The organism is Microbacterium sp. T2.11-28 (genome assembly GCF_950097975.1).
Classification (GTDB): domain Bacteria; phylum Actinomycetota; class Actinomycetes; order Actinomycetales; family Microbacteriaceae; genus Microbacterium.
Map to the genome: position 1 here is coordinate 563,393 of NZ_CATNHF010000001.1, position 227,421 is coordinate 790,813.

A 227,421-nucleotide genomic window follows, 5' to 3' on the forward strand; every position below is an offset into this window, starting at 1 on the left:
CCCAGCTCGGCTCCGGGAGATGCACGAAGCCCCGCTGTCGATCGCGCAGCCGCGACTCGTGGCCCTCGGAATCGGTCATCGTCAGCACCACCCAGCACAACGGCGCACCCGCTGAGGCCGCAGCTCTGCGCCACGTGTCACGGGCGGGCTCGCTGTCGTTGACGGCATCGACGACGACGCTGCGGCCCGCCCGCAGGTTGAGTTCCGCCAGGGCGCCGACGGCTTCATACGCGGCGACACCCGTCTCCCATCCGCGCGGGAGGCCTGCCGCGAGCAGGGCGTCCTCCACCGTGTCGATCGACAGCCGAACTGCTCCGAGTCGCGCGCCCACGAGATCGGCCACGGTCGTCTTGCCCACTCCGGGCAACCCGGAGATCACGGTGAGCATCGGTCGCGTCGTTGGTGAGCGGAACTCCACCGGGTTGCGTCACGGATAGGCATCTTCCTCGCCGCCGTCGACCATCGGGACAGCGACGAACCGGGGAGGCGGATCCGACGCCAAGCGGCCGTAGGTATCGACATCGACCGCTGTCCGTCGAGGAGGAACTTCGCGCGCTCCGTCCCTTCCTTGACGAAACCCGCATGTCGGGCGATCGCACCGGACGCGGGGTTGTTGACACGATGACCCAGTTCGAGGCGTTGCAGTCCGCGCACCGCCAGCGCCCACTCCGCAACGGTAGCGGCGGCCCGAGACATCCAGCCACGACCTCGCGCGGCATCCGATATCCAGTACCAGAACCATCCGTTGCGGTTCGCTTCGTCGACGGTCACGCAGACGAGGCCGACAAGCGTGTCGTCTGCCGCCACAGCCCACGCCTCATGCGGGGAGTCGGCTGCAATCAGCCGGGCGACATAGTGCTCAGCTTCCGCCACAGTCGACACCTCACCTTGGCGCACCATGTCCGCGTTCGACTCGAACGCGTCGAAGACAGCGCAAGCATCAGTCGGCCGAAGCCGCCGGAGTACGACGGACGGCTCGCTCACGCCACCCTAAGCGGGGTGATGGGTGCGCCCGGGTGAATCGGGGGAATCCTGTCAGTGAGAGTCAACGATCTCCACCTCCTTGGCCCCGCTTCGGTCGACGCGAAGCAGATCCGCCACTGGTCATTGATCCTGATGCTATTGCCGACCCGGTCACCCTCAGCGCTCAACGCTAGTTGTTGAAGCGGAACTCCACGACGTCGCCGTCCTGCATGACGTAGTCCTTGCCCTCCAGGCGCGCCTTGCCCTTGGCGCGGGCCTCGACCACCGACCCGGTCGCGACGAGGTCGTCGAACGAGATGACCTCGGCCTTGATGAAGCCCTTCTCGAAGTCGGTGTGGATGACGCCCGCGGCCTGCGGCGCCTTCCAGCCCTTGCCGATGGTCCAGGCGCGCGCCTCCTTCGGCCCGGCGGTGAGGTAGGTCTGCAGTCCGAGGGTGTCGAACCCGATCCGCGCGAGCTGATCGAGCCCCGACTCCTCCTGGCCGGTCGACGCCAGCAGTTCGGCGGCGTCCTCCGGGTCGAGGTCGATGAGCTCGGACTCGATCTTCGCGTCGAGGAACACCGCCTTCGCGGGCGCGACGAGCGCAGCCAGCTCGGCGGTGCGGGCGGCGTCGGTGAGGACGGCCTCGTCGACGTTGAAGACGAAGATGAAGGGCTTGGCGGTCAGGAGGCCGAGCTCCTTGATGGGTGCCAGGTCGATCTTCGACGCCGACAGCAGCTCACCGCGCTGGAGCGCCTCCTGCGCCTGCTGCGCGGTCTCCAGGACGACGGGGTCGAGCTTCTTGCCGCGCACCTCCTTCTCGTAGCGGGAGATGGCCCGCTCGAGCGTCTCGAGGTCGGCGAGCTGCAGTTCGGCGTTGATCGTCTCCATGTCGGAGGCGGGATCGACCTTGCCGTCGACGTGGACGACGTCGCCGTCGGCGAATCCGCGGACGACCTGGGCGATGGCGTCGGCCTCGCGGATGTTGGCGAGGAACTTGTTGCCGAGACCCTCGCCCTCGCTCGCGCCGCGGACGATGCCCGCGATGTCGACGAACGAGACGGCCGCGGGGAGGATCCGCTCGGAGTGGAAGATCTCGGCCAGCGTGTTCAGGCGCGGATCCGGGAGGTTCACGACGCCGACGTTGGGCTCGATCGTCGCGAACGGGTAGTTCGCCGCGAGCACCTGGTTCTTGGTCAGCGCATTGAAGAGCGTCGACTTGCCGACGTTGGGGAGACCGACGATTCCGATGGTAAGAGCCACGGGAGGTCAGTCTACGTGGCCGGAGAGGCTCCCTCCGGCGACCCCTCGCGGGCGGGCCCGCTGTGGAGTGATGCGACCCGCGCCGATCACGACGGCGGGCCCGAGGGGTCGACGCGCCAGTGCTGCAGCACGTGCCCCGACTCCTCCCACACGCGCGTCCCGAGGAGCTTCAGCGCCACCGGCGGTCGCTCGTCGAACAGATGCACGCCTCGCCCGCCGATGAGCGGGAACGTCACGAGCATGAGCTCGTCGACGAGCTGGGCGTGCATGAGGTCGTTCCACAGCAGTCGTCCCGCGATGACGACGATGCCGCGTCCCTCCTCCGCCTTGAGCGCCCGCACGACGTCACGGCTCTCGGCGAGTCGCACGATGCGGGTGTTCGGCGCGTCCTCGACATCCGACGGCTGCAGCGTGTCGGAGACGACGACCTTGTCGATGTCGAAGAACCGCTCGGCGAAGCGGCGCCGGATCTCGGTGGCGTCCGCGTTCCCGCGCACGCTCGACCAGTAGTCCACCTGACCGCGGAAGGAGCGTCTGCCCGCGAGGAGCAGGATGTCGGCGTCGTCCATCAGATCGGTGTTGTGGAAATCGAAGGTGTCGGACCCGTGATAGTCGGGATGCCAGTGCTCGAACAGGGATCCGATGTCGTGGGCGTCGTCCTCGTAGACGCCGTCGATCGTCGCGAAGTTGCAGACGGTCAGAGTGCGCACGTCACGGCCTCTCTGCGCGGTAGGCGCGGGTCACGTACGGCAGCGGGACGCAGACGTCACCGACCGCGCCGATCTCGTCGAACAGCTCGCCGATCTCGCGCTCGATGCGCGCGCGCTCCGAGGCGCCGGCGGTGATGACGTAGCTGCGCGAGCGCACCATCGCCGTCAGCGTCTCCCGCGTGACCGCACGCTCCCAGGACCATCGGCGCTCCTCGAGCCGCTCGAACGGCGGGCCGACGGGTGGGTCGCCCGCCGCGAGGAGCGTCTCGGCGTGGCTTCCGCGCATGGCCGCCGTGAGACGTGCGACCCACGGCACCGTCTCGTCACGGATGTTCCAGACGAGACCGAGCACGCCCCCGGGCCGCAGCACGCGCGCGACCTCTCTGCTGCCGGCTGCGGGGTCGACCCAGTGCCAGGCCTGCCCCAGCACGACGGCGTCGACCGAGGCGTCGGGCAGCGGCAGCGCCTCCGCGAACCCGACGAAGGTGGGCACGTCGGGAATCGCGGCGTGGAGGGTCGCGAGCATGTCGGCGTCGGGATCGATCGCGACCGTCTCCGCGCCGAGGTCGCGCAGCGTGCGCGTGAGCTTGCCGGTGCCCGCCCCGACATCGGCCACGCGCGGCGGCGCGGCACCGGATGCCGGCGCGAGGAGCCAGGACACGGCCTCGGCGGGGTATCCCGGCCTTCCCGCCTCGTAGATCCCGGCGACCTGACCGAAGGACGTGGAGAGCTTCTGCGCGTTCACCATGACCCGACCATACGCCCGCGCCCGGCGCGCCTCCACGGCGACGAGGCCTCGCCGGGCGAATGTGGGTGCGTGCCCCTGGACTTCACCGCGATCGACTTCGAGACGGCGAACTCCTCGAGCGCGTCCGCGTGCGCCGTGGGCCTTGCCCGTGTGCGCGGCGGGCGCGTCGTCGCCACGGCCGGCTGGCTGATCCGGCCCCCGGCCGGCCACGACCGCTTCTTCGAGATCAACATGGGGATCCACGGCATCCGCCCCGAGGACGTCGTCGGCGCCGCCGACTGGTCGACGCAGCTGGCCGACCTCGTCGCCTTCGCCGGCGACGACATCCTCGTCGCCCACAACGCGGGTTTCGACATGACGGTGCTCCGGCGGGCATGCGAGGTCACCGGCGACGCCTACCCGGCCTACCGCTACCTCTGCAGCCTCCAGGTGGCGCGCAAGACCTACGAGCTCGACTCCTACCGGCTCCCCGTCGTGGCCGCCGCCGCGGGTCACCTCGACTTCGCCCACCACGATGCGGCCGCCGACGCCCTGGCCTGCGCGCACATCGTCATCGACGCCGCGGCCCGCAACGGCGTCCAGGACGCCGTGGAGCTCGCGATGCTGCTGGGACTGCGGATCCCGCAGATCCCGCTCCCCGCTGAGACTCCCGTCCCGCAGCGCCCGGTCCCGCAGCACCCCGTGCAGGCCGGCGCCGCCGTCGCCTGACGGGGCGCCTCCGGGCCGATGTCGGGGGTGTGCGGCATCCTTCCCCCATGGATGTCGTCTTCGTCACCGCGACCGCGGTCGTCTGCCTGCTGGCCGGACTCCTCGCGGGATGGTTCGCCGGCGCGGCCCGTGCCGCCGAGCGCGCCGCCTCCGCACGCGCCGCGCTGGGGGCGCGCCTTGCCGCAGCCGAGGCGGAGCGGGGCGCGCTGACCGCCCAGCTCGATCAGCAGCGCTCCCTCACCCGCGAGATGGCCGCGCAGGCTCGCGCCGACCAGGCGGCCCGAGACGAACGGGAGCGGCGCGAGCAGCAGGTGCTGCGCGCGCTGACGCCCGTCCAGGAGTCGCTGCAGAGCATGCAGCTCAAGGTCGACGAGCTCGAGCGCGACCGTCGCCTGCAGTACGGCGCGATCGCCGAGCAGCTGCGCCGCGCGCACGAGGAGAGCGAGACCCTGCGCAGCACGACGGAATCGCTGGCGGGGGCGTTGCGGTCCAACTCGGCCCGCGGCGTGTGGGGCGAGACGCAGCTGCGGCGCATCGTCGAGTCCGCGGGGCTGACGCGCTACGTGGACTTCGACACGCAGTCCTCGATCCTGACCGAGGCCGGGGCCGGTCGACCCGACCTCGTCGTGCGCCTCCCCGGCGACAAGGCTCTCGCCGTCGATGCGAAGGTGCCCCTCGACGCCTACCTCGAAGCCAGCGCGATCCCCGTGACCGCCACCGGGGAGGAGGGGGCTCGTCGCAAGACGCTGCTGGAGCGCCACGTCAAGGCGGTGAGGGCGCACGTCGACGCGCTGGCGAAGAAGTCGTACTGGGCGGGACTGCCCTCGAGCCCCGAGTTCGTCGTCTGCTTCATCCCGAGCGAGTCGCTGCTCGCGGCGGCGCTCGAGGAGGACCCGTCGCTGCTGGACTACGCGTTCGGGCGACGCGTCGCGCTCGCCTCGCCGGTCAACCTGTGGGCGGTGCTGAAGACCGTGGCGTACACGTGGACGCAGCAGGACGTCTCCGACGAGGCCCGCACGCTGTTCGACCTCGGCAACGAGCTCTACCACCGCCTGGGCGGACTGGCCCGCCACACCGACGACCTGCGGCGAGCGATCGAGCGCACCGTCGCCAGCTACAACCGCTTCGCGGGCGCCCTCGAATCACGCGTGCTCGTCAGCGCACGGCGGTTCCCGGGCATCGACGAGACCAAGCTCGACGCCGTCGCCGCACCGCAGCCGATCGAGGCCGCTCCGCGCCCGCTGACCGCGGCCGAACTGATCGCTCCCGAACTCGGCGCCGACGTGGGCGATCTGCGGGACCGCCTCTGACGCGCAGGGATCAGCCGCCGGGGAGCAGGCTCATGGCGCTGACGACCGCGACCGAGACGGCCACGAACGCGCCGATCATCCACCAGGCGCTCACCTGATGCCCCTCGGGGGCGCGGCGGCGCAGCAGCACGTCGGGACGGCGAGCGGGGTCGAGGGGAACCGCGATCTGACCGGTCTTCGGACTGTTGGTTGCTGCGGACATCGATGACTCCAAGCTGTGTGGACGGCGACGTGTCGCCGGTGACACCGCGGTCCATTCTGCCAGACGCGGTCACACCCGAGAGGTGTCGCCACGCGCGGGACCGTCTCGATCAGGTCACGGGCGTGCGCAGCGGACGATCACAGCCACTTCGACGTCAGGTGCTCCGAGGAGATCCGGCGGAGCGTTCCCGAGGCGCCCCGCAGCACCACCGACTCCGTGTAGATGAAGTCGCCGTCGCGACGGACCCCCGCCACCAGCTCGCCGTTGGTGACCCCGGTCGCCACGAAGATGGTGTTCTTGCCCCGGACCATCTCGTCGGCCTCGTAGACGTGGTCGTCGAGCTTCAGTCCCGCATCGATCCCGCGCTGCTTCTCGTCGTCGTCGCGCGGCCAGAGCCTTCCCTGGATGTGTCCGCCGAGCGCCTTGATCGCGCAGGCGGTCACGATGCCCTCGGGGCTGCCCCCGATGCCGATGCACATGTCGGTACGGGCATTGTGGCGGGCCGCGTTGATGCCGCCGGCGACGTCGCCGTCGCTCATGAGCCGCGTTCCGGCGCCGGCCTCGCGGATCTCCTCGATGAGCCGTGCGTGGCGCGGGCGGTTCAGCACGGACACCACCATCTCGTCGACCGGCTTGCCGAGCGCCTTCGCCAGGCGGTGCACGTTCTCGGCGACGGGCAGGCGGATGTCGACGACGCCGACGCCGGCCGGTCCGGTGACGATCTTGTCCATGTAGAAGACCGAGGAGGCGTCCAGCATCGCGCCGCGGTCGGCGACAGCGAGCACGGACAGCGCGTTGTTGCGTCCTTCGGCGGTGAGCGTCGTGCCGTCGATCGGGTCGACCGCGATGTCGCACTGCGGACCACGACCTGTTCCCACGTGCTCCCCGTTGAAGAGCATCGGCGCGTTGTCCTTCTCGCCCTCCCCGATCACGATGACGCCGTCGAAGTTGACGGTGGAGAGGAAGGCGCGCATGGCGTCGACCGCGGCACCGTCGGCGAGCTCCTTCTGCCCCCGCCCGATGAACGGCACGGAGCGGATCGCGGCCGCCTCGGTGGCCCGGACGAGCTCGAGGGCCAGGTTGCGGTCGGGATGCAGCGGGCTCATATCCGCGGTCAGACTCACCATGGCGTCAGACTACGCGCCGCACGTACCCGCCGTGAGGACTTTCGCCCTGATTCGCACGAAGGAATCGCGTTTCTTTCCGCCCGGGCACAGACCGCCGGAGCGGGCCGTTTTCCCGGTCGGCCACCACGCGGCGTGCGCCCCGCTTCGCTAGGCTGACCGTTGGAATCACCGCCGCACAGACACATCGCTAGGAGCTGTCATGCCCGTCGCCACCCCTGAGCAATACGCAGAGATGCTGGACCGCGCGAAGGCCGGTGGATTCGCCTACCCGGCGATCAACGCCGCCAGCTCCCAGTCGGTCAACGCCGTCCTCCAGGGCCTCACCGAGGCCGGTTCGGACGGCATCCTCCAGGTCACCACGGGTGGCGCCGACTACTTCGCCGGCCACACCGTGAAGGCCCGCGCCACCGGCGCCCTCGCCTTCGCCGCCTACGTCCACGAGGTGGCCAAGAGCTACCCGATCACCGTCGCGCTGCACACCGACCACTGCCCCAAGCCGGCGCTGGAGGACTTCCTCCTCCCCCTCATCGCCGAGTCGGAGAAGGTCGTCGCCGCGGGCGGTCGGCCGATCTTCCAGTCGCACATGTGGGACGGTTCCGCCGTTCCCCTCGACGAGAACATCGAGATCGCCAAGGAGCTCCTGCCCCGCCTGAAGGCCATCAACGCGATCCTCGAGGTCGAGATCGGCGTCGTCGGCGGCGAGGAGGACGGCGTCAAGCACGAGGGGTCCAATGAGGCCCTCTACACGACCACGGCCGACGTCGCCAAGGCCGTCGAGGCGCTCGGCCTCGGCGAGCAGGGCCGCTGGATCGCCGCCCTCACCTTCGGCAACGTGCACGGCGTGTACAAGCCGGGCAACGTGAAGCTGCGGCCCGAGCTGCTCGGCGAGATCCAGGAGGGCATCGCCGCCCGGTTCGGCACCGGACCGAAGCCGCTCGACCTCGTGTTCCACGGCGGCTCCGGCTCGACCGACGAGGAGATCGCCCTTGCCGTCGCCAACGGCGTCGTCAAGATGAACATCGACACCGACACCCAGTACGCGTTCACGCGCTCGGTCGCCGGCTTCATGTTCAAGAACTACGACGGCGTCCTGAAGGTCGACGGCGAGGTCGGCAACAAGAAGGCCTACGACCCGCGCGCCTGGGGCAAGGTCGCCGAGACGGCCATGGCGGCCCGTGTCGTCGAGGCCACCCAGCAGCTCGGCTCGTACGGCAAGTCGACCTCCTGATCGCACCTCGCGCCCACGCGGATGCCGCGACCCGCTCCCCGGGTCGCGGCATTCGCCGTTCCGGCGCCGGACGATCAGCGAGCGCCCGGGAGGAGGCCCGGCCGCTCACTGAGCGCTCGGGAGGGCGATCAGTAGGAGGCGCCGAGCAGCAGGTCGCGCGGGTAGAGGAGCTTGGCGACGCCGTCGACCTTGACGCCGAGGTGAAGGTGCGGACCGGTGGAGCATCCGGTCGAGCCGACCTCGCCGATCTTCTGGCCGGCCTTGACGGTCTGCCCGTTCTTCACCGAGAAGGCGCTGAGGTGCGCGTAGGTGAGGACGAACTCCGTGCCGTCGATGGTGGTCTTCACCAGCACCTGCTTCTGACGCGTGTTGTTCGGCGCCCAGGACGGGCAGCCCGAGGTGATCCAGATCTCCTGGACGGTCACGGTGCCGCCGCGCATCGCGTACACGGGCGTCCCTGTCCTGGCGGCGAAGTCGTCGCCGGAGTGGCCCGAGTACGTCGTCATCGTCGCCGAGGGCCGGATGGGGAAGGCCCAGCCGTACTTCCCCGGAACGCCCGAGCCTGCCGCGCTCGCGTCCGAGTAGGCGGGAAGCTTCTTGCCGGTCCAGGTCGACAGTCCGTCCACCTCGACCAGCCGCAGCTGGCCGCTGTCGTCGAGGGTGAGCCCCGCGACCGCGTAGCCGTTCGTCCCGGAGCCCCATGCGGCCCGCCCGTCCCTGGTCGAGTAGACCGCGAGCGCACCGTCCTCGCGCAGGAGCAGGACGGGTGCTGCGGTGCCCGTGGTCCTGGTCGTCCGCAGCGGCGTGCCGCTCCGGCTGAGGACCACGTTCCCATCGCCCTGCACGGTGAAGCGGTAGGTGCCGTTGGGTGAGGCGATGTAGGTCCCCGCGCGCATCGGGATACCGGGGCGCAGGACGTTGCCGAGCGACCACGAGGCGGTCCGCTTGACCGACGTGCGGGTGACGGTGAGGTAGCCGCTCTTGGTGGCGGTGACCGTCACGGTCACCGCCCTGCCTGCGGCCCACTCCGGAACCCGCCAGGTGGAGGAGGTCGCGCCCGCGACCACGGCCCCGTCGACCCGCCACTGGTAGCCGAGATTCGGAGTCGGGCTCCACGTCCCGATGACCGCGGTGAGCGTGCGCCCGGCTGCCACACTGCCGCTCACGGTGGGCGTGGGGGCACTCGTGAAGGCCCATTTCACATCGACGGTCGCGCTGGTGCGCGACACCGAGGTGTACCCCGATTTCGATCCGCCGATCCGCACCGACACCTCGTGGCCGGCGTCGGCGGCGACGAGCTTGTAGGTCTTGGCGGTCGCGCCGGGGATCGAGGCTCCATCCCGGAGCCACTGGTATCGCAGCGTGACCGGCGACGGACCCCAGGTGCCCGGCGACGCGGTGAGCGTGGAGCCGACAGCGGGGGTCCCGCTCAGCGCCACGCGCGACGGAACGGTCAGCACGCGCGGAACCGTGACCGCGGCGCTCGAGCGGGTGACGCTCGTGTATCCCGTCTTCACGCCCTTGAGCCGGACCGAGACGGCCTTTCCGGCGTCGGCGCTCGTGAGCTTGTACGACGCCGCGGTGGCGCCTGCGATGGCGCTTCCGGCCCGGTACCACTGGTACGTGAGAGCCACCGGCGACGGACCCCACGCCTCGTGGGTCGCCGTCACCGTGCGGCCGACGGCCACCGTGCCGGTGATGACGGGAGCGGGAGATGCCGTGAACGCACGGAGGATCGTCCGACCCGAACTGGTGGCGCTGGTCGTCACGTAGCCGGTGCGCGACGCGGTGACCCGCACCGACAGCACCTGGTCCGCGTCGGCGGCGGTGGCGACGTAGGTCGCCGACGTGGCCCCGGCGATCGCGCTCCCGCCGCGCAGCCACTGGTAGCGGAACGTCGACGGCGTGGGCGACCAGGTCCCGCGCACGGCGGTGAGAGTGCGGCCCACCGTCGTGGTGCCCGAGACGGTCGGTGTGCCGACCGTGGTGAAGCGCTTGCTCGGGGCCGGTGTCGGAGTCGGGGTCGGCGTCGGCGTCGCGACCGCGGTGGCGGTGGGCGTGGGCGTCTGCGCACCGGCCGGGAGCATGTGCGAGGCAGCGCTCGCGGGCAGCACCGTCAGGGCGCCGGCGGCGATCAGCGCGAGGCCGGCGAAGGTCGCGAGGGCGCGACGAGGGAGGGCACGTGAAATCACAGGCTCCCTCCCGGGGGGTGTCGGGGCGTACGCCGAGGCGCAGCGTCACCGTATCAGACGACCGGGTGGATGCAGCAGGGGCGTGCGGAGTGGCGCGCAGGACTCCGGTCCGCGGCCGTGCCCCGTCATCCGCTGCGCAGCACGCCCTCGATCACTGCGGGGTCGCTCATGAGCGGCACGCTCAGACAGATGCTGACGACGATGAAGGAGACGACCGCACCGACCAGGGCGATCCACCACGACAGCCGGCCGCGCACAATCGCGCGCCACGACAGCAGGGCGGTGACGATCCACCCGACGGCGAAGAGGACGGCAGCCGTGGTGCCCCAGGCGCGGCCCTCTGCGACAGCGGTGAAATCGGCGTCGATCCCTGCCATCCGCATCCACAGCTCGGCGAAGGCGGCGTAGTCGATGAGCTGCGGGATCGTCGTGACGACGGTGAAGAGACCGTAGGCCAGGAGCGCGATCGTCACGAAGCGGTCGCGCCGTCGCGGGTTCGCCGCCGCGGCCGCGGCCTCGGGAGCAGGGGTCGACGCGACCGACGGGGGCGGCACGGCCACCGGCAGAACCTGGGCGTCGCCCGCCGGGACCGCACCCTGCGGCCCTCCGGACCGGCGGATGATCTCCTGCTGCTCCTCGGGCGTCGCGTACTCGCCGTACTGCGGCGCCGGGCGCGGGGTGTCGGTCACGTGCGGTCCTGTCCGGCCGCCGCGGGCCCTCCCGCCGCCCTCCCGCCGAGCGCCCGCTCGTCGCGGCGTCCACTGGAGTCCTGGCGCAGCTCCTTCGGGAGGGAGAACAGCAGATCCTCCTCCGCGGTGCGCACCTCCTCGACGTCGCGGTAGCCGGCGCCGGCGAGCTCGGAGAGGACCTCTCGCACCAGGACCTCGGGCACCGAGGCACCGGAGGTCACACCGACGGTCTCGACGTCGTCGAGCCACTCCTGCTGGATCTCGTGGGCGTAGTCCACGCGGTACGCGGCCTTCGCCCCGTACTCGAGCGCGACCTCGACGAGGCGCACGCTGTTGGAGGAGTTCGCCGATCCGACGACGATCACCAGATCGGCGTCCTTGGCGACCTTCTTGATCGCGACCTGACGGTTCTGGGTGGCGTAGCAGATGTCGTCCGAGGGCGGGTCCTGCAGGTTCGGGAACCGCTCGCGGAGGCGGCGCACCGTCTCCATGGTCTCGTCGACCGAGAGCGTCGTCTGCGAGAGCCACACGACCTTGTCGGGATCCTTGACGACGACCGTGGCCGCCTCGTCGGGCGAGTTGACGACGGTGACGTGGTCGGGCGCCTCGCCGGCGGTGCCCTCGACCTCCTCGTGGCCCTCGTGGCCGATCAGGAGGATCTCGTAGTCGCTGCGGGCGAAGCGCACCGCCTCGCGGTGCACCTTCGTGACCAGCGGGCAGGTCGCGTCGATGGCGTGCAGTCCCCGGTCGGCCGCGGCCGACACGACGGCGGGCGAGACCCCGTGCGCACTGAAGACGACGTTCGCGCCGGGCGGCACCTCGTCGACCTCCTCGACGAAGACGGCCCCCTGGGCCTCGAGCTCGGTCACGACATGGATGTTGTGCACGATCTGCTTGCGCACGTACACCGGCGCCCCGTAGCGCTCCAGCGCCTTCTCGACGGCGATGACGGCCCGGTCGACACCGGCGCAGTAGCCGCGCGGCGCGGCCAGCAGCACCCGCTTCTGTCCGGAGACCGGGTTATCCTGGAGCCGCCCTCGCGGCCCCGGTACGCGGGGCAGGGGCAGCTGGACGACGGATGTGCTCACACCCCGAGTCTACGAGGCGCAGCATGACAGTGGCCTGAGCGGCGGGATCGTGCCGGGCCGACCGATCCGCGACGCCGCACGGCGGCCGGGGCGCATCACCCGGGGCGCAGCGCAGGAGGAGGACACGTGACGTCGTTCGAGACGGTGGAGGGCCAGACGCCGCCGCCCGACTCCGTGCATCCCCGGGAGTCCTCCCCACAGGCCCCGACCTCCGTCTCGCGGCTGAACGAGACCATCCGCGATTTCGTGCAGCGGTGGAACTCGGTGTGGGTCGAGGGCGAGGTCACCTCGTGGAACGTGCGCGGCGGGCACGTCTTCGGACGCCTGAAGGACGCCGCGAGCGATGCGGCCATCTCGTTCCGGCTGTGGTCGTCCACCCTCCAGCGGCTGCCGGAGAAGATCGCCGTCGGCGACCGGGTCGTGGCCTGCGTCAAGCCCGACTACTTCGTCAAGAGCGGCGACTTCACGTTCACCGTGTCGTCGATGCGACACACCGGACTGGGCGACCAGCTCGAGCGGCTGGAGCGCCTCCGCTCCCAGCTGCGCGCCGAGGGGCTCTTCGACCCGGCGCGCAAGCGTCCGATCCCGTTCCTCCCACACGTCGTCGGCCTCATCACGGGCGAGCGCAGCGACGCCGAGAAGGACGTGCACCGCAACGCGGAGCTGCGCTGGCCGCAGGTGCGCTTCCGGACGATCCATGCCGCCGTGCAGGGCGACCGGTGCGTCCCCGAGACGATCGCCGCCCTCTCGGCGCTCGACGCCGATCCCGAGGTCGACGTGATCGTGATCGCACGCGGCGGGGGCGACCCGCAGACCCTCCTCGGGTTCAGCGACGAGCGCCTCCTGCGCGCCGTGGCGGCCGCGGCCACGCCCGTCGTCTCGGCGATCGGCCACGAGAACGACCACCCGCTCCTCGACGACGTCGCCGATCTGCGCGCCTCGACCCCCACCGACGCGGCGAAGAAGGTCGTGCCCGATGTCGCCGAGCAGCGCGCCCTGGTGCAGCAGCTGCGCAGCCGCGCCCGCAGCCGGCTCACCCAGCGCCTCGGCCACGACATCGCCCAGCTGGAGCAGCTGCGCTCGCGTCCCGTGCTCCGCGATCCCGAGTCGCTGCTGACCGGGCGGGCGCAGGAGGTGTGGACCCTGCAGTCGCGGGGACGCGACATCGTCCGCCGGCGGATGGACGCCGCCGCGACGGCCACCGCCGAGCTCCGCGCCGCGCTCCGGGCCCTCTCCCCCGGCGCGACGCTCGCCCGCGGGTACGCGATCGCGCACGTCGGCGAGGGCGTCATCGTGCGCGACGCCTCGCAGGCGCCCGCGGGGACAGACGTGGTCGTCACCGTCGCCCGGGGCTCGTTCCTCGCGCGCTCGGACGGCGAGCTGGCTGCGGACCCGGGCACGGCGGCCGCCGAGGCCGGGGGCACGTCCGCCGAGGACCGTAGGATGGAACCATGACGAGTGACGGCACCGCCGACATCGCCGGCCTGTCCTTCGAGCAGGCCCGCGACGAGCTCGTCCGCGTCGTCGCCGAGCTCGAGCAGGGTGCGCCCACCCTTGAGGACTCCCTCACGCTGTGGACCCGCGGCGAGGCCCTCGCCGCCCGCTGCGAGGAGTGGCTGCTCGGAGCCAAGCGCCGGCTCGACGCCGCCCGCTCGGTCGACGCGGAGTCGTGATGGCCTCCGGTCCTCGGATCGTCGCCGAGCTGGGTCGCCCCGAGACTCCCGACGAGACGGCAGCCCGTAAGGCGGAATCCTCCCGCGTCTACCGCTCGAGTCAGACGTTCCGCAACCTCATCGCCGCCCTCATCGCCACCGTCGCGGTGGTCGCGGTCGTCTACTTCGGCGTGCCGCGCGGCACGCCCCCGCAGCAGCCGCCGGTGGACGTCTCGGCGGCCGCCGCCGAGGTGTCCGCATCGCTGGGCCGCACCGTGATCGTGCCGGAGACCCCCGGATCGTGGCGGGCCAACGCCGCCCGGGTCGAGGACGGCGCGTGGACGGTCGTGTACGCGCCCCGGACCGGGTTCGTGCGGATCGCGCAGGGATTCGACGTGCCGGACACCTGGACGTCGACGCTCCTCGGCGGATTCGCTCCGACCGGGGCGACCAGCGTCGACGGGATCGAGTGGGACGTCTACGACCTGCCCGGCGACGACGGCATCCGCTACGCGCTGACCACCGACGCCGGTCCCGACACGATCGTCGTCTACGGCTCGATTTCCGCCGAGACCGCCGAGACGGCGGCTTCCGGGCTCACCGCACAGATCCGCGCCCTGCGAGAGGAGACACCGTGACCGACGCACGCCCCACCCCGACGACCGTCTGGAACGAGATGCGACGCGGCAACGCGCGCTTCGTCGCGGGTGAGCCCCGCCACCCGCGACAGGACGTCGAGCGACGCCATGAGCTGGAGAGCGCCCAGAAGCCGCGCGCCGTCCTCTTCGGCTGCTCCGACTCCCGCCTGGCCGCCGAGATCATCTTCGACAAGGGCCTCGGCGATCTGTTCGTCGTCCGCAACGCCGGCCAGGTGGTCTCGGACTCGGCGATCGCCAGCATCGAGTACGCCGTGGCGGTGCTCGACGTGTCGCTGATCATCGTGCTCGCGCACGACCAGTGCGGCGCGGTGCGCGCGGCGATCGACTCCACCGCCCTGGACGCGCCCGAGCTGCCTCCGCACATCTGGCGCCTCATCGCGAAGATCGTGCCCGCCGTCAAGCGCGTGCTGCGCACCGACCCGGACGCGACGCCCGAGTCGGTGGACGCCGAGGCCGTCGGCGCCGAGCACCTCCGGGGCACGGTGGACGAGCTGCTGGCGTCGTCCCGCCTCATCGCCGACGCGGTGGCCGAGGGCCGTCTCGCCATCGTCGGCGCGAACTACCGGCTCGGCGAGGGCACCGCCGTGCCGCAGGTCAGCGTCGGCATCGACGCCTGAGCGCACATCAGACACCCACCAGGAAACGAGGACGTGACCGACATGACAGAGACCGACTACCGCATCGAGCACGACACGATGGGTGAAGTTCGCGTGCCCAAGGACGCGCTGTACGCGGCGCAGACCCAGCGCGCGGTCGAGAACTTCCCGATCTCGGGCACCGGCCTGGAGTCGACGCAGATCGCGGCCCTCGCCCGGATCAAGAAGGCCGCCGCGCTCGCCAACAAGGAGCTCGGCACCCTCGACGCCGCGATCGCCGAGGCCATCGCCTGGGCCGCCGACGAGGTCGTCACCGGCCGGTACGACGCGCAGTTCCCGGTGGACACCTACCAGACCGGGTCGGGCACGTCCTCGAACATGAACATGAACGAGGTGCTGGCCACCCTGGCGACCCGGCACCTCGGCTCCCCCGTCCACCCCAACGACCACGTCAACGCATCGCAGTCGTCCAACGACGTGTTCCCGACGTCCGTGCACATCGCGGTCACCCAGGCGCTCATCGACGACCTGATCCCGGCGCTGGACCACCTCGCGGTGGCGCTGGAGGCCAAGGCCGAGCTGTGGAAGGACGCCGTCAAGTCGGGGCGCACCCACCTGATGGACGCGACGCCGGTGACCCTCGGCCAGGAGTTCGGCGGGTACGCGCGGCAGATCCGCCTGGGCATCGAGCGCGTGCAGGCGGTGCTCCCGCGTGTGGGCGAGGTGCCCCTGGGCGGCACCGCCGTCGGCACGGGCATCAACACGCCCCTGGGCTTCCCGCAGAAGGTGATCGCCCTGCTGCAGGCGGAGACGGAGCTGCCGATCACCGAGGCGAAGGACCACTTCGAGGCGCAGGCCAACCGCGACGGCCTCGTCGAGGCCTCCGGCGCGCTGCGGACCATCGCGGTGTCGCTGACCAAGATCAACAACGACATCCGCTGGATGGGCTCCGGGCCCAACACCGGCCTGGGAGAGCTCCACATCCCCGACCTGCAGCCGGGCTCGTCGATCATGCCCGGCAAGGTCAACCCGGTCGTGCCGGAGGCCACGCTCATGGTGTGCGCGCGGGTGATCGGCAACGACGCCACCGTGGCGTGGGCGGGCGCGTCGGGCTCGTTCGAGCTCAACGTCGCGATCCCCGTCATGGGGACCGCGCTGCTCGAGTCGATCCGCCTGCTCTCCAACGCGATGCGGGTGCTCGCCGACAAGACCATCGACGGCCTCGAGGCCAACCTCGACCGGGCTGCCGCATACGCGGGGATGTCGCCCTCGATCGTGACGCCCCTCAACAAGCTGATCGGCTACGAGGCGGCGGCGAAGATCGCCAAGCACTCCGTCGCCAAGGGCATCACGGTGCGCGAGGCCGTCATCGATCTCGGGTACGTCGAGCGCGGCGAGCTGACCGAGGCGCAGCTCGACGAGAAACTCGACCTCCTGTCGATGACCCACGCGGGTTGATAATCGGAGAGTGAACCGCGCGACATCCGTGCACTCCCGGCGCACACGAACTCTGGGGCTCCTCGTCGCCGTCGTGGCGGCCGGCTTCGCGCTGGCCGCGCTCGGCGTCGTCCTCGTGCACGTCGTCACCGAGCAGCCGCTGCCCTGGGCGACCATCCCCGTCTACACGACGCTGACCCTGGCCACCCTCGTGGTCGTGGGCGTCGTGGGATGGACCATCCTCCCGTCGGCTCCCGCGGAGCGGGTGGCCAACGACCAGGAGGAAACGGCGTACGAGGCCCAGCGGAGACTGCTCGACGACGTGCGCCATGAGCTCAAGACGCCGATCACGATCGTGCGCGGCCACCTCGAGGTGATGGATCCCAACGATCCGTCCGACGCTGCGGCGATCCGCGACCTCGGCATGGCGGAGCTGGACCGGATGACGCGCCTCATCGGCGACATCGATCTGCTGGCGGCCGTGGAGACCGACAAGTTCACGATGTCCGAGGTCGATCTGGGTCTGCTGACCCAGCGCGTCGGCGAGCTGGTGACGGTGATCCCCGACCATGCGTGGAGCGTCGAGCAGGCTGCGGACACCGTGATCCGCGGTGACGGCGACCGCCTGCTCCAGGCCTGGCTGCAGCTGGCCGACAACGCGGCGAAGTACACGCCCGCCGGCAGCGCGATCGAGGTGGGCAGCGCCGTGCACGCCGGCGGCGTGCAGCTGTGGGTGCGCGATCACGGTCCGGGGATCGCCCCGGCGATGCGGCACCGCATCTTCCGGCGCTTCGACCGGGGCACCGGCAAGCGGTCGGTCGGCGGCTCCGGGCTCGGGCTGGCCATCGTCGACGCGATCGCCAAGGCGCATCGCGGCCACTGCACGATCGCCGACACCGCCGGCGGCGGCGCGACGTTCACCCTCGAGATCCCCTTCGGCACGAAGGCCACCGTCCCCTCGCCGGTCCGCGCCGGCGACGTCCTGATGCAACGAGAGGCCACCGGATGACACGTATCCTCGTCGTCGACGACGAACCCCACATCGTCTCGCTGGTGACGCGCAGTCTCCACGCCGACGGCTACGAGACCGTCGTCGCCGAGGACGGCGCGGAGGCGCTGGAGCGCGCTCTCGAACCGGACATCGCGCTGGTCGTGCTGGACGTGGGACTGCCGTCGATGGACGGGTTCGAGGTGCTCCGTCACCTGCGGGCGCGCGGCAGCGCGATCCCCGTCATCATGCTCACCGCCCGCAGCGGCACCAGCGACACGATCGAGGGACTCGACGCCGGCGCGAGCGACTACGTCGCGAAGCCCTTCGCGGTCGCGGAGCTGCTCGCGAGGGTCCGCTCCCGCCTGCGCGAGTCCGCGACCGCGCCGGTGCTGCTCACCCGCGGGGATGTGACCCTCGACGTGCTCGCGCGCCGCGTCACCGTCGCCGATCGCGAGGTGGACCTCTCCGCACGGGAGTTCGCCCTCGCCGAGCAGTTCCTCCGCCACCCCGGCGAGGTCCTCACGCGCGAGGTGCTGCTGAGCCGGGTGTGGGGCATGGACTTCGATCCGGGCTCGAACGTCGTCGACGTGTACGTCCGCTACCTGCGGGCGAAGCTCGGCCCCGACAACATCGCCACCGTCCGTGGCGAGGGCTATCGCTGGGACTGAGGCGTGCCGCTCCCCGACCGCGACACGCTGGTCGCCTACCCGGCCGGCGACGTGTCCTCCACCGGCACGGTGCTCCACGTCGAGCGCCTCGCCGACGGCCGCTCCGCGGTGGTGCTCGATCGCACCGCCCTCCACCCCGTGGACACCGCGTGGCCCGATCAGCCCGCCGACCGCGCCGCCCTGCGCTGGGGTGACGACGAGCGCGTCGTGCAGGACGGCGTGACCGGCGGCATCCACCAGGGCGTCCTGCACCTCGGCGCCGACCTCCCGGTGCGAAACGGCACCGAGGGGTGGACGTTCGTGGTCGCCCACGTGATCGAGGGCGCACCGCCCGCCGTCGGGACGACCGTCGAGGTCGAGGTCGACGCCGCGTACCGGCGCTCCCTCTCGGCGGGGCACACCGGCTGCCACCTGGCATCCCTCGCCCTCGACGCCGCCCTCGCTGCGGCCTGGTCCAAGCCGGTCGCGCTCGACGCGCTCGGCCACCCCGCCTTCGATCAGCTCGCCATCCAGCGCTCGCAGATCGTTCCGGACGGGTCACTCGACACCTACCGCGTGGGCAGATCGCTGCGCCGCAAGGGTTTCGATCCCGCCGCCCTCGACGATCCCGGCGCCGTCGCCGAGCGGGCGAACGCCGTGCTGACGACGTGGGTCACGGCGGGCGGCGACGTGCGGATCGAGCGCACCGACGACGCGCTGTCCGCCCGGCGCCGCTGGGTGTGCGCGCTGCCCGACGGCCCGGTCTCGATCCCGTGCGGCGGGACCCACGTGGAGTCGCTCTCCGCGCTCGGGAGCGTCACCGTCGCCCTGACGACACGTCCGGTGGACGGCGGCCTCGAACTCGAGATGCGCACGCAGGTCACGCCGGCCCGCTGACACGAGCGCTCACCGCCCCGCGCCGCCGACCCGCCGGTTCGCCGTCGAGAGCACGGATGGTGCCCGCGCTCTCGACGGCGAGGACGGTCGTCTCGCGCCGCGGGGATCAGGGAGCGGTCAGCTCAGCTCGCCCTGCTCCAGCAGGTCGGTGACCAGCGCGGCGATCGCCGAGCGCTCCGAGCGGACCAGGGTGACGTGGCCGAACAGGTCGTGCCCCTTGAGCGTCTCGATCACGCTCGCGACGCCGTCGTGCCGGCCGACGCGCAGGTTGTCGCGCTGCCCCACGTCGTGGGTGAGCACGACGCGCGAATTCTGCCCCATGCGGCTCAGCACCGTCAGCAGCACGTTGCGCTCGAGGGACTGGGCCTCGTCGACGATCACGAACGCGTCGTGGAGCGAGCGGCCGCGGATGTGGGTGAGCGGCATCACCTCGAGCATGCCGCGCTCGACGACCTCCTCCAGCACGTTGCCCGAGACCACGGAGCCGAGCGTGTCGAAGACCGCCTGGCCCCACGGGTTCATCTTCTCGGCCTGATCGCCGGGCAGATATCCGAGCTCCTGCCCGCCGACGGCGAACAGCGGACGGAAGACGATGATCTTCTTCTGCTGCTGGCGCTCGAGCACCGACTCGAGGCCGGCGCACAGTGCGAGCGCGGACTTGCCCGTCCCGGCCCGGCCGCCGAGCGACACGATGCCCACCTCGGGGTCGAGGAGGAGGTCGATGGCGATGCGCTGCTCGGCGGAGCGGCCGTGGAGCCCGAAGACGTCGCGGTCGCCGCGCACCAGGCGGTACTCGCCGTCGCCGGTCACCCGGCCGAGCGCCGAGCCGCGCTCCGAGTGGATCACGAGGCCGGTGTTCACGGGAAGGCCGCGGACGTCCTCGCTGAGTGCGACCTCGGTCTCGTAGAGGTCGCTGACCTCGTCGCCGGAGATGTCGATCGAGGCGATGCCGGTCCATCCCGAGTCCACCGCCTGCTCGGCGAGGTACTCCTCGGCGTGCAGGCCGAGCGAGGCCGCCTTGACGCGCATGGGAAGGTCCTTGGAGACCACCGTGACCTCGTGGCCCTCCTGCGCCAGATGCATGGCCACGGAGAGGATGCGGGTGTCGTTGTCGCCGAGTCGCATGCCGGCGGGAAGGACCGAGGGGTCCGTGTTGGTGAGCTCGACGCGCAGCGTGCCGCCGTCTCCGACGGCGACCGGGAAGTCCAGCCGCCCGTGCTCGACGCGCAGTTCGTCGAGGTGACGCAGCGCCTGGCGGGCGAAGTAGCCGATCTCGGGATCGTTGCGCTTGCCCTCGAGCTCGGTGATCACGACCACCGGGACGACCACCGAATGCTCGGCGAATCGGAAGAACGCCCTCGGATCGCTCAGCAGCACCGACGTGTCCAGGATGTATGTGCGCAGATCCTGACCTGCGGCGGTGTCCTCGCCGGTGCTGATGCGGCGCTGCTGCTCTGGTGCTCGTGTGGTCACAACCCACTCCCGCCCCGGGTGATGATCACCCGGCAGTTACGAGTCGACCAGGGGCCACGAGTCAGTGGATGGCCGACTCGAACGGGCGCCTTGCCCGATGTGATGACGGTACGTCGCGCGGCCCCGGCGCGACGCATGCGACACGCCCTCGCCAGATGTCCGGCACGTTAACTCTCGACGGCGGGCGCCGGGACGACGAGGCGATGGCTGGACACCTCCGCGAGCGCGTCGCCGAACAGCTGCAGGCTGTCGGCGGCGGTGCCGGCGTGGGCGCTCACGCGGATCGTGCCGCCCCGGGCAGTGGCGGTCACCCCGTGGTTGGCCAGGGCCGCGGCCAGCGCGCCCGCGTCCTGGGGATCGGGCGACAGCGCGACGATGCCCGCGTGGGAGTCGCGGGGAGTGAGCACGGGCATGTCGTAGCGGTCCGCGAGCGCCATCATGTGCCGGGCCCGGTCCCGCACCGCCTCGGCGATGCGGCCCACCCCGACGTCGCGGATCTCGCGGACGGCGGTCGCCAGTCGCGCCGCGGCGAGCGCGTCGATCCCCGACACGGCGAACGCCGCGGCGCCGGGCGCCGGGGCGGGCACGCCGGGTGCGCCGATCTCGCCGTCCATGCCGGCGAAGCCCGACAGCACGGGCTCGATCCGCTCCCGCGCACGGGGGGTGAAGCGCGCGAAGCCCGTGCCGCGACCGGCGCGGAGCCACTTGTAGCCGTTCCCGCAGACGACGTCGGCGGCCGCGTAGTCGGCGTCGACCACCCCGAAGCCCTGGATCGCGTCGACGATCAGCAGACGATCGCCGATCACGTCCCGGAGTGCCGCGAGGTCGGCGACGAAGCCGGTGCGGTAGTCCACGAGGCTCACCGCCACCGCGGTCACGTCGTCGTCGAGCGCGTCGCGGACGGCCTCGGGCGTCACGAACGTGCCGGGAGCAGGCAGGTCGCGCACGCGGAGGCGGCCGAGCGCGTCCTGCGCGCGCCGTGCGGTCACCGGAAGGGCGGGGAACTCCGCGGCGGAGACCAGCACCTCGCCGCTCAGGCCGAACATCGCGTGCATGAGGCCGTAGGAGGTCGACGGCTGAAGGGTGACCTCGTCGGGTGCCGACCCGAGCAGCTCGGCGAGCAGGGCGCGCGCCTCGTCCGCGCGCTCGGCGACGAGGCCGATGCCCGAGCGGCGCCCCGCGCCGAGGAGCTCCGCGTCGGCGGCCGACTCGGCCTGGACGGCCGGCGACAGCGGCCCGAACGCCGCCCAGTCGAGGTATCCGGGTTCCTCGTCGAAGCTCTCGAGATACGACTCCAGCTCGATCACCCCTCCAGTCTGGCACGGCCCGTCCGGTGCCGCCGCGCCCGGCACGGCACGGCCGCGGCCGGGACGGCGACCCGATCAGCCGCCGAAGCGCCGGTCGCGCGTCGCGTAGTCGCGGATCGCCCGCAGGAAGTCCACCTCGCGCAGGTCGGGTCCGAGCGCCTCCACGAAGTAGAACTCCGAATGCGCCGACTGCCAGAGCAGGAAGTCGCTCAGACGCTGTTCGCCGGAGGTGCGGATGACGAGGTCGGGGTCGGCCTGCCCGCCCGTGTACAGGTGCTCGCCGATCTGCTCCGGCGTGAGGCTGGCCGCCAGCTCCTCCAGCGAGCCGCCGCGCTCCTGGTGCTTGGCGATGATGCGGCGCACCGCGTCGACGATCTCGCCGCGTCCGCCGTAGGCGACGGCGAGGTTCACGTGCAGCCCGGTGTTGCCGGCCGTCCGCTCCTCCGCCGTCCGCAGGGCGCGCGCCAGGTCGGCCGGGAGCAGGTCTGCCCGGCCGACGTGCTGCACGCGCCACTGGGGCTCGTGGGAGATCGCATCGGCGAGTTCGGCGATGATCTCGATGAGGTCGGCGAGCTCGCGCGAGTCGCGCTTGGTCAGGTTGTCGGTGGACAGCAGGTACAGCGACACGACGCGGATGCCGAGGTCGTCGCACCAGCGCAGGAACTCGCGCATCTTGGCGGCGCCGGCGCGGTGGCCGTGCGCCACGGTCGGGAATCCGGCCTGCCGCGCCCACCGCCGGTTGCCGTCGATCATCATCGCGATGTGATGCGGCACGACCTGTGCGTCGAGCTGACGCTTCAGCCGGGAGCTGTACAGCCGATAGAGCAGCCCCCTGCCCTCCGCCGTGCCTTTCGCCGTCACGCGTCTACGCTACCGCCCGACGGCGTGAGCCGTATGTGCGGCGCGGCATACCGCGCGGCGTAGGCTCGGAGCGTGACCGCCTCCCACGAGGGCGCAGAGATGCCCCAGCTTCCCCTGATCGACGCGGCCGCGGCGAGCGGTCACGTCGAGTTGAAGCCCTCCTGGCGCGGCTGGATCCACGCGGCGACCTTCCCCGTGGCGATCGCCGCGGGCGTCGTGCTCATCGTGCTTGCCGACGGCGCCGCCGCGAAGTGGGCGAGCGCCGTCTTCATGGCCACCTCGCTCCTGCTGTTCGGCAACTCGGCGCTGTACCACCGCTTCAACTGGGGCCCGCGCACGCGGGCGGTCCTCAAGCGCATCGACCACGCGAACATCCTGCTGCTGATCGCCGGCACCTACACGCCCATCGCGGTGCTCGCGCTCACGCCCGACAAGGGGATGCTGCTGCTGATCCTGGTGTGGTCGGGCGCGCTGCTCGGCATCCTCTTCCGCGTCTTCTGGATCAACGCGCCCCGCTGGCTCTACGTGGCGCTCTACCTGCTCCTCGGGTGGGCGGCGGTCATGTACATGATCGACCTCTTCCAGGCGAACGTGGCCATGATGTTCCTCGTGATCGTCGGCGGACTCCTCTACACCGGCGGCGCGATCGTGTACGGGCTGAAGCGGCCCAATCCGTGGCCCGGGCACTTCGGCTTCCACGAGATCTTCCACGTGTGCACGGTCCTGGCCTTCCTGTGCCACTGGACCGCGTGCCTGCTGATCGCGCTGCGACCCTTCAGCCCTTCGCTGGGCCTTCCGGGCTGACGTCGTCGCCCTCGTCGGCGGCGCGTGCGGCGGCCTCCTCGGCGTCGAGCTGCTCGGCGATCTCCGCACGGTAGCGGCCCCGGCGGATGCGGCGGATCATGTCGATGAGCAGCAGGACGACGGCGATGGCGATCACGGCGATCGCGATGAAGCCCGCCACGCCGGGAGTGACGTCGGAGGGGTTCACGGTCGGCGACGGAGACGGGACGAAGGGGGTGTTCGTCGCGATCCACGTGAACGGCTGCATGTGTCCTCGATCCGCGCGCAGAGCGCATAGCCTGGAAGTCCAGCCTAGAACGCCACGGAAGCCCAGATGACCTCCCCTGCCACGCCCGCCCTCCTCGAGGACCGCTACGGTCGCACCCCCACGCGCACCCGGCGCGTGTGGTGGATCGTGGCGGGCGTCCTGGCGGCCGCGCTCATCGGCTATCTCGCCTGGTCGACCGTGGCGCGGACCATGGATGCCGTGGACGTCGACACGACGGGGTTCCACTCCGTCGACGCGCACGGCATCACGATCGACTTCCAGGTCACCCTGCGTCCCGGCGAGCCGGTCGCCTGCGCGCTCGAGGCGCAGGACACCGAGCACGGCGTGGTCGGCTGGCGCGTGGTCGAGTACGCCGCCGACGACGCGCACACGCGCCGCTTCAGCGAGACGATCCCCACGGTGGCGCCGGCGACGACGGGTTTGGTGACCTCCTGCTGGATCCCGTAGTCTGATCCGACACACTCTGCGCCCCGGCACGTACGCCGGGGCGTTCGGTTTACGACCCGCTGACCCCAAGGAGACGACGTGTCCAGCGACAGCACCGTGACCTTTCTCACGCAGGACGCCTACGACCGGCTCGCCGCCGAGCTCGAGCACCTCTCGACGACGGGTCGCGAAGAGATCGCCAAGCGCATCGAAGCCGCCCGCGAAGAGGGCGACCTCAAGGAGAACGGCGGCTACCACGCGGCCAAGGACGAGCAGGGCAAGCAGGAGGCCCGCATCCGGACGCTCCAGCAGCTGCTGAAGGACGCCAAGGTCGGCGAGGCGCCCGAGTCGGACGGCACCGTGCAGCCGGGCACCGTCGTGACGGCGCTCGTGGCCGGTGGCGAAGAGGTGTTCCTCCTGGGCAACCGCGAGATCGCGGCGAACTCCGAGCTCGACGTCTACAGCGAGGCCTCTCCGCTGGGTGCGGCCATCCTGGGGCTGCGCGAGGGTGCGAAGACCTCCTACACCGCGCCGAACGGGCGTGAGATCTCGGTCGAGATCGTCAAGGTCGAGACCTACGCCGGCCAGTAGGAGCGTTCGCCGGCGCCTCAGTCGGGCATGACGAGGGGCTCGAAGCCCGCGCCCTGCAGGATCTCGATCACGTGGGCCCGATGGTCCTCGCCGCGCGTCTCGACGCTCAGCTGAAGGATGACCTCGCTGATCTGGAGCCCCTGGCCGTGCCGGGTGTGGAGCACCTCGATCACGTTGGCCCCCGCGATCGAGAGCAGCTCCGAGACGCGGGCGAGCTGGCCCGGGCGGTCGGGAAGCGGGATCTGGAGGGTCATGTAGCGCCCGGACGCGGCCAGTCCGTGGGCCACGACGCGCTGCAGGAGCAGCGGGTCGATGTTGCCCCCCGACAGGACGGCCACGGTCGGGCCGTGCGCGGCCACCTTGCCCGCGAGGATCGCCGCGACGCCCACCGCTCCGGCGGGCTCGACGACCTGCTTCGCCCGCTCGAGGAGCACCAGCAGCGCCCGCGCGATGTCGTCGTCGGTGACCGTGACCACTTCGTCGACGAGGTCGCGGATGATCTCGAAGGGCACCGCGCCCGGCCGTGCGACGGCGATCCCGTCGGCGATCGTCGGTGTCGTGGCCACCGTCAGCGGCTCCCCCGCGGCCAGCGACGACGGATAGGCCGCGGAGTTGGCCGCCTGCACGCCGATCACGCGCACGGTGCGCCCGTCGGCCGCCGCGCGGGCCTTGACGGCCGCGGCGACGCCGGCGATCAGCCCGCCGCCGCCGATCCCCAGCACGATCGTCTCGACGTCGGGCACGTCGTCGTAGATCTCGAGGCCGACCGTCCCCTGGCCGATGATCACGTCGCGGTGGTCGAAGGGGTGGATGAGGACGGCTCCGGTGCGCTCGGCGAACTCCGCCGCGAGCCGCAGCGGCGTCTCCACCGTGTCGCCCTCCAGGACGACATCGGCGCCGTAGCCGCGGGTGGCGAGGAGCTTGGGCACGGGGACTCCGAGCGGCATGAAGATCGTGGCGGGGATGCCGAGCTTCTGGGCCGCCCGGGCCACGCCTTGCGCGTGGTTGCCCGCCGAGGCGGCGACGACGCCACGGGAGCGCTCCTCGTCGGTCAGTCGTGACATCCGGTAGGCGGCGCCGCGGATCTTGAACGAGCCGGTGCGCTGCAGGTTCTCCATCTTCAGGTGGACCGGGGTGCCGAGCACCTCGCTGAGATGCTCCGACACGTCCATCGGGGTGCGCACGGCGACGCCGGTGAGGAACGCGGCGGCGTCCTCGAACTCGGCGAGGGTCGGATGGGTGGTGTGGGCGACGTCGGTCACGCGGGCCTCTTCCTCGTGCGCGGCACGGTGCTCCAGATGAGATCGCCGGGGTCGGGTCTGCCGCCGGTCTCCCATTGCCTTCTCGACAGGTACAGCGCCGCCACGTTCACAAAGGCCGCGAGCGGCACCGCGAACAGCGCGCCCGGGATGCCGGCGATCATCGCACCGCCGGCCACCACGAGCACGACGGCCAAGGGGTGGACCTTCACGGCGGCGCCCATCATCAGCGGCTGGAGGACGTGGCCCTCCAGCTGCTGGACGCCGAGGACGACGAGCAGCATCCACAGCGCGATCCACGGGCCGTTGTAGACCAGCGCGAGGAACACCGCGAGCGCGCCGGTCACGACGGCGCCGACGAACGGGATGAACGAGCCGAGGAAGACGAGCACCGCGACCGGGATCGCCAGCGGGACGCCGAGGAGGAAGGCGCCGAGACCGATCCCGATCGCATCGATCGTCGCGACGAACATCTGGGTCCGGGCGTAGGTCACGACGGTCACCCAGCCGGTGCGGCCGGCTCCGTCGACCGCCTCGCGAGCGCGCGACGGGAAGAGGCGCACCACCCACCGCCAGATGCCGCCGCCGTCGGCGAGCGTGCACAGCAGGATGAACAGCGTCAGCAGCGCCCCCGTGGCGACGTGGCCGACCGTCGAGCCGATGACGAGGGCACCCGACCACAGCAGCTCGGCCTGCTGCTGCAGGAACGTCCACGCCTGCGCCAGGAGGTCGTCGATCTGGGTGGCGGTGAGATGCAGCGGTCCGTCGATGAGGTACTGGCGCAGCTGGGCGACCGACTCGACCGTCCGCGCCCGCACCGACGGCCACTCGCGCGTGATCTGCCAGATGGCCAGGTACAGCAGCCCCGTGATGATCGCGAGCGTGCCCAGCACGCTGACGACGAGCGCGAGCCAGCGCGGCACGCGGTGACGGAGCATGAAGGTGAAGGCGGGCCACACGAGAGCGGTGAGCAGCAGCGCGATCAGCAGCGGGATGACCAGGAGCTTCAGCTGGATGACGATCCAGATGAAGACCGCGATGGCGCCGGCGATGACCAGGAACCGCCACGAGTACGCCGTCGCGAGACGCAGTCCGCGCGGGATCGACTCCCCGATCTCGGTCGAGACCGTCCGGGATCGGATCGTGTCGAGGAAGGATCCGCGAGGCTTCGGATCGGTCATCCCGTCAGTCTACGACCCGCCATATGTCGCTGAGGGCACGCGGAGGCACCCGAGGCGGAACGGATCGGACGGTCAGAACTGGATGCGCGGCGGCTCGGCGATCGCGGCGCCGTCGACCACCTCGAAGAACTCGCGCTCCGAGAAGCCGAGGTTCCGGGCGAAGAGGTTGTTGGGGAACACCTTGATCTTCGTGTTCAGCTCGCGGACCCCGCCGTTGTAGAAGCGCCGCGAGGCCTGGATCTTGTCCTCGGTGTCGACGACCGCCTGCTGCAGCTGGAGGAAGTTCTGGCTCGCCTGCAGCTGCGGGTAGGCCTCGGCGACGGCGAACAGCGACTTCAGCGCCTGCTGCATGTGCCCCTCCGCCACGCCGGCATCGACGGGGGTGCTCGCCGTCAGGGTCTCCGCTCGCGCCCGCGTGACGTTCTCGAAGACCGCCTTCTCGTGCGCGGCGTAGCCCTTGACCGCCTCGATGAGGTTCGGCAGGAGGTCGGCGCGCCGCTTCAGCTGCACCGTGATGTCGCTCCACGCCTCGTCGACCCGCACGTTGAGGGCGACCAGGGAGTTGTACGTCGCCCACAGGTAGATCCCGACGATGACGGCGAGACCGACGACGATCAGAACGGGGATCAGGATTTCCATATGGCTCCCATCAGGTGTGTGCTCATCCTATCCGGGCCCGCTCCTCCCGCGGACGCGGCCCCCGGGCTCTCCCAGCCGTTACCCACCGAGCACGCGGTCGAGGTACGCGTTGGCGAAGCGGCGCTGCGGGTCGAGGCGATCGCGGAGCGCGACGAAGTCGTCGAACCGCGGATACGACGCGCGGAGGCTCTGCGCGTCCTGCGTGTGCATCTTCCCCCAGTGCGGACGACCGCCGTGGGTGCGCATGACCCCTTCGACGGCCGCGAAGTACGCGGTCGGGTCGGCGCGCCAGTACCGGTGCACGGCGAGGTACCCGCTCGCGCGGCCGTGCGCCGTCGAGAGCCAGAGGTCGTCGGCCGCGGCGACGCGCACCTCGACGGGGAACTCGATCCGCCAGTCGTTCTCGTCGATCACCCGCTGCAGGTCGCGGAAAGCGTCTGCCAGGCGCTCCACCGGCACCGCGTACTCCATCTCGCGGAACCGCACACCGCGGGCGGTCGCGAAGACGCGGTGCGAGGCGTCCGAGAACGACCTGTCCCCCCAGACCCTGGCCGACAGCCGGTTGATCGACGGGATGGATGCGGGCACTCCCCTGCCGACCGAGCAGACCGCCTGGTGCAGGGCGTTGCCGACGAGCAGGTCGTCGACCCACCTCGTCAACGGCCGCAGCGGCGCGGTCGGGACGTCGACGGGCAGGCGCGTGTTGGTCTTGGTGAGCGCGACGTCGGTGTGCGGGAACCAGTAGAACTCGAAGTGGTCAGCCTCGGCCGTGCGCGCATCGAGGCCGGCGAGCACCTCTTCCAGCGGCTCGGGGCGCTCCACCGCCTGCAGCACGAAGGCGGGCACGCACTGCAGCGTCACGTCGACGAGGATGCCGAGGGCGCCGAGCCCGAGCGCCACCGCGGGAAGCAGGTCGGCGTTCTCGTCCTCGTCGACGGTGAGGAGGTCGCCGTCTGCCGTGACAAGCGTGGCGGCGACCACCTGCGTCGCGATGCCGCCGAATCGCGCACCCGTCCCGTGCGTCCCGGTGGAGATGGCCCCCGCGATCGACTGCCGGTCGATGTCGCCGAGGTTCTCCATCGCGAGGCCGTACGGCGCCAGGAGGGCGGGGATCTGATGCAGGCGGGTGCCGGCCAGCAGGCGCACCCGCGCCCGCTCCCGATCGACGGAGACGAGACCGCGTAGATCGGAGAGCTCCAGCAGCACGCCGGGGGCCACAGCGATCCCGGTGAAGCTGTGACCCGCCCCGACCGCCTTGACCCCGAGGCCCCGGGCCGCGGCGGCGGCCACCGAACGGCGCACCGCGGCCACCGTCGGCGGATACTCCACCCGCTGGGGGCGCACGCGCTCGGTGCGCGACCAGTTCTGCCAGACGCCGCCGGGTCGTGTCACAGGAAGCTCTTCCCCTCGCCTCGGTAGGTGACCGCCTCGCCGACCAGGTCGGCGCCGCGGGTCAGGTGGTAGCGGTCCACGCGCTCGGCGAGCTCGCCGCTCTTGGCGTGGCGGAACCACACCCGGTCGCCCACCCGCAGCGAGCGGGCCGCCTCGCCCTGGAGCGGGGTCTGCACCTCGCCGGCGCCCTCCCGTCCGAGCGTGTGCAGCCCTGCGGGCCACACCGGCAGAGGCTGTCGGGATGCGACGGGTGGGCCGGACGCGATCCAGCCTCCGCCCAGGACCGTGGCGATGTCGGCCGTGGGCTTGCGGACGACCTCGAGGGCGAAGGCCGCGGCGGGGGCCGGGGTGAAGGCGCGGTAGCCGTCGAAGAGGTGACCGGCCAGCAGCCCGCTGCCGGCGGTGGTCTCGGTGACGGCCTGATCGGCGGCGGTGATCTCGAGCGATCCGGTGCCGCCGCCGTTGACGAACTCGAGCGGCGCGATCTGCCGGAGGGCGGCGACGATCGCGCCCCGGCGGTCGACGAGCTCCTGGCGGCTGCGCCCCTGCATCCAGCGGATCACGGCATCGCCGGAGCCCGTCGCATCGGGCTGGCCGGCGATCTGCGCCTCGTACATCATGAGGCCGACCAGCCGGAAGCCCGGACGCGCGGCGATCCCGCGTGCCAGGCGCGCGACCTCGGCGGCGTCGTGGACGGGAGAGCGCCGTACGCCGATGTGACCGAGCACGGGCGCTCGCCACGAGGCGTCGGCGTCGATGGCCACCCGCAGCACCGGTCGCGTCGCGGGCGGCGCCGCCGCGTCCACGGCGTCGAGCTGGGCGAGATCGTCGACCATCAGCGTGATCCGCGCGGCCGCCGCCTCATCGGCGGCGAGCTGGGCCAGCGCCGCTCGGTCGACGGAGGGATAGCCGAGGACGACGTCGTCGTGGGTCTCGGCGAGCCACAGCGCCTCGGGCAGCGTGAAGGCGAGGATGCCGCGGTACCCCGCGAGCGCCAGGGTGGCATCGAGCACCTCCCGGACGCGGATGGACTTGCTCGCCACCCGGATCGGCACACCACTGGAGCGCACCACGAGGTCCAGCGCGTTGTAGCGGAGGGCGTCGAGGTCGATGCTGGCCACCGGTCCCGACAGCGACGACACCGCCTCGGTGCGCGCCCGCCAGTAGGCGGCGGCGTCTGTCCAGGGCTCGGCCGCCACGGGGGTCGGGCTCAGCAGATCGAGGCTCATGAGGCTCCTTCGCAGCGCAGATCCCCAGCCTAGGGCGAGAGCGAAGGCGAGACCGAGTGTTCCGCCCGATGAGACTCCGGTCCGGCGGAGGGCGATCCTGTGCGCGCTGACGGTGGGCGCCGGCGTCCTCGTACCCCCGCTGGGACTCGAACCCAGACTGAAGCGATTTTAAGTCGCCTGCCTCTGCCATTGGGCTACGGGGGCGTGGGCCATCGGCCCCGCCCCACGATAGCCGGGACTCAGCCGGCGGCGGGCTCCTTGGCGGGCGCCTTCTTCGCTGCGGGCTTCTTGGCGGCCGGCTTCTTGGCGGCCGGCTCCTTCTCGGCGACGACGCTCTTCGGGTCGATCGGCGCAGACGCGGGAGCCTCGGTCACGGCCGGACGCGGACGCGCGGCGAACTCCTCGAAGACGTAGCGGGGGTTCTGCACCGTCTGCAGCGACACGTTGTCGCGGTTCAGCCAGAAGTTGTGCCACCAGTCGCCGACGACGCGCCACTTGCGCTCCCACGAGGGCATCGCCAGGCCGTGGTACCCGCGGTGGGCCACCCAGGCGACGAAGCCCTTGAGGGCGATGCGGCCGGACTGGAAGACGCCGTTGTAGAGGCCGAGGCCGGCGACGGCGCCGAGGTTGTGGTGGATGTACTCGCGGGGCACCTCGCCGCGCAGCACGGCGACGAGGTTCTTCGCGAGGAGCTTGGCCTGACGCACCGCGTGCTGCGCGTTGGGCACGCAGTAGCCGCCCACGCCCTTGCCGGTGAGGTCGGGCACCGCGGCGACGTCGCCGGCGGCCCACGCGCCGTCGATGATCTCGTCGGCCGTTCCGACGCGCAGGTCGGGACGGGTCTGGATGCGGCCGCGCTCCTCGACGAGCAGGTCGCTGCCGCGCACCACGGTCGGGTTGGCCATGACGCCGGCGGTCCAGATGATGAGGTCGGTCGGGATGACCTCGCCGGTGGACAGCTCGACGTTGCCGTCGACCGCGCCGGTCAGCTGGGTCTCGAGGTGCACGTTGGCACCGCGCTTGGCGAGGTCCTTCAGCACCCACTCGCTCGTCTTCAGCGAGACCTCGGGCATGATGCGGCCCATGGCCTCGATGAGGTGGAAGTGGGTGTCCTCGAAGCGCAGCTGCGGGTAGTCCTTCAGCAGCGACGACGCGAGCGCGCGCGTCTCGGCGAACACCTCGATGCCGGCGAAGCCGCCGCCGACGACCACCACGGTGAGGAGGCGATCGCGCTCGGGTCCGGGCGGCAGGTTCGCGGCCCGGTCGAAGTTCGTGAGGATGCGGTCACGGATCGCGACGGCCTCCTCGATCGTCTTCAGGCCGATCGCGTTGTCGGCGATCCCCGGGATCGGGAAGGTGCGCGAGACCGCGCCGGCGGTGACGACGATCTGGTCGTAGGACTCGGTCCACGGCTCCCCCACGCTGGGCGTGATGGTCGCGGTGCGGGTGGCGTGGTCGATGCCGGTGACCTTGGCGGTGACGACGCGCGTCTTCTTGAGGTGACGACGGAGCCCCACGATGACGTGACGCGCCTCGATCTCGCCCGCGGCGACCTCGGGGAGGAACGGCTGGTACGTCATGTACGGCAGCGGGTCGACGATCGTGACCTCGGCCTCGCCCTTGCGGAGGTGCTTCTCGAGCTTCCACGCGGTGTAGAAGCCGGCGTAGCCGCCGCCGACGATGAGGATCTTGGGCACAGCCTTCGCCTCGGGACGGAGGGCAGGGCTGGTCTCAGTGCTGGTCACAGGAAGGAGAGCTCCTTGAATCAACGGCTCGGCACGCGCGAGGTGCGCGCCGATCTAACTCGCCGGGCAGCAGCAGTGACGCCGAGCCCCACCAGTATAGCGGCCAGCGTCGCACCCGAGAGCGGGACCGTGCCGTAGAGGAGGGTCTCGGCGCTGGGAAGAAGCGGCGAGCCGGGGCGCGTGGCGGCGTCCGGTGCGGGCAGCGGCTCGATGTCCACGGGCTCGACGGTTGGCTGCGGCAGCGGCGTCGCCTCGGCGCGGCGGTGCAGCCGGATCCACTCCGAGAGGCTCCCCATCGGGTTCTCGTCGACACGGGGGACGCGCGCCGAGACGGCCGCCGCCGCATCGATCAGCCCGCGCCCGTAGAGCTCGGGCTTGGCACGCGAGTCGGGCGTGGACCGCGCCGTCGAGATGATGCGGTTGATCACGTTGTCGGCGTCGAGGTCCGGGTGCGCCGCGCGCACGAGTGCGGCGACGCCCGCCACGATGGGCGCGGCGCCGCTCGTGCCGTTCCACACCATGATCTGCCCGTCGGCCGACACGCCCAGCAGCTCCTCGCTGGGCGCCATGACGCCGATGGAGATGCCCTGGGTCGAGGCCTCCACGCTGGCCTTGCCCTCGCGGTCCACGCCGCCGACGGTCAGGACTCCGGGGATGGTGGCCGGCGCACCGACCTCGTCGGTGCCGCTGCCGCGGTTGCCGGCCGCGACGACGACCACGACGTCGTGCTGGAAGGCGTAGAGGAACGCGGCATCCCACGACACGTCCCACTCGAGGGTGTTCGTCGTGAACGAGAGGTTGATGACGTCGGCGCCGTTGTCGACCGCCCAGCGGATGGCGTCGGCGACCTGATCGACGAACGGCACGGCGGAGGATGCGCCGAAGCCCACCGACAGCGACAGCAGCCTGGCCGCCGGGGCGACGCCGAGCATGCCGGCGCCGTCGCCGGTCCCCCGCGACGCGGCCAGGGAGCCGACCCAGCTGCCGTGGTTGAAGTCGACCGCCCCGACCGGCGTGCGGCCGTCGGAGGAGCCTCTGCCGGAGAAGTCGGCGCCCCCGACGACTGCGCCGTCGAACTCGGCCGGCCCCTCCCCGATGCCCGTGTCGATCACGGCGATCGTCACGCCCGCGCCGCGCGTGGTCTCCCAGGCGTCGCGGATGCCGTAGTCGTCGAGCCAGTACTGCGCCGACTGGATCGGGTCGGCTTCCTCCTCGGCGACGGGCGTCTCGTCCGGCGCCGCGGCTGCGCCGGTCGCTCCGACGAGGACCAGCGCGAAGGCGGCGGCCGCCGCGGCGAACCGCGCCCTCATCCGGCCACCCGCGGCGAGACGCACGTGCACACCGACGGCGACCAGTCGCCGCGCGCGAGCGCGAGGTCGCCGATGGGATTGACCCCGGCGCCCGCCGCCAGCGAGTGGGCGGCGAGCGCGTGCAGGCACTTCACGCGGGTGGGCATCCCGCCGGCGGAGATGCCCTCGATCTCCGGCACGTCGCCGTAGTGGGCGCGATCGGCGAGGTAGGCGCGGTGGGCGGCGGCGTACGCCGTGGCGACGTCCTCGTCCTCGGACAGCAGTTCGGACAGCTCGCGCATCACCTGCGTGGCCTCGAGCGCGCTCATGGCCGCGGTCGCCCCGGGGTGGGTGAGGTAGTAGAACGTGGGGAACGGGGTGCCGTCGGGCAGGCGCGGCTCGGTGGCGACGACGGTCGGGTTGCCGCACGCGCAGCGCGCCGCGATGCCCACGACGCCGCGCATGGGACGGCCGAGCTGCTCGCGCATCGTGTCGAGGTCGGCGTCGGTTGCGGGTGTCAGCGGCACCCCTCCAGGGTACCGGCAGTCATCTGGACGCCCGCCGACGGGCCCGCGCGCTAGTCGGCGCTCGTGGCGGTGCGGGAGACGCCGGCGCCGGCGACCGAGCGCAGCAGCTGCGACATCCAGTCGTTGCGCGTCTCCTGGACCTCGTCGCTGACGGCGGACTGCTCCGGCGGGATCGCGCTGTCGGGAAGGTCGTCGTCGACGAGGTACACCACCTCGCCCGGCTTGACGTAGTACAGCCGCTCCCGGGCCTGCGAGGTGATGTAGGCGGGGTCGGCCCAGCGCTCGCGCTCCGCCTCCAGGGCGGCGACCTCGTCCTTGCCGAGGGCGACGGACCGCTCCAGCGCGGCGATCTGCTGCCGCTGCTCGAGGTAGATCCCGACGCTCGGCACGAGCACGAACGCAGCCAGCACCACCAGTCCGAGCATGATGCCCGTGAAGGCCGACAGCCGCACGCCGCCGACCCAGTCGCGCACGTCCACCCGGCGGGGCGGGCGGGCACGAGAAGAGGGAGCCGGCGCAGTGCGTCCGGCTCCCTCTCTCGTCATGTCCTCAGCCTACGCGCGGGGCGCGCGAGGGCCGGGCAGGCACTCCGCGTGTGCTCAGCCCTTGAAGCGCGGGAACGCGCCGCGACCGGCGAAGACCGCGGCGTCGCCGAGCTCCTCCTCGATGCGCAGGAGCTGGTTGTACTTCGCAACGCGCTCGCTGCGGGCCGGCGCGCCGGTCTTGATCTGGCCGGCGTTGACGGCGACCGCGAGGTCGGCGATCGTCGTGTCCTCGGTCTCACCGGAACGGTGCGACAGCATCGAGCGGTAGCCGTTCTGGGTCGCGAGGGAGATCGCGTCGAGCGTCTCGGACAGCGTGCCGATCTGGTTCACCTTGACCAGGAGGGCGTTGCCCACGCTGAGGTCGATGCCCTTCTGCAGGCGGACCGGGTTGGTCACGAAGAGGTCGTCGCCGACGAGCTGGACCTTCGAGCCGAGCGCGTCGGTGAGGTTCTTCCAGGCGTCCCAGTCGTCCTCGGCCAGCGCGTCCTCGATCGTGACGATCGGGTAGTTGGCGACGAGGTCGGCGAAGTACTCGGTCAGCTGGTCGGCCGACCAGGCCTTGCCCTCGACGGTGTAGACGCCGTTGTCGAAGAACTCGGTGGCGGCGACGTCGAGGCCCACGGCGATGTCCTTGCCGGGCGCGAAGCCGGCCTTCTCGATCGCCTTCATGAGGAAGTCCAGACCTTCGCGGTTGCTGGGGAGGTCGGGCGCGAAGCCGCCCTCGTCGCCGAGGCCCGTCGCGAAGCCGGCGGCCTTCAGCTCGCCCTTGAGGACGTGGTAGACCTCGGTGCCCCACCGCAGCGACTCGGCGTAGGTGTCGGCGCCGATCGGGGCCAGGAAGTACTCCTGGAAGTCGATGCCGTTGTCGGCGTGCTCGCCGCCGTTGATGACGTTGAACAGCGGGACGGGGAGGACGTGCGCGTTCGGTCCGCCGATGTAGCGGAACAGCGGCAGGTCCGCGCTGTCGGCGGCGGCCTTCGCGACGGCCAGCGATACGCCGAGGATGGCGTTGGCACCGGTGCGCGACTTGTTCTCGGTGCCGTCGGTCTCGATGAGGATCTCGTCGACGATGCGCTGCTCGCTGGCCTCGACGCCCTCGATGGCGGGGCCGAGCTCGTCGATGACGGCGGCGACGGCCTTCAGCACGCCCTTGCCGCTGTACCGGCTCTTGTCGCCGTCGCGCAGCTCGTACGCCTCGAACGCGCCGGTGGATGCGCCGGAGGGGACGGCCGCGCGCTGGACGATGCCGTCGTCGAGCAGCACCTCCACCTCGACGGTCGGGTTGCCACGCGAATCCAGGATCTCGCGTGCGCCTACAGCCTCGATCAGTGCCACAGGGGACTCCTTGCTTGTGGAGGATGGATCTCGGAGCGTCGTCGGTCCGTCCCCGAGTCTAGTGATGCCCGGAGGGGTGCCACAGTGGGGCGCACCGGATCAAAGCGCGCTCACGCTTCGCCGGGTCGCACCACGAGGGCGATCGCGACCCCGTCCCACCCCTTCGCATCGAGGGTCTGCAGGGCCGTGGCCTCGAAGCGCGGGTCCTCGCCCAGCAGCGCGAGTCCCTTCCGGGTGCCGATCACCTGCGAGGAGGTCGTGCCGGCGTCGGCCACGGCGCCGCCGCGTCCGACGTTGTCGACGACGACGACGGTGCCGACGCGCCCGAGCCGCGCCGCCCAGTCGAGGTAGAGGGCGTTGGACTCCTTGTCGGCGTCGATGAAGACGAGGTCGAACGGCTCCTCGCCGGCGAGGGTGGGGAGGACGTGCTCGCCCCGCCCGATCCGGATGTCGACCCTGCCGCCGACACCCGCGCGGTCGATGCTGGCGCGCGCCACGGCGGCGTTGTCGGGCTCGGCTTCGATGGTCACCACGCGGCCGTCCTCGGGGACGGCGCGCGCGAGCCAGATCGTGGAGTATCCCCCGAGCGTGCCGATCTCCAGCACCCGCCGGGCGCCGCTCATCCGCGCGAGCAGGTGGAGGAGCTTGCCGTTGACCGGCGCCACCTCGATGTCGGGCATCCCCGCGGCGCGCTGGGCCTCGACGGCGGCCTCGAGGTCGGGGTCGGGGCCCACGAGGGTGTCGGCGAAGTAGCGGTCGACGGCGCGCCAGGTCTCGGGCGTCGGATCGTGTGCGGTCATGCCCCCAGCGTCGCCACCCGCGTGGGATCCGTCAAGGCGCCGTGTCCGCTCGCCGCCGGCACGGGCTTGCGCGCCGGTGGCGGCTCAGCCGAGCGGCTTCACCTCGAGCGCGTCGCGCGGCTGACCGGCCGCGACCGCGGCGAACGAGGTGTACCCGTCGGCCGTGGCGCGCTCCAGCAGCGCCTTGAGGTTCTTGGTGCGCTGCTCGAGCCGGACCCGGGCGCCCTCGGCCACCAGCGCCGCCTTCAGGGCCGCCAGCTCGGCGACCGGGACGTCGCGGTCGTGGACGAGCACCACGGCGCCCGCCCGCTCGCCCTCGCCCGGGGCGACGAGGTCGACCAGACGTTCGAAGCCGATCGAGAATCCGACAGCCGGCACGTCCTGGCCGAGGAAGCGGCCGATCATCCCGTCGTAGCGCCCGCCGCCGCCGAGCGAGTACGTGACGGACGGGTGGGCGAGCTCGAAGATGGTCCCGGTGTAGTAGCCCATCCCGCGCACGAGGAACGGGTCGAAGCGCAGGGGCACCCCGCCCGCCGCGGGGCGGGCTGCAGCGACCGCGTCGCCGATGCCGACGAGGTGGGCGACCAGGTCGTCGGCGATCCCTTCGGGGAGCGCCCCGCGGATCTGCGCCGCGCCGAAGGGCTCGTCCTCGGCGGCGTCCGGGCGACCGAGGAACTCCTCGAACGCGTCGACCGCGGCCGCCGTCGCGCCGCGCGCGCGGAGTTCGTCGGCGACGCCGGCGGGGCCGATCTTGTCGAGCTTGTCGATCGTGATGAGGACCCCGGGGCGCTCCTCCGGGGAGAAGCCGAAGGCGTCGAGCATCCCGTCGAGCACGCGGCGGTCGTTGATGCGGACCGTTCCGCCCTCGAGCCCGAGGGCGTCGAGGGTGTCGAGGCTCGCGACGAGGAGCTCGGCCTCCGCGCGGGCCGACGGGTCGCCGATGATGTCGATGTCGCACTGGACGAACTGGCGGTAACGACCCTTCTGCGGCCGCTCCGCGCGCCACACCGGAGCGATCTGGATCGCCCGGAACACCGAGGGGAGCTCCGACCGGTGACTGGCGTAGAACCGCGCGAGCGGCACCGTGAGGTCATAGCGCAGGCCGAGGTCCGACAGCGCCGCGGGGTCGTCGGCGGCGGCCCGGATGGCCTCGGCATCCATCCCGCGCTTGAGGACGCTGAAGGAGAGCTTCTCGTTGTCGCCGCCGATGCCCGCGTGCAGGCGCGCGTACTCCTCGACGACCGGCGTCTCGATCTCGTCGAACCCGTGCGCGCGGTAGCGGTCGCGGATGACGGCGAGCACGCGCTCGCGGCGGGCCTTGTCGGCGGGGAGGAAGTCGCGCATGCCGCGCGGCGGGTTCACGGATGCCACAGGTCTAGTTTCCCAGATCCGTCTCGGCCGCCCGCCCCGCGGCGGACGACGGCGCCGCTTCGGCACCACGGATGTCGTCCTCGAGCCGGCGCAGCCGCTCGCGCAGCGCCCGCTCCGCGTCCCATCCCCGTGCGCGCGCCGTGGCGACGAGGGACAGCAGCGCGTCGCCGAGATCCTCCTCGCTCGGCGGCCCGCCGACGCTCTCGCTCGGCGCGGGCAGCGCCGGCACGGCGGCGGCGCGGGAGAGCAGCTTCTGGGCCAGCGCCAGCGACGGCATGTGCGGGGAGACGCCGTCGAGGACGCTCGTGCGGGTGCGCTTCTCGGCAGCCTTGGCGGCGTTCCAGTGGACGAGGACCTCCTCGGGGGTCGTCGCGACCGCGTCGGCGAAGACGTGCGGATGCCGGCGGACCATCTTGTCGGTGAGGCCGCGGGCGACGTCGTCGATGTCGAACGGCTCCTCCCCCGCCTCGGCCGCGACGGCCGCGTGGAACAGCACCTGCCAGAGGAGGTCGCCGAGCTCCTCGCGGAGGTCGGCGCGCGACCCCGCCTCGACGGCGTCGATGAGCTCGGCCGACTCCTCGACGAGGTAGGGCACCAGATCGCGGTGGGTGATGCGGGCGCTCCACACGCAGTGCTCGCGCACCGCCCGCATCGCCTCGGCGGCGGCACGGAGCGGGTCGTCGGAGCGCGGGAGGCGGTCGCGCCCGGCGGTGCCGGCCGGGGTCAGACCGCCGGGATCAGGAGACGTCGGTGATGCCATGCCCGCCACGATACGAGCATCGCGGCCAGAACGAGCGAGAGGAGCGAACCGGCCAGCACGCCGAGGGTCGCCTGGTCGCGGACCGCGGCGTCGCCGGCGAACGACAGCTCGGCCAGCAGCAGCGACACGGTGAAGCCGATGCCGCCCAGCGCACCGGCCGCGAGGAGGTCGCCGATCTCGAGCCGCGGCGCCCCCGGCAGGTGCGCCACGCGCTGGGCGATCCATCCCGCCACGGTGATCCCGACGATCTTGCCGAGCGGCAGCGCGGCGGTCACGGCCCAGAACGCCGGGGACAGGGCTCCCGGTGACACCTGCGGGATCGCCACGAGGGCCGCCGACAGGGCGAACACCGGCAGCACGACGGCGTTGACCCAGGGCTCGAGGGCGTGGCGCGCGCGCAGCGCGGGCTGCTGCGCCATCACCAGTCCGAGGGCGACGCCGGCGATGGTGGCGTGCACACCGGAGGTCAGGACGCACCACCACACGAGGACGGCGACGATCACGAGCGCGACGATGAGGATCGGGCGCGTGGAAGTGTCGAGCGCGCGGCTGAGCAGCCGGAACGCGACGAGCCCCACCGCGGCGAACGCGAGCAGCAGGAGGTTGACGTCGCTGGTGAAGAGGACCGCGATGAAGACGATGCCGACGATGTCGTCGAGGATCGCGAGTGCGAGCAGGAAGACGCGCAGCGCCGAGGGCAGGCCCTTGCCGAAGACCGCGAGCACGCCGAGCGCGAAGGCGATGTCGGTGGCGGTGGGGATCGGCCAGCCGCGGGCGCCCTCGGTCCCGCCGGCGATCAGCAGATAGACGGCGATCGGCACGAGCACGCCGCCGGCGGCGGCGATGGCCGGCTGGAGGGCCGTGCGCGCCGAGTTCAGACGGCCGCTGGTGAGCTCGAACTGCAGTTCGACCGCGGCGATGAAGAAGAAGACGGCGAGCAGACCGTCGGAGATCCAGTGGCCGACGGACAGATGGACGATCCCGGGGATGCCGAGGTAGGTGGCCTTCGCCGCCTGGGCGCCGTCTGCCCAGGGAGAGTTCGCGAGGGCGAGGCCGAGGACGGCGGCCAGCAGCAGGAGGACGGCAGGGAAGCGGGCGGAGCGCAGCAAGGCCACAGGGCCTCCTTCAGGGTCGGTGAGCACGACGCCGACCAGACTTCCCGGCACACCTTCCTCCAGCGTAACGCGTGACGAGCACGAAACGTGGGGCCATTACCGTGGAGTCATGCGTGAACTCACCCGGACCGAAGCGATCGATCTCGTCGGACGCGGCGAGGCCGAGCAGGAGCTGCCCGAGCGGATGCGCGCCGACGTCCGCCTGCTCGGCGGCATCCTCGGCCAGGTGCTGCGCGAGAGCGGCTCGCCGGGCCTCTTCGACGACGTCGAGCGACTGCGCACCGCGACGATCGCCGCCTACACGGACGAGTCGCCGGAGGCCTTCGAGCGGGCAGCCGCGATCGCCGAGTCCTTCTCGGTCGACCGCGCCGACGAGGTCGCGCGCGCGTTCACCGTGTACTTCCACCTCGTGAACCTCGCCGAGGAGCACCAGCGGGTCCGCGTGCTCAAGGAGCGCGACGGCCGTCCCGAGAAGGAGGACGTCACCGACTCCGTCGCCGCCGCCTTCGTGCGGCTGGCCGGCGAGGTGGGCGACGACACGGCGCTCGACCGGCTGCAGAACCTGCGCTTCCACCCCGTGTTCACCGCGCACCCCACCGAGGCGCGCCGTCGCGCGGTGTCGTCCAGCATCCGCCGCCTGGCCGCTCTCCTCGTCGAGCACGATGCCGCCCTGCGCGGCGGCGCCGACGAGCGCCGCGCCGAGCGACGCATGATCGAGGAGGTCGACACGCTGTGGCGGACCGCGCCGCTGCGGGCCGAGAAGCCGACCCCCGTCGACGAGGTCCGCGCGATCATGGCGGTCTTCGACGAGACGCTCTACACGGCCGTCCCCCACGTCTACCGGCGCGTCGACGACGCCCTGCAGGGACCGGGCGCCGGCAACCGCGCCCCGGTCGTCCGCCCGTTCGTGCGGCTGGGCACCTGGGTCGGCGGCGACCGCGACGGCAACCCGTTCGTCACGGCGTCGGTCACGAAGAAGGCGGCGGCCATCGCGGCCGAGCACATCCTCCTGGGCCTGGAGCGCACCGCCGACCGCGTCGCCCGCACCCTCACGCTGGCCGCCGACACCACTCCTCCGAGCGCCGCGCTCCAGGCGCTGCTGCAGCGCCTGACAGCCGCCGACGAGGAGGGCGGCGCGGACGCGGTCAAGCGCGCAACCGGCGAGCCGCACAAGCGCGCGATGCTCCTCATCACCCGGCGGATCTCCGCCACGCGGCGCCGCGACGCCGACCTGGCGTACCGCGATCCCGAGCATCTGCTCGCCGACCTGCGGACGGTCCAGGACTCGCTCGTGGCCGCCCGGGCGGCCCGGCAGGCGTACGGCCACCTGCAGCAGCTGCTGTGGCAGGTCGAGACCTTCGGCTTCCACCTCGCCGAACTCGAGGTGCGCCAGCACTCCGCGGTCCACGCCAAGGTGCTCGCGGAGTGCGAGGCGGGCGGCGCCCTCAGCACGCAGGCCGAGGAGGTGCTCGAGGTCTTCCGCACCATCGCCCAGGTGCAGCAGCGCTACGGCCCGCGGGCAGCGGGCCGCTACATCGTCTCCTTCACCCAGTCCGCCCAGGACCTGGCGAACGTGCACCGGCTGGCGCGGTACGCCGTGGGCTCCAGCGGCATCCCCCCGGTGCTCGACGTCATCCCGCTGTTCGAGACGTTCGCCGACCTCCAGGCGGCGCGTCGCATCATGGCGGAGGTCGTCGAGCAGCCCGAGTTCGCGGCGCGGCTGGAGGCCACCGGGCGCCGCCTCGAGGTGATGCTCGGCTACTCCGACTCCTCGAAGGACGTCGGTCCGGTCGCGGCGAACCTCGCCCTCTACGAAGCGCAGGCGGAGATCGCCGCCTGGGCCCAGGAGTCCGGCATCCGTCTCACGCTCTTCCACGGGCGCGGCGGAGCGCTCGGACGCGGCGGCGGCCCGGCGAACTCCGCGATCCTGGCGCAGCCGCCGCACTCGGTCGACGGTCGGTTCAAGCTCACCGAGCAGGGCGAGGTCATCTTCGCCCGCTACGGCGACCCGGCCATCGCGATGCGCCACATCGATCAGGTCGCCGCCGCGGTGCTGCTGGCCTCGGCGCCCTCGATCGAGCGGCGCAACGAAGAGGCGGCGGCCCGCTTCGCCGAGGTCGCCGCGACGATGGACAGGGCCTCGCGCGAGCGCTTCTTCTCGCTCGTCAAGGCGCCCGGCTTCGCGCCGTGGTTCGCGACGGTCACCCCGATGGAGGAGATCGGGCTGCTCGCCCTCGGGTCCCGTCCGGCGCGCCGCGGCCTGTGGGTGGAGTCGCTCGAGGACCTGCGCGCCATCCCCTGGGTGTTCGCGTGGTCGCAGGCGCGCATCAACCTGGCCGGCTGGTTCGGCCTCGGCACCGCCCTGGAGGCCGTCGGCGACGTCGAGCTGCTGCGCCGCGCCTACGAGGAATGGCCGCTGCTGCGCACCGTGATCGACAACGTCGGCATGAGCCTGGCCAAGGCCGACACGCGCATCGCCCGCCGCTACCTCGCTCTCGGCGATCGGGACGACCTCGCCGAGCTCGTGATGCACGAGATGGAGCTGACCCGCGACTGGGTCGTCCGCATCACCGGAGGCGACGAGCTGCTCGCCAACCGTCCCGTGCTCCAGCGCGCGGTCAAGATGCGCGACCCGTACGTCGATGCGCTCTCGCTGCTGCAGCTGCGCGCGCTGCGCGTGCTGCGGTCGCAGGAGACGGCCGCGCCGGAGTGGCAGCGGCTGCTGCTGCTGTCGGTCTCGGGGGTCGCTGCCGGGCTTCAGAACACCGGCTGAGCGTCAGCCGTCGACGCGGCGGTCGCCGGCGTGGCGGGCCAGCGACGAGCCGTATCGCTCGGTCAGCTGCACCATCAGGTCGGGGGTGGCCCGGTCCAGGCCGAACACGTAGCCCGGGAAGTCCAGATCGTGCTGGAGCGCCCAGATCTCGTCGTGCCGGTCGGGCGGCAGCATCTGGGCGGGATCGCCCACGGCGACCCAGCCGATCGGGACGACCGACTCGGGCGGCAGCACCGTGCGCAGGTGGACGACCGCGTTGATGCGCACCTCGCTGTGCGTTCCGATGCGGGCGCCGTTGAAGACGCGCGTGCCGGTGGCGAGGAACACCTCGTCCTCGACCGTCGCCCCCGAGATGCTGGCCATGGGGCCCACCAGCACGTGCGAGCCGATGTGGACCGGGTGGGAGGCGCTCGCGCGGATCAGCGCGTTCTCCATGACGATCACGTGCTCGCCGAGGGTCACCGGACCTCCCTCGGCGGTGAGGACGGCACCGTGGAGCACCTGGCAGCCCGCCCCGATGGTCACATCCCCCGAGACCACGGCGGTGGCCGCCACGACGGCGTCGGGATGGATGCGGGGCTGCGCCCCGAGGTGCTCGAATCGCATGTCGCCAGCGTATGCCGCCGGCGCCATGTCCGTCGAGGCGTCCCCGCCGCGCCGGTAGGGTGAGGGTTCGCCCTCTCCCCCAGCCGGAAAGCTCTCCCGTGACCTCGACGCCGCAGCGCACGACGACGACGGTGTCGGCCCTCACCCTCGCCGGGTTCGTCGTCGGCTCCATGGTCGGCGCTGGCGTGTTCTCGCTGCCGGGGCGCTTCGCCGCCGAGACCGGCGTCACCGGAGCGCTCATCGCCTGGGGCATCGCGGGCGGCGGGATGCTGATGCTGGCCCTCGTCTTCCAGCACCTCGCCCTGCGACGACCCGACCTCGACGCGGGCGTGTACTCCTACGCGCGCGCCGGCTTCGGCCGCTATGCCGGCTTCTTCTCCGCGTTCGGGTACTGGGCGAGCGCGTGCGCGGGGAACGTCTTCTACTGGGTCTTCATCATGTCGACCCTCGGCGCCGTCTTCCCCGCCCTGGGCGCGGGCGACACGGTGCTCGCCGTGGGCGTCTCGTCCGCCGGCCTCTGGCTGTTCTACGCGCTCGTGCGCAGCGGCGCGCGGGAGGCCGCCGCGATCAACCGGATCGTGAGCGTCGCCAAGGTGCTCCCGATCGTCGTCTTCGTTTTCCTGTGCCTGTTCGCCTTCGATCCGCAGGTCTTCGCCGGAAACCTCACCGGCGGCGCCGGCGCCCCGGTCCTCTACGAGCAGGTGCGCGCCACTCTCCTCGTCACCGTCTTCGCCTTCATCGGAGTGGAAGGCGCCAGCGCCTACTCCCGTCACGCGCGGCGGCGGTCCGACGTCGGCCGGGCCACGGTCTTCGGCTTCCTGTCGGTGCTCGCGATCTTCCTCTCGGTGACGATCGTCTCGTACGGCATCCTCCCCCGCGAGGAGATCGCCGCCCTGCGCCAGCCCTCGATGGCGGGGGTCCTGGAGGCCGTCGTCGGCGGATGGGGCGCGGTGTTCATCGGCGCCGCGCTGGTCGTCGCCGTCCTCGGGGCGTACCTGTCGTGGACGCTGATGGCCGCGGAGGTGCTGCTCGTGGCCGCGCGCTCCGGCGACCTGCCGCAGGTGTTCGCCCGCACGAACGCGAAGGACGTGCCGGTCGGCGCGCTCACGCTGTCGACCGTGCTGGTGCAGGTGCTGCTGATCGTGGTGCTGTTCGCCGCCGACGCCTTCGACGTCGCACTGAACCTCACGAGCGCGCTCGCCCTCATCCCCTACTTCCTCACCGCGGGGTTCGCGCTGAAGCTCGCGCTGGCCGACCCCGAGCGGCGGTCGCGCGCGCGCCGTGCCGGCACCCTCGTCGTCGCGGTGCTGGCGACCGCCTACACCGGCTTCCTCCTGTACGCCGCCGGCGCGGAGTACACGCTGCTGTCGCTGCTGATCATCGTGCCGGCCACGGTGCTGTATGCGGCCGCGCGGCGTTCGCGAGGGGAACGGGTCTTCTCCCCCGCCGAGTGGGTGCTGTTCGCCGTCGCGGCGGCCGGGGCGATCGCTGCCGCGACGCTCATCGCGACCGGCGTGCTCGTGATCTGACCGGCGTGCTCGTGAGCTGAGCGGCGATCGAGAGCGATGCCGACGGCGTGCTCACGGTGCGGGCGCCCGATCAGTACGCCGCGCAGCTCTCGTCCGCGGGCACGACGGTCACCTCGACGCCGGTCGCGCCGGTGAGGCCGTCTCGACCGAGCGCGCGGTAGGCGAGGCGGACGGCGTCGGCCCGCCCGGGGCGGGCGGGGTCGATCAGGGCGTAGCCGACCTCGACGTGGCGCTCGGTGCCGGCCGGTATCGCGTGCTCCGGGGCCGCCGTGTCGAACCCGCTGGCCGTGCCGGTGAGGGTGCCGACCAGGGGACGCGTCCGCCAGCCGACGACCTCCAGGTTGTCGCCCTCGACGAGCTCCACACCGACGAGCTCCGCGTCGACCGTCGCGGTGACGAACGTCGTGCCGATCGTGACGCGCGGATCGCCCGCGGTGACGGGCGTGCAGATGCCGTCGCCCGCCTGCTGCGCCGACACGGGCCGCAGCGCCGCGCACCCCGACGCCGCACACCCGAGGACGGCGAGCGCGGTGAGGACGGCGGGAACCCGGAGTCGACGGCGCATGTGCCGACCCTAGCGAATCCGACGGCGGCGAACCGACGACGGCGAACCCGCTCAGCCCTGGAGGGCCGCGTCCGCCTCGCTGCTGTCCGGCACCGGCAGCGGGAACAGCTGGTCGAGCAGCTGCCGGGTCCATGCGATGAGGTCGGCATCGGCGAGCGACTCACCGCCGGCGCTCGGCAGCGGCACGATCATCGCCTCGCCGCCGGAGAGGATCTTCGCCTTCGGGTGGAGGCGCTGCAGCCGCACGCGCAGCGAGTCCGGCAGGCGCGCGGGGGCGACGCGGAGGTTCGGCCCCATGGCGACGACGTCGGTCAGGCCCGACTGGGCGGCGCGGCGGCGCAGACGGGCGACCTCGAACAGCCCGTCCACCTCGGGCGGCGTCGCCCCGTAGCGGTCGCGGAGCTCGTCGGCGACCAGGTCGATCGCGTCGGCGGCCGCGGTGACCGATGCCGCCGCCGACAGCTTCTGATACGCCTCGAGCCGCAGCCGCTCGCTGTCGATGTAGGACTCGGGGATGCGCGCGTCGACCGGCAGCTCCAGCCGCAGCTCGGCCGGTCCCTCGGTCTCCTCACCCCGGAAGGTCGCCACCGCCTCGCCGATCATCCGCAGGTAGAGGTCGAAGCCGACGCCCGCGATGTGACCGGCCTGCTCGGCCCCGAGGAGGTTGCCCGCTCCCCGCAGCTCCAGGTCCTTCAGTGCCACCTGCATGCCCGAGCCCAGGTCGTTGTTGACGGCGATCGTCTCGAGGCGGTCGGCGGCCGTCTCGCTGAGCGGCTTCATCTCGTCGTAGAGGAAGTAGGCGTACGCGCGCTCGCGTCCGCGCCCCACCCGGCCGCGGAGCTGGTGGAGCTGACTGAGCCCGTACTTGTCGGCGCGGTCGATGATGATCGTGTTGGCGTTGGAGATGTCGAGACCGGTCTCGATGATCGTCGTCGAGACGAGGACGTCCGCGCGGCGCTCCCAGAAGTCGTCGACGACCTGCTCGAGCGCGTGCTCCCCCATCTGCCCGTGCGCGACCGCGATGCGGGCCTCGGGGACGAGCTCGGCCAGATGCGCCGCCACGCGCTGGATGGACTGCACGCGGTTGTGGACGTAGAAGACCTGGCCCTCGCGCAGCAGCTCGCGGCGGATCGCCGCGGCCACCTGCTTGTCGCCGCGCGGTCCCACGTAGGTGAGGATCGGATGGCGATCCTCGGGCGGGGTCTGCAGCGTGGACATCTCGCGGATCCCCGTGACCGCCATCTCGAGCGTGCGCGGGATCGGGGTCGCGCTCATCGCGAGGATGTCCACGTTCGTCTTGAGCTTCTTCAGCTGGTCCTTGTGCTCGACCCCGAAGCGCTGCTCCTCGTCGATGATCATGAGGCCGAGGTCCTTGAAGATCACCTTCTCGGTGAGGATGCGGTGGGTGCCGATGACCATGTCCACCGTGCCGTCGGCGAGCCCCGCGATCGTCTCGCGCGCCTGCTTGTCGGTCTGGAAGCGCGAGAGCGGACGCACCTTGACGGGGAAGCCGGCGAAGCGCTCGGTGAAGGTCTCGAGGTGCTGCTTGACGAGCAGGGTGGTGGGGACCAGCATCGCGACCTGCTTGCCGTCCTGGATCGCCTTGAACGCGGCCCGCACCGCGACCTCGGTCTTGCCGAATCCGACGTCGCCGCTGAGCAGGCGATCCATCGGGATCGGCCGCTCCATGTCGGCTTTGATCTCATCGATGGTCTGCAGCTGGTCGAGGGTCTCGGCGAAGGGGAACGCCTCCTCCAGCTCGCGCTGCCACGGCGTGTCGGGTCCGAACGCGTAGCCCTTCGCCGCCATGCGCGCCGAGTAGAGCTTGACGAGCTCCACCGCGATGTCGCGCACCGCCTTGCGCGCCTTGCCCTTGGCGGCCGCCCAGTCGCTGCCGCCCATCTTGGAGAGCGTGGGGGCTTCGCCGCCGACGTACCGCGACAGCTGGTCGAGCTGATCGGTCGGCACGAAGAGCTTGTCGCCGGGGAAGCCGCGCTTGGACGGCGCGTACTCGAGCACGAGGTACTCCCGCTGGGTCTTCACGGCGTTGCGCCCGCCGGTGGAGACCTCGCGCTGCACCAGCTCGACGAAGCGCCCGATGCCGTGCGTGGTGTGAACGACGACGTCGCCGGGCTTGAGCTGGAGGGGGTCCACGACATTGCGCCGGCGGGACGCGAGCTTCTTCACCACGCGCGAGTCGGCGCCGATCGTGCGGCCGTAGAACTCGCTCTCGGTCAGCACGGCCAGTCGCGCGCCGGCGTCCTGGAACCCGGCCTCGAGCGTCGCCACGACCGCGGTCGCCATGCCCGCCGCGGGCGCGTCGGCGAGGTCCTGGGCCGTGCGCGCCGGCACGCCGCGCTCGGCCAGCACGTCACGGGCCCGGTCGACGAGTCCCGTGCCGCCCGAGGCGATCACCACGCGCCAGCCGTCGGCCACGAGCTGGGCGACATGACCGGTCGCCCCCTCGACGTTGCCGTGGAACGAGGGCACCGGCGCGGCGGCCACCCGCACGGCGCCGGAGGACTCGACGAGGCCCTCCGCCTCGGCATCCGCATCGCCCGAGTCGAACCCGCTCAGAGTCCACCACACGCCCCCGCGCTCGCGGGCGGCCTCGCGCAGGGCGGGGAGGGTGAGGAAGTCGCCCGCACCGAGGTCGACGGGCGTGTCGGCGCCCGCCGTGGCCGCGCTCCACGCGGCTTCGAGGAACTCCTGGTTCGTCTCGCCGAGCGTGATGGCGCGCGTGACGGAGCGCTCCGGATCGAGGAGGGCCGCGGCCGTTCCCCGCGGAAGGTAGTCCATGAGCGGGACCACGGCGTCGGCGACGACCGGGAGCAGGGACTCCATGCCCTCGGTGGGGATCCCCTCGCTCATCTTCTCGAGCATCCCGCGAAGCCCCGGGAAGCGGTCGCGCAGCGCCGCGGCGCGCTCGCGCACGCCCGCGGTCAGCAGCAGCTCACGGCTGGGGATGAGGGTGACCGATGCGACATCGCCCGGGAGCGAGCGCTGGTCGGCCACCGAGAACGCGCGGATCTGCTCCACCTCGTCGCCGAAGAACTCGACCCGCAGCGGGTGATCGGCCACCGGGGGGAAGACGTCGAGGATGCCGCCGCGGACCGCGAACTCGCCTCGGCGCGACACCATGTCGACGCGCTGATACGCGAGCTCGACGAGGCGCCGCACGACGTCGTCCCGCTCGTGCCCGCGCTCGCCCGCGACCAGCTCGATCGCGCCGGCATCGGTGAGTCCCGAGGCTATCGGCTGCAGGGCCGCACGGACGGAGGCCACGACGATCAGGGGCGCCGACCCGTCCCACGCGTGGGCCCGGCGGAGCACCTCCAGCCGCCGTCCCACCGTCTCGGGACTCGGGCTCAGCCTTTCGTGCGGCAGGGTCTCCCACGCCGGGAAGTGCAGCACCGTCGCGTCGGGGAGCAGGCACTCCAGCGCGGCGCCCACGCTCTCGGCGCGGCGCCCGGTCGGGGCCATCACGAGCATCGCGGGAGGCGAGCCCGCCTCCGCCGCGGTCGCACGGGCCGAGACCAGGGCGGCGAGCAGCGGCGCGTCCAGACCGGTGACGAGGGAGAAGTCGGTGTCGGTGCGGCTCCCGCGGAGCACCTCGGCGAACGGCTCCGACTGCACGAGGGCGCGCACGATCCCGGCGACTGTCATCCCTCCAGTCTAGGGCGGACCCCCGACACGCCGACCGGTCGGGCGCACGACACCCGGCATCCGCTCCGCGTTCACTCGCGCGTCACGCGGCCTGCCTAACGTGGCGTCCTCCCGCACCCGCGGGGCAGGATCGAGAGGCGCGGACCATGGGCGGTGTGACGACGCACCGGCGGACGACGATGGAGACCGCCACCGGCGTCCGCGTGGTCCTCGAGCCGGCCGCCGAGGCCATCGCCTTCCTGGGGGCCGATCTGCCGCTGCAGCGGATCGCGGTGACCGAGGTCACCCTCCGTCCCGGGGAGCTGCTCGTCGAGGTCGAGCTCGCCACGGTGTGCGAGCGGGATCTGCGCACGGCCCTGGGCGAGCGGCCCGCCTCCGCCGCGCAGGTGCTCGGGCACGAGCAGGTGGGCCGCATCGTCGCGTGCGGGCCCGGATCGCCCGCGACCACCGTCGACGGCGTGCCGCTCAGCCTCGGCGACCGCATCGTCTGGGCGGCGACCGTCGACTGCGGCGCGTGCGAGATGTGCCGGGACGGCATCCCCGAGGCATGCCTCGACCAGCGCCGCTACGGCCATGAGCGCGTGCGCCGCGGCTGGGAGCTGTCGGGCGGGCTCGCGACCCACGTGCACCTGGTCGCGGGCACGGCGGTCGTGCGGGCGCGCGACTGGATCCCGGCCGAGGTGTTCGCCCCCGCCGCGTGTGCGACCGCCATCGCCGCAGCGGCTCTCGACGCCGCCGAGCAGGTGCGACCCCTCTCCGGCGAGACGGTGCTCGTGTCGGGTTGCGACGCGGTCGGGCTGACCGCGGTCGCGATGGCCGCGGCGCGCGGCGCGCGCGTCCTGGCGGTCGACCCCGATCCGCATCGCCGCACCCCGGCGCCCGCGTTCGGGGCGGAGTCGACCCATCGGCCGGGACGCGCCCCGGCGGGCTACCGGGTCGCGCTGGAGTTCGGGGGCTCGCCCGAGGCGGTGACCGACGCTGTCGCGGGCGCCGGTCCCGGGGCGGTGCTCGTCCTCGCCGAGAGCGCGGAGGGGGCATCCGGCGCGGTGCCGGCCGCGACGCTGGTGGAGCGCGGGCTCACGGTCCGGGGCGTGCGCGGATACCGTCCGGAGCACCTGCTCGATGCCGTCCGGTTCCTCGAGCGCGCCGACCACGGCCTGTTCTCGGGGCTGATCGGACGCACGGTGCCGTTCTCCGACGCGGTCGCGGCGCTGACCTCGCCGGTCGCGCGCGGCGCCCTCATCGCCGTGCGCCCCTGAGCCGCCGGGGAGGCTGAGCGCCCGGCCCCGGACGGCACCCCCGACCCGGCCGCGGCGCGATCAGGCGCGCGGGGCGTGCCAGCGCTGCTGTGCGGCGAGCAGACCCTCGTCCACCAGCAGCTCGACGGCGTCGGCGGCGTCGCCGATGAGGCTCGGCAGGGCGGCGCGCTCGGTCGACGAGAACGGATCGAGCACCCAGTCCGCCGGATCCTGACGCCCGGGCGGACGGCCGATCCCCACGCGCACGCGGGGGAAGTCCGCCGTCCCCAGCGCCTTCGCGACGTCGCGCACCCCGTTGTGGCCGCCGTGGCCGCCGCCGACCTTGAGCTTGACCGTGTCGAAGGGGATGTCGAGCTCGTCGTGGACGATGACCACCCGCTCGGGGGGCACGTCGTAGAAGCGGGCCAGCGACGAGACCGGGCCGCCCGACACGTTCATGAAGGAGTTCGGCGTCGCCAGGACGAGCCTCGGTCCCCCGGGACGCAGCCACGACTCGGCAGCGCGCGCGTTGGCCTTGTGCGCCCGCAGCGTCTCCGAGCGACGCGCCGCGAGCTCGGCGACGACCATCTGCCCGACGTTGTGCCGGGTCGCCTCGTATCGGGGGCCGGGGTTGCCCAGTCCGACGACCAGCCAGCTCTCTGCCATGGGGGTCCCTTCCGACGACGACGCCCGCCGCCACCAGTATCGGCGGCGACGGGCGTCGTGGGGTACGGTCACTCGGCCTCTTCGGCCGCCTCCGCCTGCTCCTCGGCGACGGCCTCGTCGGCCGCCTCGATCTCGTCGGCCTCGGCGATCGTCGCCGCCGGCACCGCGATGGCGACCACGAGGGTCTCGGGGTCGGTGACGAGGGTCGCGCCCTTGGGCAGCGTCAGGTCGGCCGCGGTGATGTGCGTGCCGTCCTCGAGACCCTCGACGTCGACGACGACGTGCTCGGGGATGTGGGTGGCCTCGACCTCGAGCGACACGGTCGCGTTGTCGAGGTTGACGATGGTGCCCGGGAAGGGCTCGCCCTCGACGAGCACGGGAATGTCGACCTGGACCTTCTCGCCCTTCTTCACGACGAGGAGGTCGATGTGCTCGATGATCTGGTGCACCGGGTCCTTCTGGACGTCCTTGACCAGCGTGAGCTGCTCCTTGCCGTCGAGCTGGAGCTCGAGGACGACGTTGGCGCGGCGCACGAGCAGCGCGACCTGGTGGCCGGGCAGCGCGACGTGCACCGGGGTGCTGCCGTGGCCGTAGATGACGGCGGGGATCTTGCCGGCGGCGCGGAGGCGGCGGGCGAAGCCCTTGCCGAAGTTCTCGCGGGTCTCGGCGATGACCTTGGTGTCGGTCTCAGTCGACATGGTGATTCTCCTTGCGGGCCGCGACTCTGTGCGCGGGCCCTGGTCTGGGGTCTGGTGGATTCGACTCGAACGCCCGCGCGTGAGGAAAGCCACAGGACAGCCGCCAGGCAGAATCTCTGAGCCGATTCACCGCGTCGATCACGGATGCCGGAGCATCCCTCGCCGAAGTACGTCCCGAGTCTACCAGCGCCCCCGCTACGATGGTGACGCGCCCGCACCGACCTGCGCCGACCGAGGAGGACCCATGGACTACGGCTGGATGTCGCACGCTCTCCTGTGGCTGATCGGCCTGATGTCGGTCGGCGCCACCCTCGGCGCCCTCGGCGCCCTGTGGTCGCTCGGGCGCGCCGGCTACCGCAAGGACTGAGCGTCCCGCACCGCCGCGATCCGGCGGACCACCGACTCGAGGTCGGCGTCGTTGGCCACCCGCGCCCCCGCTTCGTCGGTCGCGAGCGGCTCGAGGGTCGCGAGCTGGGAGTCCAGCAGCGTCGCCGGCATGAAGTGGTCCCGCCGCGACACGCGTTCGCGCAGCTGGGTCTGCGGCACGACGAGCTCGACGAACCAGGCGTCCGCCGTCGTAGCGCGGATGCGGTCGCGGTACGCGCGCCGCAGCGCCGAGCAGGCGACGACCACCGGCGCCTCTCGCGACAGCACGAGGGCGACCGCGTCGAGCCACGGCGCCCGGTCCTCGTCGTCCAGCGGCTTTCCCGAGGCCATCTTCGCGACGTTGCTGCGCGGATGGAGATCGTCGCCGTCGACGAACCGCGCGCCCAGCCTCGCCGCCAGAGCGGCCCCGACCAGCGACTTGCCCGAGCCGCTCGGCCCCATGACCACGATCCTGCTCACACCCGCTCCTCCATGGCCGCGGTCCGCACCCGCGGCCCCGCCCGGACTCGCGCCGGGGAACCGTCGGTTCAGACACTACGCGCGACGACGTGCCGGACGCGTCACGCGGCGACGCCACACGCCGGGGCGGACTACGCTGGGAGGTGATTCCCTCCCCCGTTTCTCCGAGGAGTTCTCTGTGTCAGAAGCCGTCGCGGTCCCGCCTGCAGCCAACATCGGAGTCGTGGGGCTCGCCGTCATGGGGTCCAACCTCGCCCGCAACCTCGCATCCCGCGAGGGCAACACCGTGGCCGTCTTCAACCGCAGCAGGTCCAAGACCGACGAGCTGATCGCGGAGCACCCCGAGGCCGAGTTCGTCCCGGCCTTCTCGTACGAGGAGTTCGCCGCGTCGCTGCAGAAGCCGCGGACGGCGATCATCATGGTCAAGGCCGGCGGCCCGACCGATGCGGTCATCGCGTCGCTCATGGACGTCTTCGAGCCGGGCGACATCATCATCGACGGCGGGAACTCCCTGTTCACCGACACGATCCGTCGCGAGCGGACGGTGCGCGAGCGCGGTTTCAACTTCGTCGGCATGGGCGTCTCCGGCGGTGAGGAGGGCGCGCTGAACGGCCCCTCGCTCATGCCGGGCGGACCGGACGAGGCGTGGGTCACGCTCGGCCCGATCCTCACGTCGATCGCCGCGGTGGCCGAGGGCGAGCCCTGCGTCACCCACGTCGGCCACGACGGCGCGGGGCACTTCGTCAAGATGGTGCACAACGGCATCGAGTACGCCGACATGCAGCTGATCGCCGAGGCGTACGACCTGATCCGCCGCGGCACCGGCAAGTCGCCCGCCGAGATCGCCGACATCTTCGCCGAATGGAACCGCGGCGAGCTCGAGTCCTACCTGATCGAGATCACCGCCGAAGTGCTGCGCCAGACCGACGCCGCCACCGGCCGCCCGCTGGTGGACGTGATCGTCGACGAGGCCGGGGCCAAGGGCACCGGCGCCTGGACCGTGCAGACCGCCCTCGACCTGGGCGTGCCGGTCTCGGGCATCGCCGAGGCGACGTTCGCCCGCTCGCTGTCGAGCCACCGCGAGCAGCGCGATGTGGCCGGAGGGCTTCCCGGTCCTTCCTCCGAGGACTTCACCGTGGCCGATGCGGGCGCGTTCGTCGAGCAGGTCCGCCTCGCCCTGTACGCGTCGAAGATCGTCGCCTACTCGCAGGGCTTCGACGAGATCCGCGCCGGCGCCGCCCAGTACGGCTGGAACATCGACCTCGGTGCGATCAGCAAGATCTGGCGCGGCGGCTGCATCATCCGCGCGCAGTTCCTGAACCGCATCGCCGACGCCTACGACGCGGCGCCGGAGCTCCCGGTCCTGCTGACGGCCCCGTACTTCGTGGAGGCTCTGGGGCGCGCGCAGGACGCGTGGCGCGAGATCGTCCAGGTCGCCGCCGGCGCGGGGATCCCGGCCCCCGCCTTCTCGTCGTCCCTCGCCTACTACGACGGGCTGCGGGCTGAGCGCCTCCCCGCCGCACTGATCCAGGGTCAGCGCGACTTCTTCGGAGCCCACACCTACCGCCGCACCGACAAGGCCGGAACCTTCCACACCCTGTGGTCGGGCGACCGGACCGAGGTCGAGGCCGAGGACACCCACTGACCGCGGTCGTGGCGGCGCCGGCCGAGGAGTCCACTGCGCTGCGCGTGCATCGCGCGGCGGCGCGCGTCGTGCTCGCCATCCTGTCCGGGCTGTACCTGTGGGCGGTGGCGTGGATGACGCTGCGGGCCCGTCCCTACGGCTCCGACATCGCGGCCGCCCTGGACCGGCTGCTCGCCTGGTTCGCCCAGCGCGAGTCGACGGCCTGGATCACGTTCGACCGCGTCGAGTTCGGCGCCAACGTGGCGATGTTCGTGCCCCTCGGCATCTTCGCGGTGCTGTGGTTCGGGGTGCGCGGCTGGTGGACCGCTCCCGTGCTGGGGCTGCTGGCCAGCGGCGCGATCGAGTTCGCTCAGGCGCTGTTTCTCGATGCGCGCGTCGCCGATGTCCGCGACCTGGTCGCGAACACCCTCGGCGCCGTGATCGGGATGCTGCTCATGCTCCTCCTCGCGTTCCTGCTCTCGCCCTCCCGGCCCCGGAGGTGAGGACGTCGCCGCGCGTCAGCGGGTGATGTCGCGGATCGTCCCCTTGTCCAGTCGCAGGCGGCGCCCCGCGCGGCGCGCCACCGCGGAGTCGTGGGTGACGACGACGAGCGTCAGCCCCTCCGCGTTGAGCTGCTCGAGCACGGCGAGGATGTCGTCGCGCATCGACTCGTCGAGGTTGCCCGTCGGCTCGTCGGCGAGCAGCACCCGTGGTCGCTTGGCGATGGCGCGGGCGATGGCCACGCGCTGCTGCTGACCGCCGGAGAGCTCCCCCGGTCGATGGTCGGCGCGCTCGGCGAGCCCGACGCGCTCCAGAGCGTCGGCCACCAGTGCCGCCCGCTCGGAGCGGTCGAGCCCGAGCGGCTCGAGGCCCATGTCGACGTTCTCCGCTGCCGTGAGGGTGGGGATGAGGTTGAACGCCTGGAAGACGAAGCCGATCTCCCGGGCCCGCACGTGCTCGAGGTCGGTCGCCGAGGCCGTGGCGAGGTCGGTCTCGCCGATCATCACGTGTCCGGCGCTCGGGGTGTCGAGTGCCCCGAGCAGCTGCAGCAGCGTCGACTTCCCGCCGCCGGTCGGCCCCTGGATCGTCACGAACTCGCCGGATGCGATCTCGAGATCCACTCCCGTGAGGGCCTGCACCACGCGACCCTTCTGCGCGTAGGTCTTCACCACGCCGGCCAGCCGGTAGGCGGCCGCCTCCGGCGTGGCGGCGGGGTCGGCGGGGCTCTGGTCGATGAGGGTCATGTCGTCGTCTCCTGGATCGGATGGGTGGGATGGGCGTAGGAGGGCGCAGCCGTCGTCAGGCGACCGCGCGGAGTGCTTCGGCGGGGCTCAGGCGCGCGGCGCGCCATCCGCCGAAGGCGCCGGCGACGAGGCCGCCGGCGACTGCCAGCAGGAGCGCGAGCAGGATGATGCCCACCGACAGCGGCGCACTCAGGACGATGTCGGCGGAGGTCTGGCCGAGCTGGGCGCCGAACGCGCCCATGCCGCCCATGCCGCCGGGCCCGCCCTGTCCGAGGGCGTCCTCGGCCGCGGGTGCCGAGGAGATCGTGGGAGAGATCAGATTGACGGCGACCACGCCGGCGAGCCCCAGCACGATGCCGACGGCCCCGCCGATGAGCGCCTGGACCACCGACTCGCCGGCGACCTGCCCGACCACGCGCCGGTTGGACCATCCGATGGCCTTCAGGGTGCCGATCTCGCGCGTGCGCCGTGAGATGCCGGACATGGTCAGCAGGATCGCGAGGGCCACGGCGACGGCGAGCACGATGACCGACAGCCATGTGCCGAGGCTCGTGATGAGCGAGGAGGCGCTCGACAGCGACCCGGACACGTCGGCGGCGAGGTCGGACTGCGAGCTGACCGTCGCCTCCGGCAGCGCCTCCTCGAGCGCGGCTTGGACGGTCGCGATCTGGTCGCTGGAGGCCGCCTGCACGTAGACCGTCGAGACGACGTCCCCCGCGCCCGAGAGGTCCTGGGCGACGTCGAGCGGGATGTACACGTTCGCCGCGGTGTCGGCCTCGGAGGAGGTGGACGCGACGATGCCGACGATCTCGAAGGCGGTGCCTCCGACGTCGATGGTGTCGCCGACGGCGAGATCGGCGCTCGTCGCGTACGAGGCGTCGAGGACGGCGACGTCCGCACCGGCGTCGGCGTCGGTCAGCGCGCGACCCTCGGTGACCTCGACGGCCGACAGCGGCCCCACGGCGGTGTCGGCGGCCTCGACTCCCAGGACGGTGAACGAGTCGACGGTGAAGGATCCGCCCCCGAATCCGCCCATGCCGCCCTCGCCGTCCTCGGGCATGGGCTGTGCCTGGCCGGCGTCCGCTCCGCCCTCCGTCGCGGCGTCCGGCCGCTGGGGCAGCTCGCCGTCGAAGGTCGTGTTGGTGAGGCTGAGTGCGCCGGAGGCCGCGGCCACACCGTCGATGCCGGTCACCGTGTCGAGGGTCGCGGCGTCGATGGTGCCGCGGAGGAAATCGGTCATGAGACGCGACTGGTTGAGGCTCGTCGTCCCGTCGTCGGAGGTCGTGCCCTCGTCGTCGCCGAAGTCGAACTGCGGACCGCCGCGGCCGCCCTCGCCCGGCTCGGCCTGCGCGCCCGACACCGTGAGGTCGGTGCCGACGCCGTAGACGGATTCGAGCGCCTGGGCCTGGGCGTCGCGCACGCCCGCCGACAGCGCGTTGACGACGATGACGAGCGCGATGGCGATGGCGAGGCCGGTCGCGACGATGGTGGTCTGCTTCTTGCGCCCGGACAGCTCACGGCGCAGGTACGTCCAGTACATGGGTCTCCTTCTCGACGGCCGGTCGGGCCGCACCGGCATCGACATCCGGCATCCCGACGCTAGGGAGCGTGATTCTGCGCGCGGTCTGCGGGAGGTATGGGGACGCTATGAGCGAGGGGGCGACGACGCCCCCGCTTTCACAGAGGACGCATAGGTCTTCCCATAGGAACCGCATAGCCGGAGGGACACAATGGGAGCCATGACCGCACCCGCCGCCGCACCCGCCCTCCGCCGCCCCGACGGCTCACCCCTGCGCGTGCTCGTCGTCGACGACGAGCAGATGCTCACCGATCTGCTCTCCATGGCGCTGCGGATGGAGGGCTGGGAGGTGCGGACCGCGGGCTCGGGGTACGACGCCCTGACGGCCACGCGCGAGTTCGACCCCGATGCGCTCGTGCTGGACATCATGATGCCCGACCTCGACGGCATGTCCGTGCTCCAGCGCCTCCGCCACGGGGGCAACGATGTGCCGGTGCTGTTCCTCACCGCGAAGGACGCGGTCGCCGACCGCGTCGCGGGGCTGACCGCCGGCGGCGACGACTACGTCACGAAGCCCTTCAGCCTCGAGGAGGTGGTCGCACGCCTGCGCGGACTCATGCGCCGCGCCGGCAGCGCGACCGCCGGCGGCGCCGACCCGATCCTGCGCGTGGGCGACCTGACCCTGAACGAGGACTCGCACGAGGTCGAGCGCGGCGAGGCGCAGATCGAGCTGACGGCCACCGAGTTCGAGCTGCTCCGCTTCCTGATGCGCAACCAGCGCCGCGTGGTCTCCAAGGCGCAGATCCTCGACCGCGTGTGGAACTACGACTTCGGGGGCCGCTCGAGCGTCGTGGAGCTCTACATCTCGTACCTGCGGAAGAAGATCGACGCGGGCCGTGAGCCCCTGATCCACACCGTGCGCGGCGTGGGCTACATGATCAAAGCCCCGCAGTGATGACCGACGCCCCCACCACGCTCCCCCGGCACCGCTGGAGCCTGCAGACGCGGCTCATCGTGGCCGTCGTGTCGCTCGTGGCACTGATCCTCCTCGCGATCGGCTTCGCCACGGGCACGATCCTGCGCTCGATCATGGTGGAGAACCTCGACGCGCAGGTGACCTCGGCGGCGGAGCGCATGCACCTGGCGCCCACCGGCAGTGCGGCGGAGATCCTCAACGAGGGCCGCCAGGAGGTCGGCACGCTGCTCATCGTCAGCAACCTGTCCGGGACGACGGGTGCGTACGTCAGCGACGACGAGGTGGCCGTCGCGCTCTCGGACGATGACGTGCGCGGCGTCCTCACGAGCTTCCAGTCGGTGGACCGCCTGGGCTGGGGCGACGCCACGGTCGCCGGCGCCGGCGACTACCGCATCCGGGTGCAGGGCACGGTGTCGGGCGGGTACATCGCCGTCGGGATGCCGACCTCGGAGCTGGCCTCGACGGTCGCGCAGATCCTGACGACGGTGACCCTGCTCACCCTCGGAGGCCTGCTCGTGCTCGCCGCCGTCATCGCGGTCGTGATCCAGCAGGCGCTGAAGCCCCTGCGGGTCGTCGCGGACACCGCGGCGCGCGTCGCCTCGCAGCCCCTGGACTCCGGAGACGTCAGCATCACCGAGCGGGTGCCGGCCGCCGAGGCCGACGCCTCCGACGAGATCGGCCGCGTGGGGGCGGCGCTGAACACCCTGCTCGACCATGTCGACACGTCGCTGTCGGCGCGGCAGCGCAACGAGGAGCGGATGCGCGCCTTCGTCGCCGACGCGAGTCACGAGCTCCGCACCCCGCTCGCCGCCATCCGCGGGTACTCCGAGCTGTCCCTCCGATCGCTGCAGCGCCCCCACGACACCGATGACCAGCGCCAGGCGGCCGCGCAGCAGTCCGAGCAGGGGCTGGAGCGCATCCAGGCCGCCTCGCTGCGGATGACCACGCTCGTCGAGGACCTGCTGCTGCTGGCGCGGCTGGACGAGGGCAAGGAGCTCGTCTACGGCGCGGTGGACCTCACGCGCATCGCGATCGACGCCGCCGCCGACGCCCAGGTCGCGGGGCCCGACCACACCTGGCGGGTCGACGTGTCCGAGGAGCCCGTGGTCGTCGCCGGCGACGGAGCGCGGCTGCATCAGGTCGCGGCGAACCTGCTCGCCAACGCGCGCGTGCACACCCCGACGGGTACGCAGGTGACGGCGTCGGTGTCGCTCGACGGCGGCGACGCGGTGCTGCGCGTGCACGACGACGGCCCCGGCGTCGACCCGGCGGTCGCCGACGAGCTGTTCGAGCGCTTCGCCCGTGCCGACTCGTCCCGCGCGCGTCAGACCGGCGGCACCGGACTCGGCCTGTCGATCGTGAAGGCGATCGTCTCGGCCCACCACGGCACGATCACCGTCGACAGCCGGCCGGGATCGACCACGTTCGAGGTCCGTCTCCCGGCCCGCCCGGCCGATCCCGCCTGAGGAGCGGCCGACGGTCGCGCTCAGTAGCCGGAGAAGGCGTCGGTGGTGATCGACCGGGCCTTGTCCAGCGCCGGCGCGAGCTCGGCGATCAGTCCCGGAGGGCCCGAGATGTAGGCGTGGCGCGTGGCGATGTCGGGGACGACCTGCAGGAGCCCCTCGGCGTCCAGCCGCACGCCGCGCGCCCAGCGCCAGTGCGCGGGCATCGCGTCGGGCTGGTCGCGCGTGAAGACGATGACGGGGATGCCGGAGTCCTCCAGCTCGGAGCGGAAGGCGAGCTCCTCGCTCCCCGATGCCACGTAGACGAACACCACGTCACGGTCCTCGCGGGCCAGACGCAGATGCCGCAGCTGCGAGACGAACGGCGTAACTCCGATGCCGGCCGCGACCATGAGGACGGGGCTGGAGGGCTTCGCGGGGAGCACGAAGTCGCCCCAGACTCCGGTGACCGGCAGCGACTGTCCGGGCTCGACGAGGGCGAGCGCCTTCTTGTAGGTCGACTGCGACCCTTCGCGGAGCGCGATGCGGACCGTCGGCAGCTCTTCGGGCGCCGAGACGATGCTGAACTCGCGCCGCGTCCCGCGGGCGTCGGGCTTGGGGTGGGCGACCTCCAGCTCCAGGTACTGTCCGGCCGCGAACCGGAAGCCCCGCCGGGCGCGGAAGACGAGTTCGCGCACGGTCGGCGTGAGGGCGACACGCTCGACGAGGGTGAGGCGCACGGCGGAGCGGAACGCGAAGGCGAAGGCGAGGAGGTTGCCGACGAGGAGTGCGCGCTCCTGTCCCAGGCTCACCTCTCCGAGGTCGATCGGCCATCCGGCCAGCACCCCCACCACGGCGGCGACCGCGAACTGCTGCCACCGTCGCGGCGGCAGCGTGAGCGGCTCGGACAGCATGAAGGCGCCGAGGAAGAGGAACGGCGAGGACCACAGCAGCTGCCAGAACACGGTTCCCGCATCGAAGTCGAGTCCCGCGCTCTGGTACTGGCTGACCGTGCGGGCGAAGCCGACGACGACGGCGATCACGAGGAAGACGAGGATCACGCGCACCTTCTCGGTGCGCAGCAGCACGACGAGCCCCGCGAGGATCACCGGTGCGGCGAGGTAGGGCGAACCGACCCACCACGCGGAGGATCCGAGGTCGGGGAGCCAGACGCTCAGCACGGTCAGGAAGGTCGCGCCGACCGCGGCGGGGTTGAAGACGTGCCGGCCCTGCCAGGCGAGCAGGTACTTCGAGGCGGAGGCGACGATCCCGGCGATCGCCAGGCCGACGAGACCGAGCGGCTCCAGGGTGGGGCGGAGCACGAACAGCAGGATGAGCGCGGTGATGAGCGTCGACTCCCAGCGCCACGCCTTGCCGAGCACCCGGTGGGCCACCGCGTCGGTGCCCGCGCAGGCGGCGCCGAGCACGGCCCAGGCGGCCAGCAGCTCCACCGCGGTGGGCGCCAGCACGCCGAAGAAGGAGAGCACGACGGCGATGGCGGCCAGCGCGACGAGCGAGAGGACGACGAGCCGGTACATCGACACGCGGCCGACGACGCCGTAGAGACGCGTCCACAGGGCGGTGAGGGAGGAGATCACGTGAACAACTCTGCCTTACAGTCGGGCGACCACTCCACGCGGCCGTCGGTGGTCATCCGGACCCAGTGGACGCCCCAGCGGTGGGCGAGTTCGGGCCCGCCCTCGAAGAAGAGGGCCGTGGCGACGGCGTCGGCAGTCATCGCGTCGGCGGCCAGCGCCCAGGTCGCCGCGACGGTGCGCACCGGCTGCCCGGTGCGGGCGTCGAGGACGTGGTGCAGTCCGTCGCCCCACGCGCGCCGATTGGTCGCCGAGGCGCAGAGGGCGGCGTCGGTGACCTCCCAGACCCCGATCGCCCGACGCGGATCGTAGGGGTGCTCGAGGCCGACCCGCTCGGGCCCGCCGCGCACGGCGAGGTCGCCGCTGGCGTCGACGACGACTCGGCCGTCGACCCAAGGGGCGATCTCGGCGAGCACGCGATCGACGAGGCGTCCCTTCCCGAGCGCGCCCACGTCGATCATCGCCGGCGACGACAGGCCGAGTCGTCCGCCGGACCACTCGAGGCGGCTGGTCCAGTCCCCCGGCGCCGGGCGCGCGCCGTGGTCGATGAAGCCGTAGCCGGGGTCGTATCCGCGCCCGGCCAGCGCGTCGCCCACGAGCGGGTTGACCGCACCGGCGGTGGCGGCCGACAGCTCCGCATAGGCATCGAGCATCGCGGCCGCGTCGGGCGGCGTGGGGACGGCACCGCCGCCCCGTGCCAGCGTCGTCACGAGCGAATCCTCGCGGAAGCGGGACCAGTCGCGGTCGAAGGCGTCGATGAGATCCCTCACCGACTCACGGATCGCCGCGGGAAGCGGCGTCGCCGTCTGGATCTCCCATGCAGTGCCGATCGCGGAGAAGGTCCACCGCGTGTCGGCGCCCGCGGTCATCAGGCGGCCGCTTCGGCCTTGATCGCGTCGATCGCCTCGTTGAAGCCGCCGCTGGTGAGGGAGGAGCCCGCCACGCGGGAGACCGAGATCTCGTCGATGTCCTTGCCGACCACGGCGTCCTGGATGCCGCCGATGAACTGCGACTGGTACTGCTCGGACTCGCTCTTGGTGGGGTTGCCCGTCACCTCGACGGCCGTGATGATGTCGTCGGCGAGCGTGACGGTGACGCTGATGGTCTCCACCGACTCGGGGGTCGCATACGAGCCGTCGGCCGTGTAGGTGCCGTCGGTGTAGGCGACGGACCCGCTCGACGAGCCGGTGTCGGTTGTGTCGGCAGCCTGGTCGGTGCTCGAGGCGCCGCTGCCGGCGTCGGTGTTCGCGGACGTGGTCCCGGCGCAGCCGGCGAGCACGGCGATGCCCAGAACGGACGCCGCGGCGGCGCCGACGCGCAGCTGGCGGGGAACGGCGGTGGTGCGGATCATGACTGGTCCTCCTTCTGTCGTGCCCCACCGCATCCGGTGTATCCGGCCGATCCGGCGGATCCGGGGGCATGGACAACGCTAGCGGCGCCGACACAGCAGGGAGCTTCGTGGAGGCTATGCGTTTGCAGTGAGCCGGGATGCGTCAGAACGGCGGTTCAGGACGGTGCCCCGGCGGCGATGCCGGCGGCCCAGGCCGGCGGGCTGCGTCGGGGCCGGTGCCAGGGTCGGGGCCGGTGCCGGGGTAGGTGTCGAGGCCGCTGCCAGAGTCGGTGGTGAGGCCGGGGTCCGGGTCGGGAACGAAGACGAGGGTCCGTGCAGGTCGGTCGGGGTAGTGCCTGCCGGTGGGGCTGGTCCAGTGCAGCACCCCGTCGGGGGTCTGTCTCACCCGCCAGGCGGAGTGGTGTTTCAGCGTGTGGTGCCGGCGGCACAGGTGCGCGAGGTTGGTGAGCTCGGTGGGGCCGTCGTGTTCGCGGGCGGTGGTGTGGTCGATGTCGCACCTTCGCACCGGGATCCGGCAGCCCGGGAATCGGCAGTGCTCGTCCCGCACCCGCAGCGCCCGCTTCAACTGGTCGGACGGCCGGTACCGGTCCACCGCGACCACGGTTCCGGTGACGGGGTGGGTGAGGACCCGGTCCCACCCGGTAGCGGTGCCCGCCAGCCGCAATGCCGTAGCTGTGTCGATCGGGGCGTGGCCGGTCAGCTCCGCCGGGGTGGTGTCGGCACCGAGCACGGTGAGTACCGGGACGCTGATCTGCACGTGCGCGACGATCGCGTGCGTCTCGGGGATCGACGCGTTCGAGACCTCGGGCGTCGCGTGCCCGGTCAACAGGAGATCCGCGAACACGTCGGCACGGACCTCATCGATCCCGCGGATGTCGTGCACCGTGGGCTCATCCAGCAACATCGCCTCGACGGCCGCATCATCACTTGCACCACGGCGCCCGTCGATGACCCGCCGGGCGTACCGGTCGAGGCGGTCGCGGATCCCGTGCGCCAGATGCGCCGGCAGCGTCGCGATCAGTTCCGCCATCCCGTCGTCGAGGTCCCGCACCCACACCGACCGCCCCTTCGCCGCCACGGCGTGCCGCTCCGCGAACGGCAGCGGATGCAGTCGCGCTGCGAGCAGCCGCACCGCCGGCCGCAACCGTCCGGGCGTCTCCCGCCGGGCCACCTCCAAGACGGCCTCCTCGAACACGGCGCGGGCCTCGTCGTCGTCGATCGGCTGCCCCGCCTCGACGATCACCCGCACGTGCGCCCGCGAGACGTCCCCGGCAGCGAGAGCGGCCCACGCCGCGGGGAACCGCTCCGTCAGCACCACCGCGTCGGACAGCTGCCGCTGCACCGTCCGATCCGACACTCGCAGCGCGGCGCCGAGCTGCGCCGCCATCGACCCCGCAGCGGGACATCCCGCACCCCCGACGGTCCCGGCACGTCCTCCTGCGCCCGCACCACCGCCACCGCCCGCGCCAGCACCGCCGCCTCACGGGCCTGCAGCGCCGCCATCCCGCGTCGGATCTCGACGAGCTCATCCACCACCGCATCCACGGCGTGAAGGTCCGCCGCGAGTGATCCGGTGTTCGTCATGCCCCCATCCTTCTCGGAGGCACCGACACCGACACCCACAAAGCCCCGGTCAGGGCCGCTTCCTGTGGACAACCCCGCCGGCACCCCACCTGGGGAGGAAACGCCACCTCCCGGACGCCAGGGAGACGACCGTCACGCGGTGCGTCGACGCAGCGCCTTCAGCCCCTCGACGGCCACGAAGATCACGACGGACAGGACGACGGGAGCGATCCAGCCGGTCACGCTCAACGGGCTCGATCCGAACAGGCCGTTCATGAACGGCACATAGGTGTAGACGAGCTGCAGGGCGATCAGCGCCGCAGCCGACCACCATACGACGGGGTTGCCGCGCAGCACGTCGACCGTGAAGCTCGAGCGCCCGAGGAAGCGGCAGTTGAGCAGGTAGGCGAGCTGCCCGAGCGCGAGCATCGCCACCGCCTGGGTGCGTGCGACCTCGACGGGGGCGCCTCCGGCCGTGGCGAGCCAGAACACCGCGAGGGTCGCACCACCGATGAGGAGCGACACGATGAGCACGAATCCGAGCTCGCGCGCGTTGATGAGCGTGCCGCCGGCTGCTCGCGGCGGGCGATCCATGATGCCCTTCTCCGCCGGCTCGTAGGCGAGCGCGAGCGACAGGGTCACCGCGGTCACCATGTTGACCCACAGCACCTGGACCGGGGTGAGCGGCAGCGTGAGCCCGAACACGATCGCGACGAGGATCACGAGCGACTGCGCGCCGTTGGTCGGCAGCAGGAAGACCACCGACTTGCGCAGATTGTCGTAGATGCGCCGCCCCTCGCGGATGGCGCTGCGGATCGTGGCGAAGTTGTCGTCGGCCAGGACGATCTCCGCCGCCTCCTTCGTCGCCTCCGTGCCCTTGATGCCCATCGCCACGCCGACGTCGGCGCGCGTCAGCGCGGGGGCGTCGTTCACCCCGTCGCCGGTCATCGCGACGACTTCGCCGTGCGCCTGCAGCGCCCGGACGATGCGGATCTTGTGCTCGGGGCTCGTGCGCGCGTAGACGTCGACGTCGCGGGCGACGGCCTTCAGCTGCTCCTGGCTCATGGCCTCCAGCTCGGCGCCGGTGAGCACGTGCACGTCGTCGCCGGAGGCGAGCCCCATCTCCCGGCTGATCGCGAGGGCCGTCCCCGCGTGGTCGCCCGTGATCATCTTCACCCGGATGCCGGCGCGGTGGCAGTCGGCGATCGCGGTGATGGCCTCGGGGCGCGGCGGGTCGAGGATCCCCCAGAGCCCGAGGAACTCGAGGTCCACCAGGTCGTCGATGTCCAGCCGGTCCGAGCGGGTGGGCGTGCGGGCGGCCGCGAGCACCCGCAGCCCCTCGCCGCTGAGCTCGTCGATCGCGCTCTCCCAGAAGACGCGGTCGAGAGGTTCGCTGCCGGCCGTGCCCCGCTGGGTGAGCGAGCGATCGAGGAGCCGGTCCGGGGCCCCCTTGACGAGGATCGCCCGGGCGCCGTCGGCGGACTCGTTGAGGGTCGCCATGAACTTGTTCGCCGAGTCGAACGGGACGACGCCGATGCGGCGCGGCCGGGACTCCGGTCGCACGCCGCCCTTCATCGCGACGACCTTCAGCGCGCCCTCGGTCGGCTCCCCCACCAGCGTCCAGCCCGATCCGTCCTCCGCGCGGACGATGTGGGCGTCGTTGCACAGGTCGGCGACGGCCAGGAGCGCGCGCACGTCGCCCCCGAGCGCGCCCGCCTGGGCCGTGCCCGCGTCCCCTCCGCCGGCTGGCCCGTCGCCGCCCTCGGGGGTGATCGCACCGTCGGGGTCGTAGCCGAGTCCCGCTGCGGAGTACCGCCCGACGGGGGTGATCAGCCGCCGCACGGTCATCTCGTTCCGGGTGAGCGTGCCCGTCTTGTCGGAGCACACCGTGGTCACCGACCCGAGCGCCTCGACGGCGGGGAGCTTGCGGGTGATCGCGTTGCGGCGCGCCATCTGCTGCACGCCGATCGCGAGGGTGATGGTGACGAGAGCGGGCAGGCCCTCGGGGATCGCCGCGACCGCGAAGCCGATCGTCGCCGAGACGAGCTCGCCCACGGGCATGCGGTGGACGAAGCGCCCGATGAGCATCATGAGCACCGCCATCCCGAGGATGACGAGGGTGAGCACCTTGCCGAACTGGGCGAGCTGCTTCGTCAGCGGCGTCTGGAGCGACCCCGCCTCGCCGACCAGCGTCTGGATGCGGCCGATCTCGGTCGACGCGCCGGTGGCCGTGACGATCCCGCGGCCCTGCCCGGCGGACACGATCGTGCCCGAGAACGCCATCGACGCACGGTCCCCGACGCCGGCGTCCTCGGCGACCGGCGAGGTCGCCTTCGACGACGGCACGGATTCGCCGGTGAGCGCCGCCTCCTCGATGCGCAGCTGATGGGTCTCGATGAGGCGGACGTCGGCGGGCACCTTGTCTCCGGGCGCGAGTCGCACGACGTCGCCGGGGACGAGGTCGGCGGCCGCGATCGTCGCCCAGCGACCGTCCCTGCGCGCCTGGGCATCGGAGGAGAGCATGCCGCGGATGCCGGCCAGCGCCTTCTCTGCGCGTCCCTCTTGAAGGAAGCCGATGACGGCGTTGATGATCGCGACCGCCATGATGACCCAGAAGTCGAGCCAGTCGGCCATGATCGCCTTGATCGCCGCCGCTCCCAGCAGGATGTAGATCAGCGTGTCGTTGAAGTGACCGAGGAACCGCAGCCACGCCGGCGTGCGCGCGGGCTCCGGGAGCAAGTTGCGGCCGGCGACCGCGAGCCGGGCGGCCGCGTCGTCGGCGGTGAGGCCGCCGGCGTCGGTGCGCAGCTGTGCCGCCACGTCGTCCACGCTGCGCGCGAAGGGGCGCGCGACGTCCAGATCGGCCTCGGTGAGCGGTGAGACCATCTCGGAACTCCTACGCGGCGCCGTCGAACATGCTCGTGACCGAGCCGTCCTCGAAGACCTCCTTGATCGCGCGGGCCAGCAGCGGCGCGATCGGGAGGATGGTGAGGCCGGGGAAGATCTTCTCGGGCGGCAGCGGCACCGTGTCGGTCACCACGACCTCGTCGATGGCCGGATCCTGCAGGCGCGTGCTCGCGGGGTCGCTGAAGATGGCGTGGGTGGCGGCGACGATGACGCGCTCGGCGCCGTCGTTCTTCAGCGCCTGCGCGGCCTTGACGATCGTGCCGCCGGTGTCGATCATGTCGTCGACGAGCAGGCACACCCGCCCCGCCACGTTGCCGACGATGTCGTTGACCGTCACCTGATTGGCCACGTTCGGATCGCGGCGCTTGTGGATGATCGCCAGCGGTGCGTCGAGGCTGTCGGACCACGTGTCGGCCACGCGCACGCGTCCGGTGTCGGGAGACACGACCGTGAGCTTCGCGCGGTCTTCCGGCGACAGGCTCTTCTCGAAGTAGTCGAGCAGCACCGGCTTGGCGAACAGGTGGTCGACGGGTCCGTCGAAGAAGCCCTGGATCTGGGCGGCGTGCAGATCCACGCTCATCACGCGGTCGGCGCCGGCGGTCTTGAGGAGGTCCGCGACGAGCCGGGCGCTGATCGGCTCGCGCCCGCGCCCCTTCTTGTCCTGTCGCGAGTAGGGGTAGTACGGCGCGACCACCGAGATGCGCTTGGCCGACGCGCGCTTGGCGGCGTCGAGCATGATGAGCAGCTCCATGAGCCACTCGTTGACCGGCGGGCCGAAGGACTGGATGAGGAAGATGTCGCAGCCGCGGATCGACACCTCGAACCGCGTGAGGATCTCGCCCGAGGCGAAGGTGCGGTGCTCGGTAGGGACCAGCGACGAGCCGAGCTCGTCGGCGACCTGCTGCGCGAGCTCGGGGTGAGAGCTGCCCGCCGCGACGACGAGCCGCTTCTTCGTCTTGACGACGAGTCCGGGGGCGATGTCGTCCCGCTCGATCTCAGTCGCCTTCTTCTTGCGCGCCATCGTCCGCTTCCTGTGCGGACCGTGCACGTGCGGCGGCTGCTGCCGCCGCGGTGCCCGGTCGGTGGTTCTCGACCCACCCCTCGACGTTGCGCTGAGGGGTCACGCTCAAAGCCAGCGCTCCGGCGGGGACGTCCTTGCGGATGACCGCGCCGGCGCCGGTCTTGGCGCCATCTCCGATCCTAACGGGCGCGACGAACACGTTGTGCGAGCCCGAGTGGACCTCGTCGCCGATCTCGGTGCGGTGCTTGGTCAGGTCGTCGTAGTTGGCGGTGATCGCGCCGGCGCCGAGGTTGACGCCGCGACCGATCGTGGTGTCCCCGATGTAGGACAGGTGCGGGACCTTGCTGCCCTCGCCGATCGTGGAGTTCTTCGTCTCCACGAACGTGCCGATCTTGCCGTGCGCGGCCAGCTGCGTGCCGGGACGGAGATAGGCGAAGGGACCGACGGTGGCGCCCGCGCCGATGACGGCCAGCGTCGCATCTGTCCGTCGGACGACCGCACCCTCCCCCACTTCGCAGTCCTCGAGCGTCGTGTCGGGTCCGACGACCGCCCCCGAGGCGATCGCCGTCGCGCGCAGGATGTGCGTGTTCGGCAGCACCGTGACGTCGGGGGCGAGGGTGGCGGTGACGTCGATCCAGGTGGTGGCCGGGTCCTGCACCGTCACTCCGGCGAGCTGCCAGCGCCGGACCGTGCGGGCGTTCAGCAGGCGCCCCGCCTCGGCCAGCTGCGCCCGATCGTTCACGCCCAGCGTCAGCGACACGTCGGCGACGACGGAGGCCGCGACGCCCCGGCCGTCGGCGCGCAGCAGTCCGATCACATCGGTGAGGTACTTCTCGCCCTGCGCGTTGTCGGTGCCGACCCGCGAGAGCTGCGTGCGCAGCTCCGCGGCCCGGAAGACGTACACGCCCGCGTTGATCTCGCGGACGGCGGCCTCGTCGGAGGTGGCGTCCTTCTGCTCGGCGATGCGGGCGACGGCGTCCGCCTCGTCGCGGATGATGCGTCCGTATCCGGTGGGGTCGTCGACCAGGGCGCTCATGAGCGTCGCCGCCGCGGCCCCGGCGCGGTGCTCGCGCACGAACGCGGTGAGGGTGTCGGCGTCGAGGAGCGGCACGTCGCCGCTCAGCACGAGGACATCGCCCTCGAAGCCGGGCAGGTGCTCCAGCGCGATCTCGACCGCGCGACCGGTTCCGGGGACCTCGTCCTGATCGACGACGACGACCTCCGGCGAGACGCCGAGCACGGCGTCTGCCACCTGATCGCGCTCGTGCCGCACGACGACGAGGACATGGGCCGGGGCGAGGTCGCGCGCGGTGTCGAGCACGTGCCCCACGAGCGGGCGCCCGCCGATGCGGTGGAGGACCTTCGGCAGGGAGGAGCGCATGCGCGTACCCTGCCCGGCCGCGAGGATCACCACGGCCAGAGCGGGATCGAGAGTGTTCTGCGTCATGCTCCGCCGCCAGGACTCGAACCTGGACCTCACAGCTCCAAAGGCTGTCGTGCTGCCATTACACCACGGCGGACCACGGCCACCCGGGTCCGCACGTGGTGCCCACGTGGTCCGCCGGAGCGGGGCCGCACGTCAAGTCTGCCACGGGCGACCCCGCTCGCCCGGGCGCGGGAGCGGGGTCGCCGAGCCCGCCGCCTACTTCGTCACGCGCACCGTCAGATCGGCGCTCGTGGTCGTCCCGGCGGCGTTCACGAACTCGACGCGGTAGACGTGGGTCCCCTTGGCGGCCGCGGTCACGGCGAGCGACGCCTGCTGGGCCGCGGGGGTGCGCGCGGTCAGCGCGCCCTCCTTCACGAGCGCGCCGTCCTGGAAGAACCGGAACGAGGTCGCGTTGGTCCCCCACCACATGTTCGCCGTCACGGTGTAGCGGCCGTCGCCGTCGTGGTTGTCGTGGCTGAGCACCGGCTTGCCCGGGGCGGCGGCGGTGACGCTCACCGTGATGGGGGCCAGGGTCGTCTCCCCCTGCGTGTTGGACAGCACCGCGCTGTACCGGTAGGTGCCGTTCGCGCGCCCGGAGACGGGCACCGCGGCGTACTGCGCCGCTGTCCCGCGGGCCGTGAGCGGCACGGTCGCGAGGAGAGCGCCGTTCTCGTACAGCCGCAGCGACGAGGCGTTCTGCCCCCACCACAGGTTCATCTTCACCGTGTAGTCGCCGTCGAGGAGGCCGGTGTCCCAGCCGTTGTCGTGCGAGAGCACTCCCCGCGCCGGAGCCGCGGTGGCCTCGTCGGCGTCGCGGCGCACGAGCCGGGCAGCGGCGTCGTCGAGCGCGGCCCGCGCCGCCGCGACGGCCGTCGCGGTCGGCCAGTCCGCAGCCGCGACGACACGCGCACGCGCGACGGCGTCGGGCAGCGAGGCGGACGACCAGGCGGTGTAGTCCGCGAGGTCGAGGGCGGCGAGGTCGTCGGCCCGCGCCGCGAGAGCGCCCGTGTCGATCCGCTCGCCGGCGCGGGTGAGGCGGATCTCGTCGATCGTGCCCCACGCGCCCGCCGACAGGGAGAACGACGCCGACACCGTCAGGACCCCGTCGGCGCCCACGGCGACCAGCGGAGTGGTCGCGGTGCGCCACGCCTGCCAGCCGGCCAGCTCGAGGGGTGCCGACACCGTTCCCGCCGCGCTCGTCGCCCGCAGGGTGGCGGTGTCGGCAGGGCTCTCGCCGTCGCCCTGGACCGTCGCGGAGAGCGTGTACGTGCCCGGTGCCACGCCCGAGATCCGCTGCGTGACCGCGAACGCGTACGCCGTGTCGAGCCAGAAGCTCACAGCACGGCCGCCCGCGGCGGCGTCGGCCGTCGCGCCGATGCCGGCGCCGCTGCCGGTCACGCTCCACATCGAGACGTCCGTGGATTCGAACCCGGGGTTCGCGACCCACTGCCGCGGCGTCACGGTCACCGTCGCCGCGGCGGCGAGGCCGGCCTCGGTCGTGCCCGGGATCTCGTAACGCCCCGATCCCGCGATCGCGTCGACGGCCGCGGACCACTCGACGTCCTGGTCGGCGCGGACGCCGTTCCAGCGCCGCACCTGCACCGTCGCCGGAAGCGCGATCGGGGATCCCTCGACGACCGTCAGCGTCACCGGCAGCACGGTCGGTGCGGGCTCCTCGCCCACGAGCTCCAGCGCGGCCCAGGCGGCCTCCAGCGCCGCGAGGGCGGCGTCGACCTTGGCCTGCGACGGCGCCGCGGACCCCAGGACGACGTCCGCGATCTCGAGGGCCGCATCGAGCGCGACGAGCGACTCCGCCGTCACCGCCTCCCGGTCGAGAGCCTCCGAGCGATCGACGAGGTCCGCCAGAGCCGACGTGTCGGCCCCGGCCGCCTCGCGCGTGAGGACGACGTCGTCGATGGTCCCCCAGGCGCCGGCCGGCAGCGTGGCCGAGATCGTCACCGTCGCCGTGCCGCCCGCCGCGACGGCGACCGGCTCGGTGACCGGCGTCGACCAGTTGCGCCAGCCGTTCAGCTCGAACGGCGCGGAGGCCTCCGCCCCGCCTGCGGCAGCGAGGGTGATCCGCACGTCGCTCGACGCGTTCTCGCCGTCGCCCTGCAGCGAGGCCGACGCCGTGTACGAGCCGGCGGGAAGGCCGGTGACGCGCTGCGTCAGCGTGTAGCTGAAGGCGGAGCCGGAGTAGAAGTGGGCCGACCGCGTCCCCGACCGGGGATCGTCGGTCGCCCGCAGCGTCAGAGCGGTGCCGGTGCGCGTCCACATCGAGACGTCCGCCTCCTCGAAGCCGGCGTTGCGCAGGAGGTTGACGGCGGTCACCGTGACGGTCGCCGTGGTCGTGCGACCGGACGCCGTCTCGCCCGCGATCCGGTACACGCCGGGACCGGAGATGTACTCGGCCGCGGCGGACCACGTGACCGCCTCCGCCTCGGTGGTGCCGTCGTTGTAAGTGATCGTCACGGTCACCGGGAGCGCGATGTCCGCGCCGTCGGCGACGGTGAGCGCCGGCTGCTCGACCGCGGTCACCTCGCGCGGGGCGATCGCTCCCGTGCGCGCGTAGGAGAACACGCGGAGGGACTCCAGCGGCGTGCCGTCGAAGGCGAAGAGCGCCTGGTTGTCCCACGCCGAGCCGCCGTACCACTCGCCCGCGTCGTCGGGGTCGTACTCGGCGGCGTAGCTCGACGCCCATCCCGACCCGTCGCGCTCCCAGAGCGCCCGGTTCTGGGCGAGCTCCGACGGCGGTCCCACCGGCAGCCAGGCGGGCTCCCAGTAGAAGACGCCGATGCCGGCATCGCCGACGTCGGCGACGGCCTGGACGACGTCGCGGACGGCCGTGGCCTGCCCCTGCACGCTGATCGGGTACTGGGTGGCCTCGGACGCGAGATCGATCGTGTTGCCGTGTCCGTCGCCGTCCTCGAGGGTCGATGCCCAGCTGGTCTCGGCGACCATGACCTTCTTCCCGTACGTGTCGGCGACGTGCGAGAGCACGGCGGTGAGATTGCCGAGCGAGCCGTGCCAGTACGGGTAGTACGACGACGCGAACACGTCGTAGTCCACCCCGGCGGCGTCGAGGTTCGCCGCGTAGCCGGCGTACCGGCCCGAGGTCTCGGGATTCGTGAAGTGCAGGGCGACGAGTGCGTCGGGGAAGACGCTGCGCACCGCGGCCGAGCCGGCGGCGAAGATCTGCGTCATGCCCGTCCACCCGGTGACCCCGGCGACGCCGTTGTTGGTCTCGTTGCCGACCTGGACCATCTCCACGTCGACTCCGGCCGCGGCGAACTCCTCGAGTGCCGCCGTCGTGTACTCCTCCACGGCGACGGCCTTCTCGGCGACGCTCAGCGCGGCCCAGGCCTTCGGCGCCTTCTGCTTGGCCGGATCGGCCCAGAAGTCCGAGTAGTGGAAGTCCACCAGCACGCTGAGCCCGGCGGCCGTCGCGCGTTCGCCGATCTCCACCGCGCGCGCGACGTCCACGTCGCCGCCGCCGTAGCCGTTGCCCTCGGCGTCGAACGGGTCGTTCCACACCCGCACCCGGACGTCGGTGATGCCATGGTCGGCGAGGACCTCGAAGAGGTCGGCGGGCTCCCCCGCCTCGTCGCGGAACACGACCCCGGACTCCTCCAGCGAGAGGACCGAGGAGACGTCGACGCCGCTGCGGAAGCCGTCGGGCAGGTTCTCGACCTTCTGGACGACGATGCCCGCCTCGACGGGGCCGTCGTCGGCCCGGGCGGCGGGCGCGCTCAGCAGGGCGGTGCCGACGGCCACGACGGCGGAGACGGCGACGATGCGCCGGCGGGCGTCGCGAGCGGGGCGGGGGTGGGGGTGCGACATGACAGAGATCTCCTTCGATCCAGGTGCGCATCGCGGCGCGCGCGACGGGCGTCACCCTACTGTTACCGGTCACAGTCTCCCCGGCGACTCCGACGCCGGAAAGGGCTCTCCCGCATTCGTTACCGAACTGAGACCGGTAACAGGGCCACCGATCCCGGTCGGCCGGCGCACGACGCCGCACGCCCGCGAGCGAACCGCGATAATGACGGAGTGACCCCCGAGCACGACGAGGTCGACCGCATCGTCGACGCGTGGATGACCCAGCGTCCCGATCTCGACTTCTCCCCGCTGGAGGTGCTGTCGCGCGTCGACCGCCTCTCCCGCCACCTCGACCGCGCGCGGCGCGAGGCCTTCCGGCGCAGCGAGCTCGAGCCCTGGGAGTGGGACGTGCTCTCCGCGCTGCGCCGCGCGGGAGAGCCCTTCCAGCTCAGTCCCAAGCAGCTGCTGCAGCAGACGCTCGTCTCGAGCGGAACGATGACCAACCGCATCGATCGCCTCGTCGGCCGCCGCCTCGTGCGGCGCGAGGCCGACCCCGCCGATGGCAGGAGCGTGCTCGTCACCCTCACCGACGACGGCCGCACCCGTGTCGACGCGGCCATCACCCGCCTCGTCGACGCCGAGGCCCTGCTGCTGGCGATGCTCTCCCGCAACGACCGCGAGCGGCTCGCGGGGCTCCTGCGCAAGCTCAGCCTCGGCTTCGACGCCTCGCGCTGAGGCTCAGCAGCCCAGCTTCCAGCGGCGCGGGGAACGCCGGCGACTCAGGACTCCAGCTGCTCCGACAGCTCCAGCCATCGCTCCTCGAGCGCCGCGATCTCCTCGTCGACGGCGCCGATCGCCCGCATCTTCTCGCCGATGCCCACGTAGTCCGACTGGTCGTGGTCGGCGAGCGCCGTGCGATCGGCGTCGACCTGCGCGGTGAGCTTCGACAGCCGACGCTCGAGCGCCTGCAGCTCCTTCTGCGCGGACCGGCGGTCGGCCCCCGCCAGTTCGGGTGCCGCCGGCGCGGCGGTCCCGTGGGGGGTGGCCGCCGCCGCGGCCGGGATGCCGTCGGGCACGCCGCCCGCCTGCTGCGCGCGCCGCAGCCGCACGTACTCGTCGATGCCGCCGGGGAGGTGTCGCAGGTGCCCGTTCATCACGGCGTACTGCTGGTCGGTGACGCGCTCCATGAAGTAGCGGTCGTGGCTGACCACCAGCAGCGTGCCCGCCCAGGCGTCCAGGAGCTCCTCGATCGCGGCCAGCATGTCGGTGTCGAGGTCGTTCGTGGGCTCGTCGAGGATGAGGACATTGGGCTGATCGAGGAGGATCAGGAGGAGCTGCAGGCGGCGCTTCTGCCCGCCCGAGAGGTCCTTCACCGGCGTCGAGAGCTGCGCCGACGAGAAGCCCATGCGCTCCAGGAGCTGACCGGGGGTGAGCTCCTGCGCCTTGGATCCCGTGCCGAACTCGTAGGTGGTGCGCAGCCGTCCGACGACGACGCGCACGGGCTCGTCGAGGTGGGGGTCGAGCTCGTCCATCCGCTGGGTGAGTGTGGCCACGCGCACCGTCTTGCCGCGCTTGACGCGACCGCTCGTCGGCTCGACGGTCCCGGCGACCAGCCCCAGGAGCGTCGATTTGCCGGCGCCGTTGACGCCGAGGATGCCGGTCCGCTCCCCCGGGGCGATCCGCCACTCCACGTCGCGCAGCACCTCCCTGGTCCCGCCCGTGTCGGTGGGATACGCCACTCCCGCGTCGAGGAGGTCCACCACGTCCTTGCCGAGCCGGGCGACGGCCAGCGACTGGAGCGAGACGCGGTCCCGCAGCTCGGGGACGTCGGCGATCAGCGCGTTGGCCGCGTCGATGCGGAACTTCGGCTTCGCGGTGCGCGCCGGCGCGCCGCGGCGCAGCCAGGCGAGTTCCTTGCGGGCGAGGTTCTGGCGGCGCGCCTCGATCGAGGCCGCCTGACGGTCGCGCTCCACCCGCTGGAGGATGTAGGCCGCGTAGCCGCCCTCGAACGGGTCGACGATGCGGTCGTGCACCTCCCACGTGCGCGTGCAGACCTCGTCGAGGAACCAGCGGTCGTGCGTGACGACGAGCAGCGCACCGGCGCTCGGCGACCAGCGGCGCTTCAGGTGCTCGGCCAGCCATGCGACGGCCTCGACGTCGAGGTGGTTGGTCGGCTCGTCGAGCGCGAGCACGTCCCAGTCGCCGGCCAGGAGGGCCGCCAGCGCCACGCGGCGGCGCTGGCCGCCGGAGAGGCCGGCGAGCGTCCCGTGCCAGTCGAGGTCTCCGACGAGGCCCGAGATGACGTCGCGGACCGCAGCATCGCCCGCCCACTCGTGCTCCGGCCGGTCGCCGACGACGGCCTCGGCCACCGTGAGGTCGTCGGAGAGCACGTCGGCCTGATCCAGCATGCCGATCCGCACGCCTCCGCGCACGGTGACGCGACCGGAGTCCGGTTCGCGCCGACCGGCCAGCATCGCCATGAGGCTCGACTTTCCGTCGCCGTTGCGGCCGACGATGCCGATGCGGTCGCCCTCGTCGACCCCCAGCGAGACGCCGTCGAAGACGACCTTGGTGGGGTATTCGAGATGGAGGGCCTCGGCCCCGAGAAGATGTGCCATGTCGCCTTCCAGGCTAGGCGGTGCCGAGCCTCCCCCGCGCCGCACGGCTCCCGGGCGACCGCCCTCGTCGCCCGGACCGGAGGTGCGTCAGTACCAGAAGCCGAGGCTCGGCGCCTGCGTGCCGGCGAACAGGCGGGTGACCCGGGACGGGTCGTCGGTGTGCAGGCGCCCCGCGCGGGCCAGGGTGGACGGCGAGACGCCGCCGAGGAGGATCGCCGACAGCTCCGCCACGCCGAGACGGACGCGGAGCGGGTCGTCGCCGGCCGCGCCCGCGTCGAGCACGCGTGCCGTGCCGTCCGGCTCCGTCCGAAGGACCACCGGACCTGTGGCGATCCCGAGCGGATCGTCGATCTCCAGCACGATCTCGTCGGCCACGGCGTAGCACCGCGCCTCGAGTGCTGCTGCGGGGTCGAGCACCCGCACGTACTGGTGGTCGCGCACGGTGATGGTCGCCGCACGCTGGTCGGCGATCATCCACCACAGCGGCTCGTCCACCGACAGCTCCCCGGCACGGATGGTGCCGATGAGGTCCATCGAGAGGAAGAACCGCCAGAGCCCGGAGTAGGCGGCGTCGGTGGCCGCCAGGAGCAGGTCGAGGTCGATCGTGGACGCGGCGAAGTCGTCGTGGTTCTCGGCGACGCGGTAGAGCGCGAGGCCCTCCACGGCGCCCGCGGGCGAGCGGTACTGCACGACGCGGAGGGCCTCCGCCTTCTCGGCGTCCGGTCGCGTGCCGAAGAAGCGGTCCCAATGACCGCCCGGCATGTCGATCTCGCCCGGCGTCGCGGCCCGCACCCGGTCGTGGAGGGCCTCGGCGAGCGCGCGTCCCTCCTCGCGGGTGATGAAGTCGATGCGGCCCGCCTCGGGGGCGTCCGGCCCGCGCCAGCCGGCCCGGCGCACGTCGATCCGCCAGTGCGCGGCCGACGCTGCCGGTGCGAACCCGAAGCGGCCGTAGATGCCCGACTCGCTGACGGTGAGGACCGCGACGGCGAAGCCGGCCGCCGCCGCCGTCCGCAGCTCGCCCGCCATGAGGGTCCGCAGGAGACCGCGACGGCGGTGGGTCGGGGCGACGGTGACGGAGCTGATCGCGCAGGCGGTCGCCGCGCCGCCGGGCACGGTCAGCCGGGTCCCCCACGAGGCGAAGGTGGCGACGGGCACCTCGGGGTGCGGCGCATCCGCGTCGAAGACGCCGAGCTTGCGCCGGTAGGCGCCCCGGTCGAAGAAGGCCTGGCGCTGGGTGTCGTTGCGCTCCCCGTCGAGGAACCCGCGGGAGACCGCGTCGAGCCAGGCGTCGACCTCCGCGCGCGACGCGTCGTCGACACGGCGCACGTCCAGGCGCTGCGCGGCGAGCTGCGCGCTCAGCTCGGCGTCGAGGGGGGCGTCGTGGAAGGAGGTGTCGAGGTCGGTCACGGGGCTCTCCGCTCAGTCGATCGTCAAGATGCGCGCGCCGGCGACGGGGCCGTGCGCCGCGGTCGCCGCATGTCCGCGGTCGCCGAGGCTGCGCGCGAGGTCGGCGGCCGACCGCTCGTCGGACGCCAGGAAGGCGACGGTGGGACCAGACCCCGACACGAGACCGGCGAGCGCTCCGAGTCCCACGCCCTCGTCCAGGAGCGCGCCGAGCTCGGGGCGGCGGCGCACCGCCACCTCCTGCAGGTCGTTGCGCGTGGCCGCCGCCAGCGCCGTCGGGTCTGCTCCGCGCAGCGCGTGCAGCACCGCCGGGTCGACGGCGGGCACGCCCCGTGCCGGGGCGATGTCGGCTTCGGCGCGCAGCGCATCCAGTCCCGCGTACGCCTCGGGAGTGGACAGCCCCTCCACGTGGGTGACGAAGACCCAGTCGAAGCGCCCGCGCACGAGGGCGGGCGCGAGCTCGTCGCCGCGGCCGGTGCCCACGGCCGTGCCGCCGCGGAGGGCGAACGGGACATCGGCGCCCAGCTGGGCACCCAGCGCATGGAGCTCGGCCGTCGACAGCCGCCCGTCGAGCAGCTCGTTCACCGCCACGAGCGCGGCGGCGGCATCGGCCGACCCGCCGCCCATGCCGCCGGCGACGGGGACGCCCTTGTGCACCTCCAGGTGCACGCCGCCGTCCCAGCCGAGCTCGCGCGCCACCAGGCGGGCGGCACGCACGGCGAGGTTGCGGTCGTCGAGCGGCACGCCGCTGACGTCGACGTCGCCCGTGACCGCGATGGTGAAGTCGTCGGAGATCGTCGCCCACACGTCCTCGTGCATCGAGACGGCCTGATAGACGGACGCGACGTCGTGGTAGCCGTCGGGCTGCACCTCGCCGACCTCGAAGAAGACGTTGACCTTGCCCGGTGCACGCACGTGCACCCGGCGCTCGGAGACGCGGCTGAGGCTCACTCGGTCGGCGCCCACAGGGTGTCGATGCCGGCGGCGATCACGTCGATGCGCTCGAGCTCCTCGGCGTCGAAGGCGGGACCGTCCAGCGCGGCGAGGTTCTCGTCGAGCTGCTCGGGACGCGAGGCGCCGATGAGCGCGGAGGCGACGACGCCGTCGCGCAGCACCCACTGCAGGGCCATCTGCGCGAGGGTCTGGCCGCGCTCGCGGGCGATGACGTCGAGCGAGCGCAGCGCCGCCAGCGCGCTGTCGGTCAGGCGGTCGCCGGCCAGCGACGATCGCTGCTGGGAGCGCTCGGAGGTGCCGTCGCCGAGGTAGCGACTGGTGAGCAGGCCCTGGGCGAGCGGGACGAAGGCGATCGCGCCCATCCCCTCCTGAGCGAGGAGGCCCGTGAGACCGTCCTCGATCCAGCGGTCCAGGATCGAGTACGACGGCTGGTGGATCACGAGGGGCGTGCCCAGCGACCGGGCGATCGCCGCCGCCTCCGCCGTCTGGGTCGGGCTGTAGGACGAGATGCCCGCGTAGAGCGCCTTGCCCTGGCGGACGAGCGTGTCCAGCGCACCGATGGTCTCCTCCAGCGGCGTCACCGGGTCGAAGCGGTGGGAGTAGAAGATGTCGACGTAGTCCACGCTCATGCGGGTCAGGGACTGCTCGGCGCTGGCCAGCAGGTACTTGCGGGACCCCCACTGCCCGTAGGGCCCGTCCCACATGTCGTAGCCGGCCTTGGAGGAGATGATGAGCTCGTCGCGGTACGGCGCGAAGTCCTCGCGCATCATGCGGCCGAAGTTCGTCTCCGCGGAGCCGTACGGCGGGCCGTAGTTGTTGGCGAGGTCGAAGTGCGTGATGCCCCGGTCGAAGGCGTGGCGCAGCAGCGCGCGCTGACCGTCGAACGGGAAGTTGTCGCCGAAGTTCCACCACAGCCCGAGCGAGATCGGCGGCAGGTACAGACCGCTGGATCCCACCTGCCGGTACGCGGTGGACGAGTAGCGGTCGGCGGCCGCGGCGTAGGGACGGTGGAGGTCTCCGCCACGGGACGGCGGGAAGCGGTTGTCGGTCACTCACCCAGGCTAGCGACCCGCTCCCACCCCGACCACGGTGAACGCGAAACGTCGGCGACACACAGTCCGTCTAGGTTGGTCACGACCGCATCTCCGATGCGGGCGAGAGAGGAGCACATGACGGCTCTGCAGGCGCTGCCTCCCCACCCCCATCCGTGGTCGACGCTTCTGGCGCGCGGCGACGTCGTCTTCGACGACGGCGTGTTCCGGCTCCGCCACGTCGACACGACACCCGCCCAGGCACTCGAGGCCGACCTGCTCCTGGTCGCGGACGCCCTCGACGCCGCCGGCATCGCCACGACGCTGATCCGTCACGGGCGCACCTCCCCCGCGCTCGTGGTCGACGCCGACGAGCGGGGCGCCGTGCTCGGTGCGCTGCGCGCCCTCGGCGAGCGCGAACCGCTCTACGCCAAGCCCGCCGGCGCGGCGCTCGCGCTGGCTGCCGATCTCGGCACGACGACGTCGGCGGCCGCCGACGGCGCCCGATCCATCCGGCTGTTCCGGCCGCGCATCAGCGGCACCGGTTCGCTCCGCTACGACAGGGAGTGCGGCTTCGCGCTCGAGTTCTGGCGGCGCGACGGCGACCTCGTGCACGCTCCCCGGGCGAACGCGCTGACGCGCCGCGTGTTCCCCGCCGACGATCTGCGACCGGCGACGACGCACCGCTACGGACGGTCGTGGCGGACGCTCGACGGCATGTTCGACCCCCAGCCGGACGAGGTCGTCGACGAGATCGACCTCGTGTTCTCGTGGGTCGACGGTTCGTCCAGCGAATTCCAGCGGCAGCGGGCCGCGCAGATGGCGGGATACGTCGTCGGCGAGGGCGACGAGAGCGCGGCGCGCTACCGTCACGTCGACGAGCTGCGGTACGCCCTGCGGAGCGTCCACATGTACGCCCCGTGGGTGCGGCGCATCTTCATCGCGACCGATTCCCCGCGCCCGGCGTGGCTGGCCGATGATCCCCGCGTCACGCTCGTGCGCAGCGAGGAGTTCTTCGCCGACCCCTCGGTGCTGCCCACCCACAACTCGCACGCGATCGAGGCGCAGCTGCACCGGATCGACGGACTCGCCGAGCACTTCCTGTATTCCAACGACGACATGTTCTTCGCGCGCCCCGTCGACCCCGAGCTGTTCTTCACCGCCGGCGGCGTGTCCAAGTTCGTCGAGTGCCCGATCCGGATCGGCACGGGAGAGCCGATGCCCCACCGCAGCGGCCACGACAACGCCCTGCGCGTCAACCGGGCGCTGCTGCACGAGCGCTTCGGCCGCACCATCCTGCGCGATCTCGAGCACTGCGCGACGCCGCTGCGACGCAGCGTGCTGAGCGAGCTCGAACGCGAGTTCCCCGAAGACTTCGCCCGCACCGCGGCGTCGCGCTTCCGCTCGGCGACGGACATCTCCGTCACCAACAGCCTGTACCACTACTACGCGCTGATGACGGGCCGTGCCGTCGTGTCGACGGAGGCTCGCGTGCGCTACGTGCAGTCGACGCTCGCGACGTCGCTGCGTCAGATGCGGCGGCTCGAGAAGCGGCGCGACGTGGACATGTTCTGCCTCAATGACGGCGGATCCTCCGAGGTGCCCGAGGAGCTGCGCATCCGCACGGTGCGCGACACGCTCGAGCGGATGTTCCCGGTCCGCGCGCCGTGGGAGCGGCCCGCGGAGCAGGTCAGCGCTTCACCGGTCGGTGCTGCACAGGTCGGTGCAGCACAGGTCAGTGCAGGACCGGCACCGGACGAGTCGGCGGAGCGGATCGGCGCGCCACACTGACGCCCGTGACCCCGGCCTCGGCCAGCAGTTCGCGTGCGCGCCCCGGATCGGTGTACTCGACGGGGACCGGAACGTCGACGGGAACGACGGCGTGGACGATCGTGTCGTCGTACACGTGCACGAGGTTGAACGCCTGGGCGCCGTCCTGCGGCCGCGTCCCGCCGACCGGGACGGTGAGATCCTGCGCGTAGCAGGTGGACGAGGCGACCGACACGGGGATGCCGGCGAACGTCCCGAACGTCGAGTAGTGAAGGTGCCCGGCGATGATGGCGCGCACGTCGGTCCCCCGCAGCACGTCGGCGAGGCGGCGCTGGTCGCGCAGTTCGACGCTGGCGGCCAGGGCAAGGACGCTCGGCACCGGCGGATGGTGCATGGCGAGGACCGTGCCCAGGGGCGCGGGGGTCGCCAGGACCCGGGCGAGCCACGAGAGCTGCTCGTCGGCGACCTCGCCGTAATGGTGGCCGGGCACGCTCGTGTCGAGGGTGACGATGCGAAGGCCGTCGAACTCGTCGACCCTGTCGACGGGGCGCTGATCGTCGCCGTGCTCGTCCCACAGCTCCGCCCGGAACGCGGCGCGCTCGTCGTGGTTGCCCATCACCCAGACGACCTCGGCGCCCACGCGCTGCGCGAACGGCTCGACCCGCGCACGGAGGTCGGCGTAGGCGCGTCGCTCACCCAGGTCGACGAGGTCGCCGGTGAACACGATCACGTCGGGGCGGACCCCGGAGGCCTCGATCCCGTCCAGTGCCCGGCTCAGCCGTTCGCTGCCGTCGATCGCGTCGAAAAGGAGTGGCGCACCCGCGCGCAGGTGCGTGTCGCTGAGGTGCAGAAGAACCCGTTCGGGAGCCGGGTACTCGGCGTTTGGCATGCGCCAGATGTTACAGGCATGTTTCGTAACGTCGCGAGAACGCGCGCGGAACGTCAGATGACGTGCGCGCGCGAGATGGCGACGAAGTCGTCGATCGTCAGATCTTCGCCGCGCGCGGTCGGGGCCACTCCGGCGGCCTCGAGGACGGCCGAGGCCTCGGCGGCCGTGCCGCCCAGAACGCCCGCCAGAGCCTGGCGGAGCATCTTGCGGCGCTGCTGGAATGCGGCGTCCACGATCCGGAAAGTTCGTCGCCGCTCGCCCTCGTCGCCGCGGGGCTGCGGGTCGCGGTCGAAGGCGACGAGGACGCTGTCGACGTTGGGGACGGGCCAGAACACCTGACGCGAGACGGTGCCGGCGAGCCGCCACGTCCCGTACCAGGCCGCCTTCACGCTCGGCGCACCGTAGGTCTTCGACCCCGAGGGGGCGGCGAGGCGCTCGCCGACCTCGGCCTGGACCATGACGACGCCGCGCCGGATGCCGGCGAAGGTCTCCATGAAGTGGAGCAGCACGGGCACGCTGACGTTGTACGGCAGATTCGCCACGAGGACGTCGGGTTCGCCGGGCAGCTCCGTGATGCGCAGCGCGTCGGCGGCGATGACCGACAGCGCCCCGTCGGGGACGCCGTGCGCGGCCGCCGTCTGCGCCAGGCGCGCGGCGAGACGGTGGTCGATCTCGACGGCGGTGACGGGTGCGCCGGTCTCGAGGATCGCGAGCGTCAGCGACCCCAGACCCGGACCGACCTCGACGACGTGGTCATCGGCGGTCACGCGGGCGACGTGCACGATCTTGCGGACCGTGTTCGCGTCGACCACGAAGTTCTGGCCGAGCTTCTTCGTCGGCGTCACGTCGAGATCGGCGGCGAGCGCGCGGATCTCCGCGGCCCCGAGCAGTGTGACGACCATCCCCCCAGCCTAGGGCGCGCTCCCGCCGAGCCGACACGCTCCGCGCGAACCGACAGGCTGCGCCCGCACGCGGGATGTCGGTTCGGCACAAGCGTGTCGGCTCGCCGGTGACAGCGGGCTCAGGCCGCAGCGGCGGCGGCGCGTGCGGCGCCGGGCAGCGCGTCGATCACGCGCGAGAGCACGTCCTCGTCATGGGCCGCGGTCACGAACCACGCCTCGAACGCGGAGGGCGGCAGGCTCACGCCGGCATCGAGCATGGCGTGGAAGAACCGCGCGTACGCGGCGGCGTCCTGGCGCTGCGCCGTCGCGTAATCGGGCACGCCCGCCTCGATCGTCGCGCCGAAGAACACGCTGAACAGGGTCCCGGCGCGCTGGACCACGTGCGGCACGCCGGCGGCCGAGAGCGCGTCGGCCACCGCGCCCGAGAGCGTGTCGGCGGCCGAGGCCAGCGCCGCGTACACCGCGTCGTCGGCCAGGCGCAGCGTCGCCAGTCCCGCCGCCACCGCCACGGGATTCCCGCTGAGCGTGCCGGCCTGGTAGACGGGCCCCAGGGGGGCGAGCAGATCCATGAGATCGGCGCGGCCGGCGACCGCGGCCACGGGCAGGCCGCCCCCGATCACCTTGCCGAACGTCACCAGGTCGGCGGCCACCGGCTCGCCCGCGTCGCGCAGGACCTGGGCGTATCCGCCCGCCGCGGCACGGAAGCCGGTGAGCACCTCGTCGCTGATGAGCAGGGCGCCCTCGCGGTGCGCCAGATCGCGCAGCGCCGCGGTGAAGCCGGGCGCCGGGGGGACGACCCCCATGTTGGCCGCGGCCGCCTCGGTGATGACGGCGGCGATGCGGCCGGGGTGCGCCGCGAACGCCTGCTCGAGCGCGCCGAGGTCGTTGTAGGGCACCACGAGGGTCTGCGCGGCGACCGCCCCGGGCACGCCGGCCGAGCCCGGGAGGGCGAAGGTGGCAAGACCCGACCCGGCGGCGGCGAGGAGCCCGTCGGAGTGGCCGTGGTAGTGGCCGGCGAACTTCACGAGGAGATCGCGCCCGGTCGCGCCCCGCGCGAGGCGGATGGCGGTCATGGTGGCCTCGGTCCCCGTGGAGACCAGACGCACCTTCTCGACGCCGGGCACGCGCGTGGCGATCAGCTCGGCGAGCTCCGCCTCGGCCGGGGTCGGCGCACCGAAGGACAGTCCGCGGCGCGCGGCGGCCACCACCGCCTCCACGACCTCCGGGTGCGCGTGGCCGAGAAGGGCGGGGCCCCAGCTGGCGACGAGGTCGACGTAGCGCCGACCGTCGGCGTCGGTGACGTACGCACCGGCGGCCGACGTCAGGAACCGCGGCGTCCCGCCGACCGAGCCGTACGCGCGGACGGGCGAGTCGACGCCCCCCGGGATGACGCGCTGCGCGCGCGCGAACAGCTCCTCGTTGCCGGTCACGCCGACTCCTCCCCGCCGCGCAGACGCTGCGCGACCTCGATGGCCCAGTAGGTCAGGATGGTCTCGGCGCCCGCGCGGCGGATGCCGATGAGCGTCTCGGCGATGGCGCGGTGGCGGTCGATGAGTCCCGCGGCGGCGGCGTGCTCGACCAGGGCGTACTCGCCCGACACCTGGTAGGCCCAGACCGGCACCGGGGAGACCTCGGCGACGCGTGCGAGGACGTCGAGGTAGGGGCCGGCCGGCTTCACCATCACGATGTCCGCGCCCTCGTCGGCGTCCACCAGCGCCTCCTGCACGCCCTCGCGGCCGTTGGCGGCGTCGAGCTGATAGGTGCGGCGGTCTCCGTCGAGGGTGGACTCCACGGCGTCGCGGAACGGTCCGTAGAACGCCGAGGCGTACTTGGCGGCGTACGCGAGGAGCGCGACATCCGTGCGTCCGGCCGCGTCGAGGGCGGCGCGGACCGCGGCCACCTGGCCGTCCATCATCCCCGAGAGCCCGAGGATGTCGGCGCCTGCGGCGGCCTGGGCGACGGCCATACGGCCGTAGACCTCGAGCGTCGCATCGTTGTCGACAGAGCCGTCGGCGGCGAGCAGGCCGCAGTGGCCGTGATCGGTGAACTCGTCGAGGCAGAGGTCGGCCTGCACGGTGAGGCGCCCTGCGGCGGCCCGTGCGGCGACGGCGATCGCGCGGTTGAGGATGCCGTCGGGTGCCGTCGCGCCCGACCCGACGGCGTCGCGGTGCTCGGGCACGCCGAACAGCATGACGCCGCCCAGCCCCGCCGCCGCGGCCGCCTCGACGACCGCCGGCAGCCCGTCCAGCGGGTGCTGGGCGACACCGGGCATGCTCGCGATCGGCTGCGGCGCGTCGATGCCCTCCTTCACGAACACCGGGAGCACGAGCCGGCGCGGCGTCAGGTCGTGCTCGGCGACGAGGCGTCGCAGGGCAGGGGTGGCGCGCAGGCGGCGCAGGCGCCGCTCGGGGAACGCGGTCATGGGGTGGTCTCCGTTCGTGCGGAAGCGAGAGGGATGCGGGAGTCGTCGAGCTCGGCGACGAGGGCGTCGACGCTCTGGGTGCGGGCGGTGTGCCCGACGGTGAAGCCGATCTTCGCGGCGTCGCGCGTCGTCCCCGGGCCGATCGACGCGACGAGCGTGGAGGCGGGCGGGATGCCGATCTGGCGCCGGAGCTCGCGCGCCACGCTGAGCGAGGTGAGGAGGATGACGTCGACCTCCCCCGATCCGATCCGGTCGCGGACCTCGGGGGCGAGGTCGACCCCGACCGTCCGGTAGCCGATGCAGACGTCGACGCTGAAGCCGCGGAGCTCCAGCTCGTCCGAGACGACGGAGGTCGCGAGGTCCGAGCGCAGCACGAGACAGCGTCCCGTCGCACGCGGATCGCGGCCGGCGCACCACTGGGCCGTCAGTGCGGCCGCCGACGACTGCCCGGCCGGCACGAACGCCACCTCGCTTCCGGCGTCGGCTACCGCGCGCGCGGTAGCCGATCCCACGGCGGCGATCTGCGTGGTCGCCGGCACCGTCACACCGTGGCGGGCGAGCTGCTCGACCGCGGCGGCGCTCGTGACGAACAGCCAGGCGTACTCGCCGGCGGCCAGTGCCGCGAACGCGCGGTCCCGCGCGGTCAGGTCGCGCGGGGCTGCCGAGGCGATGACGGGCGCCACGATCCCCTCCGCGCCGCGCCGCTCGAGGTCTGCGCGCACCCGCGCGCCCCAGGCGCCGCCGCGCGGGATGAGCACGGACGCACCGCGAAGTCCCCCGCTCCCCGCGGCACCGCCCGCCGTCACCGCGCCGACCCCGTGAGGTCGGCGAGCTCGCCCGCGCCGGCGTCCAGGAGCTCGGCCACCACGTCGGCGGCGGCCGCATCGCGCCCCGCGGCATCGGCGAGCGTCGCGGCGGGCACCTCCCGGGCCACGCGCACCGACCGCGCGCCGTCCAGCGCGTACACCTCCGCCACGAGGGCGATCCCACCGGCCGCCGCATCGGCGGCGTCCCCGAGGGCGAGGGCGCTGATCCCGACCGGGGCCGCGCATCCCGCCTCGAGCCGGCGCAGCACGTCGCGCTCCCAGAGACTGGTCAGCGTCGAGGAGCCGTCGCCGATGACGCCGACGGCTGCGGCGAGCTCGGCGTCGGCGGCGCGCACCTCGACGGCCAGCGCGCCCTGGCCCGCCGAGGTCGGCCATGCGGCGAGGTCGAACGTGTCGGTGATCTCGTCGGTGCGCCCGAGTCGTGACAGTCCCGCCTCGGCGAGCACGGTCGCGTCGTACTCGCCCTCGTGGACCTTGCGCAGACGCGTGTCGACGTTGCCGCGGATGCCGCGCACGACGAGGTCGGGGCGATGCCGGAGCAGCTGCGCGACGCGGCGGGGCGACCCGCTGCCGACGACGGCCCCGTGCGGGAGGGTCTGCAGGGTGCGCCCGTCCCGCGCGCACAGGACGTCGCGCTGGACCTCCCGGGGAGGCACGGCCGCGATTACCAGTCCCGGGACGGCACCCGTGGGCAGGTCCTTCATCGAGTGCACGACGAGGTCGCACTCCCCGCGCAGGAGCGCCTCCCGGAGGGCGGCGACGAACACGCCGGTCCCGCCGAGCTGGGCGAGCGGGCCGGTGAGCACGTCACCGGCGGTGGTGATCGGGACGAGCTCGACCTCGCGGCCGGTGGCGGCGCGCAGCGCGTCGGCGACGTGCCCGGACTGGGTGGTCGCCAGCGCGCTCGCGCGCGTGCCCAGCCGGAGGGCGGGAGCAGTCGTGGTCGTCGTCACGGGGCGATCCCGGCGAGCGCCGGCTGGAATCCGAGCCGCTTGTTCTCGCAGCAGCCCGGGCGGCACACGTCGTACCAGGGACCGAGATCGGTCACGTGGGGCCGCTTGTCCGGCGCGGTGCCCCGCAGGCGCTCCTCCATGAGGTCGACCAGCCCCGCGACATAGGCGGGGTGGGTGCCCGGCGTCGCCGTGCGCAGCGCGACGAGACCGAGCTCATCGGCCGTCTCGAGCGCTTCGGTGTCGAGGTCCCACAGCACCTCCATATGATCGCTCACGAAGCCGAGCGGCACGATCAGCACCGCGCGTCGGCCACGACCGGGAAGCTCCTGGAGCGCGTCGTTGATGTCCGGCTCCAGCCACGGCACCTGCGGCGGGCCGGAGCGGCTCTGGTACACGAGCTGCCAGGCGCTGCCGATCCCCAGCTGCGCCATGATCTGCTCGGCGACGGCGAGGTGCTGGGCGACGTAGGCGCCTCCGGGGCCGAACTCCCGCTCGGGCGGTCCCGACCGGTCCGCATCGGAGTCGGGGATCGAATGGGTCGAGAACAGCACCTCGACCTCGCGCTCGAGGTCGGTGATCCCGCGCTCGGCCAGCTCGGCGACCGCCGCGCGGATCCCGTCGACGAACGGTGCGACGAACCCGGGGTGATCGAAGAACTGACGCACCTTGTCGATCTCGACGCGGCCCGCGAGCCCCGTCGCCTCGACGGCGTCGGCGAGGTCCTCGCGGTACTGGCGGCACGAGGAGTACGACGAGTACGCGCTCGTGGCGATCGCGAGCAGGCGGGTGCGCCCCGCGTCGGCGGCGTCCTGGAGGGCGTCGGCGACGTAGGGCATCCAGTTCCGGTTGCCCCAGTAGACGGGAAGGTCCAGCCCGCGCGCGGCGAGCTCCGCGTCGAGAGCCGCCTTCAGCTCCCTGTTGTGGTCGTTGATGGGCGACACGCCGCCGAAGTGACGGTAGTGGTGCGCGACCTCCTCGAGGCGCTCGTCGGGGATCCCGCGGCCGGCGGTGACGTTGCGCAGGAAGGGGATGACGTCGTCCTGCCCCTCCGGGCCGCCGAAGCCGAGCAGCAGCACGCCGTCGTAGGCGACCGGCGTGGTCGCGTGGGCGTCGCCGGCGCAGGTCGCGGGCGTCGCCGCCGGGACGCGGCAGCCCTCGCCGAGGGCGGGCGCGGAGCTCGCACGCGGCGGCTTGGGCCGGAAGCCCTCCGGGACGGACCGTCCGATGTTCTCGGCCATCAGCCCAGCACCTCCGCGAGCTCGGAGGTCGCCACGCGGCGACCCGTGTAGAAGGGCACCTCTTCGCGCACGTGGCGGCGGGCGTCGGTGGCCCGCAGGTCGCGCATGAGGTCGACGAGGCTCAGCAGCTCGTCGCTCTCCAGCGGCAGCAGCCACTCGTAGTCGCTGAGCGCGAAGGTCGAGACGGTGTTGGCCACCACGTCGGTGAAGCGCGCCCCCTTCCTCCCGTGCTCGGCCAGCATCGCGGCGCGCTCGTCCTCGGGGAGCAGGTACCACTCGTAGCTGCGCACGAACGGGTACAGGCACAGCCATTCCCGCGCCGCCTCGCCGCGGAGGTATCCGGGCACATGCCGCTTGTTGAACTCCGCCTCGCGGTGCACCCCCATGGCGCTCCACTCGCACCCGAACCCGGCGAGGACATCGGTGCGCCGGAGGGCCCGCAGGGCCTTCTGGAGGGCTGCCGCGTCGTCGCCGTGGAGCCAGACCATGAGGTCGGCGTCGGCGCGCATGCCCGTGACGTCGTAGATCCCCCGCAGGGTCACTCCGGCATCGGCGAGCGCGGCGATCTCGCTGTCGAGCGCGGCGATCGCCGCGGCGTCGGGAGCGCCGGCGCGCGGGCGGGGCGCGGTCAGCACGGCGAACAGGGTGTAGCCGACGAGGTTCTCCTCGGTCATGCGGTCCTCCGGTCGTTCGAGGTCGGTGGGGTGTTCGGGGTGAGCGTCGCGGCGGCCGCGAGGGGGTCCGGCACCGCCCGGGTGCCGGGTCCGATCGGCGAGGGCCCCCGCAGTTCGGCGACGAGGGCCCGCGCGAGCTCCCGGGCGTGCGGCACGACGGACGCCAGCCCCGTGCCTGCGGCGGCGGCGCCCGCCAGCAGCACGCCGTCGGCGGCGAGGGCGGCGCGGCGGGCGGGATCGACGGGCGGGGCGGCGACGGCGTCCGGCCACGCCTGCTCGACGACGGCGACGACGTCGGCCGGGTCGAGCGCGACGCCGGCGAGCACGTCGAGCTCGCGGACGACGTCGGCGGCGGTGCCGAGGCGCGACGCCCCGTCGCGGGCCGAGAAGCGCACGATGTGGTGTCCGGGCGGCACGGCCTGGGCCACCCACTCCCACTTCGACGTCACGTGGGTGAGAGCCTTGGCCTGCCCAGGAACATCGGCGGCCGCGATGACGCCGGATCCGACGGGTGCGTCATCGAGCGCCGGTGCACGGACGAGGGCCGCCGCGACCCGCACGACGGGCGGCGCCGCCGCCGGCGTCGCGAGCAGGCTCCGTGCGGCCGCGGTTCCCGTGGCGAGCACCACGCGCCGCGCGCGGAGCGTGGCGTCGCCGGCCGCGACCGACACCCGTCCCTGCTCCGTCGCGATCTGCCGCACGCGCGCCCCGGTGCGGATGTCGGCGCCCTGTGCCGTCGCGGCGCGATGCAGCTCCTCGGCCAGGCGCCACATCCCGCCCTCGATGCCGCCGACGGCCGCTCCGGCGCGCTCGGGGGCCGCGAGCGAGGCCGCCGCCGCGGTGAGCGATCCGAGGTCGCAGAAGGCGCGCCACAGCGCCGGATGCAGCCGCGAGAGGCGGACCTCGGCCGCCGGCACCGAGTACACGCTGCGGCAGAGCGGATCGACGAGCCGGTGCAGGAGCGCCGGTCCGGACCGCTCGGCGACGAGGTCGGCCAGGGAGGGCTCGGCGAGCTCCCGCCCGCCCGGCGGCATCGCCGCCTCCGCGGCGGCGCGGCGCGCGCCGGCCTCGCCGAGGATCCGCACGACGTCGTCGGCGAGAGGGTCGGCGGGGATGCCGAGCACCGTCCGGCGCGGCAGCGGGGCGCGGAGCACGCCGTGGTCGCCGACGGCGGCGAGGTGGGCTCCCCCGGCCGTGGGCGCCACGATGCGCAGGCCCAGACCCGCGTCGGCGATGAGGTCGGCCACGCCCGTGGTGCGCGTGGCGAAGGATTCCGCGCCGATGTCGATCGCGACGCCGCCGAGGTCGGCGCGGCGGAGCATGCCGCCGGTGCGGTCGCCCTCTTCGAGCACCACCACATCGAGCCCCGCACGCGCGGCGTCGTGCGCGACCGCCAGGCCGCCGATGCCGGCGCCCACGACGACGAGGTCGACGGTCACGGCATCCGCCAGTCGTGCACCGCCCGCACGACGTCGCCGATGGCGTCGGGGTCGGCGTCCATCGGCACGCCGTGGCCGAGGTTGAACACGTGCGCGCGGGCCGCGGATCCTGCCTCGAGCACGCGGTGCACCGCCGCCGTGCGCACCGGCTCGGGAGCGAACAGGAGGGCCGGGTCGAGGTTGCCCTGCACGGTGAGATCGCGGCCGACGCGGCGCCGGGCCTCGTCCAGCGGCACCCGGTAGTCCACGCCGATCGCGTCGATGTCGAGCGAGGCCATGTCGGCCAGCAGCTCTCCGGTGCCCACGCCGAAGTGGATCAGCGGGATGCGGTCGATGCCCGCGCCCTCGGCGACCGCGGGGAGCGGAATCTCGCGCACCGCCCGCAGTGCGGCAGCCGAGGCGGGGAGCACCGACGCGCGGTAGACGTCCGGGGCCAGCGCACCGGCCCAGGAGTCGAACAGCTGCGCGGCGCTCGCCCCGGCCGAGACCTGGAGCGCGAGGAACTGGCCGGTGACCTCGGCGAGCCAGCCGGTGAGGGCGCGCCACGCCGAGGGGTCGTCGTGGATGAGGCGCCGGGCGGCGAGGTGATCCTTCGACGGTCCGCCCTCGACGAGGTAGGCCGCCAGCGTGAAGGGGGCGCCTGCGAACCCGATGAGCGGCAGCGGCTCGCCGCGCGCCTCGGACTCCTCGGCGAGCATCGCGGTCGTGCGGCCCACGGCGTCCGCGATCGCCTCGCCGCGTTCGCGCACGAGGGCGGGGTCGATCTCGACGGCTGCGGCGATGTCGGCGGCGGTGCGCAGCGGCCGGGAGAAGACCGGGCCGCGCCCCGCGGCGATCTCGACGTCGATGCCGATGAGGGCCAGCGGGACGACGATGTCGCTGAAGAAGATGGCCGCGTCCACGCCGTGGCGGCGCACCGGCTGCATCGTGATCTCGCTCGCGAGGGCCGGGTCCAGGCACGCCTCGATCATCGTGCCGCGGCTGCGGAGCGCGCGGTACTCGGGCAGCGAGCGCCCGGCCTGGCGCATGAACCACACCGGCGTCACCGCAGGGCGGTCGCCGCGCAGCGCGCGCAGCAGACGCGACGAGGCGGTGTCGTGAGCGGTCAGCGGATGGGACGAGGCGGCGCCGGAGACGGCGACCCCCGCGTCAGGGGCTTCGGGTGCAGGGATGATGCGGCTCCTCGATCGAGTTAATCGTTATACTAACCCTGTTCGCCGAGCGTCCTCGGCCCGCCGCCCCGATCGGAACCCCACGTGCTCGTCTGCCTCACCGCGCATCAGCGCACCACCCCGCTCGAGTCCCTGGAGCGCCTGGCGGGGATGGGCGACGAGGTCGCCGTGCGGCTGAAGGACGCCCACGACGAGATCCGCGGCGCGGTCGTGCTCTCCACGTGCAACCGATTCGAGGCCTACTTCGACCTCGACGACGCCTCCCCCGTGCCCGCGATGGACGCCGCCATGGAGCAGTTGTCCGGACTGGCCGACCTGCCGTTTCGCACCGTGCGGGACACCGTCGACTTCGCGCAGGGGCACCGGGTCGCCCAGCACCTGTTCTCGGTCGCCGCGGGGCTGGACTCGGTCGCCGTCGGCGAGGACGAGATCGCCGGCCAGGTGAGGCGCGCCCTCGACGCGGCCCGCCGCGACGGTCTCACCACCGCGCCGCTCGAGCAGCTGTTCCAGCGGGCCACCGAGGCCTCTCGCGCCGTCCGCAACAGCACGCGCCTCGGCGAATCGGGGCGCTCGCTCGTCCGGCTCGCGGTCGAGCTCGCCGGCTCCCGGCTCGACGGCTGGGAGGACGCGCGCGTGCTCCTGGTCGGCACCGGCCGCTACGCGGCCGCGTCGCTCGCCGCGCTGCGCGACGTGGGGGCGCGCGACATCCGCGTGCACTCGAGGTCCGGACGCAGGAAGTTCGCGCACCGCGAGCACCTCACGGTGGTGCCGGCCGAGGACTACGCCGCCGAGGCCGCGGCCGCCGACGTCGTCGTCACCTGCACCACCACCTCGCACGAGTTCGCACTCACCGCCGACGACCACGCCGTCGCACGCGCCGGCATCCGCTCCCCGCAGGTCATCGTGGACCTCGGCATGCCGCGCAACGTCGATCCGGGCGTCCGGGCGCTCCCCGGCGTCGAGCTCCTCGACCTCGAGACCATCCGCGTGCATGCGCCGATCGACGAGAGCGCGACCATCGACCACGCGCGCGAGATCGTGCAGGCCGCCGCTTCCCGCCATGCCGCCGCCCACCGCGTCCACGGGGTCTCCCCCGCCGTCGTCGCCCTGCGCGAGCACGTGCGGGGCGTGCTGGAGGAGGAGATCGCCCGCGGCGTCGGCGCCGAGACCGAGGCCGCGCTCCGCCACTTCTCCGGCGTCCTCCTCCACGGCCTCATCGCGCGCGGCCATTCGCTGGCGGCGGGCGGGCACGGGACGGAGTGGGCCGACGCGGTCGAGACGGTCCTCCCGCCGCGGGCCGGTTCCGCGGTCGCCTCGGACAGCTCCGATGCGCCCGACGTGCGGGTGAACTCGTGACCGAGCCGCGCGGAGTGACCCTGAAGGACATCGCGCTGCGCGCGGGGGTCTCCACCGCGGCGACGAGCCAGGCGCTCAACGATCGCGGCAGCATGCGTCCCGAGACACGGGAGCGGATCAAGGCGATCGCCGCCGAGCTCGGCTATCGGCCCAACAAGCATGCCGCCGCCCTCCGCAGCGGCCGGACGATGTCGGTCGGCTTCGTGATGGCCGACAGCTCGCTCGACGACGGACGCCGCGCCCTCCAGCGCGCCCGTCAGCTCGCCTCGCTGGTGCGCTCCTCCGCCGAGCACGGCTTCACCGTGACGGTCCTGCCCGACTCCCGACCCGACCTCCTGCCGGGCGCGCAGATCGATGTGCTCTACTTCCCCGACCCCGCCGACGACCGCGGCATCCTGCGCGAGGCGGCCGCCCGCGGCATCCCGGTCGTGGCGACCGACCTGTACATCGCCGGGGCCCCGGGACTGAGCGTGCGCACCGGCTACGACGCGGCGGTGCGCGCGGGCCTGGCCCACCTCGAGGCGACCGGCGCGGAGCGCATCGGCTTCCTGGTCGACGAGAGCGAGGTGCCCCGCGACCAGATCGGCGAGAGCGCCTATCTCGCCTGGACCGCCGTGCGCGGGCGCACCCCGCTCGTGTCGCGCGTCGACGCCGGACGCCGGCGCCTGGCACGCGAGGTGCGCGACCTCCTCGACCGCGGCGCGGACGCGATCTTCGCCTTCTGCGAGGACGGTCCGGAGATCTACCTGCAGCTCGAGGCCACTTCGCTCGTGATCCCCCGCGATGTCCAGCTCGTCGCGCTGTGCACCACCGAGGCGGGAAGCGGCGAGTGCGCCCTCAACGAGCGCCTCGGCGTCACGCGCGCGTGCGTGCACCCCGAGCTGGCGGCCGAGGCGATGTTCACCGCCCTCGGCGGCCCGCTCCCGGCCGACGGACCCGCGGTCGTCGACCTGCCGTGGGAGCTCATCAGCGGCGCGACCACGCGCTGACGCGCACCGCGCCCGCGCCCGCTCAGTCGAACGAGCCGTAGACCTCGAGGGTGTTGGCCGCCAGCTGCGCGCTCAGCTCGTCGACGTCCAGGCCCAGCTCGGCGGCGAGGAAGCGCACGGTCACCGGGATGAGGTAGGGCGCGTTCGGGCGGCCACGGTGGGGGGCCGGGGTGAGGAACGGCGCGTCGGTCTCGACGAGGATGCGCTCCCGCGGCGTGACCGCGAGCGCGTCGCGCAGGTTCTGCGCGTTCTTGAACGTGACGTTCCCCGCGAAGCTCAGCCAGTAGCCGCGATCGGCGGCGATCCGCGCCATCTCGGCGTCGCCCGAGAAGCAGTGGAACACCGTGCGCTCGGGGGCGCCGACGCGTTCGAGGGTCTCCAGCACGGCCTCGTGCGCGTCGCGATCGTGGATCTGCATCGCGATGCCGTGCTTCTTCGCGAGCGCGATGTGCGCCTCGAAGCTCTCGTGCTGCGCGGGAAGGCCCTCGGCGTCGGTCCGGAAGAAGTCCAGCCCCGTCTCGCCGATCGCCCGCACGCGCGGCTGGGCGGCCAGCTCGTCGATGACCGCGATGGCGTCGCCGAGCGCGCCGGCGGCCGCGTAGGCGGGGGCCTCGTTGGGGTGGATCGCCACCGCCGCGAGCACGCGGGGATGGGAGGCGGCCGCCCAGGCCGACCACCGGCTGGAGTCGATGTCGCCGCCGGCCTGCACGACGCCGGCGACGCCCACCTCGGCCGCGCGCGCCAGCTGCTCGTCGAGCGACAGTCCGACGCCGTCCTCGATCTCCAGGTGGGTGTGGTTGTCGTAGACGGGGACCGCGAGCGGCTCGGGGGCGTCGGGATAGGTGACGTCCCGGGTGCCCTTCTCGCGGGTCCGGACGTACTGCGAGGGATCGGTGGCATCCGTCACGGCATGTCCCGCTTTCGGTCGTTCACGGCGCTGTCGACGCGCATGTTTCGGGACATGTCCTGCGGAAATCGGGACATGCGGTGTCGATTTCGGGACATGCGCCGATCAGGCCTGCTCGATGCGCGGGAACAGCGGGGCGAGGCCGTTGACACTGGTGCCCGGGCGCAGCACGCCCCACGCGCCGGCGTCGCGCAGCGGCTGGTCCTGCAGGCGGCCGAGCGACTCGGCCGCGCCCAGGGCGATCCAGAGCTTCTCGGTGGCCACCGGCATGATGGGCGACAGCAGCACCGCGAGCGCGCGCAGGGCCTCCGCGGCCGTGTACAGCACGGTGCCCAGCCGCTCCCGCTGCGTCTCGTCCTTGGCGAGGGCCCACGGCTCGTTCTCGGTGATGTACCCGTTCGCGGCGTCGACGATCGTCCAGATGGCCGCGATCGCCTCGTCGGGACGGAAGCGCTCCATCGCCGCGTCGGCCTCGGCGGCTGCCGAGGCGACCGTGTCCCGGATCGCGCTGTCGCGCTCGTCGCCCGCGGCCGCCGGCGGCACCACGCCCTCGAAGTAGCGCTCGATCATCGCCGTCGTGCGCGAGGCGAGGTTGCCGAAGCCGTTGGCGAGCTCGGCCTGGTAGCGCGCCGAGAGGTCCTCCCACGAGAACGAGCCGTCCTGGCCGAAGGCGATCGCCGAGAGGAAGTAGAACCGGTACGCGTCGGAGCCGAAGACATCGGTGATCTCGGTCGGCGCGATGCCGGTGAGCTTGGACTTCGACATCTTCTCGCCGCCGACCAGCAGCCAGCCGTGGGCGAACACGCCCCGCGGCACGTCGAGCCCGGCGGCCATCAGCATGGCGGGCCAGATCACGGCGTGGAAGCGCAGGATGTCCTTGCCGACGACGTGGTAGGCCGGCCAGCGCCGGGCGAACTGCTCCGGGTCGGTGCCGTAGCCGACGGCGGTCGCGTAGTTCAGGAGCGCGTCGACCCACACGTAGATGACGTGGCTGTCGTCCCACGGCACCCGGATGCCCCAGTCGAAGGCGGAGCGCGAGATCGAGAGGTCCTTCAGCCCGCTCTTGACGAACGAGATCACCTCGTTGCGCGCCGACTCGGGGCGGACGAAGTCGGGCACGCTCCGGTAGAGCTCCAGCAGCCGGTCGCCGAACTCGCTGAGCTTGAAGAAGTAGTTCTTCTCCTGCAGGAGCTCCAGCGGCTTGGAGTGGATCGCGCAGACCTTGAGGCCCTCGAACGCTCCGGTGCCGTCGACGATCTCGGCCTCGGGCTTGAACTCCTCGCACCCCACGCAGTACAGCGCCTCGTACTCGCCGGCGTAGATGTAGCCGCGGTCGAACAGGGCCTGCACGAACTGCTGCACCCGCTCCTCGTGGCGGGGCTGGGTCGTGCGGATGAAGTCGTCGTTGGCGACGTCGAGGGTCTTCAGGAGCGGGAACCACGACTCCTCGACGAGCTTGTCGACCCACTCCTGCGGCGTCACGCCGTTGGCCGCGGCCGCACGGAGCATCTTCTGGCCGTGCTCGTCGGTGCCGGTCAGCATCCAGGTGTCGTCCCCGGCCTGCCGGTGCCAGCGCGCGAGCGTGTCCACGGCCACCGAGGTGTACCCGTGACCGATGTGCGGAAGATCGCTCGGGTAGTAGATCGGGGTCGTGATGTAGAAGGAACGGCCGTTGCTCACCCGAGGATTCTAGTTGGGCGGGACCGGCCGTTCTTCGCGTGTGACGCTCAGGCGGTCTCGCGGACCACCAGCGAGGTGGGCAGCACCACGGACTCGCGCGGACGTCCCGCGATGACGTCGAGCACCATGTCGACCATCGTGTGGGAGATGTCGGTCCACGGCTGGCGCACGGTGGTCAGGGGCGGGTCGTGGATCTCGGCCAGGCCGGAGTCGTCGAAGCCGGCGACGGCGATGTCCTCGGGAACCCGCTTGCCGGCGCGGCGCAGGGCGGCGATGGCTCCCACGGCCATGACGTCGGAGGCGGCGAACACCGCGTCGATGTCGGGCGCGCGCTCGAGGAGCCGGGTCATCGCGGCGTCGCCGCTGGACTGCTCGTAGCTGCCCTGCTCGACGAGGTTCGGATCGAACGCGTCCCCCATCTCCTCCTGGAAGCCGACGAGGCGGAACCGGCCGCCGGGGGTGTCGTTGGGGCCGGTGATGAGGGCGATGCGGCGGTGCCCGCGGCCGCGCAGGTAGCGGGTCATCTCGCGCGCGGAGGCGACCTCGTCGACGGAGACGTGCGGCACGGCCTCGGCGGCCAGCGGGATGCCGGCGCACACCGTGGGGACCCCGGCCGCGACCAGGGAGGCCAGCAGCGAGTCGGACTCGTGCGAGGACACCAGGAGCACGCCGTCGACGTGGCCGGCGCGCACGTACTGCTCGACGGTGGCCTGCTCCTCGGGCGTGCCGGCGATGAGCAGCACGAGGGTCATCGACCGGGCGGCGAGCGCCTCGGTGGCTCCGCGCAGGAGCAGCGCGTAGGTGGAATCGGCGAACAGCAGGTGCTGGGGCTCGGTGAGCAGGAACGCCAGGGAGTTCGCCCGGCCGGTGGCCAGGCTCCGGGCGGCGTGGTTCGCGGTGTAGCCGGTCTCGAGGATCGCGGCATCCACCGCGGCGCGGGCCTCGGGCGACACCCAGTGCCCGCCGTTGATCACGCGCGACACGGTGCCGTGCGAGACGCCGGCGACGGCCGCGACGTCGCGGATCGTCGGCTTGCGGGGGTGATCTGCAGCAGCCATCACCGGTGACTCTACCGCCTGGCACCCTCGCGTCCGCGCGCATTCTGGGACCGGTCACAGTTCGGTAACGAAGGGCGATCGGGCGCGAGGGGCCGACGTACACTGATCGGGAGGCTGTGACCGGTCACAGCCAGGACATCCGGACAACGAGGACCCGACGCCATGAGCTCCACGCCTTCGCCCGCCACCGCGTGGCCCGCGATCTCCGGCATCGCCTATGGCGGCGACTACACGCCGGAGCAGTGGCCGCGCGAGGTGTGGGACGAGGACGTCGCCCTCATGCGCGAGGCCGGCGTCAATCTCGTGAGCATCGGCATCTTCGCGTGGGGGCTGCTCGAGACCGCCGAGGGCGAGTTCGACTTCTCGTGGCTCGACGACGTGATCGAGCTGCTGCACGCCAACGGCATCGCCGTCGACCTCGGCACCCCCACCGCCTCTCCCCCGGCGTGGTTCTTCGCCGACCACCCCGAAGCCCGCGCCGTCACCCGCGACGGCGTGCCGCTCGGGTTCGGCGCGCGCGGCATGGCCTCGCACTCGGCGCCGGCCTACCGCGAGGCCGCGGTCCGCATCGCGACCGAGCTCGCCCGCCGCTACGGCTCCCACCCCGCCGTCGTCCTCTGGCACGTCCACAACGAGTACGGCGTTCCGGTCGGCGAGGACTACTCCCCCCACGCCGTCCGTGCGTGGCGCGAGTGGCTGCGCGCACGCTACGGCACCCTCGACGCGCTCAACGCCGCCTGGGGCACCGCGTTCTGGGGCCAGCATTACGGCGACTGGGAGCACATCGGCGCGCCCGCCACAGCGCCGTCGGTCATCAACCCCGCGCAGCGACTCGACTTCGCGCGCTTCACCGATCACCAGCTCCGCGCCTGCTTCATCGCCGAGCGCGACGCGATCCGCGCCCACAGCGACCGCCCCATCACCACCAACTTCATGGCCAACCAGCACCATGGCTGCGACCTGTGGGCCTGGGCGCGCGAGGTCGACGTCGTCTCCGACGACCACTACCTGTGGGCCGCCGACGAGGAGGGCGAGATCGGCCTGGCCATCGCGGCCGACCTGACGCGCTCGGTGGGACGAGGCGCGCCGTGGATCCTGATGGAGCACTCGACCTCGGCGGTCAACTGGCAGCCCCGCAACGTCGCCAAGCGCCCCGGCGAGATGGCGCGCAACTCGCTGTCGCACTTCGGGCGCGGCGCCGACGGCATCCTCTTCTTCCAGTGGCGGGCCTCGCGCTCGGGCGCCGAGAAGTTCCACTCGGCGATGCTCCCCCACGCCGGCACGTCGTCCCGCGTGTGGCGGGAGGTCGTCGACCTCGGCGCCAAGCTGCAGCGGCTCGACGAGGTGCGCGGCAGCCGCGTGCACGCCGACGTCGCGATCCTCTGGGACTTCGAGTCCTTCTGGGCGCAGGACCTCGAGTGGCGCCCGTCCGAGGACGTCAGTCACGACGAGCGCATCCGCGCCTTCTACGAGAAGCTGTGGCGCGACGGGATCACCGTGGACTTCGCACTCCCGGGCCACGACCTGTCGGGCTACAAGCTCGTGCTCGCCCCCGCGCAGTACATGCTGAGCGCGGCGGATGCGGGCAACCTCGACGCCTACGTCGCCGCGGGCGGCACGCTCGTGGTCTCGTTCTTCTCGGCGGTGGTCGACGAGAACGACGCCGTGCACCCCGGGGGCTTCGCCGCGCCGCTCGAGCCGGTGCTCGGCGTGCGCGTCGAGGAGCACCTGCCCCTGCGGACCGGACACGTCGCCGCGATCGAGTTCGACGGCACGCCCTACCCGGCCGACACGTGGCAGGAGGATCTCGTGCCGACCACCGCCGAGGTGCGGGCGATCTTCACCGACGGTCCGGCCGCCGGTCGTGCCGCCGTCACGCGCAACGCCCACGGCGCGGGTGCCGGCTGGTACCTCGGCACCCGCCCCGACAGCGCCGGGCTCGCGGCCGTCCTCGAGGCCGCCTACGCCGACGCGGGGATCGCTCCGGCCGGCCTGCCCGCCGGGGTGGAGTCGATCCGCCGGCGCTCCGACGAGGCCGAATACCTCGTCGCCATCAACCACGGAACGGATGCCGTTTCGTTGCACACTTCGGGCTTCGACCTGCTGACACAGGAGGAAGCACGAGGCATGCTGGTGCTGAACGCGGGAGACGTCGCCGTCCTCCGCACGCAGCGCACAGCCGAAGGGGGTGGTCGATGACCGACCGCACTCCTGCGGGCCTTCCCGCGAATCCGCACTGAGAGACACACACCTGCCTCGGCCACCGGCCGCGGCATCCCACCATCGGTCGTGACGAGGCGACTTCACCGAGGCCGCGCCGGATCGACCACCCTTTGGAAGGACAATCCATGCGCAAGATGGGTATCGGCATCGCCGCCCTCGCCGCCACCGGCCTCCTGCTGGCCGGCTGCAGCAGCACCCCGCCGGCGACCACCCCCACCGAGACCGAAGAGGCGATCGACGCGAGCGGCGTGACCCTGACGGTCTGGACCGACGAGAACCGCAAGCCCGCCATCGAGGCGGCCGCGGCGACCTTCGAGGAGGAGACCGGCGGCAAGATCGAGCTCGTCCAGAAGAACTTCGAGGACATCCGCACCGACTTCACCAACCAGGTGCCCACCGGCGAAGGCCCCGACATCACGATCGGCGCCCACGACTGGCTGGGCAGCCTCGTCCAGGCCGGTGTCGTCTCGCCCGTCGACCTGACCGACACCGCGAGCAGCTTCGCGCCGGTCTCCCTCGACGCGTTCACCTACGACGGCCAGCTGTACGCCCTGCCGTACTCGCTCGAGACCATCGCGCTCATCCAGAACACCGAGCTCGTCGGCGACGACGCGCCCGCCACCTGGGACGACGCCATCGCCGCGGCCGACGCCGCCGGCGCCGAGCGTCCGATCGTGATCAACACCGGCGGCCAGACCGGTGACGCGTACACGATGTACGGCTTCCAGACTTCCTTCGGCGCCCCGGTGTTCGTCAGCGACGCCGACGGCTACACGACCGAGGTCGGCATGGGCGGCGAGGCCGGCACGGCCTTCGCCGAGTGGCTCGGCGCCAACGGCGAGAAGGGCACGGGCGACATCTCGACGACGATCGACTACGACACCAACAACGAGCTGTTCGCCAGCGGCGAGGCCGCCTACACCGTCCAGGGCCCCTGGGCGATCGAGGCTCTCACCGCCGACGGCGTCGAGATCAAGGTCAACCCGATCCCCTCGGCCGGTGGCGAGACCGCGTCGCCGTTCGTCGGCGTGCAGGGCTTCTACGTGAGCTCGCAGAGCGAGAACGCCCTGGTCGCCCAGGAGTTCCTCACGAAGTACCTCGCCACCTACGACGCCCAGAAGGCGCTGTACGAGGCCGACCCGCGCATCCCCGCGTGGAACGACCTCGCCACCGAGGTGTCCTCCGACCCGGTGATCGCCGGCTTCGTGGCCTCGTCGCAGAACGGCGTCCCGATGCCCAACATCCCCGAGATGGGCTCGGTCTGGGACCTCTGGAACGCCGCTCAGGTGCAGATCATCAAGGGCGCCGACCCGGCGTCCACGTGGGACAAGATGATCACCGACCTGCAGGCGCTGATCGGCTGATCGGCTGATGCCGCCGGGGGCGGACGGCCCGGCCCACCCCCCCCCCGACCCCGCCCCTGCCCGCACCCCCTCGAAGGAGATGCACATGTCGGTTCCGCAGGACACCGCCCCGGCGCAGGCCGCGCCCCCGAGCAAGGCCCCGCCGGCTGCCGCGCCGAGCGAGCCGCACGGCCGACGCTGGAACGGCGTGGGCTGGGGCTTCCTCGTGAAGCTCGTCATCATGGCGATCGTCAACGCGTTCGGCCTGCTGGGCATCTTCGCCGCCGCGCAGGCGCAGTCCTGGATCATCTTCGGCGCCGCGGTCCTGCTGCTGGCCGCCGCCGACATCGTCTACTTCACCAAGCGCGCCCTGCCCCTGAAGTACCTCCTGCCGGGGCTCGGCTTCCTCCTGGTCTTCCAGGTCTTCATCTTCGGCTACACCGCCTACATCGCCTTCACCAACTACGGCGCCGGACACGTCGGCTCGCAGGAGCAGGCCGTGCAGGCCGCCCTCAGCCAGGGCGAGCGCCGCGTCGAGGGCTCGCCCACCTTCCCCCTCGCCGTCGTCGAACAGGGCGGCACGCTCGGGTTCGCGATCGTCGAGGAGGGCGAGATCAAGGCGGGGTCGGCCGAGAGCCCGCTCGCCGTGGTCGGCACCAGCACCGCCGCGGGCGCCCCTGCCGAGGTCCCCGGGTGGACGATCGTCCCCCGCAACGACATCATCAGCGACCAGGCCCTCCAGAAAGAGGTCATCGCGCTGCGCGTCCCGGTCTCGGACGACCCGAACGCGGGATCGATCCGCACCAACGACGGCAGCTCGGGATCGATCTACCAGTCCACCCTGCAGTGGGACGCCGAGAGCCAGACGATCACCGACACGTCCTCGGGCACCGTCTACCGGGCGACCGCCTCGGGCAACTTCGCCTCCGACGACGGGGTGACCCTCCCGACCGGATGGACCGTCCACGTCGGATTCGACAACTTCGTCCGCCTCTTCACCGACCCCGCCATGATCTCGCCGCTGGCGACCGTGACCCTGTGGACCTTCGCCTGGGCGATCCTGTCGGTCGTCGTCCCGTTCGCGATGGGACTCGTCTTCGCGATCATCTTCAACGACGAGCGGATCAAGGGGCGCAAGATCCTGCGGACCCTCTTCATCCTCCCCTACGCCTTCCCGGCGTTCATGTCCGCGCTGCTGTTCCGGGGCATGTTCAACGCCGAGTTCGGCGTGATCAACGAGTTCTTCTTCGGCGGGACGAACATCGACTGGCTGGGCGATCCCTGGCTCGCGAGATTCGCGGTGCTGTTCGTGAACGTCTGGCTGACCTATCCGTACTACTTCCTCGTGTGCACGGGCGCCATCCAGGCGCTGCCCTCGGACGCGCTCGAGGCGGCCTCCATCGACGGCGCCGGCCGGTTCCGCCAGCTCCGCTCGATCATCCTGCCGCTCGTGCTCGTGGCCACCGCGCCGCTGCTGATCTCGTCGTTCGCCTTCAGCTTCAACAACTTCACGATCATCTACATGTTCAACAACGGCGGCCCCGCGATACCGGGCGCGCCCTACGCCCTCGGCTCGACCGACATCCTCATCTCCGCGATCTGGGACATCTCCGGCGTCTCGGGCGGCAAGGCGGACTACGGTCTGGCCAGCGCCCTGTCGATCCTGGTGTTCATCGTCGTCGGACTCATCTCCGCCCTGGCCTTCCGCCAGACCAAGAAGCTCGAGGAGTACCAGTGATGTCCGCTCCGAACGACACCCGCACCGAGGCCGCCCAGGCCCGGGCCGCCCGCTCCTCCGTCACGCTCGACGCCGGCCGCCGCAGCGCCGTCCGCCGGCGCTGGCTCATCGAGGTGGGCTGGAAGTACCTGGTCGCCGCCGTCATCCTCTTCTACGCGATCTTCCCGCTCGTGTACGTGCTGTCGGCGTCCTTCAACCCGGGCGGCAGCCTGGCGGCCAGCAATGCGCTGTTCTCGGTGTTCGACGTGGGCAACTACGCCGCCCTCGGCGGCACGCGGTACTGGACCTGGTACGGCAACACCCTCCAGGTCGGGATCGCCGCGGCCGTCGGCGCCGTCCTCATGGGGGCCGCCGCCGCCTACGCCTTCTCGCGCTTCCGCTTCCGCGGGCGCCGCATGGGACTCACCGCCCTGCTCATCATCCAGATGTTCCCGCAGGCGCTCGCCTTCGTGGCCATCTTCCTGATGCTGCTCGCCCTCGGCGAGGTCTTCCCCGCGCTCGGACTCAACTCGAAGATCGCCCTCATCTGCGTCTACCTCGGCGGCGCCCTCGGCGTGAACACGTTCCTCATGTACGGGTTCTTCAACACGATCCCGATGGAGCTCGACGAGTCGGCGAAGATCGACGGCGCCACCCACGCGCAGATCTTCTGGACGATCATCATGCCGCTGGTGACGCCGATCCTCGCCGTGGTGGCGCTGCTGGCGTTCATCGCGTCGTTCGGGGACTACATCATCTCGAAGATCGTGCTGGTGTCGGAGGACAACTGGACGCTCGCGGTCGGCATGTTCCAGTGGGTGTCGAACCAGCTCTCCAGCAACTGGGGACTGTTCGCGGCCGGAGCGATCCTCGCGGCGATCCCCGTGCTCGCGCTCTTCCTCGGCCTGCAGCGCTACATCATCGGCGGGCTGACCGCCGGGTCGGTCAAGGGCTGAGCGGGCGGGGAGGGCTGCAGCGGCACCCGCTCGACCGGGGACGCCTGCGGTCCTCCCCGGTCGCGCGGTCAGCGGGCGGCGAGGGCCGCCTGGTAGAGGTCGCGCGAGCTGCGCCCGGTCTGACCGGCAACCTCCGAGGCAGCTTCGCGCAGGCGGACCCCGTCAGCCACGAGCGCGAGAACCTGCGCGACGGCGTCCTCCTCCGACACGGCGCGGGCGGGCGCACCGCCCACGACCACCACGATCTCGCCGCGCACGCCGTCGGCGGCCCACGTCGCGAGCTCTGCCAGCCCGCCGCGCACGACCTCCTCGTGCAGCTTGGTCAGCTCCCGGCAGACGGCCGCCGGGCGGTCGGGCCCGAAGGCGACAGCCATGTCGGCGAGCGTCGCGGCCAGCCGGGAGGGCGCCTCGAAGAAGACCATCGTGCGCGGCTCGGATGCCAGCGCCGCCAGGGCGGAGCGCCGCTCCCCCGGCTTGCGGGCCGGGAAGCCCTCGAACGTGAAGCGGTCGGTCGGGAGCCCGGCGACGGCGAGCGCGGTCACGACCGCCGAGGGACCGGGGATCACCGTGACCGCGACGCCCTGATCGACCGCGGCGGCCACCAGCGCGTAGCCGGGGTCGCTGACGGTGGGCATGCCGGCGTCGCTCAGCACCAGCAGGTCCTCGGTCGCCGCCCGCGCCACCAGATCGCCGGCGCGCTGCTTCTCGTTGTGGTCGTGCAGGGCGAGCAGCCGCGGCCGGTTGGCCACACCCAGCGCCTGGAGGAGCCGCTGCGTGGTGCGGGTGTCCTCGGACGCGATCACCGTGGCCGCCTCGAGGGCCGACACCAGTCGCGGCGAGGCGTCCTGGAGATTTCCGATCGGCGTCGCAGCGAGGATGATCACCGCCCCAGCATAGGCTGGTGCCCGTGACGAAGTCGGCCGAGCCCCTGCTCCCTGCCGAGCCCGCGTCGGTGACCGAGCGGTGGCAGGCGAGGCTGTCGTCGCAGCCGCGGCTCCAGCGCCTCTACGGCTGGGCGGTGCCGGCGGCGATCACCCTCCTGGCGCTCGTGCTGCGGGTGTGGAACCTCGGCCATCCGCACGTGCTCGTCTTCGACGAGACCTACTACGTCAAGGACGCGTGGAGCCAGTGGATCCTCGGCTACGCAGGGTCCTGGCCCGAGGGCGCGAACGAGCAGTTCGTCGCCGGTCAGACCGACGTGTTCACCACCGATCCGAGCTTCGTCGTCCACCCCCCGCTGGGAAAGCTCCTCATCGGCGTCGGCATGTGGGTGTTCGGCCCGGAGTCCTCGTTCGGCTGGCGCATCTCGGCCGCCCTCTTCGGCACCGGATGCGTGCTGCTGCTCTACCTGCTCGCCAAGAGCATGACCGGCTCGATCGTCTTCGCCGGCACCGCCGCGTTCCTGCTCGCGATCGACGGACTCGGCATCGTCATGAGCCGCGTCTCGCTGCTGGACATCTTCCTCACCTTCTTCACGATCCTCGCGTTCTGGTTCGTCGTCCTCGACCGCAACCGCCACCTGGACCGCCTCGCCGCGCGCGTGGCCGCCGCGGCGGCCGGCGATCGCGGACCCGACTGGGGCCCCCTCCTCTGGAACCGCCCGTGGGTGATCGCCGCGGGAGCCGCCGCGGGAGCCGCCACCGCAGTCAAGTGGTCGGGCGTGTGGGTGCTCGCCGCCATCGGCCTCTATCTGGTGGTGACCGACGCGCTGGAGCGCCGGCGGCTGGGCGTCGGCTTCTGGCCCGTCGACGCGGTCCGGCAGGGTGCGGCGTCGTTCGTGCTGCTCGTGCCGGTGGCGTTCGTGGTCTACCTGGCGTCGTGGACCGGATGGCTCACCACCGACGGCGGCTACGACCGGCACTCCGCCGACGCCGAACCCGCGTCCGGGCTGTTCGGCTGGGTTCCCCTCGCACTCCAGAGCCTGTGGCGCTACCACCAGACGATCTACGACGCGATGACCCGGATCACCGCCGAGCACAGCTACGAGAGTCCCGCCTGGCAGTGGCCGCTGCTGTGGCGGCCGACCTCGATGCACGCCGCATCGACGATCGACGGGCAGGACGGCTGCACGGGCGGGGCCAACGGCTGCCTCGAGATCCTCTACAGCATGCCCAATCCGCTGCTGTGGTACGCCTCGATCGCCGCCGCCGTCTACCTCGTCTACCGCTTCACGCTCGATCGCGACTGGCGGCACGCGCTCGTGCTGGTGGGCATCGGCGCCACCTGGCTGCCGTGGCTCCTCTTCGACCGCACGGTGTTCCAGTTCTACACGATCGTCATCTGGCCCTTCCTTCTCCTGGCGCTGACCTTCGCGCTGCGCGACATCGCGGGCGGCGAGGACGCCGACCGCCATCGCCGGCTCGCCGGGCGGCGTACCGTGGCCGTCTTCCTGATCGTGGTCGTGGCGCTGTCGGCGTTCTGGTACCCGCTGTGGTCGGCGATGCAGGTGCCCTACGACTTCTACCGCCTCCACAACTGGCTGCAGGGCTGGGTGTGAGCCTGCTCCCGCCGGCGGCACTCGGGCGCGCCGCGCCCTCCCTTTAGGCTGGTCTCGTGTTCACCTATGCCGTCGCCAGCGACCCCGCCGTCGCCGGCTTCGCCATGGTGTCGGACCGGTTCCTCGCAGTGCTGGCCGCGGACGCCGACGACGCCGTCGCCCTGCGACTGTGGAGCACCCTCGGCGAAGCGTCCACCGGCGCCGGCGACGCCGGCACGACCATCTCGTCGGTGCTGTCCGCCCTCGCCGCGGACGGCATCGCCGCCGTGCCCGACTTCGCCCTGGTCGAACTCGTCGACGCCCCCACCCGGGCCGTGGCCCTCGCCGTGCGGGGCGGCGCGCAGATCCTCCTGGCGGGCGGCGACGTGCGCACCGGCGACCCCGCGACGGCGTGGACGGAGAGCACCGCCCAGGAGGTCACCGGCCTCACGCTGCAGCTGGGCCCGTCGCGCGCACTGCTGGGCAGTCTGCCCCTCGGTCGCGGGGTGGTCCGCGCCGACCGCCTCGACTGGGGCCCGGGCGGCGACCGCGCGCCGGCCCCGGCCGATGCGACGCCGGCCGCCGCGCCCGCGGCGACGACCCGCCGCGGCTCGGCCCGTCGTGCCCCGACCGAGCCGCAGGCCCCCGCCGAACCGCCGGCGACGGCTCAGCCGCCGGCGGGGACCGTCCGCCGCGAGCGGCTCGCCGAGGTGATCGACGACCGCACCGAGCTCAGCCGCGCGCATCGTCGGGCCGCTCGGCCGGTGCTGCGGATGGGGAGCGACCGGGTGCTCGAGCTGGACCTGCCGGTCGTGTTCGGCAGGTCGCCGCGCCCGGCGGCCCACCCGGGCGCACGGCTGGTCTCGCTGCCCTCGCCGCGGCGGGAGATCTCCGGCGCGCACCTCGAGGTCCGCCTCGACGGCGATGCGCTCGTGGCCCGCGACCTCGACTCCACCAACGGCACGATCGTGCGCGAGCCGGACGGATCGATGCAGCTGCTGCGGCACGGCGCCTCGGCCCGCCTCACCCGCGGGGCCTCCCTCGACCTCGGAGACGGCAACATCGCGATCTTCGACGTCGCCGACGGCGCGAGGGGCTGAGATGGCCACCCGCCTGCCGTCCGCGCCACCCGTCCTCGGCGGCTTCACCTACGTCCGGCCGCTCGGGACGGGCGGATTCGCGGACGTGTTCCTGTTCGAGCAGAACCTGCCGCGGCGCCCGGTGGCGGTCAAGGTGCTCCTCAAGGACATCGTCGACGAGGGTCTGCTGCGCATGTTCAACGCCGAGGCCGACGTCATGGCGCGGCTGAGCTCGCACCCCTCGATCCTGACCGTGTACGAGGCGAGCATCTCGGCCGACGGGCGCCCGTACCTCGTCATGGAGTACTGCCCCACCTCGCTGACCACCCGCTACCGGCGGGAGGCCATCCCGGTGGCCGAGGTGCTGCAGCTGAGCATCAAGATCGCGTCGGCTCTCGAGACCGCGCACCGATCGGGCCTGCTGCATCGCGACATCAAGCCGTCGAACATCCTGGTGACCACCTTCGGCGCCCCCGTGCTGAGCGACTTCGGGATCGCCGCGGCCTTGAGCGGACGCACCGGCGCCGACGAGGTCTTCGCCATGTCCGTGCCGTGGAGCGCACCGGAGATCGTCGACGAGCGCATCCCGGGATCGATCGCCGCAGAGGTGTGGAGCCTCGGGGCCACGGTCTACTCGCTGCTGGCGGGGCGCAGCCCGTTCGAGCGCGCCGGGAGCGGTCAGAACACGCGCGAGCAGCTGAAGACCCGCATCCGCCGTGCGGTGTACACGCCGGTCGGACGGGCAGACGTCCCGCCGCGCCTGGAGGCGACGCTGGCGCGCGCCATGAGCAAGGACCCCGCCCAGCGCCACGCGTCGGCGGCCGAGTTCGCCTACGACCTGCAGCTCGTCCAGCACGAGATGGGGCTGGCGCACACGCCGATGGACGTGGCCGTCGACGAGTGGGCGACCGCCGGCGCCGCGATCGACTTCGCCGACGATCGCCAGCGCGGGCCGGTGCGACCGAGCGTCGCGTACCCCTCCCGCCGCGCCGGCCGGGCCGCACCCGCTCCGACGCGGCGCGCGCCCGACGACGGCACCGTGCTCGCGGGAGCCGAACCCGCCCGGCGCCCCCGCACGGCGCTGCGGATCGGCCTGTGGGCGGGAGCGGCGGTCGTCGCGGTGTCCGCGATCGTGACCGTCGTCGCCCTGGTCGCGGGGGGAGGCTGACATGGCCGAGCCCGGGCGCCGCCGGAGGCCCCGCACGAGCACCCTCGTCGGCGCGGCCGCCGTCGTGGTCGTGGCCGGCCTGGTCACGACGCTGGCCGTGATCTGGCCGGGATTCGACGCGCGGGAGACGCCGCTGGACGACGGCACGCTCTGGGCGGTGCAGACGGGCGCCGGCGACGCCTACGCGCGCGTGAACCTCGAGCTGGGCGAGCTGGACACGGTCAAGACCGCCGAGAACGCGAGTTCGCTGGCTCAGACGAGCGACCGGCTGTTCGTCTTCGCCGACAGCGACACCCAGTTCGCCGACGTCAGCATGGCCACTCCCCCCGACCTGACCGCGACCACGACCGACGCCTTCACGCGCGCGCCGGCGGGGACGGTCGAGGTGGCGGCGGCGGGCGACTTCCTCGCCTTCCGCACCGACGCCGGCGGGGTGTCGGTGGGCACCCTCTCGGGCGGCGGCGACGCGATGCCCATCGACCCCTATGCCGACGTGCAGGTGGAAGAGGGCCAGGAGCGCCCGCGGTTCGCCGCCGCCGCGGTGGCCGTCGACGCCGACGGGGTCGTCTACCTCTACTCCGCCGCCGAAGGGCGCGTCGTGCGCGCCGACGGCAGGACCGGTCGCATCGTCGGCGACGATGCCGTCGCCTCGGCCCCTGCGGACGCGCAGCTGACGGCCGTCGGCGGACGCTGGGCGCTGCTGGACGAGGCGACCGGCGCCGTGCGGGTGCAGGGGCGCGAGGAGGCCATCGCGACCGACGCGACCGTGGGCGCCGTGCTCCAGCGCAGCGCCGCCGCGGCGGGCGACCTCTACCTCGCCGACTCCGGCGGCCTCGTGCGCGTCTCCTTCGACGCCGGCACCGCCGAGCGCGTCGTCGCCGAGGACCTCGGCACCCCCGCGGCGCCGCTGACGCAGGACGGCACGACGTACGCCGCATGGCTGCGCGACGGCGAGGGGGGCGGCACCCTGTGGACCACCGAGGCTCCGACGCTGAACCCGCTCGACTACGGCGCGGCCGCCCTCGGAGAGCAGGTCGACCCGACGTTCCTCACCGACGGCACCCGGGTGGCCCTCAACGAGCGGAGCTCGGGCTGGGTCTGGACGGTGCCCGCGGGCGCTCTGATCGCGTCGTCGCAGCAGTGGGCGCTCGAGGAGAGCTCGGAGGCGGCGCCCGACGAGGACACCGTCGCCGATCGCGTGATCGATCCCAAGCCGCCGGTCGCCGTCGACGACGCGTTCGGGGTCCGCGCGGGGGCGGTCGCGCTGCTGCCCGTGCTGCTCAACGACCACGACCCCAACGAGGACGTGCTGAGCGTCGATGTGGCGTCGATCTCCGGGCTGGATCCGGCGTTCGGCACCGTCTCGATCTCCGGCGCCGAGCAGACGCTGGTCGTGGACGTCTCCCCCGACGCGACCGGCTCGGCGACGTTCCGCTACCGGGTGACCGACGGCACGACCGCGGACGGCCTGCTCTCCGGTGAGGCCACCGTCACCCTCACGGTCGTCCCCGACGACGTCAACCGTCCGCCGGCGCCGTGCGATCCCGACGACTGCCTCGCCGAACGGCCACGACCCACCGTCGCACCCGGCGGCACCGTCACCGTCGATGCGCTGTACGGGTGGGTCGATCCCGACGGCGACCCGATCTACCTGGCGTCGGTCGTCAACGAGAGCGGGATCGGCACCGCCGCCGGCCAGCCCGACGGCACCGTCACCTACCAGCACCCCGATGCCCAGGCGACCGAGGCCGTGGACGTCGGTCTCGCCCTCACGGTGTCCGACGCGCGCGGCGGGACGACACGCCGCGGCATGACCGTCGCCGTCACCCCGGCCCCGCGCCTGACGGCGGACTCGTTCGCCCTGGTGGGTGTGGCGGGCACGCCGCTGTCGATCGACGTCGACGCCCAGGTGAGCGGCACCACCGGGATCCCGCTGCTGACCGGAGCGGTCGTCCTCGACGAGAGCGCGGCGACCGTGTCGGCGAACTCCGCCGACCTCAGCATGGAGTTCAGCGCCGATGCACCCGGCTCCTATCTCGTGCAGTACACGGTGCGCGACGACCGCGGTGAGGAGACGGCGACGGTCCGCGTGACCATGCGCGACCCCGCGGAGACCATCATCTCCACCCCGCCGCTGACCGCGTTCGTCCGACCCAACGAGGACGCCACCGTCGACGTCTTCCCGGCCGTCTCCAACCCCGCCGGGCTCGTGCTGCTGCTGAGCGACCTGCTCCCCGAGAGCGCGCCGCAGGCCACGCTCAGCGTAGACCTCGTGGGGCAGAGCATGATCCGCGTGAGCGGTTCGACCGACGACGGCTCCCCCGGCGTCCTGGGCGTCGTCCGCTACACGGTCTCGGACGGATCGGGAGCGGCCGCGGCGACCGCCGAGGGCGAGCTGACCGTGATCCTCCTCGACTCGCCGCAAAGCGATCCGCCGATCGCGGTCGACGACGCGGTCACCGTCCGCGCCGGCGCGCAGATCGACATCCCCGTGCTCGACAACGACAGCGCGCCGGCCGGTGCGCTCTTCTCCGTGGACCCGTCGGAGATCGTCAACGAGAGCGGGGCGGGGCTGGCCTTCGCGACGGGGCGCCTCGTGCGCTACCTGGCGCCCGCCGAGCCCGGCACCTACAGCATCGGCTACACCATCTTCCGCCTCGGCTTCCCGGACGCCGTCGACTCCGCGCGCGTCATCGTGACCGTGGTCGGCGACGAGGCGAACCGTGCACCGCTGCCCCGGGTGCTCGAAGGACGGGTGCTCAGCGGGGAGTCGGTGCGCATCCCGTTCGACCGCTTCGGCGTCGACCCCGACGGCGATGCCGTCGCGCTGGATCGCATCCTGACCCAGCCCGCCCAGGGCGGCACGGCGACGATCTCGGCCGAGGGCGACGCCATCGTCTACACCAGCCCCGACCGCTTCAGCGGGCAGGACTCGTTCACCTACCAGGTGCGCGACGCCGAGGGAGCTCTGGGCCAGGCCGAGGTGCGGGTGGGCGTCCTCGCCGCGGAGTCGGATCCCAGCCCGGTGACCTTCAGCGACTACCTCCAGATCCAGGTGGGCGCCGGCAGCGAGGCCAACGTGCGTCCGGCCGACAACGACGTCGACCCGGCGGGTGGGGCGCTGACGCTCGAGTCGGTCGTGCCGAACGCGCCGGAGGGCTCCGAGGAGTACGAGGCGCTCTCCGCGCTCCTGGGCGAGGTCGCCGACGGCCAGGTCACGGTGCGCGCCGGCGAGACGCCGGGCACGTCGTCCTACGTGTACACGGTGCGCAATCCGACCGGCGACACCGCGATGGGCCTGATCGTGGTCAAGGCCGTGCCGATGCCGGTGCCGGACTATCCGGTCGTCACCGACACCACGCTGACCGTCGAGACGCGCGAGGCCTTCCCTGCGGGCATCGACGTGCTCAGCGGGAAGGTCGCGTGGAACACCGGCGACCCCGGGCGACTGACCCTCTCGCTGTGGGGCACGCACCCCGGCATCGAGGTCGACGGCACCCGCATCCGCGGCGAGATCCCCGCGCAGTCGCTCCTCATCCCGTTCCGGGTCAGCGGCACCTCCTTCGACGGCACCGAGGTCGTCTCCTACGGCTTCCTGCGCGTCCCCGGCGATCAGGACGTGCGGCTCTCGCTGCGCGCCGACGCCTCCCAGCTGGATGTCCGGGAGAACGAGTCGCGCGATCTCGACCTCGCGGATGCCGTCGCGGTGCCCGCGGGACGCGCGCTGGAGATCGACGGCGGCGGCGTCCGCGCCGGCGGGGCGCGGGCCAACGCGCGGTGCGAGCTCGTCTCGGGCACCACCATCCGCTACACGGCCGGGGCCGACGCCCCCTGGACCGACACGTGCGTCGTCCCGGTCCGCCTCGACGTGCAGGACGACTACACGTTCCTCACCCTCCGGGTCGTCATCGAGGCCGAGGATCCCGAGCCGATCCTCCGCAGTGCCTCGATCACCGTCGGTCCGGGCCAGACCCAGGACTACGACCTCACCACCATGGTGGGCTGGGCGGGTCGCGAGGACTGGGACAGCCTGCAGTTCGCGGACGCCTATCGCGGCGATCAGTTCACCGTGAGCCGGTCGGGCGCCACGCTGACCGTCACCGCCGACGACGCCGCCCGCCCCGGCCGCGAGGAGGCCGTGTCGGTCTCGCTGAGCAGCCACCCCGACGCCGTCGGCGCCGCGCTGAACCTGACCGTCGGGCCCGCGCCCTCCCAGCTCCCCAAGGGCGGAACGGCCAGCCAGCGCTGTTCGCAGTCGGGCGGGAACTCGTCGTGCACCATCACGGTGATCGGCACCCCGGGAGAGATCAACCCGCTGCCCGGCACGCCGCTCGCCCTCGTGTCGGTGAGCTCCCCCGCCAACTGCGCCGGCGTGACCTTCACCAAGGCCGGTGCGACGGCCGTCCGGGCCTCGTGGTCGGCCGATGCCCCGGGCGCGGCCGACTGCACCGGATCCTTCGTCGTGGCCGATGCACAGGGGCGGTCCTCGGCCGGCGATCGCAACGGCACGGTGCTGCTCGACCTGCAGGGCCTGCCGGCGGCCCCCACCCGTCTGGAGTGGATCGGATTCTCCGCGAACAGCGTCACGCTGCGGGTGATCGCCGACACCAGCTCCTACCCCTCGGTCGACGGCTTCCGGATCACCGCGGGCGGCCGGGTGGTCGCCACGTGCGACGCGTCGGGCGCGTGCCCCGAGATCCCCGCCGAAGCGGGCGAGCCGGTGACCTACCAGGCTCGTGCGTACAGCTCGGTCGGAGAGTCCCGGGGCGCCGTGCAGGTGTCGGCGTGGGCCTACGCCGCACCGGCCGCCCCCACCGGCGCCATCGTCGAGCCCGTGCCCAGCGGGACGGCCGGCGGCGTGGCCACGATCACGGTCACCGGCATCGACTCGTCCACCGGCACGGTCACCCTCTCGGGCGGGGCCGGCGGCGAGGTCACGCTGCCGGTGCGGGGATCGAGTGTGACCTTCCGCGACTACAACGTGGGCTCCAACACACCGACGTCCCTCACCGCGACGCCGATGACCCGCTTCGAGCTGCCGCCCATCCCCGGCGGCTCGCAGGCGGGAGCCGCTTACTCGTTCCGCGCCAACGGCATCGGCGCGCCGTCGCTGACGCTCGACGTGACCGCATCGCGCAGCGCCAACCCGGGGACCGTCACCGCGACCGCGACGGCGACCCCCAACGGCGTCGGCGACCGCATCCTCGTCGGATTCGCGATCGACGGCGCGACCTGCACGCCGGAACTGGTGGTGGCCGCAGGCGGCGGCACGGTCAGCCGCACGTTCGACAACCGCGAGCTCTGGCGGGAGAGCACCGTGACCGCCTGCGCTGTGACGGAGCGGAGCGGGCAGGGCTTCGGACGCACCGAGAAGTCCGGATCGGCCACGCCGACCGAGGGCATCCCCGCCCCGGGCGCCTCGTCGTACTCGATCTCGCAGACCAGCGAGTACCTCTGGGACACGGTCAACGGACCCGACCACTCGGACTCCGCGCTCTATCGCGTCTTCTACAGCAAGAACGGCGGACCGAAGACGGACGACTTCGCGAGCCTCTTCCCGTCCGATCAGCTCGGCCAGCACCCGGGGACGATCCAGGCCTTCTCGTGCGTGCGCTTCAACACCTCGCGCTGCGGCGACCCCGTCACGGTGACCCCCGCCGCCGGGGCGGAGTACACCGCGCGCGTCTCGTTCCCCGCCGAGCAGTGCCGCAGCGAGGACACGTCGGCACCGGCCCCGACCGTCACCGCCAATCCCGGCGACTACAGCGTCTCGACCACGTCGAGCACCGATGATGCCGGGGTCGTGACGTGGACATGGACCGTCACCTGGCAGAACCGGCTCGCGTCCTTCGGCACCGTGACGCAATCGCTCACGTGCGCACCGCCCGAACCCGAGCCCGAGCCCGAGCCGACGCCCGAGCCGACCCCCTGACCTCCCCCGACACCGATCCCCCCGATCCCCTTGAGAGGACCCCGATGACCGTCACCGCGGAGCAGACCGCCTGGTTCCAGGAGACCTTCAGCACGCTCGTCGACAACGTCGAGCAGGTCGTCCTGGGCAAGCGGCACGTGATCGAACTGGCCTTCACCGCGATGCTGTCCGAGGGCCATCTGCTCCTGGAGGACGTACCCGGGACGGGCAAGACGTCGCTCGCCCGCGCGATGGGCCAGACGGTGCAGGGCACGAGCAGTCGCATCCAGTTCACCCCCGACCTGCTCCCCGGCGATGTGACCGGCATCACGGTCTACGACCAGCGCAGCGGGCAGTTCGACTTCCACCAGGGGCCGGTCTTCGCCAACATCGTCCTCGCCGACGAGATCAACCGCGCCTCGCCCAAGACCCAGTCGGCTCTGCTGGAGGTGATGGAGGAGGGTCAGGTCACCGTCGACGGCGTGACCCGGCGCGTGGGCGTGCCCTTCCTCGTGGTGGCGACGCAGAACCCCGTCGAGCAGGCCGGCACCTATCGCCTGCCGGAGGCTCAGCTGGACCGCTTCATGATGCGGACGAGCCTGGGCTACCCCGACCACGCCTCGACCGTGCGGATCCTCGAGGGAAGCGCCGCCGCCCGCCGCGAGGTCGCCCCGGCCATCAGCCCTCAGGGAGTGATCGACATGGCCGACATCGCGGGTGCGGTCTACGTGAACCCCCTGGTGCTGGACTACATCGCCCGGATCGTCGAGGCCACGCGCCTGGCGGCGCAGGTGCGCATGGGCGTGAGCGTCCGCGGCGCGCTCGCCCTCACCAAGGCCGCCAAGACCTGGGCCGTCGCGCACGGGCGCGGCTACGTGACCCCCGACGACGTGAAGTCGCTCGCCGAGTCCGTGCTCGCCCACCGCCTGATCCTCGATCCCGAGGCGGAGTTCGACGGGGTGACCGCCGAAGCGGTCATCGGCCAGGTGCTGCTGGACACGGTGCCGCCCAGCCAGAGAGAGGTCGTGTGAGCTCGAACACCGAGTCGCGTCTGACGCGTACCTCCGCGGCGACGGGGGGTACCGGCTATTCGCGCACCCGCTATTCGACCGCCAGCTCGTCGACCGCGCTGGCACTGCGCGGTCTGCGCTGGTGGCGCCGCATGCAGGTCGGTGCGGCGGCGACCTGGGAATGGGTGTCGGGGACGCTGTCGGTGGCGGGGTGGATGCTGGTGGCCACCGCCGCCCTCGGGCTCGGCCTCGGGCTGGGCTTCGGGTGGATCGAGTTCGTCGTCGCCGGCCTCATCGCCGGGGTGCTCGTGCTGCTCTCGGTGCCGTTCCTCTTCAGCGCCCGCTCCTACGACGTGGACCTCGCGCTCGGGCACGACCGGGTCGTCGCGGGGACGCAGGTGGCCGGTACCCTCACGGTGACCAATGTCGGGCGCGGCATCGCGCTCCCCGGGCGCATCGACATCCCCGTGGGCGAGGGACTGGTCGACGTATACATCCCGCTGCTGCGCCGTGAGCACCAGCACGTCGAGCGCGTCGTGGTGCCCACCCACCGGCGCGGGATCATCCAGGTCGGGCCGGCCCGCACCGTGCGCGGCGACCCCCTGGGCATCCTGTCCCGCGAGGCGACCTGGGCCGACATGCACACGCTGTGGGTGCACCCGGTGACGACCGCGCTGCGCAGCACGAGCGCCGGCTTCATCCGCGATCTCGAGGGCAGCGCGTCGCGCACCGTGGTCGACTCCGACATCTCCTTCCACGCGATCCGCGAGTACGTCCCCGGCGACGCGCAGCGCCAGGTCCACTGGAAGTCGACGGCCAAGACCGGCACCCTCATGGTGCGCCAGTACGAGGAGACCCGCCGCTCGCGCATGGTCGTCGCCCTGGCCGTGTCGGAGTCGGAGTACGCCTCCGACGACGAGTTCGAGCTCGCCGTCAGCGCCGCCGCGTCGATCGGCGTGCGCGGGATCCGGGACGGTCGCGACGTCGACGTGGTCATCGGCGGCGAGGTGCCGGAGTTCGTCCGCGCCTCGGCCCGCACGATCCGGGAGCTCGCCACCGTGAGCGCGCGGACCCTGCTCGACGAGCTGAGCGGCGTCGAGCGGCACGCGCGGGCGAGCGCTCTCGGCGAGGTCACCTCGCTCGCCGCCGAGACGCACCCCGACGCCTCCATCGCCTTCATCGTGTGCGGCTCGACGCAGACGGCCCGGTCGTTGCAGACCGCCGCCCTCGCCTTCCCCTCGGACGTGGGGGTCGTCGCCGTCATCTGCAACCCCGAGGCCGAGCCGGGCTTCCGGCGCCTCGGGTCCGTCTCGGTCATGTCGATCGGCCTCCTCGACGATCTCCGTCAGCTCCTGGGCCGGGGGGCGCAGTCATGAGCGCGGCCGGAGCGCCCCCGATGAGCCGTCGCTCGCGCCGGCAGTCCTTCCGCGTCGACCGCCCGTCCGCGCGGCTGCTCGTGGTCAGCGCCGTGCTGCTGGACCTCCTGTTCGTCGTGGGCGCCGTGGCCGCCTGGCCGATCTACCGCGCTCCCGCTTTCGTGATGGTCGTCGCGATCGCCCTGGCATCGGCGCACGTGATCGCCTGGGCCGGCGTGCGGTGGCGGCTGTCCGGGTGGTGGCTGGCCCTCCTCACCTTCGGCGTCTACGTCGTGCTCGGCCTTCCCGTCGTGGCCCCGGCGATGCTGACGGGAGGCGGCGATCAGGCCCTGCGCGGACTCGTCGGCGTGATCACCGCGCCCGTCACCGGCTGGAAGGACCTGCTCACCCTCGACCTGCCGCTGGGCACCTACCAGACGACGCTGGCGCCGGTCTTCCTCATCTGGCTCTCGGTGCCCGTCGCCGCCCTGTCCCTCGCCTGGCGTGCACGCCGCCTGTGGGTGCTCGCCCCTCTGCTCGGCCTCCTGCTCCCGATCTTCGGAGTGCTCTTCGGGGCCGCCGCGCTGAGCGATCCGCTGGCGTGGGGTCCGCTGATGATCCCGGGACCGATCGAGATGGCGGTCGGCGCCGCGGCCGTGCTCCTCGCGCTGGCCTACGTGGTCTGGCGCACCCTCGACGATCGACGGCGGTCGCTGCGCGCCGCCGAAGCGGCCACCGGCATCCGTACGACGGGGCGCAGCGGGTCCGCGGTCGCCGGCCGGATCGCCATCTCCGCGGCCATGGTCACCATCGCCGTCGCCGCGGGGGCGATCGCCGCGCCCCTGGCGGTGGCCGGTCAGCCGCGCGACGTGCTGCGCGAGCGGATCGACCCCCGCCTCGAGATCCAGGCCCAGCTGTCGCCCCTGGCGCAGTACCGGAGCTTCTTCGCCGACGACCGGTACGACGAGGTGCTGTTCTCCATCGCCACGGACGCCGACCGCGTGCGGCTCGCGACGCTCTCGTACTACGACGGCCGCCTCGCGCGCGTCCTGGATCCGTCGGTGGACGGCTCCGACCAGACGACGGCCTTCGTCCGGGTGCCCTCGTCGCTGCCCGCACCCGGCGGCACGGTGCCCGCGACCGCCGATGTGACGATCGCCGCCTACGACGACGTGTGGATGCCCACCGTGGGCTCGCTCACCGGCATCCAGTTCCGCGGGGAGTCCTCGTCGGCGCTCGCCGACGGCTTCTTCTACAGCCCGTCCGCCCAGACCGGCGTGGTCCTGGGCGGCACCGCTCTGACGACGGGCCTCGGCTACCGGCAGGAGGCCGCCGTCCCGACCTCCCTCCCCGCCGTCGCGGACCTCGTCCCCGGCCGCACCAGCCCGCAGCTGCTTCCCGCCACGGTGCCCGAGAGCCTGACCGACTGGATCCGCGCGCAGGAGGCGCCCGGCGGCGGCGAAGGGCTCGCCCTGCTGATCGAGCGGCTCCGGGCCCGCGGATTCCTCAGTCACGCGCTCTCGATCGACGCCGAGAGACCGCCGCTGTGGCGCGCGGAGCTCGGCGACTACACGTTCGAGCCCAGTCGCGCCGGACACTCCACGGATCGCATCGACGCCATGTTCACCGCGCTCCTGCAGCGCGAGACCGATGTCGGCGGCGAGGACGACGCCCTGCTCGTGGCGGCCGTCGGCGACGACGAGCAGTTCTCGGTGGCGGCGGCCATGATCGCCGATCAGCTGGGGTTCGCCGTGCGGATCGTGCTCGGCGCCCGGTTGACCGGCGACGAGCTCCCCCGCTGCGAGGACGGCGGGTGCCGCGGCGGCGACGTCTCGGCGTGGATCGAGGTGCAGGACGCGTCGGGCGTGTGGGTCCCCGTCGACGTGACGCCTCAGCACGAGAACGCGATGTCGCCGGACGTTCTCGAGGTCCGCGACCCCGAGGTGCCGACGGAGGTGCACCCGGAGGGCGCCGAGCAGGTGCTCCCGGGCGATGCCGACCCCGCCGACAACGGCGAGCGCAGTGACGACCCGCTGCCGGAGTCGGTGGACTGGGCGGCGATCTGGGCGGGCGCGCGCATCGGCGCGATCACGCTGTCGGCGCTTCTGCTGGTGACCGGCCCGTTCCTCCTCGTGCTGCTGCTGAAGGCGGTCCGTCGCCGGTCGCGCCGCTCCGCGCCCGATCCGGTCGGCCGTGTCACCGGAGGATGGGACGAGTACGTGGATGCGGCCGTCGACAGCGGCCTCCCCGCACCGGGGACGCGCACGCGCCAGGAGGTGGCGGACCTCCACGGCGCGGGGGACCACGGCAGTCGCGCGACCCTCCTCGCGACGTGGGCGGATCGATCGGTGTTCGACGCCGAGCCGACCACGAGCGCCGATTCCGACCGCTTCTGGGAGACCGTGGAGGCCGAGCGCTCCCGCCTGCTCGCCGAACGCGGCTGGTGGGCGCGGCTGCGGGCGCGCCTCTCGCTGCGCTCGCTGACGCGGCGGACGCGGACGTGAGCGGGGGGCGCGGCCCGGACGGCGGCGGGAGCGGACCGAGGGATACGGAACCGGATGTGACGATGAGGAAGGCGTGGTGACGGATCAGATGACGGATGCGTTCGGCATGATCGCGGCAGTCCAGCTGGTGGGAGGCCTGGGCGTCTACGTGTGGACGTCGCTGGCGCTGATGGCGGTGTTCCGCAAGGCCGGCGCCGCGCCCTGGAAGGCGTGGGTGCCGGTGTGGAACGCATGGACGCTGTTCGAGTGCGCCGGCATGCGCGGCTGGTGGGCGGCCGTCCTCGCCGGCGGCGCGATCGTCTTAGGCGCCGCGGCGGCGATCGTGGCCGGAGCGCTGGGAGCGGCGGCGGTCGGCGCGTCCTTCGGCGGCGACCCCGCCGATGCCCAGGCGGCGATGGTCGCCGCGGTGCTCGTCCCCGCGCTGCTGGGCCTGGTGGTCGTGGTCCCGGCGGTGGTGCTGCACGTGCGCATGGTGCGGGGCCTCGGCCGCCGCTTCGGGCTGGGGACCGGGTACGCGGTCCTCGGCGTGCTGCTGTTCCCCGTCTGGGCGAGCATCGTCGGCTGGGGCTCCGCGCGCTGGCTCCCCGGCCCCGCTGCCGACCCGGCGCCGGTCGCACCGGCCGAGGCCGCACCCGCCTCGCCGATCGTCCCCGCCCTGGCCGACTTCTCCGCGCGCACGGGCACCGCACCGGGGTTCAGTCACACCCCGGTCTTCGGCGCGCCGTCCGCGCCGTCGGCGTCGGCCGCATCCGCCGCGCCCGGCTTCGCGTCCGGTCCCCCGCCCGCCTTCGGTGCACCCGCGCGTCCGGCCGCCAACCCCTGGGCTCCCCCCACCGGTGTCCCCGCTCCGCCGGAGCCGGCGTCGTCCTTCATCGCCGCGCCGTCGTCGGCGCCGGCCGCCGCGGGACCGGCCGCCGCACGACCGGCCGCCGCGATCCCGGCGCACCCGTCCGACATCGAGGACCGCACGGTGCTCGCCGGCCGCCGGCTTCCCGGATGGTCGCTGGTGCTCCCCGACGGACGCGCGATCGCCCTGACCGCCGACGCCGTGGTCCTCGGCCGCAACCCCGCCGCACCGCCGCGCGCGCCGCACGCGCAGCTGGTCGCCGTCGACGACGTCACCCGCACGGTCTCCAAGACCCACGCCCTGCTCACCCTGACCGCGACGGGATGGGTCGTCACCGACCTCGACTCCACCAACGGGGTCTCCCTGGGCGCCGTCGCCGATGCCGGCACCGAGGTCACCGGCTCCGCGCCGGTGTCCGGGCCGTTCTTCCTCGGCGACGCGCCGCTCGAGCTGAGGGCCGACGGATGACCCTTCCGGCGCGCAGCGGCCGTCCGCCCCGAGAGCCCCGCACCACGTGGGGGGCCCACACCGACACCGGACGACGCCGGACGGTCAACGAAGACGCCTACCTCGCCGAGATGCCCGTGTTCGTGGTCGCCGACGGCATGGGCGGCCATGACGCCGGCGACCGGGCCAGCGCCGCCGTCGTCGAGGTGTTCCGCTCCCTGCTCGGGCGCGGCGAGCTGACGTTCGACGACGTCACCCGCGCCGTCGACGCCGCCCACAGCGCGGTCTCCTCCATCGCGGCGAGCACGCAGCGCGGAGCCGGCTCCACCGTGGCCGCGCTCCTCGCCATCCACCACGAGGCGGAGCTGCGATGGCTGGTCGTGAACATCGGCGACTCCCGCGTGTACCGGCTGCGCGGCGACCGGCTCGAGCAGGTCACCGTCGATCACTCGGTCGTCCAGGAGATGGTCGACGCGGGGCGGCTGGACCGCGCCGACATGGCGACGTTCCCCGGGCGCAACGTCATCACCCGCGCCGTGGGCGAGGAGCGCAGCGCCGCCGACTACTGGCTGCTGCCCGTCGTCACGGGCGAGCGGATCCTGCTGTGCTCGGACGGCCTGCCCGCCGAGCTCAGCGACGAGGCGCTGCGCGCGGGACTGACCCTCGGCGGCGCGCCCGCGCAGACGGCCCGGGCGCTGGTGGCGCAGGCGGTGACCCTCGGCGGCCGCGACAACATCACGGCCGTGGTCGTCGACACCGTCTCCGGCGGGGTGAGCGCGATCGGCGAGGACATCACCGGAGGATTGTCTCTGTCGGCCGAATCGACCACGATCGAAGTGGCGACGGTACGCAGTCGACGCACGAGGGCACGACGGGGCTGAGGCGGAAGGGCGACATGATCGACGACGAACGGACCGAACTCCGACGGGACAGGATCCCGGTGGAGGAGGCGACGCGAGCCGTCGACCGGTCGCTCGACCTGCGGCGACCGGCGGCGGACGACGCGGCCCTCGCAGCCCCCGAGGCTCCCGTGGCCACGGCGGCCGCGGGCCGCGTCGCGCGCGTTCCCGGCACGACCGCGGACGACGCGGCGTACGGCATCCGCCGCAGCGCGTCGAGCGCACCGGTGACCCGGTCCACGGCGGCCGAGCCCGCGATCCGGCGGCGCGAGGCGGCGCCCCGGCGTGCGCGCACGGGCCTCGCGCTCGTGATCGCCGTCGCCGCGTTCGCCCTGGTGCTCGCGGCCGCGGCCGTCGTCCTCGTGCTGCTGGTGGTCTCGTGAGCGGTGCCGTCGAGGCAGGCGTCGCCGCAGAGGTGACCGATCTGCAGATCGAGTTCTGCGGCGAGTGGTTCTCCCCCGAGCGTCCCGGGCCGTTCACGATCGGGCGCGAGGGCGACCTCGTGGTCGACGAGAACCAGTACCTGCACCGGCGCCTGCTGGCCTTCACGCACGAGGGAGGGCTCTGGTGGCTCGCCAACGTCGGCCAGTCGATCGGGGTCAGCCTGTCGACCGGCGACGGCGTCTACCAGGCCGTCCTCGGGCCCGGCGCCAAGGTGCCCCTCGTCTTCCCGCGGCTCGTCCTGCTGTTCACCGCCGGCCCGTTCACCTACGAGCTCGCGGTGCACTGCGCGCAGGCCGCGTTCCACTCGGCGCCCATCGTGGCCGATGTCGACGACCCGCACCACATGACGATCGGGAGCGTCTCGCTGACCCCCAGCCAGCGGCTGCTGGTGATCGCGCTGTGCGAGCCGCTGCTGCGCGACGGTCTCGTCGGGCAGAGCCAGCTGCCGACCTCGGCGCAGGCCGCCGCCCGTCTCGGCTGGCCGCTCACGACCTTCAACCGCAAGCTCGACGCCGTCTGCGACAAGCTCGACCGGGAGGGCGTCCCGGGCCTGCGCGGCGGCGTCGGCAAGCTCGCGACCAACCGGCGCGCGCGACTGGTCGAGCACGCCGTCCTCTCCCGGCTCGTCACGCCCCAGGACCTCGCCCTCCTCGACGCGCCGTCCTGACCCTCGGCGGCCTACGATGGAAGGCCATGCCTGCGCCCGTCATCACCTATCCGCCCGAGCTGCCCGTCAGCGCGGCGCGGGACGAGATCGCGCAGGCGATCGCGGAGCATCAGGTCGTCATCGTCGCCGGCGCGACCGGCTCGGGAAAGACCACGCAGCTGCCGAAGATCTGCCTGGAGCTCGGCCGGCGCAGCATCGCGCACACCCAGCCCCGCCGCCTCGCGGCCCGCACGATCGCCGAGCGCATCGCCCAGGAGCTGAGCGTGCCCCTCGGCGGCCTCGTCGGCTACAAGGTCCGCTTCACCGACCAGGTCTCCGCCGACACGCAGATCGCACTGCTCACCGACGGCATCCTCCTCAACGAGATCCATCGCGACCGGCTCCTGCGCCGCTACGACACGATCATCATCGACGAGGCCCACGAGCGCTCGCTCAACATCGACTTCCTGCTGGGCTACCTCACCCGCATCCTGCCGGAGCGCCCCGATCTCAAGGTCGTCATCACCTCCGCGACGATCGACCCCGAGAGCTTCGCGCGCCATTTCTCGCGCCCCGGCGCCGGTGACGGCGAGGAGCGCATCCCCGCCCCCGTCATCGAGGTCTCGGGTCGCACGTACCCCGTGGAGATCCGCTACCGCCCGCCGGCCGGGATCGCCGACACGGGCGAGGACGCGCCGCGGGCCGACGGGCGCGCGCCGGGGCCGGACGACGGCGACGACATCGACGCGCTCCTCGCGGCGCTGCGCGAGCTCGACCGGGAGCCCGACGGCGATGTGCTGGTCTTCCTCCCGGGCGAGGCGGAGATCCGCGACGCGACGGATGCCGTCCGCGGCATGTACGCCCGCGATGCGCGCCCGACCGAGGTGCTCCCCCTCTTCGGGCGGCTGTCGGCGGCCGAGCAGCACCGCGTCTTCGAGCCGTCGACAGTGCCCGGGGTGCGCCGGCGCATCGTCCTGGCCACGAACGTGGCCGAGACGAGCCTCACCGTTCCCGGCATCCGCTACGTCGTCGACGCCGGCACGGCGCGCATCTCGCGCTACAGCGCCCGCTCCAAGATCCAGCGGCTCCCGATCGAGGCGATCTCGCAGGCCTCCGCCCAGCAGCGCTCCGGGCGGGCGGGACGCACCTCGCCCGGCATCGCGATCCGCCTGTACGCGCATGAGGACTTCGAGGGACGCCCCGAGTACACCGAGCCGGAGATCCTCCGCACCTCGCTGGCGTCGGTGATCCTGCAGATGCTGGCGCTCGGGTTCGGCGACATCACCGCCTTCCCGTTCCTCACTCCGCCCGACTCCCGCGGCGTCAAGGCCGCCATCGAGCTGCTGACCGAGCTGCGCGCGGTCGCGCCGGCGGGACGCCCTGCCCGCGGCGAGCAGCCCCAGTGGCGCCTCACGAGGATCGGCCGCGAGATCGCCCGCCTTCCCATCGACCCCCGCCTGGCGCGCATGCTCATCGAGGCCGAGCGGCTGCACGTCACCCGGGATCTGCTGGCGATCGTGGCGGGCCTGTCGATCCAGGACGTCCGCGAACGGCCGTCGGCAGACGACGGTGCGCGCCGCGAGGAGGCCGACCGGCTGCACGCGCGGTTCGTGGACCCCACCAGCGACTTCCTCACACTGCTCAACCTGTGGAACCACCTCCAGGACCAGCAGCGCGAGCTCGGCTCGAGCGCCTTCCGGCGACTGTGCCGCAGCGAGTACCTGAACTACGTGCGCGTGCGCGAGTGGTTCGACGTGCACCGGCAGCTGCGCACGCTGATGCGGCCCACCCGCGGCGCGCAGCCGACCGGTGGACAGAGCGCCGCACCGGGCGCCGAGACGGCGGCGGCCGACCCCGATGCCGTGCACCGCGCGATCCTGTCGGGTCTGCTGTCCCACATCGGCATCCTCGACACACGCTCGCTGAAGACGTCCCCGGCCGACAAGAAGCGCCGTCCGCTCGCGGAGTACCGGGGAGCCCGAGGGGCGAAGTTCTCGATCTTCCCGGGCTCCGGACTCCACGGCTCCCGCCGGGGCAGCGCGTCGCCCGACGCGGTCGTGGCGGCCGAGCTCGTGGAGACCTCGCGGCTGTTCGCGCGCACCGTGGCCGTCATAGATCCCGCCTGGGCCGAGGAGCTCGCCGGCGACCTCGCGCACCGCACCCTCAGCGACCCGCACTGGTCGAAGGACGCCGGAGCGGCGGTGGCGGCCGAGAAGGTGACCCTCTTCGGCGTGGAGATCATCCCGCGGCGCAGGGTGCAGCTGGCCCGCACCGACCGGCCGCTCGCCCGCGAGCTCTTCCTGCGTCACGCTCTCGTCGAGGGCGAGTGGAACAGTCAGCACCTCGACAAGCGCCTCACCGCGTTCGAGCGGCGGAACCTCGAGCTGCGCCGGCGGCTCGAGAAGCTCGAGGAGCGCGAGCGCCGCCGCGACATCCTCGTCGGCGACGAGGCGGTCTACGCGTTCTACGCGGCGCGCATCCCGGCCGACGTGTTCGATGCGCGATCCTTCGAGGCCTGGTGGCGCACCGAGTCCGGGCGCACTCCGCGCCTGCTCGACATGAGCGAGGCCGATCTGCTCGACGACGCCTCCCGCGCGGACGAGCAGGACTTCCCCGCCCGCTGGCGCCAGCGCGACCAGCTGCTCTCGCTCGCGTACCGCTTCGAGCCGGGTGCGCCCGATGACGGGGTGAGCGTGGTCATCCCCCTCGCCCTCCTCGCCCAGCTGTCGCCCGACGGCTTCGACTGGCAGGTGCCGGGCATGCGCGACGAGCTCATCGCCGCGCTTCTGCGCGCCCTGCCCAAATCGATCCGCCGCCACGTCGTTCCCGCCGCGGACTGGGCCGCGAAGCTCGGCGCGGAGATCGCCGCAGACGGTCCGGAGTCCCACGACGGCGTCCCCGCGCAGACGCTGCGTGCGGCGCTGGCGTCCCGGATCCAGCGTGTCGCCAATCAGCCCGTGTCGCCGGACGACTTCGATCTCGAGCGCGTGCCCGCGCACCTCACCGTGTCGTTCCGCGCCGTCGACGAGCGCGGACGCGCACTGGGCGCGTCCCGCGATCTCGGCGAGCTCCAGCAGCGTCTGGCCGGCCGTGCCCGCACGGCGGTCGCCCGGTCGCTGAACGCTCGTCCGGGACCGGCGGCCGTGGCCGGTGCCGCGGCCCCCGCCACCGGGGTGACCATCGCGGAGCGCACCGGACTCGTGACGTGGGATCTCGACGCGCTGCCCGAGGTCGTCGACACCCGGGTCGCCGGCGGTGTCGTCCGCGGCTATCCGGCGCTGGTCGACGAGAAGGACGCGGTCGCGATCCGCATCGAGGCGACCGCCGAGCGCGCGGCGCGCCTCACCCACGCGGGCGTCCGCCGGCTGCTCCTGCTGGCCGTGCCGTCGCCCTCCGCGTACGTCCTCGAACACCTGACGGCCGCGGAGAAGCTCGCCCTGGCCACCTCGCCGTACCCGTCGGCCAAGGCCCTCATCGAGGACGCCCGGCTGGCGGTCGCCGACGCGGTGATCGCGCGCACCTCTCCGGTCGTCCGCACGCGCGCGCAGTTCGACGCCGTCCGCGACGCGTTCTCGGCGGTCGTCGTGGACGAGCTGTTCGCGGCGGTGTCGCTCGTCGCGCGCATCCTCACGCGCCTGCGCGACGTCGAGCGCGCGGTGCGGGCGCAGAACTCGATGACGCTGCTCGGCGCTCTCGGCGACGTCAAGGCGCAGGTCGCCGGTCTCGTCTTCCCCGGATTCGTCTCGCGGATCGGCCTGACACGGCTGGCCCACCTGCCGCGGTATCTCGAGGCCGCCGGCGAGCGCGTGTCGGGACTGGCCGACAGCCCCGGCCGCGATCGCCAGCGCATGACCGAGTACGAGCGCGTCGCCGCCGCCTTCTCCGAGGCGGGCGGGACGATCCCGCTCCCCGCCGACGCCCCGCCCGCGCTCGTCCGCGCCCGGTGGCTCCTCGAGGAGTTCCGCGTGAGCCTCTACGCCCAGCGGCTGGGGACCGCCGAACCCGTCTCGCCCCAGCGCATCGCCAAGGCCCTCGCCGGTCGGGAGTAGTCTCCGCGACGTCTCCCGCCGTCTCCCCGCGGCACGCCCGGCGGGTAGCGTGGAGCACATGGCTCAGGCGATCACCTACACGCGATTCGGAGGGCCGGAGGTCCTCGCACTCACCGACGTCGAGGTCGGCGACCCCGGGGCGGGCGAGCTCGCGATCCGCGTCGAGGCGGCCGGCGTCAACCCGCTGGACCACAAGCTGCGCTCGGGTGCCCGCGCCTCGGGCGAGATCACCGCACCGCGGCGCGTCGGGAGCGACGCCGCCGGGATCGTGACCTCCGTCGGCGCCGACGTCGAGGGCTTCCGCCCGGGCGACGCCGTCGTGGTGGCCGGCGCCACCGGCGCCTACGCGACCGATCTCGTGGTGGCCGCCCGCCAGGTCTGGCTCCGGCCTCCGGCGGTCTCGGCGCCCGTGGGCGCGGCCCTGGGCATCCCCGCCGGCACCGCCTACCAGACGCTGCGCTCGCTCGCCGTCGGCGCGGGCGACACGCTGCTGGTCCACGGCGGATCCGGCGCCGTCGGTCAGGCCGTCATCCAGTTCGCCACCCTGTGGGGCGCGACGGTGCTGGCCACCACGAGCGATCGCCGTGCCGCCCGCGTGCGCGCGCTCGGAGCGACGCCGCTGTCCTACGCCGAGGGTCTCGAGGAGCGGATTCGCGCGGCCGCGCCGCAGGGCGTGACGGCCGCGATCGACATCGCCGGCACCGACGAGGCCCTCGCCGCGTCGCTGGCGCTGGTCTCCGACCGCAGCCGCATCGCGACGCTCGTGCGGGGCAAGGACGCCGACGGGCTCGGGATCCGGGGATTCATGGGCGGAAGCCCGCGGCCGCTCAGCGCCGGCGAGCTGGCATGGCGGGCCGAGGCGATCGCGGTGACGCTGCCGCTGATCGCCGCCGGTGCCTTCTCGGTCGAGCTCGGTCCGTCGTTCGCGCTCCGCGACGCCGCCGACGCGCATCGGCAGGTGGAGGCGGGGGTCGACGGCAAGGTCGTGCTGCTGCCGTAGCCGGCGCCCGGCTCACGGCTCAGGCGCCGGCGGACAGTCCTCCGATGACGCCCGAGACGATCATGTACAGGCCGATGGCGCCCACCACGATCCAGATCGTGATGCGCGCCGTCGACGGCCCCTGCGGGGCCGGGTCCGCCGGATCCCCGGGCCGGAACGAGTCGTCCCGGCCCGAGGAATCGCGTCCGAACAGGTTCATCAGTGGCCGGACCGACGCTTGTTGTAGACGTCGAACGCGACGGCCAGCAGGAGCACGAGGCCCTTGACGGCCTGCTGCCACTCGATGCCGATGCCCATGATGGACATGCCGTTGTTGAGCACGCCGATGATGAGACCACCGATGATGGCGCCGCCGATGGTGCCGACGCCGCCCTGCACCGCCGCACCGCCGATGAAGGCCGCCGAGATCGCCTCGAGCTCGAAGCCGTCACCGGCCTTGGGTCCGGCGAGGTTCAGGCGCGCGGTGAAGATCAGTCCGGCGAGCGCGGCGAGCACGCCCATGTTGACGAAGAGCCAGAAGTCGACGCGGCGCGTCTTGATGCCCGACAGCTCCGCCGCGTGGCGGTTGCCGCCGATCGCGTAGATGTGACGGCCGAACACGGTGCGGTTCATCACGATGCCGTAGATGAGCACCAGCGCGGCCAGCACGATCAGGGTGACGGGGATGCCCTTGTACGAGGCCAGCGCCCACGAGAACCACCCGATGACGACGGCGACGAGCACGAGCTTGGCGACGAACCACAGGAACGGGTCGACGTCCTGCTCGTACTTCTGCCGCGCCGAGCGGGTGCGCACCTGCTGCACGATGAGGGCCACGATCGCCACGGCGCCGATGACGAGCGTGAACAGGTCGATGTCGGACTCGCCGAACAGGCCGGAGAGGAACCCGTTGCCCAGTGCCCGGTACTCGGTGGGGAAGGAGCCGATGTTCTTGTTGCCGAGGACCACCAGCGCGAGGCCTCGGAAGATGAGCATGCCGGCGAGCGTCACGATGAACGCCGGGATGCCCACATAGGCGACCCAGAAGCCCTGCCACGCGCCGACGAGGGCGCCGATGAACAGCGACAGCACGATCGCGAGCCACCAGGGCAGCCCCCAGTGCACCGCGAAGACGCCCGAGACCGCCCCGATGAATGCGGCGACCGAACCGACCGAGAGGTCGATGTGGCCGGCGATGATGATCATCACCATGCCGATCGCGAGCACGAGGATGTAGCCGTTCTGCACGACCAGGTTCGAGATGTTCTGCGGGCGGAGCAGGATGCCGTTGGTCAGGATCGCGAAGAGCGCCACCACCGCGATGAGGGCGATGAAGATGCCGTTCTTGCCGAGATCGGACAGGACGGTCGTGAACCACCGGGTGAACTTGTTCTCGGGCGGGTTGACCAGCCCGCCGGCGGCGGTGTCGGGGGAAAGGGTGTCGTTGGACATGTGCGGTTCTCCTGCCCTCAGCGGGGCTTCTCCATGGTCATGAGCTTGAGGACGTTCTCGGGGGTCGCGTCGCCGATCGGCAGCTCGCCGGTGATCCGCCCCTCCGAGAGCGCGTACACGCGGTCGGAGATGCCGAGGAGCTCGGGCAGCTCCGACGAGATGACGATGACGCCCTTGCCCTCCGCGGCGAGCTTGTTGATGATCGTGTAGATCTCGTACTTGGCCCCGACGTCGATGCCGCGCGTGGGCTCGTCGAGGATGAGCACCTCGGGGTCGGAGTAGATCCACTTCGACAGGACGACCTTCTGCTGGTTCCCGCCCGAGAGCTTCCCCGTGGGCACCAGCACGTTGGGCGCCTTGATGTTCATGCTGCGGCGGTAGCCGTTGGCGACCTTGTACTCCTCGTTGTCGTCGACGAGGCCGCCCCTCTCGAGCTTCTTCAGCGACGCCATCGAGATGTTGCGCTTGATGTCCTCGATGAGGTTCAGGCCGTAGGTCTTGCGATCCTCGGTGGCGTACGCGATGCCGTTCTCGATCGCTTCGGCGACCGTGCGGGTCTTGATCTCGCGGCCGCGGAGGAACACCTTGCCGGAGATGCGGGTGCCGTAGCTGTGGCCGAACAGGCTCATCGCGAACTCGGTGCGGCCCGCGCCCATGAGGCCGGCGATGCCGACGATCTCGCCGGCGCGGACGTTGATCGACACGTTGTCGACGACCACGCGGCTCGGGTCCTGCGGGTGGTGGGCCGTCCAGTCCTCGACGCGCAGCAGCTCCTCGCCGATCTGCGGCTCGTGGTCGGGGTAGCGGTGCTCGAGGTCGCGGCCGACCATGTCCTTGATGATCCGGTCCTCGGTGACGTCGGCCTTGGCGATCGTCTCGATCGTCTTGCCGTCGCGGATGACCGTCACCGTGTCGGCGACCTTCTTGATCTCGTTCAGCTTGTGGCTGATGATGATCGACGTGATCCCCTGCTCGCGCAGGCTCAGGATCAGGTCGAGCAGGTGGTCGGAGTCCTCGTCGTTGAGCGCGGCGGTCGGCTCGTCGAGGATGAGGAGCTTGACCTCCTTCGACAGCGCCTTCGCGATCTCGACGAGCTGCTGCTTGCCGACTCCGATCTGGTTGACGCTGGTCGTCGGGTTCTCCTTGAGGCCGACGCGCTTGAGGAGCGCGGCCGCCTCGTAGTTCGTCTTGTTCCAGTCGATGAGACCGCCGGCGCCCTTGCGCTCGTTGTTGAGGAAGATGTTCTCCGCGATCGACAGGTACGGGCTGAGCGCCAGCTCCTGATGGATGATGACGATGCCGCGCGCCTCGCTGTCGCGAAGGTTCTTGAACTCGACGACCTCGTCCGCATAGCGGATCTCGCCGTCGTAGCTGCCGTGGGGGTACACACCAGACAGCACCTTCATGAGCGTCGACTTGCCTGCGCCGTTCTCGCCGCAGATGGCGTGGATCTCGCCGCGCTCGACGCTGAAGTTGACGTTCGACAGGGCTTTCACGCCCGGGAACGTCTTGGTGATGCCACGCATCTCGAGGATGGTTTCGCTCACGATCTCCGACTTCCTTGTGGGGATTAGGGGGGAGGCTACCGGATGGCGGCGGTGGCGGGAGGGATTCCCGCCACCGCCGCGACGCGGATCGGACTCAGAGCCCGAGCTCCTCCGCCGTCCAGTATCCGGTGTCGACGAGCGCCGACTCCACGTTGTCCTTCACGACCTGCACGGGTGCCAGCAGGTACGAGGGGACGACCTTGACGTCGTTGTCGTACGTCTCGGTGTCGTTGACCTCGGGCTCCTCGCCGTTCAGCGCGGCGACCGCCATGTCGGCGGCGACCTTGGCCAGCTCACGCGTGTCCTTGAAGATCGTCGCGTACTGCTCGCCGGAGAGGATCGCCTTGACCGAGTCGACCTCGGCGTCCTGGCCGGAGATGATCGGCCACTCGTCGCCCACGGAGTAGCCCGCGTCGGTCAGAGCGGAGATGATGCCGCGCGAGATGCCGTCGTAGGGCGACAGCACCGCGTCGACCTGCGAGCCGTCCGAGTAGTTCGCCGTGAGGATGTCCTCCATGCGGCTCTGGGCGGTCTCGCCGTCCCAGCGCAGCGTCGCGGCCTGCTCGATCGTGGTCTGACCCGACTTCACGACGAGCGTGCCGTCGTCGATGAGGGGCTGCAGCACGTCCATGGCGCCATCCCAGAAGAAGAACGCGTTGTTGTCGTCGAGCGACCCGGCGAACAGCTCGATGTTGAACGGACCCGCGGGGGCGTCGGCCTTGGCCGTGCCGTCGAGCTCGGTGAGGCCCAGCCCGTTGAGGACGGTCCACGCCTGCTGCTGTCCGACGAGGAAGTTGTCGAAGGTCGCGTAGTAGTCGACGTTCTCGGTGCCCTTGATGAGGCGGTCGTAGGCGATGACCGGGATCTCGCTGTCGGCGGCCGTCTGCAGCACCTCGGAGAGCGTCGTGCCGTCGATCGAGGCCACGATGAGCGCCTCGGCACCCTTGGTGATCATGTTCTCGATCTGGGACACCTGCGTGGGGATGTCGTCCTCGGCGTACTGCAGGTCGACGGTGTAGCCCTGGCCCTCGAGGGCCGCCTTGACGGCGTCGCCGTCCTGGATCCAGCGCTCGGAGCTCTTGGTCGGCATCGCGACGCCGATCAGGCCGCCGTCGCCGCTGCCCTCGCCGCCGTCGGTGCTGCCCGGCGTCGTGTTGCCGGCGCACGAGGTGAGCAGGAGCGCGCCCGCGGCGACCGTGGCCAGCATGATCTTCTTGATCTTCACTGTGGTTCCTTTCCCCTGGACATCTCTGTCATGGGTTCTTGGTGTTCTTGGTGTTCAGTTGTGACCGCTTTGTCGCATCGGGGAACGCCCCTCGCGGCTACCGGCGGTCGTCGGTGGTCTGTCCGTACACGTTCTGGTAGCGGTGGTACAGGGCGTCGATGGACTCCTGCGGGATCGGGATCAGCTCGCCGCCCTGCCGGGCCACGTGCACCGTGCGGGCCACGTCCTCGAGCATGACCGCGGCCTTCACGGCGTCCTTCGCGGTCGCCCCGATGGTGAACGGCCCGTGGTTCTGCATGAGCACGGCGCGGCTGCGGTGGCCGGTGAGGGTCTCCACGATCCCGCGGCCGATCGAATCGTCGCCGATGATCGCGAACGGGCCGACGGGGATGGGTCCGCCGAACTCGTCGGCCATCGCGGTGATGACGCAGGGGATCTCCTCGCCGCGCGCCGCCCATGCCACCGCGTAGGTCGAGTGCGTGTGCACGACTCCGCCCACCTCGGGCATGTTCCGGTAGACGTAGGCGTGCGCCGCGGTGTCGCTGGAGGGCGCCCGCTCGCTGCCGGGAGTGCCGGGGATGACGTTGCCGTCGAGGTCGCAGAGGATCATGTTCTCGGGTGCGAGATCGTCGTACGAGACGCCGGAGGGCTTGATGACGAACAGGTCCGCGCCGGGCACGCGGCCCGAGACGTTGCCGCCGGTCCAGACCACCAGGCCGTAGCGGACGAGCTCGGCGTGCAGTGCGGCCACCTCGGCACGCACACGGGCGATCGCCACCTCGGTCTTGACGCCGTTGACGTACCGGTCAGCGTCCCTCGTTGACACCACTGTGCAGACTCCCTTGTCCCGCGCTGAATCGCGTGGATGATGTGACGGTTCATGTGACCGTTCACATTGCGACACTATAGCCATGACCCCGACGTGCGTGTCAACTCCGCCGATGTCTCGGCTTCGTAACGGCCGTCACAGAAGCGGTGCGCGACCCGTCGACGAGCGCACCAGGAGCTCCGGGATGATGGCGTGGACCCCGCGCTCGCCGCCTCCCCCGAGCAGCAGGTCGACGCAGCGCCGGCCGAGCTCGGCGAAGTCCTGGCGCACCGTCGTCAGCGGCGGCCAGAAGTGCGACGACTCGGGGATGTCGTCGAAGCCGACGATGCTGATGTCGCGCGGGCACTCCAGTCCCTCGTCCCGGATCGCGTGCAGGAGCCCGAGCGCCATCTGGTCGTTCGACGAGAAGATCGCGGTGAAGTCGCGGAAGCGGAGCAGCTCGCGGCCCGCGTAGTAGCCGAACTCCGCCGTCCAGTCGCCGAGGATCGGTGCGGTGGTCGGGATGTCCCACGCGCTCATCTCCTCGAGGAATCCGCGCATGCGCGCCTCGGCCTCGATCCAGTCCTGCGGCCCGGCCAGGTGGTAGATCGAGCGGTGGCCGAGCTCGATGAGGTGGCGCGTGGCCAGGCGGGCACCGGCGATCTGGTCGACGCTGAGGGTGTGGTCGGGGTCGAGGTCCGTCGACTGCAGCGTCACGTACGGGATGTCCAGCGGCTGCGCGGACAGCGCCCGGATCACCCGGACCTGCGGCGCGATGACGACGAGCCCCTCGATCGACTGCGCCATGAGGTGCGACAGCCCGTCGGGGATCGCCTGGGCGTCGGCGGCGTCGATGTTGGCCGTGGACACCCAGTAGCCGCGCGCCCGCGCCGCCGCTTCGATCGCCGCGATCGACGAGGCGGGACCGTACTGCGTGGCCGAGGCGGCCAGGATGCCGATCGTGCGCGAGCGGCTGGTGACGAGCGCCCGCGCCGCGCGGTTGGGGCTGTACGAGATCTCCGCCATGACCGCGAGGACCCGGTCGCGCGTCTCGGGGCGGATGCTCGGATGATCGTTGAGGACGCGGGACACCGTCTGGTGGGAGACCCCCGCCAGACGCGCGACATCGCGGATGCTGGGCCTGCGTCCGCCGGCGTCGTCGCTCATGGCATCTCCGAGTTCTCGATGTGCACGGTCACACCGATTGAGGCCATTATGCACGGAATTTCGCAAGAGCACCCGCTCGGAATGTGACAGTCACACAGATTCCCCCGGAGCGAGGATGTGACAAGGCGGGTGTTGTCACACGCTCGATCCCCGGCCGGGGCGAGGTGTTCCGCCCTATGCTGTCGCCATGGCCGACCTGTCCCGACACCTCCCGCTCAGCAATCGGCCGGCGCAGGACGAGTCGAACGTGAGCGGCGACCGTCGCGCAGCGCTCGTCCGTGTGGTGGAGCAGGCGGCCGCGCTGTCGACCGAGGGCGGTGACGCGTCGCGCTTCCTCGCCGAGGCCGGTCTCGACGGGGAGTTCGCGGGCCGGTCCCTCGACGAGGTCGCCGCAGCCGTCGCCGCCGGCCCGCCCCGCAGCATCCGCGCCCTCACCGATGCCGTCCGTGCGGCGCTGAGCCTCGCCGGCGATCGTCCGGTCGACCTCGATCCGGTCACGACCGGCTCGGTCGCCCTCTACGCCGTCGGCCGAGCGCCCTTCGACCGCCGCGCGGTCGTCGGCGGCTGCACCCTGCGGGCGACCGACGCCGGGTGGGAGTTCGGCCGCGGTCCCGAGCGCGCCGCCCCCGCGCGGCAGATCCTGGACTTCGCCCTCGGGCTCGCCGACGTGCCGCCGCCGCTCACGACGCGGCGATGAGCTCGCGGTAGAACCCGATCCCGCGCAGCCAGACGGCCACGCGGATCCGCTCGTCGTGGGAGTGGAGCGCGTCGCGCTCGCTGCGGGTGAGGTGGAACGGCGTGAAGCGGTAGACGTGATCGCTGATCTCGGTGAACCACCGGCTGTCGCTGGCGCCCAGCTGTATGTAAGGCGTCGTCAGGATGTCGTCGCCGAGCGCCGACGCCACCGCCGTCGCGATCCGCCGCCAGGCCGCACCGCGCCACGGCGACACGGGCGACGGGTCGGATCCGTGCCGCACCTCGATCTCGAGCTCCGGGTCGGCGACCACCTGTCGCACGCGCTCGGCGGCCGAGGCCACGGTGTCGCCGGTGAGCAGGCGGATGTTGATCGCGGCGCGCGCCGTGGTCGCGAGGACGTTCTCACCCGGGGCACCCGACAGCTCGGTGGCCACCGCGGTCGTGCGGACCATGGCGTTCATCTCCGGCCCGAGCCGCGGGAACACCCGCGCGAGCAGCGGACCGGTGAGGCCGAGGTTGCCGAACACCCAGCGCAGCGGCTGCGGCGCGTGCGGCGCCACGGTCGCGAACAGCGCCCGCACGGGCGGCGCGATCCGGGGTGGGAAGGGGCGGCGGTGGATGCGGTCGATGGCGCGCGCGAGGCGCGCCGTCGCGGGAAGGGCCGGCGGGGTGGAGGCGTGCCCGCCGCCCTCGCGGGCGGTCAGCAGCAGCGTCATGACGCCGCGCTCGGCGACTCCGACCATGGCGGTGGGCACCTCGACGCCCGGGATGACGCCGTCGACCACCGCGCCGCCTTCGTCGATCACGAGGCCGGGCCGCACGCCGCGCTCCCGCAGGGCGGCCACGATCGCGCGGGCCCCTCCCCCGGCGGTCTCCTCGTTGTGACCGAAGGCGAGGTAGACGTCGCGGGCCGGCCGGCGCCCCTCGGCGACGAGCCGCTCCACGGCCTCGAGGATCGCCACGAGCGATCCCTTGTCGTCGATGGCGCCGCGGGCATGGATCTCGGCGGCCTCGCCCTCGCCCACGAGCTCGGCTCCGAACGGGTCGTGCCGCCAGTCGCCCGCGACGACGGGCACGACGTCCAGGTGGGCCATGAGCACCGTCGGGCTCTCCGACGCCGTCGCCGTCGCGCCCGGCCAGCGGTACAGGAGCGAGTGGCCCGCGATCACCTCGTGCTCGAGCACGGCGTGGAGCCCGGGGTAGAGGCGCGGCAGGGCGGCGAGAAACAGGTCGAACGGCGCGGGATCGACGAGCGCCTCGTCGGCGTGGGAGACGGTCGGGATCCGCAGCAGCTCGCGGAAGCGCTCCACGGCATCCCGGGAGGCGCGATCGAGGTGGTCGATGGTCACCCACCGAGCCTAGGGCGCGACGCCGGCGGCTGACGCGCGGTCGCCGGGTCGATAGGCTCGACCCATGACCGGACTTCGCTGGGGAATCCTCGCCACGGGCGGCATCGCGCACGCCTTCACCCGCGACCTGCGGACGGCGGGACGGACGGTCGCGGCCGTCGGCTCGCGCCGCCCCGAGGCTGCGCAGGCCTTCGCCGACGAGTACGGCATCCCCCGGGCGCACTCCTCCTACGAGGCGCTCGTGGGCGATCCCGACGTCGACATCGTCTATGTGGCGACCCCGCACAGCCGCCACTTCGAGGACGCCGCGCTCGCCCTCCAGGCGGGCAAGCACGTGCTGATCGAGAAGCCGGTCACGCTCGACGCGGACGAGGCGCAGGCCCTCCAGGACATCGCCGCCGACGCCGGGCTGCTCGCCATGGAGGCGATGTGGACCCGCTACCTGCCGCACATGGTGCGCATCCGCGAGATCGTCGCCGCCGGCACGCTCGGCGAGGTGCGCACCGTCTTCGCCGACCACACGCAGCGGATCTCCGCCGATCCGCAGCACCGTCTGAACGCGCTCGCCCTCGGCGGCGGGGCGCTGCTGGACCTCGGCGTGTACCCGATGTCGTTCATCTGGGACGTGCTCGGGGCGCCGACCGGCATCCGCGCCCTCGGCCGGCTCGCCGACACGGGCGCCGACAGCGAGGTCGCCGCCTCGATGGTCCACGCCGGCGGCGCGGTCTCCTCGTTCGTCACCTCGTCGCGCGGCGCGGGGCCGAACACCGCGAGCATCGTCGGCGCGGACGCCCGCATCGACATCGACCGCGTCTGGTACACCCCGACGGCCTTCCGCGTGGTGACGCCCGACGGCGACGTCCTCGAGGAGTACCGCTCCGAGGTCGACGGACGCGGGATGCAGTACCAGGCGCTGTACGCCGAGAAGCTGCTCGCCGAGGGCCGCACCGACAGCGACCTGCTGCCCTTCGCCGAGAGCGTCGCGATCATGGCCGCGCTCGACGAGATCCGCGCGCAGGTGGGCGTCGTCTACCCGGACAAGGACTGACCCGGCGGGCGACTCCGGGCCCAGGCACGCCCAGGAGGTCCAGGCCACGCCCAGGAGGTCCAGGCCACGCCCAGCAGGTCCAGGCCACGCCCAGCAGGTCCGGGGCACGCCCAGGAGGTACAGTGTCGTTCGTGGTACGCCGGAACACGCCACCCGGTTCGCAGTCCTCGCTCCGGGAAGCCAACAGGACTCGCGTCGTCGAGTCCCTCAAGAGGCATGGGCGCCTGACGCAGATCGAGCTCGCCGGCAGCACCGGGCTCTCGCCGGCGACGGTGTCCAACATCGTCAAGGAGCTCACCGCCGCCGGAGTGCTCCACACCTCGTTCACCTCCCGCAGCGGCCGCCGGGCGACCCTCGTCGCGCTCGCCCGCCGGGTGGGCCTCGTCGCCGGCGCCCACTTCAGCACCCGGCAGCTGCACATCGCGATCGCCGACGCCACGCGCACGACCGTCGCCGAGACCGTCGTCCCGCTGGCACCCGGTCACCGCCACGACGCCGAGCTCGATCGGCTGACCCTGCTGCTGGGCGACATGGTGGAATCCCTCGGCGGCTCGCTCGGCGATCTGCTCGCCGTGGGCGTGGCCCTGCCCGCCCCGATCGACCCCCGCACCGGGATGGTGTCCACACCGGGGCTGCTCCCCGGATGGGAGGGCGTGGACGTCGCCGCGAGCCTGTCGGCCCGCATCGGCCGCCCGGTGTTCGTCGACAGCGAGGCGAACCTCGGCGGCCTCGCCGAGGCCCGCGAGGCCAGCGGCCGCGGCGCGAGCTCGTCGGTGTTCGTGCGCGTCGGCCACACCATCAGCGCCGGGCTCGTCGTCGACGGCGACCTGTTCCGCGGCGTGAGCGGCAAGACGGGGCAGATCGGCCACGTGACGATCGACGAGAACGGCCCCGTCTGCCGCTGCAGCAACCGCGGCTGCCTCGAGATGTACGCGGCGGCGCCCGCGCTGCTGGCGCTGTTCCCCGAGAGCGAGGGGATGCAGCGCCTCGCCGACCTGCTGGCCGCCTCCGACGCGGGCGTCGGCGCGGCGCACCGCGTGATCGCCGATGCCGGCCGCCACATCGGGATCGCCGTCGCGAGCCTGTGCAATCTCTTCGATCCCGAGGTCATCATCGTGGGGGGCGAGCTCGCCCAGGCGGGCGAGATCCTGCTCGCGCCGATGCGGCACGCCCTCGCGCGCTCGGCGCTGCCGGCGACGGGCGGGCTGCCGGAGATCGTCGCCTCGTCGTTCGGCGAATGGGGCGAGACGCGGGGCGCCATCGCGATGGCACTCGATCACGTGAGCGTCGACGCCGACGTCACCGCGCGTCTGGCCTGACCCGGGCACCATCCCATCCGAGGAGACCCCTTCGTGCAGCGTCGCACCCCTCTCTCCGCCGCAGCCTCCGTGCTCGCGGGCCTCCTCGCGATCGCCGCGGCCGGCTGCGCGCCCGTCGGCGGCGCGCCGGAGATCGCGCTGCTGCTCCCCGACAAGAAGACGGCGCGGTACGAGACGTTCGACCGTCCGATCTTCGAGGAGCGCGTCGCCGCGCGGGGAGACTACGGCGTCCTCTACGCGAACGCGGATCAGGACGCGGCCAAACAGCAGCAGCAGGCGGAGTCCGCGCTCGCCGCCGGCGTGAAGGTGCTCGTCCTCGATCCCGTCGACGCGAAGGCGGCCGCCACGATCGTCGGAGCCGCCACCGCGCAGGGCGTGCCCGTCGTGGCCTACGACCGCCTGGTCGACGGCGGAGGGCTCGCCTACTACATCTCCTTCGACAACGTGCGCGTCGGCGAGCTGCAGGCCGAGGCGCTCGCGCAGGCGCTCGCCGCCGACGGCGCACCCGACGGCGGCGTCCTCATGGTCAACGGGTCGCCCACCGACAGCAACGCGGCGCTGTTCCGCGAGGGCGCCCGCCGCGTGCTGGCCGAGCGCGGGGTGACGGTGCTGGCCGAGTACTCGACGCCGGACTGGAGCCCCGACAAGGCGCAGGACTGGGTCGCCGGCCAGATCAGCCAGTACGGCGAGAGGATCGCGGCCGTCTATGCGGCCAACGACGGGACCGCCAGCGGCGCGATCGCGGCGCTGCGCGCGGCCGACGTGCAGCCTCTCCCGATCGTGACCGGTCAGGACGCCGAGCTCACCGCGATCCAGCGCATCCTCACGGGCGATCAGTACATGACGGTCTACAAGGCGCTCCGCCCGCAGGCCGAGCGCGCCGCCGACGTCGCGGTCGACCTCGTCGAGGGACGCGAGGTCACCGGTGAGCTCGAGGTCGACGGCACGCCGGCGACCCTGCTGGTGCCCGTCGCCGTCACCGTCGACGACATCGTGTCGACGGTGATTGCGGACGGCTTCTGGACTGTCGAAGATATCTGTACTCCCGCGTACGCAGCCGCGTGCACGGCCGCCGGCATCCGTGAGGACGAGACCCCGTGACGACCCCCGCCCCGCTCCGGACGGGTCGATCCCGCGAGCGCGTGCTGACGATGCGCGGCGTCGGCAAGCGCTTCGGCGCCGTGCGCGCGCTCACCGACGTGGACTTCTGGGTGAACGAGGGCGAGGTGGTCGCCCTCATCGGCGACAACGGCGCCGGCAAGTCGACGCTCGTCAAGGTGCTGGCCGGCGTCCACGCGCCCGACGCGGGCACGATCGAGTTCGAGGGCGAGGCGGTCGAGATCGCCAGCCCCGCCGACGCGCAGGAGCTCGGCATCGCCACCGTGTTCCAGGACCTGGCGCTCTGCGACAACCTCGACGTCGTCGCCAATCTCTGGCTCGGGCGCGAGCTGACGATCGACGGCGCCCTCGACGAGGTGGGCATGGAGCAGCGCACGTGGACGCTGCTCCGCGAGCTCGCGGCGAAGATCCCCTCCGTCCGCACGCCGGTGGCGGCGCTCTCGGGCGGGCAGCGACAGACGGTCGCCATCGCGCGCTCGCTCATCGGCCAGCCGCGCGTCGTCATCCTCGACGAGCCCACGGCGGCGCTCGGGGTCGCCCAGACGGCCGAGGTGCTGAACCTCATCGAGCGCCTCCGCGAGCGCGGGCACGGGGTCGTGCTCATCAGTCACAACATGGCCGACGTCCTGGCGGTCGCCGACCGCGTCGCCGTCCTGCGGCTCGGGCGCAACAACGGCGAGTTCACCGCCGCCGAGGTCACCAGCGAGACGCTCATCGCCGCGATCACCGGTGCCATCGACGTCTCCCGGCGCGCGGGCGCCGCCCCGCCGCCCCCCGAGCGCCCGGGCAGTCCGCAGAGCCCGATCATCCCGCTGTCGGACCGCCGCCGCCGTCCGGGGAAGACCTCGTGAGCGCAGGCGACGAACCGCGTCCCGCGCTGCGCGCGCGCCTGGAGTCGTTCGCCAGCAGCAGCAGTTCCCCGCCCGCCTGGGAGCCTACGACCCACTCGGCCGCGTGCGACGCGATCCCCGGTGCGGCCTCTCGCAGGATCCGTGCATGTTCGGCGTCGAGCTCGGACGCCCTGACGTCGGCGACGAGGGTGTCGCCGTCGACGACGACCTCGCCGCAGCGGTAGTCGCCGAGCGGCTGCCAGGTCGGGGTCGGCTGCACGCCCACAACGTCCGCGTCGGGACGGGACGCGACGGCCCCGGCGACCCCCGCGACGATGCAGGCGACAGCGGCCAGGGCGGTCGCCGCCGGCAGCCACCTCCGCGGGAGTCCGCGGCCCCGGGCGCGGCCGGGCGGCCATGACGCTCCGGATGCACGGGTCTGCGCGTGCGCCGCGGGCACGACACCTGACGAGGGCGATGCGAACTCATCCGTCAGCCGCCGACGCACGCGGTCCACGGCGGCGACGTCGAAGTCGTCGCTCCCGACCTCATCCAGAACGTGACGCAGATCCACGGCTCTCCTCCTTCGCCTCGCCGGCCGCCTGCGCGGCGCCGAGCAGTCGTCGCACACGATGCAGTCGCGACCGCACGGTGCCCACCGGGACGCCGAGCACGTCCGCGAGTTCTTCGTACGTCAGCCCTGCCCACGCGTAGAGCTGCAGCGTTTCGCGGTCGCTCGCCGAGAGCGCCTGCAGCGCGGGGGCGAGCGAACGCACCGCCACGGACGCATCCGTACGTGCGTCGGCGGCATCGATCCCGCCCTCGTCATGTGCGTGCGCGTCGCGGGTCGCTGAGACGATCGACCGCCAGTGCGCCGCCTCGACGGCGCGGTGTCGGCGGATGAGCCGCACCGCGATGCCGAGGAGCCAGGGCTTCGCGGACTCCGTCTCAGCATCGAACGACGCCCGCCGCCGGAACGCCGTCAGGAAGGTCTCGCTCACGATGTCCTCGGCCGCATCTGCGCCGGCCCGGCGCGAGACGAACGCCCCGATCACCCGAGCATGACGGTCGAACAGCGCGGCGAACTCCGCGGGCGCGGCGAGGGAACGCCGGATGATCTCGCCGTCGCTGGTCACGATCAGTATTGGCGGATCTGACGTGTTCGGTTCACGAGGTCAGGATGACACGTCCGCCGGCGCGTGAGCGGCAGGGAACAGCACGCGCAGCGAGAACCAACGGTCGTCGGTGATCACCGGGACAAGGAGCCCCCCTCCTTGCACAGCCGCGAGCGGGAGAGGAGTGTGAAAGGAAGCCGGGCGTGGTGTTTCACGGAGCCTTCGAGCAGCTGCATGCCCCCGCGTGCAAGCCGACCCGATAGTCGACGTCCAGGAAAGAGGTCCCGATGGGACGTTTTGATTACGACACGCTCGCCAAAGTCGAGGTCGAGGATCGCGCCCTCGCACACGTTCAGCTTGTCGTGGGCAACAAGCTGCGCCGTGTCGAACCGTTCTACTTCACATGGCGGGAAGACCCGAGCACGGGCGAAGGCCGCCGATCCGTGTGGCTCCATCCGGCCGCCACCCTGAGGTACGACTTCTTCGGCAGCCGCACGCCGGCATTGAATCGCGACTGGCTCGAAGCCCTCGCGCTGACGGCGAACTCCCCCAACGGACTCCACCTCATCCCCGAACCGGCGGGCCCGGTCCCCTCGGACGCGGACGTCGATACATCCCTCGAGCCCTGAGCGAGAGCGTCACCACACCCCATCTGCCACGATCGCCGCACTCGACACGATGTCACCGTCGTCGCCCGGGCGATGAGCGAACGTGCGCAGCACGTGGGGGAAGACGCAGGAGCCCCCGGCGAGTCGCGCATGTGCAGCGACCTGCCGGGGGCTCCCCGTATCAGTGAGGTGGTACTACTGACCAGGAGTTCTAGAAGTCCCAGTCCTCGTCTTCCGTCGCGACGGCCTTGCCGATGACGTACGACGAACCCGACCCGCTGAAGAAGTCGTGGTTCTCGTCGGCGTTCGGCGAGAGGGCCGACAGGATCGCGGGGTTCACGTTGGTGACACTCGAGGGGAACATCGGCTCGTAGCCGAGGTTCATGAGCGCCTTGTTCGCGTTGTAGTGCAGGAACTTCTTGACGTCCTCGGTGAGGCCGACGCCGTCGTAGAGGTCCTGCGTGTACTGCACCTCGTTGTCGTAGAGCTCGTACAGGAGCGAGAACGTGTAGTCCTTGATCTCGTCGCGCTCCGCGGGCGTCAGCTTCTCGAGACCCTTCTGGAACTTGTAGCCGATGTAGTAGCCGTGCACGGCCTCGTCACGGATGATGAGGCGGATGATGTCGGCCGTGTTCGTCAGCTTGGCCTTGCTCGACCAGTACAGCGGCAGGTAGAACCCCGAGTAGAACAGGAACGACTCGAGCAGGGTCGAGGCGACCTTGCGCTTGAGCGGCTCGTCGCCACGGTAGTAGTCCATGACGATTTGCGCCTTGCGCTGCAGGTTCGGGTTCTCGACCGACCAGCGGAACGCGTCGTCGATCTCGGGCGTCGAGCACAGCGTCGAGAAGATCGACGAGTAGCTCTTGGCGTGCACCGACTCCATGAACGCGATGTTCGTGTAGACGGCCTCCTCGTGCGGGGTGATCGCATCGGGGATGAGCGAGACGGCGCCGACGGTGCCCTGGATCGTGTCGAGCAGGGTGAGGCCGGTGAACACCCGCATCGTGAGCGTCTGCTCCTCGGGGGTGAGCGTGTTCCACGACTGGATGTCGTTGGACAGCGGCACCTTCTCGGGCAGCCAGAAGTTGTTCACGAGACGGTTCCAGACCTCGAGGTCCTTCTCGTCCTGGATGCGGTTCCAGTTGATCGCCTGCACGTGGTCGACGAGCTTCAGCGGTTCGGGGGTCATGGTCGTTCCTTGGGAATCGGTCGTTGAGCGAGCGAGCCGCGGCTCAGAGCATGCAGGAGACGCACTCGGACATGTCGGTGCCCTCGAGCGCCAGCTGACGCAGGCGGATGTAGTAGATCGTCTTGATGCCCTTGCGCCAGGCGTAGATCTGCGCGCGGTTGATGTCGCGCGTGGTGGCGGTGTCCTTGAAGAACAGCGTCAGCGACAGGCCCTGGTCCACGTGCTGCGTCGCCGCGGCGTACGTGTCGATGACCTTCTCGTAGCCGATCTCGTACGCGTCCTCGTAGTACTCGAGGTTGTCGTTCGTCATGAACGGCGCCGGGTAGTAGACGCGGCCGATCTTGCCTTCCTTGCGGATCTCGATCTTCGACGCGATCGGGTGGATCGAGCTCGTCGAGTTGTTGATGTACGAGATCGAGCCGGTCGGCGGCACGGCCTGGAGGTTCTGGTTGTAGATGCCGTGCTCCTGGATCGACGCCTTCAGCGCCGTCCAGTCCGCCTGCGTCGGGATGTGGATGCCGGCGAACAGCTCCTTGACCTTCTCGGTCTGCGGCACCCACTCCTGCTCGATGTACTTGTCGAAGAACTCCCCCGACGCGTAGGTCGAGTCGGCGAAGCCGTCGAAGGTGGTCTTCCGCTCGATCGCGATGTTGTTCGAGGCGCGCAGCGCGTGGAACAGCACCGTGTAGAAGTAGATGTTCGTGAAGTCCAGGCCCTCTTCCGAGCCGTAGCGGACGTGCTCGCGGGCGAGGTAGCCGTGCAGGTTCATCTGGCCGAGGCCGATGGCGTGCGAGCGGTCGTTGCCGTCCTCGATCGAGCGGACCGAGCGGATGTGGCTCTGGTCGCTGACCGCGGTGAGGGCGCGGATGCTCGTCTCCACCGTGCCCGCGAGGTCCTTGCCGTCCATCGCGAGGGCGATGTTCATCGAGCCCAGGTTGCAGGAGATGTCCTTGCCGATCTGGCCGTACGAGAGGTCCTCGTTGTAGGTGGTCGGCGTGTTGACCTGGAGGATCTCCGAGCACAGGTTCGACATGTTGATCCGGCCCTTGATGGGGTTCGCCCGGTTCACCGTGTCCTCGAACATGATGTACGGGTAGCCCGACTCGAACTGGATCTCGGCGATCGTCTGGAAGAAGTCGCGCGCCTTGATCTTCGTCTTCTTGATGCGGGCGTCGTCGACCATCTCGCGGTACTTCTCGGTGACCGAGATGTCGCCGAAGGGCACGCCGTAGACCTTCTCGACGTCGTACGGCGAGAACAGGTACATGTCCTCGTCGTTCTTGGCGAGCTCGAACGTGATGTCGGGCACGACGACGCCGAGCGACAGCGTCTTGATGCGGATCTTCTCGTCGGCGTTCTCGCGCTTGGTGTCGAGGAACTTCATGATGTCGGGGTGGTGCGCCGAGAGGTAGACGGCACCGGCGCCCTGACGCGCACCGAGCTGGTTGGCGTAGCTGAAGCTGTCTTCGAGGAGCTTCATGACGGGGATGATGCCGCTGGACTGGTTCTCGATCTGCTTGATCGGGGCGCCCGCCTCGCGGATGTTCGAGAGCAGGAGCGCCACGCCGCCGCCGCGCTTGGACAGCTGCAGGGCGGAGTTGATGCCGCGGGCGATCGACTCCATGTTGTCCTCGATGCGCAGCAGGAAGCACGAGACGAGCTCGCCGCGCTGGGCCTTGCCGGTGTTGAGGAACGTCGGGGTGGCCGGCTGGAAGCGGCCGGAGATGATCTCGTCGACGAGCTGCTCGGCGAGGGTCTCGTCGCCGTCGGCGAGGCCGAGGGCGGTCATGACGACACGGTCCTCGAAGCGCTCGAGGTAGCGCTTCCCGTCGAAGGTCTTGAGCGTGTAGCTCGTGTAGTACTTGAAGGCGCCGAGGAAGGTCTCGAAGCGAAACTTCGCGCCGTAGGCGCGGTCGTTCAGACGCTGGATGAAGTCGAACGAGTACTTCTCGAGGACGGCGCCCTCGTAGTACTCCTTCTCGACCAGGTAGTCCAGGCGCTCCTTGAGGGAGTGGAAGAACACCGTGTTCTGGTTGACGTGCTGCAGGAAGTACTCCCGCGCGGCGCGCTTGTCGGCGTCGAACTGGATCTTGCCGTCCGCTCCGTAGAGGTTCAGCATCGCGTTCAGCGCGTGGTAGTCGAGTCCCTCGAACCGCTCATCGGTCTTGAAGGTCGTGTCGGTCACTGCAGCTTCCACCATCGTTCCAATCCGTCGGTCACCCGATCGACGTCGTCCTGCGTGCCGAACAGTTCCAGCTTGTACAGGTGCGGCACGTGGCACTTGCGGCTGATGATGTCCCCGGCGGCGCAGAAGGCGTCGCCGAAGTTGGTGTTTCCTGCGGAGATGACTCCGCGGAGCAGGGACCGGTTGGCCCCGTCGTTGAGGAAGCGGATGACCTGCTTGGGGACCGCGCCCTTCTCCTCGCCGCGCCCCTGGCCCCCGCCGTAGGTGGGTGTCACGAGCACGAACGGCTCGTCCACCACCAGGGCGGGGTCGGAGGCGTGGAGCGGAAGGCGGAGCGCCGGCATCCCGAGCTTCTCGATGAAACGCGCCGTGTTGCCCGACACGCTCGAGAAGTAGACGAGCAGCGGTGCGTCGGTTGCGGTCAGCATCTCAGCGCACCCCGCTCTCTCTCGGATTACGCGAGCCGGGAGGCCAGCTCGTCGATCTTGTCGGGACGGAATCCCGACCAGTGGTCCTCGTCGGTGACGACGACCGGGGCCTGCAGGTAGCCGAGCGACTTGACGTGCTCGAGCGCCGCCGGGTCCTCCGACAGGTCGAGGATCTGGTAGTCGATGCCCTTCGAGTCCAGCGCCCGGTAGGTCGCATTGCACTGAACGCAGGACGGCTTCGTGTAGACCGTGATCGCCATGGTGATCCGCCTTTCCCCTCTCAAAAACCTGGTGTGTGTCGGCGGTGCCTCCGCCGGGAGTCCAATACTACATATGGGTACGGACATTGGGGGCAACCACAAGGGATAGTAGTTACATCCGTGTAGTTTTCCACCGCTCTCCCCTGATACAACACAGGTTGTCCACCGTTTCATCCACAGCCGGCACCCCGATTCCGAACCTGGAAAATCCCTGAATCACGGGCATTTCCTCCGGCCGTCCGGAAACTGTCCACAGGGCCGACGCTACGACCGCCCTCCGACACGCGATCGCCCTGTGGAAACGACGGTCCGGCGTGTCGCGGCGTGTCGCGCGGATGGGTAGCGTGGTGGGGTGGCCGGCTACCGGGATCTTCTTCGCACCCCCGGGGTCGCGCGCATCATCGCGGCACAGCTGACCGCGCGGTTCCCCAACGGCATGACGAGTCTGGCGATCCTGCTGCACGTCGAGCGGCAGACCGGGTCGTACGGGGCGGCGGGCCTCGTCCTCGCGGCGGCGTCGATCGGCCAGGCGGTGGCCGGACCGGTCACCAGCCGCTGGATGGGCGCGTGGGGCATGCGGCGCGTGCTGACCCTGACCACGGCGGTCTGCGCGGCCGCGATCCTGGTCCTGGCGCTCGTGCCGATGCACCTCGTGGGCTACATGGTCTTCGGCCTGATCGCCGGGCTCTCGACGCCGCCGGTCCAGTCCGCGGTGCGCACGATCTACCCGAAGATCGTGAACTCCCGCCAGCTGACGCCGCTGTTCTCGCTCGACGCGAGCCTCCAGGAGATCATCTGGATCCTCGCGCCGGTGCTCATCACGATCGTCGCGACACAGGCGGGCACCGTTCCGGGCCTCCTCATGATCGTGGCGATCCTCGTGGGCGGCGGCGCCTGGTTCATCCTCTCGCCCGAAGTGGGGCGCGTGCGCATCCCGCGCAGCCGGCGCGCTTTCGGGAAGGTGCTCGGCAAGCCCGTGGTGCTGCTGGCCACGGTCACCGGCTTCCTCCTCATCGGCGCGTGCGCCGCGGTCGAGGCCGGCGTCGTGGCGACCTTCGGTCACGGCGGGCTCGAAGCGGGGCTCGTGCTCGCCATCTTCTCGGTCGGCAGCCTCGCCGGCGGCCTGTCCTTCGGCCACATCCCGATCGGCCCCTGGGCCATGGCACGGCGGCTCACCGTCGTCGCCGTGGGACTCATCGCCAGCGTCTTCCTGCTGTCGTCGTTCTGGGGCCTCAGCGCCTCGCTGTTCGTCGCGGGCATCGGCATCGCGCCCGCCCTCGCCGTCATGTTCGCCATGACGAGCGCAAGCGTGAAGTTCAGCGAGACCGCCGAGGCCTACGGCTGGATCGGGACCGGCCAGCTCATCGGCGCGGCCGCCGGGTCGGCCGTGGCGGGCTTCCTCATCGACGGCGTCGGCTACGTCGGCGCCTACTGGGCGGCGGCCGCCTTCGCGATCGTCGGGGCGATCGTCGCCGCGACGTGCGTGCGCGGCTTCCCCGACCTCCGCGGACGCGACGTGAGCCCGATCCCCGACACCGAGCCCGTCCCGGTCATCACCTGACCCGTCGCCGCGGACGCGTCCGGTCCTAGGCTGGGCGCATGCCCGCTGCCCTCACCCTGCCCCGCCTCGCCTGGGGCTCGCCCGACGCCTCGCGGCACGCGCTGCTGATCCACGGCCTCGGCTCCAGCGGCGCCCTCATGTGGCGCTTCGGGACCGCGCTCGCGGACGCCGGCTGGTGCGCGACGGCGGTCGACCTCCGCGGGCACGGCACCGCGCCCCGCGCGCTGGACTACACGATCGGCTCGTACGCCGCCGACGTGCACGGCACCGCGCCGCAGCGGCGCGACGGCGGGAACGGCTGGGACCTCGTGATCGGGCACTCCCTCGGGGGTGCCGCAGCGACCGTCGCGAGCGCGCAGGACCCGGCCTGGACCCGGCGGCTCGTCCTGGTCGATCCGGGCATCCATCTCGTCGACGCCGATCGCGAGGCGGTCACGGCCAGCCAGGAGCAGGCCTTCGCCGACACTTCGCAGGCGGCGGTGCGCGCCGAGCACCCGCACTGGCACCCGCAGGACATCGAGCTCAAGTCGCTCGCCGCCCAGCAGGCGAGCCGATGGGCCGTCGAGCAGACCGGGGCGCAGAACACGCCGTGGGACGTGCGGGACGACGCGGCGCGGCTGACCGTACCCACCCACGTGCTGGGCGCCGACCCGGCCGTGTACTCGCTGTTCACCGGTGAGCTCGCTGCGCAGGTGCGCCGCAACCCGGTCGTCACGATGTCGGTCGTCGCGGGCGCGGGCCACTCACCGCACCGCGACGCCCCCGAGGAGACGATCCGCCAGCTGTTCGCCGCGCTCGGCTGACGGACCCTCGGCTGACGGCGCCTCGGCGGACGCCGGGCGGGATCAGGCGATGCGCGCCAAGAGCGCGAGGACGGCGAGCGCATAGGCGTCCTCGGGCTGCGGGTGCTCGAACCGGTGGAGCTCCTCGGCCGATCCCTGATCGCGGCGCAGCGCGATCTCGACCACGTGCGTGTCGGCGAGACGGTGGAGCGAGCGGAAGGCGCCGCGGAGCAGCTCGCGCAGCTGATCCTCACGGGGCAGCCACAGCGCGTCCTCGAGGGCGACGGAGTCCAGCGCCCACTCGGTGGTGCCGTTGAAGGCGAGGATCGTGCCGGTCGGGTAGGACCGCGGCTCGATGGTCATCTCGCTCACGGTGAAGACGTCGGCCTCGAACTCGGGCTCGTCCAGCTGGAAGCGGTCCCCCGAGGCCGGATGCCAGACGAGGCCCGCGTCGCGCAGAGCCAGGGCGAGGTCGGTCGAGATCATGCGACCATCCTCTCCCGCGCGCGACGGAGGCGGGGCCGTGCTCCCTCTGCGGGAGCAGAATGGAACGGTGACGACGTTCGACCCCACCGACCTCCTGCCCGACGATCTCCTGGAGCGCATCCGCTCCCGCGCCGCGTCCGTCGACGCGGGCAACGTCTTCCCCGACGCCGACCTCGCCGAGCTGCGGACCACCGGGTACCTCGCGGCGCTGGTGCCCGCAGACCTCGGCGGGGCGGGACTGGGCCTGGCCGAGGTGTCCGTCCTCCAGCAGCGGCTGGCGACGGCGGCGCCGGCGACGGCCCTGGCGATCAACATGCACCTCGTGTGGACCGGGGTCGCGAAGGTGCTCGCCGACCGCGGGATCGACACGCTCCGCTTCGTGCAGGAAGGCGCGGCCGCGGGCGAGGTCTTCGCCTTCGGCATCAGCGAGGCCGGCAACGACCTCGTGCTGTTCGGGAGCGACACCGTCGCCGAACCGCTGCCCGACGGCGGGTACGCGTTCACCGGCACGAAGATCTTCACCTCGCTCGCGCCGGTGTGGACCCAGCTCGGCCTGCACGGCCTCGACACGACGAGCCCCGACGGCCCGCAGATGGTCTACGCCTTCGTCCCCCGCACCGAGGCCGTCGTGACCCGCGACGACTGGGACACCGTCGGCATGCGCGGCACGCAGTCCCGCACCACCGAGCTCCACGGCGCGGTGGCCGCACCGGACCGGGTCGTGCGGCGCATCGCGCCGGGGCCGCAGCCCGATCCGCTCGTCTTCGGGATCTTCAGCGTGTTCGAGCTGCTGCTGGCCTCGGTCTACACGGGTATCGCCCGGCGGGCGCTCGACCTCGCGGTCGAGGCGGCGAAGTCGCGCACGTCCAAGCGGACGGGCCGGTCATACGCCCAGGACCCCGACATCCGCTGGCGCATCGCCGACATGGCCCTCGCCTACGACGCCCTGCTCCCCCAGATCGAGTCCCTGAGCCGCGACGTCGACGAGCGCGCCGACCACGGCGGGCTCTGGTTCGCCAAGCTCAGCGGCGTCAAGCACCGCGCGGTGACGACCGCCAAGCAGGTCGTCGACGAGGCGATGCTGGTGGCCGGCGGGTCGTCCTACTTCACGCGCAACGAGCTCAGCCGGCTCTACCGCGACGTGCTGGCCGGGATGTTCCACCCGTCCGACCCGGAGTCGGCGCACAGCACGGTCGCCGGCGCCTGGCTCGGTCCGCTGGAGGCCTGAGCGCCGCGGCGTCAGCGCCCCTCGAAGTCGTACGCCTTCAGCAGCTCGGCGACGGCCTGCTCGCGCTCCGCTCCCCCGCTCTCGAACATGTGGGCGACGTGGGTGCGCAGGTGATTCTCGATGAGGAGCTTGTCGAGCGACGCGAGGGCCTTCTGGATGGCACGCGACTGGCCGATGATGTCCATGCAGTAGTCCTCGTTCTCGATCATCCGGGCGAGGCCGCGGATCTGGCCCTCGAGGATGCTCGTGCGGTGCAGGGCGCGCTTCTGGATGTCATCGATCACGCCGCCAGAATACGCCGCGCGCGGGGGTGCGGTTCCGGCGGCAGTCCCGCGCGCCGTCGTTCCCGCGGCGGCCGTGCGCGTGCGAACATAGCGGGATGGTCCGCACCCCGACGTCGCTGCTGAGCCCTGCAGACCAGGAGCGGCGCCGCGGCCTGCGGATCATGAAGGGCGTGGCCCTCGGAGCGCTCGTGTTCATGGCGGTGCTCTTCGTCGTCGCGTTCGCGCTCGAGGACCGGTATCCGTGGCTGTCGTACGTCCGCGCCGCCGCCGAGGGCGGGATGGTCGGCGCCCTGGCGGACTGGTTCGCCGTCACGGCCCTGTTCCGCCACCCCCTCGGGATCCCGATCCCGCACACCGCGATCATCCCGCGCCGCAAGGACGAGATCGGCCGGAGCCTCGGCGAGTTCGTCGAGACCAACTTCCTCGACGGCGACGTCGTGCGCGAGAAGCTGCAGTCGACCGCCATCGCCGCAAAGGCCGGCGACTGGCTGCGGGTGCCGGACAACGCCGAGCGCGTCGCCGCCGAGGGCGCGGCGATGGCCACCGGGATCCTCCGGGCGCTCAGTGACGACGAGGTGCAGGACCTCATCGGAGACCTCGCGCGCGAGCATCTGCTGAGCCCCGAGTGGGGGCCGACGGTCGGGGCCTGGCTCGACCGCGTCGTCGACGCCGACGCCCACCGCGGCGCCGTCGACCTCGCCTTCGACAGCATCGCCCTGTGGCTCGAGACGGGGCGCGAGTCCTTCACGGGCCTGGTCTCCCGCCGGCTGCCCTCGTGGGTCCCCTCGGTCGCCATGCGTCTGGTCGACGACACCGTGTACAACGAGGCCGTGAAGTTCGTCGCCGCGGTGCAGGCCGATCCCGCCCACCCGGCTCGGGCGGCCATCGACCGCTACCTCGCGCGGCTGGCCGACAACCTGCAGCACGACCCCGAGACGATCGGGCGCCTGGAGGATGCCAAGAGCGCCGTCTTCGACAGCCCGCGCGTGCGTCAGCTCGCCGCGGAGGCGTGGAACACCGCCAAGGCGGGCCTGCTGCGCGCCCTCGAGGACCCGGCGAGCGGGCTGCGCCGCCGCGCCACCGAGGCGCTCGCCGAGATCGGCGGGCGGCTGTCGGCCGACCCCGCGCTGCAGCAGCGCGTCGACGACCGCATCACCGACGCCGCCGTCTTCCTGGTGGGCCGTTACCGTCACGACATCGCCTCGATCATCACCGACACGGTCGAGAAGTGGGACCCGGCGGAGACGACCGAGAAGATCGAGCTCATGGTCGGCCGCGACCTGCAGTACATCCGCCTCAACGGCACCGTCGTCGGCGCCCTGGCCGGGGTGGCGATCTTCGCGATCGCCCACGCCTTCCTCGGCTGAGCACCGGCTCGTCACGTCGCCGCCGCGGCGGCCCCGGGGTAGCCTGAAACCGTGGCGGACGCGACCGAGCTCCTGTTCACCTACGGCACGCTGCAGTTCGCCGAGGTGCAGCTCGACACGTTCGGGCGCGTGGTCGCCGGCGACTCCGACGTCCTGCCCGGGTACACCATCGACTACGCCGAGATCGAGGACGCGCGCGTCGTCGACGTCTCGGGCCTGTCGGTGCACCCCGTCCTCCGCGCGACGGGGAACCCCGTCGACAAAGTCATGGGAAAGGTGCTGCACATCACTTCCGAAGAACTCGACGCCGCCGACGAGTACGAGGTGTCGCTCTATCGCCGCACCTCCGTCACTCTGGCGAGCGGACGCACGGCCTGGGTCTACGTCGGCTGATGACGAACGCACCAGACACCACGCTTCCCGCCGACCCGCTGTGGCCGCGTGCCGGTCACTGGCCGGCCTGGGAGGGCTCCTCCGACGCGGTCCTCGTCGGCGCCCCCGCCTTCCGCACCTCGCTGTCTCCGACGGGCGCGCACGCGACGCCGACCGCCGTCCGTGAGGCGCTGCGGCGATTCAGCCCCACCCTGGTCGGTCCGCCTGCGCTCGACCTCACCGACATCCTCCGCATCGCCGACGCCGGCGACGTCGACGATCCCGACGGGCCCGAGGGCGAGGAGCGCCTGCGCGCCCGCGTGCGCGAGCTCGCCTCCGCGGCGCTGGTCGTCACCCTCGGCGGCGACAACTCGGTGACCTACGCCGCGGCCCAGGGCGCGAAGGCGACCGGGCTCATCACGATCGACGCGCACTTCGACCTGCGCGACGGAATCTCCAACGGCTCGCCCGTGCGTCGCCTCATCGAGGACGGACTCGATCCGCGGCGCATCGTGCAGATCGGCATCGCGGACTTCGCGAACTCCGCCGCCTACGCCCATCGCGCCGCCGAACTCGGGATCACGGTCGTCACCCTCGACGAGCTCAGCCGCCGCGGGATGGACGACGTCGTCGCACAGGCGCTGGAGATCGCGGGCGCCGGCGACGGCGCGGTCATCCACCTCGACGTCGACGTGGACGTCTGCGACCGGTCGGTCGCCCCGGCCTGCCCCTCCTCGCTTCCCGGCGGCCTGGCCGCGTGGGAGCTGCGCGCCCTGGTGCGAGCGCTGACCGTCGACCCGCGCGTGCGCTCGGCCGACATCGTCGAGGTGGACGCCGAGGCCGACGCGCCCGACGGGCGGACCGTGCGGCTGGCGGCCCTGTGCGTCCTGGAGATGCTGACGGGACTGGCCGGACGCGCCGTGGGCCGGCAGAGCGGTCCCGCGCCGACGGTCGACGCGCCGCGCGCGTCCGACGCGGCGAGTGAGACGGACGACACACATGGTCACGACGCCTCCGAGAGCACGAGCGACGCGGACGACGCGCCTTCCGGCGGTGCGCCCGGATCGGAGTGGGCGCCGCCGGACGATTCCGAGCCGGAGCCGTGGCCCGCGGGGCCGGCACCGCTCGATCACGCGGGGCAGGAAGACGACGACCGTTCCGAGGAGGAGCATCGGTGATCACCCTGGCGCTCGTGCGGCACGCCAAGAGCGACTGGGGCGACCCCGGACTGGACGACCACGACCGTCCGCTCAACGATCGCGGACGTCGTGACGCGCCGGTGCTCGCGGCGCGCCTGGCGCAGACCGGCTTCCGGCCCGAGGCCCTCCTCACCTCCACGGCGCTGCGGGCCCGGACGACCGCCGGCTTCTTCGCGGAGGCGCTCGGCGTGCCCGCTCAGGAGCGCCCGGAGCTGTACGGCGCGCCGGCGCGCACGCTCCTGTCCGCCGCCGCCACCAGCGGCGCCCGACAGGTGATGGTCGTCGCCCACGATCCCGGGATGTCGGTGCTCGCCGACGCGCTGTCGAGCGGCGACATCGGCGCGATGCCGACCTGCGCCGTGGCCGTGTTCACCTGGGACACCGACGACTGGGATGTCGCCACCTCCGTCGACCCGGCGTCGTGGACCTTCGACAGCCCCCGCTGACCCGTCCCGACCCGTCGGCCGGCAGCGTGCTCTAGCGGATCCTCTCGCCGCCCCGATAGACCTCGCGCACGAGCGGGACCCCGGGGCGGTAGGCCAGGTGCACGCGCGTCGGCGCGCCGAGCACGACGAGGTCCGCACGCGCACCGGCGCCCAGGCGTCCGACGTCGTCCCGGCGGAGCGCCCGTGCTCCCCCGGCAGTGGCCGCCCACACCGCCTCGGCGGGCGTCATCCCCATCTCGCGGACGGCGAGGGCGATCATCAGCGGCATCGAGCTCGTGAAGCTCGACCCGGGATTGCAGTCGCTGGCGAGGGCGACCGTGACGCCGGCATCGATCAGCCGCCGCGCGTTCGGGTACGGATGACGGGTGGAGAACTCCACGCCGGGCAGGAGCGTCGCGACCGTGTCGGAACCGGCGAGAGCCGCCACGTCGGCATCCGTCAGGTACGTGCAGTGGTCGACGGAGGCCGCGGCGTGCGCGACGGCCAGCGCGGCCCCCGCGCCTTCGCCGAGCTGGTTGCCGTGCAGCCGGGCGGGAAGTCCGGCCGCCGCCCCCGCGGCGAGGATGCGCTCGGTCTCGGCCGGGGTGAAGGCCCCGGTCTCGCAGAACACGTCGATCCACCGCACGAAGGGGCGGACCGCGTCGAGCATGGGCCCACACACGAGGTCGACGTAGGCCTCGCGGTCCTCCGCGAACTCGGGCGGGACGACGTGCGCCCCGAGGAAGGTGACCTCCTCGGTCACCTCCGCCGCCAAGCGCGCGCTCCGTGCCTCGCCGTCGACGGTGAGGTCGTAGCCGGTCTTCACCTCGAAGGTCGTCGTCCCCTGGGCATGGAGCTCGGCGACGAAGCCCGCCAGCCTCGCGCGCAGGACGTCCTCGTCGGCGGCACGGGTCGCCGCCACGGTGCGCCGTATGCCGCCTGCCGCATACGGCGTCCCCGTCATCCGCGCCTCGAACTCGTCGGCCCGGTCGCCGCCGAAGACGAGGTGGGTGTGGCTGTCGACGAACCCCGGGATGACCGCGGCCCCGGCCAGGTCGACGACCTCGGGCCGGGCGTCCGACGTGGCCGCCTCGAGGGCCGACGCGGGGCCGGCCCAGACGATCCGGCCGCCGTCGATCAGCAGTGCGGCGTCCGCGATCGTGCCGAGCGCGTCGGAGGGGTCGTCACCGAGGCCCACGACGTTCGTCGTCAGCTCGCCGATCCCGGTCAGCAGCAGCGCGCTCACAGCATCGGCACTTTCAGCCCGCGCTCCCGGGCGACCTCTGCGGCCCGCTCGTAGCCGGCGTCGACGTGCCTCATCACACCCGTGCCGGGATCGTTCGTCAGCACCCGCTCGATCTTCTCGGCGGCGAGCTCGGTGCCGTCGGCGACGATCGCCTGCCCCGCGTGGATCGAGCGGCCGATGCCGACGCCGCCGCCGTGGTGGATCGAGACCCACGACGCACCCGACGCGGTGTTGAGCAGGGCGTTCAGCAGCGGCCAGTCGGCGATCGCGTCCGAGCCGTCGGCCATCGCCTCCGTCTCTCGGTAGGGCGAGGCGACAGAGCCGGCGTCGAGGTGATCGCGGCCGATGACGATGGGGCCCGACAGCTCGCCGGAGGCGACCATCTCGTTGAACCTGAGCCCGGCGAGATGGCGCTCCTTGTAGCCGAGCCAGCAGATCCGCGCCGGCAGTCCCTCGAAGTGGACGGTGCGACCGGCCTTGTCGAGCCAGCGACGCAGCGGCGCATCGTCGGGGAACAGCTCGGCGACGGCGCGGTCCGTCTTCGCGATGTCCTCCGGATCGCCCGACAGGGCCACCCAGCGGAACGGCCCGCGGCCCTCGGCGAACAGCGGACGGATGTAGGCGGGCACGAACCCCGGGAAGGCGAACGCCCGTTCGCATCCGCCGAGCTCTGCCTCGCGGCGGATCGAGTTGCCGTAGTCGAAGACCGCCGCTCCGGCGTCCTGGAAGCCCACCATCGCCGCCACCTGACGTGCCATCGACGACCGGGCGCGGTCGGTGAAGCCCTCGGGATCGCGCAGCGCCTCGCTCCGCCACTGCGCGAAGGGGATCTCGCTCGGCAGATACGCGAGCGGATCGTGCGCACTCGTCTGGTCGGTGACGATGTCGATGTCGATCGTGCCGGCGTGCTGACGTCGCAGCAGCTCGGGGAAGACGTCGGCGGCATTCCCGACGACGCCGACGCTGAGCGGCCGCCCGGCGGCCTTGGCCGCCAGCGCCCGTTCCACCGCGGCGTCGAGGTCGGTGGTGTACTCGTCGAGGTAGCCGTGCTCCACCCGGCGCGCGAGCCGCGACTCGTCGACGTCCACGACGATGACCGCTCCGTCGTTGAGGGTGACCGCCAGCGGCTGGGCGCCGCCCATTCCCCCCGCTCCCCCGGTCAGGGTGAGCGTGCCTGCGAGCGACTCCTTCCCGAGCGATCGGGCCACGGCCGCGAACGTCTCGTACGTGCCCTGGAGGATCCCCTGGGTGCCGATGTAGATCCACGATCCGGCCGTCATCTGCCCGTACATCGTCAGGCCGAGCTGCTCGAGCCTGCGGAACTCCGGCCAGGTCGCCCAGTCACCGACGAGGTTGGAGTTCGCGATCAGCACCCGCGGAGCCCACTCGTGCGTGCGGAACACGCCGACGGGCTTGCCCGACTGCACGAGCAGGGTCTCATCCGGCTCGAGCTCGTCGAGCGTGCGCACGATCGCGTCGAACGCCTCCCACGACCGGGCGGCCCGGCCGGTGCCGCCGTAGACCACGAGGTCCTCGGGGTGCTCGGCGACCTCGGGGTCGAGGTTGTTCATCAGCATCCGCTTGGCCGCCTCGGCGCCCCAGCTCTTGGCGGTGAGGTCGGCGCCGCGCGCAGCGCGGACCGGGCCCCGCGCGTTCGCAACTCCGGAATCTTCGGCACCATGCGACGACATCATGTGTTCCTCCTCGGTTTCAGGCCGGGTCTTCCGGAGTCGTGAACGCCGGATCGCTGGCAGCGACGGCGGTGCGGGCGATCTCCCCCGCGAGCACGAGCCCGGTGACAGCCTCGAGCTCGGGCGACACGACGCGGTCGGGCCCGGGGCCCGCGACCGATCGGCGCACCAGGGCGCGCACCGCGCCCGTCACCGGGCCCGGCTGCAGCGGGGCGCGCAGGTCGAGGGCGCGGCAGCCGGTGATCACCTCGATCGCCAGCACCCGCGCGAGCCCGTCGATGCCGCGGCGCAGCTTCCGCGCCGCCGACCAGCCCATCGACACGTGGTCCTCCTGCATCGCCGACGACGGGATCGAGTCGACCGACGCGGGGACCGCGAGGCGCTTGAGCTCCGACACGATGCCGGCCGCCGCGTACTGCGCGATCATGAGGCCGGAGTCGACGCCCACCTCGTCGGCGAGGAACGGCGGCAGCCCGTGGCTGCGCGAGCGGTCGAGGGCGCGGTCGGTGCGGCGCTCCGAGATCGACGCCACGTCGGCGACCGCGATGGCGAGGAAGTCGAGCACGTAGGCGACCGGGGCGCCGTGGAAGTTGCCGTTGGACTCGACCCGTCCGTCTTCGGTGATCACGGGGTTGTCCACGACGGATGCCAGTTCGCGGCCCGCGATGGCGCGCGCATGATCGATCGTGTCGCGCGCGGCGCCGTGCACCTGGGGCGAGCACCGCAGCGAGTAGGCGTCCTGGACGCGCGTGCAGACGGCGGGGTCGCGGTGGCTGGCGACGATCGGCGACCCCGCGAGGAACGCCCGCAGGTTCGCCGCCGACGCGGCCTGGCCGAGCTGGGGTCGCAGCGCCATGAGGTCGGCGGCGAAGACGGCGTCGGTGCCGAGCTGGGACTCGATCGACAGCGCGGCCGCCGCGTCGGCGGTGACCAGGAGCGCGTCGAGGTCGTGGAGGGCGAGGGCGAGCATGCCCAGCATGCCGTCGGTGCCGTTGATGAGCGCGAGCCCCTCCTTCTCCTCCAGCAGGAGCGGGGCGATGCCGGCGGCGGCGAGCGCGTCGGCGGCGGGGACGGGATCGGGGAGGCCGGGGAGGCGCACCTCGCCCTCGCCGAGGGCCGCCAGCGCGACGTGCGAGAGCGGTGCCAGGTCGCCCGAGCAGCCGAGTGAGCCGTACTCGCGCACGATCGGGGTGATGCCCGCGTCGAGCATCTGCGTGTACGTCTCGACGACCACGGGCCGGACGCCGGTGTGCCCGGAGGCGAGCGTCTGGAGCCGCAGGAGCATGAGGGCGCGCACGACCTCGCGCTCCACTTCGGCTCCGGTGCCCGCCGCGTGGGAGCGGATGAGACTCGCCTGCAGCTGCCGGCGGCGCTCGGGGGCGATGAACGTCGTCGCGAGCGCGCCGAAGCCGGTGGAGATGCCGTAGCGGGGCTCGGGGTCGTCCGCGAGACGTTCGACGAGCGCCCGGCTGCGCGCGACGCGGTCGAGGGCCTCGGGCGCGAGGCGCACGCGGGCGTCGTGCCGCGCGACCGCGACGACCTCGTCGATCGTGAGCGGCCGCGCCCCCACGGTGACGGCGGGGACGGCGTCTGTACGGGCGACGGTGGGGACAGCGGAGGCCATGACCCGATTCCACTCGCCTCCAGAGCCGATCACCAGCGACTTCTGTCATCCTGTGTCTGTGATCCCAGACAGTTCCGACCGCCCGCAGGTGCCGGCCGCAGACCAGACGCTGCGCGTGCTGTCTTTCCTCGCCCGCCAGCGCGGCCCCGTCGCCGCCCGGACCATCGCGGAGCAGCTGGCGATCCCCCGGTCCACGATCTACCACCTGCTGGGCGCCATGGCGCGGCACGGGTTCGTCGTGCACCTCGAGCCCGACCGTCGGTGGGGGCTCGGAACCGCCGCCTTCGAACTGGCCGGCGGCTACACCCGGCAGGAGCCGCTCGCGCGGCTCGGACGTCCGCTCGTGGCCGCTCTCGCCGACCGCACCGGCGAGAGCGCCCATCTGGCGGTGATGACCGGACGCGACGTGCTGTACATCGTCGAGGAGCGCGCGCCGCGTCGGCCCGCCCTCGTCACCGACGTCGGCGTGCGCCTTCCCGCCCATCTGACCGCCACCGGGCGCGCGATGCTCGCGCATCTTCCCCGCGAGCAGGTGCGCGCGCTCTATCCCGATGCCGCGGCGTTCTCGGACCGCACCGGCCGGGGGCCGGGACGGCCGAGCGAGCTTCGCGACCTGCTGCGCGGCAGCCGGGAGCGCGGCTACGCCACCGAGGACGGCGAGGTGACGATCGGCCTGCGCTCGGTGGGTGCTCCCGTGCTCGACCACACCGGCTGGCCCGCGGCGGCGATCGCCGTCACCTGGCCCGACGATGCCGACCGGGACGCGGATCAGCTCGCCGCGCTGGCCGGTGAGGCGGCGCGCGAGCTGTCGCGTCGGATCGGCCGGCGGTGATCGACCCGCCGCACGGGCGGCGGGTGCGGGATCAGCGGACGATGAGGCGCGGCTCCACGAGCACGTGCGCGCGGCCGGGGGTGGGGCTGCGCAGCGACACGGCGCCGGCATCCCCCATGAGGAGGTCGAGCGCCCCCGTCGCGACGCGCTCCGGCAGCTGCTCGACGCTCGACAGCCCCAGCGCCTCGGCGGCGGGGGTGTTGTCGAAACCGACGATCGGCAGCGAGGGGCACCCGGCGGCGACCGCGGCGAGGTGGGCGCCGACGGCCAGCGAGTCGCTGACGCAGACCAGTGCGTCGATCGTCTGCGACGCCAGCGCCTCGGAGACCACGCCGCGCGCCCGCGCGACGTTCTCCTCGCAGACGAGGCGCACGGCCTCCGCCCCCGCCGGAAGGCTCTCCCGCCAGCCGCGCTCGCGGTCGTCCCCGGTCCCCGATCCTTCGGGCCACCCCAGGAACGCCACCCGGGGCCCGGCGGTCGCGAGCGCATGACGCGTGGCGGCCGCGGTCCCGGCTGCGCCGTCGACGTCGACCCACAGATGAGCGGGATCGGCGACGTCGTCGACTCCCCACGGACGACCGAACGAGACGAACGGCACGCCCCGCTCGATCAGCCAGGTCGTGCGCGGATCGCCGTGGAAGGTGCCCGTGATGACCACGCCGTCGATGTCGCCGCCGTCGCGGAGGTCGGCCATCTTTCGGATCTCCTCCTCGGGCGAGCGCGCGGCATACAGCGTCACGCGCAGCCCCCGCTCGCCCGCGTGCTCCGTGAGGGCGTGGACGAAGCGGTCCAGGACGACCCCCGAGATGCCGCCGGCATAGGGATCGAGGTGGATGCCGATCGTCGAGCTGCGGCGCGTCCGCAGCCGGCGCGCCGAGGCGTGCGGCGCGTAGCCCAGGCGCTGGATGGCCGCCTGCACGCGCTCGCGCGTCTGCTCGCGCACGATCGCGGGCGAATTGAGGACGTTGCTGACCGTCTGCCGGGACACCCCGGCGGCGAGGGCGACGTCCTCGATGGTGGCGGGCCTGTTCATCGTCTCCTGGTCGTCGTCGGTCGGAGGAGGGCGGTCGTCCGCGGTCTGGACGGACGGTCTTGACGGAGGGGGCGACGACGCCTTATCTTGTCAAGCATTCCACAATTTGAACGATCAAAGAAGTGCGCTCGCACGAATATGAACGTTCAAGCCATGTAACCCTGTGAGGGTTCCACACCGTTTCGAAGGAGATGCGATGAAGCGACACACAGCACGGACGCTGCTCGCGACGGGAGGGCTCGCGGTCGTGGCCGCGCTGACCCTCACCGGCTGCGGCCAGGGATTCAGCGAGACCCCCGACCCGTCGGGATCGGCGGGGGGCGACGCCGGCAGCCTGACGTCGTCCGACGACGCCCTGACGATCATGATCGGCTCCAGCGGCGACGCTGAGACCAAGGCCGTGCAGGATGCGGTGGCCGCCTGGTCGGCGGAGTCCGGCGTCGAGGCCGAGGTCGTCGCGGCGACCAACCTCAGCGAGCAGCTCGCGCAGGGCTTCGCGGCCGGCTCCCCGCCGGACCTGTTCTACCAGTCCACCGACCAGCTGGCGGCCTACGCCGACAACGGATCGCTGCAGCCCTACGGCGACCTCCTGCCCAATAAGGACGACTTCTACGAGTCGCTCGTGGCCAACTTCACCTACGACGGCACCTTCTACTGCGCGCCGAAGGACTTCTCGACGCTGCAGCTGATCATCAACCAGGGCCTGTGGGAGGAGGCGGGCCTCACCGAGGCGGACATCCCGACCACCTGGGAGGAGCTCGCCTCCGTCGCCGAGAAGCTCACGACCGGCGACACCACCGGCCTCGTCTTCGGCGGCGAGTACGCGCGCATCGGAGCGTTCATGGCCCAGGCCGGCGGGCGCCTCGTCTCCGAGGACGGCACCACCGCCGAGGCCAACAGCGACGCGAACGTCGAGGCGCTCGGCTACGTGCAGGAGCACCTGAAGGACGGCACGTTCGCCTACGCGGCCGATGTGGGCGCCGGCTGGGGCGGGGAGGCGTTCGGCAAGGAGCTCGGCGCGATGACGATCGAGGGCAACTGGATCACCGGCGCCCTCGGCGACTACCCCGATGTCGAGCCGCTCGTCGTGGAGCTGCCGGCCGGCCCCGCCGGTCAGGGCACGCTGCAGTTCACCAACTGCTGGGGCATGGCCGCCGACAGCCCGAACCAGCAGGCCGCCCTCGAGCTCGTCGAGTACCTGACGAGCGCCGAGCAGCAGCTGGCGTTCTCCGAGGCCTTCGGCCCCATGCCGTCGGTGCAGTCCGCCGCCGACCAGTGGAAGGCCGACAACCCCGACCTCGTCGCCTTCCTCGACGGCTCGGCGTACGCACAGGGCGTCCCCACGAACAAGGGGTCGGCCGACGTCGTCACCGACTTCAACGCCCAGCTCGGCTCGCTGAAGACGGGTGACCCCAAGGCCATCCTCGACTCGGTGCAGTCGAACCTCGAGGCCATCGTCGGCTGACGGACATGACCGCGCCCGTCACGCCGGCCGCGGCATCCACCCGTCCGGCCTCCACTCGGTCGCCCCGCTCCGGCGGGACGCACCGGGGGGAGGCCGGCGCGGGCTGGCTGTTCGTCTCGCCCGTCATCCTCATCCTCGGCACGTTCCTGTTCGTGCCGGTGCTCATGGCCCTCTGGGTCAGCTTCTCCGACTGGTCGGGGCGCGGCAGCCCCCTCTCCTCGAACGTCTCGTTCGTCGGTCTCGACAACTATGCGACGATCACCACCGGCGGTCTCGCGACGCGCGACTTCGGCACGGCGCTGCGCAACAACGCCTGGTACGTGCTGCTCGTCGTGCCGCTGCAGACCGCGCTCGCCCTCTTCCTCGCGGTGCTCGTCAGCCGCCGCATGCTCCGTGCACGCGGCTTCTTCCGCACCGCCTTCTACTTCCCCTCGGTGACGAGCTCGGTCGCGATCACAGTGCTGTGGCTCTTCCTGTTCTCGTTCGCCGGGCCCGTCAACGGGATCATCGCCTGGTTCGGCGGCGAGGGACCGAACTGGTTCCGCGAGCCGACCGGGCTCGTGCACCTGGCGCTCGGCGCGTTCGGCATCACCAGCGGCCCCGACGCCCTGACCCAGAACACCGCGCTCGGCCTGTCGTGGTGGGACTGGCTCGCCGGCCCCTCCGTCGCGATGTTCGCGCTCATGCTGATGGCGGTGTTCACGACGAGCGGCACGTTCATGCTGCTGTTCATCGCGGCGCTGCAGAACGTCGGCTACGAGCTGACCGAGGCGGCGATGATGGACGGCGCGAGCGCGTGGCAGCGGTTCTGGCGGATCACCCTCCCCCAGCTGCGACCGACGATCTTCACCGTCGTGACCCTGGGGCTCATCGGCTGCTGGCAGGTGTTCGACCAGATCTACACCGGGACCAAGGGCGACCCCGCCAAGACGACGATGACACCGGCGTATCTGTCCTACACGGCCGCGTTCCGCGAGAACGACTGGGGCGTGGGTGCGGCGATCGCCTTCATCCTCTTCCTCATCATCATCACGTTCACGCTCTTCCAGCGGTGGGTGCTGCGGGACCGTCCGGTCTCGCGCCGTCGCATCCGCGCCTACCAGAGCGCCACCTACCGGAAGGGGGCCACCTCGTGACCGACACCACCCTCGCGCGCGCCACGACGCCTCCCGTCGAACCGGCCCCCGCACCGTCGCGGCGCCGGCGTCGCTTCACCCTGCGAAGCGCAGCCGGTCAGGTCCTGCTCTACGCGATGATCGTCCTGCTCGCGGTCGTCTACATCTACCCGTTCCTCGTGCAGGTGGCGACCTCGTTCAAGACCGAGCAGGAGGCGGCGTCCAACCCGATCTCGCTGCTGCCGCAGACGTTCTCGATCGCCGCGTACGAGCGCCTGTTCCTCAACAGCGACTTCCCGCTGTGGTTCGCCAACTCCGCGGTCGTGACGATCCTCGTGACCCTCGGGCGCGTCTTCTTCGTCTCGCTCGCCGGCTACGCCCTCGCCCGGCTGCACTTCCGGGGCCGCGGATTCGTCTTCGCGATGGTGGTGGGCGTCATGGCGGTGCCGGCGGTCGTCCTGCTCATCCCGAAGTTCCTCGTGCTCAACCAGATCGGCATCTACGACTCCTACACGGGCATGGTGCTGCCGCTGCTGGTCGACGCCGCGGGCGTGTTCATCATGAAGAACTTCTTCGAGTCGATCCCGGCCTCGGTCGAGGAGCAGGCGCGCATCGACGGAGCCGGCACGTTCCGCGTGTTCTGGTCGATCGTCCTGCCGATGGCGCGGCCCGCGCTCGTGACGATCATCATCCTGTCCTTCCAGGGATCGTGGAACGAGCTCAGCCACTTCATCGTGGCGACCCAGTCGCCCGAGCTCACCACCCTGACCAAGGGCGTGGCCTCGCTCGCATCGGGACAGCTCAGTCAGGGCACGCAGTACCCGCTGAAGCTCGCGGCGGCGGCGATCATGACGATCCCGGTCGCGGTCCTCTTCTTCATCTTCCAGAAACGCATCATGAACACCAGCGAAGGAGCAGTGAAGGGATGACGGACGGACTCCAGCCGTTCCTGTCGGATCGGGTGGTGGCGCTCAGCGCCCCCACGCAGACGTGGTCGGGAGCGGACGGCGACATGGGCGCCGCGCCGATCGACGGCGTCTACCACGGCGACACGAGGTTCATCCGCGGGGTGGAGCTCCGCTACCTCGACGCGGAGGGGCTCGAGGTGCGGCCCGAATGGGTGCGCGCGAGCGTCCCGGCCGCGACCGAGGTGCGCTTCGACGCGCTGCTGCGGGGCGTCGACGACCGGTGGCCCGATCCGAAGGTCCGGCTGGAGCGCGTGCGCCGGGTCGCCGACGGCACGGTCTCCGAGACGCTGACCGTGCGCTCCCACCTCGACGCGCCGCTGCGGCTGGCGCTGCGCGTCGCCGTGACCCCCGACTTCTCCCCTCTGCAGGAGGTCAAGGCGGGGGCGCCCGCGCCCGGCGGGTGGACCGCCGCCGCCGACGCGCCGGGCACGGTGGTCGTGCGCCGCGGCGAGGCGGACCTGACGCTGACGGCCCCGGACGGCGAGGTCACCGTCGCGGCGGACGACCTGAGCGTCGCGTGGACGCTCGAGGTGCCCGCACGCGGCGTCGCCGAGGTCGCGTGGACGGTCGCGCTGCACGACCCGTCGCTGGTCGTGCGCGGCGTCGCCGACCCGGCGCCGTGGAGCGTGCCGCCCGCACCCGCATCCGCCGACCCGCGCCTCGGCCGGTGGCTGACCCAGGCCCTCGGCGACCTGGAGGCCCTGCGCCTGGCACTCCCGGACCACCCGGACGACGTCTTCTACGCCGCCGGGGCCCCGTGGTTCTTCACCCTCTTCGGGCGCGACTCCCTCTGGGCCGCGCGCCTCATGCTGCCCGTCGACCGCTCGATCGCGGCGTCCACGCTCCGCGTCCTCGCGCGCCTCCAGGGAACCGCGACGACGCCCGCGACGGCCGAGCAGCCCGGCAAGATCATGCACGAGCTGCGGTCGGACACCCTCTCGATGCCCGGCGAGGGGATCGAGCTCCCGCCGCTGTACTACGGCACGGTCGATGCGACCCCGCTGTGGGTGTGTCTCCTGGCCGATGCGGCGCGGCTCGGCATGCCGGACGGCGAGGTGGAGGAGCTGCTCCCTGCGCTGGAGCGCGCGCTGGCGTGGATCGTCGAGAGCGCCGGCGAGGACGGATTCCTGGATTACGTCGACGAGACGGGCCACGGCCTGTCGAACCAGGGCTGGAAGGACTCGGGCGACTCGATCCAGTGGCGCGACGGCCGGCTCGCCGACGGCCCGATCGCCCTCAGCGAGGTCCAGGGCTACGCCTACGAGGCCGCTCTCGGCGGCGCCGACCTGCTCGACCGCTTCGGGCGCGCGGGCGGCGAGGCGCTGCGCGCGTGGGCCGCGGGCCTGAAACGCCGCTTCGCCGAGCGGTTCTGGGTCACCACCCCCGAGGGCCGCTACCCGGCCATCGCCCTCGACCGGGACGGCCGCGCCGTCGACACCCTCACCTCGAACGCGGGGCACCTGCTCGGCACCGGAATCCTGGAGCCCGCGGAAGAGCAGGCGATCGCCGCGCTCATGGTGGCTCCCCCGATGTCGTCGGGGTTCGGCCTGCGGACCCTGTCGACCGGCGCCGCGGGCTACTGGCCGCTCAGCTACCACGGCGGCAGTGTCTGGACGCACGACACCGCCATCGTCGCGCGCGGCATGGCCCTGGCGGGTCGCACGACCGAGGCGCGCGCGCTCGTGACGGGACTGCTCGCGGCGGCCGAGGCGTTCGACTACCGGGTGCCCGAGCTGCACGCGGGCGACGCGGCATCCGACGTGCGCGCTCCCGCGCCGTATCCGGCGGCGTGTCGCCCGCAGGCGTGGTCGGCCGCCGCCGCCGTCACCGCCTGGGAGATCCTGCGCGGCTGAGGCCGTGCCGTTTCGTCTCGGTCGCTCCGCTCCCTCGCTCGACGACCGGACCGCCCGCGGACCCCGGTCGTTGAGCGAGCGCAGCGAGACGAAACGCTCAGTCCACGCGTGCGACGGTCCCGGCGGTCAGCCGCACCAGCTCGTCGAACGTGAGCGGGAAGACGGTGTGCGGCGTGCCGCCGGCGGCCCAGATCTCCGGGAAGGCGGCGAGCGCCTCGTCGACGACGGTGGGAAGCGGCGAGGGATGACCGGTGGGCGCCACGCCGCCGATCGCCTGGCCGGTGGCCTCACGGACCTGATCGACCGTCGCGCGCACGATCCCGCCCCGCCCCAGCCGCTCGGCGAGCGCGGCGGTGTCGACGCGGTGCGCGCCGCTGGTCATCACGAGGAGCGGCTCGCCGTCGGACCAGAACACCAGACTGTTCGCGATGGCGCCGACCTCCACGCCGAGTGCGGCGGCAGCCAGCGCTGCCGTCGAGGCGGCGTCCGGGAGCACCACGATCTCCCCGTCGATCCCCGCGGCGCGGAGAGCGTCGTGGACCAGGCGGCTGCGCGGGTGGAGCTCGGCGGGCGTCGTCATGCCGTCAGCCTAGAGCGAACGCTGGACGCTTCGCCCCGAGGGGGTGGAGACTGAGTCCGACCCCACCGAAGGAAACCGCACGTATGGCCGCACGCCCCTCCATCGCCTCCCGCATCCGCGCCATGGGCCAGAACCGCATCGGCGCGCTCCTGCTCCTGCTGGCGACCGTGGCGGCGATCGTCTGGGCCAACGTCTCCCACGGGTCCTACGAGACGCTGTGGGAGACCCACCTCAGCATCGGGGTCAACGACCTCCGGCTCGACTTCACCCTGCACGCGCTCGTGAACGACGCGCTCATGGCGATCTTCTTCTTCACGGTCGGGCTCGAGGTGCGGCGGGAGTTCGCGATCGGCGAGCTGACCAGCTGGTCGCGCGCCATGGTGCCCGTCCTGGCCTCGATCGCCGGGCTCGCCCTCCCCGCGCTCCTCTTCGTCCTCATCGCCGCGCCCTCCGGCCACGCCGACGCGTGGGGCGTGGTGATCTCCACCGACACGGCCTTCCTCGTCGGCGCCCTGGCGCTCGTCGGCCCGCGCATCCCCGGGCGCCTGCGGATCTTCCTGCTGGCCCTCGCCGTCGTCGACGACATCGGCGCCTTGACGATCATCGCGCTCGTCTACACCGACACCTTCACCCCGATGCCGCTCATCGTCGCCGCGATCGGACTCGCGGGCGTGTACGCGACCCGGTACCTCCGCAGCGGCCGTGGGCCGGTGTACGCGACGCTCGCGATCATCGTCTGGCTCTCCTTCCTCGCCTCCGGGGTGCACCCGACCCTCGCGGGGGTGGCCATCGCCCTCCTGGTCCCCGTCTACCGCCCGAACCGCCGCGACGTCGAGCACGCGCTCGAGCTGGCCCGGACCTTCCGCCAGTCGCCCAACACCGAGTACGCCCGCGCCGCCGCCAACAGCCTCCGCGAGTCCATCTCGATCAACGAGCGCCTCCAGTCGGCGTACGCGCCGTATGTGGCCTACGTGATCCTGCCGCTGTTCGCCCTCGCCAACGCCGGCGTCGTGGTGAACGGCGAGATCCTCGCCGCGGCCGCCCGGTCTCCGCTCACGTGGGGCATCGTGGTGGGCCTGGTCGCCGGGAAGTTCCTCGGCATCTTCGGCTCCACCGCCCTCCTCAAGCGGTTGCGCCTCGGCGAGTTCGGCCCGGGGCTCACCCTCGACCGCATCGCGGGCGGCGCCGCGCTCAGCGGCATCGGCTTCACGATCTCGCTGTTCATCATCGACCTCGCGATCGACGACGAAGCGGCGCAGAACGAGGCCCGCGTCGGCGTGCTCGCCGCCTCCGTCCTCGCCTTCGTCCTGGCGACGATCATCTTCCGGATCTCGGACGCCGTCCGCGGCGACATCGAGACGGGGCAGACCCTCGCCCGCCCGGTCGATCCGCGGCGCGACCACGTGTGGGGTCCGATCGACGCGCCGTACACGATCGTCGAGTACGGCGACTTCCAGTGCGAGTTCTGCCTGAAGGCGTCGGGGTCGATCCAGGAGGTCATCCGCGAGCTCGACGGCGACCTGCGCTACGTCTGGCGTCACGCGCCGCTCACGACCCAGCACCCGAACGCGCTCGCGGGCGCCGAGGCCGCCGAGGCGGCGTCGCTGCAGGGCAAGTTCTTCGAGTTCGAGCGCGGCCTGTTCGCCGACCAGGAGCACCAGCTGCCCTCGGACATCGTGCGGCTCGCGGCGTCGCTCGGGCTCGACGTCGAGAAGTTCGAGCGCGACCTCGAGTCGGCCGAGGTGACCGGACGCGTGCGCGACGACATGCTCGACGCAGAGGCGATGCACATCACCTCCGTGCCCACCTTCTTCGTCAACGGCCGCCGGCACGTCGGCCCGTACGACGCGCAGTCGCTCATCCGCGCGCTGCAGTCGCCGGCCGACGACGCAGCGGCATCCGCCGGCCCGGCCCCGGTGTCCGTCACGATCGCTTCGCGACCGCCGGACGGCACTGCCGGGACCGCGGCAGGTCCCGGCACCGCCGCCCCCTCGACCACCCCGCCCGCGACGGAGGACACGTGAGCGCCGACGAGACCATCTCCCCCACCCTGACCGACGATCAGTGGGCCCGCCTGACCGCGATCGGCACGACGGAGGAGGTCGCCGAGGGCGACTACGTCTTCCGCTCCGGCGACAGCGACTACGACCTCATCGTCGTCGAGGAGGGCGAGATCGAGATCGTCCGCGACGCGCTGAAGTGGGTCGATGAGGTCGTCATCTCACGCATGGGTCCCCGCACCTTCGCGGGCGAACTCGGGCTCCTCAACGGCCAGGGCGCGTTCCTGTCGGCGCGGGCCACCGGCCCCGGGCGCGTGCGTCGCATCACGCGCGCCGAGCTGCGCCGGCTCATGAACGAGGACGACGACCTGTGCGACCTCATCCTCCACGCGCTGTGGGCACGCCGGGAGTCGCTGCGCAACGGCCCCGCCGCGATGACCCTCAAGTTCGTCGGCTTCAGCTCCTCGAGCGACTTCCTGGCCCTCAGGCGATTCGCGGAGCGGCTCGACCTCGTGCACGTAGCCGTCGCGGTGCCGCCCGACGGCATCGAGTACCTCGTCGGCCACAGCATCCCCGAGGACAACCTGCCCCTCGCCTTCATCCAGGGCGAGCCGATGCCCCGTGCCACGCCCGGCGCCGTGGCCGAACGGCTGGGGCTCAGCTACCAGGCCAACGCCGACGAGGTCGTCGATCTCGTGGTCGTCGGCGGCGGCCCCGCCGGCCTCGCGGCGGCGATCTACGGCGCGTCGGAAGGCCTCAGCACCGTGCTGCTGGACGCCGTCGCCCCCGGCGGCCAGGCGGCGGCGACCTCGCGCATCGAGAACTTCCTCGGCTTCCCCTTCGGGGTCAGCGGCGGCGACCTCATCGGCCAGGCCACCCTCCAGGCGCTGAAGTTCGGGGTCCGGGTCTACGCACCGTGCGAGGCCGTCTCGCTCGCCACCGTCGACGGCGGCTCCGAGCTGGACATCACGCTCGCCGACGGCCGCATCATCCGTGCCCGCGCCGCCGTCATCACCTCCGGCGCCGCCTACCGCCGCCTGGCGCTGGACCGCTGGAGCGACTTCGAGCGCGCCGGCATCTACTACGCCGCCACTCCGCTCGAACTGCGGCAGGTCACCGGGGCGCCGGTGGTCGTCGTCGGCGGGGCGAACTCCGCCGGGCAGGCCGCCCTGTATCTCGCGGCCAACGGCAGCCCCGTCGACCTCGTCGTGCGCGGCACCGATCTGAGCGCCCGGATGTCCTCGTACCTCGTCGACCGGCTCGTCGAGGATCCGCGCGTGCGCATCCACCGCGGCTCGAACGTCGTGGGCCTCGGCGGCGACGCCGAGCTGGAGAGCGTCCGCATCGACAGCGTGGGCGAGGTCGATGCCCGCGGCCTGTTCTGCTTCATCGGGGCCGATCCCGCCACCTCGTGGGTGCCCACGCTCGACCGCGACACCGAGGGGTTCATCCGCACCGGCACCGACGTCGGCCTGCAGTCGCTCGAGCGGTGGCAGCACCTCGGCCGCGAGCCGCTGCCGTTCGAGACGTCGATCCCCCGGGTCTTCGCCGCGGGCGACGTCCGCCGCGGCTCGATGAAGCGCGTCGCCGCCGCCGTCGGCGAGGGCTCCAGCGCCGTCGCCTCGGTCCACCGCGCCCTCGCCGGCTGAGCCGGTGGGCACCCGTCCCCCATCCGAACCGGAGGATCCCCGATGACCGACCTCGCCGCGAGTTTCAACCCGGCCGCCGCCCCCTCGGGCACCGGCTGCGACGAGTGCGACGCCGTCGACGGCTGGTGGGTGCACCTGCGCCGCTGCGCGGCGTGCGGCCACATCGGCTGCTGCGACAGCTCGCCCGCCAAGCACGCCACCGCGCACTACCACCGGACCGGCCACCGCGTCATGCAGAGCTTCGAGCCCGGTGAGGACTGGTTCTGGGACTTCGAGGCCGGCGAGATGGTCGAGGGCCCCGAACTCGCCCCGCCCACCAGCCACCCCGACACCCAGCCCGCCCCCGGCCCGCGCGGCCGCGTGCCCCTGGACTGGCGCGACCACATCGGCTGACCGCCCGGCGGCCGCGTCGGTCGCTCCGGCCGCTCCCCGTGGCAACGGCAGGGCCGACCGACCGAGCCGGGGCCGAGACGGCGCCCAGCCGCTGTTCAGCCTGCTTTTGCCCCGCGGCGCCCGGCCAACGCACCCCGGAGCGCCGCCAGCACCACCTCCGGCCGCCACATGATGTCCTCCGCGATGAGCCGCAGCACGAGGAACCCCTGCGCGGCGGCAGCAGCATCGCGGCGCCGGTCGTTGCGCTGCTCCGCCCAGCCGGTATGGAACTGCGCGCTGTCGCACTCCACGATGAGCCAGCCGTCGACGAGGAAGTCCACGCGCCCCACGCCGACGATGACGACCTGCGGCTCGTACCGACATCCCAGACCTCGCAGCATCAGTCGCACGAGGGTCTCCGGACCCGACTCGGCCCGGGCATCGAGGAGCCTCCGGAGCCGCCGATACCGGCGCGGAAGCCCGGCGAACAGCTCGTCCATGTCATCGACGTCCACGAGCCCGAGGTGCAGTGCGGAGTCGAGCGTCGCGATGGCAGCCCGGGGGTCCTGGCAGGTGACGGCGTCGTGGAGCGCATCGAGCAGCTCCACGCTGAGAGCGCGTGGATGCGGCGTGCGGTGCAGCCGTCGGCGATGCACTCGCGCGCCGGCCGGCCGCGCGGGGAGCCTCGCAGCCGTCGGGGACACGTGCACATGCACCATGGAGCGGTCGCGGACGAACACCCCGCGCCGCCGCAGCTCGGACACGCACGTGAGCCGCCCGCGCAGCTGTCCGGCCGCGACGCACTCCTCCGGTGTGCCGACCGGGCAGTACGCCCCCTGACGCAGCCTGATCAGCGCACCCGCCGCGACCGCCGCGGCGACACCGCGCCACGACAGTCCCTCCGCTCGCAGGTCGGACGTGCGGAGGAACCGCGGGAAGGGAGTATCGCGGATGGTCGACGTCGTCATCCGGCGACCGTGCCGCGTTCATCGACCGCTCGTCGCCCGCTCCGCCCGCGCCGTGGCGGGCCCGGTGAACTCGCGACCTGGGGAGGAGCCGGTGCCGGCGGTGGCAGGAGCAAGGCCCGATGGACCCCACGGCCCCTGCCAGCCGCCGAAACGGCGGTCGGGCCTGCTTTTGCCACGCGCCGCGGGCGGGCCGCCGCGTGACGACCGGGCGCCGCTGGGGCAGAATGGACGCGGATGCCGCAACGCCGCGGCGTCTGCAGCGCAGAGCCCACAAGGCCGGCCGAAAGAGGACGCGATGACGCACACCCCCTTGCCCGAATTCACCCACGAGCGCGTGGAGGTGATCACCGGCAGGCGGAGCGGCCTCGTCATCACCGTCGCGCTGCACTCGTCGGTCCTCGGCTCCGCCCTCGGCGGCGCGCGGCTGTGGACCTACCCTCACTGGTCCGACGCGGTCGCCGACGCCCTCCGCCTCTCCGCGGCGATGACGCTGAAGAACGCGACGGCGGGGCTGGATGCCGGCGGCGGCAAGTCCGTCCTCTGCCTTCCGCCCGGGACCGTCCTGGATGCCGATCGACGACGCGCCGCCTTCCTCGACCTCGGCGACGCCGTCGCGTCCTTCGACGGCCTGTACCGCACGGCCGAGGACGTCGGGTCGACCACCGAGGACATGCTGGTCGTCAGCGACCGCACCTCGCACGTCGTCGGCCTCCCCGACGCCGTGGGCGGCTCGGGCGAGCCGGCAGGGCCCACGAGCCTCGGTGTGTACGAGTCGGTGCGCGCGACCCTGGAGCGGGTGACCGGCAGCGCCGAGGTCACCGGCCGCCGGATCACCATCTCGGGCCTCGGGCAGGTCGGGAGCCGCCTCGCGGTGCGGCTTTCGACCGAGGGCGCGGTCCTCACGGTGACCGATGTCGATCCCGCCAAGCGCCACCTCGCGCTCGAGCTCGGGGCGACGTGGGTGGAGCCGGGCGAGGAGCACCGGGTGCCGGCGGATGTCTTCGTGCCGGCCGGCATCGGGGGGCTGCTCACCGACGAGGTCATCGACGCCCTCGCCGCCGCCGCCGTCTGCGGACCGGCGAACAATCCCCTCGCCGACCACTCCGGCGCCGACCGGCTGGCCGCGCGCGGCATCCTGTACGCGCCGGACTTCGTCGTCAACGCGGGCGGGGTGATCTATCTCGACTCGGAGGCCAAGCGCCTCTCCGGCCGCGAGGAGACGATGACCCGGGTGGCGGCCATCGGTGACACGCTGCGCCGCCTCTACGACGACGCCGAGGCGCAGGGCATCACGCCGCTGGCGGCGGCCGAGGAGCTCGCCGCGTCACGGCTGGCGGCCGGCGCACGGGTTCCGGTCTGAGCGGCCCGGAGACGACGGAACGCCCCTCACGAGGAGGGGCGTTCCGTCTGTTTCGGTGGACCTGAGGGGATTCGAACCCCTGACCTCTTCATTGCGAACGAAGCGCGCTACCAACTGCGCCACAGGCCCGAGAACCTCGAAGAGCCTATCACGGGCGAGACCCCTCGCTCGCACGGCGACAATGGATGGATGCTCCTCTCCGGCCCGCTCTCCTCGCTGCGCAATGTCCGACTCGCCGCCTCCGACGGCACCGTCGCCGCGGTGGACCTGCAGCTCGCCGACGGCGTGATCACGGCCGTGACGCCGACCGGTGCGGCGGCAGATGCGGCGGCGGCAGACGGCGCGTCGCGCGACGGCGGTGGCCTGCTCGCCCTCCCCGGTCTCGTCAACGCCCACGCGCACGTGGACAAGTCGTGGTGGGGTCTGCCGTGGGAGTCCTACGGCGGCGAGGGCGGCACGGATGGGCGCATCCGCCACGAGCGCGCACGCCGCGATGCCCTCGGCATCCCGAGCGTCGGGATCACCTCCCGCGTGCTGGCCGAGCTGGTCCGCCACGGCACGACCGCGATCCGCACCCACGTGGACGTCGATCTCGGCCTCGGACTGCGCGGGATCCACGCCGTCCGCGAGGCGGCCGCCGCGTACGGGGATGCCGTGCGCGTCGAGATCGTCGCCTTCCCGCAGGACGGGGTGCTGCGCCGTCCGGGCGTCCTGGATCTTCTCGCCGACGCCGCCCGCGCGGGCGTCGAGCACATCGGAGGACTCGATCCCGCCTCGATCGACCGCGACCCGGTGGGACAGCTCGACGGGCTCTTCGCGATCGCCGCGGAGCACGGGACCGGCGTCGACATCCACCTGCACGATCCCGCCGAACTCGGCGCTTTCCAGATCGAGCTCATCATCGACCGCACGGCGCGGCTCGGCCTGCGGGGCCGGGTGAACGTCGCCCACGGCTTCGCCCTCGCGCAGGTGGCGCCGGCGCATCGCCGCGATCTGCTGCAGGCGATGGCCGAGCTCGACATCACGATGACGACGGTGGCGCCGCTGCGGCTGCCGCAGCTCCCCCTGACGGAGCTCGATGCGGCGGGGGTGCGCTTCGCGTTCGGCACCGACGGGATCCGCGACCTGTGGAGCCCCTACGGCACCGGCGACCTGCTCGGGATCGCGTGGCAGTACGCGCGGGCGTCGAGCGTCGTGCGCGACGAGGACCTGCGCCGCGTGGTCGAGATCGCCACCGGCGCATCGGGCGCGTTCGCGGGACTCCCCGCGAACGCCCTCCGGGCCGGCGACCGCGCCGACATCGTGCTGGTCGACGCGGAGAACCCGATGGACGCGCTGGTGCGCACTCCGCCGCGCGCGCTCGTGATCGGCGGCGGCCGCGTGCTGTCCGAGGGCTGACGCCGGGAACACGCCCGACCGGGGAACCCCGACCGCAGCAGGCCGACTACTGGCCGACGGCGCGCCGTGCGAGCAGCGAGCGGACGTGCTCCTCGATCGCGGCGTCGTCGACGTAGCCCATCCGGGCGAAGTCGGGAGCCTCGGCCGCGGGTGCACGGCGGGCGGTGTCGATCGACGGCGGAGCCGCGCGCTCGGCGCGCTCCCGGATCGTGTCCTCGACCGCGGCCTGACGCAGCGCCTCCTGCGCGGCGGCCGCGTCGAGGAGCGCGGCGGCCCGCGAGCCGGCCGAGGCGGTCAGCGGACGGGGCAGCTCCCTTGGGGTCCACGCGGCGCGATCCGAGGCGAGCGAGACGTCGGGCACCGAGGCCGGCGCGGACGCCGCCTGCCGGGCCGTCTGGCCCGAGACAGCGCGGCGCACGGCGGCCCGCTGCACCGTGGACATGCGGTGGAGCATGGCCGCAGCGAGGACGGCGACGAGGCCACCCGCGACGAGCGGAGCCGGGGATCCGGAGCGGGCGAGGTCGATGGCGCCCCATGTCGCCAGCGCGAGCGCGGCGAGGGCGATGACCGTGGTCGACAGGCGCGCGCGACGCCGTGCGCGGGCACGGCGGGCGGCGGGATCCTCGGCGGCGATCGCGGCGTCGGCGAGGGCGCGCTCGCGGGCGGCGAGCGCACGCTGGCGGGCGACGGCGGCCTCCGCAGCGGCGCGCGCCTGCGCGGCCTCGTGCTCGGCGCGGGCGGTCTCGCGAGCCAGCTCCTCCTGCTCCGCCTGCGCGCGGCGGGCGAGCTTCTGCTGAGCGAGCGCCGTGCGCGCCGTGAGCTCCAGCCGCACCTCGTCGGGGGTCTCGCTGGTCTGCGCGAGCACCCGGAGGGCCTGATTCAGCCGCACGGCGTTGCGCTCGGCGGCGTTGTAGCGGTGGCGTCCCTGCCACGACGGCAGCAGGTAGACGAGCCAGAGGAGCACGGCGACGAGAACGATCACCCCGCCGCCCAGTACCTGCCCGTCCATGGGGTCAACGGTAGGTGCCGCAGGCCGGGATCGCCCGGCACCGGCGGGCGTGTCTCAGGTTCGACCTCAGGTTGAAGTCTCGGCCGGCGCGCGCGGCGCGATCGGTCAGTGCGCGATGCGGTCACGCGGCGGGATGGTGGCCGCGTCGGCGGGCGCGCGCCCGGTGAGCCAGCGGGTGAGCACACCCTCGGGCACGTCCTCGCGGACGAGGGCGAAGCAGTAGTGGTCGCGCCAGTCGCCGTCGATGTGGATGTACCGGCGCCGCAGGCCCTCATAGCGGAAGCCGAGCTTCTCGACGACGCGCAGACTCGCCACGTTCTCGGGTCGGATGCAGATCTCCATGCGGTGCAGCCGCAGCTCATGGAAGCAGAGGTCGGTCGCGAGCGCCACGCTGGTGGGAGTGATGCCGCGACCGGCGAACCGCTCGCTCACCCAGTACCCGATGGTCGCCGACGAGAGCGAGCCTCGCGAGACGCCCCAGACGTTGAGCTGTCCCGCGATCTCGCCGTCGTACTCCATGACCAGCGGCACGCCGGCGCCGTCGCGGTACTGCTGCAGCAGTCGCCGCACGCCCAGCCGCATGTCGAAGGACACCGGACCGTCGGGGCTCGTCGCCTCCCAGGGCCGCAGCCACGAGCGGTTGGAGAGGAGCTCGGACTGCAGCACGCGCGCGTCGCGCTGACGCACGAGGCGGATCGAGATCGGGCCGTGTGCGCGCGGCATCGTCAGGTCCATCTCACCCCCCTCGCCTGGCGGCGTCAGAGATTGGCCGCGAACTCCTTCAGCCAGGGGCGCAGGTCGGGTCCGAGGTCCTCGCGGTCCGCGGCCAGCTGCACGATGGCCTTGATGTAGTCCAGCCTATCTCCGGTGTCGTACCGGCGACCACGGAAGACCACGCCCAGCACGCCCTCGGTCAGTGCGAGCTCCTGCAGCGCGTCGGTCAGCTGGATCTCGCCGCCCTTGCCCGGCTGGGTGCGATCGAGGATGTCGAACACGTTCGCGTTCAGCACGTATCGACCGATCACCGCGTAGTTGGAGGGCGCGTCCTCCTTCGGGGGCTTCTCGACGAGACCGGTCACCCGCACGATGTCGGGGTCGTCGGTGGCCTCGACGGCGGCCGCGCCGTACATGTGGATGTGGTCGGGGTCGACCTCCATCAGCGCGATGACGGTGAGGCCGGTGCGCTCGTTGGCCGCGATCATGGTCGTCAGGAGGGCGTCGCGCTCGTCGATGAGGTCGTCGCCGAGGAGCACGGCGAACGTCGAGTCGCCCACGTGCGCGCGGGCGCGCAGCACCGCGTGGCCGAGTCCGCGCGGCTCGCCCTGGCGGACGTAGTGGATGTCGGCCAGGTCGCTGGACTCCTTGACCCGCAGCAGCCGATGCAGGTCGCCCTTGTTGGTGAGGTTGGTCTCGAGCTCCGGAACGGCGTCGAAGTGATTCGAGATGTTGTTCTTGTTGCGGCCGAGGATGACCAGGATGTCGTCGATGCCGGCTCCCACCGCCTCCTCGACGACGTACTGGATGGCCGGCTTGTCGACGACCGGGAGCATCTCCTTGGGCATGGCCTTGGTGGCGGGGAGGAATCGGGTTCCGAGTCCGGCCGCAGGGATCACTGCCTTTATCCGAGAGGTCATGGGTCCCACCCTACTGACCGACCGGGACGCCTCGGTGCCGCCGGCCGCCGCGCGAAACCGAAGACCGGATCGTTCTCGGCGATCTCCCTCCCGCAGCCGCCTACAATCGGAGCATGACCGGGGCGACCGACAACGCGAAGCGCGCACTGCGCGCGGAGCTGCGCGAACGTCGGCAGCAGCGCTCCGAGGTGTCGCTCGAGGCGGACGCCCGCGGCGTGAAGGCCCAGCTCGATCGGCTCGTCGCCGACCATGCTGCCTCCTCGATCTCCTGCTTCCTGTCGGCGCCCACCGAGCCCGGCACCCACGACTTCATCGTCGACGCGGTCCGTCGCGGCATCCGCGTGCTCCTTCCGATCACGCGCTCGGACGGGCTGCTGGACTGGGCGGTCGCCGACGAGACCGGCGACATGGTCGAGGGACTGTTCGGCACACCGGAGCCGGTCGGAGAGGTGCTGAGCCCGTCCGCCGTCGACGACGTCGATCTGCTGGTCATCCCGGCGGCCGCCGTCGACCGCACGGGGATGCGGCTGGGATGGGGCCGGGGCTACTTCGACAAGACCCTCGGCTCGATGGAGCACTGCCCGCCCGTCTACGCCGTCATCTTCGACTCCGAACTCGTCGACGAGGTCCCGAGCGAGCTGCACGATCAGCCCGTGACGGGCGTCGTCACCCCCACCCAGACCGTCGTCCTCGCGTCATCCCGACGCTGAGAGCGACGCCTTCCCTGCGAGGATCACATGCCCACCTACGCCTACGCCTGCAAGCAGTGCGGCCACCGTTTCGACATCGTCCAGTCCTTCTCGGACGCCGCGCTGACCGAGTGCCCCGAGTGCGGCGGCACGCTCCGCAAGCAGTTCGGCACGGTCGGGGTGACCTTCAACGGCTCGGGGTTCTACCGCACCGACTCGCGCGCCGGCGGTGGCGCGGGCGGCTCGACTTCGACATCATCGAAGTCCGAGGCGACGTCCTCGCCCGCAGCCGCGGGTTCGTGAGCCGGCCCCCCGGCGGAGACAGGAGCATCCGATGATCAAGGGCTTCAAAGACTTCATCATGCGCGGCAACGTCATCGACCTCGCCGTCGCCGTCGTGATCGGCGCGGCGTTCACCGCCGTCGTCAACGCCATCGTCGCGTCCATCATCAACCCGCTGATCGAGCTGGTCTGGAAGGCGGACGAGGCTACGGGTGCGGTCGGACCGACCGTCATCGGGATCCACGGCGATCCGGTCACCTTCCCCATCGGCGGACTCATCTCGGCGATCATCTCCTTCCTCGCCGTCGCCATCGTCGTCTACCTCGTCTTCGTCTACCCGATGAACCGCTTCAAGGAGCGCGCGGCGGCCAAGGCCGGCGTCGCCGAGCCCGAGGGCGAGAAGCTGCCGACCGAGCAGGAGCTCCTCGTGCAGATCCGCGACCTGCTGCAGAAGCAGGACACCACGCCGCCGACGGCGCGCTGACGGCTCATCACGGCTCCCGCGGCGCCCACGGGTCCGGCGCCGGCGCCGGCGGATCAATAGTGCGGCGGGACGTCCCGGCGCAGGCGCTCGTCGTTCGGACCGGATGACGCGGTGTCCGCCGCCGGTGCGGTCTCGTCGACGACGGGCAGCTCCGGCGCGGCGTCGGTCCCGGGCGCGGGCGTCAGCTGCGCGCGGCGCGAGCCGGCGACCCGCACGATGCGCTGGCGCTCACTCCCCGACATCGAGGGGCTGGGTCTCCGTGTCGGCCGTGGGCGTCTCCGGCTCGACGCCGAGGATCGCGGCGATCCGCCCGGCGACGCCGGCGGGGTCGCTGTAGAGGTCGAACGCGTGCACCCGCACGTAGTGCCATCCCAGGCGCCGGAGCGTCTGCGGGCCGAGCCGCAGGGACTCGCGCAGCGACTCCCCCGTGGTCTCGGGGTCGCTGACGGCCACGACGGCCTTGCCGTGGTGCTGGGCGACGAGCGGGAGAAGGCCCCGGTAGTCGACGTCGACGGCGATGCCGAGGCGGCGCAGATGCTGGGCGAGGATGAGGGTGAGCGGGTCGGCGAGGTCCTCGAGCCGGGCCTCGCGGGCGCGGGCGGCGATGCCGTTCAGGATCGACATGAGGGTCGCGGCGCCCGACTCCAGGCGCCCCTCGTCGAAGGACGACGGGCGGATGGACGACACGATCACCATCGAGCGGCGGGCGCGGGTCATGCCGACGGTCAGCAGCCGCTCGCCGTCGGGGCCCGACAGCTCGCCGAAGTCGCTCAGCACGCGGCCGTGCTTTGTGAGGCCGAAGCCGAGGGAGAAGACGACGCGGTCGCGGCTCTCGGCCACCGACTCGTCCAGGCTCAGCACGGCGAAGGGCTCCGCGGTCTCGCGTCCGACGAAGTCGGCCACGTCGCTGCGGCCCGCGAACGCCGAGGCGACGGCCGCACGCACGCGCTCCGCGTGCCGCGGGGAGGCGGTAACGACCATCAGGGACTCCGACGGCCGGTTCACCGCGTGCTCGACCACGAGGGTGACGACGCGGGCCACCTCGGCGTCGGGGCTCTCGACGGCGCCGGTCTCGGGATCGGGGGTCCCCGTGCCGCCCTCGACGTAGTCGACGCTCAGGCTCCCGCGACCGAGGTAGGAGCCGGCCCACGGCAGCGAGACGAGCTCCCCGCCGTAGAACGCGTCGTTGACGAGCTCGGCGAGGTCCTCGCCGCCGGCGCGATAGCTGCGCGTGAGCGTCTCGACGGGCACCAGCTCCGCCAGCCGCTCGAAGACACTCGTGTCGTCGAACGGGAGCTCGTCGCCGTCGAGGTCGTCGGAACGGCCGGCGGCGATCTGGAACGGCGTGGGCTTCTGGGTGACGGGGTCTCCGAAGAGCACCACCTGTCGCGCCCGGCGCAGGGCGGGGGCGACCTCGGCGAGGCAGGCGGCCGCGGCGTCGGCGACGATCACGACGTCGAACTCGGGACGGTCGGGAATGGCCGGCACGTCGTAGGGCGAGGCGATCCAGACCGGCGCCAGCGTGCGCAGGAGCGTGGGGGCGGCGGCGACCAGCTCGGCGGCCGTCGCGGTGCCGGCCCGCAGCGCGGCCTTCAGCGCGGTGGCCTCCTGCGCCTCGTCGACGATGGCGATCTTCCAGCGCGTGGCGAGCTCGGCGGCCAGGAGCGGTCCGGCGAACGAGGCGTGGGCCTCGTCGACCAGCCGGAAGTCGCGCTCGAGGCGGTCCACCACCGAGGTGTTGGCGCCCAGGAGGGCGCGGTCCGAGCGCAGCATCGCTTCGAGCGCCGACTGCCACCAGGTGAACTCGAACTCGGCGGCGACGTCCTCCTCGGGGACGTGACGCACCGACAGCTCCGTCAGCAGCCCCTCGAGGCCGAGCTCGGCGAGCTGGTCGCGCAGCGTCGCGCGCTCCACGAGGTTGTCGAACACGTCCGACTCCGCCGCCAGGCCCGACAGCGTCCGCAGCAGCTGCGGGATCGGGAGCGAGGCGAGCGGCTCGGAGCGGCCGAGGGCGGCGTCGAGCGTCGCGAGATCGGCGTTGACGCGCTGCCAGGCGGTGGCGACGTCGTCCAGTCCGAGCGGGATCTCGGGCGTGACGCCCGCGTCGACCAGCCGCTGCCACTGCGTGCGCTGCTGCTGCACGCGCACGAGCGACTCGTGCATGTCGCCGATGTGCATGCCGGGCCGCACGTACTCGCGCGACAGGCGGCGCAGGCGCCGGCGGTTGGCGCTGGACATCGTCGGGGCGTCGCGCCGGTTGCCGTGCGCCTGGATCAGCTCGCCCAGCGGGCGCTCGAACACGGTGACGCTGAACCGGTCGAGCGACGCGCGGATCCCCTGCAGGAGCCGCACGTACGCGCCCATCTCGGCGATCGTGCCGAACGGGCGCATGCGCGTCTGGGCGATCAGCTCGTAGCCGCGCTCGAGGATGCCGGGGACATCGACGCGGTGCAGCCGCCCCGCCAGCGTGTGCGCGGAGCGGGCGGCCTCGGTCGTCGCGAACGACACCCCGTACCAGGGCGAGTCGTTCGGGCCGAAGCGGAACTCGCCCAGCCGGGCGGCGTCGGCGAGGGCGGCGGCGGCCTCGGCGCGGCGCGTCGACAGCCGCTGCAGCGTGGTCAGGTCGAAGCGGGTGGTCGCCGAGGGCTGCGGGGAGCGGGCCGCGATCACGGCGAGGGTGCGCAGCGCCTCGAGCGGGGACACCCCCAGGTTCGCGTGCCGCTGCGTGAGCGCCCCGCGGTAGTCCCGCAGCACCGTGCGCAGTCGCACGAGGGCATCGTCGACGTCGGCCATCTTGGGCGCGACCGCCTTCTCATTGCGGGCGATCGCGCGGATGAGGTCGCGGTGCAGATGGCGCGGGGTGACGGCCAGCCCCGGGAGCCCGATGCCGGCCAGCCGGTGGCGTACGCCGTCGAGGGTGGAGCGGCGGGTGCTCACCACGAGCACCCGCTTGCCCGCACGGACCAGCTCGCCGACGGCGTTGATGACCGTCTGGGTGCCACCGGTGCCGGGGAGGGTGTGGACGGCGAGGGACTGGCCGGCGACGATCCGCGCGAGCACGGCCTCCTGCTCGGCGTCGGCGTCCAGCAGCAGGCGGTCCGACGCGGGCGACCGGTCGTCGGCGCCGACGAGCGGCGGCAGGGCGCGCACCAGCGACAGCGACTCCCGTTCGGCGTCGTGCCCGGCGAGGGCGTCGAGGACGGGGTGGTCCAGGCGCGCGGCATCGCGCTCGAGGTCGGACGCGACATCGGCGAACGTCGAGACGATGAGCCTCGGGAGCACCGTGAAGGTGGGGATGTGCGCGGTCAGCGCCCGGAGGTGGTCGATCACGGGCTGCGGCTTGAACACGCCGTCGTCGTGAGCGAGTGCGGCGAGCGCGCGGCCGTCGACCGCGATGCCGAAGTGGGTGCGGGCGGCGGCGACCAGCTCGGGGTTGATGCCGAACTCGCCGTGGAGCTTGAGATCGAAGTCGGTGTGGTGGCGGCGGATCGCGAGCGGCCGCAGCAGCACCGGCGCGGTGTAGGCGACGCCTCCGATGCGCCACGACGCGATGCCGACCGCGAGGTGGACAGTGTCCAGTCCGCGCGCCGTGCGCAGCTCCACGTCCTTGGCGGCGATGCGCTCGGCGGCCAGCCGCGCCGTGCGCAGGGCCACCTCGTCGCGGAACAGGTTCGACAGCAGGGTGGAGCGCCCCGTGATGAACTGGGGCAGGCTCCCGGGGTGGGCCTTGGTGATGTCGATGCCCGCGTCGCCGTCGTCGCTGTAGTGGAGCAGGGTCGAGCGGCCCCCCAGCTGCGCGGCCTCCTCGCGGAGGCGGTTGCGAGCGGGGTCGGCGACGTGCGCCACCTCGACGCCGGGCTCCGCCACCTGGAGCGTCCCGGGGGTCGCGGAGGTCACCGTATCCTCGTGCTCGGTGTCTTCTGCACCTCGCACGGCGCCACCATCTCCTCGCCACACACGAGTCACCTTAGGCACCGCGCCCGGTCGTTCCCTGTATCCGCCGCCGAGTTTCGCGGGATCGACGGGCTCCGCCGGCCCCCGCGGCTCCTCCCCACCCCGCCGCAGGCCGGTCGCGTCTCCCCAGACGGCGCCGGGATCCCGCCGCCCGGCCGGCGACCACCATCATGGAGCCATGACCTCCGCAGCGTTCCACGTGCATCCCACTCCTCTCGGACCGGTCCTCCTCGTCGTCACCGACCGGGGACTCGTGAGCCTCGACGTGCTCGACGGTCCGCACGACGATGCGCTCGAGCGCGTGAGCCTGGCCCTTCGGACGGTGCCCGAACAGGACGCGGCAGCCGCTGCGGAGATCGCGGCACAGCTCGACGCCTACTTCGCCGGCACCCGCACCCGCTTCGACCTGCCCCTGGACTGGCGGCTCGTCCAGAGATTCGTCCGCGACGCCCTCGAGGCCGTGTGCGAGATCCCCTACGGCGAGACCGCGTCCTACGGCGAGGTCGCGATCGCCGCGGGCTCCCCCGGCGCGCATCGGGCGGTGGGCTCGGCGTGCGCGCGCACGCCCGTCTCGATCATCGTGCCGGCGCACCGCGTCGTGCGCTCCGACGGATCGATCGGCGAGTACGGCGGCCGACCGGAGCACAAGCGCTTCCTCCTCGACCTGGAAAGCCGGGTGGCACGGGCACGGGCCGAGGAGGGGAACGCCGGCGCGTAGGCCGCCGGCACCGGGACGGCCCCGGCTCCGCGGTCATCCGCGAGGCCGGGGCCGTCCCATGGAAAGGGTCCGTCAGACCCGATCCGTCAGTGCGAGGTCGCCTTCTCGGCGCCGTGACCGGTCAGGGAGCGGACCTCCATCTCGGCCGCCTTCACCGGGTCCTCGCTGCGCCGCGAGGTGACCGATCCGAGCCAGCCCAGGAAGAAGCCGAGCGGGATCGAGACGATGCCCGGGTTGTTGAGCGGCCAGATGGCGGTGCCGACGTTCTTGAACACGCTGGTCTCCGTGCCCCAGAACACCGGCGAGAGCACGATGAGGATGATCGCGGCGGCGAGACCGCCGTACATGCTCCACACCGCGCCGCGCGTCGTGAACCGGCGCCAGAACAGCGAGTACAGGATGGTCGGGAGGTTGGCGGACGCGGCCACGGCGAACGCGAGCGCCACCAGGAACGCCACGTTCTGCCCCTGCACGCCGATGCCGCCCAGGATGGCCAGCACGCCGATCACGATCACCGTGCGCCGGGCCACCTTGACCTCGCCGTCGGGCGGGACGTTCCCCTTCTTCACGACGTTGGCGTAGATGTCGTGCGCGAACGACGCCGCCGCCGTGATGGTGAGTCCCGCCACGACCGCGAGGATCGTCGCGAAGGCCACCGCGGAGATGAAGCCGAGGAGGATCGGGCCGCCGAGCTCGAGCGCCAGCAGCGGCGCCGCGGAGTTGACCCCGCCGGGGGCGGCGGCGATCCGCTCGGGACCGACGAGAGCGCCCGCGCCGTAGCCGAGCACCAGCGTCAGCAGGTAGAACAGGCCGATCAGCCAGATCGCCCAGACCACCGACCGCCGCGCCTCCTTGGCCGTCGGGACCGTGTAGAAGCGCATCAGCACGTGGGGAAGGCCCGCCGTGCCGAGCACCAGGGCGATCGCCAGCGAGATGAAGTCCCACGGGTTCTTGCCGTACTGCAGCCCCGGTCCGAGGATGGCCTCGCCCTGGGGAGACGCGGCGACGGCCGCCTCGAGCAGCGTGTTGAGGTTGAACCCGTTGATGGCGAGCACCCAGATGGTCATGACGATCGCGCCGCCGATGAGGAGGAACGCCTTCACGATCTGCACCCAGGTCGTGCCCTTCATGCCGCCGACCAGCACGTAGACGATCATGAGCAGGCCGACGACGGCCACGACGATCGACTGGCCCAGCTGCTCGGTGATACCCAGCAGCAGCGACACGAGACCGCCGGCACCGGCCATCTGCGCCAGCAGGTAGAAGAAGCAGACGGCCAGCGTGGTGATGGCCGCCGCCATGCGCACCGGAGCCTGCTTGAGCCGGAACGACAGCACGTCGGCCATCGTGAACTTCCCGGTGTTGCGCATGAGCTCGGCGACCAGCAGCAGGGCGACCAGCCACGCCACGAGGAAGCCGATCGAGTAGAGGAACCCGTCGTAGCCGTTGATGGCGATGGCTCCGCAGATGCCGAGGAACGACGCCGCGGACAGGTAGTCGCCCGCGATCGCGAACCCGTTCTGCGGGCCGGTGAACGAGCGCCCGGCGGCGTAGTAGTCGGCGGCCGTCTTGTTGTTGCGGCTCGCACGGATGACGATGAACAGCGTCACCGCCACGAACGCACCGAAGATCGAGATGTTCAGGATCGGATTGTTGTCGACCGTGGTCCCGGCGGCCTCGATCGCCGCCCCCACCTGCTCCCACCACGGTCCCTGCGCCTGCCGGGCGGTCATGCGCCGGCCTCCCGGCTCTCGAGGTCGGCACGGATCTCCGCCGACACGGGGTCGAGCCGGTGATTGGCGTACCAGACGTACCACATCGTGATGCCGAAGGTGGTGACGAACTGACCGAGACCCATGAGCAGGCCGATCGTGATGTCACCCGTGACCCGCGTCGACATGAACTCCGTCGCGAACGACGACAGGAGCACGTAGGCGAAGTACCAGACGAGGAAGACGATCGTCAGCGGCCAGACGAAGCTGCGGTGCCGCTTCTTGAGCTCTCGGAAGGTCGGGGAGTCCTCGACGGCGACGTAGTCGATCGTCCCTGCCGGTGTGGGGGGCGGTGATGCGGATGGTGCGGACATGCGATGGCTCCTATCCTTCTGAGCCGTCGTCATCGACGGCTGCTGCGCCGGTCTCCGGTGACCGCCGCGGTGGTATCGTCGACCCTACGAAAACGGATGACGCAGCCGTCACCCCCGGAAGTAGGTACACCGCGATGGCATTGTCCGGCCTCGCCTCCGACGCCGACCTGATGGCGCATGCCATCGGCGACCTCGCCACCCGCACCGGCCTTCCCGTCGCCTTCGGCGGCTACGAGCGCGAGGAGGCCGTCGAGGTCACCTCCGTCGTCGGCAACCGCACCGCGCACCTGGCGGGCCTCGTCGTGCGGGCCAGCCGCGGGCTCGGCGGGCGCGCGATGGTCGAGAAGCGCCCGCGCCTGGCGCTGGACTACAAGACGTCGCGCCACATCACGCACGACTACGACCGGGTGATCCTCGGCGAGGGGATCTCGACGCTGTTCGCGGTGCCGGTGCTCGTCTCGGGCGTGACACGGGGCATCCTCTACTGCGGCTCGTGGAACCAGCTCCCGTTCGGCGAGAACGTGGCCCGCAACGCGGTGGCCGTCGCCAATGACCTCGCCACCGAGCTGCGCGTCCGCGAAGAGGTGCAGCGCCGGCTGTCTCAGCTCCCGCAGCCCGAGTCGGCTCCGCTGATCGCCCCCGCGGCGCGGGAGCAGCTGCGCGAGTCCTACGCCGAGCTGCGCTCGATCGCCGCGGAGATCACCGACGCGGGGCTGCGCGAGCGCATCGCGGGCCTGGAGAGCCGACTGGCCGCCCTGTCCCGCGAGGACGCCGACCCGCACGACCACCTGGACGTGCGGCTGTCCCCCCGCGAGACCGACGTGCTGGCGTGCGCGGCGCTGGGTGCCACCAACAGCGAGATCGCGGCCACGCTGCAGCTGCGCGAGGGGACGGTCAAGTCCTACCTGCAGTCGGCGATGTCCAAGCTCGACGCCTCCACCCGTCATGCGGCGGTCGCCAAGGCGCGGCGCGCCGGCATCCTGCCCTGAGCGGCCACGACGGACCGACCGGCCACGACGGACGCCCGCGGCATCGCCTCGACTCCCGAGGTGTCGCGCACCGGCGGCGCTGACTAGGCTCGGTCCATGGCTCGCAGAATCGTGCATCAGCTCGTCGACGATCTCGACGGCACCGTCCTGGAGGTCGGCGCCGGGGAGACGGTGCTCTTCTCGCTCGACGGCGTCGCGTACGAGATCGACCTCACCGATGAGAACGCGGCCGCGCTGCGCGACGCGTTCGCGCCCTACATCGCGGCGGCGCGATCGGTCTCCGCTCGCACGGGGGCATCGCGCGCGAGCACCGGCACCCGCTCCGCGGCCGCGCGCGGCACGCGCACCCAGCGCCGCGCAGGCCAGCGCGACTACGGCCCGGTGCGGGAGTGGGCGGCGAAGAACGGCTACACGCTCTCCGAGCGCGGGCGCGTGCCGGCCGCCGTGCTCGAGGCGTTCGACGCCGCGCACTGACCGCACGCCTGTCAAGGCCCTCGGCGTCGTGACACGCGCGCCGTAGCGTCGGCGCATGACAGCGCTCACCGCCCTCGCCCTCAACTGCACCCTCAAGCCGTCGCCCGCCGATTCGAGCACCGATCTGCTGCTCTCCCAGGTGATGACCGAGCTCGGCACCCACGACGTCACCGGGACGACGGTGCGGGTGGTGGACTTCGACGTGCGGCCCGGCGTCGAGACGGACATGGGCGACGGAGACGAGTGGCCGAAGATCCGCGAGCTCGTCCTGGCCGCGGACATCGTCGTGATCGGCACGCCGATCTGGATGGGCCACATGTCGAGCATCGCCCAGCGGGTGCTCGAGCGGCTGGACGCCGAGCTCTCCGAGACCGACGAGCAGGGTCGCCCCATCCTCTTCGACAAGGTCGCCGCCGTGGCCGTGGTCGGCAACGAGGACGGCGCGCACCACGCCACCGCGGAGCTCTATCAGGGGCTCGTCGACGTCGGCTTCACGGTCGCAGCCCAGGCCGCGACGTACTGGAACGGCGAGGCGATGCAGACGGTCGACTATCGCGAGCTCGACGAGACGCCCGAGGCCGTGGCCAATGCGACGGAGATCCTCGCGCGGACGAGCGCGCACCTGGCGCGCGCGCTCCGCGCGCAGCCGTACCCGGCCGCCGACTGAGTCGGCTCGCCTCAGCTCTCGGTGCCCGGGTCGGGGGCGTTCGCGACGAACACATGGACCTCGTCGCCGACGACCGCGAACCGCACCGCCGTGACGTCGCCGAGAGCGGCCCGCGCGGTGGCGGACAGGTCGCTGTCGACGGTCGACACGTCGATCACCGCTTCGAAGCCCGGCGCCGAGCACGCGCCGCGCGTGCCGCGCGAGTCGAACTCGTCATTCCTGTCGGGCTGCAGCTCGACGAGGATGCACCGGCCCTGCTCGTAGTCCAGTGCGCCGGTCGACACGTGCATCCCCAGGAAGTCCTCGTAGCGCTGCGCCTCCGACTCGGGACTGAAGAAGACGGTGTTGGGCGGCGCATCGATGGGATGCAGGATCGCGTAGGGCTGCTCCGGGAGCGCCGCGACCCAGAGCGTGATCGGGACGGTCACCGCGACGACGCCGACCGCGGTGAGCGCGCAGGCGGCGACGACGGTGCGCCAGGCACGCCGCCGCGGCGGCGGCGCGGTCGTGCCGTCGCTCCCGTCCGAGGGCAGCGCCTCGCCGGGCGCTGCGGCGGGCGCGTCGGCCGGAGACCCCGCCGCGGCGCTCGTGCGCGGCGCGTCGGGAGTCGTGGCGGCGGTCGTCGGCTCGGGCGCGGGGACTCCCGGCGGCGGATCGAGCACCCGACCTCTGACGCGCACGCGCTCCTCCAGCGCACGCAGGCGCGTCACGGCGTGGTGGTCCGCGGTGATGTCGGCGTCCGGCCCGTAGGCGCGACGCCGGAGCGCGGTGAGCTCGTCGTCGAGACTGTCCCCCATGGCTCCACTCTGCCACGGCGCCCACCCGCGGTCACCGGGGTCGTCGCGATCCCGCGCGGCCCGCGCCGACGCCGCGCGCCGCTCCCCCACCGCGTTTCGCATTTCGGCTCAGCGCGCTTCGGCTGCGGGCCTCGCGGCTCCATAATGAAAGGGGTGCCGCATGGGCACCCGTCGAGTCGAGTGAGGTGGCATGCCGTACCGCGATCAGGCGACGGTCGAGGGCTGGGTGGACGAGTTCCGCCAGCAGGAGAACCTCGAGACCGCCGTGTCCGTCCTCGAGAAGGACTTCACCGCCGGTCCCGACTCCGGACTGGTCGTGGTCTCTCTGCGAACCGCCTCCACCGTCACCTACATCCAGCCCGTGGTGCGCGACGGCGTTCCCACGTGGGTGGTGACCTTCGAGCCGCGCCACGATGGCTTCGATCTCGACAGCGACGGTGTCGCCGCCCTGTCGCACGACCTCGGCACGCTCGCCCGGCTCTGCGAGTTCCTCCAGCGGAAGACCGACGAGATCCTCTCGTCCCGCTGAGGGGTCCGACCGCCCGAGCGGTCAGAGGTAGGGAGCGACCGCTCCCGCGGTGAGTGCCAGTCCTCCCGCGACGACACCGCTGACGACGGCGGCACGACGGAGCGTGCGGGTGAGCCGGCGCGTCCGCGCGTCGGGCGGAGGCGTCGTCGGCACCGACAGGACGGCGCGCTGAGCCTCCTTCAGGGTGTCGTAGCGGCCCACGGGCGTCGAACGCCCGTCGAACGCGAGGAAGGAGCCGTCACGCCACTGCTCTACGTAGCCGAGGAACTCACCGGCGCGGGAGGCGACGTGGAAGCCGGACTCCACGTGCGCCCACGTGGCGCGGGCGGGGACGAGTTCGAGGACCGGGGCGCTCATGCCACCCGCCTCAGGTCCGCGACCGGCTGCGACGCGGTCGCCTCGGCGGCCAGGTCGACGAAGACGCCCGCCGAGGACGTGGCGGCCTGGGCCATCTCCTCGAGGTAGCGGCGGTCGATGGGCTCGGTGCGGCCGAGCTCGAAGCGCAGCGGGATCGCCGCCTGCAGCCAGATCGTGGTGCGGGCTTCGGAGTCCTCCGCCTTGTTCCACGAGACCGTGAAGCTCTCGGAGCGGCGCAGCTTGGTGGCCGCGACGACCTTGAGGTGCGCGAGCACGCGGTCCGGGATCTCGATCGGCTCGGTGCTGTTGCCGTAGTAGAGGTAACCCATCGTGTGACTCCCTTTCAAGCGAACTAACTTGCCTGAAAGGTTACTCACAAAAAAAGTAGTTAGTCAAGCAAGATACTTCACGGCCTGTATTGTGTATCTTCGAGAGGTATCGGACATCGGAGGTGACCATGACTGACATCGAGCTCGACGAGAGCGTCGGCGCCGTCCTCGCCGCCTACCATCGCTTCCGCGACGCCGACTCCGCCATGGCGCTGCGCATCCGCTCGGAGACGGGGATGAGCGACAACGAGATCGCGATCATCCGCTACCTCCTCCGTGAGCGCTCGGACGAGCACGAGGTGATGCCCAGCCAGATCTCACGCCATCTCGGCATCAGCTCGGCATCGACCACGGCGCTCATCGACCGCCTGGAACGCGCCGGCATGGTCGAGCGCATCAGTCACCCGACCGACCGGCGAAGCATCCTCGTCGCAGCCACCGACCTGGCCGCCGAGCGGATCGCGAGCACCCACGACGCCTTCGAACAGCGCCTCCTCGACCTCACGTCGAACCTCGGCGACGTCGAGCGGCACGATGTCATCGCCTATCTGACGGCGCTGGCCGAGGCCGCCGACGCCACGGCCACCGGTCCGCGCCGCTGACGACGCGGCGGTCGGCTGACGCCGGTCAGGCGTCGATCTCGTCGACGGCCTCGCGCAGCGCGTCGAGGAACCGGACGATCGTCTCGCGGTCCTCCGCGCTGATCGAGCGGACGACGTCCATCATGCGACCGTGCATCGAGGACAGGGTGTGGCGGATCTCCTCCTCGGCGAGTTCGCTCGAGGTGATGATGACGCTCCGCCGGTCATCGGGATTGGGCATGCGGGTGATGTGGCCGCTCTTGGCGAGCCGGTCCAGCAGCGCCGTGGTCGACGCGGACGTGATGCCGAGGTAACGGCTGAGGCTCACCGGCGTCACGGGCTCGTCGCGCCGCCGCGCGCGCGCCAGGTAGCGCAGGACCAGGAGCTCGTTCTCGCCCATGTCCATCGCCTGCTGCGTGCGCCGGCGCATCGCCACCTCGGCGGCGCGATAGGAGCGCATCGCCTCCAGCACCGCCGTGCTGCGCGCGCCGTCCGCCTCGTCGTACCAATACGACGCGGTGCTCTCTGTCCCCCCGGTCACGATCATCCATTCTCCCCCATGGACAGCGGGAGGGCGGGATTGCCGCGAAGGCAGACCCCGCCCGCACCCACCTCAGGCCACGTCGCCCCGCCACGAGCCGGTCTCGCCGCCGCGGGACTCGATGAACGACTTGAACTCCCCGAGCTCCTTCTTGACGGCGTGGTCGTCGATGCCGAGCACGGCGCCGAGCTTCTCGCGCAGGCCCTCCGGGTTCCAGTCGAGCTGCACCGTGACGCGCGTGGTCGTGTCGCTGAGCCGGTGGAAGGTGACCACGCCCGCGTGGTCGACCTCGCCGTCGACGCTGTTCCAGGCGACGCGCTCGTCGGGGTGCTGCTCGGTGATCTTGGTGAGGAACTCCCGCTGGACGCCGCCGATGGTGACGACCCAGCGGTTGGTGACGTCGTCGATCTGGGTGACCGTGTCGACGAAGCTCAGGAACTGCGGGAACTCCTCGAGCTGCGTCCACTGGTTGTACGCCGTCGTGACGGGAACCTCGACGTCGATGCTCTGGGTGATGTTCGCCATGCGGATGACTCCTCTCGTGCCGCCGGCCGGTCGACCGACGGGATAACGAGTCTTCGGGAACGGCCGGATTCGCGAATCCCCATTGACATCGGCGAACGCTTGTGTCGAGGAGGCGAGCGGCGGCGCCGGTACGGCGATCACAGCCGTCGATCCGATGTCAACCCCCTACCCGCATCTTTACGACCGGCTTTATTTTCGATGCGATGGATACGTGTGTGTGTAGGTGGCTGTAGGTGGCGGAACGATGGCGACTTCGCACAGCGGGACCGGATGCCGTGGAGGAGACCTGGCAGACGGTCGTGCCGTCGTCGCGGCTGCATCGCGTCGATCCGCAGCGCTTCGCATTCGACTGGACGTCGTCGACGCTCGAGGGGATGACGGTCGTCGCCTACGACCTGGAGGCGTCGGTGCGCGCGGCCGTCGACGCGGTCGACCAGGTGATGGTGTGCCGGGTCGTGACCGCTGACGGCGGCGCGTGGGACGAGCACGGCCCGCTGGACACCCGCCATCCGTGGGTGAGCGCGGGACGTCCGATCCGCGCGCGCTGGGACGGCCGCGCCCGCGTGCACGCGCTCGTCTTCGACCGGCGCCTGGTCGAGCTGTCGGCCCGTCGCATCAGCGGCGACGACTCGCTGTGGCTGGGTCCGTGGGATGCGCGCCCGGTGAGCGACGCCGCCGCGCGCCACTGGCAGCGCGCGTACCGCTACATCGCCGAGATGCTCCTCGCCGACGACGAGGGTCCCGGGAGCCTCGCCGAGGCGGAGCTGCGACGCCACGCGGTCCACGCGACGCTGACCACCTACTCCCCCGCCTTCCTGGAGCGCTCCGCGCGGTCCGCGCAGCGTCGCGCGGCCCCCGCCACGGTGCGCCGGGCGATGGCCTTCATCGAGGAGCACGCGCACGAGCCCATCACCGTGGACGACGTCGCCCTCGCCGCCGGGATCTCCACGCGAGGCCTGCAGTACGCCTTCCGGCGCGCGGTGGACACGACGCCCACGGAGTGGCTGCGCCGTGCCCGCCTGTCGGGGGCGCACCGGAGCCTCTCGGACCCCGAGGGCGGAACCGTCGCCGAGATCGCCCGTCGCTGGGGCTTCGAGCACCCCTCGCGCTTCGCCGCCCACTACCGCGCGGCATACGGCGTGAACCCCGCGCAGACGCTGCGCGCGCACCGATGAGCCGCCCGGTTCGCCGGGGGGACCTCCCCTTCGCTGCACGGACATCGGTGGAGCCGGGGGGCGGGCGGCGGTCATCGTGGTCGGGGAGCAGACATATGGGCAGACTGGTATACGACGGCGCCGTGCGCTTCGTCATCGACGACCGCACACTCGCGCATCTCCAGGTGGTGATCGGCGACAAGCTGCGGCGACGGGAGCCGTTCACCTTCACATGGGCCAATCCGCTCGACGACGGCGGCGGGCGCACGTCCGTGTGGATGTCGCCCGCATCGAGCCTGGCGTTCACCTTCGACCGTCACCGCCCGCAGCGCCTCAACCGCGCGTGGCTCGATGCGCTGTCGGCCGCCACGCATTCGCCGGCGGGCCTCTCGGCGATCCCCGAGCCGGAGCCGGAGGACGACCGCCCATGAGCGTGGATCCGGTCGAGGTGACGGTCGAGCAGATCGCCCGCCGCGTGCAGGACCTCGGCGCCACCGTCGGCGCCGTCGAATCCCTGACCAGCGGTGCGGTCGCCAGCGCGCTCGGCCGCGGCAGCGACGCCGCCGGGTGGTTCCGCGGCGCCGTCGTCGCCTACCAGATGTCCACGAAGGAAGCGGTGCTGGGCGTGGCACCGGGCACCGACCCGGCCACGCCGGACTGCGCCGCGCAGCTCGCCACGGGGGGACGGACCCTCCTCGGCGTCGACGTCTGCGTCTCGGTCACCGGCGTCGGGGGACCCGACCCCGAAGGCAGCCACCCCGCGGGCGAGGTGCACCTCGGGATCGCCACCGCGGCCGGCGTCGAGACCGCCTCACACCGCTTCGACGGCGATCCGGCCGACGTGGTCGAGCAGAGCGTGAGGGCCGCCGTCGAGGCGATCCGCAGCGCGCTCGACGGGTCGGCCACCGGCGCGACCGAGCGCCCCGCGGACGGCATCCGCATCGAGCCGATGCGCGTGGCCGACGCGGGCGAGGTGCTCACCGTGCAGCGCGCCGCCTTCGTCAGCGAGGCGCAGATCTACGGCGCCGCCGACACGGCGCCCCTGACCCAGACCCTCGAGCAGCTGGAAGCGGACATCTCCGGCGGTCAGGGGTGGGTCGCACGCCGGCACGGCCGGCTCGTGGGTGCGCTCAGCTGCCGGGAGGCGGACGACGTGCTGCTGATCGGCCGGATCGCCATCGCGCCGGACATGCAGGGCGAGGGAATCGGCCGCCGCCTGCTCGCACGGGCCGAAGCAGCCAGCACGGCCGCCGAGGCGGAGCTGTTCACCGGGAGCCTCAGCGAGGCGAACCTGCGCCTGTACCGCAGCTGCGGCTACGTCGAGACGGAGCGGATCGACCAGGGCGACGGCACGGCGCAGGTGTTCCTGCGCAAGCAGCTGCGCTGACCTGCGAGTACCCGGCGCGCGCTCACCACGCGCCGGGTGCCACGCCCTCGCGGAGGAAGCACCCGACGATGCCGTACAGCCTGTCGGTCTCGTGCGGGATCAGCGTCTCGAAGAACGCGAACGCGTGGATCATCCCCGGCGCGACGACCAGGCTCACGGGCGCACCGGCCGCCCGGGCCCGCGCGACGTACTCCTCGGCCTCCGAGCGCAGCGGGTCGTATTCGGCCGCGATCACGAGCGTCTCGGGCAAGTCGGCCGCGTACGGCCCGGACAGCGGCGACGCGGCGCGCCTGTCGGCGTCCGCCGGGAAGTAGTGGTCGAAGTACCACGCGACCCGCTCCGCCGTCAGCAGGTGACCCGTCCCGAGCTCGCGCAGGCTCGCGCCGCTCATCGTGTAGTCGAGGCTGGGGTAGAGCAGCACCTGGCGCCGGATGGGCGAGATCCACTCGCCCGCGGCGACGCGCATCGCGATCGATGCCACCTTGGCGGCGCCGCCGGAATCGGCCATCGCGTGCACGTGCCCGGTCGTCGGGATCCCGTCGATTCCTTCCGGGAGCGCGCGCAGCACCGCGTAGACGTCGGTCAGCCCCGCCGGGAACGGCGCCTCGGGTGCTCGCCGGTAGTCCACCGACACGACCACCATCCCGGTCGCGGCCGCGGTCCGCCGCGCGGAGAAGTCGTACACGTCGAGGTCGCCGGCGAGATGGCCGCCGCCGTGGACGAACAGGACGACGTCGCGCTCCTCGTCGGGCACGGGTACGTAGCGTCGCACGGGCACCCCGGCGATGACCGCGTCATCCACCCGTGCCACGTCGACCGGGGCCGCCGCGAACCCGGCGAGCGCGGCCAGCGCGGCGCGCGCCGATTCCGGGGTCGCCACGACGCCCGCGCGGGCTGCCTCCTCGGCACGCGGGTTGAGCTCATCGAGATGGGCGCGCAGAGCCGGGTGGAGGGGCATGCCTGGATGCTAGCGCCGACGCGCCCCTCCCCCTCCGCCCGGCTCGGCCGAACCGCTCCGTCAGGGCTGGAGGACGACCTTGATGCAGCCGTCGGCCTTCTTCTGGAAGAGGTCGTAGTGCGCCGCGGCGTCCGCGAGATGCGGGCGATGGGTGACGAGGTCCTCGGTGCCGAGCGGATCGTCGTCCGCCTCGACGAGCGGCATCAGCATGTCGGTCCAGCGCTTCACGTTGCACTGCCCCATCCGCAGGGTCACCTGCTTGTCGAACAGGGTCTTCATGGGCATCGGGTCGGCCTCGCCCGCGTACACGCCGCTGATGGAGACCGTTCCGCCGCGTCGCACCATGTCGATCGCGCTCATGAGCGCCGCCGTCCGGTCGAGACCCGCCGTCTCCATGAGAGGCTGCGCGATCGCGCCGGGGAGCGATCCGATCGCATGGTGGGCGGCTGCGACCACGGGGTTGCCGTGCGCCTCCATCCCGACGGCGTCGACCACCGCATCGGCGCCGCGGCCGGCGGTCGCGTCGCGGATCGCATCCACGGCGTGCTCATCGCCGACCGACCGGATCCCGTGACGCTCCGCGAGGGCGCGCCGCTCGGGCACCGGGTCGACGCCGATCACGTCGTAGCCGAGGTGACGGCCGATGCGGGCGGCGAACTGCCCCACCGGTCCCAGCCCGACCACGGCGAGCGTCCCGCCCTCGGGCACGTGCGCGTAGTTCACGCCCTGCCAAGCCGTCGGAAGGATGTCGCTCAGGAACAGGTAGCGGTCGTCGGGGAGATCGTCGCCGACAGGGATGGTGTTGTAGTCGGCGAGGGGCACGCGCAGGTACTCTGCCTGGCCGCCCGGGACCTGCCCGTACAGCTTCGTGAACCCGAACAGCGATGCGCCCGAGCCGTACTCGGTCACCTGCGTCGTCTCGCACTGGGACTGGAGTCCCCGCTCGCACATGAAGCACTCGCCGCACGCGATGTTGAACGGGATGACGACGCGCTGCCCCACCCGGAGGGTGTGCACGTCGCTGCCGACCTCCTCGACGACGCCCATCGTCTCGTGCCCGAGGATGTCGCCCCGGTCCAGGTAGGCGCCGAACAGCTCGTACAGGTGGAGGTCCGATCCGCAGATCGCGGTGGAGGTGACGCGGATGATCGCATCGGTGGTCTTCTGGAGGCGCGCATCGGGGACCTCGAGCACCTCGACCTTGCGGCGCCCCTGCCAGGTCAGGGCCTTCATGCGCTGCCCACGGGGGGAATGCCGGCGGCGGGATCGGACGCGTCGCCCGGAAGCTCGGTCCGCAGGTCCTGCGGCGTCGCCTCCGCCTCGGAGTCGTCGCCGGGTCGCTCGTCGCCGAGGTCTTCGGGGGCGAGGTCGCCCTGACCGTCCTCGCCCAGTTCGGCGTCGACGGGATCGGCGCCCTGCGTCTCGGGCTGGAAGGCGTCGCCGGGGAGGTCGGCGGAGGGGATGTCCGCACTGCCGGCGGGGAGATCGGAGTCGGTGGTCATGCGGCCCACCCTCCTCGGCGCCGGTGCGCCCGGCGAGGGGGTTGCCCCGCGGCGGCGCACGGGCTACGGGACCGCGCCGCCGGACGGCCGTCCGCGGGAGCGGATCCCTCAGTCCGCGCGCACCACCTCGGCGAAGACCGGCCGGTGGTCGGTGGGTGCTCCCGGCACCGCCAGGGTCGCCGCGTAGGACGCGCGCCGGTCCGGAGCGACCATGATGTGGTCGATCGCCCCTCCCCACCGGGGGGACACCGACGTCGGCCACGACGGCGCCAGGCCCTCGACCGTCGCGCACCCCCCCGAGGCGCCCGCCCGGCATGTTCCGGACGCTCGCGTTGAAGTCGCCGAGCGCGATGACGTCGTCTGCCGCGCACTGCTCGGCCACCCAGTCGAGGCCGTCGGTCCACATCCGGCTGCCCCAGCTGAGCGAGATCCGCATCACGTGGACGGCGACGATGCGCGGCAGGGCGGCATCGGGGTCGTCGGGAGCGAGCACGATGCCGGTTCCGCCGTCGTCGGCGTCGACGACGCGGTACGGGCCGAGGCGATCGGCGACGAGGACGACGATCGCGATCCCGGGCTGTCCGAGCAGCTGGTAGCCGTCGGGAACGCCGCCGGCGGCGGCCTGCTCCATCGTGAGCTCGGGGAACACGGCGACGTCGGCGGACGTGTCGCGCACCAGCCGGGCGCGTGCGGCCGCGTCGACGTCTCCGTGCCGCACGTTCCATGCGAGCACGCGGATCGCGTCTTCGCCGGCCGCGACCGGGAGCTGTGCGACCGTGCGGGTCGGCGCGACGATCACGACGTGCAGCACGAGCGCGACGGCGAGCACCGTCACGAGCGCGCCGCCCCCGATCAGGAAGGTCCGCCGCCGGATCCCGGCCGCCCAGGCGAACAGGAGGGTCGCGAGCGCCAGCGCCGTGAGCACCGCGAGCACCACCCGAGGAAGCGCGAGCGCACCCGCGAACAGGCCCCATCGCGACCCGACGCCCAGCACGAGGCCGCCGAGGTAGGCGATCGAAGCGACGCCGACCAGCGCCAGCGCGACGGCGAACACGCCGCCGAGCAGGGTGCGCAGCCGCGCAGCGGATGTGGTCATGGGCGCCGTCCCTTCGGGAGGAAGGTGCCTCGTCGCACGAGCAGGAATGCCCGGAGCGTATCGCACGGGCCCGAGGTCGTGCGAGCACGGACCGGGACGCGGCGCGGTCAGCCGATCTCCTCCAGCGTGAGGTCCAGCATGCGCACCACGTACGACGCCTCCTCGCTCGTGAGGGTGAGCGGCGGCTTGATCTTGAGGACGTTCTGGCGCTCCGACGTGGGCTGCACGATGACGCCGCGCTCCCGCATGCGCTCGCACACCGCGGCCGTCTGCCACACCGCCGGGGTCAGCGCCTCGCGGTCGGTGACGAGCTCGACCCCCTGATACAGCCCGGTGCCGTGGAGCGCGCCGATGAGCGGATGCCGCTCGGCGAGCGCCTCCAGGTCGCGCCGCAGCTGGTCGCCGACGACGCGGGCGTTGTCGACCAGCGCTTCGTCCTCGAGCACGTCCAGCACGGCGAGCGCGGCCGCGCACGAGGCCGGAGCGCCGCCGGCGGAGGAGAAGAACTGCCCCTCGCGCCCGAGCGCGTCGGCGATCTCGCGACGGGTGATCACGGCGCCGACGGGGTAGGCGTTGCCGAGGGCCTTGGCCGTCACGACGATGTCGGGCACGGCGCCCTGGTCGAGGAAGCCCCAGAAGGATCGCCCGAGTCGGCCGAGCCCCACCTGCACCTCGTCGGCGATCGCGAGCCCGCCGGTCTCGCGCACCGCCTCGTAGGCCCCGGCGACGTAGCCCGCGGGCGGGATCACTCCCCCGCCGTTGCCGTGGACCGGTTCGGCGATGTACGCGGCGGGCGGGCGGCCCGCGTCCACGAGCCCCTGCAGCTGCGCGCGGAGGTCGCGGAGGTACGCCTCCCCGGCGGCGGGCCCGCGATGCACCCCGCGGAGGGGGTGCGGGGCGTCGGCGATGTGCACCCAGTCGGGGCGGGAGTCCAGCGCGTGCGGGTTGTCGAAGGCCGAGGTCGACACCGCGTCCGCCGCGTAGGTCCAGCCGTGATAGCCCTCCCGCACCGCGACGACATCGCGTCGTCCGGTGGCGATCATGGCGAGCCGCAGCGCGAGGTCGACCGCCTCGGTGCCGCTGTTGACGAGCAGGACGGTGTCGAAGTCGCCAGACGGGATGGTCGCCAGCAGACGCTCGCTGAGCTGCGCGATCTGCGGATACAGGAACCGCGAGTTGGTGTTGAGGGTGTCCAGCTGCCGCGCCACGGCGGCCGTGAGCCGGGGATGGGCGTGGCCGATGCTCGACACGTTGTTGACCATGTCGAGGTGGGGACGTCCGGTCGAGTCGATCAGGTGACTGCGCCAGCCGCGGACCATGAGGGGCGGCTGCGCGTAGTAGTGCTCCTGGGCGGCGGCGAACACGCGCGCCTTCCGCTCCCCCTCGGCGCGCGCCGTCGGCGACGGCGGCAGGGCGGGAAGGCCGACAAGCGCCGCGGGGTCGTGGGTGAGGCGCCGCCAGCCGGTGGCCCACGGCTCGGCAGCCCACTCCGGCGGCTGGGGCGCGGCCGCCGGGCTCCACACGACACGCAGGCGCCCGGTGGTGCGCCCGAGCGCCTCGCCGGCGGCGACCCGGCCGGCGGAGACGCCGGGGGCGATGCCGTGCACCCGCACCGCCGTGCCCGCGAACCCCAGCACGAGAGCGTCGGGCGCGACCTCGGTGACCTCTGAGTCACAGGGAGCGCGGACGATCGTGCCGGGCGGCAGATCGACGGCCACACCCAGCGGCACATTCGACGGCGGCGCGTCGCCGAGCGGCTGCGCCCGGGTCAGGTCGGGTCTGCCGTGCGGCAGCGCGACTGCGCCGGAAGGGCTGCGATGCGCGGCGATCAGGCGCTCTCTGGCCCCGTCTCCGTCCCGCCAGACGCCGCCCGCCATGAGCGGGCTCTCGGGCGCGAGGTCGATCATGACGGCCGCGGCATCGATCATCGGCGTGAACGGCCCGGCCGGCGGCGGTGCGGCGTCGTGGCCCAGCAGACCCGCGATCGTCGCGGCCGCCAGGTCGATGTCGACCGACACCGCGGTCTCGAACACGCCGAGCTCCTCGGCGAGCCGCTCCTGCACGTAGTCGTTGTCGGCGTCGAGGGCGCCCTGATGCATGCCGCTGACCACGAGCACGCACCCGCGCAGCACGACCAGCGGCCACAGCGCCGCGACCTCGTCCGGTGTCAGCGGCACGATCTCGGCGTACGCCTGGACGGCGCTCAGGGCGAGCGCGGCGTCGCCGTCCGCACGGGTGAGCAGCCCCGACGCCGTGACCGCGATCTCGGCCACCCGCCAGCCGAGCGCGAGGTCGCCGAAATCGATCACCGCGAGCCGGTCGTCGGCGGTGCGCACCACGTTGTCGGGCGTCAGGTCGCCGTGGATCGGGGCGACCGGCAGGCCGCTCGCGACCGCCTGCACGCGCTCCCACGCCGTCTCGGCCGCGCGGCGCAGGCGTTCCGCCAGCGCCGTGTCGGTCACGGACGGCAGCAGCTCGTCGATGACGGCGCGACTGCGGCGCATGTCCCATTGGAGGTGCCGGTCGAGGCCCGGATGGGCGAAGTCGGCGAGCGCCGCATCGAGGCGCGCGCCGAGGGCGCCGAGGCGCCGCGCGTCGTGGTGGCCTAGCCGCACCGCGTCGGCCAGGGGGACGCCCTCGACGAAGGTGAGCAGCCGTGCGCGGTATGCGGCGGCAGGGGTGTCGAGCGGCTGGAGCATCGCACCGTCGACCCCCGGCACCGGCTCGGGGGCGAGCACACCGTGCACGGCGAGGTGCTGGAGCCCGCGGGTCTGCGCCTCGATCTCCTCGGCCCGGAAGACGGGGTTGTCGACCTTGAGCAGGTGGCGCCGACCGTCCGCACCCGCGAGCAGGAAGTTGCGGTCCTGGTTGCTGCCGAGCTCCGAGACCGAGGCGTCGAGGCCGAACCGCTCCCGCGCGAACGCGGGGATGCCGTCGGCGCCGACGTCGGGGCGGCTCATCCCGTACGACGAGGGGCTGTCGGACACGCGGGGACCTCTCTTTCGCAGGCAGCCGGCTGCGCGCCGCCCGCCGGGTGGGGCGTGCGGCCGTGCTGACGTCGATCATGGCACGGCGCGCGCCGGCACCGACGTCCGGGGGGACGACGGTGCTCCGGTCGCGTGTCAGCGGACGCGGGCGGTGGTCTTCGAGGCCTTCGTCACCGTCGCGTAGCCGGACTTCTTCCCCGTGACCTTCACCGTGATCTTCTTGCCCCGCAGCGACGACGACAGGCTCAGCGTCGAGGTCGTCGCCTTGCTGATGGCCTTCCCATTCGCGTACCACCGGTAGGTGAACGTCGTCCCCTTCGTCCACGCACCCGGCTTCGCCGTCAGCTTCTTGCCGACCGCGACCGTCCCGCTGATCGACGGCTTCCCGGCCGTCATCACCTTCGCCGTCGCCGAGGACGTCACCGACCGGGAGGCGTACCCCTTCTTCGACCCCGTCACCTTCACCGAGATCTTCTTGCCAGCCTGCGCCTTCGTCAGCGTGAACGTCGACCCGGTCGCCTTCGAGATGGCGACGCCGTTCGCGTACCAGCGGTAGGAGAAGGACGTCCCGCGGGACCACGTGCCGCGCTTCACCGCGAGCGTGCTCCCCACGGCGACCGTCCCCGAGACGGCCGGCTTCGCCGCCACCAGCGTCCCCGCGGCGACCTTGTCGTCCATGGTCCAGCCGGTGCTCTCCCATGTGTCGTAGGAGTCGGGCGTCTCCGCCGGACGGGTGCGGCCGAAGACGGACACGCTGATCCGCTTGCCGAGCTGCGATGCGGTGAGGGTGAGCTTCGAGCTCGTCGCTCCGTCGATCGGCACGTCGTCCGCCCGCCACTGGAAACGCACCGTCGTGCCGGCATCCCAGGATCCACGGGCTGCGGTGAGCGTCTTGCCGACTGCCGGCGTGCCCGTGATCCTCGGGTAGATGAGGACGCCGTCGGCGTAGTCGAAGTCCTGGTCCACGCCGGTGCGCTGCTCGTGGTCGGCGAGCGTCAGGACGGTGGCCGACTGCGCACTGGGCTTCTGCGACCAGTACACCGCGCGACGGCACGACCACAGCCACTCGTCGCCCACCTCGTACTCGCCGCAGCCGCCCTCGCCGCCGAACGCGATCGTGTAGTCGTCGGCCGGGAGACCGGCGAGCGTGTACGAGCCGTCGGCATCCACCTCGAAGTCGCACGCGTTGGCGTCGGTGGTCCGGCCGACCGCGCAGACGGCCGCGATCGCGCTCGGTCCGCCGGAGAGATAGGTGGTGGACACCGTGCCGCTGATCGAGGCGCCGGTCGCCAGTGTGGCGACGAGTCCGGTGCGCGTGTGGCCTCCGGCGAGGGAGATCGTCGCAGCCGCGTCACGGTCGGGCTTGTCGTCCCACCACTCGGGCAGGTAGTTCTGACCCTCGCCCGGGGCGAAGGAGATCGTGTAGTCGTCGGACGGAAGGCCCGGGAAGGAGAAGCCGCCCGAGGCGTTCGTGAGGGTGCTCGTGACATAGCCCCAGCCCCACGACATCTCCGCGTACAGCTCGGCACGAACGCCGGCGATCGGCGCAGCGCCCTCGTCGCGCACCGTGCCCGAGATCGACGCGGTGTCGGCCGCCGATGCCGCGACCGCCGATCCCGAAACGATCAGCGAGGCCAGTGCGACCGCCGCCACCGTGATGACCGTGGACTTCGCGCGCGCGAGTGCGTTCATTGCTTCCCCCCAGAAGCGGCCGCGCTCCCCAGCAGCGCGCGACAACAGGCTCACGCTATCGGCTGGTCGCGCGCGCCGACAAGCACGGATCCTCGGCCCGCGGCGGTCGTGCGGCGCGGCCGGTCGCCGCGCGTGGTTAGGGTCGAGGGATGCAGGAACTCACCTCTCTCACCACTCTCGTGTCGGCCATGTGGTTGTCGGTGGCGATCCTCGCCGGCGGGCTGGCCCGCACCCGCAACCGCTCACCCTGGGTCTGGTTCCTCCTGACCGCTTTCCTCGGCCCGATCGCCGCCTTCCTGCTGGTGGTCTGGCCCCCTCTCCCCGCCCGCCCCTGAGCCCCGCCTGGCCCGGCGCTCGGCGAATGTGGCGCATCTGGGGGCTCCCCGCGCGATGTGACGCTCATTTGCGCCACATTCGTGCGCCCGGATCGAGCCGTCACGGGGATGCTGCGGTCTAGGAGGCATTCATGAGATGCTCTTGTGAACCGGATGGGCCCTTGAATGAGGAAACGTGTGCGATGGTGAACCCGCTCCTCCCCACGCTGATCGACGTCGTGTGGGCCGGCGTGCTCACGGCCCACGTGTTGCTCGCTGGCGTTGCGCTGATCGTACTGGTCGCACGTCGACGAACGGAGGGACTCTGGGGCTCGATCTTGCTGATCACACTCGTTCCTCTGGCCGGCCCGGTCGTATGGCTAGCAAGCCTTCGTGCCATCGGCGCCCGCAGCCCGATGAAAGTGGCGCAGAAGCGGGTCTCCTCGCGCGGTTGACCCTCAGTCGCGCCACATTCGCACGGCGGAGACGGGCGCGAGCCCGTCAGGGGGCGGGGGTGGGGGCGGGGGCGAGGTTCTCACGGGCCCAGGCGCCGAGCTGGTCGAGCACGGGAAGCAGGCGACGGCCGGCGTCGGTGAGTTCGTACGCCACCGTGATCGGGGGGCCGGCGTCGACCGCGCGCTCGGCGAGTCCGGCCGCGGTCAGCTCCGCCAGGCGATCCGACAGCACCGTGTCGCTGATGCCGGACACGGCGCGTCGCAGACCGACGAACGTCGTGGCGCCCGCGCCCAGCGACGACAGGATCATGCCGTTCCACCGCTTGCCCAGCACCGAGAAGGCGAGCGTCACCGCGGCATCGCACTCAGCGTGCTCACCATTCGTCGTCGACTCGGGCATGACCCCAGATTACCCGTGCTAGAGTCTCGCTAGTCGCTCTGTTTTTCTTAGCGACTCGGATTTCTTGATTGGAGTGTCATGTCGCTGTTCCGCCTGGATGCCAGCATCCTCCCCGCGTCGAGCGCCAGCCGTTCGCTCGCCGACATCGTCGAGCAGGAGTGGGTCGCCGCCCACCCCGACTCGACCGTGACGCGTCGCGACCTCGGCGCCGACCCGGTCCCCGCGACCGCCTGGGCGGACGTCGTCACCGCGAAGTTCGCCGCGGAGGCCGACCGCACCGACCGTCAGCGCGAGGCGCTGAGCCTCGCGACGACGTTCGCCGACGAGCTCATCGCCGCCGACGCGCTGCTGTTCGCCGTGCCGCTCTACAATTACGGCGTCTCGCAGCACTTCAAGGCATGGTTCGACCTGGCCTACACCGACCCGCGCATCGACCCGCAGGGCACGGCGCTGCGCGGCAAGCCCGCCACTCTCGTCACCGTGCTCGGCGGCAACTACGCACCCGGCACCCCGAAGGAAGGCTGGGACCACTCGACCGGATGGCTCCGCCGCGTGCTCGAGGACGTCTGGGGCCTCGACCTGCGCGTCGTCGAGCGCCCGTTCACCCTCGTCGGCGTGAACCCGGCGCTCGATGCCTTCGCGGATGCCGCCGCCGCACTGAAGGCCAAGGCCGAGGTCGAAGCCGTCGCCTACGGCCGCGAGCTCGCCGCCACGAAGGGCGAGTCGGCCGCCTGACGCCAGCCGGGGCGGCGGTCTTTCACGGCCGCCGCCCGGGGCGGGCGCGAGGGCGACGGGGTACGGTCCCGGCGTGGGGTTCTCCGGGTATGGGCTGGCCGTCGGGCTCGCCGTGCTGGCGCCCAGCCTGCTGCTGATCCGGCTCCCGCCGTGCCCGCCTCTTCCCGCCGTGCACGTGCCGGTCGCCCTGACGTGGCTCGAACGCGCCGGACAGGCCGCCTGCCTAGTCGTGCCCGCGATCACCGCGCCCGGCACCGTCGCCGCAGGCTGGCTGATTCCCCTCGCTATCGCGCTGGCCGCCTACTACGCGCTCTGGGTGCGCTACCTGCTCACGGGCCGGCCGCTGACAGCGCTCTACGGATCGCTGTGGACTGTGCCCGTCCCGATGGCGATCCTGCCGGTGATCGTCTTCTTCAGCGCCGCGGGGTGGCTCGGCAACCCCTGGATCGCCGCCTCGTCCGCCGCGCTGGCCGCGGGCCACATCCCCGCCGCGCTCATCGTCGCCCGAGCGGTCGCGCCGGGGAGAGGCGAGACTGTGTGAGCTGTGGTGCCCCTGGAGGGACTCGAACCCCCAACCGTTTCCTTAGGACGGAACTGCTCTTCCATTGAGCTACAGAGGCTGGCTCCCCGAGTCTATCGGGCGTCGGCGGCGAGGATCTCGGCGTTGAGCGCCTCCTGCCACTCCCGCAGCGCCCACATCGGGTGATGCGGCGCGGCGTTGGAGCACAGCACCACTCCCCACACGCCGTGCGCGAGGGCCGTCCGCACCCCGTGCTCGGCGAGCGCGCGGCCGATCCCGCCCTCCTCGAAGTCGCCGTGGAGCGGTGTGTAGCCGACCCACCCCTCCCCGACGATCGCGGGCACCTGCTGCCAGCGCGCCCACCGGGCGATGGCGATGGTGCGCGAGGCGATCTCGCGCACCATCACGTGCTCGTAGGGCGGATAGTGCTCGACCAGCCACGCGTCCCACTTCTGCGGGTCGACCCAGTCGTACCCGTAGACCATCTGGTCGGTGATGACGGTCGCCCGGAACTTCCAGTCCGCCGCACGCCCGTACGCGTCGACAGGCGGTGCGTCGTCACGCAGGAGCGCACGCAGCTCCGCGTTCGGGAACCCCTCGCTCCCCTCCGAGCGGATGTCGATCCGCTGCTGCAGCGCGTCGAGCACCCCGTAGCTGTACACGTGGAACTGCGCGGCGCCGAGCCCCTCAGGGAGGCTGTGCATGTCGAGGTGCGGCGGCTTGCCGTAGCTGGCGGTCACCAGCAGGTCGGGATGCCGCTCCCGCAGCCACCGGACCTCGTCCGCTCCCCCGTCCTCGAGCGCCGGCAGGATCGAGAAGTCCACCTCGTTGTGCAGCTCGACGAGGGCGATGCGCGCGCGGTGTCCCTCGGCCGTGAGCCACTCGATCATCCGGTCCCACGCCCGCGCGAGCAGTCGGTAGCGCTGCTCCAGCGGGACGGCGTCGATCGCCTCGAACCACCGCGGCGACGCGGCGAACGCCGGCGACTGCTGGTACTCCCAGCTGGCGAGGATCACCGCGATCCCGTGGCGGGCGGCGGCCTCGAACAGCTCGCGCAGTCTGGCGCGCACGTCGATCGTGTACCCGCCGGGGGTGTCGTACCAGCGGGTGCGCTGACCGTAGAAGCCGCCGCCGGGTGCCGCCCCGAGACCTTCGATCTCGAGCGCACCGGCGAGGTCGTCGAGCCCCAGCCCGCCGAACAGCAGCAGCGGCGCGGCGCAGATCCGGATGGCGTTGTAGCCGAGGCTCGCCGCATCGGCCACGGCCGTATCGATGTCCTCGTACGGCTGACCGGGACCGGCCTGCGTGTACCAGGAGAAGTCCCACAGCGTGATCGTCAGCCGCGGCGGCAGGTGCGCGGGCACCGGCCCGGTGAGGGGCCGTTCGTCACGCTCGATCGTCCCGGAGCCCAGATAGCGGTCAGCCACGGGTTCCATCCTCTCCGATCGAGGCGAGCACACCGCCCGGCGGCGCCGGCTCGTACGCGCGCCCGGCGACGGCCAGGCGCTCCAGCTCCGCCGCGGCGGCCGCGCGCACCGACGCGGTGCCGACATCGAACAGGGTGAGCTCGGGCACGGAGGTGGCGAAGTAGTCGACCTCGTCGCGGGCTGCACGCAGCTCCGCCGCGCGGGCATCGAGCGCCGCCCACTCCGCCTCGGCTGCGGCACGCTCCCCCAGGTGCACGAGGGCCACCCCGCGCCAGTAGGTCGACGCGTCGGCGGCACGGGGCGCGACGGCGAGAGGCGTCGGTGCGACGGCGGCCCGCCACGCCGCGCGTGCCCCGTCGAGGTCTCCGGCGGCGGCGCGCGCGTGCCCGAGCAGCACCCACCGCTGCACGGGACGCTCGGCGGGATGCCTTCCCTCGCCCAGCGACCGCGGCGGCATGAGGCCCGCCTCCAGCAGGGCCGCGGCATCGACGGGACGCTCGGCGAGCATCGCCTCGGCGCGCAGGCACGCGGCGCGGTCGAACGCGGCGATCACCCGCCCTTCGCCGCCTTCGAACGGGCGGAAGCGCCGCGTGGTGAGCAGCTGCCACGCCTCGTCGACGCGTCCGACGTCGAGCAGGAGGTCCGCGTGGCGCACGGCGAGGTCGTCGCGCCGGTCGAGCAGCTCCGGATGCCGCTCGAGCAGCGCCAGCCGCTCCCGGGCGTCGAGCCCGCGCCGGACCGCGAGCACATCCCGCTCGACCACGAGCCGGGCGTCGGCCCGCAGCTCGAGCGCGCGGGCGAGGGCGGCGTCGGCGGCGTCCTCCTCGTGCGCGGCGACGACGAGGGCGATGGCCAGGTTCCGCCACACCACCGGATCGGTCGATCCCGCCTCCGTGGCGGCGCCGAGCCGCACGAGGGCATCGCGGGTGCGGCCGGCGTCGAGCAGCCACATGCCGAGGAGGCCCGCGGCGACGGCATCCGCATCGACGGCGGCGACGGCCGCGACGAGGGCGTCGTACTGGTCGAGCCCGGCAGGGAAGGCCAGATCCGTCGGCGTCGCCGCGGCGGCACGGCGCTCGGCGGCGGCTTCCGCGGGGCGCCCGGTGCGCTCGAGCCACCGGGCCCGGAGGTAGCCGCGGATCGGCCCCGCCAGTCCCGCGGCGGGCGTGGCGTCGCTCACGACGTCGGTGGCCGCGAGAGCTTCGGCGTACGCCCCGGCGCGGGCGAGCTCGGCCCCCACCTCGAGCGGCATCTTCGCGTCGAGCGCGAGGGCCTCCCCACGGAGCGCGCGGAGAGCGGGATCGAGCGGATCCGCCTCCGCGAGCGCGTCGAGCATCCGTGCCGCCTCGGCGGGCGAGCCCTGCCGGGCGAGCGCCAGGGCCTCCAGGCGCCGTGCCTCCGGGATCGGACCCGCCGCGTGTGCGAGGCGCAGCGCCGCTTCCGCCCGAGCGGCCCGCAGCGCCAGCCGCGCGCGACCGAGTGCGGCCGACGGTGCGAACGCCGCGTTCCACGACGCCTTCGCGAACCAGCGGTCGGCACCCTCGTCGTCACCCAGGCGCTCGGCGACCAGCGCACGCAGGTAGACCGCCTCGCCGTCGCGCGGATTGAGGTTGCGGCGCGTCAGGCGCTCGATCGCGACGTCGAGCACGGCCGCGGCGTCGGCGTACTCGCCGCGGTGCAGGTGCCACGCCCCGAGCGCGGTCGCCGCGCGCGTGTCGGCGGGGTCGCGGCGGAGGGTCTCGCGCAGGTACGGCTCGGCCGACCGCGACGGATGACGGTACTGCAGCAGGTGCACGGCGGTCGCGTAGAGCTCGTCGGCCGAAGCGATCTCCTCGGGCGCATCGGGCGCGGTGGCAAGCCACGGCTCGGCGGGCGGCGCCTGCCCCTCGCGCGAGCGCCAGATCACGAGGGGCTCGCCGGCATCCTCGACAGACACCTCCAGGCCGGGCGTCTCGGGATCGATCCCGACGACGCCCGCGAACGGCCGATCGGGGCCGAGGTCGACCGACCAGCGGGCGAGCTCGTCGCCACCGCAGCGCACGACGACCGCGACACCGCAGCGGGGCCGCGTGGTGAGCGCCGTCACCCGCGTGCCACCCTCCGCGGCCGTGATGCCGACAGCTGCGTCGGTCGTGGCCTGGCGCACGGGCCCGGTCGCATGGATCGGGAACCAGAACTGGGAGAACCGCTTCGTCTCGCCCGGGAGCAGCCAGCTGAAGTCGGGCTGGTTGTCGGTGTAGACGCCGGCCATCAGCTCGACGTACGGCCCGTCGCCGTCGGTGAGCTGGTCGTCCCAGGCGCGTCCGATCTCGCCGTCGCCCCACGTCCACTGCTTCTTGCCCGGCGAGATCGCGCGATCGGCCCAGTGCACGAATCCCGCATCGGCGGCGTGGTCGTATCCGCCGAAGAAGTCGTCGTCGGTGTCGGTGATCATGTACGAGGTCGGCACCGGGATGTTGCTGTAGATGTCGATGCGATCCGCGTCGACGCACCCCGGCTGGGCGGCGAGCGCCGGATAGTCCACGCCGTAGTAGGGGCGGTCGGCGCGGGGGAAGGCGGTGATGGCGCGGCGCGCGTGATCGGCGACGTAGGCGACGTCGTCGGGGAAGAACGACTGGTACTCCTCGTGCACCCTCGCGGCGACGTTCGCCCACCACAGGAACGTCTGCGGCACGTCGGTGCGGTTGTGGAGCTCGGCCTCCAGCTCGATCACCGACGAGCCCGGACGCAGCCGCACCCCGTGGAGGCCGCGCATCCGCTGCAGCGGATCGAGGTCGCTGTGCCACACGACGACGGCGCCGTCGTCCTCGCGCGCGATGCGGGAGTCGACCGGCAGGAACGTCGCCGGCCGGTGGTGCTGCGGCCAGTTGAACTCGACGCCGCCCGAGATCCAGGGCCCGGCGAGCCCGACGAGCGCGGGCTTGATCACGTTGTTGCGGTAGAAGAAGTCGTAACCGGCGACCTTGTCGTAGCCGATGTGGATCCGCCCGCCGATCTCGGGAAGCAGCACGAGCCGCACATAGGCGTTCTCGAGGTGGATCGCCTGCCACTGCCGCGGGGACTTCTCGTGCGAGACGGAGTCGATCATCGGGAGCGGATACACCCGCCCGCTCGAGCCCTGGTACACCCGGCGGTCGAGGAAGAGCGGATACGGGTCGGGCGCCCCCGGCTCGTACGTGTCGATCCACAGCGGCTCGCTCCAGCAGGCGACGCCCCCGGCCTCGAGGATCGCGGCCTGATCGGCGGGGGCGTCGGGCAGCTCGATGCGGCTCGGAGACACGTCGTCGGGGATCACCTGGCAAAACTATGGGGTGCGGCGCGCCGGCGGAATGGGCGATCCCCCACCGCACCTGGACGATCCGACGGTGACGCGGGGACGGCATCGTGTGACAGAATCCCGGCATGGATGCGACGGAGAGTCCAGGCGCCCCCGGGGCCTCGGCAGCGGCGACGGAGCGCGCCGACGGGTTCGACCGGCAGCGGCTGAGCGTCGTCCCGCGTCCTGCGGTGGAAGCCGCTCTCGCGCGCCCCGTCACCCGCCGCATGCTCGTGACCGACGCCGGGTACTTCCCGCACGCGGACCACCACGGCCGGCACCGTCCCGACGGCGTCGCCGAGACGATCGTCATCGTCTGCGTCGCCGGCGGCGGATGGGTGGAGGCCGCCGGCATCCGCACCACGGTCGGGTCGTCGATGGCGATCGTCATCCCGGGCGGCACGCCCCACTCCTACGGCGCCTCGGCCGAGGACCCCTGGACGATCTGGTGGTGCCACGTGCGCGGCACCGACGTGCCCGAACTGCTGGAGGCCACCGGCATCCGACCCGACCGGGTGACCCTGTCGCTGCGGGCCGTGGAGAGGGTGACGGCCCTCCTCGACGAGATCTCCGTCTCGCTCGCCCGCGACACCACGCCGGTGCGGCTGCTGGCGACGTCGGGCATGGCGTGGCGGCTGCTCACCCAGCTCGCCGTGGATCGGGTGATCCCCAGCGAGGGCGCCCCTGTCGAACGGGCGATGCGCTACCTCGAGGAGCGCGTCGACGGGCATGTGCAGGTGCCGGAGCTGGCCGCGATGGTGGGGGTGTCGCCGTCGCACCTGGCGGCCCTGTTCCGGGAGGCCACCGGCGGCGGCGTGCTCGCCCACCACAACGCGCTCAAGATGGCGCGGGCCCGGGAACTGCTCGACACGACGACCCTCGCCGTCGCCGAGATCGGGCGCCGGATCGGCCTGGACGATCCGTTCTACTTCTCGCGCCAGTTCCGCCGGACCCACGGCATGAGCCCCCGCGCCTACCGCGAGACCCGCAAGGGCTGACCGCCGGGCGTGCCGGCGCGGCCGCCGGCGCAACGGCTTCCGCCCGCTTCGCGTGGCGAAAGCAGGGCGGATCGACCCGAATCCGGCCCCACAGCCCCCGTGCGTCGTCTCAGCCTGCTTTTGCCACGGACAGCACGACACAGGGCGGCCGGTCGGGTCAGCCCTTCGTCGCTCCGGCGGTCAGGTCGGCACGCCAGAACCGCTGCAGCCCCGTCATCAGGGCGACCAGCAGCAGCGCCGACACGGCGGAGCCGGTGACCACCAGCGAGTAGAACATCGGGTCGCGCTGGGTCTGCCCGTTCCACAGCGTGAGGCCGAGGGTCACCGGGAAGGTCGAGGTGTCGTTGAGCATCACGAGCGGCAGCAGGTAGTTGTTCCAGATGGTGACGAACTGGAAGAGGAAGATCGTCACGAGCGCGGGCATCATCATGCGGCTGGCCATCGACGCGAAGATCCGCAGGTCGCCGGCGCCGTCGAGCCGGGCCGCCTCGATCACCTCGTCGGGCACGCTCGCATTGGCATGAATGCGGGCGAGGTACACGCCGAACGGGCTCACCATGCTCGGCAGCAGCACGGCCCAGTAGGTGCCCGTGAGTCCGACGGTGTTCAGCAGGAAGTAGAGCGGCAGGGCGATGACGGTCGCCGGCACGAGGACCCCGCCGAGGATGACGGAGAACAGCAGCTCCCGCCCCCGGAACGGGAACTTCGCGATCGCGTAGCCGCACGCGGCGGAGATCACCATGGCGACGAAGGCCCCGACGCCGGAGTACAGCACGCTGTTGAGCACCCACCGGGTGAACGAGCCGCCGTCCTGGGTGAAAAGGGCGACCAGGTTCTCCCACGCCCGCGGGGTGTCGGAGGACCACAGGCCGAACGTGCCGAACAGGTCGGCCGGCGACTTGGTGGCGGCGATCAGCACCCACACGAGCGGCAGCAGGAAGTACACCGCCGCGACCAGCAGGGCGACGTTGATCGCGACGGAGCTCACCGTCCCGGCGGCATGCGGGGCGGGACGCCGTCGCCTTCCCGACGCCGAGGGCACGGTGAGGGCACGGGTGGCGCCCGTGGGGGCACCGGCGTCGACGGTCACCATGCGCGGCTCCCCTTCCGGTTGACGAGGCGGAGGAACCCGAACGAGAACGCGAAGCCGAGCAGGGCGACGATCACGGCCATCGCGGCGGCGAGGTTGGGGTTCCCCTGCGCGAACGCCTGGTTGTAGGCGGCGAGGTTCGGCGTGTAGGTCGAGCTGATCGCCGTCGTGAGCGGTCGCAGCACGAGCGGCTCGACGAACAGCTGCAGGGTGCCGATGATCGTGAAGACGGTCACGAGGATGATCGAGGGTCGCACGAGCGGCAGCTTGATGTGCCAGATGGTGGCCCAGCCCGAGGCGCCGTCGACGCGGGCGGCCTCGTACAGCTCGGACGGGATGGCGTTCAGCGCCGCCATGAGGATCACCATGTTGTATCCGGCAAATCCCCACAGCGCGATGTTCGCGATGGAGAAGAGCACGTTGCCGCTCGAGAGCGGATCGAATGCGATGCCCGCCGCACTCAGCAGCTGGAGCACCGGGCTCGTGGCGGGGACGTAGAGGAATCCCCACAGCAGCGTCGCGACGACGCCGGGAACGCCGTACGGCGAGAAGAAGACGACCCGGAAGAAGCGGGGGGCGAGAGCGCGCCCGGAGTCCAGGAGGAGCGCCAGCCCGAGGGCGGTCAGCACCATCAGCGGCACGAGGATCGCCGAGAAGCTCACGAGCCTGCCGAGGCTCTCGACGAAGGACGGGTCCGAGAGGGCGCGCACGTAGTTGTCGATGAAGACGAACGTGGTCTCGGGGGCGCCGTAGCCGAGGCCGGAGCTGCGCGTGGTGAACATGCTCTGCACGAGCGCGTACACGATCGGCGCCACGAAGAAGGCGACGAACATGATCGCGAACGGCAGGATGAGCACCCACACCGCGCCGGGGAGCCGGCGGCGGGGGCGGGTGGCGAGGGCGGAGCTCACGGATCTTCTCCCGGGTGGCGAGGGGGTGGGCCGGCGCGGGCGGGCCCACCCCCTCGGGTGTCAGTCGGCGACGGAGATGCCGCGCTCGGTGAGGGCGGCGACCATGTCGGCCTGGGTCTCGGCGTACGCGTCGACGAGCGGGGTTCCGCCGTCGACGGCGGCCTTGACGTTGTCGGTCAGGCTGGCGAACAGCGTCGAGGACAGCGGCGGCCAGGCCCACGAGGTGTCGACGGCCTTGTCCGACTCCGCGAAGACATCCCAGATGTCCTGTCCGCCGTAGAACTCGAACACCTCGGGGGCGTCCTGCAGCGACGCGATCGCGGCGGTGTCCACGATCGAGGGCCAGCCGGCGCCGATCTCGGTCAGGATGCTGACGCTGTCGGTGTTGGAGTTGAGCCACACGGCGAACTCGGCCGCGGCCTCGGGGTTCTTCGAGCCCTTCAGCACCGCGTTGGCCGAGCCTCCCGCCCACGTGGCCGACACGTTCTCGCCCGCGTTCCACTGCGGCAGCGCGCCGACGGCCCAGGAGCCGCTCGTCTCGGGAGCCGTGCCGCGGAGGATGGCATCGGCCCACGAGCCCGAGATCCACGACAGGATGTTGCCGTTCTGCAGGTCGGCGTTCCACTCGCTGGAGAAGTCGGCCTCGACCTTGACGAGGTCCTCGTCGATGAGCTTCTGCCAGAACTCGGCGACCTTCGCGGTCTCGTCGCCGTCGATCGACACCGACCAGGCGTCGTCCTCGGCGACGAACCAGTTGGCGCCGCCCTGCTGGGCCAGGCCGATCATCCAGGGCGCCTGGTTGAAGGCGAACGCGGTGATGTAGCGGTCCGGGTCCGACGCGCGGACGACCTTGGCGGCCTCGTAGAACTCGTCCCAGGTCTCGGGGTACTCGATGCCGAGCTCCTCGAAGATGTCGGCACGGTAGAACTGGCCGAGCGGACCGGACGCCTGCGGGATGGAGTAGACCTTGTCGCCGAACACCCCGGTCTGCCACTGCCAGGGGACGAAGAGGTCCTCGGAGTCGGCGACGTAGGGGGTGATGTCTTCGAGGGCGTCGTTGATGAGGAAGTCGGGGATCGCGTCATAGCCGAGCTGCACGACGTCCGCGGGGTTCCCGGCCTGGACCGCCGACAGCATCGTCGCGTAGCCGCCGTCGGGTCCGGCGGTGATCGTCTCGAGCGTGACGTGGATGTCGTCGTGCGCGTCGTTGAAGGCGTCGACGGCGCGGTCGATGTTGGGCACCCACGACTGGAAGGTGATCTCGACCGGCTCGCCGTCCGAGGGCTCCTCGGGCGAGGTGCCGGCGGCGCAGCCGGCGAGCGCGATGGCAGCCACGGCGCCGATCGCGAGGGCCGCCACTCGGGTGCGGCGGCGTGCGGAAATGGACATACATGCTCCCTTGCAATGCAGGCGATCAGGCCTCGTCTGGATGGTGCGGACTGACACTATGCGGGCACGGCATGCCGGGAACATAGTCGAACAACGGGATCACCTGGACGATTCTACGGATCCGGCATTGACCCGGCCGGCGCGCCTTGCGGCGGTCGCCGCTGCCCCTCGGCCCCCGTCGCTACGGCGTGCGGCGCCGACCGCGCCGCCAGAGCAGCACGCCGGCCGCACCACCCTGGACCATCACGATCGCGCTGATGGTCGCGGCGATGGCACCGGCGGACTGGTCGGCCGCGGTCAGCAGGTCGAACCCGGCGTGCCACACCAGGACGGGCACGATGCTGCCGCCGGCTCGAAGGGTCATCCACGACAGCAGGAGCGAGCCGCACAGCAGCGCGATCGCCCAGCCGATCGCGCCCGCGCCCATGGCCGTGTAGGTCGGGTTGAACAGGAACGCCGGCGCGTGCCACGCGATCCACACCGCACCGACGAGAAGCGCCGCCCGGAGCGGGGACAGCCGCTCGGAGAGCGCGGGGAACAGCCAGCCTCGCCAACCCGCCTCTTCGCCGACCCCGAACGTCAGAAGCCACACCAGCGCGACGAGAGGCCACGCCAGCCCGGGGAGCTTCGAGGTCACGCCGAACGCCGCCGGGTCCGGCCACGTGCCGGTCGTGATCACCTGGGCGGCCCATCCGGCCGCGAGGTACAGCGCGAGCATGGCCGCGGCCTCGAGAAGGCGAGGGCCGACGCCGCGCACCGCGAACGTGCGACGCCCCCAGGCCGACAGACCCGGCCCGCCGCCCGATCAGGCCGAGGCCGCGAGGGCGCCGCACAGCGGTCCCGCCGAGGCGGCGAAGAACGTCCACGGCATCCGGTCGAGTCCGGTGGACATCGCCTGCGCCGCCAGCGGCAGCCACAGCGCCCAGGTCACGCCGAACGCGATCACCAGGAAGACCGCGATGCCGCCGCGCCGCACGCGCGGCGAGCGCGACGAGGCCGGCGAGACGCTCATGGGGCGAAGTCAACTCCTCCTCGCGCAGCGGGGTCCGCGGCACGGACCGGGAGAAAGCACCGAGCCCTCCGGGGCCGCGGGTTAGGCTCGCGATGATGAGCCGACACGTCCACACCTCCGTCGTGAGCCGCGGCATCCGCGCACTCGTCGCGGTCGCGGCGGCGCTCGCGCTGGCCGGGTGCGCGATGGGTCCGGCCCCGCGGGCGACGCCGGACGGGACGCCGGCCGGGACGCCGGAGGGGGCCCCGGCTCCCTCCTCCTCCGCCGTGCTCATCGCGTCGCCGCCGGTCGCCGGCGCCCCCGACTATCAGCTGGGCGGTGCGTACGAGCCGGCCACCGAGGTCCAGATCGTCGCGCGCGACCGCACCGACCCGCCCGTCGAGCGGCTGTACTCGATCTGCTACGTCAACGCGTTCCAGACGCAGCCGGGCGAGGCGGCAGACTGGCCGGCCGACCTGCTCCTGCGCGACGCCGCGGGCGAGTTCGTGATCGATCCCGACTGGCCCGACGAGGTGATCGTCGACACCCGCGACGCCGAGGCCGTGGCCGCCGTGGTGTCCCCGTGGATCGAGGGGTGCGCGCGCGACGGCTTCGACGCGGTGGAGTTCGACAACCTGGACACCTACACGCGCACCGACGGCGCGCTTTCGCGCGAGGACAACCTCGCCGTCGCCGGACTCCTCGTCCGGGCGGCTCACCGCGCGGGGCTCGCCGCGGGTCAGAAGAACGCGGCCGAGGATGCCGCCCTGCTGCGCTCCGAGGCGGCCTTCGACTTCGCGATCACGGAGGAGTGCGCCGCCTACGACGAGTGCTCCGCCTACACCGACGTGTACGGCGACGCGGTCATCGGCATCGAGTACACCGACAATCTGCCGGCGCCCTTCGCGGAGGTCTGCGCGAGCCCGGAGCGTCCGGCGTCCCTCGTCCTGCGCGATCGCGACCTGACGGTACCCGGCGACCCCGCCTACGTCTTCGAGCTCTGCCGCTGAGCCGCTCGGCGACGCGGCACGACGACGACGTCCCCGACGGCCGGGTGGCCGCGGGGACGTCGTCGGGGGTGCTGGAGCGGGATCTGCAGGGGGTCAGACGCTCAGGGGATCAGCGACCCGGGCTCTCACCACAGCCAGGTCTTGTCGCCGACGAGCGCACGCCAGGGGCGGGCGAGGCTCAGGCGCTGGGTCGGCACCGCGAAGAACGCGATCGCCATGACGCCCATGTCGATGATGTGGCTGTCGATGAGGGGGTTGGTCGCACCGGTCAGTGTCAGGGGGAACTCGGCCAGGTACATGAGGAAGAGCATCGCGACGCCGGCGATGGCACCGATGCGCACGCCGATCCCGGTGAGGAGCGTGACGCCGACCCCGAGCAGACCGAGCATGAACAGCCAGTCCACCAGCGGCACGCCGGCCAGCGCCGTGAACAGGCCCGCGAGCGGGCTCTCCGCGGTCGCGTTGCTGAGGAACCCGGTGGTCGGGCTGCCGCCGTTGATCCACGCGCGCTCGGCGGGAGTGGCGAAGCCGAGGCCGAACACCTTGTCGAGGAAGGCCCAGAGGAAGTAGAAGCCCATCAGCATCCGCGTGACCGCGATGGCGATCGGCAGTGCGCGGGTCGTGGGGACCGGGGTTTCGGTGGCACCGCCGTGCGGGACGGGGGTGGCGGTGGGGACGGCCATGATCGGGACCTTTCGTGTTCTCCTGCTCCGGTGGCTCCGGGGCGATGACCTCAGTTTCCGCCCGTCTGGGAGGACCCTGGGAAAAGTCGGTGCGCGGCCGACATGTGGTCTGACCACAATCCCTTTTGCACGGTCGATCATCTACAAGCGGCACCGAAAACCTCCGGATCCGGTGTGAGTCGGGCCGCATGGTGTGTCAGCGTTTGCGATCCGCCGCGATTCTCGGCATCGTGGCCGGTCCGCAGCAATCCACGGAAGGAGAGCACCATGCTCACACTCACCGAGAACGCCACCATTGCCGTGAAGTCCCTCACGGAGCAGATCCCCACCACGACCGGAGGCCTCCGCATCAGCGAGGCCGTGGCCCCGGACCAGGGCTACGCCTTGAATCTGGCCAGCGCCCCCGAGTCCGACGACACCGTCGTCGAGAACGACGGCGCGCGGGTGTTCGTGGACCCGGTCGCCACCGTCGCCCTCGACAACCGGGTGCTCGACGCCCGCGTCAGCGAGGACGGCGCGGTCGGTTTCGCGCTCGCCGAGCAGCGCTGAGCGCGCACAACTCGCACGACTTCCGGTGGCCCTCGATCCTCATGGATCGGGGGCCATCGTGTGTGTGCTGCGAGGGCACTCCGTCGTCGCGGCCGCTCGCCGGCTCCCCTCCCGCCGGCGAGCTGCCGGGCCCTCGCCTCGGGAAGAGTGGCGCGAGTCGAGCGACGCCGATGCGCGCGAGGTCGACCTCGTGGCGGGACAGGAGATAAGCCTCTCGCCCAGCGCCTCATGGCCGTCCCGACGGCGACCGCGCGGATCGGCATCAGCGGAAGTCGCGCGAGCGGTGCTGCACGCCGACTTTGAGATCTTCGAACGCATCGGCGAGGAGGTTCGTCACACCCTCCGGCGAGCGCTCCAGCATGCCGCGGGCGATGAGCGCCGGAGAGTCCCGGAGCACGCGCCGGTACTTGTTCCAGACGCCCAGCGAGCAGATGACGTTGACGAGGCCGTGCTCGTCCTCGAGGTTCACGAAGGTGATCCCGGATGCCGTCGCCGGCCGCTGCCGGTGGGTCACGAGCCCGGCGACCTCGATCCGCCGCCCGGTCTCGTGATCGCGGAGCTCGCGCGAGGTGAGCACCCCGCGCGCATCGAGCTGCGCTCGGTAGTGGGTGAGCGGATGGTCGTCGGTCGAGATGCCCGTGGCCCACAGATCGGCGGCGAGGATGTCGTAGCTGGTCTGGTCGGGGAACAGCGGCGGCTGCACCGAGATGAGCGTGCCCTCGAGGAACTCGGGGCGGTTCTGAGCGGCGTCCCCCGCCAGCCAGATGCCCTCGCGCCGCGACACCCCGAGGCTCTCGAACGCCCCGGCTGTCGCGAGGGCTTCGAGGTGGGCCTCGGTGGCGCCGGTGCGACGGACGAGGTCGCGGAGGTCGCGGAACGGGCCGCCGCGATCGCGCTCCGCCACGATGCGGTCTGCCAGCGGCTTCCCGATGCCCGTCACCGCGGCCAGACCGAGCCGCACGGCGAAGGCGCCGTCGCGGCGGTGGGCGGCGTCCGCCACGGACGCGGTGGGGTCGAAGTCGGGCACCGGCGGCTGGATCCGGTCGGTGCACGACGCGAGCCCGGTGGGTGGAGCCGGTGCGGGATGCTCCTCGGCGGTCCGGCGGACCGGGGGCGGGGCCTCCACCGGCTCGAGGACGGCTTCGGTCTCCGAGGCGTGGATGTCGGGGCGGCGGACGGTCACCCCGTGCCGCCGGGCGTCGGCGGTGAGTGAGGCGGGCGAGTAGAAGCCCATCGGCTGCGCGCGCAGCAGGGCCGCCAGGAACGCGGCCGGATAGTGCAGCTTCAGCCAGGACGACGCGTAGACGAGCAGGCCGAACGACAGTGAGTGGCTCTCGGCGAAGCCGAAGTTCGCGAACGCCTGGATCTTCGCGTACAGATCGTCGGCGACCTGGCCGACCAGGCCGTGCCGGGCCATGCCCTCGTAGAGCTTGCGCTTGAGCGACTCGATCCGCTCGATCCCGCGCTTGGAGCCCATCGCGCGGCGAAGGAGGTCGGCATCCTCCCCCGACAGGTCGCCCACGGCCATGCCCATCTGCATGAGCTGCTCCTGGAACACCGGGATGCCGAGGGTGCGCTCGAGCACGGGCTCGAGCTTCGGGTGCACGTAGGTGACCTTCTCGTGTCCGAGCTTGCGGCGCACGTACGGGTGCACGGCGCCGCCCTGGATGGGCCCGGGCCGGATGAGGGCGATCTCGATCACGAGGTCGTAGAAGCGCCGCGGCTGCAGCCGCGGAAGGAGCCCCATCTGCGCGCGCGATTCGACCTGGAAGACCCCGATCGAATCGGCCCGGCAGAGCATGTCGTAGACGGCGGCCTCCTCCTTCGGGATCGTCGCCAGCTCCCACCGCTCCCCCGTCGCTTCGTCGATGAGATCGAAGCCGTACTGCAGCGCCGCCAGCATCCCGAGGCCCAGCAGGTCGAACTTCACGAGCCCCATCCAGGCCGCGTCGTCCTTGTCCCACTGGATGACGGTGCGGTTCTCCATGCGCGCGTGCTCGATGGGGACGACCTCGCCGACGGGCCGGTCGGTGAGCACCATGCCGCCGGAGTGGATGCCGAGGTGCCGCGGCGCCTTCAGCAGCTCGCCCGCATAGGCGAGCACCCGATCGGGGATGTCGTGGTCGGCGGTCTCGAACTGACCGTCCCACCGCTCGATCTGCTTCGACCAGGCGTCCTGCTGGCCCGGCGAGTGGCCGAGCGCGCGCGCCATGTCGCGGACCGCGTTCTTGGGCCGGTACTGGATGACGTTCGCGACCTGCGCGGCGCGGTCGCGGCCGTAGGTGGCGTACACCCACTGGATGATCTCCTCGCGCCGATCGGAGTCGAAGTCGACGTCGATGTCGGGCTCCTCGTCGCGCAGCGCCGAGAGGAACCGCTCGAACGGGAGCCGGTAGAAGATCGAGTCGATCGCCGTGATCCCGAGCAGATAGCAGACGGCGCTGTTGGCGGCCGACCCGCGGCCCTGGCAGAGGATGCCGCGGCGGCGCGCCTCCTGGACGATGCCGTGGACGATGAGGAAGTACCCCGGGAAGTCCTTCTGCTCGATGACGCCGAGCTCCTTCTCGATGCGTGCCCGCCCGTCGTCGTCGAGGTCGGGATAGAAGCGCGGCACCGCGTCCCACACGAGGTGGCGCAGCCAGCTCATGGGGGTGTGCCCCTCGGGCACCGGCAGCTTCGGCAGCGCGGGCTTGGCCCGCCGGAGCGGGAAGGCGAGCTCGTCGGCGAGGGCGACCGTGCGGCTGACGGCGCCGGGGTACCGCCGGAACCGGCGCTGCATCTCGGCCCCCGACCGCAGGTGCGCGCCGGCGTGGGAGGGCAGCCACCCGTCGAGCTCGTCGAGGCCGCGCCCGGCGCGCACCGCGGCGACGGCCGCTGCGAGGGGCATGCGCTCGGGCACGGCGTAGTGGACGTTGTTGGTCGCCAGCAGCGGCAGGCCGCGGTCCCGGGCGAGGGCCGCGAGCGCGTCGTTGTCGCGGGTGTCGGTGGGGTTGCCGTGGTCGATGAGCTCGACCTCGACCGCGTCGGGCCCGAACAGCGCGACCAGCCGGTCGAGCTCGTCGCCCGCGGCCCCCGGTCCCCCGTCGGCGAGGGCCCGGCGGACGGCGCCCTTGCGGCATCCCGTGAGGATCGACCAGTGTCCCCTGCCGCGCTCGGCCAGGTCGGCGAGGTCGTAGTGGGGACGCCCCTTCTCCGCACCGGCCAGCTGGGCGTGCGTGATGGCGGCCGCCAGCCGGTGGTAGCCCTCCTCTCCCCGGGCCAGGACCAGCAGGTGCGTGCCCTCGGGATCGGGAAGGCCGGTGCGCGGCGACGCGGGCGCGGAACGCGGCGCCGATGCGGGCGGCACCCCGAGCAGCCCCGCTCCCGGCGGGCCCGCCGTCTCGCCGAGCGACAGCTCCGCGCCGAAGACGGTCTTCACCTGCAGGTGCTCGGCCGCCTCGGCGAAGCGCACGATGCCGTAGAAGCCGTCGTGGTCGCTGATCGCGAGGGCGTGCAGACCGAGCCGCTCGGCCTCTTCGGCGAGCTCGGCAGGCGAGGAGGCGCCGTCGAGGAACGAGAACGACGAGTGCGCGTGCAGCTCGGCGTACGGCACGGGATCGTCGGGACGCACGATGGGAGTCGGCTCGTACGGCCCGCGCTTGCGCGAGAACGCGGGACCGTCGCCGCCGTCGGGCTCGGGACGCCCGCTCAGCACCCGCTCCATCTCCGACCAGGTGACCGACGGGTTGTTGAAGCCCATCAGTCGTACCGCCCCTCGGCATGCCAGACCCCCGCCTCGCACACCAGCAGCCACGCCGTCTGGTGCACGTCGACCACCTGGAAGCGGTGCGCGTGGCGTGCTCTCACGGCATCCCACGCCCGCTCCACGACCGGCCAGGGCCCTGCCCACGTCTGCACCGGCCGCGTCGTCCCCGCTGCCACCAGGGCCGCCGGCGCCGCCGTCGGCTCGCCCCGCGCATCGACGGCCACCATGTCGCCGTCGCCGTCGACCACCGCCACCGGCACCGGCTCGGCGAAGACCGTGGACGGCAGCGGATCGGGGATGCTCCCCGGCCACGGCCGTGCACGGTCGGCGGGCACCACGCGGTCGCCCCACGGCACGAGCACCTGCCGCTCCTGCAGCCACCTGCCGCCTCCGACGACCGGTGTGACCACCCCTCGATGGCCCAGCATGGCCTGCACGCGCGAGAGGGCGTGATGCACCTTCTCGTCGGGCCCGCCGCCGAAGAGGGCCCGCGCGTGGTGGGCTGCGGCATCCACCCGCTCCGGTTCGAGCCGCACATGGGCGACGGCGCTGCGCAGGGTCTGCTCGGCCAGCTGCCAGCGCACCCGGTCGACGACCCCCGACGCGTCGAACGCTCCCGGATGCAGCCAGACCCGGGAGCTGCGCTCGCCCCTCTCCCCGGTGACCACGACCCGCAGCTCGGTGCAGACGAGGTCGACGGCGCCGAGTCCCGTGATGAACTCGTCGGCGGCGACGCGCACACCGAACGCGACCTGCTCGGCGAGCTCCAGCGGCGGTTCGAAGGCGACCTCCCGGTGCAGTTCGGGCGGCGGGGTGCGCGGCGTCACCGGACGGGAGTCCGCCCCTGCTGCGAGCGCGTGCAGCCGCGCCCCGCGGGCGCCGAACCGTTCGATCAGCCGTTCCACCGGGAGCGCGGCGACCTGCCCCAGGGTCTGCACCCCCAGCCGCGCGAACAGGTCGACGATGTCGTGCTCGAGCACCGTCACCGGCAGGGGCGCGAGAAAGGCCGCCGACTCCCCCGCCGGCACCAGACGGATCGGCTGGTCCGTGCGCGTGCCCGAACGAGCTGCCTGCTCGGCCGTGAAGGGGCCGTCGGCGACGCCCGCCCGCACGTCGTCGATGCCCGCGTCGCCCAGGATGCCGGTGAGCACCGTCGCCGCGGCCGCCTCGCCCCCGTAGTAGCGGGCCGGTCCTCTCGCCTTCAGTGCGCACAGCCCCGGCTGCAGCAGCTGGACCCCCGGTGCGACGTCCTCGAGCTGCGCGATCAGCGGGGCGAACACCCGCTGATCGCGCACCGGATCGGCGTCGGCCACCACGAGGTGCGGGCAGCGCGCCTGCGCGTCCCGCCGCCGCTGACCGCGCCGCACCCCCTCGGCCCGCGCGGCGGCGGAGCAGGCGACCACCATGCCCTTCGCGAAGATCGCGATCGTCAGGGCCGCATCGGGCGGGTCGGTGCCGTCGCGGGTGAGGGCGACGATCGGCCAGTCCGGGACCCACACGACGAGGCTGCGCACCGGCGCGCCGCCGGTCTCGGCGACGGCGGGCGCCCCCCGCGCCGGCATCAGCTCACCGCCCGCATCGGCGGCGCCTGCTCGCGCACGATCCTCTCGACGGGGGCGATGGTGCCGTCCGGCGCCGGCAGCATCATCCGATTGCTGCGGGGCACCGGGAAGCGCCGGCTCGACACGGTGACGGTGAGCTCCCGCCCCGACAGGATGCCGTATCCGTCGCCGAGGCCCGACCATTCGGGGCTGTCGACGTCGATCATCGCCTCGGTCTGCGGCCAGGGTCCCTGCACGAGGAGCACCGATCCGCGCTCGCGCATCCGCGCCGCGAGCCGGCCGATGTCGGCGTCCTTCGCCCGCGACGGCGGCCGCACGGCCACCACCGGCAGCACCTCGGCGATGGTCGCCGTCACCGCGAGCCACCGGGGCCCGGGATCGGGGATCAGTACGAGGCGCGACAGATCGACACCGATGCGCTCGGCCGCCTCGACGCCGAAACCGGGCACACCCACGACCCCGCACCACGACCCCGCCTGAGAGGGCTGCGCCAGGAGCGCGAACAGCAGCGACATCGACCGCCCGAGCGAGTACGCCGCTCCCGGACGGAGTCCCCGCCCCGGGAGGAGCTCGCCGATCGCAGGGTGGACGGGCAGCACCGGGGCATCGAGACGACGGCCCTGCACCCGCTCGAGCTGGGCGCGCAGCCGCTGCACCTCCTGCACCGCAGCCGCATCCCGCACGATCGTCCTCACCTCGACAGGCTAGAACATTTGTTCTAGCTCCTCAATCCGTCGAGATCGAAGATACGGACGACCACCGACATCCCGTCGGCGGCGCTGGTCAGGCGGCGAGCGCCAGATACGGCTCCCAGACCGGGTCGGTGCGCTCGGTGCCGCGGACCGTCCACTGCGCCCCCCGAGGCGGCTGCGGGATCCACTTGAGCTCCCAGCCCATCTCCTGCGGGGTGCGGTCGCCCTTCATGTTGTTGCACCGCAGGCAGCAGGCCACGAGGTTCTCCCACGAGTCCGCGCCTCCGCGTGACCGCGGCAGCACGTGGTCGATCGTCGTGGCGCCCTTGCTGCAGTACGCGCAGCGGTGGGCATCCCGGCGCAGGACCCCCCGTCTGGTCACCGGCACGCGGCGCCCTCCGGGCACCCGGACGTAGCGGGTCAGCAGGATCACGGCCGGGCGGTCGTACGCGCCTCTCGCTCCCCAGACCGGATCGTTGTCGACGTGCTCGACGACGGTGGCCTTGTCGTTCATCACGAGCACGAGGGCTCGCTTGAACGAGACGACGGCCAGGGGTTCGTATCCTGCGTTCAGCACCAGAGTGCGCATTCGGTGTCCTCTCGAACTGCCGTGACGGCTTCAGCGGTTGTTCGGTTGCGACGCCGCCCGGGCGAAGAGGGTGCGAGCACGAAAAAAGGCGCTGTCGAAAGACAGCGCCTTTGATCCACGACCGAGGTCGCGGCAGTCGTGCACACGATGCCGAAGGACATAGCGACCGGAGTCATACCGGTCTGTGGCATTCATGGATCGAATGCGGGGTACTACGTCCATCTGCTCCCCCTGGGCTCGTGCGAGCGTCGGGATCAGGCTAATACACCGCGCGCAGGGCGAGGCGCAACGTGATGCGATCGTCGCCGCGTGTCGGAGGTGCGTCGAGGACGCGGGGGATCAGCTGGCGTTGGCCTGCAGCCACGACTCGGCGTTGACGTAGCCGCCGTTGAGCCGGATCTCGAGGTGCAGATGCGTGCCGAAGGCACGACCCGTGTCGCTGACCTGCCCGATGAGCTGACCCGCCGAGACGGTCTGGCCGACCGAGACGCGACGGCTGCCGTAGAGCATGTGGGCGTAGAGCGAGGTGACGCTCTTGCCGCCGATGTTGTGCGCGATCTTGACGTACACGCCCCAGCCCGGGCCGCTCTCGCTCGAGGCGACGACGACGCCGTCGGCGATCGCGTAGATGGGAGCGCCCCGGCCGACCATGTAGTCGGTGCCCTTGTGGCCGGCGTACGGGGTGCCGAAGTTGTTGAACGAGGTGAGCGGGCGGACCACGTCGCCTGCTGCGGCGATCGTGGCGGGGACGGCCATGCTCACCGACGACGACGAGGAGTACGAGGAGGACTGCGCGGCCAGGCGCGCGGCCAGGGCGGCCTTGGCGGCCTCCTCCTGCTTCTTCTTCTCGATCTCCTCGGGCGTGGTGGCCGAGTAGCCGCCGCGCTTGAGGGCCGCGGGCGTAGCCTCGGAGGCGATGACGAGCGACTGGGCGTTCTCGGCGGCGACCTGCTGGATCGTGACGGCCTCGTCGGTCACACCGCGAGCGGCGGCGAAGGCGGGGATCGCGACGGTGGCGACCATTCCGGCCACGGCGGTGACGGTCAGGAAGCTGCGCACCGGGTGCGCGGTGCGGTGGCGCGCGCGACGGGTGGCCACGGCCGGGCTCTTCGCCGCGGTGCGGCGGGCGAGCATCCGGCGCGAACGACCGCTCCGCGCGGCGTCGATCGCCTGGGCAGGGGTCGTCTCGGAGTCGGGTGCTTCCTTCGACGAATCGAACTGTTCAGCCAAACTTTCCTCCCGGCCTCCGCTTACCCAGGCCGGGTGAGACGCGTCCGTCGGCAGTGTTCGTCGTACTGTGTCGGGCACAGATGTACGGGCTTCATCCACGCGAACGACGGACCGTAGAGGCTTTCCGCGTGGAGGTCCTGTGGCGGGCTTCTCGCCGTCGGACTCTTGCACGCTACCGGAAAGTAACGAATAAGTCACGCAAGGACCCTGTCTGTCAGGACCCTCCCCGGTGATGCTCAGGCTTGCGGGCGTGCCTCGACGAGGAAGATGTGCGACGCGACCTCGACCGGGAGCTCCAGTCCGTCGTCCTGTCCGTCCATCTGCACGAGCACGTATCCCTCGCTGAAACGGAACTGCCCGGAGGCGCCGGGCACGACCCCGGCGGCGCGCAGCTGGTCCAGCAGCTCCGGGTCGACCTGCACCGGCTCCGCGAGCCGGCGGACGGTGCCGGCGATGGGCCCGCCCTCGGTGTTCAGGGCGCGGACGAGGCCGACGACGCCGTCGTGGAAGGTGTGGGCGGGGACGTCGCCGAGCTGGTCGAGCCCCGGGATCGGGTTGCCGTACGGCGATTCGGTGGGGTGGCCGAGCAGCTCGATGAGGCGCCGCTCGACGAGCTCGCTCATGACGTGCTCCCACCGGCAGGCCTCTTCGTGGACGTAGGCCCAGTCCAGGCCGATCACGTCGCTGAGCAGCCGCTCCGCGAGACGGTGCTTGCGCATGACGTCGACGGCCTTCTGCCGGCCGGCGTCGGTCAGCTCCAGCGAGCGGTCCTCGGAGACGACCACGAGACCGTCGCGCTCCATGCGGCCGACCGTCTGGGAGACCGTCGGGCCCGAGTGACCGAGACGCTCCGAGATGCGGGCACGCAGAGGCGTGATGTCCTCCTCCTCGAGCTCGAGGATCGTGCGCAGGTACATCTCGGTGGTGTCGATCAGATCGGTCATGCAAGGCCTCGTCGCGCGGGTTCTGGGGTGGCCTTCCAGCCTATCCGTTTGTGACGGCCGGTGGCCGGGCGCCGGCAGCCGCCGACCATAGAATCGGTCCATGGCCCACGTCACGCTCCCCCGCGAGATCCTGCCCACCGACGGACGCTTCGGCTGCGGCCCGTCCAAGATCCGCGCGGAGCAGCTCGCCTCGCTCGCCGGCCCCGGGTCGGTGCTGATGGGGACCTCCCACCGGCAGTCGCCGGTGAAGAGCCTCGTCGGCCAGGTGCGGATGGGGCTGTCCGACCTCCTGCGCCTTCCCGACGGCTACGAGATCATCCTCGGCAACGGCGGCTCGACGGCCTTCTGGGACGCTGCGGCGTTCGGGCTCATCGAGTCGCGCGCCCAGAACCTCGTCTTCGGCGAGTTCGGCGGGAAGTTCGCCGGTTCCGCTTCGGCGCCCTGGCTGGAGGCCCCCGACGTGCGCAAGGCCGAGCCGGGGACGCGCGTCGCCGCCGAGGCCGTGCCGGGCGTGGACGTGTACGCGTGGCCGCACAACGAGACCTCGACCGGCGTCGCCGCCCCGGTGACCCGCGTCCGCGGCGACGAGGGCGCCCTCACCGTCATCGATGCCACGAGCGCCGCCGGCGGCATCAACTTCTCGGTGTCCGAGAGCGACGTCTACTACTTCGCACCGCAGAAGAACCTCGGCTCCGACGGCGGCCTGTGGTTCGCGGCGGTCTCGCCGGCCGCCATCGAGCGGATCGAGCGGGTCGCCGCCTCGGGCCGCTACATCCCCGAGTTCCTGAGCCTCAAGAACGCCCTCGACAACTCGCGGCTCAACCAGACGCTCAACACGCCGGCGGTCGCCACGCTGCACCTGCTCGACAAGCAGCTCGAGTGGATCAACGGCAACGGCGGCCTGGGCTGGGCCGCCGCCCGCACCGCCGAGTCGTCGGGTGCGCTCTACGCGTGGGCCGAGCAGGCGCCGTACGCGACGCCGTTCGTGGCCGACCCCGCCGACCGCTCGCCGGTGGTCGTCACCATCGACTTCGACGACACGGTGGATGCCGCGGCCGTCGCGGCGAGCCTGCGCGGCAACGGCGTGGTCGACACCGAGCCGTACCGCAAGCTCGGCCGCAATCAGCTGCGCATCGCGACGTTCGTGTCGATTGAGCCCGACGACGTGCGCCAGCTGATCAAGTGCATCGAGTACACGATCGACGGCCTCAGGGGCTGATCGCCGGCCGGGCCTGGCGGAGGTCCGCGCCCCGGGCTCTTGCGAGGGGGCGGCCTCACGGTCCCCGAACCCGCCGGGCCTCCTCCCCAGGCGGCTCCGCGGCGTGGTTATCCACAGGAAATGGCTCTGACCTGGCCTTCCCTTCCTCGGATGTCGGAAGCCCCGAGCAGGATCGGCCGTATGACAGGCATCAGCGCGAGCGATCCCGGCGTCGTCCCGCCCCGGGTCGACGCGCTGCTGGATGCGCTGGCGGACGCGGAGCGGACGATCGCCGCCGCACAGGCCCGCAAGATCCTGCTGCTCGCGGAAGCGGTCGAGATGGCGCGGGCGCAGGCAGAGGCGGATGGCGCGGCGTCGTCACGCGATGCAGACATCCCGATGAGGTCGATGGCCGCGCAGATCGGCGCCTCGCTGCGTCACCCCGACCGATCGGTGCAACGCGAGCTGTCCGACGCTTTCGAGATCGTGACCAGGTTCCCGGCGACGCTCACCGCTCTGGCCGACGGGTCCATCTCCCGCGCACATCTGGAGGTCGTCGTGGACGCCGGAACCCGGATCGACGACGATCAGGTCCGGCGGGAGTACGAGGATGCCGCGCTCGCGATCGCTCGCCGGGAGGCGCCCGGGCGATTGCGGCCCGCGGCGAAGCTCCTCGCGAGCAGGCTCCACCCGGTCCCGCTCAACGAGCGGCACGCGGTCGCTGCGAAAGGCCGCTCGGTGTGGGTGCGTGACCTCGACGACGGCATGGCGGAACTCATCGCGACGCTGCCGGCGGCGATCGCGCACGGGATCAAGAACCGGCTCGACCAGATCGCCCGCCAGGCCATCGATGCCCGCGGCACCGTCGAGGCATCGCCGCTCGACGAGCCCACCCCGATCGACAGCCGGTCGGCGGGCGAGGTCCGCACCGACGTCCTCACCGACCTGCTCCTCACCGGGCACGCCTCACCCGAGGTCACGAACGGCTCGCTCCCCGAGCGCGAGGCGATCGTCGCGCAGGTGCAAATCACGGTCCCCGTGCTCACGCTCCTGGGCGCCGGCACCGCACCCGCGGAGCTCGTCGGCCACTCCCCGATCGACACCGCCACCGCGCTCCGGCTCGCGGGGACGGCGACGGGATGGGACCGGGTCCTCACCCACCCGATCACCGGATCCGTCGTCGCGGTCGACCGGTACCGGCCGTCGGATCAGCTGAGACGGTTCCTGCGAGTCCGAGACGAGCACTGCCGCTTCCCCGGCTGCCGGATGCCCACCGCCCGCTGCGACGTCGACCACACCATCGCGAGGGCGCACGACGGACCCACCGAGCTCGGCAATCTCGCCCACCTGTGCCGACGCCATCACACGCTGAAGCACCACTCCGCGTGGCGGGTCCGGCAATCACCGGACGGCGTCCTCCACTGGACGAGCCCCACCGGCCGCGTCTATCCCGACCGGCCGGCGCGCACGCTGTTCTTCACGACCGGCGACCCTTCAACCGGCGATGTGACGGAGCGCGCGCCGTTCTGACGGTCAGCCGTCGGGCGACCCCTCGACAGGCTCGGGGACCGCCCCTCGACAGGCTCGGGGGCCGGGGAACGGCTCGGAGACCGC

General features: G+C 72.3%; 201 protein-coding genes, 4 tRNA genes and 1 pseudogene (1 of these 206 running past the window's edge). 87 read left to right on the top strand and 119 right to left on the bottom strand.

Annotation, left to right across the window (positions count from 1 at the left end; genetic code table 11):
- The 5 genes from QQZ13_RS02790 to QQZ13_RS02810 form a co-directional block, all read right to left on the bottom strand.
- On the bottom strand, positions 1–388 hold the 5' portion of the coding sequence (locus QQZ13_RS02790; RefSeq protein WP_284527596.1) for an ATP-binding protein. It extends 131 nt beyond the left edge of the window; 388 of the gene's 519 nt are visible here — the first part of the coding sequence; it begins with the start codon at positions 386–388; its stop codon lies off the left edge, out of view.
- A complete protein-coding gene (locus QQZ13_RS02795) occupies positions 376–984 on the bottom strand; it encodes a GNAT family N-acetyltransferase (protein ID WP_284527597.1) in 609 nt (202 codons plus the stop codon). Before QQZ13_RS02795 ends, QQZ13_RS02790 begins: the two co-directional genes overlap by 13 nt.
- A gap of 169 nt (positions 985–1,153) precedes the next feature.
- Entirely contained in the window at positions 1,154–2,227 is a 1,074-nt protein-coding gene (gene ychF, locus QQZ13_RS02800) for a redox-regulated ATPase YchF (protein WP_284527598.1), read from the bottom strand.
- Positions 2,228–2,313: 86 nt separating this feature from the next.
- Positions 2,314–2,937 carry a dihydrofolate reductase family protein gene (locus QQZ13_RS02805; protein WP_284527599.1) on the bottom strand — a complete coding sequence of 208 codons (624 nt, stop codon included), beginning with the start codon at positions 2,935–2,937 and terminating at the stop codon, positions 2,314–2,316.
- Position 2,938: 1 nt separating this feature from the next.
- On the bottom strand, positions 2,939–3,685 hold the full coding sequence (locus QQZ13_RS02810; RefSeq protein ID WP_284527600.1) for a class I SAM-dependent methyltransferase: 747 nt from the start codon (positions 3,683–3,685) through the stop codon (positions 2,939–2,941).
- A 69-nt stretch (positions 3,686–3,754) separates the two neighbouring features.
- Here QQZ13_RS02810 and QQZ13_RS02815 point away from each other — a divergent pair, with 69 nt between their 5' ends.
- Together QQZ13_RS02815 and QQZ13_RS02820 are read left to right on the top strand one after the other, a co-directional pair.
- Positions 3,755–4,393 carry an exonuclease domain-containing protein gene (locus QQZ13_RS02815; protein WP_284527601.1) on the top strand — a complete coding sequence of 213 codons (639 nt, stop codon included), beginning with the start codon at positions 3,755–3,757 and terminating at the stop codon, positions 4,391–4,393.
- Between the two features lie 47 nt (positions 4,394–4,440).
- On the top strand, positions 4,441–5,703 hold the full coding sequence (locus QQZ13_RS02820; protein WP_284527602.1) for a DNA recombination protein RmuC: 1,263 nt from the start codon (positions 4,441–4,443) through the stop codon (positions 5,701–5,703).
- Between the two features lie 10 nt (positions 5,704–5,713).
- On the opposite strand, the gene QQZ13_RS02825 is transcribed toward QQZ13_RS02820, so the two are convergent.
- Together QQZ13_RS02825 and glpX are read right to left on the bottom strand one after the other, a co-directional pair.
- Positions 5,714–5,905, bottom strand: a complete 192-nt coding sequence (locus QQZ13_RS02825) for a UDP-N-acetylmuramyl pentapeptide phosphotransferase (protein ID WP_284527603.1) — start codon at positions 5,903–5,905, stop codon at positions 5,714–5,716.
- A gap of 137 nt (positions 5,906–6,042) precedes the next feature.
- Positions 6,043–7,032, bottom strand: coding sequence for a class II fructose-bisphosphatase (gene glpX / locus QQZ13_RS02830; protein ID WP_284527604.1), 990 nt, complete (start codon positions 7,030–7,032; stop codon positions 6,043–6,045).
- A 199-nt stretch (positions 7,033–7,231) separates the two neighbouring features.
- On the opposite strand from glpX, the gene fbaA reads away from it, so the two are divergent.
- Positions 7,232–8,260 carry a class II fructose-bisphosphate aldolase gene (gene fbaA / locus QQZ13_RS02835; RefSeq protein WP_284527605.1) on the top strand — a complete coding sequence of 343 codons (1,029 nt, stop codon included), beginning with the start codon at positions 7,232–7,234 and terminating at the stop codon, positions 8,258–8,260.
- A gap of 128 nt (positions 8,261–8,388) precedes the next feature.
- On the opposite strand, the gene QQZ13_RS02840 is transcribed toward fbaA, so the two are convergent.
- From QQZ13_RS02840 to QQZ13_RS02850, 3 genes are all read right to left on the bottom strand, one after another.
- Entirely contained in the window at positions 8,389–10,452 is a 2,064-nt protein-coding gene (locus QQZ13_RS02840) for a peptidoglycan DD-metalloendopeptidase family protein (RefSeq protein WP_284527606.1), read from the bottom strand.
- Between the two features lie 125 nt (positions 10,453–10,577).
- Complete coding sequence (locus tag QQZ13_RS02845; protein ID WP_284527607.1) at positions 10,578–11,141, bottom strand: DUF6264 family protein; 564 nt, start codon at positions 11,139–11,141, stop codon at positions 10,578–10,580.
- Entirely contained in the window at positions 11,138–12,229 is a 1,092-nt protein-coding gene (locus QQZ13_RS02850; RefSeq protein WP_284527608.1) for a 4-hydroxy-3-methylbut-2-enyl diphosphate reductase, read from the bottom strand. The genes QQZ13_RS02845 and QQZ13_RS02850 overlap by 4 nt, the downstream gene beginning before the upstream one ends.
- A gap of 126 nt (positions 12,230–12,355) precedes the next feature.
- Here QQZ13_RS02850 and xseA point away from each other — a divergent pair, with 126 nt between their 5' ends.
- The 8 genes from xseA to QQZ13_RS02890 are packed head-to-tail and all read left to right on the top strand — an operon-like array spanning position 12,356 to position 19,108.
- A complete protein-coding gene (gene xseA, locus QQZ13_RS02855) occupies positions 12,356–13,684 on the top strand; it encodes an exodeoxyribonuclease VII large subunit (RefSeq protein ID WP_284527609.1) in 1,329 nt (442 codons plus the stop codon).
- Positions 13,681–13,902 carry an exodeoxyribonuclease VII small subunit gene (locus QQZ13_RS02860; RefSeq protein ID WP_284527610.1) on the top strand — a complete coding sequence of 74 codons (222 nt, stop codon included), beginning with the start codon at positions 13,681–13,683 and terminating at the stop codon, positions 13,900–13,902. The genes xseA and QQZ13_RS02860 overlap by 4 nt, the downstream gene beginning before the upstream one ends.
- Entirely contained in the window at positions 13,902–14,519 is a 618-nt protein-coding gene (locus QQZ13_RS02865) for a DUF4245 family protein (RefSeq protein WP_284527611.1), read from the top strand. The genes QQZ13_RS02860 and QQZ13_RS02865 overlap by 1 nt, the downstream gene beginning before the upstream one ends.
- A gap of 38 nt (positions 14,520–14,557) precedes the next feature.
- Complete coding sequence (locus QQZ13_RS02870; protein ID WP_284528017.1) at positions 14,558–15,157, top strand: carbonic anhydrase; 600 nt, start codon at positions 14,558–14,560, stop codon at positions 15,155–15,157.
- A 42-nt stretch (positions 15,158–15,199) separates the two neighbouring features.
- Positions 15,200–16,594, top strand: coding sequence for an aspartate ammonia-lyase (locus tag QQZ13_RS02875; RefSeq protein WP_284528018.1), 1,395 nt, complete (start codon positions 15,200–15,202; stop codon positions 16,592–16,594).
- A 10-nt stretch (positions 16,595–16,604) separates the two neighbouring features.
- Positions 16,605–17,582: a cell wall metabolism sensor histidine kinase WalK gene (locus tag QQZ13_RS02880; RefSeq protein WP_284527612.1), complete on the top strand. Its 978-nt coding sequence runs from the start codon at positions 16,605–16,607 to the stop codon at positions 17,580–17,582.
- Complete coding sequence (locus QQZ13_RS02885; protein ID WP_284527613.1) at positions 17,579–18,232, top strand: response regulator transcription factor; 654 nt, start codon at positions 17,579–17,581, stop codon at positions 18,230–18,232. Before QQZ13_RS02880 ends, QQZ13_RS02885 begins: the two co-directional genes overlap by 4 nt.
- Positions 18,233–18,235: 3 nt before the next feature.
- Entirely contained in the window at positions 18,236–19,108 is an 873-nt protein-coding gene (locus QQZ13_RS02890) for a metal-dependent hydrolase (RefSeq protein WP_284527614.1), read from the top strand.
- A 117-nt stretch (positions 19,109–19,225) separates the two neighbouring features.
- Here QQZ13_RS02890 and QQZ13_RS02895 read toward each other — a convergent pair whose 3' ends face one another.
- The 3 genes from QQZ13_RS02895 to QQZ13_RS02905 form a co-directional block, all read right to left on the bottom strand.
- On the bottom strand, positions 19,226–20,548 hold the full coding sequence (locus QQZ13_RS02895) for a PhoH family protein (RefSeq protein WP_284528019.1): 1,323 nt from the start codon (positions 20,546–20,548) through the stop codon (positions 19,226–19,228).
- 200 nt (positions 20,549–20,748) lie between these two features.
- The gene (locus tag QQZ13_RS02900; RefSeq protein WP_284527615.1) at positions 20,749–21,888 is read right to left on the bottom strand and encodes an aminotransferase class V-fold PLP-dependent enzyme; all 1,140 of its coding nucleotides are present in this window, start codon (positions 21,886–21,888) and stop codon (positions 20,749–20,751) included.
- A gap of 75 nt (positions 21,889–21,963) precedes the next feature.
- Positions 21,964–22,749: an isoprenyl transferase gene (locus QQZ13_RS02905; protein ID WP_284527616.1), complete on the bottom strand. Its 786-nt coding sequence runs from the start codon at positions 22,747–22,749 to the stop codon at positions 21,964–21,966.
- Between the two features lie 99 nt (positions 22,750–22,848).
- Here QQZ13_RS02905 and QQZ13_RS02910 point away from each other — a divergent pair, with 99 nt between their 5' ends.
- Positions 22,849–23,553 (top strand): hemolysin III family protein, encoded by a 705-nt coding sequence (locus QQZ13_RS02910; RefSeq protein ID WP_284528020.1) that lies wholly within the window; start codon positions 22,849–22,851, stop codon positions 23,551–23,553.
- Here the strand turns inward: QQZ13_RS02910 and QQZ13_RS02915 are convergent.
- Complete coding sequence (locus QQZ13_RS02915; RefSeq protein WP_284527617.1) at positions 23,525–23,800, bottom strand: hypothetical protein; 276 nt, start codon at positions 23,798–23,800, stop codon at positions 23,525–23,527. The genes QQZ13_RS02910 and QQZ13_RS02915 overlap by 29 nt on opposite strands.
- A gap of 66 nt (positions 23,801–23,866) precedes the next feature.
- Here QQZ13_RS02915 and QQZ13_RS02920 point away from each other — a divergent pair, with 66 nt between their 5' ends.
- Both QQZ13_RS02920 and greA read left to right on the top strand, forming a co-directional pair.
- Entirely contained in the window at positions 23,867–24,268 is a 402-nt protein-coding gene (locus QQZ13_RS02920; RefSeq protein WP_284527618.1) for a DUF4307 domain-containing protein, read from the top strand.
- A 78-nt stretch (positions 24,269–24,346) separates the two neighbouring features.
- Positions 24,347–24,838 (top strand): transcription elongation factor GreA, encoded by a 492-nt coding sequence (gene greA / locus QQZ13_RS02925; protein ID WP_284527619.1) that lies wholly within the window; start codon positions 24,347–24,349, stop codon positions 24,836–24,838.
- Positions 24,839–24,855: 17 nt separating this feature from the next.
- Here greA and ilvA read toward each other — a convergent pair whose 3' ends face one another.
- The 15 genes from ilvA to QQZ13_RS03000 all read right to left on the bottom strand — a co-directional run bounded on the left by ilvA (position 24,856) and on the right by QQZ13_RS03000 (position 40,025).
- Positions 24,856–26,100, bottom strand: a complete 1,245-nt coding sequence (gene ilvA, locus QQZ13_RS02930) for a threonine ammonia-lyase (protein WP_284527620.1) — start codon at positions 26,098–26,100, stop codon at positions 24,856–24,858.
- Positions 26,097–27,278 carry an AI-2E family transporter gene (locus QQZ13_RS02935; RefSeq protein WP_284527621.1) on the bottom strand — a complete coding sequence of 394 codons (1,182 nt, stop codon included), beginning with the start codon at positions 27,276–27,278 and terminating at the stop codon, positions 26,097–26,099. The genes ilvA and QQZ13_RS02935 overlap by 4 nt, the downstream gene beginning before the upstream one ends.
- Positions 27,279–27,350: 72 nt before the next feature.
- Complete coding sequence (locus tag QQZ13_RS02940) at positions 27,351–27,917, bottom strand: LemA family protein (RefSeq protein ID WP_284527622.1); 567 nt, start codon at positions 27,915–27,917, stop codon at positions 27,351–27,353.
- A 78-nt stretch (positions 27,918–27,995) separates the two neighbouring features.
- Positions 27,996–29,309, bottom strand: coding sequence for a D-arabinono-1,4-lactone oxidase (locus tag QQZ13_RS02945; protein ID WP_284527623.1), 1,314 nt, complete (start codon positions 29,307–29,309; stop codon positions 27,996–27,998).
- Positions 29,306–30,538, bottom strand: coding sequence for an alanine racemase (locus QQZ13_RS02950; RefSeq protein ID WP_284527624.1), 1,233 nt, complete (start codon positions 30,536–30,538; stop codon positions 29,306–29,308). The genes QQZ13_RS02945 and QQZ13_RS02950 overlap by 4 nt, the downstream gene beginning before the upstream one ends.
- Before the next feature lie 131 nt (positions 30,539–30,669).
- A tRNA-Leu gene (locus QQZ13_RS02955) sits at positions 30,670–30,742 on the bottom strand.
- Between the two features lie 35 nt (positions 30,743–30,777).
- Positions 30,778–32,235 (bottom strand): NAD(P)/FAD-dependent oxidoreductase, encoded by a 1,458-nt coding sequence (locus tag QQZ13_RS02960; protein ID WP_284528021.1) that lies wholly within the window; start codon positions 32,233–32,235, stop codon positions 30,778–30,780.
- A gap of 68 nt (positions 32,236–32,303) precedes the next feature.
- Positions 32,304–33,593 carry a S8 family serine peptidase gene (locus QQZ13_RS02965; RefSeq protein WP_284527625.1) on the bottom strand — a complete coding sequence of 430 codons (1,290 nt, stop codon included), beginning with the start codon at positions 33,591–33,593 and terminating at the stop codon, positions 32,304–32,306.
- Complete coding sequence (locus QQZ13_RS02970; RefSeq protein WP_284528022.1) at positions 33,590–34,060, bottom strand: DUF501 domain-containing protein; 471 nt, start codon at positions 34,058–34,060, stop codon at positions 33,590–33,592. The genes QQZ13_RS02965 and QQZ13_RS02970 overlap by 4 nt, the downstream gene beginning before the upstream one ends.
- An 89-nt stretch (positions 34,061–34,149) precedes the next feature.
- On the bottom strand, positions 34,150–34,644 hold the full coding sequence (locus QQZ13_RS02975; protein ID WP_284527626.1) for a septum formation initiator family protein: 495 nt from the start codon (positions 34,642–34,644) through the stop codon (positions 34,150–34,152).
- A 54-nt stretch (positions 34,645–34,698) separates the two neighbouring features.
- Positions 34,699–35,979: a phosphopyruvate hydratase gene (gene eno, locus QQZ13_RS02980; RefSeq protein WP_284527627.1), complete on the bottom strand. Its 1,281-nt coding sequence runs from the start codon at positions 35,977–35,979 to the stop codon at positions 34,699–34,701.
- Positions 35,980–36,089: 110 nt separating this feature from the next.
- Entirely contained in the window at positions 36,090–36,779 is a 690-nt protein-coding gene (locus tag QQZ13_RS02985) for an O-methyltransferase (protein WP_284527628.1), read from the bottom strand.
- A gap of 84 nt (positions 36,780–36,863) precedes the next feature.
- Complete coding sequence (hisS, locus tag QQZ13_RS02990) at positions 36,864–38,123, bottom strand: histidine--tRNA ligase (RefSeq protein ID WP_284528023.1); 1,260 nt, start codon at positions 38,121–38,123, stop codon at positions 36,864–36,866.
- A gap of 31 nt (positions 38,124–38,154) precedes the next feature.
- A complete protein-coding gene (locus QQZ13_RS02995; protein ID WP_284528024.1) occupies positions 38,155–38,802 on the bottom strand; it encodes a MazG family protein in 648 nt (215 codons plus the stop codon).
- A 71-nt stretch (positions 38,803–38,873) separates the two neighbouring features.
- On the bottom strand, positions 38,874–40,025 hold the full coding sequence (locus tag QQZ13_RS03000) for a Na+/H+ antiporter NhaA (RefSeq protein ID WP_284527629.1): 1,152 nt from the start codon (positions 40,023–40,025) through the stop codon (positions 38,874–38,876).
- Between the two features lie 109 nt (positions 40,026–40,134).
- On the opposite strand from QQZ13_RS03000, the gene QQZ13_RS03005 reads away from it, so the two are divergent.
- Positions 40,135–42,798: a phosphoenolpyruvate carboxylase gene (locus tag QQZ13_RS03005; RefSeq protein ID WP_284527630.1), complete on the top strand. Its 2,664-nt coding sequence runs from the start codon at positions 40,135–40,137 to the stop codon at positions 42,796–42,798.
- Positions 42,799–42,801: 3 nt separating this feature from the next.
- Here the strand turns inward: QQZ13_RS03005 and QQZ13_RS03010 are convergent, their stop codons facing one another.
- Positions 42,802–43,404 carry a gamma carbonic anhydrase family protein gene (locus QQZ13_RS03010; protein WP_284527631.1) on the bottom strand — a complete coding sequence of 201 codons (603 nt, stop codon included), beginning with the start codon at positions 43,402–43,404 and terminating at the stop codon, positions 42,802–42,804.
- 98 nt (positions 43,405–43,502) lie between these two features.
- Between QQZ13_RS03010 and QQZ13_RS03015 the strand changes: the two genes are divergently transcribed.
- Positions 43,503–44,933, top strand: coding sequence for a basic amino acid/polyamine antiporter (locus QQZ13_RS03015; protein ID WP_284527632.1), 1,431 nt, complete (start codon positions 43,503–43,505; stop codon positions 44,931–44,933).
- Positions 44,934–45,003: 70 nt separating this feature from the next.
- On the opposite strand, the gene QQZ13_RS03020 is transcribed toward QQZ13_RS03015, so the two are convergent.
- Together QQZ13_RS03020 and mfd are read right to left on the bottom strand one after the other, a co-directional pair.
- Positions 45,004–45,498 carry a hypothetical protein gene (locus tag QQZ13_RS03020; protein WP_284527633.1) on the bottom strand — a complete coding sequence of 165 codons (495 nt, stop codon included), beginning with the start codon at positions 45,496–45,498 and terminating at the stop codon, positions 45,004–45,006.
- A 51-nt stretch (positions 45,499–45,549) separates the two neighbouring features.
- A complete protein-coding gene (mfd, locus tag QQZ13_RS03025; protein ID WP_284527634.1) occupies positions 45,550–49,164 on the bottom strand; it encodes a transcription-repair coupling factor in 3,615 nt (1,204 codons plus the stop codon).
- Positions 49,165–49,310: 146 nt separating this feature from the next.
- Here mfd and QQZ13_RS03030 point away from each other — a divergent pair, with 146 nt between their 5' ends.
- The gene (locus tag QQZ13_RS03030) at positions 49,311–50,423 is read left to right on the top strand and encodes an alcohol dehydrogenase catalytic domain-containing protein (protein ID WP_284527635.1); all 1,113 of its coding nucleotides are present in this window, start codon (positions 49,311–49,313) and stop codon (positions 50,421–50,423) included.
- 60 nt (positions 50,424–50,483) lie between these two features.
- Here the strand turns inward: QQZ13_RS03030 and pth are convergent, their stop codons facing one another.
- Positions 50,484–51,068, bottom strand: coding sequence for an aminoacyl-tRNA hydrolase (gene pth / locus QQZ13_RS03035; RefSeq protein WP_284527636.1), 585 nt, complete (start codon positions 51,066–51,068; stop codon positions 50,484–50,486).
- Positions 51,069–51,136: 68 nt separating this feature from the next.
- On the bottom strand, positions 51,137–51,766 hold the full coding sequence (locus tag QQZ13_RS03040) for a 50S ribosomal protein L25/general stress protein Ctc (RefSeq protein ID WP_284527637.1): 630 nt from the start codon (positions 51,764–51,766) through the stop codon (positions 51,137–51,139).
- Positions 51,767–52,010: 244 nt separating this feature from the next.
- On the opposite strand from QQZ13_RS03040, the gene QQZ13_RS03045 reads away from it, so the two are divergent.
- A complete protein-coding gene (locus tag QQZ13_RS03045; protein ID WP_284527638.1) occupies positions 52,011–52,133 on the top strand; it encodes a hypothetical protein in 123 nt (40 codons plus the stop codon).
- On the opposite strand, the gene QQZ13_RS03050 is transcribed toward QQZ13_RS03045, so the two are convergent.
- Positions 52,118–52,594, bottom strand: a complete 477-nt coding sequence (locus tag QQZ13_RS03050; protein ID WP_284528025.1) for a gluconokinase — start codon at positions 52,592–52,594, stop codon at positions 52,118–52,120. The genes QQZ13_RS03045 and QQZ13_RS03050 overlap by 16 nt on opposite strands.
- A 196-nt stretch (positions 52,595–52,790) precedes the next feature.
- Between QQZ13_RS03050 and gndA the strand changes: the two genes are divergently transcribed.
- Together gndA and QQZ13_RS03060 are read left to right on the top strand one after the other, a co-directional pair.
- Positions 52,791–54,257, top strand: coding sequence for an NADP-dependent phosphogluconate dehydrogenase (gndA, locus tag QQZ13_RS03055; RefSeq protein ID WP_284527639.1), 1,467 nt, complete (start codon positions 52,791–52,793; stop codon positions 54,255–54,257).
- Positions 54,258–54,265: 8 nt separating this feature from the next.
- Positions 54,266–54,739, top strand: coding sequence for a VanZ family protein (locus QQZ13_RS03060; RefSeq protein WP_284527640.1), 474 nt, complete (start codon positions 54,266–54,268; stop codon positions 54,737–54,739).
- A gap of 15 nt (positions 54,740–54,754) precedes the next feature.
- Here the strand turns inward: QQZ13_RS03060 and QQZ13_RS03065 are convergent, their stop codons facing one another.
- Both QQZ13_RS03065 and QQZ13_RS03070 read right to left on the bottom strand, forming a co-directional pair.
- On the bottom strand, positions 54,755–55,480 hold the full coding sequence (locus QQZ13_RS03065) for an ABC transporter ATP-binding protein (protein WP_284527641.1): 726 nt from the start codon (positions 55,478–55,480) through the stop codon (positions 54,755–54,757).
- Between the two features lie 55 nt (positions 55,481–55,535).
- Positions 55,536–57,020 carry an ABC transporter permease gene (locus tag QQZ13_RS03070; RefSeq protein ID WP_284527642.1) on the bottom strand — a complete coding sequence of 495 codons (1,485 nt, stop codon included), beginning with the start codon at positions 57,018–57,020 and terminating at the stop codon, positions 55,536–55,538.
- 199 nt (positions 57,021–57,219) lie between these two features.
- On the opposite strand from QQZ13_RS03070, the gene QQZ13_RS03075 reads away from it, so the two are divergent.
- Entirely contained in the window at positions 57,220–57,954 is a 735-nt protein-coding gene (locus tag QQZ13_RS03075; protein ID WP_284527643.1) for a response regulator transcription factor, read from the top strand.
- On the top strand, positions 57,954–59,441 hold the full coding sequence (locus tag QQZ13_RS03080; protein ID WP_284527644.1) for a cell wall metabolism sensor histidine kinase WalK: 1,488 nt from the start codon (positions 57,954–57,956) through the stop codon (positions 59,439–59,441). The genes QQZ13_RS03075 and QQZ13_RS03080 overlap by 1 nt, the downstream gene beginning before the upstream one ends.
- A gap of 20 nt (positions 59,442–59,461) precedes the next feature.
- Here the strand turns inward: QQZ13_RS03080 and QQZ13_RS03085 are convergent, their stop codons facing one another.
- The 10 genes from QQZ13_RS03085 to QQZ13_RS03130 all read right to left on the bottom strand — a co-directional run bounded on the left by QQZ13_RS03085 (position 59,462) and on the right by QQZ13_RS03130 (position 73,120).
- Positions 59,462–61,015, bottom strand: coding sequence for an FAD-dependent oxidoreductase (locus QQZ13_RS03085; protein WP_284527645.1), 1,554 nt, complete (start codon positions 61,013–61,015; stop codon positions 59,462–59,464).
- Positions 61,012–61,881 (bottom strand): FAD:protein FMN transferase, encoded by an 870-nt coding sequence (locus QQZ13_RS03090; protein ID WP_284527646.1) that lies wholly within the window; start codon positions 61,879–61,881, stop codon positions 61,012–61,014. Before QQZ13_RS03090 ends, QQZ13_RS03085 begins: the two co-directional genes overlap by 4 nt.
- A complete protein-coding gene (locus QQZ13_RS03095; RefSeq protein WP_284527647.1) occupies positions 61,881–62,363 on the bottom strand; it encodes a hypothetical protein in 483 nt (160 codons plus the stop codon). The genes QQZ13_RS03090 and QQZ13_RS03095 overlap by 1 nt, the downstream gene beginning before the upstream one ends.
- A gap of 142 nt (positions 62,364–62,505) precedes the next feature.
- Positions 62,506–63,705, bottom strand: coding sequence for an HNH endonuclease signature motif containing protein (locus tag QQZ13_RS03100; RefSeq protein WP_284527648.1), 1,200 nt, complete (start codon positions 63,703–63,705; stop codon positions 62,506–62,508).
- Positions 63,672–63,947: a hypothetical protein gene (locus QQZ13_RS03105; protein ID WP_284527649.1), complete on the bottom strand. Its 276-nt coding sequence runs from the start codon at positions 63,945–63,947 to the stop codon at positions 63,672–63,674. The genes QQZ13_RS03100 and QQZ13_RS03105 overlap by 34 nt, the downstream gene beginning before the upstream one ends.
- A gap of 132 nt (positions 63,948–64,079) precedes the next feature.
- The gene (locus QQZ13_RS03110) at positions 64,080–66,812 is read right to left on the bottom strand and encodes an HAD-IC family P-type ATPase (RefSeq protein ID WP_284527650.1); all 2,733 of its coding nucleotides are present in this window, start codon (positions 66,810–66,812) and stop codon (positions 64,080–64,082) included.
- A 10-nt stretch (positions 66,813–66,822) separates the two neighbouring features.
- Entirely contained in the window at positions 66,823–67,854 is a 1,032-nt protein-coding gene (locus QQZ13_RS03115) for a ribose-phosphate diphosphokinase (RefSeq protein WP_284527651.1), read from the bottom strand.
- A complete protein-coding gene (gene glmU, locus QQZ13_RS03120) occupies positions 67,829–69,301 on the bottom strand; it encodes a bifunctional UDP-N-acetylglucosamine diphosphorylase/glucosamine-1-phosphate N-acetyltransferase GlmU (protein WP_284527652.1) in 1,473 nt (490 codons plus the stop codon). The genes QQZ13_RS03115 and glmU overlap by 26 nt, the downstream gene beginning before the upstream one ends.
- Position 69,302: 1 nt before the next feature.
- Positions 69,303–69,374 (bottom strand) — tRNA-Gln (locus tag QQZ13_RS03125).
- A 122-nt stretch (positions 69,375–69,496) separates the two neighbouring features.
- Entirely contained in the window at positions 69,497–73,120 is a 3,624-nt protein-coding gene (locus QQZ13_RS03130) for a glycosyl hydrolase 53 family protein (RefSeq protein ID WP_284527653.1), read from the bottom strand.
- Positions 73,121–73,330: 210 nt separating this feature from the next.
- Between QQZ13_RS03130 and QQZ13_RS03135 the strand changes: the two genes are divergently transcribed.
- Complete coding sequence (locus tag QQZ13_RS03135; protein ID WP_284527654.1) at positions 73,331–73,834, top strand: MarR family winged helix-turn-helix transcriptional regulator; 504 nt, start codon at positions 73,331–73,333, stop codon at positions 73,832–73,834.
- 44 nt (positions 73,835–73,878) lie between these two features.
- Here QQZ13_RS03135 and QQZ13_RS03140 read toward each other — a convergent pair whose 3' ends face one another.
- From QQZ13_RS03140 to QQZ13_RS03155, 4 genes are all read right to left on the bottom strand, one after another.
- A complete protein-coding gene (locus tag QQZ13_RS03140; RefSeq protein WP_284527655.1) occupies positions 73,879–75,717 on the bottom strand; it encodes an ABC-F family ATP-binding cassette domain-containing protein in 1,839 nt (612 codons plus the stop codon).
- Between the two features lie 87 nt (positions 75,718–75,804).
- Positions 75,805–77,124: a GNAT family N-acetyltransferase gene (locus QQZ13_RS03145; protein WP_284527656.1), complete on the bottom strand. Its 1,320-nt coding sequence runs from the start codon at positions 77,122–77,124 to the stop codon at positions 75,805–75,807.
- A gap of 12 nt (positions 77,125–77,136) precedes the next feature.
- Entirely contained in the window at positions 77,137–78,072 is a 936-nt protein-coding gene (locus QQZ13_RS03150) for a 4-(cytidine 5'-diphospho)-2-C-methyl-D-erythritol kinase (RefSeq protein ID WP_284528026.1), read from the bottom strand.
- A complete protein-coding gene (locus QQZ13_RS03155; protein WP_284527657.1) occupies positions 78,069–79,127 on the bottom strand; it encodes an aldo/keto reductase in 1,059 nt (352 codons plus the stop codon). The genes QQZ13_RS03150 and QQZ13_RS03155 overlap by 4 nt, the downstream gene beginning before the upstream one ends.
- 117 nt (positions 79,128–79,244) lie before the next feature.
- On the opposite strand from QQZ13_RS03155, the gene QQZ13_RS03160 reads away from it, so the two are divergent.
- Complete coding sequence (locus tag QQZ13_RS03160; RefSeq protein WP_284527658.1) at positions 79,245–80,897, top strand: stealth conserved region 3 domain-containing protein; 1,653 nt, start codon at positions 79,245–79,247, stop codon at positions 80,895–80,897.
- Here QQZ13_RS03160 and QQZ13_RS03165 read toward each other — a convergent pair.
- The 10 genes from QQZ13_RS03165 to hemE all read right to left on the bottom strand — a co-directional run bounded on the left by QQZ13_RS03165 (position 80,842) and on the right by hemE (position 91,299).
- Positions 80,842–81,765: a phosphodiesterase gene (locus tag QQZ13_RS03165; protein ID WP_284527659.1), complete on the bottom strand. Its 924-nt coding sequence runs from the start codon at positions 81,763–81,765 to the stop codon at positions 80,842–80,844. The genes QQZ13_RS03160 and QQZ13_RS03165 overlap by 56 nt on opposite strands.
- A 53-nt stretch (positions 81,766–81,818) precedes the next feature.
- The gene (rsmA, locus tag QQZ13_RS03170; RefSeq protein WP_284527660.1) at positions 81,819–82,667 is read right to left on the bottom strand and encodes a 16S rRNA (adenine(1518)-N(6)/adenine(1519)-N(6))-dimethyltransferase RsmA; all 849 of its coding nucleotides are present in this window, start codon (positions 82,665–82,667) and stop codon (positions 81,819–81,821) included.
- 119 nt (positions 82,668–82,786) lie between these two features.
- Positions 82,787–84,097 (bottom strand): glutamate-1-semialdehyde 2,1-aminomutase, encoded by a 1,311-nt coding sequence (gene hemL / locus QQZ13_RS03175; protein WP_284527661.1) that lies wholly within the window; start codon positions 84,095–84,097, stop codon positions 82,787–82,789.
- A complete protein-coding gene (hemB, locus tag QQZ13_RS03180) occupies positions 84,094–85,089 on the bottom strand; it encodes a porphobilinogen synthase (RefSeq protein ID WP_284527662.1) in 996 nt (331 codons plus the stop codon). The genes hemL and hemB overlap by 4 nt, the downstream gene beginning before the upstream one ends.
- Positions 85,086–85,847 carry a uroporphyrinogen-III synthase gene (locus QQZ13_RS03185; RefSeq protein WP_284527663.1) on the bottom strand — a complete coding sequence of 254 codons (762 nt, stop codon included), beginning with the start codon at positions 85,845–85,847 and terminating at the stop codon, positions 85,086–85,088. Before QQZ13_RS03185 ends, hemB begins: the two co-directional genes overlap by 4 nt.
- A 44-nt stretch (positions 85,848–85,891) precedes the next feature.
- Positions 85,892–86,869, bottom strand: coding sequence for a hydroxymethylbilane synthase (hemC, locus tag QQZ13_RS03190; RefSeq protein WP_284527664.1), 978 nt, complete (start codon positions 86,867–86,869; stop codon positions 85,892–85,894).
- Positions 86,866–88,110, bottom strand: a complete 1,245-nt coding sequence (locus tag QQZ13_RS03195) for a ferrochelatase (RefSeq protein ID WP_284528027.1) — start codon at positions 88,108–88,110, stop codon at positions 86,866–86,868. The genes hemC and QQZ13_RS03195 overlap by 4 nt, the downstream gene beginning before the upstream one ends.
- Entirely contained in the window at positions 88,107–88,781 is a 675-nt protein-coding gene (gene hemQ / locus QQZ13_RS03200; RefSeq protein ID WP_284527665.1) for a hydrogen peroxide-dependent heme synthase, read from the bottom strand. Before hemQ ends, QQZ13_RS03195 begins: the two co-directional genes overlap by 4 nt.
- A complete protein-coding gene (locus tag QQZ13_RS03205) occupies positions 88,778–90,220 on the bottom strand; it encodes an NAD(P)/FAD-dependent oxidoreductase (RefSeq protein ID WP_284527666.1) in 1,443 nt (480 codons plus the stop codon). Before QQZ13_RS03205 ends, hemQ begins: the two co-directional genes overlap by 4 nt.
- Positions 90,217–91,299: a uroporphyrinogen decarboxylase gene (gene hemE, locus QQZ13_RS03210; protein ID WP_342395258.1), complete on the bottom strand. Its 1,083-nt coding sequence runs from the start codon at positions 91,297–91,299 to the stop codon at positions 90,217–90,219. Before hemE ends, QQZ13_RS03205 begins: the two co-directional genes overlap by 4 nt.
- A gap of 177 nt (positions 91,300–91,476) precedes the next feature.
- Between hemE and QQZ13_RS03215 the strand changes: the two genes are divergently transcribed.
- Positions 91,477–92,748 carry a glutamyl-tRNA reductase gene (locus QQZ13_RS03215; RefSeq protein WP_284527667.1) on the top strand — a complete coding sequence of 424 codons (1,272 nt, stop codon included), beginning with the start codon at positions 91,477–91,479 and terminating at the stop codon, positions 92,746–92,748.
- Positions 92,745–93,737 (top strand): LacI family DNA-binding transcriptional regulator, encoded by a 993-nt coding sequence (locus QQZ13_RS03220; RefSeq protein WP_284527668.1) that lies wholly within the window; start codon positions 92,745–92,747, stop codon positions 93,735–93,737. Before QQZ13_RS03215 ends, QQZ13_RS03220 begins: the two co-directional genes overlap by 4 nt.
- 22 nt (positions 93,738–93,759) lie before the next feature.
- On the opposite strand, the gene QQZ13_RS03225 is transcribed toward QQZ13_RS03220, so the two are convergent.
- The 3 genes from QQZ13_RS03225 to QQZ13_RS03235 all read right to left on the bottom strand — a co-directional run bounded on the left by QQZ13_RS03225 (position 93,760) and on the right by QQZ13_RS03235 (position 97,382).
- Entirely contained in the window at positions 93,760–94,644 is an 885-nt protein-coding gene (locus QQZ13_RS03225; RefSeq protein ID WP_284527669.1) for a TatD family hydrolase, read from the bottom strand.
- A 105-nt stretch (positions 94,645–94,749) separates the two neighbouring features.
- Positions 94,750–96,324, bottom strand: coding sequence for a methionine--tRNA ligase (gene metG, locus QQZ13_RS03230; protein WP_284527670.1), 1,575 nt, complete (start codon positions 96,322–96,324; stop codon positions 94,750–94,752).
- Between the two features lie 47 nt (positions 96,325–96,371).
- A complete protein-coding gene (locus QQZ13_RS03235; RefSeq protein ID WP_284527671.1) occupies positions 96,372–97,382 on the bottom strand; it encodes a LacI family DNA-binding transcriptional regulator in 1,011 nt (336 codons plus the stop codon).
- A gap of 162 nt (positions 97,383–97,544) precedes the next feature.
- Between QQZ13_RS03235 and QQZ13_RS03240 the strand changes: the two genes are divergently transcribed.
- The 4 genes from QQZ13_RS03240 to QQZ13_RS03255 all read left to right on the top strand — a co-directional run bounded on the left by QQZ13_RS03240 (position 97,545) and on the right by QQZ13_RS03255 (position 103,621).
- On the top strand, positions 97,545–99,581 hold the full coding sequence (locus QQZ13_RS03240; protein WP_284527672.1) for a beta-galactosidase: 2,037 nt from the start codon (positions 97,545–97,547) through the stop codon (positions 99,579–99,581).
- A gap of 149 nt (positions 99,582–99,730) precedes the next feature.
- On the top strand, positions 99,731–100,969 hold the full coding sequence (locus QQZ13_RS03245; RefSeq protein WP_284527673.1) for an extracellular solute-binding protein: 1,239 nt from the start codon (positions 99,731–99,733) through the stop codon (positions 100,967–100,969).
- An 85-nt stretch (positions 100,970–101,054) separates the two neighbouring features.
- The gene (locus QQZ13_RS03250; RefSeq protein WP_284527674.1) at positions 101,055–102,686 is read left to right on the top strand and encodes an ABC transporter permease subunit; all 1,632 of its coding nucleotides are present in this window, start codon (positions 101,055–101,057) and stop codon (positions 102,684–102,686) included.
- Positions 102,686–103,621, top strand: a complete 936-nt coding sequence (locus QQZ13_RS03255; protein WP_284527675.1) for a sugar ABC transporter permease — start codon at positions 102,686–102,688, stop codon at positions 103,619–103,621. The genes QQZ13_RS03250 and QQZ13_RS03255 overlap by 1 nt, the downstream gene beginning before the upstream one ends.
- Before the next feature lie 68 nt (positions 103,622–103,689).
- Here the strand turns inward: QQZ13_RS03255 and rsmI are convergent, their stop codons facing one another.
- Positions 103,690–104,505, bottom strand: a complete 816-nt coding sequence (gene rsmI / locus QQZ13_RS03260; protein ID WP_284527676.1) for a 16S rRNA (cytidine(1402)-2'-O)-methyltransferase — start codon at positions 104,503–104,505, stop codon at positions 103,690–103,692.
- Between the two features lie 23 nt (positions 104,506–104,528).
- Here rsmI and QQZ13_RS03265 point away from each other — a divergent pair, with 23 nt between their 5' ends.
- From QQZ13_RS03265 to QQZ13_RS03325, 13 genes are all read left to right on the top strand, one after another.
- The gene (locus QQZ13_RS03265; RefSeq protein WP_284527677.1) at positions 104,529–106,118 is read left to right on the top strand and encodes a dolichyl-phosphate-mannose--protein mannosyltransferase; all 1,590 of its coding nucleotides are present in this window, start codon (positions 104,529–104,531) and stop codon (positions 106,116–106,118) included.
- Positions 106,119–106,174: 56 nt separating this feature from the next.
- Entirely contained in the window at positions 106,175–107,197 is a 1,023-nt protein-coding gene (locus tag QQZ13_RS03270; RefSeq protein ID WP_284527678.1) for an FHA domain-containing protein, read from the top strand.
- A 1-nt stretch (position 107,198) separates the two neighbouring features.
- Complete coding sequence (locus QQZ13_RS03275; protein ID WP_284527679.1) at positions 107,199–108,344, top strand: serine/threonine-protein kinase; 1,146 nt, start codon at positions 107,199–107,201, stop codon at positions 108,342–108,344.
- Between the two features lies 1 nt (position 108,345).
- Positions 108,346–114,276 (top strand): Ig-like domain-containing protein, encoded by a 5,931-nt coding sequence (locus QQZ13_RS03280; protein WP_284527680.1) that lies wholly within the window; start codon positions 108,346–108,348, stop codon positions 114,274–114,276.
- A gap of 44 nt (positions 114,277–114,320) precedes the next feature.
- A complete protein-coding gene (locus QQZ13_RS03285) occupies positions 114,321–115,286 on the top strand; it encodes a MoxR family ATPase (RefSeq protein WP_284527681.1) in 966 nt (321 codons plus the stop codon).
- A complete protein-coding gene (locus tag QQZ13_RS03290) occupies positions 115,283–116,641 on the top strand; it encodes a DUF58 domain-containing protein (RefSeq protein ID WP_284527682.1) in 1,359 nt (452 codons plus the stop codon). Before QQZ13_RS03285 ends, QQZ13_RS03290 begins: the two co-directional genes overlap by 4 nt.
- A gap of 20 nt (positions 116,642–116,661) precedes the next feature.
- Positions 116,662–119,124 carry a transglutaminase domain-containing protein gene (locus tag QQZ13_RS03295; RefSeq protein WP_284527683.1) on the top strand — a complete coding sequence of 821 codons (2,463 nt, stop codon included), beginning with the start codon at positions 116,662–116,664 and terminating at the stop codon, positions 119,122–119,124.
- Between the two features lie 76 nt (positions 119,125–119,200).
- On the top strand, positions 119,201–120,439 hold the full coding sequence (locus QQZ13_RS03300; RefSeq protein ID WP_284527684.1) for a DUF5684 domain-containing protein: 1,239 nt from the start codon (positions 119,201–119,203) through the stop codon (positions 120,437–120,439).
- On the top strand, positions 120,436–121,299 hold the full coding sequence (locus tag QQZ13_RS03305; RefSeq protein WP_284527685.1) for a PP2C family serine/threonine-protein phosphatase: 864 nt from the start codon (positions 120,436–120,438) through the stop codon (positions 121,297–121,299). Before QQZ13_RS03300 ends, QQZ13_RS03305 begins: the two co-directional genes overlap by 4 nt.
- Before the next feature lie 14 nt (positions 121,300–121,313).
- The gene (locus QQZ13_RS03310; RefSeq protein WP_284527686.1) at positions 121,314–121,700 is read left to right on the top strand and encodes a hypothetical protein; all 387 of its coding nucleotides are present in this window, start codon (positions 121,314–121,316) and stop codon (positions 121,698–121,700) included.
- Positions 121,697–122,428 carry a hypothetical protein gene (locus tag QQZ13_RS03315; protein ID WP_284527687.1) on the top strand — a complete coding sequence of 244 codons (732 nt, stop codon included), beginning with the start codon at positions 121,697–121,699 and terminating at the stop codon, positions 122,426–122,428. The genes QQZ13_RS03310 and QQZ13_RS03315 overlap by 4 nt, the downstream gene beginning before the upstream one ends.
- A gap of 26 nt (positions 122,429–122,454) precedes the next feature.
- On the top strand, positions 122,455–126,456 hold the full coding sequence (gene hrpA, locus QQZ13_RS03320) for an ATP-dependent RNA helicase HrpA (protein ID WP_284527688.1): 4,002 nt from the start codon (positions 122,455–122,457) through the stop codon (positions 126,454–126,456).
- A gap of 58 nt (positions 126,457–126,514) precedes the next feature.
- Positions 126,515–127,456: an NADP-dependent oxidoreductase gene (locus QQZ13_RS03325; RefSeq protein ID WP_284527689.1), complete on the top strand. Its 942-nt coding sequence runs from the start codon at positions 126,515–126,517 to the stop codon at positions 127,454–127,456.
- 19 nt (positions 127,457–127,475) lie between these two features.
- Here QQZ13_RS03325 and QQZ13_RS03330 read toward each other — a convergent pair whose 3' ends face one another.
- From QQZ13_RS03330 to QQZ13_RS03355, 6 genes are all read right to left on the bottom strand, one after another.
- Complete coding sequence (locus QQZ13_RS03330; RefSeq protein ID WP_284527690.1) at positions 127,476–127,655, bottom strand: hypothetical protein; 180 nt, start codon at positions 127,653–127,655, stop codon at positions 127,476–127,478.
- Positions 127,655–128,887: a multiple monosaccharide ABC transporter permease gene (gene mmsB / locus QQZ13_RS03335; RefSeq protein ID WP_284527691.1), complete on the bottom strand. Its 1,233-nt coding sequence runs from the start codon at positions 128,885–128,887 to the stop codon at positions 127,655–127,657. Before mmsB ends, QQZ13_RS03330 begins: the two co-directional genes overlap by 1 nt.
- A 17-nt stretch (positions 128,888–128,904) precedes the next feature.
- Positions 128,905–130,434, bottom strand: coding sequence for a multiple monosaccharide ABC transporter ATP-binding protein (mmsA, locus tag QQZ13_RS03340; RefSeq protein ID WP_284527692.1), 1,530 nt, complete (start codon positions 130,432–130,434; stop codon positions 128,905–128,907).
- A gap of 94 nt (positions 130,435–130,528) precedes the next feature.
- Complete coding sequence (gene chvE / locus QQZ13_RS03345) at positions 130,529–131,659, bottom strand: multiple monosaccharide ABC transporter substrate-binding protein (protein WP_284527693.1); 1,131 nt, start codon at positions 131,657–131,659, stop codon at positions 130,529–130,531.
- A gap of 97 nt (positions 131,660–131,756) precedes the next feature.
- Entirely contained in the window at positions 131,757–132,437 is a 681-nt protein-coding gene (locus QQZ13_RS03350; RefSeq protein ID WP_284528029.1) for an L-ribulose-5-phosphate 4-epimerase, read from the bottom strand.
- A gap of 186 nt (positions 132,438–132,623) precedes the next feature.
- Complete coding sequence (locus QQZ13_RS03355; protein WP_284527694.1) at positions 132,624–133,634, bottom strand: LacI family DNA-binding transcriptional regulator; 1,011 nt, start codon at positions 133,632–133,634, stop codon at positions 132,624–132,626.
- 187 nt (positions 133,635–133,821) lie between these two features.
- Between QQZ13_RS03355 and QQZ13_RS03360 the strand changes: the two genes are divergently transcribed.
- Positions 133,822–134,331, top strand: coding sequence for a hypothetical protein (locus QQZ13_RS03360; protein ID WP_284527695.1), 510 nt, complete (start codon positions 133,822–133,824; stop codon positions 134,329–134,331).
- Here the strand turns inward: QQZ13_RS03360 and QQZ13_RS03365 are convergent.
- Positions 134,315–135,679 (bottom strand): M20/M25/M40 family metallo-hydrolase, encoded by a 1,365-nt coding sequence (locus QQZ13_RS03365; RefSeq protein WP_284527696.1) that lies wholly within the window; start codon positions 135,677–135,679, stop codon positions 134,315–134,317. The two genes, QQZ13_RS03360 and QQZ13_RS03365, sit on opposite strands and share 17 nt — an antisense overlap.
- Before the next feature lie 64 nt (positions 135,680–135,743).
- On the opposite strand from QQZ13_RS03365, the gene QQZ13_RS03370 reads away from it, so the two are divergent.
- The 4 genes from QQZ13_RS03370 (at position 135,744) to QQZ13_RS03385 (ending at position 140,016) form a co-directional block, all read left to right on the top strand.
- The gene (locus tag QQZ13_RS03370) at positions 135,744–136,727 is read left to right on the top strand and encodes a Gfo/Idh/MocA family protein (protein WP_284527697.1); all 984 of its coding nucleotides are present in this window, start codon (positions 135,744–135,746) and stop codon (positions 136,725–136,727) included.
- A gap of 131 nt (positions 136,728–136,858) precedes the next feature.
- On the top strand, positions 136,859–138,046 hold the full coding sequence (locus tag QQZ13_RS03375; RefSeq protein ID WP_284527698.1) for an ROK family transcriptional regulator: 1,188 nt from the start codon (positions 136,859–136,861) through the stop codon (positions 138,044–138,046).
- A 33-nt stretch (positions 138,047–138,079) separates the two neighbouring features.
- Positions 138,080–139,147, top strand: coding sequence for a sugar ABC transporter substrate-binding protein (locus QQZ13_RS03380; protein ID WP_284527699.1), 1,068 nt, complete (start codon positions 138,080–138,082; stop codon positions 139,145–139,147).
- A gap of 50 nt (positions 139,148–139,197) precedes the next feature.
- Entirely contained in the window at positions 139,198–140,016 is an 819-nt protein-coding gene (locus tag QQZ13_RS03385; protein ID WP_284528030.1) for an ATP-binding cassette domain-containing protein, read from the top strand.
- Here QQZ13_RS03385 and QQZ13_RS03390 read toward each other — a convergent pair.
- Both QQZ13_RS03390 and QQZ13_RS03395 read right to left on the bottom strand, forming a co-directional pair.
- Positions 139,970–140,569 (bottom strand): hypothetical protein, encoded by a 600-nt coding sequence (locus tag QQZ13_RS03390; RefSeq protein ID WP_284527700.1) that lies wholly within the window; start codon positions 140,567–140,569, stop codon positions 139,970–139,972. The two genes, QQZ13_RS03385 and QQZ13_RS03390, sit on opposite strands and share 47 nt — an antisense overlap.
- Positions 140,544–141,131 carry an RNA polymerase sigma factor gene (locus QQZ13_RS03395; RefSeq protein ID WP_284527701.1) on the bottom strand — a complete coding sequence of 196 codons (588 nt, stop codon included), beginning with the start codon at positions 141,129–141,131 and terminating at the stop codon, positions 140,544–140,546. The genes QQZ13_RS03390 and QQZ13_RS03395 overlap by 26 nt, the downstream gene beginning before the upstream one ends.
- Before the next feature lie 266 nt (positions 141,132–141,397).
- Between QQZ13_RS03395 and QQZ13_RS03400 the strand changes: the two genes are divergently transcribed.
- On the top strand, positions 141,398–141,739 hold the full coding sequence (locus QQZ13_RS03400; protein WP_284527702.1) for an ATP-dependent DNA ligase: 342 nt from the start codon (positions 141,398–141,400) through the stop codon (positions 141,737–141,739).
- 190 nt (positions 141,740–141,929) lie between these two features.
- Here the strand turns inward: QQZ13_RS03400 and nrdF are convergent, their stop codons facing one another.
- The 4 genes from nrdF to nrdH are packed head-to-tail and all read right to left on the bottom strand — an operon-like array spanning position 141,930 to position 145,780.
- Positions 141,930–142,907 (bottom strand): class 1b ribonucleoside-diphosphate reductase subunit beta, encoded by a 978-nt coding sequence (nrdF, locus tag QQZ13_RS03405; RefSeq protein ID WP_284527703.1) that lies wholly within the window; start codon positions 142,905–142,907, stop codon positions 141,930–141,932.
- A 43-nt stretch (positions 142,908–142,950) separates the two neighbouring features.
- Complete coding sequence (gene nrdE, locus QQZ13_RS03410) at positions 142,951–145,107, bottom strand: class 1b ribonucleoside-diphosphate reductase subunit alpha (protein ID WP_284527704.1); 2,157 nt, start codon at positions 145,105–145,107, stop codon at positions 142,951–142,953.
- Positions 145,089–145,520, bottom strand: a complete 432-nt coding sequence (gene nrdI / locus QQZ13_RS03415; protein ID WP_284527705.1) for a class Ib ribonucleoside-diphosphate reductase assembly flavoprotein NrdI — start codon at positions 145,518–145,520, stop codon at positions 145,089–145,091. The genes nrdE and nrdI overlap by 19 nt, the downstream gene beginning before the upstream one ends.
- A gap of 26 nt (positions 145,521–145,546) precedes the next feature.
- Positions 145,547–145,780, bottom strand: a complete 234-nt coding sequence (gene nrdH / locus QQZ13_RS03420) for a glutaredoxin-like protein NrdH (RefSeq protein ID WP_284527706.1) — start codon at positions 145,778–145,780, stop codon at positions 145,547–145,549.
- A gap of 352 nt (positions 145,781–146,132) precedes the next feature.
- On the opposite strand from nrdH, the gene QQZ13_RS03425 reads away from it, so the two are divergent.
- Both QQZ13_RS03425 and QQZ13_RS03430 read left to right on the top strand, forming a co-directional pair.
- Positions 146,133–147,341 carry an MFS transporter gene (locus QQZ13_RS03425; RefSeq protein ID WP_284527707.1) on the top strand — a complete coding sequence of 403 codons (1,209 nt, stop codon included), beginning with the start codon at positions 146,133–146,135 and terminating at the stop codon, positions 147,339–147,341.
- A gap of 38 nt (positions 147,342–147,379) precedes the next feature.
- Complete coding sequence (locus QQZ13_RS03430) at positions 147,380–148,144, top strand: alpha/beta fold hydrolase (protein ID WP_284527708.1); 765 nt, start codon at positions 147,380–147,382, stop codon at positions 148,142–148,144.
- A 42-nt stretch (positions 148,145–148,186) separates the two neighbouring features.
- On the opposite strand, the gene QQZ13_RS03435 is transcribed toward QQZ13_RS03430, so the two are convergent.
- Entirely contained in the window at positions 148,187–148,609 is a 423-nt protein-coding gene (locus QQZ13_RS03435; RefSeq protein WP_284527709.1) for a pilus assembly protein CpaE, read from the bottom strand.
- A gap of 67 nt (positions 148,610–148,676) precedes the next feature.
- Between QQZ13_RS03435 and QQZ13_RS03440 the strand changes: the two genes are divergently transcribed.
- Positions 148,677–149,837, top strand: a complete 1,161-nt coding sequence (locus tag QQZ13_RS03440) for an acyl-CoA dehydrogenase family protein (protein ID WP_284527710.1) — start codon at positions 148,677–148,679, stop codon at positions 149,835–149,837.
- Between the two features lie 11 nt (positions 149,838–149,848).
- Here the strand turns inward: QQZ13_RS03440 and QQZ13_RS03445 are convergent, their stop codons facing one another.
- Positions 149,849–150,121 carry a metal-sensitive transcriptional regulator gene (locus QQZ13_RS03445; protein ID WP_284527711.1) on the bottom strand — a complete coding sequence of 91 codons (273 nt, stop codon included), beginning with the start codon at positions 150,119–150,121 and terminating at the stop codon, positions 149,849–149,851.
- Positions 150,122–150,216: 95 nt separating this feature from the next.
- Here QQZ13_RS03445 and QQZ13_RS03450 point away from each other — a divergent pair, with 95 nt between their 5' ends.
- The 4 genes and pseudogenes from QQZ13_RS03450 (at position 150,217) to QQZ13_RS03465 (ending at position 153,505) form a co-directional block, all read left to right on the top strand.
- Positions 150,217–151,488 (top strand): DUF445 domain-containing protein, encoded by a 1,272-nt coding sequence (locus tag QQZ13_RS03450; RefSeq protein WP_284527712.1) that lies wholly within the window; start codon positions 150,217–150,219, stop codon positions 151,486–151,488.
- Between the two features lie 51 nt (positions 151,489–151,539).
- Positions 151,540–151,881: a gamma-glutamylcyclotransferase family protein gene (locus tag QQZ13_RS03455; RefSeq protein ID WP_284527713.1), complete on the top strand. Its 342-nt coding sequence runs from the start codon at positions 151,540–151,542 to the stop codon at positions 151,879–151,881.
- Positions 151,881–152,777, top strand: a pseudogene (locus tag QQZ13_RS03460) (agmatinase family protein); the annotation flags it as partial. The gene QQZ13_RS03455 and the pseudogene QQZ13_RS03460, both read left to right, overlap by 1 nt.
- Before the next feature lie 257 nt (positions 152,778–153,034).
- A complete protein-coding gene (locus QQZ13_RS03465; protein ID WP_284527714.1) occupies positions 153,035–153,505 on the top strand; it encodes a histidine phosphatase family protein in 471 nt (156 codons plus the stop codon).
- Positions 153,506–153,536: 31 nt separating this feature from the next.
- Here the strand turns inward: QQZ13_RS03465 and hutI are convergent, their stop codons facing one another.
- Genes hutI through hutH form a run of 3 tightly spaced genes read right to left on the bottom strand, consistent with a single transcriptional unit; the run spans position 153,537 to position 158,045 of the window.
- On the bottom strand, positions 153,537–154,730 hold the full coding sequence (hutI, locus tag QQZ13_RS03470; protein ID WP_284527715.1) for an imidazolonepropionase: 1,194 nt from the start codon (positions 154,728–154,730) through the stop codon (positions 153,537–153,539).
- Entirely contained in the window at positions 154,727–156,424 is a 1,698-nt protein-coding gene (hutU, locus tag QQZ13_RS03475; RefSeq protein WP_284527716.1) for a urocanate hydratase, read from the bottom strand. Before hutU ends, hutI begins: the two co-directional genes overlap by 4 nt.
- A gap of 16 nt (positions 156,425–156,440) precedes the next feature.
- Entirely contained in the window at positions 156,441–158,045 is a 1,605-nt protein-coding gene (hutH, locus tag QQZ13_RS03480) for a histidine ammonia-lyase (RefSeq protein WP_284527717.1), read from the bottom strand.
- Between the two features lie 52 nt (positions 158,046–158,097).
- Here hutH and QQZ13_RS03485 point away from each other — a divergent pair, with 52 nt between their 5' ends.
- A complete protein-coding gene (locus QQZ13_RS03485) occupies positions 158,098–158,877 on the top strand; it encodes an IclR family transcriptional regulator (RefSeq protein WP_284527718.1) in 780 nt (259 codons plus the stop codon).
- Between the two features lie 31 nt (positions 158,878–158,908).
- Here the strand turns inward: QQZ13_RS03485 and QQZ13_RS03490 are convergent, their stop codons facing one another.
- Positions 158,909–159,910, bottom strand: a complete 1,002-nt coding sequence (locus QQZ13_RS03490) for a LacI family DNA-binding transcriptional regulator (protein ID WP_284527719.1) — start codon at positions 159,908–159,910, stop codon at positions 158,909–158,911.
- A gap of 196 nt (positions 159,911–160,106) precedes the next feature.
- On the opposite strand from QQZ13_RS03490, the gene QQZ13_RS03495 reads away from it, so the two are divergent.
- From QQZ13_RS03495 to QQZ13_RS03510, 4 genes are read left to right on the top strand one after another with little or no spacing between them, the layout of a single operon-like run.
- Complete coding sequence (locus QQZ13_RS03495; protein ID WP_284527720.1) at positions 160,107–161,375, top strand: extracellular solute-binding protein; 1,269 nt, start codon at positions 160,107–160,109, stop codon at positions 161,373–161,375.
- 5 nt (positions 161,376–161,380) lie between these two features.
- Positions 161,381–162,511 carry a carbohydrate ABC transporter permease gene (locus QQZ13_RS03500; protein ID WP_284527721.1) on the top strand — a complete coding sequence of 377 codons (1,131 nt, stop codon included), beginning with the start codon at positions 161,381–161,383 and terminating at the stop codon, positions 162,509–162,511.
- Entirely contained in the window at positions 162,508–163,419 is a 912-nt protein-coding gene (locus tag QQZ13_RS03505; RefSeq protein ID WP_284527722.1) for a carbohydrate ABC transporter permease, read from the top strand. The genes QQZ13_RS03500 and QQZ13_RS03505 overlap by 4 nt, the downstream gene beginning before the upstream one ends.
- Positions 163,416–165,311, top strand: coding sequence for a glycogen debranching N-terminal domain-containing protein (locus tag QQZ13_RS03510; RefSeq protein ID WP_284527723.1), 1,896 nt, complete (start codon positions 163,416–163,418; stop codon positions 165,309–165,311). The genes QQZ13_RS03505 and QQZ13_RS03510 overlap by 4 nt, the downstream gene beginning before the upstream one ends.
- Positions 165,312–165,408: 97 nt before the next feature.
- Here QQZ13_RS03510 and QQZ13_RS03515 read toward each other — a convergent pair whose 3' ends face one another.
- Positions 165,409–165,891: a YbaK/EbsC family protein gene (locus QQZ13_RS03515; protein ID WP_284527724.1), complete on the bottom strand. Its 483-nt coding sequence runs from the start codon at positions 165,889–165,891 to the stop codon at positions 165,409–165,411.
- Positions 165,892–165,974: 83 nt separating this feature from the next.
- Between QQZ13_RS03515 and nhaA the strand changes: the two genes are divergently transcribed.
- The 3 genes from nhaA to QQZ13_RS03530 are packed head-to-tail and all read left to right on the top strand — an operon-like array spanning position 165,975 to position 169,933.
- Complete coding sequence (nhaA, locus tag QQZ13_RS03520) at positions 165,975–167,915, top strand: Na+/H+ antiporter NhaA (protein WP_284527725.1); 1,941 nt, start codon at positions 165,975–165,977, stop codon at positions 167,913–167,915.
- Entirely contained in the window at positions 167,912–169,540 is a 1,629-nt protein-coding gene (locus QQZ13_RS03525; RefSeq protein ID WP_284527726.1) for a cyclic nucleotide-binding domain-containing thioredoxin-disulfide reductase, read from the top strand. Before nhaA ends, QQZ13_RS03525 begins: the two co-directional genes overlap by 4 nt.
- A 42-nt stretch (positions 169,541–169,582) precedes the next feature.
- Positions 169,583–169,933, top strand: coding sequence for a UBP-type zinc finger domain-containing protein (locus QQZ13_RS03530; RefSeq protein ID WP_284527727.1), 351 nt, complete (start codon positions 169,583–169,585; stop codon positions 169,931–169,933).
- Positions 169,934–170,028: 95 nt separating this feature from the next.
- Here the strand turns inward: QQZ13_RS03530 and QQZ13_RS03535 are convergent, their stop codons facing one another.
- On the bottom strand, positions 170,029–170,880 hold the full coding sequence (locus tag QQZ13_RS03535; protein WP_284527728.1) for a DUF559 domain-containing protein: 852 nt from the start codon (positions 170,878–170,880) through the stop codon (positions 170,029–170,031).
- A gap of 295 nt (positions 170,881–171,175) precedes the next feature.
- Here QQZ13_RS03535 and QQZ13_RS03540 point away from each other — a divergent pair, with 295 nt between their 5' ends.
- On the top strand, positions 171,176–172,240 hold the full coding sequence (locus tag QQZ13_RS03540; RefSeq protein ID WP_284527729.1) for a Glu/Leu/Phe/Val dehydrogenase family protein: 1,065 nt from the start codon (positions 171,176–171,178) through the stop codon (positions 172,238–172,240).
- Positions 172,241–172,296: 56 nt separating this feature from the next.
- Here QQZ13_RS03540 and QQZ13_RS03545 read toward each other — a convergent pair.
- A tRNA-Ala gene (locus QQZ13_RS03545) sits at positions 172,297–172,369 on the bottom strand.
- Between the two features lie 60 nt (positions 172,370–172,429).
- Here QQZ13_RS03545 and QQZ13_RS03550 point away from each other — a divergent pair.
- A complete protein-coding gene (locus QQZ13_RS03550) occupies positions 172,430–173,638 on the top strand; it encodes an amidohydrolase family protein (protein ID WP_284527730.1) in 1,209 nt (402 codons plus the stop codon).
- Positions 173,639–173,684: 46 nt separating this feature from the next.
- Here the strand turns inward: QQZ13_RS03550 and QQZ13_RS03555 are convergent, their stop codons facing one another.
- The 3 genes from QQZ13_RS03555 to galU form a co-directional block, all read right to left on the bottom strand.
- The gene (locus tag QQZ13_RS03555) at positions 173,685–174,647 is read right to left on the bottom strand and encodes a large exoprotein (RefSeq protein WP_284527731.1); all 963 of its coding nucleotides are present in this window, start codon (positions 174,645–174,647) and stop codon (positions 173,685–173,687) included.
- A gap of 105 nt (positions 174,648–174,752) precedes the next feature.
- Positions 174,753–175,382, bottom strand: coding sequence for a GNAT family N-acetyltransferase (locus tag QQZ13_RS03560; RefSeq protein ID WP_284527732.1), 630 nt, complete (start codon positions 175,380–175,382; stop codon positions 174,753–174,755).
- Positions 175,383–175,405: 23 nt separating this feature from the next.
- On the bottom strand, positions 175,406–176,281 hold the full coding sequence (gene galU / locus QQZ13_RS03565; RefSeq protein ID WP_284527733.1) for a UTP--glucose-1-phosphate uridylyltransferase GalU: 876 nt from the start codon (positions 176,279–176,281) through the stop codon (positions 175,406–175,408).
- Positions 176,282–176,394: 113 nt separating this feature from the next.
- Between galU and QQZ13_RS03570 the strand changes: the two genes are divergently transcribed.
- The 3 genes from QQZ13_RS03570 to mscL are packed head-to-tail and all read left to right on the top strand — an operon-like array spanning position 176,395 to position 177,736.
- The gene (locus QQZ13_RS03570; RefSeq protein ID WP_284527734.1) at positions 176,395–176,991 is read left to right on the top strand and encodes a 5-formyltetrahydrofolate cyclo-ligase; all 597 of its coding nucleotides are present in this window, start codon (positions 176,395–176,397) and stop codon (positions 176,989–176,991) included.
- Positions 176,992–177,018: 27 nt separating this feature from the next.
- Entirely contained in the window at positions 177,019–177,273 is a 255-nt protein-coding gene (locus QQZ13_RS03575) for an FmdB family zinc ribbon protein (protein ID WP_284527735.1), read from the top strand.
- A gap of 31 nt (positions 177,274–177,304) precedes the next feature.
- Positions 177,305–177,736, top strand: coding sequence for a large conductance mechanosensitive channel protein MscL (gene mscL / locus QQZ13_RS03580; RefSeq protein ID WP_284527736.1), 432 nt, complete (start codon positions 177,305–177,307; stop codon positions 177,734–177,736).
- A 53-nt stretch (positions 177,737–177,789) separates the two neighbouring features.
- On the opposite strand, the gene QQZ13_RS03585 is transcribed toward mscL, so the two are convergent.
- Positions 177,790–177,978: a hypothetical protein gene (locus tag QQZ13_RS03585; RefSeq protein WP_284527737.1), complete on the bottom strand. Its 189-nt coding sequence runs from the start codon at positions 177,976–177,978 to the stop codon at positions 177,790–177,792.
- Positions 177,965–181,633 carry an AAA family ATPase gene (locus QQZ13_RS03590; RefSeq protein WP_284527738.1) on the bottom strand — a complete coding sequence of 1,223 codons (3,669 nt, stop codon included), beginning with the start codon at positions 181,631–181,633 and terminating at the stop codon, positions 177,965–177,967. Before QQZ13_RS03590 ends, QQZ13_RS03585 begins: the two co-directional genes overlap by 14 nt.
- Positions 181,634–181,868: 235 nt before the next feature.
- On the opposite strand from QQZ13_RS03590, the gene QQZ13_RS03595 reads away from it, so the two are divergent.
- Positions 181,869–182,408: a methylated-DNA--[protein]-cysteine S-methyltransferase gene (locus QQZ13_RS03595; protein ID WP_284527739.1), complete on the top strand. Its 540-nt coding sequence runs from the start codon at positions 181,869–181,871 to the stop codon at positions 182,406–182,408.
- Positions 182,409–182,494: 86 nt separating this feature from the next.
- Here QQZ13_RS03595 and QQZ13_RS03600 read toward each other — a convergent pair whose 3' ends face one another.
- Together QQZ13_RS03600 and QQZ13_RS03605 are read right to left on the bottom strand one after the other, a co-directional pair.
- On the bottom strand, positions 182,495–184,141 hold the full coding sequence (locus tag QQZ13_RS03600; protein WP_284527740.1) for a cation acetate symporter: 1,647 nt from the start codon (positions 184,139–184,141) through the stop codon (positions 182,495–182,497).
- Entirely contained in the window at positions 184,138–184,494 is a 357-nt protein-coding gene (locus QQZ13_RS03605; protein WP_284527741.1) for a DUF485 domain-containing protein, read from the bottom strand. Before QQZ13_RS03605 ends, QQZ13_RS03600 begins: the two co-directional genes overlap by 4 nt.
- A 134-nt stretch (positions 184,495–184,628) precedes the next feature.
- Between QQZ13_RS03605 and QQZ13_RS03610 the strand changes: the two genes are divergently transcribed.
- From QQZ13_RS03610 to QQZ13_RS03620, 3 genes are all read left to right on the top strand, one after another.
- Positions 184,629–185,483: a LuxR C-terminal-related transcriptional regulator gene (locus tag QQZ13_RS03610; RefSeq protein ID WP_284527742.1), complete on the top strand. Its 855-nt coding sequence runs from the start codon at positions 184,629–184,631 to the stop codon at positions 185,481–185,483.
- Positions 185,484–185,579: 96 nt separating this feature from the next.
- Entirely contained in the window at positions 185,580–185,957 is a 378-nt protein-coding gene (locus QQZ13_RS03615; RefSeq protein ID WP_284527743.1) for an Lsr2 family protein, read from the top strand.
- 55 nt (positions 185,958–186,012) lie between these two features.
- On the top strand, positions 186,013–186,624 hold the full coding sequence (locus QQZ13_RS03620) for a flavodoxin family protein (RefSeq protein WP_284527744.1): 612 nt from the start codon (positions 186,013–186,015) through the stop codon (positions 186,622–186,624).
- An 11-nt stretch (positions 186,625–186,635) separates the two neighbouring features.
- Here the strand turns inward: QQZ13_RS03620 and QQZ13_RS03625 are convergent, their stop codons facing one another.
- The gene (locus QQZ13_RS03625) at positions 186,636–187,421 is read right to left on the bottom strand and encodes a hypothetical protein (RefSeq protein WP_284527745.1); all 786 of its coding nucleotides are present in this window, start codon (positions 187,419–187,421) and stop codon (positions 186,636–186,638) included.
- Between the two features lie 190 nt (positions 187,422–187,611).
- On the opposite strand from QQZ13_RS03625, the gene QQZ13_RS03630 reads away from it, so the two are divergent.
- Positions 187,612–187,950, top strand: coding sequence for a protein-L-isoaspartate carboxylmethyltransferase (locus QQZ13_RS03630; RefSeq protein WP_284527746.1), 339 nt, complete (start codon positions 187,612–187,614; stop codon positions 187,948–187,950).
- 21 nt (positions 187,951–187,971) lie between these two features.
- Here the strand turns inward: QQZ13_RS03630 and QQZ13_RS03635 are convergent, their stop codons facing one another.
- Positions 187,972–188,307: a peptide ABC transporter permease gene (locus QQZ13_RS03635; RefSeq protein ID WP_284527747.1), complete on the bottom strand. Its 336-nt coding sequence runs from the start codon at positions 188,305–188,307 to the stop codon at positions 187,972–187,974.
- Positions 188,304–188,636, bottom strand: a complete 333-nt coding sequence (locus QQZ13_RS03640; protein WP_284527748.1) for a hypothetical protein — start codon at positions 188,634–188,636, stop codon at positions 188,304–188,306. Before QQZ13_RS03640 ends, QQZ13_RS03635 begins: the two co-directional genes overlap by 4 nt.
- Before the next feature lie 128 nt (positions 188,637–188,764).
- On the opposite strand from QQZ13_RS03640, the gene QQZ13_RS03645 reads away from it, so the two are divergent.
- Positions 188,765–189,238, top strand: a complete 474-nt coding sequence (locus QQZ13_RS03645) for a MarR family transcriptional regulator (RefSeq protein WP_284527749.1) — start codon at positions 188,765–188,767, stop codon at positions 189,236–189,238.
- Between the two features lie 25 nt (positions 189,239–189,263).
- On the opposite strand, the gene QQZ13_RS03650 is transcribed toward QQZ13_RS03645, so the two are convergent.
- Together QQZ13_RS03650 and QQZ13_RS03655 are read right to left on the bottom strand one after the other, a co-directional pair.
- Positions 189,264–189,758, bottom strand: a complete 495-nt coding sequence (locus QQZ13_RS03650; protein ID WP_284527750.1) for a MarR family winged helix-turn-helix transcriptional regulator — start codon at positions 189,756–189,758, stop codon at positions 189,264–189,266.
- A gap of 72 nt (positions 189,759–189,830) precedes the next feature.
- Positions 189,831–190,283, bottom strand: a complete 453-nt coding sequence (locus tag QQZ13_RS03655) for an SRPBCC family protein (RefSeq protein ID WP_284527751.1) — start codon at positions 190,281–190,283, stop codon at positions 189,831–189,833.
- A 233-nt stretch (positions 190,284–190,516) separates the two neighbouring features.
- Here QQZ13_RS03655 and QQZ13_RS03660 point away from each other — a divergent pair, with 233 nt between their 5' ends.
- The 3 genes from QQZ13_RS03660 (at position 190,517) to QQZ13_RS16300 (ending at position 192,824) form a co-directional block, all read left to right on the top strand.
- Positions 190,517–191,458, top strand: a complete 942-nt coding sequence (locus QQZ13_RS03660) for an AraC family transcriptional regulator (protein ID WP_284527752.1) — start codon at positions 190,517–190,519, stop codon at positions 191,456–191,458.
- A gap of 95 nt (positions 191,459–191,553) precedes the next feature.
- On the top strand, positions 191,554–191,868 hold the full coding sequence (locus QQZ13_RS03665) for an ATP-dependent DNA ligase (RefSeq protein WP_284527753.1): 315 nt from the start codon (positions 191,554–191,556) through the stop codon (positions 191,866–191,868).
- Positions 191,865–192,824 (top strand): nicotinamide-nucleotide amidohydrolase family protein, encoded by a 960-nt coding sequence (locus tag QQZ13_RS16300; RefSeq protein ID WP_342395257.1) that lies wholly within the window; start codon positions 191,865–191,867, stop codon positions 192,822–192,824. The genes QQZ13_RS03665 and QQZ13_RS16300 overlap by 4 nt, the downstream gene beginning before the upstream one ends.
- Positions 192,825–192,846: 22 nt before the next feature.
- On the opposite strand, the gene QQZ13_RS03680 is transcribed toward QQZ13_RS16300, so the two are convergent.
- From QQZ13_RS03680 to QQZ13_RS03695, 4 genes are all read right to left on the bottom strand, one after another.
- Positions 192,847–193,782 carry an alpha/beta hydrolase gene (locus QQZ13_RS03680; protein WP_284527754.1) on the bottom strand — a complete coding sequence of 312 codons (936 nt, stop codon included), beginning with the start codon at positions 193,780–193,782 and terminating at the stop codon, positions 192,847–192,849.
- Positions 193,783–193,842: 60 nt separating this feature from the next.
- Entirely contained in the window at positions 193,843–195,015 is a 1,173-nt protein-coding gene (locus QQZ13_RS03685) for an alcohol dehydrogenase catalytic domain-containing protein (RefSeq protein ID WP_284528032.1), read from the bottom strand.
- A gap of 1,472 nt (positions 195,016–196,487) precedes the next feature.
- The gene (locus tag QQZ13_RS03690) at positions 196,488–199,367 is read right to left on the bottom strand and encodes an aminotransferase (RefSeq protein WP_284527755.1); all 2,880 of its coding nucleotides are present in this window, start codon (positions 199,365–199,367) and stop codon (positions 196,488–196,490) included.
- A gap of 135 nt (positions 199,368–199,502) precedes the next feature.
- Positions 199,503–201,059, bottom strand: coding sequence for a carboxypeptidase regulatory-like domain-containing protein (locus QQZ13_RS03695; RefSeq protein WP_284527756.1), 1,557 nt, complete (start codon positions 201,057–201,059; stop codon positions 199,503–199,505).
- A gap of 149 nt (positions 201,060–201,208) precedes the next feature.
- Between QQZ13_RS03695 and QQZ13_RS03700 the strand changes: the two genes are divergently transcribed.
- Together QQZ13_RS03700 and QQZ13_RS03705 are read left to right on the top strand one after the other, a co-directional pair.
- The gene (locus QQZ13_RS03700) at positions 201,209–201,394 is read left to right on the top strand and encodes a hypothetical protein (RefSeq protein WP_284527757.1); all 186 of its coding nucleotides are present in this window, start codon (positions 201,209–201,211) and stop codon (positions 201,392–201,394) included.
- Between the two features lie 182 nt (positions 201,395–201,576).
- Positions 201,577–201,828: a hypothetical protein gene (locus QQZ13_RS03705; RefSeq protein WP_284527758.1), complete on the top strand. Its 252-nt coding sequence runs from the start codon at positions 201,577–201,579 to the stop codon at positions 201,826–201,828.
- Positions 201,829–201,874: 46 nt separating this feature from the next.
- On the opposite strand, the gene QQZ13_RS03710 is transcribed toward QQZ13_RS03705, so the two are convergent.
- Positions 201,875–202,228 carry a helix-turn-helix domain-containing protein gene (locus QQZ13_RS03710; protein ID WP_284527759.1) on the bottom strand — a complete coding sequence of 118 codons (354 nt, stop codon included), beginning with the start codon at positions 202,226–202,228 and terminating at the stop codon, positions 201,875–201,877.
- Between the two features lie 78 nt (positions 202,229–202,306).
- On the opposite strand from QQZ13_RS03710, the gene QQZ13_RS03715 reads away from it, so the two are divergent.
- On the top strand, positions 202,307–202,963 hold the full coding sequence (locus QQZ13_RS03715) for an FMN-dependent NADH-azoreductase (RefSeq protein WP_284527760.1): 657 nt from the start codon (positions 202,307–202,309) through the stop codon (positions 202,961–202,963).
- Positions 202,964–203,036: 73 nt separating this feature from the next.
- Positions 203,037–203,504 carry a hypothetical protein gene (locus QQZ13_RS03720; RefSeq protein WP_284527761.1) on the top strand — a complete coding sequence of 156 codons (468 nt, stop codon included), beginning with the start codon at positions 203,037–203,039 and terminating at the stop codon, positions 203,502–203,504.
- A 4-nt stretch (positions 203,505–203,508) separates the two neighbouring features.
- Here the strand turns inward: QQZ13_RS03720 and QQZ13_RS03725 are convergent.
- The 3 genes from QQZ13_RS03725 to QQZ13_RS03735 form a co-directional block, all read right to left on the bottom strand.
- Positions 203,509–203,583 (bottom strand) — tRNA-Arg (locus QQZ13_RS03725).
- 13 nt (positions 203,584–203,596) lie between these two features.
- A complete protein-coding gene (locus QQZ13_RS03730; RefSeq protein WP_284527762.1) occupies positions 203,597–204,910 on the bottom strand; it encodes a cellulase-like family protein in 1,314 nt (437 codons plus the stop codon).
- Complete coding sequence (locus QQZ13_RS03735; RefSeq protein WP_284527763.1) at positions 204,903–208,205, bottom strand: DUF5107 domain-containing protein; 3,303 nt, start codon at positions 208,203–208,205, stop codon at positions 204,903–204,905. The genes QQZ13_RS03730 and QQZ13_RS03735 overlap by 8 nt, the downstream gene beginning before the upstream one ends.
- Positions 208,206–208,312: 107 nt before the next feature.
- Between QQZ13_RS03735 and QQZ13_RS03740 the strand changes: the two genes are divergently transcribed.
- Positions 208,313–209,224 (top strand): AraC family transcriptional regulator, encoded by a 912-nt coding sequence (locus QQZ13_RS03740; protein ID WP_284527764.1) that lies wholly within the window; start codon positions 208,313–208,315, stop codon positions 209,222–209,224.
- 157 nt (positions 209,225–209,381) lie between these two features.
- Here QQZ13_RS03740 and QQZ13_RS03745 read toward each other — a convergent pair whose 3' ends face one another.
- From QQZ13_RS03745 to QQZ13_RS03765, 5 genes are all read right to left on the bottom strand, one after another.
- Positions 209,382–210,317 carry a carbohydrate ABC transporter permease gene (locus QQZ13_RS03745; RefSeq protein ID WP_284527765.1) on the bottom strand — a complete coding sequence of 312 codons (936 nt, stop codon included), beginning with the start codon at positions 210,315–210,317 and terminating at the stop codon, positions 209,382–209,384.
- Positions 210,311–211,225 carry a carbohydrate ABC transporter permease gene (locus tag QQZ13_RS03750; protein ID WP_284527766.1) on the bottom strand — a complete coding sequence of 305 codons (915 nt, stop codon included), beginning with the start codon at positions 211,223–211,225 and terminating at the stop codon, positions 210,311–210,313. Before QQZ13_RS03750 ends, QQZ13_RS03745 begins: the two co-directional genes overlap by 7 nt.
- A 60-nt stretch (positions 211,226–211,285) precedes the next feature.
- Positions 211,286–212,614 carry an ABC transporter substrate-binding protein gene (locus QQZ13_RS03755; protein WP_284527767.1) on the bottom strand — a complete coding sequence of 443 codons (1,329 nt, stop codon included), beginning with the start codon at positions 212,612–212,614 and terminating at the stop codon, positions 211,286–211,288.
- 181 nt (positions 212,615–212,795) lie between these two features.
- Positions 212,796–213,332, bottom strand: a complete 537-nt coding sequence (locus tag QQZ13_RS03760; protein WP_284527768.1) for a CPBP family intramembrane glutamic endopeptidase — start codon at positions 213,330–213,332, stop codon at positions 212,796–212,798.
- An 87-nt stretch (positions 213,333–213,419) separates the two neighbouring features.
- On the bottom strand, positions 213,420–213,626 hold the full coding sequence (locus QQZ13_RS03765; RefSeq protein ID WP_284527769.1) for a hypothetical protein: 207 nt from the start codon (positions 213,624–213,626) through the stop codon (positions 213,420–213,422).
- Positions 213,627–213,721: 95 nt separating this feature from the next.
- On the opposite strand from QQZ13_RS03765, the gene QQZ13_RS03770 reads away from it, so the two are divergent.
- Entirely contained in the window at positions 213,722–214,615 is an 894-nt protein-coding gene (locus QQZ13_RS03770) for an endo alpha-1,4 polygalactosaminidase (protein ID WP_284527770.1), read from the top strand.
- A 125-nt stretch (positions 214,616–214,740) separates the two neighbouring features.
- Here the strand turns inward: QQZ13_RS03770 and QQZ13_RS03775 are convergent, their stop codons facing one another.
- Entirely contained in the window at positions 214,741–215,298 is a 558-nt protein-coding gene (locus QQZ13_RS03775) for a hypothetical protein (RefSeq protein ID WP_284527771.1), read from the bottom strand.
- A 267-nt stretch (positions 215,299–215,565) separates the two neighbouring features.
- On the opposite strand from QQZ13_RS03775, the gene QQZ13_RS03780 reads away from it, so the two are divergent.
- Positions 215,566–215,847, top strand: coding sequence for an iron-sulfur cluster assembly accessory protein (locus tag QQZ13_RS03780; protein WP_284527772.1), 282 nt, complete (start codon positions 215,566–215,568; stop codon positions 215,845–215,847).
- A 262-nt stretch (positions 215,848–216,109) separates the two neighbouring features.
- Here the strand turns inward: QQZ13_RS03780 and QQZ13_RS03785 are convergent, their stop codons facing one another.
- The 6 genes from QQZ13_RS03785 to QQZ13_RS03810 form a co-directional block, all read right to left on the bottom strand.
- The gene (locus QQZ13_RS03785) at positions 216,110–219,586 is read right to left on the bottom strand and encodes an error-prone DNA polymerase (protein WP_284527773.1); all 3,477 of its coding nucleotides are present in this window, start codon (positions 219,584–219,586) and stop codon (positions 216,110–216,112) included.
- Complete coding sequence (locus QQZ13_RS03790) at positions 219,586–221,154, bottom strand: DNA polymerase Y family protein (protein ID WP_284527774.1); 1,569 nt, start codon at positions 221,152–221,154, stop codon at positions 219,586–219,588. The genes QQZ13_RS03785 and QQZ13_RS03790 overlap by 1 nt, the downstream gene beginning before the upstream one ends.
- Positions 221,154–221,837, bottom strand: coding sequence for a hypothetical protein (locus tag QQZ13_RS03795; RefSeq protein WP_342395259.1), 684 nt, complete (start codon positions 221,835–221,837; stop codon positions 221,154–221,156). Before QQZ13_RS03795 ends, QQZ13_RS03790 begins: the two co-directional genes overlap by 1 nt.
- Before the next feature lie 100 nt (positions 221,838–221,937).
- Positions 221,938–222,435, bottom strand: a complete 498-nt coding sequence (locus QQZ13_RS03800) for an HNH endonuclease (RefSeq protein ID WP_284527776.1) — start codon at positions 222,433–222,435, stop codon at positions 221,938–221,940.
- Between the two features lie 339 nt (positions 222,436–222,774).
- A complete protein-coding gene (locus QQZ13_RS03805) occupies positions 222,775–223,665 on the bottom strand; it encodes a M23 family metallopeptidase (protein ID WP_284527777.1) in 891 nt (296 codons plus the stop codon).
- A gap of 236 nt (positions 223,666–223,901) precedes the next feature.
- A complete protein-coding gene (locus tag QQZ13_RS03810) occupies positions 223,902–224,609 on the bottom strand; it encodes a metal-dependent transcriptional regulator (RefSeq protein WP_284527778.1) in 708 nt (235 codons plus the stop codon).
- Positions 224,610–224,709: 100 nt separating this feature from the next.
- Here QQZ13_RS03810 and serC point away from each other — a divergent pair, with 100 nt between their 5' ends.
- Together serC and QQZ13_RS03820 are read left to right on the top strand one after the other, a co-directional pair.
- The gene (serC, locus tag QQZ13_RS03815) at positions 224,710–225,828 is read left to right on the top strand and encodes a phosphoserine transaminase (protein WP_284527779.1); all 1,119 of its coding nucleotides are present in this window, start codon (positions 224,710–224,712) and stop codon (positions 225,826–225,828) included.
- Positions 225,829–226,008: 180 nt separating this feature from the next.
- Positions 226,009–227,337: an HNH endonuclease signature motif containing protein gene (locus QQZ13_RS03820; protein WP_284527780.1), complete on the top strand. Its 1,329-nt coding sequence runs from the start codon at positions 226,009–226,011 to the stop codon at positions 227,335–227,337.
- Positions 227,338–227,421: the final 84 nt, after the last annotated feature.

Excerpts from the sequence above, each read along its gene's own strand:
- QQZ13_RS03500 (WP_284527721.1), top strand. The coding sequence starts at position 161,381 with ATGACCGCGCCCGTCACGCCGGCCGCGGCATCCACCCGTCCGGCCTCC.
- nrdH (WP_284527706.1), bottom strand. The coding sequence starts at position 145,780 with ATGGCGATCACGGTCTACACGAAGCCGTCCTGCGTTCAGTGCAATGCG.
- QQZ13_RS02860 (WP_284527610.1), top strand. The coding sequence starts at position 13,681 with ATGACGAGTGACGGCACCGCCGACATCGCCGGCCTGTCCTTCGAGCAG.
- serC (WP_284527779.1), top strand. The coding sequence starts at position 224,710 with ATGGCCCACGTCACGCTCCCCCGCGAGATCCTGCCCACCGACGGACGC.
- QQZ13_RS03550 (WP_284527730.1), top strand. The coding sequence starts at position 172,430 with ATGCTCCTCTCCGGCCCGCTCTCCTCGCTGCGCAATGTCCGACTCGCC.
- QQZ13_RS03765 (WP_284527769.1), bottom strand. The coding sequence starts at position 213,626 with ATGAGCGTCTCGCCGGCCTCGTCGCGCTCGCCGCGCGTGCGGCGCGGC.
- QQZ13_RS03495 (WP_284527720.1), top strand. The coding sequence starts at position 160,107 with ATGAAGCGACACACAGCACGGACGCTGCTCGCGACGGGAGGGCTCGCG.
- QQZ13_RS03245 (WP_284527673.1), top strand. The coding sequence starts at position 99,731 with ATGCGCAAGATGGGTATCGGCATCGCCGCCCTCGCCGCCACCGGCCTC.
- QQZ13_RS03585 (WP_284527737.1), bottom strand. The coding sequence starts at position 177,978 with ATGTCGGGGAGTGAGCGCCAGCGCATCGTGCGGGTCGCCGGCTCGCGC.
- QQZ13_RS03045 (WP_284527638.1), top strand. The coding sequence starts at position 52,011 with ATGGACTACGGCTGGATGTCGCACGCTCTCCTGTGGCTGATCGGCCTG.
- QQZ13_RS03325 (WP_284527689.1), top strand. The coding sequence starts at position 126,515 with ATGGCTCAGGCGATCACCTACACGCGATTCGGAGGGCCGGAGGTCCTC.
- QQZ13_RS03760 (WP_284527768.1), bottom strand. The coding sequence starts at position 213,332 with ATGCTCGCGCTGTACCTCGCGGCCGGATGGGCCGCCCAGGTGATCACG.
- QQZ13_RS03615 (WP_284527743.1), top strand. The coding sequence starts at position 185,580 with ATGGCTCGCAGAATCGTGCATCAGCTCGTCGACGATCTCGACGGCACC.
- QQZ13_RS03305 (WP_284527685.1), top strand. The coding sequence starts at position 120,436 with ATGACCCTTCCGGCGCGCAGCGGCCGTCCGCCCCGAGAGCCCCGCACC.
- QQZ13_RS02950 (WP_284527624.1), bottom strand. The coding sequence starts at position 30,538 with ATGAGCCTCGATCTGCTGAGCCCGACCCCCGTGGCGGCCGAGCCCTGG.
- QQZ13_RS03275 (WP_284527679.1), top strand. The coding sequence starts at position 107,199 with ATGGCCACCCGCCTGCCGTCCGCGCCACCCGTCCTCGGCGGCTTCACC.
- QQZ13_RS03430 (WP_284527708.1), top strand. The coding sequence starts at position 147,380 with ATGCCCGCTGCCCTCACCCTGCCCCGCCTCGCCTGGGGCTCGCCCGAC.
- QQZ13_RS02865 (WP_284527611.1), top strand. The coding sequence starts at position 13,902 with ATGGCCTCCGGTCCTCGGATCGTCGCCGAGCTGGGTCGCCCCGAGACT.
- QQZ13_RS03095 (WP_284527647.1), bottom strand. The coding sequence starts at position 62,363 with ATGATCCGCACCACCGCCGTTCCCCGCCAGCTGCGCGTCGGCGCCGCC.
- QQZ13_RS03130 (WP_284527653.1), bottom strand. The coding sequence starts at position 73,120 with ATGTCGCACCCCCACCCCCGCCCCGCTCGCGACGCCCGCCGGCGCATC.
- QQZ13_RS03595 (WP_284527739.1), top strand. The coding sequence starts at position 181,869 with ATGACCTCCGCAGCGTTCCACGTGCATCCCACTCCTCTCGGACCGGTC.
- QQZ13_RS03535 (WP_284527728.1), bottom strand. The coding sequence starts at position 170,880 with ATGACGACGTCGACCATCCGCGATACTCCCTTCCCGCGGTTCCTCCGC.
- QQZ13_RS03280 (WP_284527680.1), top strand. The coding sequence starts at position 108,346 with ATGGCCGAGCCCGGGCGCCGCCGGAGGCCCCGCACGAGCACCCTCGTC.
- QQZ13_RS03820 (WP_284527780.1), top strand. The coding sequence starts at position 226,009 with ATGACAGGCATCAGCGCGAGCGATCCCGGCGTCGTCCCGCCCCGGGTC.
- QQZ13_RS02875 (WP_284528018.1), top strand. The coding sequence starts at position 15,200 with ATGACAGAGACCGACTACCGCATCGAGCACGACACGATGGGTGAAGTT.
- QQZ13_RS03700 (WP_284527757.1), top strand. The coding sequence starts at position 201,209 with ATGCAGGAACTCACCTCTCTCACCACTCTCGTGTCGGCCATGTGGTTG.
- QQZ13_RS03510 (WP_284527723.1), top strand. The coding sequence starts at position 163,416 with ATGACGGACGGACTCCAGCCGTTCCTGTCGGATCGGGTGGTGGCGCTC.
- QQZ13_RS03250 (WP_284527674.1), top strand. The coding sequence starts at position 101,055 with ATGTCGGTTCCGCAGGACACCGCCCCGGCGCAGGCCGCGCCCCCGAGC.
- QQZ13_RS16300 (WP_342395257.1), top strand. The coding sequence starts at position 191,865 with ATGAGCGTGGATCCGGTCGAGGTGACGGTCGAGCAGATCGCCCGCCGC.
- QQZ13_RS03010 (WP_284527631.1), bottom strand. The coding sequence starts at position 43,404 with ATGCGATTCGAGCACCTCGGGGCGCAGCCCCGCATCCATCCCGACGCC.
- QQZ13_RS03065 (WP_284527641.1), bottom strand. The coding sequence starts at position 55,480 with ATGACCCTCATCGACCAGAGCCCCGCCGACCCCGCCGCCACGCCGGAG.
- QQZ13_RS03360 (WP_284527695.1), top strand. The coding sequence starts at position 133,822 with ATGGCCGACCTGTCCCGACACCTCCCGCTCAGCAATCGGCCGGCGCAG.
- nrdI (WP_284527705.1), bottom strand. The coding sequence starts at position 145,520 with ATGCTGACCGCAACCGACGCACCGCTGCTCGTCTACTTCTCGAGCGTG.
- QQZ13_RS02825 (WP_284527603.1), bottom strand. The coding sequence starts at position 5,905 with ATGTCCGCAGCAACCAACAGTCCGAAGACCGGTCAGATCGCGGTTCCC.
- QQZ13_RS03600 (WP_284527740.1), bottom strand. The coding sequence starts at position 184,141 with ATGACCGCCCGGCAGGCGCAGGGACCGTGGTGGGAGCAGGTGGGGGCG.
- QQZ13_RS03635 (WP_284527747.1), bottom strand. The coding sequence starts at position 188,307 with ATGAGCGCCCCGGTCCTCGAACTCGTCCCCGCCCGCGCCACGTGGGCG.
- QQZ13_RS02820 (WP_284527602.1), top strand. The coding sequence starts at position 4,441 with ATGGATGTCGTCTTCGTCACCGCGACCGCGGTCGTCTGCCTGCTGGCC.
- QQZ13_RS03780 (WP_284527772.1), top strand. The coding sequence starts at position 215,566 with ATGCTCACACTCACCGAGAACGCCACCATTGCCGTGAAGTCCCTCACG.
- QQZ13_RS03625 (WP_284527745.1), bottom strand. The coding sequence starts at position 187,421 with ATGGGGGACAGTCTCGACGACGAGCTCACCGCGCTCCGGCGTCGCGCC.
- QQZ13_RS03740 (WP_284527764.1), top strand. The coding sequence starts at position 208,313 with ATGGATGCGACGGAGAGTCCAGGCGCCCCCGGGGCCTCGGCAGCGGCG.
- QQZ13_RS02940 (WP_284527622.1), bottom strand. The coding sequence starts at position 27,917 with ATGGAAATCCTGATCCCCGTTCTGATCGTCGTCGGTCTCGCCGTCATC.
- QQZ13_RS02935 (WP_284527621.1), bottom strand. The coding sequence starts at position 27,278 with ATGACCGATCCGAAGCCTCGCGGATCCTTCCTCGACACGATCCGATCC.
- hemB (WP_284527662.1), bottom strand. The coding sequence starts at position 85,089 with ATGACCGCGTTCCCCGAGCGGCGCCTGCGCCGCCTGCGCGCCACCCCT.
- QQZ13_RS02885 (WP_284527613.1), top strand. The coding sequence starts at position 17,579 with ATGACACGTATCCTCGTCGTCGACGACGAACCCCACATCGTCTCGCTG.
- QQZ13_RS02910 (WP_284528020.1), top strand. The coding sequence starts at position 22,849 with ATGCCCCAGCTTCCCCTGATCGACGCGGCCGCGGCGAGCGGTCACGTC.
- QQZ13_RS02870 (WP_284528017.1), top strand. The coding sequence starts at position 14,558 with ATGCGACGCGGCAACGCGCGCTTCGTCGCGGGTGAGCCCCGCCACCCG.
- QQZ13_RS03160 (WP_284527658.1), top strand. The coding sequence starts at position 79,245 with ATGACGGCTCTGCAGGCGCTGCCTCCCCACCCCCATCCGTGGTCGACG.
- hisS (WP_284528023.1), bottom strand. The coding sequence starts at position 38,123 with ATGCGCGACTTCCTCCCCGCCGACAAGGCCCGCCGCGAGCGCGTGCTC.
- QQZ13_RS03105 (WP_284527649.1), bottom strand. The coding sequence starts at position 63,947 with ATGACGAACACCGGATCACTCGCGGCGGACCTTCACGCCGTGGATGCG.
- QQZ13_RS02920 (WP_284527618.1), top strand. The coding sequence starts at position 23,867 with ATGACCTCCCCTGCCACGCCCGCCCTCCTCGAGGACCGCTACGGTCGC.
- QQZ13_RS03770 (WP_284527770.1), top strand. The coding sequence starts at position 213,722 with ATGAGCCGACACGTCCACACCTCCGTCGTGAGCCGCGGCATCCGCGCA.
- QQZ13_RS03370 (WP_284527697.1), top strand. The coding sequence starts at position 135,744 with ATGACCGGACTTCGCTGGGGAATCCTCGCCACGGGCGGCATCGCGCAC.
- QQZ13_RS02965 (WP_284527625.1), bottom strand. The coding sequence starts at position 33,593 with ATGAGGGCGCGGTTCGCCGCGGCGGCCGCCGCCTTCGCGCTGGTCCTC.
- QQZ13_RS03680 (WP_284527754.1), bottom strand. The coding sequence starts at position 193,782 with ATGCCCCTCCACCCGGCTCTGCGCGCCCATCTCGATGAGCTCAACCCG.
- QQZ13_RS03775 (WP_284527771.1), bottom strand. The coding sequence starts at position 215,298 with ATGGCCGTCCCCACCGCCACCCCCGTCCCGCACGGCGGTGCCACCGAA.
- QQZ13_RS03705 (WP_284527758.1), top strand. The coding sequence starts at position 201,577 with ATGGTGAACCCGCTCCTCCCCACGCTGATCGACGTCGTGTGGGCCGGC.
- QQZ13_RS03255 (WP_284527675.1), top strand. The coding sequence starts at position 102,686 with ATGTCCGCTCCGAACGACACCCGCACCGAGGCCGCCCAGGCCCGGGCC.
- QQZ13_RS03020 (WP_284527633.1), bottom strand. The coding sequence starts at position 45,498 with ATGCGCCGTCGACTCCGGGTTCCCGCCGTCCTCACCGCGCTCGCCGTC.
- QQZ13_RS03710 (WP_284527759.1), bottom strand. The coding sequence starts at position 202,228 with ATGCCCGAGTCGACGACGAATGGTGAGCACGCTGAGTGCGATGCCGCG.
- QQZ13_RS03530 (WP_284527727.1), top strand. The coding sequence starts at position 169,583 with ATGACCGACCTCGCCGCGAGTTTCAACCCGGCCGCCGCCCCCTCGGGC.
- QQZ13_RS03165 (WP_284527659.1), bottom strand. The coding sequence starts at position 81,765 with ATGCCAAACGCCGAGTACCCGGCTCCCGAACGGGTTCTTCTGCACCTC.
- fbaA (WP_284527605.1), top strand. The coding sequence starts at position 7,232 with ATGCCCGTCGCCACCCCTGAGCAATACGCAGAGATGCTGGACCGCGCG.
- QQZ13_RS03515 (WP_284527724.1), bottom strand. The coding sequence starts at position 165,891 with ATGACGACGCCCGCCGAGCTCCACCCGCGCAGCCGCCTGGTCCACGAC.
- glmU (WP_284527652.1), bottom strand. The coding sequence starts at position 69,301 with ATGACGCAGAACACTCTCGATCCCGCTCTGGCCGTGGTGATCCTCGCG.
- QQZ13_RS03630 (WP_284527746.1), top strand. The coding sequence starts at position 187,612 with ATGCCGTACCGCGATCAGGCGACGGTCGAGGGCTGGGTGGACGAGTTC.
- QQZ13_RS03040 (WP_284527637.1), bottom strand. The coding sequence starts at position 51,766 with ATGTCGACTGAGACCGACACCAAGGTCATCGCCGAGACCCGCGAGAAC.
- QQZ13_RS03645 (WP_284527749.1), top strand. The coding sequence starts at position 188,765 with ATGACTGACATCGAGCTCGACGAGAGCGTCGGCGCCGTCCTCGCCGCC.
- QQZ13_RS03555 (WP_284527731.1), bottom strand. The coding sequence starts at position 174,647 with ATGGACGGGCAGGTACTGGGCGGCGGGGTGATCGTTCTCGTCGCCGTG.
- QQZ13_RS02970 (WP_284528022.1), bottom strand. The coding sequence starts at position 34,060 with ATGCGCGAGCAGCTCGGCCGTCCCATGCGCGGCGTCGTGGGCATCGCG.
- QQZ13_RS03110 (WP_284527650.1), bottom strand. The coding sequence starts at position 66,812 with ATGGTCTCACCGCTCACCGAGGCCGATCTGGACGTCGCGCGCCCCTTC.
- QQZ13_RS03575 (WP_284527735.1), top strand. The coding sequence starts at position 177,019 with ATGCCCACCTACGCCTACGCCTGCAAGCAGTGCGGCCACCGTTTCGAC.
- QQZ13_RS03685 (WP_284528032.1), bottom strand. The coding sequence starts at position 195,015 with ATGAAGGCCCTGACCTGGCAGGGGCGCCGCAAGGTCGAGGTGCTCGAG.
- nhaA (WP_284527725.1), top strand. The coding sequence starts at position 165,975 with ATGGCCGCACGCCCCTCCATCGCCTCCCGCATCCGCGCCATGGGCCAG.
- QQZ13_RS03005 (WP_284527630.1), top strand. The coding sequence starts at position 40,135 with ATGCGTGAACTCACCCGGACCGAAGCGATCGATCTCGTCGGACGCGGC.
- QQZ13_RS03745 (WP_284527765.1), bottom strand. The coding sequence starts at position 210,317 with ATGGTGACCGTCGACGCCGGTGCCCCCACGGGCGCCACCCGTGCCCTC.
- hutH (WP_284527717.1), bottom strand. The coding sequence starts at position 158,045 with ATGGCCTCCGCTGTCCCCACCGTCGCCCGTACAGACGCCGTCCCCGCC.
- QQZ13_RS03665 (WP_284527753.1), top strand. The coding sequence starts at position 191,554 with ATGGGCAGACTGGTATACGACGGCGCCGTGCGCTTCGTCATCGACGAC.
- QQZ13_RS03140 (WP_284527655.1), bottom strand. The coding sequence starts at position 75,717 with ATGGCACATCTTCTCGGGGCCGAGGCCCTCCATCTCGAATACCCCACC.
- QQZ13_RS03075 (WP_284527643.1), top strand. The coding sequence starts at position 57,220 with ATGACCGCACCCGCCGCCGCACCCGCCCTCCGCCGCCCCGACGGCTCA.
- QQZ13_RS03715 (WP_284527760.1), top strand. The coding sequence starts at position 202,307 with ATGTCGCTGTTCCGCCTGGATGCCAGCATCCTCCCCGCGTCGAGCGCC.
- QQZ13_RS03640 (WP_284527748.1), bottom strand. The coding sequence starts at position 188,636 with ATGGGTTACCTCTACTACGGCAACAGCACCGAGCCGATCGAGATCCCG.
- QQZ13_RS03385 (WP_284528030.1), top strand. The coding sequence starts at position 139,198 with ATGCGCGGCGTCGGCAAGCGCTTCGGCGCCGTGCGCGCGCTCACCGAC.
- QQZ13_RS03310 (WP_284527686.1), top strand. The coding sequence starts at position 121,314 with ATGATCGACGACGAACGGACCGAACTCCGACGGGACAGGATCCCGGTG.
- mscL (WP_284527736.1), top strand. The coding sequence starts at position 177,305 with ATGATCAAGGGCTTCAAAGACTTCATCATGCGCGGCAACGTCATCGAC.
- mfd (WP_284527634.1), bottom strand. The coding sequence starts at position 49,164 with ATGACAGTCGCCGGGATCGTGCGCGCCCTCGTGCAGTCGGAGCCGTTC.
- hrpA (WP_284527688.1), top strand. The coding sequence starts at position 122,455 with ATGCCTGCGCCCGTCATCACCTATCCGCCCGAGCTGCCCGTCAGCGCG.
- QQZ13_RS03570 (WP_284527734.1), top strand. The coding sequence starts at position 176,395 with ATGACCGGGGCGACCGACAACGCGAAGCGCGCACTGCGCGCGGAGCTG.
- QQZ13_RS03115 (WP_284527651.1), bottom strand. The coding sequence starts at position 67,854 with ATGGCGCGCAAGAAGAAGGCGACTGAGATCGAGCGGGACGACATCGCC.
- QQZ13_RS02985 (WP_284527628.1), bottom strand. The coding sequence starts at position 36,779 with ATGACCGCACACGATCCGACGCCCGAGACCTGGCGCGCCGTCGACCGC.
- QQZ13_RS03785 (WP_284527773.1), bottom strand. The coding sequence starts at position 219,586 with ATGGGCTTCAACAACCCGTCGGTCACCTGGTCGGAGATGGAGCGGGTG.
- QQZ13_RS02975 (WP_284527626.1), bottom strand. The coding sequence starts at position 34,644 with ATGACGAGAGAGGGAGCCGGACGCACTGCGCCGGCTCCCTCTTCTCGT.
- QQZ13_RS03070 (WP_284527642.1), bottom strand. The coding sequence starts at position 57,020 with ATGTACTGGACGTACCTGCGCCGTGAGCTGTCCGGGCGCAAGAAGCAG.
- mmsB (WP_284527691.1), bottom strand. The coding sequence starts at position 128,887 with ATGTCCAACGACACCCTTTCCCCCGACACCGCCGCCGGCGGGCTGGTC.
- QQZ13_RS03560 (WP_284527732.1), bottom strand. The coding sequence starts at position 175,382 with ATGGACCTGACGATGCCGCGCGCACACGGCCCGATCTCGATCCGCCTC.
- QQZ13_RS03695 (WP_284527756.1), bottom strand. The coding sequence starts at position 201,059 with ATGAACGCACTCGCGCGCGCGAAGTCCACGGTCATCACGGTGGCGGCG.
- QQZ13_RS03400 (WP_284527702.1), top strand. The coding sequence starts at position 141,398 with ATGGGACGTTTTGATTACGACACGCTCGCCAAAGTCGAGGTCGAGGAT.
- QQZ13_RS03810 (WP_284527778.1), bottom strand. The coding sequence starts at position 224,609 with ATGACCGATCTGATCGACACCACCGAGATGTACCTGCGCACGATCCTC.
- QQZ13_RS02915 (WP_284527617.1), bottom strand. The coding sequence starts at position 23,800 with ATGCAGCCGTTCACGTGGATCGCGACGAACACCCCCTTCGTCCCGTCT.
- QQZ13_RS03490 (WP_284527719.1), bottom strand. The coding sequence starts at position 159,910 with ATGAACAGGCCCGCCACCATCGAGGACGTCGCCCTCGCCGCCGGGGTG.
- QQZ13_RS03610 (WP_284527742.1), top strand. The coding sequence starts at position 184,629 with ATGGCATTGTCCGGCCTCGCCTCCGACGCCGACCTGATGGCGCATGCC.
- QQZ13_RS03355 (WP_284527694.1), bottom strand. The coding sequence starts at position 133,634 with ATGAGCGACGACGCCGGCGGACGCAGGCCCAGCATCCGCGATGTCGCG.
- QQZ13_RS03540 (WP_284527729.1), top strand. The coding sequence starts at position 171,176 with ATGACGCACACCCCCTTGCCCGAATTCACCCACGAGCGCGTGGAGGTG.
- QQZ13_RS03295 (WP_284527683.1), top strand. The coding sequence starts at position 116,662 with ATGAGCCGTCGCTCGCGCCGGCAGTCCTTCCGCGTCGACCGCCCGTCC.
- QQZ13_RS02995 (WP_284528024.1), bottom strand. The coding sequence starts at position 38,802 with ATGCGGGCGGTGCGCGAGCACTGCGTGTGGAGCGCCCGCATCACCCAC.
- QQZ13_RS02810 (WP_284527600.1), bottom strand. The coding sequence starts at position 3,685 with ATGGTGAACGCGCAGAAGCTCTCCACGTCCTTCGGTCAGGTCGCCGGG.
- hemQ (WP_284527665.1), bottom strand. The coding sequence starts at position 88,781 with ATGACCGAGGAGAACCTCGTCGGCTACACCCTGTTCGCCGTGCTGACC.
- QQZ13_RS03435 (WP_284527709.1), bottom strand. The coding sequence starts at position 148,609 with ATGATCTCGACCGACCTCGCCCTGGCTCTGCGCGACGCGGGCCTCGTC.
- rsmA (WP_284527660.1), bottom strand. The coding sequence starts at position 82,667 with ATGGTCGTCACACTGCTCGGGGCCGCGGAGATCCGCGCGCTCGCCGCC.
- QQZ13_RS03800 (WP_284527776.1), bottom strand. The coding sequence starts at position 222,435 with ATGCGCACTCTGGTGCTGAACGCAGGATACGAACCCCTGGCCGTCGTC.
- QQZ13_RS03030 (WP_284527635.1), top strand. The coding sequence starts at position 49,311 with ATGGGCGGTGTGACGACGCACCGGCGGACGACGATGGAGACCGCCACC.
- QQZ13_RS03330 (WP_284527690.1), bottom strand. The coding sequence starts at position 127,655 with ATGAACCTGTTCGGACGCGATTCCTCGGGCCGGGACGACTCGTTCCGG.
- QQZ13_RS03235 (WP_284527671.1), bottom strand. The coding sequence starts at position 97,382 with ATGGCTGCTGCAGATCACCCCCGCAAGCCGACGATCCGCGACGTCGCG.
- QQZ13_RS03450 (WP_284527712.1), top strand. The coding sequence starts at position 150,217 with ATGGTCCGCACCCCGACGTCGCTGCTGAGCCCTGCAGACCAGGAGCGG.
- hutU (WP_284527716.1), bottom strand. The coding sequence starts at position 156,424 with ATGATGTCGTCGCATGGTGCCGAAGATTCCGGAGTTGCGAACGCGCGG.
- pth (WP_284527636.1), bottom strand. The coding sequence starts at position 51,068 with ATGGCAGAGAGCTGGCTGGTCGTCGGACTGGGCAACCCCGGCCCCCGA.
- QQZ13_RS03240 (WP_284527672.1), top strand. The coding sequence starts at position 97,545 with ATGAGCTCCACGCCTTCGCCCGCCACCGCGTGGCCCGCGATCTCCGGC.
- QQZ13_RS03050 (WP_284528025.1), bottom strand. The coding sequence starts at position 52,594 with ATGGGGCCGAGCGGCTCGGGCAAGTCGCTGGTCGGGGCCGCTCTGGCG.
- glpX (WP_284527604.1), bottom strand. The coding sequence starts at position 7,032 with ATGGTGAGTCTGACCGCGGATATGAGCCCGCTGCATCCCGACCGCAAC.
- QQZ13_RS03090 (WP_284527646.1), bottom strand. The coding sequence starts at position 61,881 with ATGACCGCGGGCGCCGACACGCGGTGGACCTTCTCCGCGATCGGCACT.
- QQZ13_RS03080 (WP_284527644.1), top strand. The coding sequence starts at position 57,954 with ATGACCGACGCCCCCACCACGCTCCCCCGGCACCGCTGGAGCCTGCAG.
- nrdF (WP_284527703.1), bottom strand. The coding sequence starts at position 142,907 with ATGACCCCCGAACCGCTGAAGCTCGTCGACCACGTGCAGGCGATCAAC.
- QQZ13_RS03605 (WP_284527741.1), bottom strand. The coding sequence starts at position 184,494 with ATGTCCGCACCATCCGCATCACCGCCCCCCACACCGGCAGGGACGATC.
- QQZ13_RS03285 (WP_284527681.1), top strand. The coding sequence starts at position 114,321 with ATGACCGTCACCGCGGAGCAGACCGCCTGGTTCCAGGAGACCTTCAGC.
- QQZ13_RS03755 (WP_284527767.1), bottom strand. The coding sequence starts at position 212,614 with ATGTCCATTTCCGCACGCCGCCGCACCCGAGTGGCGGCCCTCGCGATC.
- QQZ13_RS03620 (WP_284527744.1), top strand. The coding sequence starts at position 186,013 with ATGACAGCGCTCACCGCCCTCGCCCTCAACTGCACCCTCAAGCCGTCG.
- QQZ13_RS03655 (WP_284527751.1), bottom strand. The coding sequence starts at position 190,283 with ATGGCGAACATCACCCAGAGCATCGACGTCGAGGTTCCCGTCACGACG.
- QQZ13_RS03790 (WP_284527774.1), bottom strand. The coding sequence starts at position 221,154 with ATGCCGGCGCGGGGGGCGCCCGCCGTCGCCGAGACCGGCGGCGCGCCG.
- galU (WP_284527733.1), bottom strand. The coding sequence starts at position 176,281 with ATGACCTCTCGGATAAAGGCAGTGATCCCTGCGGCCGGACTCGGAACC.
- nrdE (WP_284527704.1), bottom strand. The coding sequence starts at position 145,107 with ATGGTGGAAGCTGCAGTGACCGACACGACCTTCAAGACCGATGAGCGG.